Genomic DNA, 230686 nt, shown 5'->3' with positions numbered 1-230686 from the left:
GCCCATGTCGTAATAGTTGCCCGTTTTTCCCAGCGCCTCGAAATCTTTTACGGCGTAGGCCGCAAAGGGCTGCACCCGCACCTTCGATTTGTCGCCCTTAGGCAGCAGCAGTCCCGCCTGGGTGTACCAGATGGTGCCGGTGCCGATCATCGGGCGGGCGTTGCCGGGACCCGACAGCGAACGGCGGTCCATAAATTTCGGGTCGGTAGCGCCCTCGTTCATGATGCCGAGGTTGCGCAGGTAATTCGGTCCGAAATTGTATTTATACAACGTGCTGTAAGTCGTAACCGCCATATTCTTGTCTTTATTGCCAAACGGCAGGTCGGCAAACAGGTCCACCGCAAACAGGCTGATGTCGTGCTTCCGGGTGAGGCCATTGCGGACGCTCTGGGTGCCGTCGGGCTGGTGATAGAAACCGGCCCCGATGTTCAGCACCTGCTTCGTCCCGATGTAGGTGCCCACCTTGAACGGCAGTACGTTGGCTTCCTGGTCCAGAAACTGGTACTCAAAGTAGCCACCATACGACATTTTACTTACGCCGTTGTTGTCCACGGCCACGTTCTGGACCACCGTGGTCCCGTTGGTCGGCGGCGTCAGGTTGGTGGCAAACGGCTTGTTGTAGTTCAGCCGGTACTCCAGCTTGCCGATTTTCCCTTTGGCATAAATCCCGAACAGACGGGCAAACTGGTCGGAGTTTTCGATCAGCGGCCAGTTGAAGATCGGCGCGTCCACGGCCAGGAAGTTCAGCGTGGAGGCGGAGGTCATGCGCGAAATGCCGTGCCAGTAGTGGAGCCCCGCCCCGACCGCCAGCGTCGCTTTGTTGACCTTGCCCGTCAGTGGGTCTTTGGTCGGAACCACGGCGTATTCGTTCCAGACGTCGTGGAAAAACAGTCCCGGCTTCTTGCCCTGGCCGTAGCCGCCCGTGCCGCTCGTACCGGCCGCCCCGCCGTTGACGAACGTCTGGTTATTAATGCCGAAGTGCATCAGAATCAGGTAGCGCGGCGTAATCTGCGCGTAGGCCAGCATCCGCAGGCGGCGGGCTCCCACGTCGGTGGCCGTGGAGGCCGGTGTGCCGTTGACGGTCGTGCCGGGATTCATCTGCGTGTGCCGGAACCAGATCTGGTTCCACATAATCAGGCGCATGTACTTGGTGCCCTCCGGGTTCAGGTTAAACTTCAGACCGGAGCCGTATTCGGCAGAACCCTGGCCTTTGACGGCGGCGCTCATACCTCCGCCCAGAAAGAAGGCAAAGGCCAGCAGGTAAGCGTAGAACTTTTTCATTGGTTAAGGGTATAAGGAAGCTTTGGTTCATCGTAGTGAATCAAAACTCCTTTCTTTTTTATTACCAATGAAATGATTGCAATAGCTGCGCTAAAAAAGTATAGAATGCTGCCGACCGAACCCGGAGGCAAATATTATTCTTTGAACCGCTCCCACTTGATCAGCATGAATTTGTCACCCAGTTCGGTCACGATCATGCCCGCGCTCGTCACGTTGTCGCGATTGGCGAAAAATTCGGCTAATTCCTTATGGTTCAGTATCTTGTACGTCGGATGATACACATTCTTCTCGGGCACCCGGATCTGGTACTTTTTCACCCAGTTCATGACCGAAACGTGGCTGATGCCCAATAATCGTTCAATTTCGCGGAAGCTGACGCCTTCGATATACAACTGCAGGGCCTTGATGACATAATAGGTACTAATGCCCTTCCCCAATTTGTCTACAGTGAAGTTATAATTGCACTTTTTGCAGCGAAATCGCTGGCGATCGTTTACAATTCCGTTCCGAACGGTATCGACTGAATCGCATTTAGGACATTTCAGGGAAGGCATAAGGCGGGCCGGATTTTTCTATATTTTTTTAGCAAATATATAGCAATTTAGCAAAATGAGTCAATCCAATCGCCGGATAATGCTAAAATAAACCTATGGAAACAGAAAAGGCCGAAAGGCGGTGCAGAAAGGACAACAGGCGTCCTTTCCGCACCGCCTTTCGGCCTGAGGCCCGTTCAGCCCCGCTTATTTCCCGGCTGCCTGAAACAAAGGCAGTTGGTGGCTGCTGTTTGCTTCCGTGAAGTCGTACTGATAGATTTCATCCACCTTCGAGTTAGGCGGCATGTGCTGTACCGTCTTGATAAGGCCCGTCTTCAGATCGAAGACCCAGCCGTGGATGCTCGGCCGGTTATCCATCGCCCACGAGTACTGCACAATGGTCGTCTGGGCGATGTTGTAGACCTGCTCCATGACGTTCAGTTCCACCAGCCGGTCGAAGCGCTTGTTTTCGTCCTCGATGCCGTTGAGTTCGCGGGCGTTCATGCGGTACACGTCCTTGATGTTCCGCAGCCACTTGTTGATCAGCCCGAAATCGTGCTTGCTCATGGCCGCCTTCACGCCGCCGCAGCCGTAGTGCCCGCAGACGATGATGTGTTCTACCTTCAGCACTTCCACCGCGTACTGGAGCACGCTAAGCATGTTCATGTCGGTATGGACCACCAGGTTGGCTACGTTCCGCTGCACAAAGAGGTCGCCCGGCCGGGTTCCGGTGATTTGTTCGGCCGGTACGCGGCTGTCGGCGCAGCCGATCCAGAGGAATTTGGGACTCTGGCCTGCCGACAGTTTATCGAAAAAATATGGGTCATGCTCCAGCTGTTCCTGTACCCAGGCTTTGTTGGCCAAGAGCAGTTTTTCGTGATCTTGCATACTTTTGGTTAGTTGATTTGTTAGGGGTGACACTCGAAATCTCGTAGCTGATTTTCTGGGAACGTGCCGTTTCCCGAAACTCCTTCAGCATGGTCTGAACATCCGTGTCGATGAAAGTGGCCCGGTGTCCATCCACAATGACGGAGTCTCCCGGCTGCAGCGACCGGAGCGCTTCCTTGATCTGCGGTTTGTGGATAAAATAAATGTCCTTGATAAACTTGATCAGCACGTGCTGCCCGTCCCGGACGACGATAAACGCTTTCTGATTATTGGTGTACAGAACAAAGAAAATACCGACGACCAGCCCGATGCCGATGCCGGTCAGCAGGTCCGTAAACACAATGCCGAGCACCGTGACCATGAACGGCACGAACTGGTTGAAGCCCTGCCGGTAGATGGCCCTGAACACCGCCGGTTTCGCCAGTTTGTAGCCGACCATGATCAGCACGGCCGCCAGACAGGCCAGCGGAATCCGGTTCAGCAGCGGCGCCGTCAGGAAGACCGCCAGCGCCAGCAGCACGCCGTGGATAATGGCCGACACCCGGGTCCGCGTCCCGCCGTAGATGTTGGCCGACGTGCGGACAACGACCGACGTGACGGGCAGGCCACCCACCAGACCCGACACCAGGTTGCCAAGTCCCTGCGCCACCAGTTCCTGATCCGGCGACGAAACCCGGCGCAGGGGATCAAGCCGGTCCGCCGCTTCCAGGTTCAGCAGGGTTTCGAGGCTCGCCACGATGGCGATGGTCAGCGCGGTCAGGTAAATTCTGGGGTTGGAGAACTGGCTCAGGTCCGGGAAGTCAAAGATGGAGAAGACGCTCGCACCGGCTTTGATCTGCGGAATCTGCACCATGTGCTGGTGGGCCGAGTCGCCCAGATACCAGGCCGGTGCATACACCCGGAAAGCCTCGTTCAGGAGCACGCCCGCCACTACGGCCAGCAAAGCGCCGGGCAGCAGCCGGACAAAATTGAAACCTCTGCCGCCTATTTTTTCCCAGCCGATCAGGATGATAAAGGAAACCAGACTAATCATAACGGCTCCGATGCTGGCCGTTTCGATGGCCCGGTAAATTTCGGAGATGGTGTTTTCGCCATCGGCCAGCTGCTGAAAAGCAAACTCGCCTTCGTAATCGTTGTCCCGGCCGAGTGCGTGCGGAATCTGTTTGAGCACAATTACGACCCCGATGGCGACCAGCATGCCTTTGATCACACTGTCCGGGAAGTAACCGCTGAACCGACCGGCCCGCAGCACACCGAGTACAAGCTGAATGACCCCGGCCAGGGCCACCGCCAGCAGAAACGCTTCAAAGGAACCCAGTTGCCGGATGTTGTCGGCCACAATGACGGCCAGACCAGCCGCCGGGCCGCTGACACTCACTTCCGAGCCGGACAGAAATCCCACAATTATTCCCCCAATGATACCCGCCACCAGCCCCGAAAACAAAGGCGCTCCGGATGCCAGCGCAATGCCGAGGCAAAGTGGCAGGGCTACCAGAAAGACCGAAAGCCCGGCCGGAAAATCGGCCCGCAGGAATCCTGCCTGATAATCAGACAGGGATTTTAAAGGTTTAAGAAAAGTCATTATCTACAGTTAGTATGGTTGTTAGAGGATAGCCGTAACTTGGACGGCGATATAATCTGTGGTATTGAAAGACAAAATAACAACGTTTTTAACCCGCATTTCATGCGGTAGCCTGAATATTCATCCAATCCTTACCTATGGTCCTTCTGAATGAAGAGGAAAAAACATTTCTCCAGATACATATAACTGACGACCCGGCCACGCTGTTACTTCGCAACCGCACTTTCGCGCCGGAACGCATGAAATACCTCGCCGCGCAGCTCACCGCCCGCAAGAAAGCCCGGACCAAGCTGCCCACCTGGTACGCCCACCCGGACGTGGTTTTTCCGCCGCCGGTTTCGGTCGAACAGGCGTCTTCCGAACGGACGGCCGCTTACAAGGCCGACCTTCTGGCCCCGCCGGGAACCGCAGGCGTCGTGGCCGACCTGACCGGCGGCATGGGCGTCGATACGCTGGCCTTCGCCCGGTACGCCGAACGGGCCATCTACCTCGAACAGCAGCCCCACCTGGCCGAACTCGCCGCCCATAACCTGCCGCTGCTGGGCGCCCGAAACCTGGAAATTCGGGCCGAAAACGGCGTTTCCTTTCTTCGTGAAACCGCAGCGCCCATCGACTGGGTTTACCTCGACCCCGCCCGCCGCGACGAACGGGGCGGAAAACTCGTCCGGCTGGAAGACTGTGAACCGGCCGTGTCGGACTGGCTTCCCCTGCTGCCCAAAGCCCGCCACGCCCTGATCAAAACGTCGCCGCTGATCGACATTGAAGCCGCCCTGCGTACCCTCGACAAGGTGGCCGAATTACACGTCGTTTCGGTTGACAATGATTGTAAAGAGGTGTTATTTTTAATCCATCAGGATAAGGAGCCGACCGAGGTACAGGTTACGGCGGTCAACCTGAAAAGCAACGGGGAAGACGAGCTTTTTCGCTTCCTGCGGTCAGAGGAAAAGAAAGTGGACGTCGCTTTTGGGCCGCCGGAACGTTACCTTTTCGAGCCAAACGCATCCCTATTGAAAGCGGGGGCCTTCCGGGTGCTGGCGGCCCGGTACGGTCTGCGGAAACTGGCGGCTAACAGTCACCTCTACACGTCCAGTACGCTGCCCGACCACTTTCCGGGGCGTTCGTTCGAAATTCTGGACGTGGTCAGGCCCGACCGGAAAGCGGTTCAGGCGGCCCTTCCCGAGCGCCGGGCCAGCCTGACGGTCCGGAACTTTCCGGAAACCGCCGACGGGCTCCGCAAAAAGCTGGGGCTGGCCGACGGCGGCGACCATTACCTGTTTGCGACCACGCTGCAGGACGGCTCCCGACCTTTGATTATTACCAGAAAACCTTTTCGTTAACCGATGAAAAATCTGTCCCCTATCCTCCGCCTTGCGGCCTTTTGTCTGGGCCTCCTCCTCCCCGTTGCGGCCGCTTTCGGCCAGGCGGTCTACTCCGGCACCGAAAAAATCGACCAGCAGGACGTAAAGGGCCTGACCATTCAGATCCCGATCGAAGGCAAGTTTGTCGAAAAAGAATGGGAAACGCTGGTGAAAACGTTCGGACGGGTGGTCACCGGTCGGGGCGGCATCGCCAAAGTTCCCTCGGCCGACATCAAGAGCCTTTCGCCCAATCCGGTCAATTTTCTGAGCAAACTGTCTTCCGCCCGCGACAAGGCCACGCTCTTCGTCGCGGCCGATCTGGGAAGCGGCAATTTCGTCACCGTCGGCTCGCCGGAGTATAACGAGCTGGAAAAGCTCCTCAAAGATTTTGCCGCCCGGACGCAGTACAACAATGAACTCCGGCTGGCCGAACTCGCTTTCACCGAAACCCAGAAACGCCACGAAAAAAGCGTGAAGACCGGCGAAAAGCTCGTCCGGGACATCGAGCGCAACAAGCGGGAAGCCGAAAACCTGAAAAAACGCCTCGAAGAAAACGCCGCCGAACTCAAACGCCTCGAAAAAGAAACCGAAACCAACAAAACCGAACAAACCTCCGTCCTCGCCGAACTCGAAACCAAGAAAAAAGCCGTCGAAGACGTCAAAGGCAGAGGACCGAAATAAAATGACTGAATGATTGAATGACTGAATGACTGAATGACTGAATAGCTTCGCAGTGCTAAAATCCGCGGAGCTATTCAGTCATTCAGTCATTCAGTCATTCAATCATTCCCTAAAGAACACCCGCTTCACCCGCTCATTCACCCCGGTCAGGATTTCGTACGGGATGGTGTGCATGCGGGTGGCGAGGTCGGTAATGGAGAGGTCGCGGCCGAAGATGATCACTTCGTCGCCTTCCTGCGCCGGGGCTTCCGTGACGTCGATCATGGTCATGTCCATACAGACGTTGCCGATGGTCGGGCACAGGACCCCGTTGACCAGCACCTGGCCGTTTCCGTTGCCTAGGCGACGGTCGAAGCCGTCGGCGTAGCCAATGGCGATGGTCGCAATCCGGCCGTCGCGCGCCAGTTGTCCCCGGCGGCTGTACCCCACGGTTTCGCCCGCGCGCAGGGTCTTCACCTGGCTGATCACCGTCTTGAGCGTACCAACCGGCAGCAGTTGGCCGACCTCCATCCGGCTCGCTTCCACGCCGTACAGGCCGATGCCCAGCCGGACCATGTCCAGTTTGTACTCCGGGAAACGGATAATGCCCGCCGAATTGAGCAGGTGCCGCAGCGGCGGGTAGCCGAGCACGTCCGTCAGGCGGGTCGCCCCTTCCCGGAACCATTCGTATTGCTGCTGCGAAAAGGGGTTGTGCGCCGCCTCATCCGCCCCCACGAGGTGACTGAATACCGACGCGACCCGCAGCGGCGGACTCTGTTTCAGCTTTTCGCATAACTGGGGCAATTCCTCCGGCAAAAAACCCAGCCGGTGCATGCCCGTATCCAGCTTCAGGTGAATCGGCGGGGCCGGCCGGCCGCGGCTTGCATCGATCCATTCGTCCAGAATCCGGAAGCTGTAGATTTCCGGTTCCAGGTCGTATTCGAGCAGACTGGCGAAGGTTTCCGGCGACGGGTTCATCACCATGATCGGGAGCGTAATGCCGTTCTGGCGCAGAAAAACCCCCTCGTCGGCGTAGGCCACGGCTAGATAATCCACCCGGTGGTATTGCAGCAGGCTGGCTACTTCGGCGCTGCCGCTTCCGTAGGCAAACGCTTTGACCATCACCATGATCCGCGTCTGCGGCCCCACCTTGTTGCGGTAAAAATTAAGGTTGTGCGTCAGCGCGTCCAGGTTGATTTCGAGGACCGTCTGGTGCATTTTCTGCAGGAGCCGGTTCACCAGCCGCTCGAAGGCGAACGGCCGCGCCCCTTTCACCAGCACCACCGAATCGTACAGGCTATCCAGCTTCCCCGATTGCAGCAGCTCTTCCGTCGAGGCGAAAAACTGCGCCGTCGCCGGGAAAAGATCCCGGTGAGCCGCCAGTTGCGGACCGACGCCCACCAACTGGGCCACGCCTTTTTCGGCCACCAGCTGGCTGATGATGGGATACAGTTCGTCGGGGGGGAGGCCCGTTTCCAGCAGGTCGGACAGCACCAGCACTTTCTGCCGGGTGGCGTCCTGCTGGGTCAGGAAATTGAGGGCGATGGCTAGCCCCGCCAGGTCGTTGTTGTAGGTATCGTCGATGAGCAGATTCCGGTGAATGCCCTCTTTGAGTTCAAGCCGCATCGAGACCGGCCGCAGCCGACCGAACCGCCGCTGCAGCACCGCTTCGTCGGTCACGCCCAGCAACAGGGCTGCGAGCAGGGCATGCGTCGCGTTTTCGAGCGAAGCCTCGTTGGAAAATGGAACCGGAACGGTATAGGCCCGGCCGTCCCAGGTTAGGCGGAGCACGCTGCCGGAAGATTTTTTCTCCACCTGCACCGGCACGCTGCCTTTCCCTTCCGTGGACCAGTCCACGAGCCGGATACCGGGATTGACGGCTTTCAGCAGCAGGTTGATTTCTTCGTCGATTTCGGAATAATCTTTCCGGTAAATCAGCGCTTTCGCCCCGGTAAACAAGCGGAGCTTCTCGGCCACTTTCTGCTTCCGGCTGCGAAACCCTTCGTCGTGGGCCGGACCGATGTTGGTAAAAATTCCGATGGTCGGGTCGATGATCGGCTGGAGCGCCTGCATCTCGAACGGCCGCGAAATGCCCGCTTCAAAAATGCCGAGCGTGTGAGCTTCGTTCAGCGGCCAGACCGAAAGGGGGACGCCGATCTGCGAATTGTAGCTTTTGGGACTTTTCTGAATCCGGAAATCCGGCTCCAGCACCTGCGCTAGCCACTCCTTGACGATGGTTTTGCCGTTGCTGCCCGTGATGCCCACCACCGGAATCGCAAACTGGCTCCGCTTCGCGGCCGCCCGCTGCTGCAAAAGTTTGAGGCTGCTTTCGGTCTCTTCGAAATGGGCGTCGGGATAGGTCGCCAGCTCCTGACGACGTTCCGGAGTCAGGGCGGCCGATTCGACCACAAATTGCCGCACGCCTTTCCGGTAAAGCTCACCAATAAAGCGGTGCCCGTCGTGCCGTTCTCCCCGAATGGCAAAAAACACGGACCGGCCCGGAAAAAGCAGCTGGCGGGAGTCGGTCAGGGGAATCAAATCGTCAGTCATAGCGTAAAAATTGGGAAAGGGGGAGGAAGGGGAAGAAAGGGAGGAAAGGGGGGCGCAAAAGCAGAAGGCTGTTCCTTTCGTCCCTTCGTCCTTTCCTCCCCTTCCTCCTCCCTTCACATCCATCCTCTTCTTCGGAAATAAATCACCGAGCCAACGGCGATCAGCAGCATAACGCCCAGCGTGGCCCAGTAGCCGTACGGGGATTTCAGTTCGGGCATGTATTCGAAGTTCATTCCGTAGACGCCCGCGATGAATGTCAGCGGAATGAAGATGGACGAAATGATTGTCAGCGTCTTCATGACCGAGTTCATGCGGTTGCTTAACGTGGACAGGTACACGTCGAGGAGGCTGGTTGTCTGTTCGCGATACGAGTCGATCGTTTCCACGACCTGGATGATGTGGTCGTGCAGGTCCCGCAGGTACGGCATCGTGGTCTGGTTGACGAGCGGGCTGTCTTCCAGCAGCAGGCTGTTGACGATTTCGCGCACGGGCCAGACCTGTCGGCGCATGTTGGCCAGTTCGCGTTTCAGACCGTAGAGCCGGGTGAGCGTCTGCTGGCCGGCCACCTGCTGGATAATGCTGTTTTCCAGCACCTCGATGCGGTCGCCAAATTCTTCCATAACCACAAAATAGTGGTCCACGACCAGGTCCATCAGCGCGTAGAGCAGGTAATCCGGCCCGTTGCGGCGCGTCTTGCCGGCCGACGCCTCGATGCGCGTCAGAACGGGCTTGAATACGTCGTGCTGCCGTTTTTCCTGAAAAGAAATCACGAAGTTTTTTCCGAGAATAAAGCTCAGATGCTCCGGATCGACCTCCTGCGTGGTCTTTCCGTAATGCAGCATTTTGAGCGTGATAAACAGGTATTTATCGTCGAAGTACTCGATTTTGGGCTTTTGCAGGGTATTCAGAATATCCTCCAGCGCCAGGGGGTGAATGCCGTACCGCTGCCCGATGCCGCCGATCACGTCCGGTTCGTGAATGCCGTCGACGCTCAGCCAGGTCGTTACGGGCTGCCCGTTGGGCAGGCGGCAGGCGTTCAGGTCCAGAATCGGTTCCACCCGGTACGAATCCGCATTGTATTCAATCAGGTCGATTTCGGTTTCAAATTTCTTCTCGTTTCCAACATAAATCAGCGAACCGGGTGAGGTTCCCGCCGTTTTAAGGGCTGTTTTCTTCGAATGACGTCTCGACATACGGGCAATGGGAATTGGCCCGTAAAGGTAGGCAGTTTTGGTGAGTGGCAAAGGCACAAAATAGCAAAGTGGCAAAGCGCCCGATTCGCTCAGGGCTTTGCCACTCGCGGGGCTCTGGCGCGCTGCCGTTTACACAAAATCGGCCCCCGTATTGTCTTTATGGTGGAAAACCAGCACCGGCACCTGGGCGGTATTGACCATTTTTTTGGTCAGGCTCGGGTTGAGCAGGCGGCTCAGGAAATCCCGTTCGCGGGTAGCCATCACCAGCAGGTCCACTTTGTTTTCCTTCAAATATTGGGTCAGCCCCTCGGTCACGCTGTCGGCATGGACGCGGTCCTGAACGAAGCGCTCTGCTCCGAATTCGGCTTCGATCTGGGTGATGAAATCCTGGTCGTTGAAGACGTTGGGCTGGTTGTCGGCCTCCACTTTCAGCAGGGTCAGCCGGGCGTTGAAGCGGCGGGTGAGATCGACCACGGGCCGCAGAATGTCGTTTTCGTCGAATTCCAGCTGGGTGGCGTACACAATATGACTGAACGGCCCGACGGCCCCTCCGTCCTCTTCGGGCGAAGGCACGACCAGCACCGGGCAATGGGCCTGCATGGCTACGTCGGTGGCGGCGCTGCCCGCCAGCCGGTCGAAGAAGGAATCAAAATGGTGGCGGCCGATCACGATCAGTTCGGGATTCTGCTCGTCGGCCACGGCGATGATTTCGTCTTCAACGGCCCCGATGCGGTATTCCGTCCGGGTGGTGAATCCTTCGCCCTGGAGTCCGGAAGCCAGTTCTTTCAACTGGGCTTCGCTAATGCCTTCCAGTTCCTGGGTCACATACACCCCGGCCCCGATTTCGCCCGTCGGCAGGGTGGTATCCGGAATAAACGGCTGGGTCACGTGCATCAGCGTCAGCGTCGCGCCCGAGGGCCGGGCCAGCATCCGGGCATACTGCAAAGCCCGTTCGGCCGTATCGGAGAAGTCAGTGGGAATAAGAATATTTTTCATGGAATCAGTTGACTGGTTTGGTGGTACAACGATAGCAAAAAAACACAGTTACATGACCCGAAACGCTGTTAATTGTTCGTGAAGGAGATGACTTTTGTTAATGACTGAATGACTGAATGACTGATAGCTCTGCCAGTTTAGGCCCTCCGACTCAAATCAGTCATTCAGTCATTCACTCATTCAATAATTGACTCCAAACTCCGTCCACCCATCCTCCCCCGTTCGGAGAGAGAAGGAAAAGCCGTGGTTGAGCAGGATTTCGCGGGTGAGGGTGAGGCCGATGCCCTGGCCGGTGGGCTTGGTGCTGTAGAAAGGGTTGAACAGATTCTGACTCAGCGCGGCGTCAATGGGCAGTCCGTTGTCCCGGACGATGAGCTGCCGCGCCGTTACCTGAACGTCCACGAACTGGCCGGGCGTACAGGCTTCCAGCGCATTCTTGACGACGTTGACCAGCACCTGCTCCATCTGCCCGGAATCCATCACGACCCGGACCGTCTGCTTCGGTGGCGTGTACGAGAGCCGGACACCCGCCCGAGCGGCCTGCGGCTGCATGAGTTGCACGACGTCCGCGGCCAGCTTTCCCAGATCGCCGGGCGCGAGGTTGGGCGGCGGCAGGCGCACCACATCGGCAAACCGGCGCATGAAGTGATTCAGCCGGTCGTTGCGCTCGATGGCCACCTGCACGGCGGATTTCAGGCCGCTTTCGTCGTCTTCCATCACCGATTTGGCCACATCCAGAATGGAATTGACCGCCCCGATCGAGTTGTTGACCTCGTGGGCCATCATCCGGATCACCTTGCTGTAGGCTTTCTTTTCGGTTTCCAGAATTTCGCTGGTCAGTTCGGCAATGAGCAGAAACGAGCGGGGAAAGCCCCGGTCCATGAAGTGCGATCTTTGCACCCGGTACGTTTCGATGCCGCTGCCTTTCACGCTCCGGGTCTCGCCGTCCTTCAGTTCGGCGAGCTGAGACACGAGCGGATGGGGCACTTCGGCCAGCGACCGGGCCTCCAGCTCCTCGAACCGGCTCTGGAACAGTTCGCAGGCGGCCGCGTTGGCGGTGGTAATACGGCCGTCGTAGTCAAAGATCAGAATGGCGATCGGCGAGGCGTCGATCAGTTGCCGCGTGAAAAACTGCTGTTCCTGCTGCTGGGTCCGCTCCTGCCGAAGCTGGTCGATCATCAGGTTGTAGACCCGGACAAGGTCGTCGACCTCCCGGTTGCCGGTGGGGACAAACTTCACCGTAAAGTCCTTGTCCTTGATCTGCTCGATGCCGGCCGCGACGAATTCGGCGGGTTTCTGAAAGTTGCGGTAGATGCGGAGCGCCACGTAAATCGACACAAAAACGAGCGCCTCCGAAGCGATAAACAGGATTTTGTCTTCTTTCAGCCAGCGAAAAATGAGGTAAACCAGCGCGGCATGGAGCAGAAAAATGTAAACCAGGTATGTCGTGCTGAGGCGGGGCTTCATGGTTTGGTGGTTTCTCGCAGATTTTCACAGATTTCAAACGCAGATTTTCGCTGAGGCTTTCTCTGCGAGAATCTGCGTTTGAAATCTGCGAGAATCTGCGAGAAACTACAATCTGCGAGAACTACTCGTCCGCATTATACGCAATTCCGTACTTTTCCAGCCTTCGGTATAGTGCGAACCGCGTAATGCCCAGCGCCTTCGCGACCCGCGCTACCCGGTTCTGGTGAAATTCCATAGCCCGGCGGATCATCTCGTACTCCATTTCCTCCAGCGTCATCAGGCCCACGCCCGGCAGTCTGGCCGTTTGGGGTGCCTGTCCGGAAAGGTGCCGCTGAAAGTCTTCTACTTCCAGCACGTTGCGGGTAGCCAGCAGAACGGCCCGTTCCACCACGTTTTTCAGCTGCCGGATGTTGCCGGGCAGCGGCAGGGTCTGGAGCCATTTCATCGCCGCCGGACTCACCTGCAGCAGCGGCCGGTCGTAGATGGCTTTCAGGTTATTGACGAAATACTGTACCAGCAGCGGAATGTCGCCGGGCCGTTCGCGCAGGGCGGGCAGCTTAACGGTGATGAGGTTGATGCGGTAAAACAGGTCTTCCCGAAACTGCCCCTTTTCGACCATTTCCTCCAGATTCCGGTTGGTGGCGCAGATCACGCGCACGTCCACCGTCCGGCTGCGGCTGCTGCCCAGCGGCTCGAATGTCCGGTCCTGCAGCACGCGGAGCAGTTTTACCTGGGAGGCCGGGTCAAGGTCGCCGATCTCGTCCAGAAAGATGCTGCCTTTATCGGCCAGTTCGAAGCGGCCCGTGCGGTCGGAACGGGCGTCGGTGAACGCGCCGCGCACGTGGCCGAAGAGTTCGCTTTCAAACAGCGTGGACGAAATGCCGCCCAGATTCACCTTCACAAAGGGTTTGGTCCGGCGGCGGCTGTTCTGGTGGATCGCCTCGGCGATGAGTTCCTTGCCGGTTCCGCTTTCGCCCGTAATCAGCACGGAGGCATCGGTCGGGGCTACGCGGCTGATGGTTTCGAGCACTTCCAGCAGGCTGGCGTCCTGCCCCACAATCTGCTCGAAGCCCGTCTGCTGCCGGGCGGTCCGGCGATTCGAACGGCTTTCTTCGGTCGGTCCCTGTTCGGTTTGGGCCAGATTGAGCGCGGTCCGGACGGATTGTAGCAGGTGGTCGTTCTGCCAGGGTTTGGTGATGAAGTCACGGGCACCGGCCTTCATACCCTGCACCGCCAGTTCGATGCTGCCCCAGCCGGTAATCAGAATAACGGGCACGGACGGGTGCATGCGCCGGATGACATTGAGCAGCCGTAGCCCCTCCTCCCCGCTGGTTTCGATGGAAAAATTCATATCCAGCACGACGAGTTCGGGCGTCTCGGCGGTCAGAATGTCGATGGCGCGGTCCGGCGAATCCGCCGTCAGCACCGCAAACCCCGCCTTCCGAAACAGCAGGGAAAGCGAGGTTTGTACGGCAATATCGTCGTCAATGATCAGAAGCATGGCTTTAATTAATGAATAATGAATTTTGAGTGGTAGTTGTACATCGTGCCCGCCCAACAAAATCCCGCTTCCTTCATTTCGTTCCGCCGCCGCGGTTCATCATTCATCATTCATTATTCATTATTCATTATTCTTCATGCAGCGCCATGGCGGGTTGGATCGTCGCGGCCTGGCGGCTGGGGTACAGGGCACAGAGCGTCACGATGCCGTAGATGACCAGAACCGACACCAGCATGGCGAGCAGGTAAACGCCCGCTTCCAGGTCAAAGACATTCATGAGCGGAAACTGTCCGGCAAAGATAAGTCCGATCAGCAGCCCGAACGTCGCCAGCACCCAGATTTCGCCGACAAACTGCCGGGAAACGCCCGATGCCGTGGCTCCCAGTGCCCGCCGCAGGCCGATTTCTTCCCGGCGTTTGGCGATGTTCAGGTTCAGAATGCCAAACAGGCCCAGGGCGACGTTGATCAGCAGGAACCCGCTGACGACCAGGAAAATGATCACCGGCACTATCACCAGATTGTGCTGGTTTTCGCGCTGCTTCTCCATGTAGGTCACGTCCATGCTCCAGCCTTTGGCGATGTTTCCGAAGTCCCGCATCATCTGGGCTTCAAACGTGGCGTCCGTTCCGGGCTTTACCCGAATCATCAGGTTGTTCACCCATTTCTTTTCCTCCCCTTTGGCCAGTTGAATCATGACCGGCGTGTTTTCCTGATACTCGCCGCGCTGTTTGAAATATTCCATGATTCCTACAATCCGCCGCCGTTCTTTTCCTTCACCCAGGAATTTCCCCAGGGCCGGTTCATCGCCAAAAAGCTTCTCCTGCAAGGCCCGGTTGATGATGACCGGCTGGAGCTGGTCGGCTTCATCCGCTTTATTGAACAGGCGGCCTTCCGCCACCTGCATCCGCAGCGTACGCGCAAAGTCTTCGTCGAAAGTCGCAAAATCGACCATCGTGCTGGCTTTTTTGTAGCTAAGATTCGAGTTGGATCGACTCATCGACATCGGCGTAACGCTGGTAGAAAAACTGGCGGCTTCCACCTGCGGATAGCTCAAGGCCCGCTCTTTCAGCTGGCGCCGGACCTCTATCTGGAGGGAATCCGGCATATCCGACGGTCGCAGATCGACGATCCACACGTTCTGGTAATCGAAACCGATAGGCTGCTGGTGATTCCGCAGGTTGTAAATGATCAGGCTGGAAACGCCGAACAGAACCAGAAACGAAGCCAGTATTTCGACAATCAGCAGGCCGTGCGCCCGCTTCTTGTTCCACATGAGTTTGAAGAGGTGTTGTAGCATTTTGATTGAGTGAATGAATGATTGAGTGATTGAGTGAGTAAATGGGCGATTGAGTGAAGTGAGATATTTCGCAGAAATTGAAATCCGGCAGAGCAATTCACCGGTGCGGTGGACCGCTCATTCACTCATTCACTCATTAAGATTTTAGCGCCTCCACAATCGACAGTTTGGACATCCGGAGGGCGGGGACGACTCCTGACATCAGGCCGAACACAAAGCAGACTAACAGGCTGGTCAGGAATACCGACAGGTTGATGGTCAGGTCTGCCCGGGCAATCCAGCCGCTCTGGTTGATGAGATAGATGACGAGGGTCGAAAGCAGAAGCGCAATGGCCCCGCCGATAAAGGTGATGAACAGGTTTTCAATCACAAACTGGCCCATTAACGTCCGCGTAGGCGCTCCAAACGCCTTCCGAATGCCGATTTCAGAGGCCCGTTCCATGATCCGGCTGACGTTCACATTCACCAGGTTGATCGCCGGAAGGCTCATAAACAGGAGCATCACCAGGCCGACCACCGTGTAGAAATAGCCGGAGGCATTGCGCTCAATGACGTTGCTGAGAAAACTTTCCAGAAAAGTCTCCGCTTTTACGTCAATGTAGAAAAACTTGAATCCGTCGCTTTCCTGCGGACGTGGAATCCGGCTGATAACGCTCTGGAACTCCGCCTGAATGGCCGCAAAATCGGACGGCTTCCGGGCCAGCAACATGGCGGTGTAATTGCCCATCATGCCGGGGTTGCGGTAGTTGCTTTTGCCCACATTGTACGGAAAATAAATATCGGCGGAGGTGTTCGGACGGGTCACCGGAACCCCTTCCACCACGCCCAGAATGCGGTAGGTCACGTTGTCCACCTCGATGGACTTTCCAACCACGGGCTGGGTCGGGTCTTCAAAATACTGCCGTTTCAGGTCGTCGGTAATGACGGCCACCGCGTCGCCGTTCGCGATATGCTGCTCGTTGAATGGCTTGCCTTCCAGAAAGGTAAAATCCGTCACCTCCCAGAAACCGGCGTTGGTCAGCTTGGTATTGAGGCTAATGCGTTTCCCATTCACATAGGCGTTCGCGCTGCCAAAAATGGTCGCAATGCCGATCTTTTCGGGCGTTTTCAGCGTCAGCACGTATTTTTTCATGAATTCATAACTGGCCGGGCCCATGTTCCGCGACTGTTTTAGCGAGTCCGTCAGCTGCACTTTCTGAACGTACAGCATCCGGTTGCGGCGGTTTTCGGGGTAATGACTGCCGACGAGGTGATCGATAAACGAGGTCAGCACCATCAGCACCGTCAGGGTCAGGCTGATGCCGAAAAGCGTGATGAAGGTGTAAAACGGATGCCGCAGCAACACCTTCCAGGCGATTTTTATGTAATTGAGAATCATGAGAGTCCAGAGTTTTAATAGCGAATTAGTGGATAGCGAATTGGCGAATACGCTCTGCAGAACATCTTATTGGCGGAGCCTATTCGCCAATTCGCTATTCAGTAATTCGCTATTCCTCAATTCCGTATCTCCCACCATCGAGCCGTCGAAGAGTCGGATGAGGCGGTGGGTCTGGCGGGCCATCGTTTCGTCGTGGGTAACCATCACGATGGTGGAGCCTTCGCGGTTGAGGCCGTGGAGGATGCTCATAATTTCCTGACCCATAGCGCTGTCGAGGTTCCCGGTCGGTTCGTCGGCGAGGATGATCTCCGGTCCGCCGACGATGGCGCGGGCGATGGCCACCCGCTGCTTCTGTCCGCCCGAAAGCTGGTTCGGGAAGTGCTTCATGCGGTTGCTCAGGCCCACTTTTTCGAGCGCCTCGGCTGCCAGGTCGCGGCGGGATTTGCCGGGAGAATCCCCTTTGCGGTACAGCAGCGGAATCTCCACGTTGTCCAGCACCGAGAGGTCGTTGATGAGGTGGAAGCTCTGGAAGATAAAGCCGATCTTCTCGTTGCGCAGGCGGGCCAGTTCCCGGTCGCGGTAGCTGCCGACGGGCTTGCCGTCGATGGCGATACTGCCTTTGGACGGCTCATCGAGCAGCCCCATGATGTTCATCAGCGTCGATTTCCCGCAGCCCGACGGCCCCATGATGGAAACGAACTCACCCTGGCGGATGCTCAGGTTGACGTTGTTGAGCGCCAGCGTTTCGATGGAACTCGTGCGGTACACTTTCTCGATGTTTGTGAGGGTGATCATAATTTGTTGTCCGTTATGTTTTTTAAGAGTGTTGTTTCGCCACGCTTGGGGTGTTTCGCCACGCTTGGGGTGTTTCCCGCAGATTGTGGTTTCTCGCAGATGCCCGCAGATTTTAGACGCAGATTCTCGCAAATTATCAGCGCATTAATCCGCGAAAATCTGCGCTTAAAATCTGCGGGCATCTGCGGGAAACTACAATCTCCGAGAAACCCGTCAGTACTTTATTTTCTCATTTCGTTCAAAATCGTAAAGCGTCAGCAGGCGGAGCGTGTGGTAAGCCTGCCAGTAGTCGCGCAGGGCCAGAATATAGTCCCGTTTGGCACGGTCCTTTTCCTGGGTGGCGATGCCGAGGTCCGTCACGCTCAGGTCGCTGAGCAGAAAGCGGTCCTGGGCAATCTGATACCGGGCCGCCGCGATCCCGTCGGCTTCGGCCGTCAGCCGGACCTGTTTCCGGAGCATGTCCAGCAGCGTGACCTGGGTGTAGACCTCCTGTTCGAAGGTCAGCTTGTCCTGCTCCACCGACTGTCGGGCGAGTTGTTCGTTGGCCCGGGCCGTTTCGAGGCGGGCCTGCTGGCGCCCGTAGGTCACCAGTGGAAGCGTAAACTGCACTTCGACAAACTCCCGGTCCTGCGGGTGCTGGTACACGTCGGTCGGCCGCCGACCCCGGTTCGAGAGGCCAAAAGCGGCGGTCAGCGTGGCGTTGAGGCCGTTGTCTTTCCGGGCTTTGTTGACGTCGCGCTCGGCTTCCAGCAGTCGCCGCTGGAAGGCGATGGCATCCGCCCGGTTGGCAAACGCTTCTTTGAGCGCCTGCTGCATGTTGACCGGAAATTCTTCGAGCCGGGCCGGAATCGTCAGTTCGAGCGGCCGGGGCTGGGCGCCATTTTCCTCCCGGATGCCCATGTACGTCCGCAGTTTTAGCGAAGCCACCTCCGCTGCCTGCCGGGCCGAAGCGAGGTCTTTCTGCGCCGTCAGCACGCCGAGCTGCAGTTGCAGCAGGTCGTTCTGGCTGATCTTTCCCAGTTCCAGTTTTTTCTGGGCAATCCGGAACAGGGTGTCGTTGTTGCTCCGGTTCTTTTCGGCAATCTGCAGGTTCACCTGCGCCACCAGCAGATCGAAGTAAAGGCCGGTCGCGTTCAGGCCGATGCGTTCCAGGTCTTCGATGGCTTTCTGATTGCCCTCGCTGTACCGCAGGGGCTCGATGCGGCGGTCCCATTTCATCGGGTTAAAGCGAAACAGCGGCTGGGCGAATCCGACCCCGAACGGGATGCCGTTGTACAGCGTGTTGTTCCGCTGAAAATCGTCGAACCGCTGCAGTTGCTTCTGAACGAAAACCGTTCCGCCCGTCTGCCAGATGCTTTGTGAAAGCGAGAGGTTCACCAGCGAATTGTTGTTCGAAATGGGCACAAAATTGACCGTTCCGTCCGGCTGCTGCACCTCGACAAACGAGCGCGTAAAGCTGGGCAGCGTGCCGTTGAGGCTAAGCTGCGGCTTAAAATCCGCCAGAAAGGCCCGGTACGTCCAGTAGTTGGTCTGCTTCTGGGTTGTGGCCTGCCGCGCCGCCACCGACCCGCTTTTGGCCAGCGCCACCGCATCCTCCAGTGTCAGGAGCTGCGACTGCGCCGAGGCGGTAAAGGGAAGCAGGAGAAGTAAAAGCTTTTTCATGGCGGTGATTAATCTTACGCATCCCTTCTGAAGCTGAACTTTACACATCCGGCTAAATCAGAAAAATCTGCGTAATCCAGGTTCTATTTGTTGTTTACTGTTATCGTCTGCAAGTGCTCATATTTGCTCAAATCCGTCACGATCACCTTCTCCCCCGCCTGAATGCCGCTTTTCAGTTCGACATAATCAAAATTGGACAGCCCGACTTCCACCTCGCGCCGCTCGGCCGTGTGGGCGTCTTTCAGGACAAAAAGCGACTGCCGCCGGGGGCCTTTGAACGCCGGGCCGTTGGCAACCCGGATGGCCCGCGGGCTGCGTTCGGTCACGATGAAAATTTCCACCTTCATGTTCGGCCGCAGCGAGGTATGCCGGTTGTCGTCGAGCTGCACGGCAAACTGCACGATTCCGTTCTTCACCGCAGGCTTCACCTGCGAAATGGTGCCGCGCAGGCTCTGTTCGTTGAGCTTGACGATCACGGGCAGCCCCGGCTTCACCCGGTCAGCGTACACATCCGAGGCGGAGCCATCGACCCGGAACGAACCCAGATCGGCCAGCTTGGCCAGCATATCGCCCTCGTTGACGGCCGTGCCAATGTTCTCGTTCACCCAGGTCAGCACGCCTTCGCGGTCGGTCAGGATGTCGGCCTGGCGGAGTTTGTATTCCAGTTCTTTCAGGTTGCGCCCTTCGATGTCGGCCTGGAGCTGCGACTCGCGGAGGCTCGCCCCCATCGACTGCCGGTTGTAGCCGAGGTCGTTTTCCAGCTGCTTCTTCTCCAGCAGGGCAATCTTCAGGGCGTTTTCGGCGCGGGTGACATCTTCCTGCGTGCGTCCGCCGACTTTCTGCAGGCGGCGGGCATCTTCCAGTTCGGCCTTCAGCTTGTTGATGTTCAGGGATTTGATCTGGTCGGCTACTTCGGCATCGAACAGGCCCTTGTTCAGTTTCATCCGGAGCTGGTCGATGCTGTTGCGCTTCAGAGCCAGCTGGTCTTTCAGTTTGTCGAGTTCGATCAGCGACAGCGATTTGTCCAGTTCGAGGATGGCTTGACCTGACCGGACGCGGGTGCCGGGCGTCAGCAGAACCCGCCGGATGCTCGCCCGGATGGGGCTGGTGATGATCTGTTCGTAGGCCGGAATGATTTCGCCGGTAGCATTCAGGGTGTTTTCGACGGGGCCCGTTTCGGCGGTGACAACCCGGATTTCGGCGGCATTCACGGATGTTTCCAGCAGCCCCCGGAACCAGAAAACAGAGGCGGCCAGGCCCGTTACGACCACGGTGCCGATCAGCCAGGTTTTGCGGCGGGATTTGGTTACAAGTTCAGGTGCCAGTTCGCGGTCCATAGCGTTTGTTGCGGTTTCGCTATTTATAAGCCAAGGAACGTGCCAGCGAACAACCAATTAAAAATCAGCTTTTTACCGAAAAACATATTTGATGATACTGTGCGATTTCGCACGGATTGTGCGCAAACAAAAAGCGGTACAGCTATCAGCCGCACCGCTTTTAATTACACTGTAAACAGCAATTCACTCCGTAAAAACCGGCGGTCTTTACTCCGAATAGGTCAGAAACATGCCCTGCGAATCGTTCGGCGTCGCCCGCAGCACCATCAGCCGGCGGTTGCCCGATGTCTGGTAGCTGTAGTAATATTTGGTCGTTTTCAGCTCACTGGCTTTGGCATCCCGCCGGAAGTTTTTGTTCGGGTAGCAGGAATAATACCCCCGAAAATTGCCGTACGTCTGCGTCAGCGTAAACGACTCCTCCTCTTCGTTGAACTTCACCTTGCCTTTGAAGTACGAAAAGGCCTCGGTTTTGCAGCTGTAACTACTGGCGGAATTAATGACGTACTGCTCAAATTCGCCGTTCGGAGCCAATTCCAGCACGTAGCACTGTTCGAACGGTTTGCCGCTGATGGTGCCGTTGTAGTTTTTGAAATCGTCGCGGGAGAACGCGCCCCACATCCATTGGCCCTGCGCCTCGGAAGGCACTTTGCTTTGAATGGCCGGGTCAATTTTCTCGTCAAGCGGGGTGCAGGCCGTCGCCAGCGACAGCAGCGTCAGGACGGATAACAGGTACTTTTTCATGATTCATCAGTTGTTGTTAAAAAAAGGACGTACGAGGCCCGGCGTAGGACGTTTTAGGGTCCACGCTTTGGGTTGTTGGGTTATTAAAACTTAATGGAAAGCTTTTACAGCGAAGCTATTTTGGGAAGAAGCGCTGGTCAGAACCACCAGGGCGAGCAGCGACCAGGCCAGGGCGTTGTAGACGCTCCCGAAGACAAAACTGAGGGCGGAAGCGTCCGCGATCTTGGTCGCCATCGCCAGCGGCAGCCAGCCGCCGCAGAACAGGGGCACGTACCGTTTCCAGCCCCGCAGCACACCGGCTTTGGCCACCAGAATCCCGAACACCAGCATCAGCACATGGCTCAGCGGCCAGCCCGCATCCAGCACAAAATAAAAGGTGGTCCGCTTTTCCGGCGCTATCATCAGCCAGAGGTTCGATAGGTTGCCGATGGTCAGCGTTACCAGCATCAGCCGCGGAAGCAGCCCGCCCAGCCGATTCTCTCCGGCCACCTCCATGCGGCGAAAAGCCAGCATACTGGCCATAAAGCCCGTCAGGTACAGCACACCCCAGGCGCCCTGCCACCAGGAAGGCAGCCCCTCGGCGTACCGTTCTTCCATCCAGATTCCCAGGGCCATCGCAGGAGCCCCCAGCAGCGCCACGGCGCCCAGCATTTTGTTGTTCATCGTTTTTGTTGTTTAGAAAATCAGCAATCAGGCACTTAACTACAGAACAGTTGGCTTCGCCGGAAGACAAAAGCGCAGCCCCGCGGCGAAACGCGGCCTTTTTTACGCTCCCAGCCACTTCTTGAACTCCGGGGCGCGGTCGCGGCTTACAAAAATCATGTCGTTTACCACGGGCTTGACGGTCACTTTCAGTTTGCCGTTGAGGTGCACATACACCCCGCTGACGGCCCGGCGCTCGACCAGATACTGGCGGCTGGCCCGGAAAAACTGCCGTTCATCGACCTGCTGCTCCACTTCTTCGAGCGTCTGGTCAATCGGGAAGTAACGGCCGTCGTGCGCTTTCAGAAAGGTCACCCGGTCTTCGGTGTAGAAGTAGGCTATCTCTCCGGCGCTGATCGAAATCAGGCGCTGGCCCTGCTTGACCAGAAAATGTTCGCGCCTGGTGACCGGCGCCGGTGCCGTCGAACGCCGCAGTTCTTCGATCAGCGTGTTGACATCGAAGGCCGGAGAAGCCGGTTTGTAGACCGACCGGAGTTGCCGGAACTTGGCCAGGCTCTGCCGCAGTTCCTCGCGCTGAATCGGCTTCAGCAGATAGTCGATGCTGTGGACCTTAAACGCCTGCAGCGCGTATTCGTCGTAGGCGGTGGTGAAAATGACCGGGCAGGTCACCTCTACTTCCTGAAAGATCTCAAAGCTCTGTCCGTCCACCAGTTCAATATCCATCAGAATCAGGTCCGGCTTGTCGGGATGCGGCGCGCCGTCGGGGCCCATGCCGTGCGTTTGCAGGAAAAGCACGCTGTCTTCGATGCTGTCGGCCCAGCCCACGATGCGGGCGTCCGGTTCGGTCTGCTGCACCAGTTCGCGGATGCGTTCGGCGGCGACAACTTCGTCTTCGATAATAAACAGATTCATAAGGATAAAGAGTCTATACTACTTACAATCAGATTTTTACTTCAAATTACCACTCCGCTTTTCAGCAGCGGCACTTTCACGACGAACTGGTCCGGTCCGTCCATCACGTGCATTTCCGGCTGGTTGAGCAGGTGGTACTTGGCGGCGATATTGCTGAGTCCCATCCCGTTGCCCGGCACGCTGGTCCGTTTGCGCTGGATGTTGTTGGCGATGGTCAGCCAGCGTCCGTCTTCCACCGAAATCTGCACCCGCAGCGGTTTGGAGATGGATACCTGATTGTGCTTCACCGCATTTTCGAGCAGCATCTGCACCGTCAGAGGCGGAATCTGGCTGTCAGCGTACGCCTCGTCCACGGCGATGTCCATCGAGATTCCGTTGCCGAAGCGGGTTTGCAGCAGGTAGAAATAAGCCTGCGCAAACTGGAGTTCGCTGGTCAGCGAAATCAGTTCTTTTTCGTTGCTCTGGAGCAGGTAGCGGTACACCTTCGAGAGTTCGGCGATGAACCGGACCGCCTGCGCCTGGTCTTTTTCCACCAGGGCCGTCAGCGTGTTGAGGCTGTTGAACAGAAAGTGCGGTTTCACCTGATTTTTCAGCGAGTCCAGCTGGCTCATCAGGTTAGCTTTCTTCAGTTGTTCGGCTTCCTGATTTGCTTTCTGCCAGGCTTCCATATAAAAGAGCAGTTCGTAAAAAGCGGCCGCCAGCACCGCATACAGGTAGGTGTAAAACAGCCCGAAAATGTAGAACGCCACGGGGGCAGTGTCCTGTGGGTAAAAGTGCCGGTAGACCATCGCCCGGGCGAAAAAAATCAGCGCGATGACCACGGCCAGCAGCAGGGCTTCCCGGCCGAAACGCCGGCCCGACAGGGCGCTGAGCGGGTATTTCCGGTGGATGTACACCACCACCGCCCGGCTCGATTCCCAGATCATCAGCGCCGCCACCAGCGTATTGTCGATCACCAGAATCAGCGGGAGAGCCTCCCCGCTCAGGATTTCGGCGGCCATAAGACCCAGCCGGAGGATGGCAAAAACCAGAATTCCAATGATCCGGATCCGGTAACTATTCACTGACTTCATCGGCAAAGCGTTGTTTTAAGGCTAAGGTAACAGACCTCTTCATTTCGCCTCGTTGTTTCGTGTCCGACTCTCCGGGGTTCGGGCTTTGGGCTGTTTGAACGATACAAAACAAACGCATGGAGTGGAAGCGGCCAACGGAGCAGGGTTCCACTCGTCGCACAAAGGGCCCGAATCACGCAAATCAGCGCATGAGTTGTATGCTTCACTTTCCAAAAACGTCCGGCCGCCCTAAAGCACAACGGCCCGCTTCGCAGCTGCGAAGCGGGCCGACGCGTTTGGAATACTCCCGTTTAGTGCGCTACCAGCCAGTTTGCGCCCATGCCGATGCCCGTCTCCATTTTCACCGCCAGCGGAATCGCCGTGCGCATGATTTCCTCGACGTTCCCTTTCAGCTGCTCCACCTCGTCCTTATGCACCTCAAAAACCAGTTCGTCATGCACGGTCAGGATCATGCGCGATTGCAGGCGATTTTCGCGGATGTAGTCGGCAATGCGGATCATCGCGATTTTGATCATGTCCGCCGCCGTGCCCTGAATCGGGGCGTTGATGGCGTTGCGCTCGGCAAACGTCCGGTCGGTCATGTTGCGGGAGTTGATGTCGCGCAGGTAGCGGCGACGCCCCAGAATGGTTTCGGCGTACTGCCGTTCGCGGGCCTGCTCGATGCTGCGGTCCATGTACTCCTTGATGGCCGGGAACTCCGTGAAATAGTTCTGGATGATTTCGGAGGCTTCCTTGCGCGGAATCTTCAGCCGCCGGGCCAGCCCGAACGACGAAATACCGTAGATAATGCCGAAATTGACCATTTTCGCCTTCCGCCGCATGTCGCCCGTCACCTCTTCGAGCGGTACGTGAAAGACCTTGCTGGCCGTCTGGGTGTGAATGTCGATGTCGTTGTTGAAGGCGTCGAGCATGGTCTGGTCGCCGCTGAAAGCCGCCATGATGCGCAGTTCGATCTGCGAATAGTCGGCGGACATGATCAGGAAGTTTTCGTCGTGCGGCACAAACGCCTTCCGAATCTCCTGCCCCCGCGGCGTCCGGATCGGGATGTTTTGCAGGTTCGGGTTGGTCGACGACAGACGGCCGGTAGCCGCCACGGCCTGGTTGAACGAGGTGTGAATCCGGCCGTCGCGTTTGCTGATCAGTTGCGGCAGGGCGTCCACGTAGGTGTTTTTCAGCTTGACCAGTTCGCGGTAATCCAGAATCTTCCGGGCAATTTCGTGTTCCTCTTCCAGCTCCGACAAAATCTCTTCGCCCGTTGCGTACTGCCCCGTTTTGGTCTTTTTGGCGTTTTTATCCAGTTTCAGTTTGTCAAACAGAATCTCGCCGAGCTGCTTCGGCGACCCGATGTTGAACGGCCCTCCCGCCATTTCGTAAATCTGCTGCTGCACTCCTTTCATGTCGGTTTCGAGCGTTGCCGACAGTTCGGCCAGCGCGGCCGTGTCCACCCGCACGCCTTCCAGTTCCATATCCGTCAGCACCCGCACCAGCGGCATTTCCACCTGCTCGAACAGCTTCGTAAGCTGGACTTCCTCTAATTTCTGGGCAAAAATCTCCTTCAGTTGAAGCGTCACGTCGGCGTCCTCTCCCGCGTATTCGACCACTCGCTGCACGTCGATGTCGCGCATGGTGAGCTGTTTCGGGCCTTTTTTACCAATCAGCGATTCGATGGATACCGGCGCGTAATTGAGGTACGTCAGCGCCATGATGTCCATGTTGTGCCGCTGCTCCGGTTCGATGAGGTAGTGCGCCACCATTGTATCGAACAGCTTGCCCTGCACTTCGACGCCGTATTTTTTCAGCATCAGCAGGTCGTATTTCAGGTTCTGCCCGATTTTCTGAATCGCCGGATTCTCCAGCACCGGCTTGAACTCATCGACAATGGCCTGGGCTTCCTCCCGGTCCGGCGGAACGGGCACATAAAACGCCTCGCCTTTGCAGTACGAAAACGACAGCCCGACGAGGTCCGCCTCGACGGGGTCCGTAGAGGTCGTTTCGGAGTCGAAACAGAATTCGGTCTGCTTGCCGAGGTAGTGCACCAGACTCTGCCGCAGTTCGGGCGTATCGACGAGCCGGTAGTCGTGCACCACCGAGTAAATGTCTTTGCGGCGCTCCGGGGTCCGGCTCTCCTGCCCTTCCTCCATTTCGTACGACAGGAAAGCGGGCCGTCCGTCCGGGGTCCGGCCGGTCCCCGACTGGTCGGCCGATTCGAGCGTGGCGGGGTCGGTCACTTCGGAAGGCGTGGCGGCGGAGCCGGAAGCGGCCGGGGGCGTCACGGGCGTTTTGGCCGAACGGCGGCCGGCCGGGGCCGGTGGAGCGGCGTTGCGCGCGCCGTCGTCGAAGACAAACGGCAGTTCGGAAGCGCCGGAAGGCTCTTTAGCCGGACGGGTATCCGCCCCGAGGTCGCCGCCGCCGAACAGGCTCATCTGGCCGCCTTTGGCCGGGGCCGCCGGGAACGGGTTCGGGTCGTCGTAGTCGTCGCCGAGCAGTCGTTTGCGCAGCTGCCGGAACTCCAGTTCGTCCAGCAGCTTCAGCAGATCGTCCTTCTTCGGCTGGCTGCAACAGAGGTTCTGTTCGTGAAATTCAATCGGCACGTCGATGTGAATGGTCGCGAGCTGCTTCGAGAGCAGGCCCTGCTGCGCAAACTTTTCGACGTTTTCTTTCAGCTTGCCTTTCAGCTGGTCGGCGTTGGCGATCAGATTTTCGACCGAGCCGTATTCCGAAATCAGTTTCTGCGCCGTTTTTTCGCCGATGCCCGGAATACCCGGAATGTTATCAACCGAATCGCCGACCAGCCCGAGCATGTCCGTCACCTGGCTGATTTCCTGAATCTGCCAGCGGTCGAGCACTTCGGTCACGCCCAGTTTTTCGGCGGCTTTGCCCATAAAGGCGGGCTTGTAAATGTGAATATGCTCTTCGACGAGCTGCCCGAAATCCTTGTCCGGCGTCATCATAAACACCTCAAAACCAGCGCGGGCAGCTTTCTTGGCGAGCGTTCCGATCACGTCGTCGGCTTCAAAGCCATCTACTTTCAGGATGGGAATGTCCATGCCTTCGATGAGCCGGACGACGTACGGAATGGCAATGCCGATGTCTTCGGGCATGGCCTGGCGGGTGCCTTTGTAGTCGGCGAACGCTTCGTGCCGGAAGGTGGCCTTTCCCGAATCGAAGGCTACGCCGATATGGGTCGGTTTCTCTTTCTGAAGAATTTCCAGCAGGGCGTTGGCAAAGCCGAACACCACGCTGGTATTCATGCCCTTGGAGTTGATACGGGGAGCTTTGTTGAACGCAAAATGAGCGCGGTAGATCAGCGCCATTGCATCCAGCAGGAACAATTTTTTCTCTGGTTTCGCCATGTGAATCGTGCGGTCCGGGCATTTTTCCCGGAGGCCAAAAATCCGATTTTACTCTTATTAAACAAAACGGGAATAAGCCCGGCGGAGTTTGCCATTCCGGCAGATATGGCCCTCTCTCTTCAAAATATTTTGGGGACCGCCTCCTGACTTACCGGACGTTCCGAACAGGAAAAGTGGCCCGCGGCTACACTTAATAAAAATAATACAAAATAATCTTCTCTTTTTGTAAAATTAGGCGTCTGATTATTCCATCTACCCTTTCCTGCTCGTTTATGAAAAAACGCTACATCCTTGCCTTGCTGGCAGCGTCCCTCTATGGCTGTCAGAATGATTTAAAAGTCCCCGAAACCGTTTCCCAATCCGCTCAGAATCCGGCCGATATCGACGCGATGATCTGGAAAAAGCTGAAGGAAACCGGTGAGTTCCGCTGGGACATGGCCTCGGAACAGACCGTCTGGAGCGCCCTCCAAAACTCCGATCAGGTGATGTCCGTGGGCTACAAACCCGCCTCGGCCGATGCCGACCTGCGCGCCGTCATTCACACGATCAACGTTCAGGAAGGCGACTGGAAAACGGCCCGGGAAGCCCTGATTGACCTCATTTTCAGCGAGGAGCGGAAAACGAATCCGGCCCTGAAACGGGAAGACCTGCTGGTCTTTACGGAACAGACCCTGCCCGTTGTCAACGTCCGCGTTAAAAACCTGACCACCGTTCAGGCGCTGCGCCGCTCTCCGCTCGTGCGCTATGCCGAACCGATGGGCTACGAACCGGCCCTGTCCGACAAAAAAGCCCGCGTTGCCTCCAGCAGCGGCTGCGGTTCCAACATCGCGGACATTCCGCTGGCGGAAGGAGCCGATTACACCACGGTATCGCCGGGGTCCAAATCCTCCTGGAACCACCCCTTCCACGGCATCCGGGACGGCTGGACCCGGACTTCGGGCGCGGGCATGAAACTGATGATTATCGACACCGGCCTCAGCTACGACCAGGATAATCTGTCCGGTAATTTCAACCAGGGCGCTTCGACCGGCCGGACCGTCGAACGGCTGGTCACGATGCCGAAAGCCTGGTGGTGGTCGCCGGACGAAACGCCCCGCGACGGCTGCGGCCACGGAACGGCAATGGCCGGGGTCGCCGTGGGGCCGCGCGGTACGGACGGAGCGGCCATCGGTGTGGCCTACAACGCCAGTCTGGTTTCGGTCCGGGCGGTGGCCGATGTGCTCATCGACGAATCGCGGGAGGTTAAGGGCGTTTCGGACGCCTACATTCTGGCGGGCAACCGCAGCGACATCCGGATCACCAGCAGTTCGCTGGGACGGGTCACGAGCAGTTCGCAGATCGCGGATGCCATCCGGTATGCCTTCAACCGGGGCAAACTGATGTTCTGCGCGGGCGGCACCTCCTTCGGCTGGTCGGCGGGCTGGTGGGGCGTCACGTTCCCGGCCAGCATGAGCGAAGTGCAGGCGGTAACGGGCGTTCAGGACAATCTGAACAGCGCCTGCGACGCCTGCCACAAGGGCAGCCAGATCGATTTTGTGGTGGTGATGGAAAAAGCCGGCAATGACCGTCACCCGATTACACTGGCCATGAGCGGCGACGCGCCCTCGACGGTCGGCGGTTCCTCGGTCGCCACGGCCACGACGGCGGGAATGGCGACGCTGGTGTGGGGTCAGAATCCGGGCCTCACGCGTGAGCAGGTCGTCAGCAAACTGGCGGCGGCTTCCAACTATTTCCCGAACCGGCACCCGGATTTCGGCTGGGGACGCATCAACGTGAACGCCGCGACGCAGTTGCAGTAGGCGTTGGGGCAGTGGTGGCACGACTCGCTGTTGTGCCACCACTGGTTGACCGTCTCAGGCGTCGGCAAGGCAGTCGCAGACAAGGCGGCAGTAGGCCCGCCACGCCTGTTCCACCCCCGGCGTCCAGTCGCGGCCCAGTCCCTGGCGGATGGCCCAGAGCAGCGCATTGCAGCATGAGTCGTAGTACAGCGGCCGAATTCCGTACAGATCGAAGTAGCGGGCAATGACCGGCCAGTAGGAACTCAGGGTATCCAGCCGTTCGAGCCGCGCCACGATGGTGCTCACCATCCGGATCGCTTCTTCGTAGTGCGTGCCTGAAAAACCGCCGTACCGTTTACTCAGCGCAGGGTTTTCGACCTGCAAACGGGCAAAAAACAGGTCACCCAGCAGGGTTGGGTTCGTCTGCCGGAGCAGTCGCCACGTTTGTTTTACCGTAGTTAGTTCTTCAGCTGTCATCTCAAAAGAAAGTCCTGGTCGTGGTCCAAAGTTGAGCGGCGGCCCGGTGTTCCTCAATTTTTTCTGCCCGAATGGCGGCAAAATGCCGTTAAGTGGTCGGCCCGGCCAGACCAGTCGCGGCCAAACCGCTACCACTCAATCCGGTTTCTGCCCGTTTCCCGACCTCAAAGCGACTATTGAGTGACAAAAAATTGCAGACCATCCCGGTTCTTCCCTGTTTTGGCAACATTCCCGGCTCTATCCACGTCCGTTATGAACGCAGTTGTCCTTGAAGATGAAAAACTCGTCGCCCGCGAATTTGCCATGAAGGTCGCCGAAGTGGACGAAGAAGTGCGCATTGTCGAAACCCTGCCCAGCGTCAAAACGGCGTTGCGGTGGTTTGGCGAAAATGCCGAACCGGACGTGGTCTTTGCCGACATTCAACTGTCCGACGGGGTCAGTTTTCAGGTTTTTGAGAAATTCCAGCTTTCCTGCCCCATCATTTTTGTCACGTCGTACAACGAATACGCCATTCAGGCCTTCAAGGTCAACGGCATCGATTACCTGCTGAAGCCCGTGGACCCCGACGAACTGGGCCGCGCCATTCAGAAAGCCCGCAGTCTGCTGAAAGCCAGGCCTTCGCTGCCCGTCGATCTGCACCGGCTGATGGATGTGCTGCACCAGCCGACCGCCCTCAAACCGGCCTACAAGGAAACGTTTCTGGGCCACGCCCGGACAGGCTGGGTGCCCGTCCGAACCGCCAACATTGCCTTCTTCCAGTACGACTCCATCAATTTTATGGTCACCCGGACCGGTGACCGGTATCCGCTGGATTTTGAGTCGCTGGAACAGATCGAAGACCTGCTGGACCCGGCCCTGTTTTACCGCGCCAACCGCCAGTTTATCGTGAGCTACGACGCCATCGGGCAGGTCAAAACGCTGGAGAACGCCAAGCTCGTGCTGAAACTCCGTCCGCCCCACCAGACGGTCCAGATCGACATCAGCCGGCAGAAAGCGCCCGCCTTCAAACGGTGGCTGGACCGTTAACCCGCGCCGGCCGTGAGTCCCGTTCGCCTGCTGCTGGTGCTGCTGCTTTCCGGATTATGCCTGACGGTGCCGGGCCAGACGCTGCCGTTCGAATTCAGGCATATTCAGGAAGCGCAGGGACTGTCGCACAAACTCATTTACACTCTTTTCCGCGACCGGGACGGCTTTTTGTGGGTGGGTACCAACAGCGGCCTCAACCGGTTCGACGGGAGCCGTTTTTCCGTTTTCAAACATCATCCCCGGCAGCCCGAGACCCTGGCCAGCAACATTGTCCACGCCGTTTGTCAGACGCCGGACGGTTCCATCTGGGTCGGAACGTCGGAAGGCATCAGCCGTCTGGACCCGCAACTGGGCCGGTTTCAGAACTTTCGCCGGGTCAACGGGCAGAAATTAAACGCCTGTTACAACCTGCTCGCCGACCGGCACGGGCACCTCTGGTTTTGCAGCAGTCGGCTCGGGCTTTACCGCTACGATCCGGCCACGCAGCGTTTTTTTCATTATCTCCATCAACCCCGGAATACGTATTCCCTTTCCAGTAACTCGATCAGTAAAAACAGCCTGCTGGAAGACCGTGCCCGCAACGGCCTGTGGATTGCCACGGCCGCCGGGGTGAACTTTCTGGACTTCGCCACGGGGCGCTTCCGTAATTTTCGGACCGAAACCCGGCAGACGGCGCTTTTCTCCGCCCACGAAATCACGGCCCTGGCGCTCAGCGGCGACGCGCTTTATTTCGCCGACAATTCGGCCGGACACATCGTTCAGTATGACCTCGGGCGGCAGAGGGTAGCCTGTACGCTGGTGCCGCCCGACCGGCCGCGGCGACCGGCTTTTCCGGTGGCGACTCTTTTTGTGGACCGGGCACGCAACCTCTGGATGAGCACCTGGAACCACACGCTTTTCTGGAGCCGGGCCAACAGCGGACGGTTTACCGAGTTCGCCCACGACCCCGCGGAACGCACCTCGATTGCCGCCAACTTTTTCTGGACCGCGTGGCAGCAGGAAGACGGTACCATCTGGCTCGGCACCATCAACGGCCTGTCGTACACCAACCCCGACCGGGCTTTCTACCGGGTGCATAATCTGGGCCGCCAGCGTCCTTCGCTCCGGGACGACCGGGGCCTGAATGGCTTTCTGGAGGACGACGACGGGTCGTGGTGGCTCAGTTCGGCGACCAACGAGCTGCTGCATTACCAGCCCCTTTCGGGCCGCCTGACTTCCTTGCGGATTCCCTCCCCGGCGCCGAGCGAGGAAGGTTTTGGGCGGCCGCTGCTGGTTTTTTCCCCGGACAAAAGCCAACTCTACGTTCTGCTGAGCTATTCGCTGCTGGTCTTTGACAAACGCAGTGCCCGCTTTCGTCCTTTCCCCGAGGCGGCCCGGATCGGTCGGCGGCTGGGCGAGGTCAGCAACCTGCTGGCGGCCGGTGATTCGCTCTGGATTTTTGGCCGGAGGAAAAACCGGGCGGTCTGCTACCGGCCCCGGACGGGAGCCTGGCGCGAATATGCCATTCCGCCGCAGCCCGGCCCGCAGGACCGCTTTTTTGTGCGGCAGGCGGCTTTTGACCGCCGGGGAACGCTGTGGCTGGACGTGTTTCCGGGCGGCTTTGCTTTTTTCTCCGAAAAAGAACAGCGATTTGTGGCCGTTCCGCCGGGAGAGGCCAGCGTTTACGAAGAATACCTGTTTCATTTCAAGCCGGATTCGCTGAACCAGTTCTGGCTGCCCGCCGCCGGTCAGGGCGTGATTCGCTACCAACCGGAGCAGAATGCCTACAAAATCTGGACGGAATTCGACGGGCTGGGCTCGACCGAGTGCAAGGCCGTGTGTCCGGATGCCAGCGGCCGAATCTGGGTGGCCGCCATGAACAAGTTTGCCGTCATTAGCCCCGAACGTCCGCCGGGCCGGGCCGCTTCGCCCCTGCGCCGGTTACCCGCTTTTTCGACCGGGGGAGGGCCTCTTTACAACTTCGAACTGCCGCTCAACGATGCGGAGGCGGAATACGAGAACTACATGTTTCCGCTGCGGAACGGCCACATCCTGACCACGATGCAGAGCTACCTGATTGAGTTCATGCCCGAGCGGTTCAGCGGCAAGTGGTCTTCGGCCCAGATTCTCATCAGTCGGGTGGATTTGCCGGACACGACGCTGCTGGTGCGGGCGGGGCAGCCCGGTATCGAACTCGGCACGACCGACAACAACTTCAGCATCAGTTACGCCGTGCTGAACCAGCCGCAGCAGACGTATTCGTATGCATACAAACTGGAAGGCTACGACGAAAAATGGGTGTCTGCGGGCAGCCGGACGGTCGCCAACTATACCAAACTGCCGGGCGGCCGCTACACTTTTCTGGTCCGGGCGACGTCGGGGTCCGGATTTGTCAAACCGGCGCGGCTGGCGATTACCGTCGCCACGCCTTTCTACGCGACGGGCTGGTTCCGGGCCGGGCTACTGCTGCTGCTTGGCGGGCTGGCCTACGGATTCTACCGTTACCGGACGCGCGAAACCGCCCGGATGCACCACCTCCAGATGCAGGCCACCCGCCTCGAACGGGACAAAACGGACATTCAGTACAAAAATCTGATCAACCACCTGAATCCGCACTTTCTGTTCAATAGCCTGACCTCGCTCAACAGCCTGATCCGGACCGAACCCCGGCAGGCGTCCGTTTTTCTCCAGAAATTATCGACCATTTACCGCTACATCCTGCAAAGCCGCAATAAGGAAACCGTGCCCCTCGAACACGAACTGGCCTTTGTCCGGCAGTACACCGACCTGCAGCAATCCCGCTTCGAAGACGCGCTGCGTGTGCTGATCGACGTCCCGGCGGCTTGCCGGCAGCGCAGCATTGTGCCCGTGACGCTGCAGAACCTGTTTGAAAACGCCATCAAGCACAACACCCTGGAAGACGACAGCCCGCTGACGATTCGGGTGTACGTCGAGGATGACTATCTGCTGGTGGAGAACAACCTCCAGCGCAAGCTTTTTGTCGAAACCTCCAACCAGCAGGGCCTCGAAAGTCTGCAGACGCTGTACCGCTACCTCAGCGACCGGCCGCTGACCGTTCAGTTCGACGAACACCGCTTTCTGGTGAAGGTGCCCCTGCTGTAAACCTCCGACGCTTCCTCCCCACATCCGGCCTTTTCCTTCGGTTCTTACTACCATTCGACCCGCTTTTTTTGCCGGGCCGCCCAGCTGTCCGCAACTTTGACCCGTCAAAAAACAAATACTAATCAACTCACATCCAACCATTTACTTCTCTTTTATACCATGAAAAAGATTGTGATTCCCGCGGCCCTGCTCCTGTTTTCGACCATGGCGCACGCCCAGAATACCGTAACCGCCGAACAGGCCGGCAATGACAACTTCGGGCAGGTTGACCAGTTTGGCGGACAGAACAGCGTGTCCATTTATCAGAACAACAGCCAGCACTCTCTGTACATCGAGCAGGGCACCGCCGACCGACCGGTCACGGGCAACACGGCGGCCGTTCTCCAGAGCGGCGGGGTTGGTTCGCAGAACACGGCCAAAATCCAGCAGTTTGGGGACGATAACCAGGCGTCCATTGCCCAGATTGGAGATTTCAACAATGCCTTTATCTACCAGCCGGGAAACGACAACAAAGCCAATATCATCCAGACGGTGAGCGGGTCGAACAACTACGCTACCATCCAGCAGGAAGGCGACCGGAACACCGCCTCCATTCACCAGGACGATTCGGGAGTCCATTTCAGCTTCGCGTCGGTGGTCCAGACAGGCAGCGACAACACGGCCGCCCTCCGGCAGCAGGGGTATAACCAGGAAGCGTTTATCACCCAGTCCGGAAATTTCAACGAGGCGGATGTATGGCAGATTTACGGCGCGGTCGGTACGTACGCCCTGGTGAATCAGGCGGGTGACAACAACTTCGCGCGAACCCGTCAGGGCAATTTCTCGGACGAAAGCCAGATTTTCATCAACCAGCTCGGCGACGATGGTTTTGTGGAGGTTAAACAGAACGGCTTCAACAACTACGCTTCCATCCTTCAGGAATCCGGCTCCTTCAACGAAGCGACCCTTCAGCAGGACGGAGGCTCGAATACGTTTTATCTCACGCAGGCGGGCGACGGCAATTCGGTGACCGTCACCCAGCCCGGCAACAGCAACACCCTGATCATTAACCAGGTTAGCCCCAACGGCCTGCAGGGCGGCAATTAATTTTCTTCAACCATTCCAAACAACACGTTACTAATGAAAACGATGAAAAAGATGGCAGCACTGCTGCTGGTACTGGGCGCGGCGTTCGGCTGCCAGGACAAAGCCGAAGTGCAGCCTCAACAGGGCACCTACCTGATTTACACGAACATGCCCGTCGGTAAGTTCGACAACCTGACGGTGCGCGTCAACGACAAGGAAGTGGGCCGAATAGGCCAGCCGTTTGTCGGGACGGTGGCCAAACCAACCCCGGACTGCGATACCAAAACGGGCGTTTCGGTGATCCGGATTCAGCGCCCGGAGGGAAGTTATTCGCTCGACGCGGTGGCGACCCTGAACGGTAAGCAAACGGGCAAATGGAGCTCGTCCCTGCGGTTTGAAACGGGCGACTGCAAGCGGACCCGGCTCGTTTACGACAATTGAAACCTCTGCGGGCGTGGCCCGAAAGCATAAAAAAACGGCCGGAACTGCATCCCGGCCGTTTTGCTTTTCGGACTGAGCAGCTCAGAAATCCTTGAACTGCTCGTACATTTCTTTCAGCTTGGGGTCGCGCTCGCTCAGGCGAATGTCTTTCCGCATGGCCTTCACGCCCTCGATATCCTGCAGCAGGCCAAGCACCTGGTAGGCCCCGAAACGGACGAAGTAGGCCGGATTGCTCCGGGCCGTCACTTCCAGCATCGGCACGGCGCGGCGCTGCACATCGGGATTCGATTTGATGAGGTATTTGCCAAAAACCTGTAGGAAATTGTACATCTCCTGCGGCTTCATGCCTTCCATTTTGGTCAGAAACCAGTCGTAGCGGCTTTCGTCCGGCGAATTGGCGTAGAAATTGGCGACCGCCGTGACGATTTCGGCGTTGGGAATATTTTCAAACTTCGCCGCAATCTCGGCAGCGTCGCCCGGCTTCGACAGCAGGTAGGCATCCAGGGCCACCGAAGCCACCAGGTAGGAACTGTCGTTGAGCATTTCGCGGAACAGGGGGTCGTTGGCATTGTCGCCGAACGAATTCAGCGTCACGACGGCCTCCTGCCGCACCGAGGCGCGCACGTCGGTCCGGGCCTTGCTCTGGATGACCCGTTCGACGTCGTTGAAATCCGGCCCGTCGTATTCGGCAAAATTGCTGATGGCCAGCTGGCGGATTTTCCAGAACGGATCGCTCATGGCCGTCACCATCATCCGCCGGACCGTCGTGTCGATCAGGTGCGTCTTGTCTTCCAGCTGCGTCACGGACTCGTACTTGTCGCGGTAATTGTCGGCATGGTAGAACTGGAAAACGAGTTCTGCCTTGTTTTTTTCCTGCTCCACCGACCCGACGATGCGGTGGTCGGCGTCGAACAGCACCAGATCGGGCCGCTGCTCCACGTTGAATTTCAACGTCTGTCTGGCCTTGTCGATGACCACCTCATGCAGCTGCTTTTTGCCTTTGACCCAGACGGCCACCTGCACGGGCAGGCGGTAAACGGGCGAAAGTGTCGTGTCCTGCTGCTGGGTGACGCGCAGGGTCAGTACGTTCTGGGTGTATTCTTTTTCGACTTTCAGCACCGGATGACCGGGCTTCATGAACCACTGGTCGAAGAACCCGTTCAGGTCCTGGCCCGTCACTTCCTCGAACGCCTTGCGCAGGTCGCTGAGTTCGGTCGTCCGGTACTGGTTGCGGGTCAGGTAGAGGTTCAGGGCTTTGAAAAATGCGTCGTCACCGACGATCCGCCGCAGCAGGTGGAGAATGCGCCCGCCCTTGGCGTAGGAGTGGCTGTCGAACATCTGCTCCCGGTCGGTATAGTGGTAGCGGATCAGCGGCTCCTGCTTGGTTTCGGCTTCGGCGAGGTACTGGTTCAGATCGTCCATCCCGTGCAGGTCGGCCGAGTAAACGCCTTCGGCGTGTTCGCGCCAGAGGTATTCGGCGTAAGTCGCAAAGGATTCGTTCAGCGGCAGGTTGGCCCAGGATTCGCAGGTAACGAGGTTGCCAAACCAGTGGTGCGCCAGTTCGTGCGAGATCACGTCGTCAGAATTGCCGTCGAGCAGCTGGCGGTTGTCCATCTGCACGGTCTCGGCATGGACGGTAGCCGTGGTGTTTTCCATCGCTCCCGAGACAAAATCCCGCACGGCAATCTGGCTGTATTTCTCCCAGGGATAGGCTACGCCGAATTTCTGTTCGAAAAACTGGATCATGGCCGGTGTGCGCCCGAAAATTCCTTTGGCCGACTCGGCATAGGCGGGTTCGACGTAATAACTCACTTCCAGACCGTCCCGGTCGCGGGTGGCGGGCAGCGTATCGCGGGCCACGGCGAAGTCGCCCACGGCAATCATCGCCAGATAAGGCGCGTGCGGTTTGGTCTGTTTCCAGTAATCAGTCCGGGTGCCATCCGGATTTTGCTTCGACCAGATGAGTTTGCCGTTCGAAAGGGTGCGGTATTTGGGGTCGACGGTCAGGTAGATTTCCTGCGTCATTTTCTCGTTGGGCGTGTCGATGGTCGGGAACCAGACGGAGTTGGCCTCGGTCTCGCCCTGCGTCCAGATCTGCCGGGGTTTGCTGCCTTCGCCGCCGTCGTGGTTGATGAAATACAGTCCTTTGTCCCCAGTGATGGCCGCCGAGCCGCCCACCGGCAGTTCGTTCGGTTTGGCGGTATATTGAATCTGAACGTTGAACGCCTGGTCGCGGGTGTAGGTCCGGGGAAGCAGGATGTGCAGCGTGCGCCGGTCGTTGTAGGTGTAGTTCAGCGAGTCGAAAACGGCCTGTCCGTTCTGCAGCGTGTCCAGCAGGAAAACGCCTTTGATGTCGAACCCTTTGGCATCCAGATCGAGCGTATTCTGCGGATAGAAATAGGGCCTGATCCGGAGGGTTGCCACGCCGTTGACCCATTGCCGTACCCAGTCGAACCGGAGGTCGAGCGTGGTGTGCAGCAGGTCATGTTTGAGCGTCCGCGAGGGGTTGTACGGCCCTTTGGTGGGCTGGGGCGTGGTTCTCCGGTCGGCTCCCCCGCCCGCGTTCTGGGCGCTGGCTGTACCGAAAGTGAGTAAGCTTACAAAGAATAGGTGTGTAAATTTTATTGCCATGTTGGTAACAAGCGTGCGTTAGCAATAACGTAGAGTATAATCCGGGTTGAAGGTTTAAGGCTGAACATTTTTAGTTTAGGGTGTATAGTTGCTCCGCCAGACCTGGAATCGGCGAAGCAACTATACACCCTAAACTATAAACTTTAAACCTTAAACTACAACCGTCGACTTGCCCGGCGGGCGGGAATCCAGGAAACAAAAAACGTGACCAGCACCACGATAACGGTCGTCAGCGCCAGGTCGCCCGGCTCCAGTTTGACCGGATAGGCGTCGATCAGCGAATTCTGCATACCCATCGAAACGAACCCGTACCGTTCCTGCAGCAGGCAGATGCCCACACCCAGAATCAGGCCGACCACGGCGCCGGTCAGGGCCACGATTGCCCCTTCTGCCAGAAAAATCCGGCGGATGAAGCCCGGTTCGGCGCCCATCGCCACCAGAATTTCGACATCGTCCTTTTTCTCGATGGCCAGCATCGACAGCGAAAAAAAGATGTTGATGCCCGCCACCAGCACCAGAAAGGCCAGCGTCACGGTCACAAAGAGCTTCTCGAACCGGATGGCCCGCAGCAGGTCCGCATTCAGATCGTCGCGGGTCTGCACCCGGACCGATTCCCCCAATTGCCGCTGCAAGGTTTCTTTCAGTTCTTCGACATCGGTGCCGGGCCGCAACTGGGTTTCCAGTTTGCTGAGCTGCGTTGGGCCGTAGCCCACCAGTTGCCGGGCCGACGACAGCGGCACGATGACGTAGTTGTCGTACGAACGCTCGATGTTAAATACCCCGGAAACTGTAAAATACTGCTGACTGAACGAGTCTTCCGACAATAAATTAATCGAACGGTTATTTTTCGGGTACCAGAGTTCCAGCGGGGTCAGCACGTCTTCGGGCGAAATCAGCAGGGTCAGCCGGACGCCTTCGGCCACGTTGGCAAACTGCACGGACTCCTCCATCAGCCGGAGCCGTCCGTCGGTAAGGGTCGTGTCCATTTCGCGGCGGCGCAGGAAGCTGTTGTCTACGCCTTTTACCTTCACCACCATCTGCCCGTTGCCGTAGCGGGCCAGGGCATTGTCCTCGATCACCTGGGTGACAAACTCCACGCCGTCGGTCTGCTGAATAGTCTGCAGCATTTTCGGCGTCACGGCCAGGCGCTTGCCGTCGCGGGGCAGGACGGTCAGGTCCGGGTCGAACGTTTTGAAGATCGCCCGGTTCAGTTCCTCCATCCCGTTGAACACCGAAAGCACAACGACGAGTGCCATCGTCCCCACGCCGACGCCAAGCATGGAAATCAGCGAAATAAGGCTGATAAAGCTCCGTTTTCGTCTGGAAAAGAAATAGCGGCGGGCAATCCAGAGAGGGACGTTCATAGGTGTTGATTGACTGAATGATTGATTGACTGAATGACTGAATTGCTCCGCATTTCCTTTCAGTCATTCAGTCAATCAATCATTCAGTCATTGATTTTATTCTTCATCTTCCTCCGCCGGGGCGGGGGGGATTTCCAGTCCGGAGAACAGGGCGTCCATTTTGGCGGCGTATTCGGCGGTATCATCCATGAAAAAATGCAGTTCCGGGACGATCCGGAGCTGGTGCCGGACGCGGTCGGCCAGTTGCTGGCGAATGGTTTTGCCGCGCTCCTTGATGGTATCCAGCAGCATTTCTTTATTCTTGGTTGCCAGGAAGCTCAGGTACACCCGGGCAATGCTCAGGTCCGGGCTGACCCGTACGCTGGTAACGGTGACAAAGGCGTTGCCAAACAGGTGCCGGGCGTCGCGCTGAAATATTTCGCTCAGGTCTTTCTGGAGCAGGCGCCCCACCTTTTGCTGTCTTTTCGATTCCATATAAATATTTTTTGAATGAGCGATTGAGTGAATGAGCGATTGAGTGTCCCGCCCCTGGTGGCTACCCGGCAGCCGCTGTAGGAGTGACAATCACTGGCCGTCAAAAATGTTTCGTTTTGTGGCAAACTCTGCGTTTTGGCATTCGCTCCATCGCTCAATCGCTTATTCACTCATTGCATTCGGCAAATATCCGCACTTTCCGCGACTTCTTCTGGCAGAAAGCTGTAATTTCGTTCCTCGTTCGATCCATTTTCGATTTATCCGCTAATCCGTTGCTAAGTTTTTTCCGAGTAAACGCTCTGGCGCAGTTTGTTAGTCTGCTGTTGCTGTTGCTGCTGATTCGCCTGCCTTTTCTGCTCACCCCGCCCCCCCTGCTGATTCCGGAGCTGAACTGGCTGCTGGTGGGCGAACAGATCAACCGGGGCAACCTGCTGTACCGCGACATCTGGGACAGCCTCAGTCCGCTTTCGGGCATTGTTTACTGGCTGATGAACATGGCTTTCGGACGGTCGCAGGGGGCGCTGTACGTGGCCGGAACGGTGGTCGCGGCGTTTCAGGTGCTGTATTTCAACTATTTGATGAACAGCCGGGACGTGTACCCCGACAATACGTACATTCCCGGACTTCTTTACGCGCTGTTTCTGAACATGTCGTTCGACTGCAGCACGCTTTCGCCCGTGCTGCTCTCAACCACGTTTCTGCTGCTGGCCTTCGGAACGCTGATCCGGCAGATGGACCGCCACGGGGCGACCGACGAGGTCTTCGAAGTGGGCTTTTACATCAGTCTGGCGACGTTGTGTTACCTGCCCTCGGCCCTGTTCATTATCTGGGCGGTGCTGTCGCTGCTGCTTTATACCGGGGCTTCGTTTCGCCAGCATTCGCTGACGGTGTTCGGCTTTCTGTTCCCGATTCTGCTGCTGCTGCTCTATTATTACCTCAACGACAGTCTGGAGGACCTGAACCGCAACCTGCTGTCTTCGGTCTTTCGGGTCCGGCAGTACAACCTGACGGATTTCCAGACCCTGCTGGCGTCCCTGTTTCTGCCGGTGGCGATGGGTACGCTGGGCTTTCTGACGCTTTTCCGGCAGACGACCCGCTACGTCAACTTCCAGCAGCGGGTTCAGCAGATCATGGTCCTGTGGGTCCTGACGGCCTTTCTCTCGATTGTGCTCATGCCGTTTCTGGCCCCGATGCTGTTTATTCTTTTTGTACCGGCAATCGCCTTTTTTGCCGGCATTTATTTCCAGAGTTTCCGCAAGATGTGGCTGGCCGAGATTATCTTTTTCGGGCTGTTCGCGTCAATGCTGGTCATTCTGTACCAGGGAGCCCTCCAACTGATTCCGCGGCTGGACCTGGGACGGCTCACGACGCTTCAGGTCAAGGATACGGCCGTAACGCGGCAGCTTCAGAACCAGAAGATTCTGGTGATTGGCGAAGACATCAGCGCCTACCGGCAGAATCAGGTCGCCACGCCCTACCTCAACTGGGACCTGGCCAAGTACGACCTCCGCAACCTGGACAACTACGAAAGCGTCATCAGCGTCTACGACCATTTCCGCAAAGACCCGCCCCAATACATCATCGACCGCGAAAACATCGTCGAAAAACTTTTCCAGCGCGCCCCCGCCCTCGCCGCCGCCTACGAAAAAACCGGCACGGAAGGCGTGTACCGGAGAAAGTGAATCAGTTAAGAGTTATGAATTATGAGTTAAGCTCCGCAGTATTATAGCGATTCGGCGAAGCTTAACTCATAACTCTTAATTCATAATTCTTAACTAAATTTTTTCCACCCTCCGCTCGTGCCGTCCGCCTTCGAACTCGGTGGTGAGGAAGGTTTTGACGCATTCGAGGGCGGTTTCGGGGGCGATGAACCGTTCGGGGAGGCAGAGGACGTTGGCGTTGTTGTGCCGCCGGGCGAGGGCCGCCAGATCGGGCTGCCAGCAGAGCGCGGCGCGGATGCCCCCGTGTTTGTTGGCCGTGATGGCGACGCCGTTGCCACTGCCGCAGACCAGTATGCCTTTTTCGAACCGACCCGATTCGACCGCACTGGCGACGGCGTGCGCAAAGTCCGGATAATCCGCCGACTCTTCGGTGTACGTCCCGAAATCCCGGACTTCGTACCCTTCCTGCTGCAAATAAGAAAGCAACTCCTGCTTGTAAGCAAATCCTGCGTGATCGGACCCGATTGCTACCGATGACTTCATAGTATTTTTTTGCGGAACGAATGAAACTTTCGCCGTAAATATACGTTATTTCATTCCCCCCTGCCGCTAAATCGCCAAGTAGGAGTAACTAAAAGCATCGTTTTGCAGGTTTATGCGGGGCGGGACGTAATAATTATTTTATAAACAAGATAGCGGGTTCGAACCGTTTAGTACCTGATAAACAGTACGGTTACCCACCATCCACATTTAATGTCAAAAGAGTATGGACGTAGAAAAAGCAGTGCAGCGTTCGGAAACCCAGAACGTCTCTCAAATCAAAGAAGAATTACCGGTTCGTGACGAATTATTGCTCACCGCTGATGAACAGCGGATCAAGGAAGCCTTTCAGGACCGGAACTGGAACGAAATTAAGAGTGCAGACTCTTGGGTCATCTTCAAGGTAATGGCCGAGTTTGTGGAAGGCTTCGATAAACTGGCCAAAATCGGTCCCTGCGTGTCCATCTTCGGGTCGGCCCGGACCAAGCCGAACAATCCCTACTACCAGGTGGCGGAAGAAATTGCGGCGAAGCTGGTACGGCACGGCTACGGCGTCATCACGGGCGGCGGTCCGGGCATTATGGAGGCCGGAAACAAAGGGGCCTTCGAGCAGGGCGGTAAATCGGTAGGTCTGAACATCAAACTCCCGTTCGAGCAGGAAAGCAACATCTACATCGACCCCGACAAAAACATCAATTTCGACTTCTTCTTCGTGCGGAAGGTGATGTTCGTCAAATACGCCCAGGGCTTCATCGTGCTGCCCGGCGGCTTCGGTACGCTCGACGAGCTGTTTGAATCGCTGACGCTGATCCAGACCAAAAAGATCGCCCGGTTCCCGATCGTGCTCGTCGGCCGCAAGTACTGGCAGGGCCTGATGGACTGGCTCGAAGCGGTGATGCTGAACGAAGAAAGCAACATCAACCCCGAAGACCTGAAGCTTGTCTCGATTGTCGACACAGCCACGGAAGCGGTCAAAGCCATCGACGACTTCTACGCGAAGTATTTGCTGAAGCCGAACTTTTAAAAGGTTGAATTTTGATTTTTGAATGTTGTTCAACTCGCATGGCGATTTTTGAGTGATTTGCGGGTTGAGGCAAACATAGATAACAATTCCGTTGCTTCCCTGAGGAGCGGCGCCAATCGTTTCTGAGGCATTATTTCGGTTTCGACCATCAGTTCGAGCCAGAATAATGCCTCGTCTATTTCCTCAACAACAATCGACAGTTTAGCAAAGTATTCGGCTTTACTTCTTGCCCGGCTCATCGCACGATGATTCGCCGCCATGGAAGTCGCCGCCCGCAAATATTGTCTGCCAACAATGCCTGCCTCAATAGTTCTGGGCAACGCCTGAAATAGCCTGATGCTACGAATTGCAAAGTTTTTCGTTCGCAACTGCAAATCATCCACAAAGCTTTTTTTCATCCGGTCAGTCATTTCCTAATTCCGTCAGTCATTCAGTCAATCAATCATTCAATCATTCAAAACTCAGATACCCTCCCATCCGCTCCCTCGTCTTCTCGTCCAGAATGCGGATGGCTTTCAGGTCTTCGGCGGAGCGGAAGGCGCCGTGCTGCTCGCGGTACCGAATGATAATTTCGGCCTGACGGCGGGACAGAAACGGGTGGCGGTCCAGGTCCTCGGCGGAAGCGGTGTTGATGCGGATTTTGCGGGCGGGCGTCTGGATCTGGGCGTAACGGTGCAGTTCCTCCCGGGCCAGCGAGTCGAGGCCGAAAATCTCGTTGTACTGGTCCGTGGAGACGAATCCACCGAGCGCGTCGCGGAACTTTACGATCCGGGCGGCCAGTCGGGAGCCGATGCCGCGGAGCCGGACGAGCTGCGTCGTATCGGCGGTGTTGATGTCGAACGGCTGTAAGGCCGAGCGGGCCGGACGCTCAAAATGGGCCGCCTGAAAAACGGGCTTCTCCGACCCGTTCACCGTCCTTTCCTGACCGCCGCCGGAGACCGGCGGGCTTGTCGGTTCCAGCCGGACATACGGCTCCAGTTCGGCGTACAGGTCCAGCGGGAAGTTATAAATCCGCAGCAGATCTTCTTTTTTCCGGAACCGTCCCCCTTTCTGGCGGTAGCGTTCGATGCGCTCGGCCAGCCAGCGGGGCAGGCCCAGCCGCTGCCAGTCGGCCACGGAAACGGTGTTCGGATTGAACGCAAAACGCACGGCTGGGCGCGCCGACTCCGCGCCCGACTCTTCGGCTCCGGGCGGGTAGGTCCGGCTTCCGGGCCCCGGCGCCGCCGGTTGGACCATGACCGCCAGCAGGCTGTCCAGCCGACGCTGTTCGGCGGCAGAGGTGTCGGGCGGAGCCTGCGGCATCAGCCAACGGTACAGCCAGGGAGCGAGCAGAATGACCATCAGAAGAATCAGCAGGGCCAGGAAGCCGCGGGCTTCTTTGTGGGAAAAACCGAAGTAATCACGGACAATCGCAAGGAAACGGGTGCGCATGGGGTATGTTTTTCGGTAGGACGGCGCGCCCGCCGGAAAAGTAACCTGCCGACCAATTAATCGGCCTTCATCCTTTCGTGCCCATTGCTACGGAAATCTTGTTATTTTTGCCCCACTATGGAAGAAACGACGAAACCAACGCCGGCTACAACCTCCCCGGCGGCTTCTCTTCAAGATATCATTTCCCACGCCAAAGAATATGGCTTCGTATTCCCGTCCTCGGAAATCTACGACGGTTTGCAGGCAGTTTACGATTACGGCCAGAACGGCGTTGAGCTGAAAAACAACCTCAAAACGCTGTGGTGGAAGGCCATGACGCAGCTCCACGACAACGTGGTGGGCATCGACGCGTCCATCTTCATGCACCCGCTCACCTGGAAAGCGTCGGGTCACGTCGATTCGTTCAACGATCCGATGATTGACAATAAGGACTCGAAAAAGCGCTACCGCGCCGACCAGCTGCTCGAAGGCAAAGCCGAAGGGTACGAAAAAGCCGGTGACGAGGCACGGGGCCAGGCTCTCCGCAACGAACTCGGCCGCCTGCAGGGCGCCGATGATATGGAAGGACTGCGCCAGCTGATCATCGACGAAGGCATCGTCTGCCCCATTTCCGGCACCGCCAACTGGACCGAAGTGCGGCAGTTCAACCTCATGTTCTCGACGCAGGTGGGTTCGGTGGCCGAAGACGCCAGCCTGATCTACCTCCGTCCGGAAACCGCCCAGGGCATTTTCGTCAACTTCCTGAACGTGCAGAAAACGGGCCGCATGAAGATTCCCTTCGGCATCGCCCAGATCGGAAAGGCGTTCCGGAACGAAATCGTGGCCCGGCAGTTTACCTTCCGGATGCGCGAATTTGAGCAGATGGAAATGCAGTATTTCGTCCGCCCCGGCACCGAAATGGAGTGGTACGAGAAGTGGCGCGACACCCGGCTTGCCTTCCACAAGGCGTTGGGCCTGCCCGCCGCAAAGCTGAAATTCCACATCCACGAAAAGCTGGCCCACTACGCCAACGCCGCCGTGGACATTGAATACGAATTCCCCTTTGGCTTCCGCGAAATGGAAGGCATTCACTCCCGGACCGATTTTGACCTGAAAAGCCACCAGGAACTGTCGCGGAAGAAAATGCAGTATTTCGACAACGACATCGACGCGGCTACCGGCAAACCCTACGGCAACTACATTCCGTACGTGGTCGAAACGTCCGTGGGGGCCGACCGGCTGTTCCTGGCGACCTTCTGCAACGCCTTTACGAAAGAAACCGTGGGCGAAGGCGAGAACCAGAAAGAGCGGACCTACCTGAAGCTGCACCCGGCCCTGGCCCCCGTCAAGGCGGCGGTGTTCCCGCTGGTGCGGAAAGACGGCCTGCCCGAGAAAGCCGAACAGATCGTCAAGGCGCTGCGGTCGGAGTTCCGCGTCATCTACGAAGAGCGCGACGCCATCGGCAAACGCTACACCCGCCAGGACCTCATCGGCACGCCGTTCTGCATCGCCGTCGACTACCAGACACTGGAAGACGACACGGTGACCATCCGCTACCGCGACACCACCGAACAGCAGCGCGTTTCCATTTCGGAACTGAAGCAAAAGATCGGCTACGAAGTTTCGATGGAGCGGATTCTGGAGCAACTCTAATGTTGAAGGTTGAAGGTTGAATGTTGAATGATGCCAAATGTACTCCCTTCCGCATCCTTCAACATTCAACATTCAACATTCAATCTTCACCCTTTCTTATGCGCCTCACCCTCCGTACGCCCGTCCGCCAGCCGCTCGCCCAGGTTTGGGCGGGATTTGACGAGACGTTATTCAACCAGCTCAGTCCGCCCTTCCCGCCCGTAAAGGCCCTCCGCTTCGACGGGTGCCAGAAAGGCGATGTGGTGCATCTCCGCCTCAATTTTCTGCTTTTTGGCCAGGACTGGATCAGTCTCATTACCGACCAGCAGGAAACGGCCGACGAGATTTTCTTCATCGACGAAGGCACCAAACTGCCTTTCTTTCTCTCTTCCTGGCGGCACAAACACCGGCTCATCCGGCAGGGGAATCAGACCCTGATCGCCGACGAAATCACCTACCGCACGCCCGGCGGCCTGCTGACTGACCTCCTGTTCTATCCCCTGCTCTGGGCACAATTCGCTTACCGGAAGCCGATCTACAAGCGTAGTTTCGCTCAAAAAAATTAGCTCCGCCTGTCTGTTGCCAGCGACGGAGCTAGATTTATTCTACTTCTCCATTAATTTTTCAAGGTTCTTCTGGTCCGGCTCTGGTCACCGCTGGAGGCCCGGAGCAAAAGCCCCCGGTTGGCACCTCGGTTCGCCAGAGTTTGTTACCATTTACGACAGCCTGAGCAATTTTGAATTCGTGTGGGCTTCAGCTGATGAACGGAAAAGACGGGCTTCCTCCGGAAAGAAAATGGGGAAGCCCATCCCACACCGGGCTTAATTTTTCAGAATGCGCAGGGTCTGGCTTTGCGCAGCCGTGGCCGCCCGCAGAATCAGGGCTCCGGCCGCCTGGTGGCTGAGGTCGAACGTCTGACGTTCGACCTCAGCCGGCTGGTCGATGCGGCGCGTGGCTACGGGTCGGCCGGTCAGGTCGGTCAGCGTCAGCACCAGCGGCTGATTACCCGCCCCGCGAACCTCCACGTCGAGCTTGTCCGTGACCGGGTTTCTGCCGGTGGTCAGCACGAGGCCGGTTCCTTCCTTCTGCCCCTCGGCCCCCGTACGGGCCTGTGCTCCCGAACACGGCTGGCTCAGGAAACTCTGGCTCTGGTACTGGCTACCCATGCGCACTTCGACCGTAAAAAGGACGTTCTGCCGCTGCCAGACCGGAATGTTGAACACGGGGTCCGGACTCCAGTCGCGCAGGCCAACGATGCGGTATTCCTTGGGGTTGCCGTCGTTGCCCGCAGCCACCACTTCCAGGTCGCCCGTGGTGCAGTTGTAGTCCGTGGTTTTGATCACCAGCCGGGTCGGGTCGCAGAATGGCACCCGGAACGTGCGCCGGACCACCACGCCGTTTTGCCGGACAAACACATCCAGAACCGTGTTCTCGAAGCCCGCCTGCCCGGCCTGAAACACCGGCGACGACTGATAAGGCGCCACGGGAAGAAGCTGGTATTCGACCGGCGCCGACGGATTGATACCGCTGGCAATCACGCGCAGCTGCCGGGTGTTGCAGTCGTACACAATGTCGTCGATGGCCAGCGACTGGCTGGAAAAGTTGGTGCAGACGGTCGTGTAGGTTCTCTGGACCACCCGGCCGCTCTGCCGCGCTTCGATCACAAACGTGGTGCCCTCCAGCTGATGAGGCGGCACGTTGAATCTGGGGGCGGTGTCCCAATCGCGCAATCCGGCAACCCGGTATTCGACGGGCGTACCGTCGCCGCCGCTGATCTGCACATCCAGAAACCCGACCGTCACCCGTCCGCTCAAACAGGAATAAACCGGTTCCAGCAGCGTCAGGGGTTCACCGACAGGCTCTGTCGCCGGGCCGGGCACGCTCATCAGTTCACGGCCGTAAGCCAGGGTCCGGGCGGAGAAGTACAGGCCATTCCGGAAGATCGTCAGGTCGTCGGGGCTGCTGCTTTCGGGGCCGGGATAGATCGAAGCGGCCAGCTGCGTTCCGGCGGCGGTGCCGTTGGACTCCCACAGTTCGAGACCGGCAACCTGACTACGGGCCCGGAAATAGACTTTCCCATTGAACGAAATCAGCGTTACCGGCACCGACATATCGCCTTCGCTGCTGATGAGGCGAGCGACCAGCCCGGTTCCGGCAGGCGTTCCGTCCGACTTCCAGAGTTCAAATTCGGTCGAAATCCGGCTTCGAATGTCGATCAGGTTACGCACAAAATAGAGCGTGTTGCCTACGGTTGTGAACGACGAGAGCGCATCGCCGGGGTAGCCCGGGTCCACCGAACTGCTGATGGCTCCGAGAAGCTCCGTACCGGAGGCCGTTCCGTTCGATTTGTAAAGATTCCGGTCCGGCGTTACAAAATAGAATCCGTTGCTGACGACGGGCAGTTGCCGGATGATGGAGAAACGCCGGAGCGTCGTCGAATACGGAATTTCCTTAATCATCGTGATTCCCGCCGCCGTCCCGTCGGTCTGGTAAAGCCTCAGTACGCCGGTCACCTGGTCGGGGGTGGTATTGGTGGTCAATCCGTACAGATACAGCCGGTTGTTGAACACCACGGGCGGCGAACTGAATCTAAGGTCCAGACCGGTCAGGTTGCGGGTTCCTTCGGGCGTCCCATCGGTTTCCCACAGAATGCCGGGCACCCCGTTGATGCCGGTCACGCCGCCCACCGAACCCGGCGGCTGCGCCATGCTGACGAAGTAGGCTTTCCCGTTGAGGTTCGCCAGAGCCTTTTTGGTTTCGTAACTTTCAACTTCCACCGTCGCCAGCCGGGTCGTGCCCGCCTCGGTCCCATCGCTCGACCAGAGCTGCGTTTCCAGCGTGCTGCGGACCCGGAACAGGATTCGGTTGTTGACGCCCCCGATCAGGCGGATGTCGCCGGGGTCTGTCCGGGTGGCGGGAATGTTGATCGCGGCGATGCGGCGCGTGCCTCCGGGCGTCCCGTCCGAGGTCCAGAGTTCGCGGGCAAAGACGAAGTAAAACCGGTCGTTGATGACCTGTACGTCCTCAATCCGCCCTTCGCCGGTCCTCTGGTCCACGTAGGTTTTGAGCAGAACGGTCCCCGCTTCGGTCCCATTAGTGGCGTACAGCCCCCGGACGGAGAAATCACTGGCGGTCACGTAAGCGGTGAAAAACAGGTAGCGGCTGGTCGCGGCAAGCTGGTTGGGCTGGGAAGAAAGCCCGCCGTTGCCGTCTCGTTCAGGAATAATGTCTTTGACCACGCTGATGCCCAGAGGCTGAGCAGGGGCAGGAAGGTAGAGCAGCAGGGCGGTCAGGCAGGCGAGCAGCCACCGAACCACCGACAGGGTGCGGAGAGGTTTTTTCATACAGGGTGTGGTTTGGAACAGACAGCTATTGGCGCAAAGATTACCGGGCAGGCTCCACCGTTGTAAGCAGAAATTATTTCCTGCCGTATTTTTTAGTAAACGGTAAAATAAAACCAAACCAAAACGCCGGAAGGCTGTCAGAATCCGTTGGTTCTGACAGCCTTCCGGCGTTTATCAATTCCTCAAACTGCCTTGTAAAAGGCGGTTTACTGCTTCAGCACACGGATTAATTTTACCTTTTCATCCGAGCGCGCCCGCAGCAGGTACAGCCCCGGTCCGGCCCATTCGGCTTTGAGGGTAACGACCTGCTGCTGGCCCGTCGTTTTCATCGGATGCTGGGTTACCGTTCGTCCATACACGTCTACCAGCTCCAGCGAAAGCGGCCGCCCGGCGGGACCCGCCACCTGAAGGCGAAGCACGTCCGAGAAGGGGTTGCTCAGCACCGAAACCGAGAATTCAGAAGCGGCCGTTTCGGCATCGAGGCGCGCTCCGGCCGTACAGGTCGTGCTGAAGGTCTGCGTGGCCGCCCCGCCGCCCGTTTGCCGGGCCTCAACGGTGAAGGTCACCCCGCTGCGCTGCCAGGTCGGCACCGTAAACACCGGACTGGTTGACCAGTCGCGCAGCCCCGCGATGCGGTATTCGATCGGCTGGCCGTTGCCGCCGGAAGGTTGCAGCCGCAGTTCGCCCGTGCCGCAGCTAAACGCCGGACTCAGCAGCGACAACGGCTGGTTTCCGCCGGGCGGCACCGTGACCGGCTGGCAACTGGCGCCAAACTGGATTTGTACTTCCCGGTAAGCCGCCCCGTCCCACTGCCGCGCCTGAATGGTGAATGTCGTGTTCTCCCGCTGCCAGGTCGGCACCGCGAACACCGCGTCCGTTGACCAGTGACGCAGTCCGGCAATCCGGTATTCAATCGGCTGGCCGTTGCCACCCTGCGTACGGACTTCCAGCCGACCGGTCGTGCAGTCGTAGGTCGGCAGCAGCAGGGCCAGAGGCTGCGAGCCGGTTGCCACCTGCGTAAGGTTGAAGCGCGCCACCACCGGAAGGTGGTCGGAGGTCGTGTTGCCGTAATCCGGAATAAACGTAAACGGTGTTCCCACCCCTACCGATTCAGGAAGGAAAGCCGGAGCCAGTTTGTTGGACACCAGAATGTGGTCAATGACGTTGTCACTGGTCAGGAACGTCCGGAAGCCGTTGTCGCTCAGCGGTCGGGTGACGAAGGTGTAGCGCGCCGGATCGTCCACAAATGGCTTGTAGGTCGATTCTGTGGACGTGATGCCGGGGTCGGTCGCCACGGTCAGGTCGATATCATCGTTGAAATCGCCGGCCACCAGCAGCAGTTCGTTCGGAAACTGGGCGTTCAGCGAGTCGTACAGCACCCGGGCGTCGTAGCGGCGGCGGTTGTAGCTGTCGGGCTGGTCGGTATTGGCTTTGGCATGAACACCGACCACGTTAAGCCGCACCGTCTGCCCGTTTGCCGTCGTCGTAAACGTCCACAGGTACGGATAACGGCCCGAAGCCCAGAAGTTGGACGGGTCGGCCGGATAGCCCGGCAGCGGCTGGGCCCGCTCCAGCAGGGGCCGCTGCGCGACCAGCGTCAGCACATCGGACTTATACAGGATACAAACCCGCTGGGCGTCGCCGGGCACCGTGGTTGGCGTGGCGGGATTGGGCGGAATTTCGTGACCGGGGTTATTGGAGACAAAAGGCGAACAGTTGCCCTGATAGCCCGGCAGCCCCGCGACCAGCCGGTTGATGGCGTCGGGCGACGAGATTTCTTCCAGCACGACCACATCCGACTGCAGGCTGTTAATTACCTGAATGGCGTTGGCAAACTGCTGGTTTTCGTTCGTCGGGCCGTTGCCGGTATTGCCGAGCCATTCGATGTTCCAGGCCGCTACGTCGAGTGTCTGACTGCGGTTGAGGTTTCCTTCCGGAATTTCGTAGCGCGTCGTTCCGCTGACATCCGCCACAAAGCGCGGCTGCACCTGAATATCCGTCCGGAAACGGCCTACGATGCCGGTCAGCGGAATGGTCGAACCGGGGTTCTGGTAGCCCGGCAGGTTGGTCGTCCGGACAATCCGGACCTGGGCCGACCCGGTGGCATCCGAAAGGCCGAAATTGGCATCCGGCGTAAAGACAAACCGCGGCGTCGGCGAGGCTACCGTGGTCAGGGGGCGAATGCGGGCGTCGGAAACGGTCACCAGCTGCCCTTCGTAATTGGCCAGCTGATTCACCGGAACGACTTTCGGGACCGGAGCTCCGACCGGGCCGATGTTCGTAAACGTGACGGTCCCGCCGACCTGTTTCAACTGGTTGAACGAGGTGATGGTCCCGCCCGTCACCTGCACGGAGTCGCCGATCTGAACGCCCCCGGCAAACGTGGCCGAGAAAATGGCGATTCCGCCCGTAGCATCCTGAATGAAGGCGGTGGTGCCAAACTGGTTGCTGGCCGTCACCCGACCCGCGATGCGACCGCCGGGCAGTGCCGAAAGCGGCGTGTTGTCGGGCCGCGAACGGGCGTCGGCGATGGTGGCAAACCCGGTTCCGGAGCCGGCCGTCACGTTGCCCAGGACCGAAAAGCTCTGAATGTTGCTGCCCACCTGATGCCGGAGTATCCCGGTCACCGCGCCAACCGTAGAGCGGTTCAGCCGCACACTGCCCACGATACTGGCATTGCCCACGAACCGGCTGCCCGGCACGGTCTCCTCCGTTTTGAAGCCATTGCCGAAGTCCACTTCAAACCCGTTGGTGGCGGTCACGACCAGATTATCGGTGGCGGTGATATTCCGGCCGGTCAGCGTGTAGCTTTGCGGAGCGGAGGGCGTTCCGGCGCTGGTCGTAAAGGTGTTGAAGTTGGCATTGACCGACACGCTGGCCTGTCCGTTGGTGGTCCCCGGTCCCGTCACGGACACTTCGTCGATGGCCAGCCCGTGGTCCGAGCCGGTATGGTCGGGGTCGTACCAGCGGAGCAGAATTTCTCCGTTGACCGGAATGGAGATGCCCGTCAGGGTGAAGGTTTTTTCCTGGCGGTTGGCGGCCGCATTGCCGTCCAGCGCCCCGGCGGTGCCGCCGGTAACGGGGCTGGTAAAGTTGAGGTCGGGAACGGCCGTAAAGCCGGAAGGCACCTCGCCGCCGCCGGGTTCGGTAGTGGTCAGAGCGGTCGCCGAAATCCGGTAGGAGAACGTCACGGTCTGGGCCGCGGCGGCGCTGTTGCGCCACTGTTCGCCGGTGTAGCGGATGGTCAGCGACGTAACGGGCTGGCTGCTTTCGTTGCGGAGGCGTAATCCGAACGTGAAGTTACCCGCCGCCGCGTTGCCAGACCCCAGGCTGCCGAGGGCCCGGTCAGGGTTCCCGTCGGTGCCGTAGCTGTAGAGTCCACCGGCGTTCGAGGAGCCGTTGTTGGCGGTCAGGGTGGCGCCGGTGCCGCTCCGCTCGGCATACCAGCCCGGCAGGGTGCTGTTCTGGGCAAAAGCGAGCGTGCCGCTGGCGGGCAGCGTGTTGAAAGCCTGACTGTAGGGGGTGGCCCCGGAAGGCAGCGGAACCTGTGCCTGAACCGGATGCAGGCCTGCGAAAAGCCCAATCAAACCGCCCCAGATGGGAAGTAGCCGTTTTTTCATAAAGTGTCTAAGGATGATGCGCAAAGCTATCCATTTCTAAATGGCAAGGCGTGGGACTGGTGTTACCATTTCTGAAAATTGATTAAAGGGAAACCCTGACAGCGGCCGAAGGCCCTGTCAGGGGCACTGGGGAGAAGGAAAACAACCCTGTCAGGGTCTTCGGCCGCTGACAGGGTTGTTTTCGAAAATTCGACTATTTTTGTAAAATCAGGCCACCTACCCAAACGAATCCGGCCCCCGTCTGAATCCATTTGTAATGAAACTTAACATCACCACTAAAATTGTCATCGGCTTTGGGCTCGGTGTCCTAATCGGTCAGATTCTGCACAGCACGGTCGATGCTGACACCGCTACGGACGTTGGCAACAAATTCCAGCTGATCAGCAAAGTCTTTCTCAAACTTATCAAAATGATCGTCGGTCCGCTGGTGTTTTCGACGCTGGTGGTCGGCATCGCCAAACTGGGTGATTTTAAGGCCGTTGGACGGATTGGCATCAAAACGCTGGCTTATTTTTACTTCGCCACCATCCTGTCGCTGCTCGTAGGTCTGGTAGTGGTCAACCTCACCCGTCCCGGCGAAATCCAGAGCTGGCCCCGTCCGGCCGCCGGAACCAGCGTCGGAATCGAAGGCAAAAAGCTCAACGGCATTGAAGAATTTATTCTGCATATCTTCCCGGACAGTGCTTTCCGGGCGCTGGCGGAAAATGAAATCCTGCAAATCGTCGTCTTTGCGCTGTTTTTCGGCATCGCCCTCGGTGCCATCGGCGAAAAAGGCAAATCCCTGCTGAAGGCCCTCGACGCGCTCAGCGAGGTGGTTTTCAAAATGGTGGGCTACGTCATGCAACTGGCTCCGTTTGCCGTATTTGGGGCCATGACAGCCGTGGTGGCGGCCAAAGGCCTGGGCATTCTGATTTCGTACGCCTACCTCCTGCTCTGCTTCTTCGGCGGACTGCTGTTCTTTATTTTCGTCATTCTGGCGGGCATCTGCGCCTTCATGCGGATTCCGTTCTTTAAGCTGATGAACCAGATGAAGGAGTCGCTGCTGCTGTCGTTCAGCACGGCCAGTTCAGAAGCGTCCCTGCCGCAGCAGATCAAGGCGCTGGAAGCTTTCGGCGTGCCGCCGCGCATCATCGGGTTTGTGCTGCCGCTCGGCTATTCCTTCAACCTCGACGGGTCGATGATGTACATGACCTTCGCGACGGGCTTTCTGGCGCAGGCGTACGGCGTCCCGCTGAGCGTCAACCAGCAGATTATCATGCTTCTGACGCTGATGGTCACGTCCAAGGGCATCGCAGGAGTCCCCCGCGCCTCGCTGGTGGTCATTGCCGGTACGATGGCCATGTTTGATCTGCCGACCGAAGGACTGGCCCTGATTCTGGGCATCGACCCGTTCCTGGACATGGGCCGTTCGGCCACCAGCGTGGCGGGCAATGCGGTAGCGACCTGCGTTATTTCCAAATGGGAAGGCGAGAAAAACCAGCCTATTCCGATGGAGATGGAGTCTTAACGACGCCCGTGTAAATACTTAAGTAACCCGATTGCAGCTGCCTGATAATTTATCGGTTATGGGTTGACTTTTTAGTAACATTGGTATACTTTAGCGACCCTATGTAACCTAACACTTACCCTAAGAGAACTCCTGACTTATGGCGCAGCAACTAATTCTCGAAGAAGAACTGGCATCCCTTTTTTCAGAAAAAGCATTAATCCAACTTCCTCAGAATTACCGCCTTGCTCTTGTCCGGTACGGTCCGCTGGTGGCCTCGATCCTCTTTCCGATTGCCCTGGTTGCCGTTCTGGCCGGTTCGGGCAGCACCGGGTTTTTGAGCCTGACGCTGAATCTGGAAGGCAGCCTCGGCACGCTGCTTCTGATCCTTAGTCTGCTGACCGGTATTTCGGCCCTCCCCGGCCTTTTTTACCGCAGACGCAGCAGCTGGTCCCGCCTGTACTGGGCCGGACTGCTTTATTCGCTGAGTGCGATTGTGACGATGGATTTCGGGGGCCTGCTCCTGACCTTTGCGGTGGGCTTCTACCTCCTGTTTCAGATTCGATCGTATTACAATAAATAACCAAACCTACCTCCACTCTTACAGGCGGCTGTCTACTGACGGGCGCCTGTTTTTTTGTATCTTCCCGGTTTGTATCCGTTTGTGGAGCTTTCTGCCGACTTTATCATAAAGACGATAGTCACAAGCGGGTAACCCATACTTTTGAAGACGCTTAGCCTAACAAAAGCAGCATGAACATTCTGGAAACTCACGACATCGTCAAACAGTACGCCCAGCACCGGGCTCTTGACGGCGTCAGCATCAACATTCCCCGCGGCAGTATTTTCGGGCTGCTTGGCCCCAACGGAGCGGGAAAAACCTCGCTGATCCGCATCATCAACCAGATCACGGGCCCCGATCAGGGACACGTTATGTTTGACGGAAAGCCGCTCAATTCCGACCACATCAGCCGCATCGGCTACCTGCCCGAAGAACGGGGGCTGTACAAAAAGATGAAAGTCGGCGAACAGCTGCTCTACCTGGCCCAGCTAAAAGGCCTTTCCGAAAAGCAGGCGATGGAAAAACTGAAGATCTGGTTTCAGAAGTTCGACATCAAAACCTGGTGGGAAAAGAACGTCGAAGACCTCTCGAAAGGGATGCAGCAGAAAATTCAGTTTGTGGCCACGGTCATGCACGAGCCGGACCTGATTATTCTGGATGAGCCTTTTTCCGGTTTCGACCCGATCAATGCCAACCTGATCAAAGACGAGATTCTGGAACTTCGCGAAAAAGGCAGCACCATCATCTTCTCCACGCACCGGATGGAGTCCGTCGAGGAGCTGTGCGACAACATTGCGCTCATCAACCGCTCGCATAAAGTGCTCGACGGGCCCAAAAAGCAGATCAAGGAACAGTACAAAACGCACACCTACCGCGTCGAATACCAGGGCTCGCTGGACGGCCTCAACCCGGCGTTTGAGGTCCTGAGCAACACCCCGCTGGAAGACGGCTTTACGGCCTCCGACATCCGGATTCCGCCCGATGCCGCCGTGAACGACCTCGTCCGGGCCCTCATTGACCGGGCACCGGTGCGCTTCTTCGGCGAGAACATCCCGAGCATGAACGAAATCTTCATCAAGGCAGTAGGCGAAATTCCCGCCTGAGGGGCCCGCGGGCGCATTGTCGAGGCCCATCGGTTCCTCCGTCATTCTTAACCTAATCACGGGTCAAGGCCCGTTCTTACCAGCTATGAAAACAATCTTACTGATTATCCGGCGGGAGTATCTGGTCCGGGTCCGGAAACGGTCCTTCGTGGTCATGACCATTCTCGGACCCCTGCTTATTTTTGCCTTCTACGCGCTGATCGGCTACATGAATATGCGGTCAATCGAGCAGAAAACGATTCAGGTCGTCGACGAAAGCGGCCTCTTCAAGGGAAAACTGAAAGATACCGAATCGCTCAAGTACACCTACCCGACGATCACCTTTGCCCAGGCGAAGGCCGGTTTCCCCAAAAGCGGGGCCAACGTCCTGGCGTACATTCCGAAGGACATCATCGAGCAGCCACGGACGCTGCAGCTGTTTGCGGAGAAGGGCGTCAGCCTGGAAATCAAGTCGACCATCGAGCGGGCCATCGAGCGGGAAATTGAGAACATTAAGCTCACCGAAGCCGGCATCACCCGCAAGATTCTGGAAGACGCCAAGGTGAACATCGATTCGGAGACCATCAGCCTGAGCGAAGAGGGCGAAAAAGAAAGCAGTGCCGGAGCGGCGGCCGTCATCGGCGGGATTACCGCCTTCATTATCTACCTGTCGATTTTCATCTACGGCACCCAGGTGATGCGCGGCATCATGGAAGAAAAGAGCAACCGGATCGTGGAGGTCATCATCTCCTCGGTGAAGCCTTTTCAGCTGATGATGGGGAAAATCATCGGCGTGGGACTGGTCGGGCTGACGCAGTTTTTACTCTGGATTTTGCTCACCATCGGTCTGACGTCGATCGGCGGTTCGATTCTGAGTTCCAAGCTGAGCGCCAAAGAGCGCCAGTCTGCCATGGTCCAGCAGAGCAAAGCGCTGGGCGCCGACCAGCAGGCTCTACAGGCCGGAGCCACCGCGTCGGCCGACAATCCGGTTTCTCAGGTCCTGAAAGCCGTCAAGACCCTGAACATTCCGCTGATTATCGGCTGTTTTCTGTTTTATTTTCTGGGGGGCTACCTCCTCTACAGCGCGCTGTTCGGAGCCCTTGGGGCCGCGGTAGACAACGACACGGAGGTGCAGCAGTTTATGCTGCCCATTACGCTCCCGGTGGTCTTTGCCATCGCCATCTCCAGCTTTGTCATCCGCGACCCCGACGGTTCGCTGGCTTTCTGGGCTTCTATGGTGCCGCTGACCTCCCCGATTATCATGCTCATCCGGATTCCGATGGGTGTACCGGCCTGGGAGCTGATTCTGTCGATGGTGCTGCTGGTGCTGGGCTTCCTGGGAACCACCTGGCTGGCCGCCCGGATCTACCGCGTCGGCATCCTGATGTACGGCAAGAAAGTAACCTACCGCGAGCTGTCGAAGTGGTTGTTTTATAAGGCTTAACCGGTATGTCCGACATTACGCATCTTCGGAAAAGTTTGCGTCGGGACAGGTTGAGTTCTCAAAACACGCCGTTGATAATACCCTTATTCGCAGAATCAAAGTTTCGGAAATTCAGGAAGTGATTGCTACGGGAGAAGTCATAGAAGATTATCCGGAAGACCATTACGGACCAAGTTGTCTGATTTTTGGTTATACCGAAAAAGGGCGACCTTTACCTATTCAGACGAGTTATCCCCAACAGAATCCGGTTAAAGTAATCACCCTGTATGAGCCGACGTCCGAACGATGGCTGGCAGACTTTAAAACGCGAAAAAGATTGAGTGAGGAAACTGAAAAATCCGTACGGGTCAACATCCGTTACGTTCTTGAGCTGGAGGGAAAGTTATACGTAATTGAGAACGTTCCGGCACAAATTGACCCGGATACCGGCGAGCCGCTTTTTTCTGTGGAAACCGTAGCGAAACTACAGGAACTGGTCTGGCAGGAGACCCCACCGGTCCGCGTGATGGAGACGCCGGTCTATCGCTTTGCAGGATAAATCGTACACCGGCTTCCGTAGCATTTATCCGCCTGAAATAGGCCCTGAAAAGCCTTCTTAAGAAACTTTAACAGACCCGTTCGACCCCGGACGGGTTTTTTATTGCTAATTTTGGGAAATGTTTCACAGCAATCGAGCTGAAAAACCCGATGCAGATAACTAAAGGAACCGATTCTTCCGCTTCGCTGCGGAGTCAGGCTAACCCATCCGGGGCCTCATTTCAACGGCTCAACAACCTCACCGGCTGGCTGATGTTCGCGGTGGCGCTGGTCACGTACGCGGCCACCGTCGAGCGCACTGCCTCCTTCTGGGACGTTGGTGAGTTTATTGCCTGTTCGTACAAACTGGAAGTCCCCCACCCGCCCGGAGCGCCGTTCTTTCTGCTGGTGGGCCGTATCTTTTCTCTTTTCGCTTTTGGCGACGTAACCCAGGTGGCCTACTGGGTCAACATGGTTTCGGTTTTTTCCAGTGCCTTCACCATCCTGTTCCTGTTCTGGACCATCACCATGCTGGGCCGGAAAATTCTGGACAAGCGCGATGACGACCTGACCGCGGCCGACACCTGGCAGCTGCTGGCCGCCGGGGCGCTCGGCGCGCTGGCCTATACGTTCTCCGATACGTTCTGGTTCTCGGCCGTGGAAGCGGAAGTGTACGGAATGTCGTCGTTCTTCACGGCCATCGTCGTGTGGGCGGCCTACAAGTGGGAGCGCATCGAGGACGAAGCCGCGGCCAACCGCTGGCTGCTGCTGATCGCGTACCTGACGGGCCTGTCGATCGGCGTCCACCTGCTGAACCTGGTGACGCTGCCCGCACTGGCGCTGGTGTATTATTTCCGGAAAAACCAGAAAGCGACTTTCAAAGGCGCAGCGGTGGCCTTCGGACTTGGTTTCTTTGTGCTGGGCATCATCAACTCCGGGATTATTCCGGGCCTGCCGAGCGTTGCGTTTGCGGTAGAACGGCTGTTTGTCAATGGCTTCGGAATGCCGTTTGCCTCCGGGACCATCTTCTTCACGGTCGTTTTCCTCGGGGCGCTGATCTACGGCATCATCTGGTCGGCCCGGAACAACAAAGTGACGCTGAACGTGAGCCTGCTGGCGCTGGCTTTTGTGCTGATCGGCTACGCCTCGTACATCCAGGTACTGGTCCGGTCGAACTACAACCCGCCGATCAACGAGAACAACCCCAGCGATGTGCTGAACTTCGTATCGTACCTGAAACGGGAACAGTACGGCAGCCGCTCGCTGTCGTTCGGCCCGGTCTACACGGCCCGTCCAGTCGACCAGAAACAGGGCGAAGCAATCTACCGCAAGCAGGGCGACAAATACGTGGTGTACGACCACAAACCGGTTTACGTCTACGAGCCGGGTCAGGAAATGCTGTTTCCGCGGGTCTGGAGCAGCCAGGGCAACCACCCGCAGTTGTACCAGCAGAAACTCGGTCTGGCCCCCGGTCAGAAGCCGACGATGGGCGACAACCTGGAGTTCTTTTTCTCGCACCAGCTCGGGCACATGTATTTCCGGTACCTGATGTGGAATTTTGCCGGTCGGGAGAGCGACCAGGAAGGCGCGGGTTACCTGCTGCCGTGGAGCTCGGACGAGGGCGTTCCCGACATTATCAAGAACAATAAGGCCCGGGACAACTTCTACATGCTGCCGTTCATTCTGGGCCTGTTCGGACTGCTGTTCCAGTACTTCCGCCGTCCGAAGGATTTTCTGGTGATGGGCCTGCTGTTCCTCTTTACCGGCGTTGCGCTGGTCGTGTTTCTGAACTCGCCGCCGCAGGAACCCCGCGAACGGGATTACATCTACGTCGGTTCGTTTTACTTCTTTGCCATCTGGATTGGTCTGGGCCTGATGGCCTTTGTGGACGGATTCCGGGAATACATCAAGAACGAAAGGCTGCGGGTGGCGCTCTTCAGCGGGCTTTTCCTGCTGGTGCCGGTGATGATGGGCGTTAAAAGCTGGGACAACCACGACCGCTCGGATCGCTACCACTCGGTTGATTTTGCCAAAAACCTGCTGAACTCCTGCGCCCCGAACGCCATCCTGTTCGTCGGCGGAGATAACGATACGTTCCCGCTCTGGTACGCTCAGGAAGTGGAAGGCGTGCGCACCGACGTTCGGGTGTGTAACCTCAGCCTGCTGGGTACGGACTGGTACATCCAGCAGATGAAACGCAAGACCTATCTGTCGGAAGCCCTGCCCATTTCGCTGGAATTCGACCAGTTTATCATGGGCAAGAACGACGTCATTCCGTTTGTGGAAGTGCCGGCGGTTAAAAACGGTATCAACCTGAAGGAATACATCAGCCTCGTTAAACAGAACAGCCCGGCCATTCAGGTTGGCCTGCAGGCGGGCGGTACGACAAACATTCTGCCGTCGTCGGCCTTCTTCCTGCCCATCAACAAGGCACAGGTGGCGGGCATGCCGTTTGTTCCGGCCGAACTAAAGCCGTTTGTGAGAGACACGATCGCCTGGAAGATTGGGGGCAACGACCTCTACAAGCCGGACCTGATCATGCTGGACATCATTGCCAACAACGATTTCAAACGTCCGGTGTACTTCTCGACGACGCTTGCTCAGTCCAACTACCTGAACCTGAAAGACCACATGCAGCTGGAAGGCTACGCCTACCGCCTGATGCCGGTGCAGGTACCGGGTGCCGAAGACGGCTTTGTAAACAGCACGGTCATGTACAACAACATGATGAGCAAAATGGCGTGGCGTGAACTGAACAACCCGAACACGTACTACGACGATACCTACAAAGGTTCTCCGGTAATTTCGGCGCGTATCGCGTTCCTGCGGCTGGCCCAGCAGCTTATCATGGAAGGCAAAAAAGACCAGGCCCGCGCCGTTCTGAACCGGGCGCTGTCGGTGATTCCGAACGAGAGCATTCCGTACGACCAGATTTCGACCAACTACATCCGCCTGTTGATCGAAGTGGGTGAACTGCAGAAGGCGCAGCAGATGGCGGACGTAATTTCCACCCGCGCCGACCAGATGCTGACTTACATCAAGCGCACCGGCGGCGGCGGTCAGGATGCCAACATCGAACTCTACAACCTGCAGACGATCGTGAACGCTTTCCGCGAAACGAAGAACGAGCCGCAGGCGAAGAAGTACGATGCCATCTTCCAGAAACACCTCAACGCCCTGGGCTGACCCATCCCCCCTGTCAGCGGCTGCAAGCCCTGACAGGGGTTAAATACCTGGGTTAACGAAGCAAAATACCCAACAACAAAAAGCCCGAATCGTTCTGATTCGGGCTTTTTGTTGTTGGACGGGGTTAGCGTCCGGGTGTCGATTGGACCTTCATGGCTAAATCGCTGACAGGGTTTTAGCCGTGGAAGAAATCTTTCATCCGCTCGAAGAATCCTTTTTCGTTTTTGCCGGGCTTCGGCTGGAAGTTGGGCGAACTCCGGAGCTTTTCCAGAATGGTCCGCTCCTCCGACGACAGGCTTTTCGGCGTCCAGATGTTCACATGGATCAGCTGGTCGCCCCGGCCGTAGCCGTTCAGTTCCTTGATTCCTTTGCCTTTCAGGCGCAGAATCTTGCCGCCCTGCGTTCCCGGTTCCAGCGTAATGCGCGCCCGTCCGTCGATCGTCGGGACCTCCACGGAAGTGCCCAGCGCCGCATCGACAAAGTTGACGTGCAGATCGAAGATGACGTTGTTGCCGTCGCGTTTGAGGTTTTCGTCTTCCTCCTCCTCGATGACCACGAGCAGGTCGCCGGCCACGCCCCCGCGCGGCGGCACATTGCCGCGGCCGCCGACAGAAAGCTGGATGCCATCTGCCACCCCGGCCGGAATCCGCAGCGGAATTACGTCCTCCTGCAGGACACGGCCTTCGCCGAAGCACACGTCGCAGCGGTCGGTCACCAGCTTGCCTTCCCCGTTACAGGTCGGGCAGGTGCTGGTCGAAACCATCTGGCCCAGCATCGTATTGACTACCTTCCGGACCTGCCCCGTTCCGCTACAGGTGTTACAGTTCGTGACGGCCGTACCGTTTTTCGAACCGTTGCCTCCGCAGGTCGTACAGGCCACGTGCCGTTTTACCTTGATCTTTTTCTCAACGCCGTTGGCAATCTCCTGCAGGTTCAGTTTCAGTTTGATGCGCAGGTCGGAGCCCCGGCGCACGCGCCGTCCGCCCTGCTGACCGCCCCGCCCGAAGAACGAGCCGAACGGGCTATCGTCGCCGAAAATATCGCCGAAGTTCGCAAAAATATCCTCCATCGACGGACCACCGGCCCCACCGAAGCCCCCGTTTCCGCTCATGCCGGCATGGCCAAACTGGTCGTAACGGGCTTTCTTCTGCGGATCGCTCAGCACATCATAGGCTTCGGCCGCTTCCTTGAACTTCTCCTCAGCCGTCGGGTCGTCCGGATTTTTGTCGGGGTGGAACTTGATCGCCATTTTGCGGTACGCCTTCTTGATGTCGTCCGCGGAGGCGTTTTTATCCACGCCCAGTACCTCGTAATAATCTCGTTTCGTCGCCATTATGGTTTTTTAAGACCCCACCACCACCTTGGCGAAGCGAATCACCTTGTCGTTCAGGTAGTAGCCTTTTTCGAGTTCATCAATCACTTTTCCCTTCAGGTCATCGCTCGGGGCGGGAAACTGCGTGACCGACTCATGCAGGTCCGCGTCGAACGGTTCTCCCTTCGAAACCATCGGCTTCAGGCCTTTGGTTTCCAGCGTTTTGTAAAGTTTGCTGAAGATCAGCTGCACGCCCGCTTTCAGGGCATCGACCTCCGTGGCGGTTTCCATCGACTGCATGGCCCGTTCGAAGTCATCCACCACCGGCAGCAGGGCCACCAGCATGCCTTCGTTGGCGTTGGCAATCAGGTCAAGTTTTTCTTTGGACGTCCGGCGGCGGTAGTTTTCAAAATCCGCCAGCAGACGCAGGTATTTATCTTTCAACTCCGCCAGTTCAGCGGCCGTTTTATCTTCCGCAACCGGTTCTTCTGTCACGTCGGCCGGCAGCTCTTCCGCCGAATTGTCAGCGTGCTCTTCCAGACCGGCCTGCGTTTCTTCGTTCGTTGTGTCAGGTTGTTGCGTAGTGTTTTGCTCCTCCGTACTCAAGGTTTCTTTATTCTCCATATTTTTCGTGAAAATCTTGCGCCACTTCATAACATAAATTATGGCGCAAATAAGTTGCCAAATATAAGATTTCTGACAAAGTGTCGGAACTGGTCAGCCCCAGAACTGACGCTGTTTTATCGACTAACTTTGACTGACCGGATTGATTTTAGCCAAATTGTGGTTAATCAGGAAGACCAGCGCTAATCGACGTGCATACGTATTCCCAACGCATCAAACAGGAAGCCGCCCGACTGGGCTTCGACTTCTGCGGAATTTCCCGGGCGGAATTTCTGGAGGACGAAGCGCCGCGTCTGGAAACGTGGCTGGCCCGGCAGATGCACGGGCAGATGAGTTACATGGCGGGCCACTTCGACAAACGCCTCGACCCGCGCCTGCTGGTCGAAGGAGCCAAATCCGTAGTGACGGTCCTGCTGAATTACTATCCGGAAAAATCCCTGCCGCAGGGCCCCGACGAGTACAAGATCTCCAAATACGCCTACGGCACGGATTACCATTTCGTCATCAAGGACAAGCTGAAAGACCTGATGGCGTATATCCACGAGGAAATCGGCGAAGTGGGCGGCCGCGTATTCGTAGACTCGGCTCCCGTGATGGACAAAGCCTGGGCGCAGCGGAGCGGGGCGGGCTGGGTCGGCAAACACAGCAACATCCTGAACCGCGACATAGGGTCGTTTTTCTTTATCGGTGAGTTGATTCTGGACCTCGAACTTGAACCCGACGGCCCCGTCAAAGACTACTGCGGCACCTGCACCCGCTGCCTGGACGCCTGCCCGACCGGCGCAATCACCGAGCCGTATGTGGTCGACGGCAGCAAGTGCATTTCTTATTTCACCATCGAACTGAAGGAAGCCATTCCGGAGGAGGTGCGCGGGAAGTTCGACAACTGGGTGTTCGGTTGTGATATCTGCCAGGACGTGTGCCCCTGGAACCGCTTTGCCCGCCCCCACCGGACGCCCGAATTCGACCCGCACCCGGCCCTGGCGGAGTTTACCAAACAGGACTGGGAGGAAATCACGGAGGACGTTTTCAGGGAAGTTTTCAGACGTTCGGCCGTAAAGCGGACGAAGCTGGAAGGGCTGAAACGGAACATCGAATTTGTGCAGTCGGCGGTCAGTCCGGAGCGCGTAAAGTAATTTCGGCGCGTCCGGCGTTATTTTTCTTCCTCACCTTAGCCAATCGCTTTGCGTCCTGCGCGTTTACGCCTTATTTTGCCCTGCAATAAAATTCCGTACTCCTTGATTATTGAAACCCGCGCCTACGCACGTGCCGGATTGCTGGGCAACCCCTCCGACGGCTTTTATGGTAAGACAATTTCCATCTCCGTCCGTAATTTCGGCGCATCGGTGTCCCTTTATCAGTCACCGGAACTGGTGATCGAGCCCCAGGCACCCGATACGAACACGTTCAAAAGCATCTTTCACCTGCGCGACGCGGTCAGTTCGCTGGGCTACCACGGCGGTATTCCGCTCATCAAGGCGGCCATCAAGCAGTTCTGCGAGTATTGCGAACGCGAAGGAATCCGGCTGCCCAACAAGCAGTTTACCATCCGTTATCAGACATCCATTCCGCGTCAGGTCGGCCTTTCGGGCTCCAGCGCCATTGTGGTGGCTACGTTCCGGGCGCTGATGCGGTTTTACCGGGTCGAGATTCCGAAACCGCTGCTGCCCACGCTGGTGATGAAGGCCGAAACGGATGAACTGGGCATCACGGCGGGCCTTCAGGACCGCGTCATTCAATGTTATGAAGGCTGCGTCTACATGGATTTCAACAAGGAACTGGTCGAAAACCGGGGATACGGGGAGTACGAGCCGGTAGACCCCCGCCAGCTCCCCAAGCTGTACATCGCCTACAAAACCGCCCTGGGCAAACAGTCCGGCAAGATTCATAACGACATCCGCACCCGCTGGCTTAAAGGCGAAGAGCTGGTCATCAAGACGCTGCACGACATTGCCGATGTGGCCCAAAAGGGGCACGATGCGCTGGTGAACAACCGGCCACAGGACCTGCCGGAGCTGGTCAACGAGAATTTTAACCTGCGGCGACGCATCTACAACATCAGCGAAAGCAACCTGGAAATGATCGAGACCGCCCGCCGCACCGGCGCTTCGGCCTCCTTTGCCGGCTCAGGCGGCGCCATCGTCGGCACCTACGAGGACGACGATATGCTCAACCACCTCTTTGTCGAACTCAAACGCCTGGACGCCCGGGTGATTAAACCGTACATTAGTTAAATTCTGAATGATTGAATGACTGAATGACTGATTACGCGGAACGAATCAGTCATTCAGTCATTCAATCATTCAGCCATTCAAACTTGATATGATAAAGAAAGCCGTTATTCCCGCTGCCGGACTGGGCACGCGGTTTTTGCCCGCCACCAAGGCAATGCCCAAGGAGATGCTGCCGATTATTGATACGCCGACGATTCAGTACGTCGTGCAGGAGGCGGTAGATTCGGGCATTGAGGACATTCTGATTATTACCGGAAAAGGAAAACGCTCGATTGAAGACCATTTCGACCGGAATTTCGAACTGGAAGCGCGGCTGGAAGAGAAGGAGGACGCGATCTGGCTGAACGAAATCCGCCGGTTATCGGACATGGCCAACATTCATTTTGTCCGCCAGAAGGAACAGAACGGCCTCGGCGACGCCATCTGTTACGCCCGTCACCATGTCGGAAACGAACCGTTTGCGGTGCTGCTGGGCGATACCATCATGGATTCCGTGATTCCGGTCACGCAACAGCTGATCGACACCTACGAGCAGTACCGGGGCACGGTGATTGCCGTTGAGGAAGTGCCGGCCGATAAGGTGAACCGGTACGGAATTGTGGGCGGCAAAGCGCTGAGCGACAGCATTCTGGAGCTGAACACCCTGATCGAAAAGCCCTCAATTGACAAAGCTCCTTCCAACCTGGCCATTGCCGGACGTTACATCCTGACGCCGGAGATTTTCCCGGCCCTGGCCCAGACACCCAAGGGAAAGAACGGCGAGGTCCAGCTTACGGACGCCATGCTGCTCGTTCTGAAACGGGAAGCCCTGTTTGCCCACCGGATTGAAGGAAAACGGCACGACATCGGCAACAAGCTGGATTTCCTGAAGACCACCGTGGAATTTGCCCTCAAGCGGAAGGAATTCGCTGGTCCGTTTCTGAAATTTCTGGAGGAAATGATCGAAGAGCACAAAAAATAACGGCAAACCCCTAATCCATTTAAAAGTATTTTCCCCGGAGCAGTGAGGCCTGCTACGAACTTGTCTAGGAAAATAATATATTAGGTTCTGAATAGAACGAAACGGTAATCTATGCCGTTTCGTTCATATCGCACAATGAATCACTTATTTGTTATCCCAAAGCCTAACCATGCCTCAACTTGTTTACCGTTCTGCTCTTGAAAATCCTGACCTTGCGTGGTTGGAGGAGCGCTGGCATACGTCCGTTCAGCGTTCCTTTATGATTTACAATGTGCCTCAGAATGCCGTACGGGGAGGGCATTCGCACCGTCATTGTCAGATGGCGCTGGTTTGTCTGGTAGGCTCCGTGGATGTTTATGTGCAAACACCCGCCCAGGATTTTACCTACTCCCTGCGCTCGCCTGAACACTTTCTGCTGCTGGAGCCCCAGGACTGGCGGCTGATGTACAATTTCTCACCGGATGCGGTACTGCTGGTGCTGGCCGACCGAAGCTATCATTCAACGGTATACATCGATTCAGCCTACCGCCCCGTACCCATCGGGCAGAAGCGGGAAGAACACCTGTCGGTGCTGGTTTCCTGAAAACGGCCAAATCGCCGTTAATTCCCGAGCGTCAGCCAGGCGGTATAATCTTCCGCAGACAGGTGGCTGGCCATAAAATCGCTCAGCAGGGTTTTGCACTCCAGAGAATGGAGTTCGGCGTAAAAATGGCGGAATGCCTGCATCTGGCGGCAGACGCCAATTCCGAGAAGAGAAAAACGGGCTTGTAAAGAAGGGTCGAGCGAAGCAATCCAGGCGTTGAAGTCCTCCTCCGTCGGGTCGTAAGGCAACGTCCGGTAATAAAGATCCACGGCTTCCGTAAGCCGCTGCAATTGCAAATAACCGATTTCAGTAGTTGAGTACATAGCACGGGTGGTTAGAGAAAAACCAAACTCCTTAATTATCGAACACAAGTTACAATCCTTCTCACGGAAAGTCAACGACTTCTGTTGAAGTAAACGCAATTATTTTCATACCAGCGTTTCATCGTTTACGAACCGTACGATAATTTCTCCTACTTTCCAGACTTCTTCAAAGGTGTTGTACAACGGCGTCGGGGCCAGTCGGATGCAGTCGGGTTCGCGCCAGTCGCCGATCACTCCGGCCGACGTCAGGTTCTCGAATAATTGCTTTCCGCCGGGCCGCACCAGCAGCGAGAGCTGGCATCCCCGCGCTTCAGGATCGGCCGGGGTCATGATTTCCAGGGGCAGGCCGGACGCACGAAGCACAAACTCCAGATAACCCGTCAGCAACCGGCTTTTCTGCCGGAGCGCCTCCATGCCGGCTTCGGCCGTAAGGGCCACCGCCGCCTCGTGAACGGCCATCGCCAGCACGGTCGGCGTGCTCAGTTGCCAGCCGTCCGCTCCGGCCATCGGCACAAACCCTTTGGTCATGTCGAATCGCCGCTCCTGCTCATAGCCCCACCAGCCCGCCAGCCGCGGCAGGTTCCCTGTATGGTGTTTCTGGTGAACAAAAATCCCGGACACGCCGCCCGGACCCGAATTCAGGTATTTGTACGAGCACCAGAACGCAAAATCAACGCCCCAGTGGTGGAGTTGCAGTGGAATGTTGCCCACGGCATGGGCCAGATCGAACCCGCACCGGGCTCCCTGCGCCTGCGCCTTCTGCGCGATGGCCTCCATGTCGAACACCTGACCGGTGTAATAATGCAGTCCGCTCATCATCACCAAAGCCAGCCTTTCGCCCTCCTCGTCAATCGCCGCCAGGATGTCTTCCATCCGCCAGGTATACTCCCCCGCCTGGGGACTGACTTCGACCAGCGCCTCCGCCGGATCGATGCCCCGCGAGCGCAGGTGCGTTTCCAGAGCGTACTGGTCGGAAGGAAAATCGCCGCCAATGGTCAGGATTTGATACCGCTGCGCCGTCGGGCGATAAAAGGAAGTCAGCATGAGGTGCATGTTGACCGTCAGGTTGTTCATCGGGCACACTTCCGAAGGCTGGGCGCCGACGATTTGGGCCAGCGGCTCTTTACAGCGGCGGTGGATGGTGTACCAGGCGTTGTCGCCGCCTTCAAACCAGCCTTCCACGCCATGCTGCTGCCAGATCGCCAGCTCCCGGTCCAGGTGCTCCCTGACCGATTTGGGCTGCAGGCCGAGCGAATTTCCGCAGAAGTAAATAAGCGGCTTCCCGTTTTGCTCCGGAATGTGAAATTTCTCCCGAAAAGCGCGAAGCGGGTCCTGCTGGTCAAGCTGGCGGGCAAAGGAACGGGTATTTTCGAAATGCATACTGATTCTGTCAGGCTAAATTCCCACTTGGTAGAAAACGGTTACAAAATACTACTCTTTCCCACAAAGCTGTTTACTTCACTTACACAGTCAATCCTATGTCCGACCATGAAACGTTTTATTCTACCGGCACTTCTCCATGTCGGCCTGCTGTTGCCCGTTCTGGCCCAGCAGCCGGCCCCAGCCCCCGCAGCGGAGGCGTTACCGCAGCCCAAGATTACCGTTTTTGTCAACAACCGCCCCTGGCAGAACGAAAAAAGTTTTCCGGAGGGCTATATCAAGCAGATTGCCTTCAGGGCGGTTCTGGACTCGGCGTCGCTCCAGACCTTCAGCCATCTGGAACGCGACCTGCTGGTTCGGAAAGCCACCATCAGCATCGCCAAAGGCAACCGGCGGGTGGCGAGCATGGTCTGGCAGCCGGGCGCTTCCATCCTCTCACTGGCCTCGGAAGCCCGTTCGGGCGACCGTTTTGTGATCGAGGTCAGTGAGGTCGCCGCCCGCGACAAAGCCGGAGCTACCCGACGGCTGCCCGCCACGCAGGTTTTCTCCATTCCGGTAAACTAACAAAAAAGGTGGCTATCGATAGCCACCTTTTTCAGGATGCTGCTTCGGATCAGTGCTTATCGCTGTGAGCGGCCGCCGATTTCCGGCAGCAGCCCGGCAGTTTGTCGTGCGCTTTCTGGTCCGCTACCACTTCGTCGGCATCGTAGCCAGTGTTGGAGATAGCGGTTTTGATCTTGGCGGCGTCCGTCTTTTTCGGGTTGTACGTCACGGTCATCACCTTGTCATCCAGGTTCAGAAACGCTTCTTTCACGCCTTTGGTCAGGGTCAGGTTGCGTTCCAGCCGCTCTTTGCACATCTCGCACTTGGCAGACGTTTTCAGTTTAACGGTAGCCGTTTTGCCGCCGTCATCAGCCCGCAATGCCGAGCCGGTCAACAGAAATAAAGCGAGCAGGAAGCTGAAAAAACGAGTTTTCATGGGTTATACGTGTTTAGTTGGTTTAACGAATCCATCACCGGGTCAGGGGCATGAACGCCGGATTTATCCGCAGGTAAACCTGCCCTGATAACGGTGTTTTGCCATAAATCGGTTCCAGAGCGGCCTCCGGTTTTGCGCCGGTCAGCTGGGCTCCCAGAACAAGGTCGGTGGAGGCGAACCGCAGCAGGCGGTAGTTCGTCCCCAGCGTCAGGTTGTTGATCATCAGGCCGTGGCGACCGGGCAGGGCATCTTCCAGCCCCAGTTCCCCCGCCGATTTGGCAATATTCTCAAAACGGCCGTAAAACGCCACCCGGTTGAGCTGCAAAGTTGTTTCAACCAGAAACGAGTTGTCGAGGTGGCCGTGGCTGTTGTTCTGCCCCCAAACCAGCGCGGAAGAGAGGTACACATCCGGCCGACCCATCGAAACCCCGTGCAGCACCGAAGCGGTCGTCCGGACCACGTCCTCGTCCGGTTCCAGCGCCTCGGGCGCCGTCAGCCAGCCCTGCGAGAACTGGAACGCCAGCGACGAGGTCGGGTTGACCGACACCCGGTACGAGTAGCTGTCGAAGCGGGGCCGGTCGAAGCCAAGCCGGTTTTCGTTGGGTTCGCGACCGGTGAAGCTTGACACTTCCAGCTTGGCAATTTTGTACCGGAATCCCGCCGTCGCGACGCCGTACGTGATGTGCGTGGCATCCTGCCAGTGGTGCCCCAGCGGGGAATCCGGGTTGTTGAACGACGAAATGCGGTGCATGAAGGCGGGCGGCCCCAGCGCCGGTTCTCCGGGAAAACCAAGGTACACAAAGGCATCGGCATCCTTGCTGAACGCATGGGCATAGCCTACCGACAGCTCGGAAATCAAGTCGTGCTGGTGCTGGCGGTCGATGAGTCGCTGCCCTTTGTAGGTTTCGCCGGACTGAAACACCAGCGGATACCCGTTGGGGCTCACCGTCAGCGGGTCGAGCGAGACCATGGCTTTCACCGAAAAGAGTCCCCGGCGGCCGACGGTGCGCTGCGCCATGCCCATGAACCAGTTCGGGGCGTTGAATTCCGCTTCGCTTCCGCGTTTGCTTCGGTTATTGAAATTCTGGTTCGTAAGCCGGATATACACCGCATAATGGAGCATGTACATCCACTTCGACCGGTGCCACATGTTCATGTACATGGGCGTCTGGTCCGGCAGCCAGGCGGTTCCCGACGCGTTCCGGCTCATGGGCAGATTCCGCGAGTACAGATGTGACATGCTCCCTCCGGTATGCATCCCCGAGTGGTCCATGCTCCCCGCTCCATGCTCCATTTTGCTGTGATCCATTTTGCTGTGATCCATCGTGGAATGGTCCATCTGTTCGTGGTTTCCACGACGGCTGGTGTCGGCTGCGGGGGCCGAGGGTGTGGTATGGTGATCATGCTGTTGGGCGGCGGCGGTTCCGGCAGCGCCAAGCATGACGACAAAAAGATACTTCTTCATGGATACGCACGGACTTCAGTCCGTTACTTTTTGACAGTGAATCCCGTGGCATGGGTCCCGGCCGCTGCGGCGAATCGCCTTACGTTATAGTACCGTTGCCACGATCTTTCCTTCGCTTTCCCAGACGCAGAGCGCCTGATTTTCTCCAAATGGAGTTAGTTTGGCAAAATTGCCCGGCCCCAGCCGTTTTGGCTCCGTTCCAACGCCTCTCAGGGCCCAGATGTTGCCTTCATCCTGCCAGACGTACAGGTTCAGGCCCGTTTGCGACAAAAGCTGGGCGTTCTTTCCCCGTCCGAGTTCCACTTCCAGTTCACCGGGTCGGGCGGCAAACAGGCGGTTGTCGCGCCTCCAGACCGTCTCGACGGTTCCGTCCTCCAGCAGCGCCAGGCTTCCGCCGTCCATCGGGCAGGCTTTCAGCGGCCAGCTCCCCTGTCCGAGCCGGACGGTATCTCCGAAGGTCTGCCCGCCGTTGGTCGATTTCAGCACATACATGTCCCGGCAGCCGTTGAGCCAGTTTCGAAACAGAATCGCTACCTGCGTACCGCTGGCGGCTACCGAGGGCTGGCAGCACTCGCAGACCGAGCCGTCGGGGGAGCGGTAAAGCAGCCGGTTGGCCGACCAGGTCTGGCCCCCATCGCTGGTCACCGCGCCCGCAATCTTGTTCTGCTTGTCCCCGCGCACGTCGAGCCAGACGGCCATGAACCGGTTGGGCTCTCCGGCGGCAGTCAGCGCCACGAAGCCTTCGGGCGCAGCGGCCGGACTGTCGGTCACGCGGATGCGCCGGGTCCAGCGGCCGGTCGGGCGGTCCAGGCAATACGCCCAGACGTTGCCCCGGCCGTCGATGGCCGTAATCAGCACCGTCTGCTTCGAAACGGCGATCTGCGGCCCCCGCGACGCACCCAGATGCAGGCCGGACAAGGTATCGACCCGAACCGGGGCTGAAAACGTCGTTTCCTGCTGGCTGGCGCTGTACCAGATTTCTCCCGGCCGCCCGAACACCAGATGCACCGTTCCGTCGCCGTCCGTGGTGAGGGAAGGCTGACGGCCAGTCGCGATGGGGACGGGTTGCTGCGCAACACTTAATCGCGAAACCAGCAGCAGACCAAAGAAAAGCAGGAACTTCATGGTTGTATCAATCATTAACTTCAACGAGTCGGTTGCGTCCCTGACGGCACGCCGAAGGATGGCTTTATGCCGGTCTGCTACATCCATTTGACCCCTGACGGGACGAGGAAATCCCTCGTTTATCGATTCAGAGTTTACGACTGAACGCTCAGCCCGTCACCGACATCCGGCGGCAGTCCTCGGCGCAGCGGCGGCAGGCTTCGGCACAACGCTGGCAGTGTTCGTCCTCGTGCTTTTCGCACTCGGCCGCGCAGGCGTCGCAGACCTCCGCACATAGGGTCATGAACGGTGCCATGAACTGCGATTCGCGGGCCGTCAGGCTGGCGCACATTTTGCAGAAGTCCGCACAGTCGCGGCAGAGACGGATACATTCCTTCATCATGTGAAGGTGCTCCTCCTTCAGGCAGGCGGTGGCACAGTGCTCGCAGGCGGCGGCGCAGTCGAAACAAATCCGGACATGTTCTTCGTGCTTTTGCATGGTTTCCATAACGTTGTTCTTTTGGTGTGAATAAATATTCGGGTTGATTTGTGTTGGCAAAACTACACCGGCTTTATTGTCCAGACCGTACAAAATACCGGCCTGCGTGTGCATTATTTTGGCGTATTCACCGCATCCAGGCTCCGCCGGAGCGGTAAACCTTCTTTCCGGAAAGCGCCCGGCGTCATTCCCACCACCTGCCGGAACTGATTCGACAGATGCTGCGAACTGCTGTAACCCAGCCGCCAGGCGATCTCACTCAGGCTTAACTCATTATAAGCCAGATACTCCTTTACTTTCTCAATTTTCTGAGCGATGACGTACTTTTCGATGGTCATCGCCTCCACGCTGGAAAACAGGTGGCTCAGGTACGAATAGTCGTATCCGAGCTTCTGGGCGAGGTAGTCGGACAGGTTCTGGTGTTCGGGCCGGTCGCGGCGGTCGTGGTGGATTTCGTTGATAATGACCCGCTTGATCTGCTCCACCAGCACCGAACGGCGGTCGTCCAGCAGCTCAAACCCGTTGGCCTCCAGAATCTGCCGGACAGCAACCAACTGGCTTTCGTCCGGCTCACCAGCCACCGTCACCTCGCCCAGATCCACCTGCTGGACATCCAGACCCAGTTTTTCCAGTTCTTCGCGAACCACGCGTTTGCAGCGGTCGCACACCATATGTTTGACTCCCAGTTTCATCGTTTGATTTTATAACGGAATCCGGCGTAGAGCATGCGTCCGGTGATGGGTCCCCAGACCATCGAGGCGGCATCGAAGTGCTGTCCGAACGGATTGTCGGCGCTCACGATGGGGTTGGCCTGCCGGAAATTGCCCAGGTTTTCGCCGCCCAGATACAGATCGAACATTCGGAACGCCTTCGTCACCTGGGCGTTAAGATTGTAAAAAGACGGGGCCGTGGCGGTCGGCATGGCTTCGTAACGGCTGTGCACGTACCCGTCCTGGATGTACGGAATCCGGCGCGGCCCATTCCACTGCACCGTGAAATCGAACCGCCATTTGTCGTACGGCAGGGCATACTCCGCGTTGAACAGCACCCGGTCGCGGCTGACCATCATGCGCGGCAGCAGTACGCTTTCGCCAAACGGCGCGCCCATAGACTGCTGCACGTCGAAACGCCGATAGGCCAGCTTCACCTCCGTCCGTTTGATCGGGTGGTAGGTCAGTTCGGCCTGGAGGCTGGTGGCAAACGAGCGGCCTCTGAGGTTGTAGAAGTTGATTTCGTGCTGTTTTTCCAGATCGACTACGAGCTGGTTCTGGAAATCGGTCCGATAGTAGTCAGCCACAAACGTAGCCTTCTGTCCCAGCAGCAGGAAGTCTTTCGTGACGCTCAGGCCGTAGTTCCAGGATTCTTCCGGACGAAGCGGCCCGGAAAAAACCACCCGCCGGGAGCTGACCAGATAGCCGTAGTTCTCGGCCAGCGCGTTGGGCACCCGGAAGCCCCGTCCGGCCGAAGCCCGCAGCGTGACCGTTTCTGTGGGATGGTATTTCAGGTGCAGCCGGGGCGAAAACTGCGTGCCGAACAGGTTGTGGAAATCAGCGCGGAGCCCCAGCACGGCGGTAAACTTTTCCAGATAATTGTAGGTATACTCGCCGAAAATGCCGGGCACGGACTCCGTCCGCCGCATCGTGGTATCCCGGTACCGTTCGTTGTAATCGTCCAGCAGGTAGCTGAAGCCGGTTTTGACGGAATGGTTGGTATTGCCGAGAATGGTCTGGTAAATCAGGTTTCCGTACAGCGACTGCTGGAGTCCGTCGTACGGCGTAAAGCCAAAGCGCGAGTTCGATTCGTGCCGCAGCGCGTTCAGAATCAAGCCAAGTCCTTTGTAGGGCTTGCTGGGGTACAGGCGGGCGGTTTTGGAAAACACCTCCAGCCGTTTGGTCTGGTTGGTGAACGTGTACCGGCGGCCCGCTCCTCCGGCTTCGGAGATCTGTCCGCCCTCCCGGTCTTCGTACAGAGCCCGGACGCCAAACTGCGTCATAAACCGCTCGGAAGCGTATTTCGCCCGGACGATGCCGTTGAGCTGGTTGTAGAGCGGCAAGTCCAGAAAACGGTCGCCGTTCTGGTCCACTTCGTTACGGAGCGTACTGCCGTGCCCCAGGAAGCCGACACTCCATTTGTCGGTCAGCGGTTTGGACAGATTCAGATTTGCCTCCAGACGACCAAAACTGTTGACGTACCCGTTCGCGTATAGGCGCTCCCGTGCGTCTGGTTTCTGCAGTTCGACGTTGATCTGGCCCAGCATACCTTCGTAGCCGTTCACCACCGAACCAACGCCTTTTCCGATATCGATGGAAGAAATCCAGGTGCCGGGAATGTAGTTGAGGCCAAAGGTCGAAGCCAGCCCGCGGATGGACGGGACGTTCTCGACGTTGGTCTGGATGTAGTTACCGCTCAGCCCCAGCATTTGAATCTGTTTGGCGCCGGTGACGGCATCGGCGTACGAAACGCTGACGGAGGCGTTGGTCTCGAAGCTTTCCGAGAGGTTGCAGCAGGCCGCCTTGGCGAGGGTCCGGGCCGTGAGCAGTTCGGTCTGGATGGGTGCCATCCGGTCGTACTGCGTGGAAGCGCCGGATACGGTGACCTCCCGGAGGGTCGTTTCGCCCGCCAGCGTCACATCCAGCGGCGACTGCCCGCTGAACGCCACCGTATCGGTCCGATAGCCAACATAACTGAACACCAGCCGGTTGGAGAGGCTGTCCCGCTCGATGGCGTACCGGCCCACCGAGTCCGTCAGAACGCCCCGGGTGGTTCCGGCCCAGTGGACACTCACGCCAATCAGCGGCGTTTTCTGGCCCTGGCTGGTTTCAGAAACGGTGCCTTCCACCCGTTGCTGGGCGAGCGCGGAAATGGCACTTGCCCCGAAAAGCGTTACAGCAAAAAATAGCTTATGTGGTGAAAATGAGAAACTTTTCATGACAGTTTATTGAAATACAAACACAAAAAGCCAGCACCAGAAGGCGCGGGCGGGCCGATATTCCAATAAAGCTATAGCAGAAAACGCTGCACAAAGGCCAGCAGATCACGGCCCGACAGCGAAGTGGGGGGAGAACTAAACAGGCGGACCAGTTCGTCCTTCAGGGGAAAAAGCAGCCCAACGAGCCACTGCACCGCCAGCGAAATGCCCTGCACCGCCAGATCGGTCAGCGACTTAAGCAATTTGGCGACAAGCTGGCTGAAGGAAGAAGCAACATCGATGTTGCGGAATTGGGTCTGTTCCTGGCAACAGTCCTTTTTCTGGATGGTTACCGCGTTCGACTTCCCATCCGCTCGGGCGTGCGCCTTGCGGCAGGACGGGCAACCGCTCTTTTTCTCCTGGGCGGCCAGGTACAGTTTTTTGCCCCGAATCATGCACGAATGTTCCACCAGCCCGAAACCCGTACTGGAAACCAGCACGATACAGGCCATTAGCAGACAGAATATTCGATGAAAAAGAGGCTTCATAAGGCACCAAAGGTCCGTATTTGTAACAACAATGTCAACAATAAGTTCGCGAAACTTCTTTCCGTTTACGCTCAGCCGTAAAGCGCTTTGCCGGTGAGCGGCCTTTATCGATTTGGTGCGGCGTTCAGGGCCTTTGCGGAATCACCCGACCGCGTATCAAAAGCCCTTCTACGGAATGTACCTAATTACATATCCCTAGTTTAAACGGTGCCGAAAAGTAAATTCGCGTCATTCCGGAATCATTTAATAAGTAGAATTATTTCCACTTTTTCTTTTCGCATTCTTTTATAACTCCCGCAATAATTATATTTTTTAAAATTTTTTTTATAAAGTAACCCAACCCCTTTTTGAAATTTCTGTACCTTTAAAATTGGGTTCCGTGCCCAAAACGGAAGCTGCTTCACTTATTAATCTAACCTTAACTGTTTTCACGCTTATGCGAACAATGCTTTACCGCTTTGTGACGGGAGTGTGCATGCTGTCCCTGCTGTTGTTTTCTGCCGGGGCTTCCACTGCGCAAGATCGCCGGGTTACCGGGCGCGTCACGTCTGGTAGCGACGGTCAGCCTCTGCCCGGTGTCAGTGTAGTCATCAAGGGAACTACCCAGGGAGCCAACACCGATTCTGACGGTCGTTTCAGCCTGAATGCCCGTAATGCAGAAGATGTCCTGGTTTTCTCCTTTATCGGCTACAAATCGCAGGAGGTAGCGATTGGCAACCAGTCAGCCGTAAACCTGACGATGGTGGAAGATGTTAGTTCTCTGGAGGAGGTGATCGTCACGGGATACACCGCCGAAAAGAAGAAAGACATCGTCGGATCGGTGTCGGTCGTCAACACAAAATCCCTGCAGAATCAGCCGACGGCTAACCTGCAGAACGCCCTGCAGGGCCGGGCGGCCGGGGTAACCGTCAGCGGCACCGGTGCACCGGGAGCCGGGGCCAAAGTCCGGATCCGGGGTTTTGTCTCGTTCGGTAACAACGACCCGCTGTATGTGATCGACGGCGTTCCGACCTACGACCCGTCCAACCTCAACCCGCAGGACATTGCTTCCATTCAGGTCCTGAAAGACCCCGTTTCGGCGTCTATCTACGGTTCCCGCGCGGCGAACGGGGTAGTGGTCGTCACGACCCGGCAGGGTTCCAACCGCAAAACGGAAATCGCTTACGATGGCTACGTCGGTACGCAGACCATCCAGAACAGCAAGTTTCCGGAGATGTTGAACACGCAGCAGTATGGCGAGTATCTGTGGCGTTCGCTGGCCGGGGCCAACAAAGATTTAACGCACAAGATTTACGGCACCGGCCCCCAGCCGACGGTTCCTTACTGGCTCGTTGGCAACGGGATAGGCGGCGTCGCCCAGAGCGATCCGCGCGCCAATCCCTCCCTGTATCGTGTTCAGCCGAACGTCAATCCAGACAATGCCGCCAACTATCAGATCTCACGTACCAGCGCCGGTACCAACTGGTTCCGCGAAATCTACCAGCCCGGTACGATTCAGCAGCACCAGCTCAGCGCCACCGGCGGCAGTGAGAAAGGTATTTACTCCCTGGGTCTGAACTACTTCAACCAGGACGGTAACTACATTAACACCAACTTCAAGAAGTATACGTTCCGGGCCAACACGCAGTTTAAACCCCGCACCTGGCTCCGGCTTGGCGAAAACTTCCAGCTGGCCTACAAACAGTTCAACGGAAATGGCGGCCGCTCGCTTGACTTCGCAGGCGAAGGCTCTCCCTGGGCGCAGGCTTACCGGATGGTTCCTTACATTCCGGTGTACGACATTCAGGGTAATTTCGCCGGTAACTCTCCGGGAGAATCGGGCAACGGTAGCTCACCGGTCGCCAACCTGATCCGCGGGAAAGACAACCGTGCGCTGGGCATCAACCTGTTTGGCAACGTGTATGCGCAGGTAGACATCCTCAAAGACCTGACCGCTTCGACTTCGTTCGGGATGGAGACGGACTTCTTCAACGAATATGCCTTCACCGCCATCACGTACGAGCGGGCCGAAAACCAGAAGAATAACGGCTTTGGCGAAACCTTCGGACGGGCCTTTAACTGGACCTGGACCAACAGCCTTGCCTACCGTAAGGTATTCGCCCAGAAGCACGACGTTCGCCTCTTTGCCGCTACCGAGGCCATCAAGGAGCAGTTCCGTTTCCTGAACGCATTCCGGAACGATTACGACTTCGCTGACCCGAACTTCTGGTCGATCCGGACGGGTAAGGCTACGCCGCAGGTCAACGGTGCTCCTTCGACGCCGCGCACGCTGTACTCGATCTTCGGTAAGGCCGAATATACCTACAACGACCGCTACCTCTTCAGCTTCACGGTTCGCCGCGACGGTTCGTCCGTATTTGGTCCGGAAAACCGCTACGCCACCTTCCCGTCTTTCGGTGTGGGCTGGCGTCTGTCGGAAGAGTCGTTTGTGAAAACGCTTCCCTGGATCACGGACCTCAAACTGCGCGGCGGCTGGGGCCAGATGGGTAGCCAGCGGAACGTTGACCCGATCAACTCGTATTCGTTCTTCCGGGCAAACCCCAACAACACGGCCTACGACATCGCCGGTGGAACGGGTGGTGTAGCCATCGGGTATCGCCCCGACCGCGTGGGAAACCCCTCGACCAAGTGGGAAACGGCCGTTATGACCAACATCGGTCTGGACGGTAGCCTCTTCAACGGTCGCCTGGACTTCACGCTGGAATATTTCAACAACACCACGAAAGACCTGCTGGTTGACCGCCAGCGCAATGGTCTGGAACAGTCTGCCAACCAGCCGAAGATCAACGTCGGTACCATGGTGAACAAAGGCTTTGACGCCTCCATCCAGACCCGCGGTGACATCACGACGGACCTCAAATACGACATCGGTCTGACGTTCACCAGCTACCGTAACCGGGCCACCAAACTGGATGCCGAGGGCAGTGCCTTCTTCGAATACGGTGCCGGTCGTCTGCCGGGTGTCCAGCGGACCCAGGCTGGTCAGCCGCTGTCTTCGTTCTACGGCTTTATCATCGACGGTATCTTCCAGAACGCCCAGGAAGTAACTTCCGGCCCGACCCAGGACGGTATCAGCAAAACGAACCCGCAATCCGGCGTAGGCCGCTGGCGGTATCGGGACATCAGCGGACCGGATGGCCGTCCGGACGGTGTCATCAACGACCTCGACCGCACGTTCCTCGGCGTTCCCATTCCGAAGTTCCAGATGGGTACCGACGTTGTGCTGAAGTACAAAGGGTTTGATTTCAACATGTTCCTGTTCTGGAACTACGGTAACGACATCTACAACTACACGAAATGGTGGACGGATCTCCGTGGTTTCATCGGCGGTGTGAGCACCCGTGTGCTGACCGATTCGTGGACGCCGCAGAACACCAACGCCACGCTGCCGATCCTGAACGCGAACGACACGCAGTCCGGCTCGGTATCCAACACGTACTACCTCGAAAAAGGCTCTTACCTCCGCGCCCGTACGGTGCAGGTGGGTTACAACCTGCCTGATGCGCTGGTGAAACGGATTGGTCTCTCTCGTGCCCGGGTGTACCTGCAGGGTCAGAACCTGTTCACCATTACGAAATACACCGGCCCCGATCCGGACATCAGCATCCTGGGTGACAGCGAACTGCAGATGGGCGTCGACCAGTTCCGTACGCCTGCTCCTTCTGTCTTTATCGGTGGCTTAGGTATCACATTCTAAAAAATTTGGTTACCCATGAAACGAAGTATAACTGTTCTGTCAGGAATCATCGCCCTGACGCTTACCACCTACTCCTGTAAGGATTCTTTTCTGGACCAGACTCCCCTGGGCGTTTATAGTGAACCGGGGCTGGCTAACCAGAGCGGGGTCGATGGCGCGCTTGTAATGGCTTACTCTTCCCTCCGGGGAACGGGTGGCTGGTACTCCAGCGCCACCAACTGGCTCTGGGGCAGCATCCGGGGTCACGACTCCTACAAAGGTTCTGAGTCCACCGACCAGGCGGGGGAAATCAACCCCGTCGAGCGCTACGAAACGACGTCGAGCACCATTTCCGTGCCGAACAAATGGCAGGGAAGCTACGACGGCATCGGTCAGGCCAACGTGGTGCTCCGCCTCATGAAGCAGGCCACCGACATTCCTGATGCCGCCAAAAAGGTTATCGAGGCCGAGGCTCGTTTTATTCGGGGTTTCCACCACTTCGAGGCAAAGCGGGCCTTCAACAACATCCCGTTTGTGCCCGAGACGGCAACCACCACGGCTGATTTCAAGGCGCTGACGAACGACAAGGATGTGTGGCCGCAAATCATGGAAGACCTGATTTTCGCCTACAACAACCTGCCCGAGACGCAGTCGCAGCTGGGCCGGGTCAACAAATGGGCCGCCGCCGCTTACGTAGGCAAGGCCTACCTCTATCAGAAAAATTACACCGAAGCCAAGAAGTACTTCGACATGGTGATTGCTTCGGGCAAAACCAACAGCGGAGAGAAATACGGACTGCTGGATAACTACGGTGATATTTTCAAAGGGGAAAACGACAACAGCAAGGAGTTTGTCTTTGCCATCCAGTACACGGTCGGCGACGGCAACCAGGGCAACAACGGCAGCGCTGAAATGGAGCTGACCAACCCGAACGGCAGCGGCCCGGGCGGTTGCTGCGGCTTCTTCCAGCCTTCCCAGAACCTGGTGAACGCATACAAGACGGACGCCAACGGTCTGCCCCTGCTCGACACGTACAACGCTTCGGACATAAATAACTTCGAAGCTAACCCGACGGCCCCTACGTATGCCGGTACAGTTGACCCCCGCCTCGACTGGTCGGTGGGCCGGATCGGTATTCCGTATCTGGACTGGGGTCCTGCCCAGACCGCCTGGATCCGGAACCTGGCGAATGGAGGTCCGTACCTGCCCAAAAAGACCGTCCACTACAAGGCCGAAGCCGGCAAATACCAGGCGGCCGGAGGCTGGGGACAGTCCCGGATCGGCAAAAACTATCCGCTGATGCGCTATGCCGACGTCCTGCTGATGGCCGCCGAAGCGGAAGTGGAAGCCGGTACGCTGACCAAGGCGCTGGATTATGTCAACCAGGTGCGCAAGCGGGCCGCCAATCCGGCCGGCTTTGTTAAGAAGCTGGTAGACGAAAAAGATCCGACCAAGGGCTATACCACCGAGAACGCCGCTAATTACGTGATCAAGGAATACCCGACTTCGGCTTTCGCGTCGAAGGATGCGGCGCACAAGATCATCCGCTTTGAGCGTCGCCTTGAACTGGCGATGGAAGGCCACCGGTTCTTTGATCTGGTTCGCTGGGGCATCGCCGATACGGAAATCAACGCGTATCTCCAGACGGAAAGCAAAAAGCGGTCGCATCTGGCCAACACAACGTTCACCAAAGGCCAGGACGAGTACCTGCCCATCCCGATTAACGTTATTAACCAGAGCAAAACCGCCGACGGCAAGCAGGGTCTGAAGCAAAACCCCGGCTACTAACCAGGCAGAGTGCCTTCATGCGTTGGAAAACCCGGTTCGGCTTCGGCCCTGCCGGGTTTTTCTTTTCCTTTTCGCCTAAAAATTTGTAGATTAGTCAGTCAAAAACCTAACTCCTGCCTGCGTGAAACGCCTTTTAGTGCTGCTTGCCCCCTTCCTGCTTCTGCTGACTTCCTGCAAAAAGAAAACGTTGTTTTCCGCCCTGCCAGCCGAAAAAACCGGCATTACCTTCTCCAACCGCATCACCGAAAACGACACGCTTAATATTCTGGATTTTGAATACGTCTACAACGGCGGCGGTACGGCCATCGGCGATTTCAACAACGACGGACAACAGGACCTGTTTTTTACCGGCAATCAGGTAGCCAACCGACTCTACCTCAACAAAGGCGATTTTGCCTTTGAAGACATTACCAAAACCGCGGGCGTGGACGGCAGCGGCAAATGGTGCTCGGGCGTGGCACTGGTAGACATCAACAACGATGGCTGGATGGACATTTACGTCACGGCCACCGTCAGCAAAGTGGCCGCCCGGCGCGAAAACCTGCTTTACGTTAACCAGGGTGCGAAAAACGGGATTCCCACGTTCCGGGAAATGGCGAAAGAATACGGCATTGCCGACGACGGCCACTCGACCAACGCCGCCTTTTTCGACTACGACAACGACGGCGACCTCGACCTGTACGTGCTCACCAACACGACCGAAAGCTACCCCAACGCCTACCACCCCAAGCTCGTCGACGGCTCCTCCCCGACCACCGACCGGCTGTACCGCAACAACGGCATCGACCCGGCCAAAGGGCACCCGGTATTCACCAATGTTTCCCGGGAAGCGGGCATCCTCATCGAAGGCTATGGGCTCGGCCTCAACATTACCGACATCAACCGCGACGGGTGGAAAGACATTTACGTCACCAACGACTACCTCTCCGACGACCTGCTCTACATCAACAACCACGACGGGACGTTCACCAACCGGGCGCAGGACTTTCTGAAACACACCAGCAATTCGGCGATGGGCAACGACATTGCCGACCTCAACAACGACGGCTGGATGGATATTGTCGCGCTGGACATGCTGCCCCGCGATAATTACCGCAAAAAAATGCTGCTGACGGCCAACAACTACCAGTCGTATCTGAACAACGAGGAGTTTGGCTTCGGCTACCAGTACGTCCGCAATACCCTGCAACTGGGGCAGGGCTTCCGGCCCGGCACGACCGAGCCGATTTTCAGCGAAGTCAGCTGGCAGGCCGATATGGCCGAAACAGACTGGAGCTGGACGCCTTCCATGGCCGATTTTGACCACGACGGCTACCGGGACCTGCTGGTGACCAACGGCTTTCCGCGGGATGTGACCGACCGGGACTTCATTGCTTACCGCGAACAAAGCGCCGACATTGCCACCCGCCAAACGATTTTGTCCCAGATTCCGGTGGTCAAAATCAATAATTACGCCTTTCGGAACCGGGGCGACGCGGCGCTTCCTTCGTTCGAGGATGTGACCCAGCAGTGGGGGCTGGCTGTTCCTTCCTTCTCCAACGGGGCGGCCTACGGCGATCTGGACAATGACGGGGACCTGGATTACGTCGTCAACAACATCAACGACTCGGCTTTTGTCTACCGGAACAACCTGATCGAACAGAAATCACCCGGAGCCAACTACCTGCGCCTCCGATTTAAAGGCCCGGACCAGAACCGGCTGGGCCTCGGTGCCTGGGTCGAGCTGACCTACGGCCAGAATCAGAAACAGGTCTACGAACACACTCCGTACCGGGGCTACCTCTCGACGGTCGAAAACGCGGCTCATTTCGGACTTGACACCCACCAGACCGTCGCGCAGGTGCGCATCATCTGGCCGAACGGCAAAGCCCAGACGCTGCGGAATGTCAAAGCCAACCAGGTGCTGACCGTGGATGTGCAGGCCGCAACCGAACCGGCCGCCTTCCCAGTCCCCTCGCCGGGGCAGTGGTTCCGGGACGTGACCGACTCCCTGCGCCTGAACTTTGTCCATTCCGAGCCCGAATACATTGATTTCAACCAGCAGAAACTGCTTCCGCACAAGCTGTCGCAGTACGGCCCGGCCGTGGCCGTGGGCGACGTGAACGGCGACGGACAGGAGGATCTGGTCCTGGGCGGCTCGACCCAGAAGGCCACAACCCTGCGGTTACAGACCGCATCCGGCTCGTTTACCGAAAAGGCTATTACGCCCGAAGGGCCGGCCAAGCCCGAGGAAGACATGGGTCTGCTCCTGTTCGATGCCGACGGCGACACCGACCTGGACCTGTACGTGGCCAGCGGCGGTTACGAAGGCAATCCGAATACGCCCGTTTTTCAGGACCGGCTTTATGTCAATGACGGGAAAGGAGCCTTCCGTCTGCAACAGGGTGCCCTGCCCACCAACCTGACCAGCAAATCCTGCGTCAAAGCGGCGGATTACGACCACGACGGCGACCTGGACCTGTTTGTGGGCGGCCGCGTGGTGCCCAGCCAGTACCCCCGACCGGTTTCCAGCTTTATTTTCCGGAACGACTCCCGTCCCGGTGCGCCCCGCTTCACGGACGTGACCGGCCAGATAGCGCCGGAACTGCTCAACCTCGGGCTTGTCTGCGATGCGCTCTGGACCGATTACGACAACGACGGCTGGACAGACCTCCTGCTGGCGGGCGAGTGGATGCCGCTGACGCTGCTGAAAAACCAGAACGGCAGGCTGGCGGCCAACCCCGCAGCCCAGTCCGCCCTCAGCCCTTACGTCGGCTGGTGGAACTCGCTGGTGGCGGCGGACTTCGACCGGGATGGCGATATGGACTACGCCGCGGGAAACTTCGGCCTCAATTCCCTGAACCGGGCCTCGGAGCAGGAACCGCTGACGGTCTACGCCAAGGATTTCGACAACAACGGCTTCTATGACGCCATTCCGACGGTCTACCTGCCGGACGAAAAAGGCCAGCGGAACGAGTTCCCGTTCTTTGGCCGCGAAGACCTCATCAAGCAGATGATCGTCATGCGGGGACGGTTTCCGATGTACAAAGACTTCGCCGCCGCTTCCATTGACAAAATGCTCAAGCCCGACGAAATGAAAGATGCCCTCGTGCTGAGAGCTACTTATATGAAAACGGCTTATATTGAGAACCAGGGGAACGGCAACTTCAGGGTCCGCGAACTGCCGACCGAGGCGCAGGTGGCGCCGGTGTTCGGGATGCTGGCCGACGACTTCAATCACGACGGCAACCCGGACCTGGCGCTGGTCGGGAACGACTACGGAAACGAAGTGTTCACCGGCCGGATGGACGCCCTCAACGGGCTGCTGCTCCTGGGCGACGGACGGGGAGGCTTCCGGCCGACCAGCGCCGGGACAAGCGGGTTCTACATACCGGGCAACGCCAAAGCGCTGGCCCGGCTGACGCTGGCGGATGGGACGCCCCTGCTGGCCGCCACCCAGAACCGCGGCCCGCTGAAAGTGTTCCGCTGCCCCCACCCCGACCGGATGCTCCGCCTCCAACCGTCGGATGCCGCGGCCATTCTGACGTTCCGGGACGGCCGGAAACAACGGCTCGAATTCGCCTACGGGCACTCGTTCCTTTCGCAAAACGGCCGGAGCGTTTCCCTGCCGGCGGGCGCGGTTAAGGTGGATGTGGTTACCTTTGAAGGAAAAGTCCGCAACGGGCTTCTGTAACGATTTATGCAAAAACGGGTTTATCTTCTAAACAACCTCCGACCATGAACCTCCGCGCTTTTCTGCTGGTATTCCTTTGCCTCGGATGGGCCTCTGTCCGCGCCCAGGAGAAGGCTGGAGAACAGGCACAGGGCCGGAAAATCCGGCGGGAATTCAGCGATTATTATCAGGAAATAACCTACCACGACAGCAAAAACCGGGTGGCTACCATCCGCTCCTATTATTACGACGGGGTAATTTTTGCGGAAGATCACTACGTCGTTCGGCCCACGTACGAGAACTTCAGCGCCAACGACGCCCAGTTGGTACGCCACGGCAGTTCGCGCATCTGGCACCGCAACGGCCAGGTTTACGTCATCGGCGATTACAAGGACAATCAGTTGAACGGTCCGTTTCAGGTCTTTTACGAAAGCGGGGCGCTCAAACGCCGCGAGTTTTACCGCCTGGGCCGGGTCCGGAAGTCCACCTGCTTTACCGAAGACGGGGAAAAGAAGACCTGCGAACCGTTTTATCAGGATGCCTCGTTTCCGGGCGGCAAGAACGAAATGGTCGCCTACCTGCGGTCGCGCCTCAACGACTCCACACGGACGGCCACGCAGCCGCAGTACTTCTACGCGCAGCTGACCATCAACGAAATCGGTCAGGTGGTGCGGGTGCAGCCGGCCCGGCTGACGCCCTCCCTGCCGAGTCGGATTTACCAGGCCCTGCGGGACATGCCCAACTGGAAACCGGCCAGTGTCGACGGCACGCCGTTCATGACCCAGCAGCTGGTTTCGCTCGTCTTTTCCCGCGGGGTCGTCAGTCTGTACAATCCCGTTACGCCGCGACCCTGGCAGGGCCCCACGCGCCGCCCGCGCTCGAACACGATGCGCTCCATGGACGGTTTCTCGTCCGGCTCCGGCATCTGGTCGCCGATGGGTTCTCAGGGAGTAATCCGGTAAGCCTTTTCGGCAACAAAAACGCCCGGTCCACGAGTAAAGTCGTGCAGACCGGGCGTTTTTGTGCCGGACAGCGCTTTAGTCTTTCTCGACTTCGTGCAGCGGCCGCAGGTTTGCCGGAATGCTGTCTTCTTCGGAATACGGGAAAATATCCAGAATTTTGGTCGTGTTAACGTCCGTAATCTCAATCGGAATCAGCATGGTTTTGAGGCTTTCCTCCACGCGTTCGTACGCCTGTTTGGCGTTTTCGGCGTTGACCAGCATCATGTTCACGATGCGTTTTTCGCGGCCTTTGTCGTCTTCGGTGACGTACACGACCTTGCATTTGTACCAGGTGTCGCCTTTTTCGAAGAAGAAGACATCGGCCAGCCGCATGGGCGAGATGGTGGTCACGGAAAAGTTGGGGGTGTTGGCCGCAATTTCTTTATAAAGCCGGGCCTCGGCATCCGTGTACGACACGGCATCAACCAGATACGCCTCGTTGATGGTTTTCAATTTAATCTGATCGCCCCGCTTATCGGTAACAATCTCCTCTTTCTGATAACGAATTTTTCCCTGGAACCAGCTAGGCATGGTGGTAATGAAAAATGAAGAATGAATACTGGCGGTAAAGATAATCGTTTGCCGTTTTGTGTTCGTGCCCGGAAGCCGGTAATTTATCCCAGCCGACGCCCCATCCGACGATTCCGGAGCTTCGTCGGAAAGCGGCTTGCTCCGTCGGCCTCTATTCTCATATTTGCATCAGCCAATCCGATACTCAATGGTGAACGATATGAATCCGAGCTTACCGCATTTTCTGCTGATGGACACCGTTTCTCCGGAAGCCGTGCAGCACTATTTTCAGTTGCTGCTGCTTTCGGTGGGGCTGGTGGCGCTGCTGGCGACCATCTGGTGGCAGGCCGACACGGCCCGCACCGGGGAGATTACCGAAAACCGCCCGGTCGAGGCGTTCGACCATCTGGACATCGGCGGGGCGCTGAACGTCCTGATCACGAGCGGCGAACACCCGTCACTGACCATCCGCGGCCCGGCCCATGCAGTCGCCGCCCTGCGCACCCGGCAGTATGGCAACACCCTCAAAATCGGCCAGCGCTTTCAGTTCTGGCACCGCACCTGCCGCCTGTTTCTGACCCTGACGACGCCGGACCTGAAACGGACGGAAATCTCCGGCGCCAATCTGGTGCAGTTCAAGGAATTCCACAACCTCAGCGCGCTGGAACTCGAAATTACGGGCGCTTCCAGCGTTTCGTTCGAAGGCAAACTCACCACGCTGCTGACCGAAATCACCGGCGCCTCCCGGCTCACGCTCACCGGGCAGGGCCAGCGGCTGAATGCGGAGCTGACCGGCGCCTCCAGCCTGCACGCCTTTGACTTTGCCGTCGAAGATGCCGACATCGAACTGACCGGCGCCTGCAACGCCCGGCTGCACGTGCAGAAGCACCTGTTTGCCGAAGCGGCGGGGGCCAGCAACATCCAGTACCGGGTCCTGCCGGGCGCGGGCGAACCGGCCCTCCGGGTCCGCAGCGCCGGGGCCAGCTCGGTTACCCGTGTCTAATGAGCCACCACCGCGAACGTACTGACTCCGCATGAAATCAATTCTCAGACAAAGTATCTTTCTGGTGCTTGGGGGCAGCCTGCTGACGGCGGTGCTGCTGCGGGCCGATTCGCCGCTGCCTTTTGACTTCCGGCTGCGGCTGGCGGGACTGGCCTTCTGCATCGGCGCCACTATTTTCATCCTGCTGTCGTGGTCGGTGACCTACCTGCTGAACCGTTCGGCGGAGCACCTCACGCCCCAGCAGCTCGTAGCCCGGACTATCTACCTGAGCGCCGGTATCGCGGCCGGAGTGGGCTGCGCGGCCACAAGCATGATTCCCGGTCTGTTCGGCGTGCCGGTGACGCTGAACGACTTCCTGATGAACGCCGGACTGCTGGTGCTCATTACGGCGGGCGTCACGGCCGTTTACTCGCTGCGGACCTTTGTGGAGCGCTGGAAAGCCCTGACACTGATGGAAGAAGGCCTGAAACGGGCCGTTCTGAAAGCCGAATTCGATTCCCTGAAAAATCAGGTCAATCCGCATTTTCTGTTCAACTCGCTCAACATCCTGAGCGCGCTGATTCCGGAAGACAGCCGCCAGGCCGTGCAGTTTGTCGAGCGCCTGTCGAAAGTGTTCCGCTATAGCCTCCAGCATTCGGACCAGAACACGGTCGAGCTGGCGACCGAACTCCGCATCGCCGAATCGTACCTGTTCATTCACCAGACCCGGTTCGGAACCGCTTTCCGGTACACCATTCACCTCTCGGAGGCGGACCAGCGGCGGCAGATCGTGACGCAGGGGCTGCTCACGTTGCTCGAAAACGTCATCAAGCATAACGAATGTTCGCAGGAGAAGCCCCTGCTCACCGAACTTGCCGCCGAAAACGATTACCTGATTGTCCGGAATACCTTTCAGCCCAAAAACCGCCTCCAGGTTCCCTCCAGCGGCATCGGTCTGCGAAATCTGCAGAACCGCTATGCTCAGTTGTCGGACAAGCCCGTCGTGGTGGAACAAACCGAAAGTACGTATTCCGTCAAATTGCCTCTTTTATGAAAATTGTGATCGTGGAAGACGAGCCGCTGGCCGTCAAACGTTTGGAAGCCCTTTTGAAGGAAATAGAACCCGCCGCCGAGATTGTCGGCCGGGTCGAAACGGTGCGGTCGTTTGTCCGCTGGTGGAGCCAGAATCCGCCGCCGGACCTGCTGCTGCTGGATATTCAGCTCGCCGACGGCCTTAGTTTCGAGATTTTTCAGCAGGTCGATGTCCGCACGCCGGTCATTTTTACGACGGCCTACGACGAATACGCGCTGAAAGCTTTCAAAGTAAACAGCGTGGATTACCTGCTGAAGCCGATTGACGAAGACGAACTGCGGAAGGCAATTGCCAAATACCGGGAAGTGCGGCAGGTGGCGGCCTCATCCGGCGACCTGGCCAAAGTGCTGGAAGCCTACGGCGTGAGGCCGGTGTCTTACAAAAACCGGTTTATGCTGCGGCAGGGTGGCCGGTTTGAGGTCGTGGATACGGCGGACGTGGTGTACCTCTACGCCGAAGACAAGGTTGTGTTTCTGGTAACCAGTCAGAACCGCAAATACATTGTGGACGAAACGCTGGACGAACTGGAGGCCAAACTCGACCCGCGGCAGTTTTTCCGCCTGAACCGCAAATTTCTGAGTCACCTGTCGGCCATTGAACGCATCGAACCGCATTTCAACGGCCGCTTCCGCCTCTGGCTGCGCCACCGCCCGGCCGAGGAGGAAATTTACATCAGCCGCGAACGGGCCGACGGGTTTCGGGAATGGCTCAACCACTAAAAAAGGCCGGTCCGTCGAAAACTGACGGACCGGCCTTTTTTACATGTATTTCAAATCGTTGTTTCGCTTCAGTTTGATCACGTGCAGGCCGTTGAGCAGGAGCAGCAGCGGGTAGCAGGGGTCAAACTCGTGCCAGCGAAACCCGCCGAAGTTGGCCCGGCCGCCGAATTTGTGGTGGTTGTTGTGGTACGACTCGCCCATCATCAGAAAATCGAAAGGCAGCAGGTTCTTCGCCGTGTCGTTCACTTTGAAGTTGATGTACCCGTATTTGTGCGCAAACCAGTTGATGATGGCTCCGTGGACCGGGCCCATCAGGTAATGGAACGGCAGCAGGAAGAAAAAAGCCCAGTGCATGTCCAGGTTCTGGTACGCGTAGATGTACACCAGCGTGTACAGGATGCCCCAGCCGAGGCGCACGACCCAGAGGTCGCCGAATTTTTCCATAGCCCCCCAGTACGGCACCCCTTTTTTGAATTTCGGGTCGATGGTGTCGCGGTTGTGGACAATGTCGTTGTAATAGCTCTTGGTCTTCCACATCATATCGAAAAGGTTGTCCGAGAAGTCGGGCGAGTGCGGGTCTTTTTCGGTATCGGCGTACGCGTGGTGCAGCCGGTGCATGATGCCGTAGGCGCGCGGGCTCAGAAACGATGACCCCTGGGAAACGAACGTGATGATATAGAAGACCTTTTCCCAGAAAGGATTCATGGTAAACATCTGGTGAGCGGCGTAGCGATGGAGAAAAAAGGTCTGCATCAGCACCGACAGATACCAGTGCAGCGCAAAGAAAGTAAGAACTAAAGCCATTAGTGGAGACGGTAAATTATTTGCCGCCACAAACCTACCGACCCGACTCATCTTCCGGGCTGACAAAAATCAACCCATCCCCCTGATTTTTGGCAGGAGAAGCACTCCGCGGACAAAAAACCTGACACTGGCCACGGAAACTGTCCACTCCCCAATCGCTCCAATGCCCCTCAAATGGCTATTGTCCAGTGTCTATTGTCCCCCCCTTCTGTAATAAAAAAAGCCCTCTTTCATGCAGAAGAGGGCTTTCCTGTTTCCTTAACCTAAACAATAAGTCGTTTCACTAAAACTCATGCACAATGATTGGGCGGCTTAGTTCACCGCCAGCAGCCGCTTGGGCTGTTCGGTGGCCGTTTTCAGATTGATTTCTTTCGAGATGGTCCCTTCTTTGGACACCACCTGGATTTGGTAAGTACCGTCTTCGAGGTTGCTGACGTCGAATTTGGCGGCCAGTTTCTCCGTTTTCTTGCCGATGTGCTGGCTGTAGACCACCTGCCCGTTGGCATCGCGGATCAGAATCGAGGCCACGATCGACGCTTTTTTCTCGATGTTGACCCGGATGTTGTTGTCCACGGTTTTGTAAGTGCTCACCTGAACGGCCGCCACCTTGGCGGTAATTTTGTCGTCAGACGGTTCCGTGCCGGCGAAGGCCGTTGAGGTGATCAGCAGGGCGGCAAACAGGGCGGAGGTAATGATGTTGGTTTTCATGGCGTTCATGTATTTGTTGTTGTTAATTGTTGTTTCTGTTCGTGTGTTGTTGTTGTTCACTGTTGCCAATTAATAGCCAAAGCCTGTGCCAAAGCGCCATGCTAGAACTTAATCCCTTACATATCAGCTAGTTAACTTTCGGGGAAATTTTGGTCTGCCGAAAAAATGTACGCTTCCGGACATTTTCCGTACAGAAGCGGACAGAAAGTGTCCGCTGTCCGGACTCGGCGCGGGTATCTGCGGCGTTTCAACGAATCGCAACGTCCCGAACGAACGCAGCGCCGTTGGTCAGTAACTGTGCTGGAAGAAAAATAATGGCAGTCGGAGGCTGGACTTTGGTAACGCGCCCGCAAACGGAGCGCTCCCGCTGGAAATGCTTTTTACAGATAAAAATGTGACGCGTCCGGACGTTTGGCGTCTTGATGGGGCAATTTGTTGATGCTAATCTGTATGAATACGTACCTCGCCGTTCATTTCCGGGAGTTTGCCGCTACCGCCAAAGAGTTTGATTCGCTGGTCGAGGCCCACAACCACCTGCTGTTCAAGTCGTCGCTGCTGAAAATGAGCCAGACGGACCTGATGGCCGTCTACCGAAAGTCGGACGGAATGCTGATGGGAACCGTACGTCCGCTCTCTTCCACTCCAGCCGCAAAAGGAGCCCTGAAGCTGGGAAATCTGCTGCGGGAGCTGTTCTGAGTCAGGACTCCGACATCGACCGTACCTCCACCTGGCTCTGGTGATAGACCAGTGAGTACGGCTCCACGCTCTGCGTCAGCCACACGTTCCCGCCGATGATGGAATCGTGGCCGACCACCGTCCGGCCGCCCAGAATGGTCGCATTGGCGTAAATAACTACATTATCCTCAATCGTCGGGTGGCGTTTCTTCTGCGCCATAGACTTGGTGACGTGGGTAGCTCCCAAGGTCACGCCCTGATAAATCTTCACGTTGTTGCCGATCACGGTCGTTTCCCCGATCACGACGCCCGTGCCGTGGTCAATGAAAAACGACTGTCCGATTCGGGCGTTCGGGTGGATGTCGATGCCCGTCTGCGCGTGGGCGTATTCGGTCATCATGCGGGGCAGCAGTGGCACATTCAGTTCCGTCAGCAGGTGCGCCAGCCGGTAAACGGCAATGGCGTAAAAGCCCGGATAGACGGCCAACACTTCCTCGACGCCTACCGAGGCCGGATCATTGGCGGCTATGGCCTGCGCATCCAGCAGCAGCATCTCGTACATGGTCGGCAGGCGATCGAAGAACTGCTCGTTCAGCTCCGCCTTTTTGTCCGGCAGGTTGGTGCCCAGCGGACACAGCAGGCACTCCAGCTGCTGCTTGAGCGCGTGGTACGATTCGGCGATGCCCGCTTCGATGGGCCGACAGTCCTGCGTAATGGGAAACAGGAACCGGATCAGGCTGTCGATAAACCGTCCGACATCCGGTTTGGAAGGCAGACGGTAGCGGTAACTGGCGTTTTGCGTGGTCAGTCGTTCAAAAAAGTACTGTTGTTCAGCCGTTGTCATATAGTCACAAAAAAGCCCTCCTGCGGAGGGCTGTTAATGTCCAGGGAACATAGTGGATTGCCCTCCCCGTTTTGAGGAATTGCTACAACAGCACATTTTCATCTGTCCGTCGGCGCGGCGTCCCATCTTATGCGTAATTCGTTGATACAGAAACAAGAACCTCACCAAAAAGTTCGCTGATCATGAATGGCCTGACCCTTGTTAGTACGAATGTAGAAAACTTCGTCGGAACTGCGATGATCTATTTAAAAAAAACGGCAACGGCCCTGCTGGGCTCCCTGGTGGCAACGGCTCTCTTCGCCTTCGTGGTGTCGATGGCCTGTCGGCCTCGTGATGCGGAAAAAGCAGGTACACCCGCCGCCGACAGCCCAACGGCTGTCCAACTTGTAAACGCGTTTCCTAATCTGACGTTTGAACAACCGGTCGAGTTTACGCATGCGGGAGATGGCACCAACCGGGTGTTTGTAGTGGAGCAGGCAGGGCGCATTCGTTCGTTCACCAACGACCCGGCGGCGAAGTCAGCGGGCGTTTATCTGGATATTCGGGATCGGGTGGAAGCAGGAGGAGAAATGGGATTGCTGGGATTGGCCTTCCACCCGAACTTCCGACAAAACGGGTATTTCTTCGTCAATTACACGAAGAACAACCCGCGCGAAACGGTCATCAGCCGTTTCAAGGCCAGTTCGGCTTCGGCCGATAAAGTAGACCCCGGTTCGGAAGTGGTGCTGCTGAAATTCCGGCAGCCGTACTCGAATCACAACGGCGGCAAGGTCGCCTTCGGGCCGGATGGGATGTTGTACATCGCGACCGGCGACGGCGGCAGCGCCAACGACCCGCAGAACAACGGGCAGAACCGGGCCACGTACCTGGGCAAAATCCTGCGCATCGACGTTAATAAGACCGACAAAGGCAATTACGGCATTCCCGCCGACAACCCGTTTGTCAACCAGTCGGACGCGCTCGGCGAGATTTACGCCTACGGCCTGCGCAACCCCTGGCGGTTCAGCTTTGATCCGCAGACCGGACAGCTCTGGACGGGCGACGTCGGCCAGAACGAACTGGAGGAAATCGACATCGTGACCAAGGGCGGCAATTACGGCTGGCGGATCATGGAAGCCCGCAACTGCTTCAACCCCAAAGCCGACTGCGACCGCCAGAAACTCATTGAACCTATTCACCAGTACCGGCACGGCAGCGACGGCAACTCGGTAACGGGCGGGGTGGTGTACCGGGGCAAGGGCGTATCGGACCTCCAGGGCAAATACATCTTCGGGGATTTTGGCAGCGGCAAAGTCTGGGCCCTGTCCCACAACGGAAAACAATCGACCGGCAACCAGCTCCTCACCAGCAGCGGCGGCAACATCTCGGCCTTTGGCGAAGATGCCAACCGCGAACTTTATGTGCTGGACCACGTGGGAGGAGTAATCCGGAAATTCGGAAATAAATAAATCAGGTAGTTTTTCCCGCCGAACGGGTGGCCTTAGCTAAGGTCACCCGTTCGGCTTTTATAGCGTTTTAATTCGATGGCCGTCCTGGTTATGAATGCATTAACTTGCTATTAAATCGATTGACAAACTTCATTTTTTTGCCCGCTAAATACTAATATTAAGGTAAGTTTAGACCGAATACCATTAAATTAGCGCTCCAGGACCAATCCGGCATCCCTTTTTGAATGAATACACTCGTTGACTTCTTCAGTAAGCTTTTTGATACCAGCGACTGGCCGCCGCGCTGGTACTGCGGCAACTGGACCGACTTTCACGGCTGGCTGTACCTGTTTTCGGACCTGACCATCTGGGCGGCCTACATGGCTATTCCGCTGGTGCTGATCCGCTTCATTATCGTCAAAAAAGGCGTTCCCCTGATTCGGGTGTTCTGGCTTTTCGGAGCTTTCATTCTGTTGTGCGGCTTCACGCACCTGCTCGATGCGACCATGTTCTACTGGCCGGCCTACCGCTTCAACGCCGTCATCCGGTTTCTGACCGGTGTGGTGTCGATTGCCACCGTGATTGCCCTGATCCGGTACTTCGACGAAGCCGTCGGGCTGCGGACCTCGCAGGAATACAACATGGAACTGCGCATCCGGCAGCAGGTGGAACAGGAACTGCGCCGCTCCAACGAGGAATTGCAGCAGTTTGCCTACGTGGCCTCGCACGACCTGCAATCGCCGCTCAAAACGATTGAAAACTACCTGAAACTGTTTGAGGCAAAATACGGCGAGGGCCTCGACGAAAACGGGCACCGCATCATCGACACAACGACGGCCGCCGCCGGGCGCATGCGGGGTCTGATCAACGATTTGCTGGATTTCTCGCGGGTCGGCAACAGCATCGAATTTGAGACGTTTCAGCTCGATGAACTCGTCAGCGAAATCTGTGACGAGCTGCAAAACGACATTGCGCAGACAGAAGCTACGATCGACGTTCCGGCGCTGCCCCAGCTTACGGCGCACCGGATCGACATGAAGCGGCTGTTCCAGAATCTGATCACCAACGCCCTCAAATACCACAAACCCGGCGTGGCTCCGGAGGTGAAGCTGAGCTTCCGCGACGAAGCGGGTTTGTATTTATTTTCCATCAGCGATAATGGGATTGGTATAGAAAAGACGTATTTTGACCGCATATTTCTCATTTTTCAGCGGCTGCATGGCCGGGGCGAATACCCCGGCACGGGCATCGGCCTGGCTACCTGCAAGAAAATTGTGGAGATTTACGGGGGTAAAATTTGGGTCGAAAGTACTGTCGGTGAGGGCAGCACCTTTTATTTCACCCTCCCGAAAATGATAAATCCCTTACGTTACTATGCCCAGGAAAATCAACTGCATTCTGTTGGTTGACGACGACCCCGACGACAATTTTCTGCATCAGTTAATCATTGAGGAATCCGGGCTTTGCAATCACGTTCGGGTGGTTGAAAACGGCATCAAGGCGCTTTCTTACCTGAGGCAGCAGGATACCGATTACATCCGGCCGGATGTGATTCTGCTGGACATTAACATGCCCGGCATGAACGGCTTTGAGTTTTTGCAGGAATACGAAAGCCTTTCTCCGGACCTTCGGGCCCATGTGGTGCTGATGATGCTGACGACCTCGCTCAATCCGGATGACGAGACGCGTGCCCACCGATTTGCCAATGTCCGTGGTTACCGCAACAAACCCCTGACCCGGGACATGCTGGAGAATATTGTCGAGACTTATTTTTCGTAAGCTCCCGCTGAACGCTATTTGTTAATCGGGAATTATCTGTAACTTCCCGGTTAACAATCTGTTACCATGTTCCGTTTTCCTTACCGAACCTTCCTTCTGCTGGCTCTTCCCTGCCTGCTGTCCGGCTGTTTTCGTCGCTGGGCCATGAGCGAACGCGAGATTACGGCTCACTACGCCAGCCGCCCGGTAAAGCCCCGTTTTGTAACGATCGAAAATGACAGCGTCCGGCTGTTCTGTGCCAGCGTCGGGGCCGACACCCTGCCGCCGCTGCTGCTGATTCATGGCGCGCCGGGGGCCTGGTACGGCTATCTGCGGATGCTGGACGACAGCCTGCTCCAACGCCATTACAACCTGATTTCCGTCGACCGGCCCAACTACGGCAAATCCCGCAAGCGCCGCCACCGCACCATCACGTCCATCGACCGGCAGGCGCACGCCATCGCGCTGGCGTTGTCGGCCAACCGTTCCGGCAGGCCGGCGCTGGTGCTGGGCCGCTCGTTCGGCGCTCCGATCGCCGCCCGGCTGGCGATGCTTTACCCCGACAAGGTCCGTCATCTGGTCATGGTAGCCCCGGCCATCGACCCCGACCGGGAGAAATTCTGGTGGTTCTCGGGCTGGGCTCGCTTCCCGCTCGTCCAGCTTTTTCTGCCCCGCCAGCTCAACACCGCCACGGCCGAGAAGTATTCTCACGTGAAGGAGCTGAAAAAACTAACCCCGCACTGGCCCCAGCTGCGCGTTCCGACGACGATTTTACAGGGCGGAAAAGACTGGATTGTGGACCCGGCCAACCTCGACTTTGCCCGTCGGCAACTGGCCGGAAAGGACACCGAATTCTTTATCCTTCCCGAAGCCGGTCACCTGATTACCAGCTCGCACCCCAGCCTCGTCCGTGAACTGCTGCTGCGCTGCACCGACGAGCCCCTGCCCGGTGGCGGCGCGGAGCTTTCGACCGTGGCCGACAAAGCGCCGTACTGAATTCTGGCCTTGCCTGCGCTTCTTTGCGATTTCTTTGCGACTTTGCAAAAAAACGCCCATTCATGATTACGCTTACCGACATCGAAGCGGCTCACGACCGCATCCGGCCGCATATCCACCGCACGGCCGTGCTGACCAACCGAACCATCAATACCCTCGCCAGGGCCGATCTTCATTTCAAATGCGAAAATTTTCAGAAAATCGGGGCCTTTAAAGCCCGGGGCGGCCTCAACGCCGTGCTGCAGCTTACGGCAGAACAGCTGAAAAACGGGGTCACGACCCACTCGTCCGGCAACCACGCCCAGGCCATTGCCTACGCCGCCCGGCAGGTGGGCACCCGGGCATACATCGTGATGCCCCGCACGGCTCCGCAGGTGAAGAAAGACGCCGTCCGGGGTTACGGAGCCGAGGTCATTGAATGCGAACCGACGCTGGACGCCCGGGAAGAGGGCGTCCGCAAAATTATGGAACGGACAGGCGCCGAACTGGTCCACCCCTTCGACGACGACCGGGTAATTGCCGGACAGGCAACCGCCGCCAAAGAGCTGCTTGAAGACGCCGGCCCGTTCGACGTATTGCTGGCACCGGTAGGCGGCGGCGGCCTGCTGAGCGGCACCGCTCTGGCCGTTCACTACCTGAGTCCGCAGACGCGCGTGGTGGCCGGAGAACCCGAAGGTGCGGCCGACGCCGTGCTGTCGTTCCGGAGCGGAAAAGTGGAGAAAGCCCCGTTCGTCAACACCATCGCCGACGGCCTGCTGACCACACTCAGCGACCGGACCCTGGCCATCATCCGGGAGCACGTGGCCGACATCCTGACCGTCTCGGACCCTGAAATCGTGGCGGCCATGCGGCTGATCTGGGAGCGGATGAAAATCGTCATCGAGCCCTCCTGTGCCGTGCCGCTGGCGGCTGTTCTGAAGCATAAAGACCACTTTGCCGGGCAGCGGCTAGGCCTCATCCTGACCGGCGGGAATGTGGATCTGGGGAAGCTACCCTTTTAATAAAACAATAGCCATTGGAAGACGTCAAACAAGACGCTTCTCAAAGTGTTTTCTATATTGTCGTCCAAATCCTCACTCCAATGGCTATGTTCTCACCTTCCTACGAAACCCAGCAGGCAATTCTTGACACCATCCACCGCCTGTTTATCTATACCGACAGCCGCAACTGGAACGCGCTGAAAGACTGTTTTCAGGAGGCGTTCGTGCTCGATTATTCTTCCATGAATGGCGTGGCGCCCATGACTACAACACCCGAGCAGGTAATCGACAACTGGAGTAATTTTTTGCCGGGTTTTGAAGCCACGCACCACCAGATCAGCAACCCGATTATCCGGCTCGAAGGCTGGCGGGCGTCGGCTTTCTGTAACGGCACGGCGGCCCATTTCTTACCCAACCCGTCGGGGCAGAACGTCTGGACCGTCTACGGCACGTACGATTTTGAGTTGCAGCAGAACAACGCCCAGTGGCGGGTTTCGAAAATGGCGTTCCGGTTCAAATTCCAGGACGGCAACCTGCAGCTCGCCGACCTCGCCCGGCTGGCGATGGGCAACAAAGTAGCCCAGGTCTAATTTGCCGATACGGCCTTCAGCCCGACGATGGAGCCGATCAGCAGGAAAATGAAGAAAAGCCGCCAGAATTCAGCGGGTTCGCGGAAAAGCAGCATTCCCGTAATGGCCGTCCCGACGGCTCCGATGCCGGTCCAGACGGCGTAGGCGGTCCCGATGGGAATGGTCTGGATGGCTTTATTCAGCAGGAGAAAGCTGAGCGTGATCGAAACCAAAAAAGCCAGGCTCCAGCCGGTATTTCTGAAGTTATCCGACAATTTCAGACAGGTGGTGAAGCCGACTTCAAACAGTCCGGCCAGGATTAGGAGTAGCCAGGGCATGGAAAACAGGGTGGTTAAGCGGCGAAGTTAAACACCGGACATCCGTGGGTAGTTAATCAGGAGCGAAAAGTTAGCTTATGTCCTCCCGCTTCGAACGTTTCCGTCACCGTCTGCATGAGATCATCTTTGAAGCCGATACCTGGGCGGGTCGGGCCTTCGACGTGGCCTTGCTGGTCCTGATCGGGCTGAGTGTGGTCACGGTAATTCTGGAAAGCGTGCCGAGTTTCCATCACCGGTACGGTCTGCTTTTTCTCCGGGCCGAGTGGTTTTTTACCCTGATATTTTCCATTGAATACGTCCTGCGGCTGCTGGCCGTCCGGCGACCGCTCCGGTACGTTTTCAGCTTTTTCGGGCTGGTGGACCTGATGGCGCTGCTGCCCACGTACGTCAGCCTGTTTGCGGTGGGCGGCTATGAACTGCTGGCGGTGCGGATTCTCCGGCTGATGCGCGTCTTCCGGATTCTGAAGCTGGGTGAATACACCAGCGCGGCTGAACTGCTGATGTATTCGCTGCGCGAAAGTCGGGCCAAGATCATCGTTTTCTTCCTGTTTCTGCTGGGGCTGGTCATTACCCTCGGCTCCCTGATGTATGTCATCGAAGGCCGCACAAATGGGTTTGAAAGCATTCCGCTGAGCATCTACTGGGCCGTTATCACCGTGACCACGGTCGGCTACGGCGACATTGTACCCAGCACGGCGCTGGGAAAAATCATTGCCACCCTGATCATGATTCTGGGATACGCCATCATTGCCGTGCCGACCGGCATCGTGACCGTCAGCATTGCCCGGGCGGCCCAGCGCGGCGTCTCGACCCAGGCCTGCCCCAACTGTTCGCGGCAGGGCCACGACCCCGACGCCCGGTTTTGCAAGTATTGCGGAGAAAAGTTGTAAATTTTGGCTTAAAGTTTAGGGTTTATAGTTGCTCCGCTAGGCCAGGAAAAAGCGGAGCAACCATAAACTATAAACTCTAAACCATAATTCAACGCCCCCTTGCTAACCCCTCTCCTCTGATGAAACGTATCCTTGAAAACAAGCATCCGCTGGCGATTCGCTGGTTTCACTGGGTCAACTTCCCGGTGCTGGCGGTCATGATCTGGAGCGGACTCCTCATCTACTGGGCCTACCCGGCTTACCGGATTCAGGTCGGCGACACGGTCCTCGCCAAGTTCTTCCCGAACTGGTTTTTCAATGCGCTCAAACTCCGCCGTCGGCTGGCGGAAGGCATGGCCTGGCATTTTGTCTTCATGTGGCTTTTTACCGTCAACGGCCTGCTGTACGTGGCCTATACGGCTTTTTCGGGCGAATGGCGACACCTGCTGCCCAACCGCCACTCGTTCCGCGAAGCCTGGCTCGTTCTTCTCCACGACCTCGGTATCCGTAAAAGCGCCCCCGTATCGGACAAATACAACGCCGCCCAGAAAATCGCGTACACGGCCATTGTCCTGATGGGTATCGGCTCGGCCCTGACCGGCTTTGCCATTTACAAACCGACCCAGTTTGCCGGGTTGACGGCCTTGCTGGGCGGCTACAAAACGGCCCGCCTACTGCATTTCGCCCTGACCATCGGGTATGTGCTGTTTTTCGTCGTGCACATCCTGCAAGTGATCCGGGCAGGCTGGAACAATTTCCAAAGCATGGTTACGGGCTTTGACGTTGTCAGGGAAAACGAGCAGCCCGTCATTTCAACTACCGACCGCAACCCGACCGTCTGACATGGAGCCGACTACCCCCAATCCCATCGACCCGCAAGAATCCCTAACCCCGGACCAGCAGATTCGCCGCCGGACGCTGAAAGCCTTCGCGCTCTTCGGACTGGGAGCGGCCGTTCCGTACGGCGTCTGGAAATGGCTGACAACGTCGCCCCGAAGCGGCGGCATTCCGGGCCCGCTTCGCGAAGTGCTGCAGGCCAACGAGCAGCTGGCGGAAACCTATTTTCGACCCGCGAGTATGGCGCCTACCTTCCCGGTCGAGCGGGCGGTGCCCTCGCCCCGCGTCAACGGCTGGGATGGTCTGAAAACGCCCATTCCGGAGGACTGGTCGCTGCAGGTCCGGCAACCGACGGGTGCGCAACTAAGCGTTTCGCTGGACGACATCCGGGCGCTTCCCCGGCACGAGATCGTGTTTGAATTCAAATGCATCGAAGGCTGGAGCCAAATTCAGCACTGGGCGGGCGCGCGGCTTTCGGACTTTGTGGCCCATTACGGCCTCGGAACCCGTACCGGCCGGAAGGCCCAAAGCGAGGCGGACTGGTACCGCTACGTCGGCATGGAAACGCCCGATCACGGCTATTACGTCGGCATCGACATGCCCAGCGCCCTGCACCCGCAGACTCTGCTGGCCTACGAGATGAACAACCAGCCGCTGACGGCTCCGCACGGCGCTCCGCTTCGGCTCATCATTCCGGTCAAGTACGGCGTCAAGAATCTCAAACGCATCGGCACGATTTTCTTCGCCGACGAAAAACCGCGTGATTTCTGGGCCGAGCGGGGCTACGACTACCACGTGGGGCTATGACCGGGCGTAGAGTTTCTGGTCCAGGTACGTTTCCAGGCTGGTTTCTCCGCGCTGCGGGGCAATTACATCGTGCTGGAGGACTTCCAGAAAAAAGGCCCCTTTGTCGTACAGATTGCGGTCGATGAGTTTCATCAGCGGCAAACCGGATTTCGCCAGCCCCAGCGGAATCCGGCGAACTTTTCCGTTGGGGTTGACATGCCGCTGAATAAGTTCGTTGATCTGGTGGCGCGAATACACCTGCCGCCCGCCCGCTTCGACGACGCTGTTCGGCTGGCCGATGCTTTCCACGATAACGCGGGCGAGATCGCCTTCGTAGATGGGATTGGTGAGGTGCCTGCCGTCGCCCGGCGTGACCAGCATGCCTTTTTTTGCCAGATCAATCAAATCCGTAAACGCACTGAACAGAGCGGGCGGCTTGATGATGCTGTAGTCCAGACCGGAGGCGATGATCTCCTGCGAAAAGCGGTGGTGGACGGCGAAATAACGCAGATCCGGGTAGTTTTCGGCCCCAAGCGCGGAGACGTACACAAACTTCCGGACGTTCTGCCGCCGGGCTTCCTGCAATAGCCGCGCGTTCGCCCCGTAATCGACCTCTTCGAATCCGGCCCGGCTGCGGTCGTTGAGGGAGACACTTTTGCCCAGCGTCGAAACGACGATATCGATGCCCGCGCAAAGTCCGCTGACGTCATCCGGTTTCGTGGCATCGCCGGTGATGAACTGCTGCACAAAAGGCTTTAGCCTCTCCGCTTTCTGCGGATTGCGGACGAGCGCCGTGACGGCATACCCGGCCCGGTGCAGTTCCTGCGCAACTTTTTGGCCAAGATTGCCGGTGCCGCCGACGAGAAGGACAGTGGACATGGGAGGCGAGGTAGGGTTTTGCCAAAGATAAACACCGGTTGTAATTTCCGGTTAGTTTGGGTAGTATTGTTTACCACTTTATCGCCGGATCAGATGGTGACCATCAAGCAGGAAACCCCCAGACGCCGAAAGCGGGTTCCCTCCTATCTCGTGTACGAAACGCTCAACGGACGCGCCCTTTACTACCGGGGCTACAAGGAAGTATTGTCTGGCAAAAAGACGTTCGAAGAGATCATGGGCAGTAGTTCGTTGCAGGCGGCGCTGGTTACAGCAATTGTTATGCTTTTAGGCCGCACAATCAACAGAAAGAAGTATCTGGTAGCTACCAATGAGGCGGGTCTTCACATTGACAAAGGAAATAACTTCGCCAACGACATTGCCATTTACGAAAAGAAGGGGCTGACATTGTCCAACACCTACTTCCAGACTCCGCCCAAAATTGCCATTGAGGTCGATGTTCGCATTGATTTGGAACAGTATGCTACGCGCGAACAGAATTACATTCACGACAAAACCGACCGGCTGCTGGCGTTCGGCGTCGAGCGCGTCATCTGGATTATGATCAATCCCAACAAGGTTCTGGTTGCCAGCCGGAATGCCGATTGGATTACGCATAATTGGGACGTTTCGGTGCCCGTTCTGGACGAGGTGACGTTCAATCTGGCCGATCTGCTCCGGGAAGAGGGAATTGCCTTCTAGCCCACGGTTTTAACCGTGGGTCCGAACGGTTTCAATTGCAGGTTCAAACGGTTTGGGCGCTACGTCCAAACAGTGGGAATCAAAGACAATTCAATCCAGCCGCAGGGCATCCACCGAATATCCCAGCCAGTCCGCCAGTACCTCCACAATCACATTATGATCCTCCCGCTGCGGCAGACCGGACACGGTGATGGTGCCGATGCAGCCCGCTCCCCGCAACTTTATGGGAAAACAGCCGCCGTGCGTGGCATAATCGCGATGCTCGACGCCCACTTTTTCGGTCAGTGTGGTGTTCTGCTCCTTGAGCTTTAGACCCAGCGCGTAGGAACTCTGGTGAAAACGGGCCGTGGTGTTCCGTTTCCGGCGTATCCAGTCGGCGTTGTCGGGCGTGGTGCCCGGCATAGCGAAGAAAAACAGGGGCTGGCCGTGCAGGCTGATGTCGATGGCTGCCGCCGCTTGTCGCGCCTCCAGTTCCTTTTTCAGGCGGTTGCCCAGTTCCCAGGCCGTGTCGGCGTTGAACTGCTCAAACTGGAGGGTTTCTTCCTGAACAGCAATCCGCTCGATATCAGTCATACGGTTAGAAAGACGTTAATATACATTGGGCTTGAAACGGGCCGCGTCCAGAATCGACCACAGGTGAATCACCCAGCCCAGAAGGAAAAACCAGAGGATTCCGGCCAGCACGAAATGCAGAATCGCCATGCCCAGACGTCCCTGCAACAATTGTCCTAAACCCGGAATAAAAAAGCTACAAAGGGCCGCTATTACATTGCCGCCTGAACCCTGACCTGCCATCGTGATTTGTTGTTTTGGATAGTATACCGCTAAACTACAGACTGCTAGAAAAATATGCCGGAGACTTCCATCCCCGGCATATTTTCGGTGTCAGTGGTCCGCAGGCTATTTAAAGTCCGAGTACCCGTTTGTTGAATTCTTCGTCGGCACCCGTTCCGGCAAAGTCATCAAACGCCCGTTCGGTGACGCGGATGATGTGGTTATCAATGAACGGAGCGCCTTCGGCCGCGCCCTGTTCGGGGTGCTTGATGGCGCACTCCCATTCCAGCACCGCCCAGCCGTCGTAATCGTACTGTGCCAGTTTGGAGAAGATGCCCGCAAAATCCACCTGCCCGTCGCCCAGCGAACGGAAGCGGCCCGCACGCTCGACCCAGCCCTGGTAACCGCCATAGACGCCCTGTTTGCCCGTTGGGTTGAACTCGGCGTCCTTCACGTGGAAGGCGTAAATCCGGTCGTGGTAGAAGTCGATGAACTGGAGATAATCCAGTTGCTGCAGCACGAAGTGGCTCGGGTCGTAGTTGATGCCCGCGCGCGGGTGGCCGTTGACGTATTGCAGGAACATTTCGAAGGTCACGCCATCGTGCAGGTCTTCGCCGGGGTGCAGTTCGTAGCCCACGTCCACACCCGCTTCGTCGAAGGCGTTCAGGATCGGCAGCCAGCGGTTGCCCAGTTCCTGGAAAGCAGTCGTCACCAGACCCGCCGGGCGCTGCGGCCACGGATAGACAAACGGCCACAGCAGCGCGCCGGAGAACGTCACGTGCGAGGTCAGGCCGAGGTTTTGGCTGGCTTTGGCGGCCATCAGAAGCTGGTTCGTCGCCCACTCCTGCTGCGCCTTCGGGTCGTTGGCGACTTCGGCCGGACCGAATCCGGCGAACATCTCGCGGTAAGCCGGGTGAACCGCGACGAGTTGCCCCTGCAGGTGCGTCGATAGTTCGGTGATTTCCACGCCGATGTCGCTCAGCTTTCCTTTCAGTTCGTCGCAGTACGTCTGGCTTTCCGACGCCTGCTTGAGGTCGATGACGCGCGGGTCCCAGGTCGGCAGCTGAATGCCTTTATAGCCGAGGTCGGCCATGTATCGGGCAATGGATTCCAGGTTGTTGAAGGGTTCAGAGTCGCCCAAAAACTGCGCCAAAAAGACGCCGGGGCCTTTCATTGTTTTCATTGATAATTGAGTGATTTAGTGATTGAGCGATTGAGCGAGAGCATCAGGCATTTTTTGCCTTGTTACGGGATTTTGCCAACAATCTTAACAACTGTGTCCCCTCATCGATCAAATCGCTCAAACGGGTTTCGGGTATAATTGTGGTTTCAATTAGAGTTTCCAGCCAAAACAGCGCCTCATCCAATTCTTCAACCACAATACTGATTTTGGCGAAAAATTCATTCTGACTACGCGCCCGCCGGACGGCCCGGTAATTGGCAGCAGAGGATGAAGCACAGCGAAGGAGTTGTTTTCCAAAATGCTGTGCTTCAAATGAGGGAGGGAGTGAGCGAAAGACCTGAACACAACGCAGCATGAACGCTTTCAGGCGCTTTTCAACTCCATCAGCGAATTCACCTTTGTCAATTCTGACCGGTACCATAGGTTTAGACAGATTTCACACTCAATCACTCATTCGCTCAATCACTCAATCGAAATCCAGCCCTGCTTCCTGTTCGATTCCAGGATTTTTTCGCAGATGAGCAGTTCGCGGTAGCCGTCGGCGAAGGTTGGGAAGGTCGGGTTTTCGGGCTGTTTGCCGGCGGCGATGGCCTCGTAAACCTCCTTGAACATCTGCTTCGAGGTGTCGGGGAAACCTTCGTTGTGGCCGCCGGGGAACGAGATGACCGAGCGGGCTTCGGCATGCACCAGGGCCGGGTCGCGCATCAGGTTTTCGTTAAAGCCGTCGCGGTTGCCGATCCACATTTCGTTCGGCGCCTCCGAGTTCCAGGCGAAGGTTTTCTTCGAACCGGCAATTTCCAGTTTCATCTGGTTCTTGCGGCCCGCCGACACCTGCGATACCGTGATGACGCCCCGGTTGCCGTTGTCGAAGCGCAGCAGCACGTTGGCGTGGTCTTCGGTGTTGATGGGCACGTCGGCGTAGTCCTCCGGCTGCAGCATCTTGCCCGAATACGTCTCGACCGGCTTCAGCGGCTTCTTGCGGGTTTTGTGAATCGTGTTGAAATCGGCCATCACCGCCACCGTTTTCAGGCCCGTGATGTATTCGATGATGTCCATCAGGTGCGAACCGATGTCGGCAATCGCGCGCGAGTCGCCCGACTTGTCCGGTTCCAGACGCCAGTTGTAGTCCGTTTCGTAGAACAGCCAGTCCTGAAGGTACGAACCGATGATGCTGTACACCTCGCCCAGTTCGCCCTTCTCGCGCATGACCTTCATCTGGCGGGCCAGCGGGTAGTAGCGCAGGTTGAAGTGCACGGCGTTGACCAGCCCGGATTTGGCGGCCAGCTGCACCAGTTCCTCGGCTTCGTGCAGGTCCTTGGCCAGCGGCTTTTCGCAGATGACGTGCTTCCCGGCCTCCAGCGCGGCTTTCGACTGGTTGTAGTGCAGGAAGTTGGGCGTACAGATGTGTACGGCCTGAATATCCTCCTGCTTGAGCAGTTCTTCAAACGTGTAGGCGCGTTCGATCCCGAGCTGCGCGGCTTTGCTCTCGGCCAGTTCCTGACTCACTTCGCACAGGGCGGCAACTTCAACATTCGGCAAGCGACGGAGGGCTTCGATATGGGCAGGCCCGATGAAGCCCGTACCCACTACGCCAACTTTAATTTTCTGCATTTCAGTGGTTTAGATGGTTTTAACTAAAGACAAGAATTGTTTTGAGTAGTTGAGTGAATGAGCGATTGAGTGGCCTTGCGAATTGGGTAATAGCTTCACTAAATGTAAGAGCGGCGTAGTCGCTCAATCACTCATTCACTCAATCACTTAATGAATAAACTTCGTCCACTTCTCATCCGACTGGCTGGAGGTGATTACGGTGTCGATGAATGCGAGGCCGCGGACGCCGTCTTCCACGCCGGGGAAATCGTACAGCGGGTCGGGCTGCTGGCCGTTCATGTGCGCTTTCACGGCGAAGGCGAAGTTGCGGTAGATGTTGGCAAACGCCTCGAAAAAGCCTTCGGGGTGACCGGCCGGTACCCGGACATGGGCGTTGGCCGCGGCCGAGAGCGCATTTACCTTCGGCCGGATGATCCGCTGGTCTTCCTGCGACTTGAACTTGAGCGTGTTCGGCTCCATCTGGTGCCACTCCAGACCGCCCAGTTCGCCGTAGACAAAGATTTTGAGGGAGTTTTCTTCCCCGTTCGAAATCTGGGAAGCGTGCAGCACGCCCTTCGCGCCATTGTCGAAACGGAGGAGCACGTTCCCATCGTCGTCGAGCTGGCGGCCCGGCACGAAGGTCGTCAGGTCGGCGCAGAGTTCGCTGATTTTGAGGCCGGTGATGTATTCGGCCAGGTTTTCGGCGTGCGTGCCGATGTCGCCCATACAGCCCGCCGCGCCCGATTTGGTCGGGTCGGTCCGCCAGATGGCCTGTTTGTAATCGTTGCCTTCTTCGAACTTCGACAGCCAGCCCTGCGGATATTCCACGACCACCTTCCGGATGGCTCCCAGTTTGCCACTGCGAACCATGTCGCGGGCTTCCTTCACCATCGGATAGCCGGTATAGTTGTGCGTCAGGCCAAACACCAGCCCGGACTTCTTCACGATTTCGGCCAGTTCTCTGGCTTCTTCCAGATTCAGCGTCATGGGCTTGTCGCAGATGACGTGGAAACCGTTTTCGAGGGCCATTTTGGCGGGCGGGAAGTGCATGTGGTTGGGCGTCACGATGGAGATAAAATCCATGCGAACGTCCTCGGGCAGCTCCTTCTCCCGCTGAATCATCTCTTCAAAACTAGCGTAGACCCGGTCTTCGGGCAGGTAAAACGCGTGGCCGGCAGCTTTTGATTTTTCGGGCGACTGGCTAAAGACGCCACAGACAAGTTCAATTTCGTTGTCGAAGGCAGCGGCCCGGCGATGAACGGCGCCGATGAAGGCATCCAGTCCGCCGCCGACCATGCCCATTCGCAATTTTCTGTGAACCATGGTGGATTTAGGGTTTATAATCGTTTAAGTCAGAAAAAGTGGACTTCTACCACAGAAAGGCTGTTATTGTGGCGGGAAAATTAAAGCATTAATTCGTATCGCCCAAATAAGCGCGTCCCCAGTACGTATCCTATGTCAGCCACCCGTATGCCCCGTACCTTCCGGAAAACCCTCATCCTGCTCCTGCTGCTGTCTGCTATCCCGGCGCTTTACTTTGCCAGCCGTAATTATAAGAAAATCAACCACTTCGGACTCAAGTCCGTTTCCCTTTCCGGCTCCACCTCCAACGGCCCTTCCGACGCCCGGAGCTTCAGCGTACCCGCCGAACCGGACACGGCCCGCCCGCCTGCCGCCGATGAATTGTTTGCCAAAGGGCAGGGAAATGACCCAAAACTGTCCGGGGCCGACAGCCGGGGCCGCCGTTTTACGACCGAAACTGCCCCGCGCCTGCCGCTGGCGCCGCTCCGGAAGTTTCCCCGGCAGGCCGACAACCAGTACCGGCTGACTGAGCAGAATGCCGAGGCCGCTTTTCTGGTGGGCCGCTTTCCGCCCATCCAGACCGGACGGCAGAAACTGCTTTATTTCGGTCCCACCTACCCAAACACGCCGTACGCCCTGCACCAGAGCCGGGGTCTGTTGACCAGCGGCACCGTCCGGTCGGGCGTGCCGGGCGCGAGCGGCCCAACCCAGCACTGGATTATTTACGGCGGTCCGCTTTACAACGCGGCGGCCGTTTCGGCCCAGACCCATCTTCCGCTGGAAGTCCGGCGGCAGGCGGCGGCCTGGGCCGGCAAGTCTTCGTTTGAGTTCCTGAAACGACCCATTCCGGCCGACGTGGCCAGCGTCGTGACCAATGAGCCCATGTTTCCGGACAACGAACAGACCCTGATGGAAGTCGGCCGCGACCTCTACGGGCAATGGCGGGCCGAGGCTAATCCGCCCTGGAAATACCTCATTCTGGACATTGAAGGCGGAAAAGAACGGCATGGCGACTGGATGCGCGAAGTCGGTTTCGTGGCCGGAAATGTGCAGAAAGGCCTGATGAACGCGTATCGCCAGGACCGCAACCGGCCGCCCTACGCACCTGTCTGGATCACCTACGGCATCTGGAGTTTCGACGTCCGGTTCGATCTTTTCAGTCAGTACAAAAACGGCCTTCCGGGCTATTACACGGGGTATCCGCCCGCGTTCTCGCCCCTGAACGAAGGGCTTTTTGAAAGCCTGCGGACCAGCCGGGGCGCGATTTCGATGGACAGCTACGTCAAGTGCGTCTGGCCCTTGCAGAGCGATTTTTTCCAGCGGGACAGCCGGGATCGGGTCGTGATGCAGAACGGGCGCCCGGTCATCAGCCGGGCTACGCAACCGTACCGCTTCGCCGGGCGGACCTACCCCATCAGCGAAGGCGAGGCCGAACACATGCTGCATGAGACCTACGGCACCTTCGGCAAGATTCAGGCGATGCTCTGGCACCTCAACGGCAACCAGTACCCCGAACGGACCGACAGCCGCGCCGCCCGCTACAAAGGCATTGAACTGGCCACCTGGGAGCGCCACACGCAGGAACTGGGGGTGTTTATCTCCGAACTGACGGTTAACAATCCGTACAATTACCGGCCCGTGCCCGGCTGGATGCTCGAAGGGCTGGGGCTGCTGAAGATGTTTCTCGGCCGGTATTACCTGCACTGGTCATTTCCGTCGGAGCCGCAGCCTGGGCAGACCGACCCGGCCCCGGACTCCGAAATTCCCGGTTCGGGCAGTCGGGAAGCGTTTCTGAAAGCGGCCCACCGCATGAGTCTGGTCCGCGATGCGTATGATGCCGATGGCGAATGGCTGTTTTTCAAACACGCCTACGTCGAGCGCAACAGCATCGAGGGCGAACATTTCCACCAGAAGCCGCTGGTTTTTGGCAAGCTGTACACAGACGCCAAAACCGGCAAGCCCTGCCTGGCCATCACCGGCTGGTTTCCGGCGCAGCGGGACAACGAAAGAACCACGCTCCGCATCTTTGTGAACAACGGAAAGGCCCAGTCGGCCGCCTATCCAATTGTGCTGACCGGCCGCGACGCCGCCGCCGTGCGCTGGCAGTTACCGGACAACTTCCGGGGCTTGCGAGCCCGCGACGTGTACTGCGCCTTCCGGGACCTGGGCGATGCGGGGCGTATATGGCGGGGCGATCTGCGCGAAAAAGTCCCGGGCAACCTCCGCGTTCCGGCCGATTTTCGGCGTTAGGTTGTTTATTTCCATATATTTTGAAAAATTTGCACAAATCGCATCGTTAAATATCGAATGCCAACAGGCTTTTACGTTTAATCAAAACCCTTCTCCTAACACTCATGACAACACTCCAGGTAAATCAAAGCCGGCTCTTTAACGCAAGCTGCTTTGCGCTTATCACGACGGCCTTCTCGTTTAGTATCCGGGCGGGGATTCTGCCGCAGCTAGGCACGTCCTTCGGGCTTTCGGCCGAGCAATTGGGTTTTATCAACTCCATGTGGTTCGTTGGGTTTCCCATTTCCATGATTATCGGTGGGCTGGTGTACTACTCGGTAGGGCCTAAAATCATCATGCAGGTGGCATTTCTCTGCCACGCCCTTGGCATTCTGCTGACCATCTACGCCGGCGGCTACTCGACCCTGCTCATTTCCACGCTGTTCATCGGGATTGGTAACGGCTGTACCGAAGCGGCCTGTAACCCGATGATCGCCGATATGTATTCCGGGGAGAAGATGAACAAGATGCTTAACCGCTTCCACATGTGGTTCCCGGGCGGGATTGTCATCGGTAGCCTTATCTCGGATTTCATGACCAAGGCCGGTCTGCCCTGGCAGGCTCAGATCTGGGTCATCCTGATTCCGACGCTGATCTATGCCTTCCTGTTCTTCGGACAAACCTTCCCGACGGCTAAAATGGCGGCTTCTACGTCCCTCTCCAGCAACTTCAAGGCGATGTTGAGCCCGCTGTACCTGTTTATGTTCTGCTGCATGGCCCTGACCGCCATCAGTGAGTTCGGTCCGCAGCAGTGGGTGGGTCTGATTATGGCCAAAAGCGGCGCGCAGCCCATGTGGATTCTGGCTCTGACCACCGGCCTGATGGCGATTGGCCGCTTCTTCGGCGGCCCTATCATCCACCGGCTCGACCAGACGGGCGTTCTGCTGGGCGGGGCTGTTTTCGCGGCTCTCGGTATTTACCTCTTCAGCACCCAGACCGGCGCGATGGCCTACGTGGCCGCGGTGTTCTTTGCACTGGGCGTTTGCTACTTCTGGCCCACGATGGTTGGTTTCGTCGCCGAGCGGATTCCGGCCAGCGGTGCTCTGGGTATGTCGATCATTGGTGGCGTAGGAATGTTCTCAACGTCCATCTTCCAGCCGATCATCGGTGGCTGGATCGATGCCGAGCGGGCTGAGAAAGCGACGTCCGGCCTGACAGGCGATGCCCTTGAGCTGGCCGCTGGACAGGCAACGCTGATGAAAATGACGTCTTTCCCGCTCATTCTTATTGTTGCCTTTACGCTGCTGTTCTTCTGGATGCGCAACCGCAAGGCCGGTCGCGTGGACGAGAAAGCGCTGGCCCAGCAGCCGCAGCTTTAATATGCAGTCGGTAACGCGCCGATGAGCTATTGATAAAATCTCCCCGGAACGGCGTTCCGGGGTACAAACCCCGCCAAACCGGCGGGGTTTTCTTTTTATTTCATTGCTGTATATTTGGGGAAAATGATTTTCGGATGAGCGCTCCTCCCAAAACCTATTACACGCCCGAGCAATACCTGGAGCAGGAACGACAGTCGGAGTACAAAAGCGAGTACTTCAGGGGAGAAATTTTCATGATGGCCGGCGCAACGCCTAATCACAACCGGGTAAAAGAGAATCTCTCCGGGTTGACTTTCCTGCATTTACGCGGCAAATCGTGCCGGGGCTTCTCCAGCGGCCAGCGGTTACTGGTGCGCGAAAATGGCCTGTACACCTATCCGGACTACATGGTCATCTGCGGCCAGAACCGCTACTCCGACATTCGAAGTGATACCGTTACGAACCCCGTTCTGATTGCGGAAATCCTTTCCCCGAGTACCGAAAGCTACGACCGCGGCGAAAAATTCAAATTATACCGCGCCCTGGAAACGCTTCACGAATACGTGCTGCTCGATTCGCAGAAAGTTAGGGCGGAGGTCTTTCGGAAGAATGAAAACGGCTTCTGGTATATCGCTTCCGAAGCCGATTCCCCGGACGGCCAAATCCGGCTGGAATGCATCGGCCTGACGTTGAACATGTCCGATTTGTACGCCGACACGGAGAACCTCTTACCCGCCTGATGTTTCCGCTTTCACAGCGACAGCACCTGTTTTTCCGGCTCGTGGCCGTTCCGCTGGCCGCGCTGCTGGCGGCCCATGTCGTGTTTGAGCGGCAGTTTCCGTGGCAGCCCGGCTACCGTTTTCCGCTGCCCTGGTTTCTGACCGTGGCTACGGTAATGCTCAGCTGCTGGCAGGTCAATGCGTGGCTGTTTCAGCGACTCGACCGGCGACTGCCGTTTCACAAAAACCCCGTTCGCCGCCTTGGCTGGCAGGGACTGCTGGGCGGCTCCCTGACACTGCTGACCTTCCTTGTCGTCTTTCCAAATGCCATTCGGCTGTATACGGGTCGTTGGCCCTCTCCGACCCTGCTCGCTACGGGTCTGGTTGTCTGCGCCACGATTGCCACCCTCATCAACGGCATTTTTATCGGCTTATACCTGCTCAAAACCATCTACTTCCAGCAGCAGGAAACCGCCGGGGCGCTCAACGCGCAACTGACGGCCCATCCGCCCCGGCCCGCCGCCGACCGCATTCTGCTCGAAACCGGCAACCGGACCCTGCTGCTCCGTCCCGAAGAGATTGCTTACTTCTATTCGAGCAGCGGGGTCGTGCTGCTCGTCAAAAGCGACGGGCAGCAGATCACCACCCATTACAAGGCTTTCTCCGGGCTGGCGGACCTCCTGCCCGAGACCCTTTTCTTTCAGCTCAATCGGCAGTACATCGCCGGTCTCCACGCCATCCGGTCGGTAGATGAGGAGGTCAACCGCAAGCTCACCGTCCACCTAGCCCCCGCCCTGAACCGCCAGCATCGGACCGAACCGGTGGCAGTCAGCCGGTACCGGAGCGCGGAACTGAAAAAGTGGCTTGCCCAGGCCCTGCCCGCCTGACCATTCATCCCCAAAACCGATACCATTCGTTGAAAAACCCCTTTTTCAGCTTTTCAACGGGCATATTCCCTTTTTCCTTTGCGTCAGGTCCACAACACAACCGACTCATGACACCGAATCTGACGCACCTCTACACCCAGCCCAGCCTGCCGCTGGCGCTCTTTTTTTTTCTCACCACGGCGCTGCTCGTCGCCGCCGTGTACGCGGGTCTCCGGCGGATGCAGCCCGGACAGGCGGCCCGTATTCTGGCCGGTATGCTGGTCTGGCTGGGTTTGCTGGGGCTCCTCGCCGGACGGGACTTTTTCCTGCCAACGACCACCTCTCCGCCCAGCTTCGTGGTGGCGGTTCTTCCGCCCGTCGCGCTGGGCCTCGGCGCCCTGCTGACTCCCGCCGGACGGCGGTTCTACGACGGCCTGCCGCTGCCTTTCCTGACGGCCCTCCACACGGTCCGGCTGCCGGTAGAACTGACGCTTTACGGGTTGATGCTGGAGAAACAGGTTCCGGAGCTGATGACATTCGGAGGCAGCAATCCGGACATTCTGGTGGGTCTGACGGCTCCCGTTGTGGCCGGGCTGGCCCGGCATCGGTCGGGAAAATGGCTGCGGATCTGGCACCTGCTCGGCACCGCTTTGCTGGGCAACATTGTCTTCCGGGCGATTCTGGCCGCCCCGACGCCGCTTCAGCAGTGGGCCTTCGAGCAGCCGAATGTCGGCGTGCTGAAATTCCCGTTTATCTGGCTGCCGGGCTTCATCGTGCCGCTGGTCCTGCTGGGGCACCTCGCGGCCCTGCGACAGCTGTTCAGGCGGCGCTTCCCAGCGGGTAATTTTTAGATCCGAATAATCACAAACCCGGTCAGGCCGTGGCCGGGCTTTTCCTTTGCCGGAATGTGCTTTTGCCAGAACACACGGCTGAAAATCAGAATTCCGGAAAAATTTTCAAGGTTTTTGACCGCCCGAAATTGGCTAAATGCCGCTCATTCCCAAGTCTTTTTTTCCTTACCTTGCGGCCCAAACTCATCTAAGCACCGTATGGAGAAAAAAATCCGCCGGGAAGACGCCCTCGAATACCACGCGAAGGGGCGTCCGGGTAAAATTGAAGTCATTCCTACCAAAGAAACCAATACGCAGCGCGACCTGACGCTGGCCTACTCGCCGGGGGTTGCCGAACCCTGTCTGGAAATTGCGGCCAACGTCGAGGACGTTTATAAATACACCGCCAAAGGCAACCTCGTCGCCGTTATTTCGAACGGTACGGCCGTCCTCGGGCTGGGCGACATCGGCCCGGAAGCCGGTAAGCCGGTCATGGAAGGCAAAGGACTGCTGTTCAAGATTTACGCCGATATCGATGTATTTGATATTGAACTGAATACCAAAAATGTCGATGAATTTGTCCGGACCGTCAAGATTCTGGAACCGACCTTCGGCGGCGTCAACCTCGAAGACATCAAAGCGCCGGAATGCTTCGAAATCGAAGAACGGCTGAAGAAAGAACTGAATATTCCCGTCATGCACGACGACCAGCACGGTACGGCCATTATCTCCGCCGCCGCCCTGCTGAACGCGCTCGAACTGGTCGGGAAAAATATCGCAGACGTCAAGATCGTCGTCAACGGGGCGGGTGCCTCGGCGATTTCCTGCACGAAGCTGTACGTCTCCCTCGGTGCCTCGGTCGAAAACGTGGTGATGTGCGACTCCAAAGGCGTCATCCGCGCCAGCCGGACGGACCTCGACGAGCGTAAAGCCCTTTTTGCCACCTCCCGCGACCTGAACACGCTGGAAGAAGCCCTCGTCGGGGCCGATGTCTTTATCGGCCTTTCGAAAGGAAACGTGGTTAGTCAGGACATGGTCCGCTCGATGGCCGACCACGCGATTGTGTTTGCGATGGCCAACCCGACGCCGGAAATCTCGTACCCCGAGGCCGTGGCCGCCCGCGAGGATATCATCATGGCTACGGGCCGTTCGGACTACCCGAACCAGGTGAACAACGTGCTGGGCTTCCCCTTCATTTTCCGGGGAGCGCTGGACGTGCGGGCCACCGAAATCAACGAAGCCATGAAGCTGGCGGCGGTGCACGCTCTGGCCGATCTGGCGAAGAAACCTGTTCCCGACATTGTCAATCTGGCCTACGGCGAGGCGAACCTGATGTTTGGTCGCAACTACATCATTCCCAAGCCCGTAGACCCGCGTCTGCTGGTGACGGTCGCTCCGGCGGTGGCAAAAGCCGCCATGGATTCCGGGGTCGCCAAACAGCCGATTACCGACTGGGAAGCCTACGAACTGCAACTGGCCCGCCGACTGGGCCAGGACAACCAGATTTCGCGGGTGATTCTGAACAAGGCCAAATCCAGCCCGAAGCGCGTGGTTTTTGCCGACGCCGAAAACCTGAAAGTGCTGAAAGCTGCCCAGCAGGTCCGCGACGAAGGCATTGCCTTCCCGATCCTGCTCGGCGAACAGGCCAAGATTCAGGCCATCATCCGGGACGCGAAACTGGACCTGGGCGATATTCCCATCCTGGACCCGCGCTCGCCGGAACAGTCGGGGCTGGTGGATCGCTTTGCGGAGCTGTTTTACGGCAAACGCAAGCGCAAAGGCGTGAACGCGACCGAAGCCCGCAAGCTGATGTACTACCGGAATTACTTCGGGGCGATGATGGTGGAAACGGGCGAAGCCGACGCCCTCATTTCGGGCCTGACCCGCAGCTATCCGGATACGATCCGCCCGGCGCTGCAGATCATCGGGAAAGAGCCCGGTGTCAAAAAAGTGGCCGGGATGTACATCCTGCTGACCAAACGCGGCCCGCTGTTCTTCTCGGACACGACGGTCAACTTCAACCCGACAGCCGAGGAAATCGTCGAGATCACGGAGATCACGGCCCGGGCGGTCGAGCGGTTCAACATCAAACCCCGGATTGCGCTGGTGACGTACTCAAACTTCGGCAGTGCCAAGGGCGAAGACGGCGAGAAGATGAACCGCGCCGTCGAGATTCTCCAGCAGAAACACCCGGATATGATCGTGGACGGCGAAATTCAGGCCCACCTGGCGTTCAACACCGAACTGCTGCGGCAGAACCACCCGTTCAGCAAACTCGTGGACGAAGGCGCCAACACGCTGATTTTCCCGAACCTGTCGGCCTCCAACATCGCCTACAACCTGATGTCCGAAGCCGCCGGGTTTGACGCCATCGGCCCGATCCTGCTCGGCCTCCGCAAACCCGTTCACGTACTCCAGCTCGGCTCCTCCGAACGCGAAATCGTCAACATGGTAGCCATCGCCGTCGTCGAAGCACAAGGGAAATAATTAAGAGTTAAGAGTTAAGAATTAAGAGTTAAAAGTTAAAAGTAAGCTCCGCTTGAACAGATTTCCTGCTTAAGCGGAGCTTACTTTTAACTTTTAACTCTTAATTCTTAACTCTAAATGCCTTTTGGCTAACTTTCTCATATGTAAGTGACCCTTATTGGGAGGCTTTTTGTAATTTGGACTTTTGCGTTCATTTACTCATGACTCCATTCCCATCCGGAGACTTACTTGACAATCTCCCCCTTGACCAACAGGCGCTGTATTTCCGGCAGCTTCTGCAGACTACGCCCTGCGCCGTCATTGCTTACTCCAGTGTTCGGGATCAAAACGGAGAAATCACCGATTTTGAGACTGTTTTTTTCAATCAGGCGTATCAGGACCTGACCACGGTGAGTGCGGAAGACAACCACCGGCTGAGCCTGCGCACGCGCTTTCCGGATGAAACGTTTCCCGGCCTTTTCAGGAAATACAAAGAGCTGGTCGATTCCGGAATAGACACGCGGGAGGAACGTTACTACCACCATCTGGACAGATGGTTTGATGTTTCGTGCTCGAAGTTCAAAGACGGTTTTCTGCTCGTTTCGTACGACATCACCTCCCGCAAAATCGCTCAGATACAGGCCCAGCAGCAGGCCGACCTGCTCGACGGCGTGCTGAAAAACTCCCTCCACAGCCTTTCGGCCTTTGACGCCATCCGGGATGAAAGCGGCGCTATCGTCGATTTCCGGATTACGCTCACCAACCCCGCCACGCTGGCCCTGTTCCCGGAATCCCGTTGGCCGGGCATGACGGAAGAGAAAATGAAAAGTCTCACCCACCTGCAACTAATGCCGCACACGCGGGAAAACGGGATTTTTCAGCAGATGATCGAGGTGGTGGAGAGCGGCACTTCAACCCGTTTCTCCAAAGATTATCCTGAATACGGCATGTCGCTGGAATACAGCGCCAACAAGTTCGGCGACGGCCTGATCATCGGCATCATCGACATTACGGCCCTGCGCCGGTACCAGTTCCAGCTCGAAGCGACCAACGCGGCGCTCCGGCAGTCCAACGAAAGCCTGCAGCAGTTTGCGTATGTGGCGTCCCACGATTTGCAGGAACCGCTGCGGAAAATTCAGGCGTTCGGCGATATTCTGGCCAATCGCTACGGTCCGGAGCTGAACGCGGACGGGCAGGACGTCATCCGCCGCATGCAGTCGGCCGCCGAGCGCATGACGGTGCTGATTCAGGATTTGCTGGCTTACTCCCGGGTGACGCTCATTCAGCGCACCCTCGCCCCGGTTGACCTCAACACCCTCGTTCAGGAAGTGCTGACTGACCTGGATTTCATGATTCGGGAAAAGAACGCCCGCGTAGACGTTGCCGCTTTGCCGACCCTGCCCGGCGACCGGATGCAGTTCCGACAGCTTTTCCAGAACCTGATTTCCAACGCGTTGAAGTTTGTCAGGCCCGGTGTTCTGCCGGTGGTGACCCTTACGACCGAGGAGCGGGTGAGCTTCCGGCAGGAGCCGAGGCTGCCCAAATCCGGCCAGCTTTTTTACAAAATCAGCATCACCGACAACGGCATCGGCATTGATGAACAGTACCTCGAACGGATTTTCCAGCTCTTTCAGCGCCTGCACGGGCGGCAGGAATACAGCGGCACCGGCATCGGACTGGCCATCTGCCGGAAAGTCGTGGAAAACCACCACGGCTTCCTCTGGGTAACGAGCCAGAAAGGCGAAGGCTCGACGTTCTGCGTCTGCCTGCCGGCCAGTGGGAGTTAAAAATTAAAAGTTAAAAGTAAAGGCTCCGCCGAGTCAGAGACCTGAATCAGCCGAGCTTACCACAACGGCGGACCACTTTTTAACTTTTAACTTTTAACTTTTAATTTTCAACCATACGTCTCCTGCCATTCTTTGCGCATGCGCTGGTAGTCCGGGTCTTCGCGGGCCTGAAGGTACTTTTCGCGGAAGATGGCGGCGCTTTCGGCCTTGACCGGGTCGGCGTCCAGGGGTAGTGTTTCGCGGCCGTGGGCTCCGCTGCGGCCTTTCTGGTCGTCCGGAACGGGGCCGTCGTATTTCTGTCCCGTTCGGTGGTTGGCGTAGCGGCGGGAGCGCGTCACGCCCATCTGGAGGAACTTACGGGCCATGTCCATCCCGACAAAATCGCCTTTGGCTTTATAGTCCAGAAACAGCTGGTAGATCTTTTCGGAGGACTCCCGGGCGATTTCGGGCGTTTTGAACCGCCAGAACGGCAGGATTTCCGACTTGTAAGGCTGGATCAGCAACACGCCCTGCTCCCCCTTGCCAACCCGGTACAGTTCGGGGTGGCGGCGCAGGTCCAGCTTGCGGTAGTCAAGCGAATAGTCAAACGGTTCGCGGGGCATAACGTTACTTTTTTTTCAGAAACTGTCCGTTCGGGGCGATGGTTTTCGGGCCGATGCGGGTCTCGCCGGGAAGATTCGCGGAAAAATGCGTTCTTGCGCGGAAGCGCGGCAGCACCGGCCGAACGTTCACCGTAAATTTTAGCCCATGTACAAGTTCATTGCCTTCGACTTCGATGGCACGCTGGCTGATTCAAAAGAGGTTTTTGCCAGAGCCTACAACCAGGTGGCCGAGAAGCACCGTTTCCGGAAAATTGACGCCGACAACGTGGAGGAACTGCGCAAACTACCCATCCGGCAGCGCTTTGATTTTCTGAAAATCCCGTTTTACAAGATTCCGTTTATTGCCCCGCAGTTTCTGGCGGCCTACCGCGCCATGCTGCCGAACGTTACCCTGATTCACGGCATCCGCGAGCTGCTGGAAAGCCTGACGGCGGAAGGGTACCGGCTGGCGATCATTTCGTCCAATTCCGAGCCGATCATCCGGGATTTTCTGCGCACCCACGGCATCGACTCCATTCAGGACATTTATTGCTCCCAGAATATTTTTGGAAAAGACCGCGTGATCCGGAAGTTCATGAACCACCACGGCCTTAAACCGTCCGAACTGCTTTACGTCGGCGACGAACAGCGCGACATTGTCGCCTGCCACCGGAATACGGTAGCCGTGGTCTGGGTCAGCTGGGGCTACGACCGGAAGGACAGCCTCGGACCGGAAATGCCGCAGGCGCTGGTCGATTCCCCCGCCGAACTGCTGCAATTCCTGCGGAAATAAGCCCCCCGGCAACGCCCGCTTCTGCCTTCCGGACCGGCAAAGAGGCTAACCTCCTGACCGTTAAATTTTTATTTGACCGACCGCTTGCTTTTTCAAATCCCTTTATTCTACATTTGTAGAAACACACCTACAGATATAGAATGAAACTTTCACCGGCGGAAGAGACCCTGATGCAGCACCTCTGGAGTCGCGAGCGCGCCTTCATGAAAGACCTGCTGGATGCCTACGACGACCCGAAACCGGCGGCTACGACCGTGGCTACCCTGCTCAAGCGCATGCTCGACAAGGGCGTGATCGGCTACCGCGAATACGGCAACTCCCGAGAATATTACCCGCTCATTACCCGGCAAGCCTATTTTTCCCGGCACGTCAACCACCTGATCCGCAACTTCTTCGGCAACTCGGCGGCGCAGTTTGCTTCGTTCTTTGCCACCGAAACCGACCTGTCGGCCAGCGAACTGGAAGAGTTGAAGCAAGTCATTGAGGACGAACTGAAACGGAAAAAACCATGATTCTCTACCTGCTCTCCTCCTCGCTTTGCCTGCTGGCGGCGTTCGGATTTTACAAAGGCTGGCTGGAAAACGAACGGATGCCCCGGTTCAAACGCGCGTATCTGCTCGGAAGTCTGTTTTTTTCGCTGCTGGCCCCGGTCTTGCCTCTCGATTTTTCGCTCCATCCCGAACAGGCGTCCACGCTGGTCGGCCGGGGAATTACGGGTCTGCAAACCCTGACCGAACTTCCGGCGAAGTCCGCATCCCCCGCTCCGGACGGGGTTGAAGTTCCCTTTTGGTGGTGGCTGTACGGCTCAGTGACGGCGGTAATGCTGCTGCGCTTCGGCCGGAATCTTTACCTGCTGGGCCGACAGATTGCGACAAATCCCCGGCAGGCGTACGGCAGGGCCACCCTGGTTCTGCTGCCGGAAGCCACGTTGCCGTACACGTTTCTTCATTACCTGTTCGTGTCGGAAACCGCTTACCGCCGGGGCGAAATTGAGCCCGAACTGTTTACGCACGAACTGGCCCACGTCCGGCAGCGGCATTCCCTGGACGTGCTTCTGATCGAATTCCTGCGGTGCCTGGCCCCCTTCCATCCGGTGCTCGGGTGGATGAAACAGGCCATGCAGCTGAACCACGAATTTCTGGCGGACGAAGCCGTGAACAAGACGCATGGCGCCCGTACGCAGTACCAGCAACTGCTCCTCAGCAAGCTGACCCTCACTCCGGGGATGGCCCTGAGCAGCACCTTTTCTTTTGGAACAACCAAACAGCGTTTTCTGATGATGACCAAAACCACTTCCCGCCCCAAGGCCGGACTCCTTTCGACCGCCGCCGCCTTTCTTTTTGGCGGCATGCTCCTCCTGCTGGGTATCCGCACCGCCGCTCAGACACCCCAGACTCCGCCGCGGGTAAAGGCGGTGCAGCCCCGGCCCTCCTCCGAAACGGATGTCCAGAAAATGGAACGCCTGTACGGCGACAAGCTGGTAGCCCTGCCGGGCGTGAATGTGGAGAGAAAGAAGTTTTCGGAACTGTCCGCGCAGGAGAAACCGTGGGTGCGGTTGATACCGCCGCTGCCGCGCCAGCGCCCGACCGAAGCCCAGCTCAGCGACTGGAAAAACAGCCGGAAGTTCGGTCTGTGGATCGACGGGAAGCGCGTGCCCAACAGCCGCCTCAACGATTTCCGCCCGGCCGATTTTGATAACTATTCGGTCAGTAAATTGGAAAAGAATGCAATCAACTACGGAAAGCATTATTTTCAGGTTGATTTAATGACACAGGCGGCTTACACAGCTTACCGCAAAGAACGAGAGCAGTCTCCGTTCCTGGTGCTTGTGCCGCCTACCAAAACCCGCTGACGCAACCCCATGTGCTACCACGCCTCCCTTTCCGCCGATGCTCCACAGCTGGAAAAGCGCTACGACGCCGCGTTTCCGCAGAAGGACAAATACCGACCCAGCTTCCACGCCAACGCCTTCGAGTTTCCGGCCTGGCCGGTGGTGACGCGGCAGGAACCGGGCAAACTCCAGTTGTTTTCCTGGGGCCTGATTCCGCGCTGGGCGAAAGCCGGAGACAACATCGACGAGCTGCGCGCCCGGACCCTGAACGCCAAATCCGAGACGCTTTTCGAGAAACCGTCGTTTCGGCAATCGATCTCGTCCGGGCGGCGCTGCCTCATTCCGCTGACGGGCTTTTACGAGTGGCATACGCTGAAAAGCAAAAAATACCCGTTTTACATCACCTCCACCGAGCAGCCCATTGTCTCCGTGGCGGGCATCTGGGACGAATGGACGGACACCAGCACGGGCGAGATCATTCCGACCTTCAGCCTGCTGACGACCGAAGCCAACCCGCTGCTGGCGCGCATTCACAACACCAAACAGCGCATGCCCGCCCTGCTCACGCCCGAAGCCGAACACGCCTGGCTGCACGACGAGCTGACGCCGGAAGACGTGCAGCAGTTGACCCACACGCTTTACCCGGCCGAACGGCTGCACAGCTATTCCATCAGCAAACGGATTACTTCGCGGAGCGAATCCAGCGACGTCCCGGAAGTAATGGAGCCAGCTTCCTACCCCGAACTGGCCGGCGAACCGGACCTTTTTCGCTGACCCGCTGGCAAAAAGAAAATTGCCGCCTGAACCCGGTAATGACCGTTTGCCCTTTGTCAAAACCTTTTCCATGTTTTAACAGTCATTGGTTGAGGACATCCGCGTACTTTTGATGCGTTTTTCTTAACCACTCATGAGAAATCTCTTCTTACTGCTATCCCTTTGCTCCCTGTCTGCTTACGCCCAGTTTCCGATGGGCGGTCCCCCGTCCGGCAATCGCCCCCCGGCGGCCATTCCCGGAACGGCCAACGATAACGCCCCGCGGGGCAACGGCAAGATCACCGGAACGCTCGTCGATTCGACCAGCAGCAAGCCGGTAGAATTTGCGACCGTCGCCCTGATCGATCCGAAAACCAAAAAGCCCATCGACGGAACGACGACCGACGACAAGGGCCGGTTCACCCTTTCCAAACTGGCCAACGGCGAGTACCGGGTTCAGTTTACGTTCATCGGCTACCGGGTCAAAGAGGTTGGGCCGGTGACGATTCAGCGCGGTGCCGACATCAATCTGGGCAACGTAACCATCTCGCCGGACATCCGGACGCTGCAGGAAGTGACCGTTACGGGTCAGGCGGCGATGGTGGAGGAGAAAGTCGACCGGATCGTTTACAATGCCGAAAAAGACATCACCAACCGGGGCGGCGACGCTACCGACGTGATGCGCAAAGTGCCGATGCTCTCGGTGGACCTCGACGGGAACGTCAGCCTCCGGGGCAGCCAGAACGTGCTGGTGCTGATCAACAACAAACCCTCGACCATCGTCGCCTCGTCCGTCGCCGACGCCCTGAAGCAGATTCCGGCGGACATGATCAAGTCGGTAGAGGTCATCACCTCGCCTTCGGCCAAATACGACGCAGAAGGTTCGGCGGGCATCATCAACATCATCACGAAGAAAAACACCCTCCAGGGCGCGACGCTCAACGTGGACGCCGGGGTGGGCAACCGCGGCGCGAACCTCGGCCTGAACGGCAGTCTGCGGACGGGCAAGATGGGCTTTAACCTCGGCGGTTTCGGGCGGGCCAACTACAACGTGCGGGGCGCTTTCGAAAACGAGCAGCGCACCCAGCAGCGCGGCATACCGACCACAACCCTGCAAACCTCCAACACGCTCAACCGGGGCCTATTTGGCCAGTACAACCTGAGCTGGGACTACGATATTTCCAAAAACAGCGCCCTGACGGCCAGCCTGCGGTTCGGTCTGCGCAACGGCAATACGTTTCAGGATAACCTGCTGACGCGGACGTTTACCAACAACGCGTTGTCGTTTGTCGGCTCGCGGGACGTGAACATCGACGACTTTTCGCGGACCGTAGATGCCAACGTGAGTTACACCCGTACCTACAAGCCCCAGCAGGAGTTTACGGCCTCGGGTCAGTACAGTCGCAACAACCGGACGAACAACTTCATTGCCGACATCCTGAACGGAACCGATTACGAAACGATCACGTCCCGGCAGAAAAACGACAACCGGAGCTACAACCAGGAGACCACCATCCAGCTGGATTACCAGACGCCGATCAAAAGCAACCAGCAGCTGGAATACGGGGCGAAAGGCATTTTCCGTCAGGTTCAGAGCAATTTCAAATACCTTTTCACCAACGGCAACAACGACAATTTCCAGGAAGACCAGCGCCGCCCGGCCAACGTGCTCGACTACGACCAGAACATCACGTCGGCGTACGCTTCCTACACCTACAGCACCAAAAACAAGTACACCGTCAAGGCGGGAGCCCGTTACGAGTACACGTTCATCAACGCCGCGTTCCAGCGCGAGGTGGGCGGGGCACCGCTCGACATTCCGGATTACGGCAATCTGGTCCCCAGCATCAACATTTCCAAAACGCTGAAGAAGGGCAAAACGCTGAAACTGGCATATAACCGCCGTTTGCAGCGCCCGGGCATTCAGTTTCTGAACCCGAACGTCAACGCGGCCAACTCGCTGAACATCACCGAAGGAAACCCGCTGCTGCGCCCCGAACTGACGGACAACTTCGAATTCAGCACCAGCGGCTCGATCAAGGCGTTTTACGTCAATGCGACGCTCTTTGCCCGCCTGACCAGCAACTCCATCACCAGCGTGCGGGACACGATCACGCAGTCGGCCGGTAACGTGGCCAACCCGGTGCTGCAGCAGGCCATCCGGACGACCTACCTCAACATCGGGCAGGAAAACGCCTACGGGGCCAACATTTTTGCCAACGCAACGCTGTTCTCCAAGTGGCAGATCGGCGGCGGCTTCGACGTCTACAACGCCTTCCTGACCAACAACAGCCCGAACCCGATTTACCGGGCGTCCAACTCCGGCTGGGTGGTTTCGGGTCGCCTGTTCACCAACCTGACCGTCAAGAACGGCTGGGGCGTTTCGGGCTTCGTCTTCGCCCGCGGTCGGCAGGTGCAGTTGCAGGGCGAACAGGGCGGATTTGCCTTCTATAGCTTCGGCGTTAAAAAAGATTTCAACAACAAGCGGGGCAGCTTCGGGCTGGCCGGGGAGAACTTCCTGAACAACCCGTTCCGCGTGCGTTCCGAGTTCACCTCGCCGATTTTGTCCCAGAACAGCGTCACGAGTCTCTACAACGCCGGCGTCCGGTTCAACTTCAGCTACCGGTTCGGCAAGATGAGCTTCGACCAGCCGCGTCGGCGCCGCTCGGTTACCAACGACGACGTGAAGGACGGCGAAGGCGGCGGAGATGGCGGCGGCCAGCAGCAGCAGGCTCCGGCCCAGGGACGCCCCCGCAACTAACCGTTCCCGATTTTGCCATTCAGGTGCCGACGCTCTGCGGAGACGTCGGCACTTTTTTTATGGCCTACCTTTCTGACTACCAGAACTCGCCGGATGAATGTCTGATAAAACAGTCATTTATTCTCCCAAAATGCCTTTTCTGGAATCATATTTGCTCGTTTTTCACCGACTCTACGATGAAAAACGACCCGATAAAACCCCGTCGGCCTCTGCCGAACAGACTGGCCTTTGTGCCGGCTCCCGCCTATCCAGCGCCCACCTACCCGGCTCCTTCCCTGCCCCGGACACAGCGGGAACTTCTGCCCGACGTATCGACCCATTATACGGCTTATTTCGTCCTTTGTCTGGTACCGCTTGCCCTGCTGGTTGCGTACCTGAACCGGTACGGGGTCAGCAACATCCCGCAGCTGGATGATTACGAAGTGACCATCAACTTTATTCAGGATTTTCGGGCTGCTCCGGGGTTTGGCGACAAGCTGGGTGTGCTGTGGCAGTCCCTGTTCATCACCGAGCACCGGATGCCGCTCCCCAAGCTTATTTTCTGGCTATCAGCCGAATATGGCGGCGAACTCAACTACGAAACGCTGGCGTGGGCCGGTAATCTGACGGCTCTGACGGGGATTCTGGCGCTGCTCTCGGTTATTTTTCGGAAGAGCACCCACGGCTCGCCGCTGGCTTTTCTGCCGGTGCCGTTTCTGGCCGTTTCGGTCCAGTACTACGAACTCTTTACCTGGCCGACCTGCTCGTTCTTTTACCTCTTCACGACCTTCTTTGTCATCGGAGCCATTGCCGCCACCGCCTGGTCGGAACAGCGGCCCGGACTTTTTGTCCTGGGCCTGCTGAGTGCCTTTCTGGCGGCGGCCTCGTACAGCAACGGCCTGTTTGTTTTTCCCTGTCTGGCAATGGTGCTGATTCTGCAAAAGCGCTTCCGGAATCTGGCGCCGGTGCTGCTGCTGGCCCTGCCGCTTTTTGTGCTTTATTTCTGGAATTATACCTCCACCATCAGTACCCGTTTTCACGGCAACACCATTCCGAGTCTGCTGACGCTGGCCGGGACATACATCATGCCGATCAGCCAGCTTCGGCCGTGGCTGTCGCCGCTGGTGCCGGCGGCGGGTTTGCTGCTGCTGACCGGAATCGCCGCTTTCGCCCTGAACGACCTGCGCGGCTGGGTGCGGAGCTTACAATCCCGGAAAAACGCCCGGCAACTCCGCCCTTCCCCGGAGCAGACAATCGTCCTGACGGCGATGGCCTTTCTGACCATTACGCTGGTGGCGCTGGCCGTCAAACGGAGTACGGATACGATGGATGCCATGCTTTGCAGCCGATACCGCTATCTGAGTACGCTGCTGGCTGCCCTCTGTTACCTGCGCGTCATGCAGGCGTTGCAACCGAAAGGTGGCCTGGCGGTCTGGGCCTTCCCGGCCGGGATGATTCCGCTGTCGCTGGCCCTGTTCGGCTTTGCGTTTCCGGTCAATCACAGTTCGGTCATGAATGCCGGGGAACCGTTCAAGGTGGCCTCGACAAACTACCTGATTCATAAGGACTGGTGCCTGTACCAGCGTCAGGAAGGATTCTGGCGGACTTTCATCAACCAGGCGACGGCCGATCTGGAAGCCGATCGGCTCTGGACCCGTCCGGAGTTCTTTTCGGACCATGTGGCCGAAGCCCTCACCGACGAGGTCAGCCAGCCTGTCCGTCTGACCCTGAGCCATCCGGAGCCGGGAGCGGTCAGCCTGAAAAACGAGGACTGGCAATCGGCGCTGCTGACCGATGAAGAAACAGGGACCTGCCTGGTGCTTCAGAACGAGGCGGGACGGAATTATACCCTGGCTATCCAGCGGCAGCCTTCCCTCGGACTGCGTCAGATTTTCAAACCGAACACCTGGGTGAGCCGGGGCTTTGTTTCGCTGGTCCGGTCGGGCATCTACCCGGCAGGACGTTACCGGGTTTTTCTGTACGAAATGAGAAATGGGATGGGCATCCTGGTTCCCACGGACGCCCATCTGACGCTGTAGCCGCTACAGCATGGCAGCGCCGAAAACCCCGGCGCTGTCGCCGAGCTTCGGCCGCAGAATGTGGGTATCCACGACACCGTTGTTGAAGATGTATTTCTTGATCCGCTCGACGCCTTCCGTATACAGCAGGTCCACGTTGCCCACGCCGCCGCCGAGCACGATGGCGTCGGGGTCCAGCACGTTGATCAGGGTAGAGATCGACCGGCCAAAATACTCCAGCATCCGTTCAACGGTAGCCGTGGCATGCGGGTCGATCCCGGCTTTGTGCCGATCCACGATTTCTTTCAGTTTGCGGTCTTCGCCACTTTGTTCGCGGTAAAATTTCTGCAGCGCCGGACCGGACAGCACCTGTTCGTTGCAGCCTTTCTTGCCGCAATAGCAGTCGTAGCCGCCCTCTTCGAGGATGTTGTGGCCCCACTCGCCGCCGATGCCCTGCAGGCCGTTCTGGACAAACGGCTGGCCGTCTGCCCCCCGGAAGATGAGTCCGCCGCCGACGCCGGTGCCCATGATAACGCCGAACACGCAGCGGTAATCGGGCACCACTTCGGGCACCGCCCCGAGCGTGGCCTCCGCCAGCGCGAAACAGTTAGCGTCATTGGCCAGCGCGACGGGCACGCCCAGCGCTTTTTCGAGGTCCTGCGGCAGCGGCATTCCGTTCAGACAGGTCGTGTTGCTGCCTTTCATGGTTTTCAGGCGCGGGTCGAACGTGCCCGGGGTACCAAAACCGATGCGCTCAGGCACGAGGCCCGTTTCTTCCTTCATCTGGTTCACGAGCCGGACAATCTGGTCGATGATGTGCTGATAGCCTTTAGGCGCTTCGGTGTCGAGGCGCCGACGCACCAGCACTGCATCCGGAGAGGGCGCCGACAGGACGGCTCCTTCAATTTTTGTTCCGCCGAGGTCAATCCCCCAATAGGTTCTCATGGAAAAGTGGTGTTAAGTTTTGGGTTTCCGGGTGCAATAATCCGGCTTCCAATGTAAATTGCCCATCTTTTGGCCGATATTCTTCAAAAAAACATCGGGATTATTTCAAACCAAATTAACCCATGGCACTACAACCCGGCGACAAAGCTCCCGCTTTTACCCTGTTCAACACCGACAAAAAAGAAGTCTCGCTGGACGATTTCAAAGGTCGCAACCTGGTCATTTTATTCTTCCCCATGGCCTTTACGAGTGTCTGCACGACGGAACTCTGCGAGATGCGCGACAATCTTCACGTTTACCAGAATCTGAACGCCGACGTGGTCGCGATTTCGGTGGATTCGCCCTTTACGCTGGACCGCTTCCGGCAGGAGCAGAACCTGCCCTTCGACCTGCTTTCTGATTTCAATAAGGAAGCTTCGTCGGCCTACGGCTCGCTGTACGAAAATTTCGTCTTCAACATGAAGGGCGTCAGCAAACGGTCGGCGTTTGTGGTGGACAAGGAAGGCGTCATCCGCCACGCGGAAGTCCTCGAAAACGCCGGACAAGTGCCGAGCTTCGACGCCATTCAGACCGCTTTGCAAACGCTAAAATGAATAGCGAATAGTGAATTGCGAATAGTGAATAAGCTCCGCCAATCCTTACTTCTGCGAAGCTTATTCACTATTCGCAATTCACTATTCGCTATTTGCAATTCATCTCATGACCTGGTATTCCCATTTTTTCAACGGTTTGGTGCAGAAGGCATGGAAACTGGCGCAGAGCGAGGAGCAGACGGCGCACGAGGTTGATTTTCTGTACGAAATGCTGGAGCTACAGCCCGGTCGGCGCGTGCTGGACGTGTTCTGCGGCTATGGCCGCCATGCCTTGGAACTGGCCCGGCTGGGCTGCGACGTGACGGGGGTGGACATTTCGGCCGAGTCCATCGACGAACTGCGCGCGACGGCCGGACAGGAAAACCTGATTCTGGAGGCGCGCTGCGGCGATTTTCTGACGGTTCCCCTGCCGGGCAGCTTCGACGCGGCCTATTGTGTCGGCAACAGTTTCAGCTTTTTTCCGCATGCCGATATGCTGGCTTTTCTACGGAGGATTGCCGGGCAGTTGCAGCCCGGAGGTCGTTTCGTGGCCGAAACCGGCATGCTCGCCGAAAGTGTCCTGCCCGATTTTCAGGAGCGAAGCTGGATGAAGATTGAGGACATTACGTTTCTGATGGAAAACGAATATGACGTGCGGGAAAGCTGCGTGCTGTCGCACCTGACGTACCTGCACGAGGGACAAACCGAGCAAAGGCTGGCCCGCCATTACCTGTACACCTTTGCCGAACTCAGCCGCCTTTTCGAAGAAGCCGGGCTGCGCATCACGGAAGCGTGGTCTTCTCTGGACGGCAGTGAATACGTGCTGGGCGACGACTTACTCCTGTTAATTGCCGAAAAACCAGACTGAATTTGCCGGACACAGAACTGTACCAACTGGTTACATGTCAGTATGTTAATGTTTAATTATTAGGCAGGAAAAAGCGGGTTTTCTGGAAAAATAGTCGTCTACATATAAAATTTCTAAGAAAAATAGCATAAAAGTTAGAATAATAAAACTGATTTCCGTAGTTTAACGGCGTATTTAACACTGTTAACTTGCTGCCTAACCGAAATGGAAACGCTTGAGCGTAAACAACGTAGCCGGGAGCATACCCGGGAAGGGATTCTTTTCACTGCCAAAGAAATCGCGCGACGTGAGGGATGGCAGTCCGTTTCCATCCGAAAGATTGCGGATGCGATCGAGTACAGTGCGCCGGTAGTTTACGAGTACTTTGACAGTAAAGACGTGCTGCTGAACGAGATCCGAAACGAAGGGTTTCGGTTTCTGCGGGCCGAATACGAACGGATCAAGAATCTGTATCGTGACCCCGAAAAGCGGCTGTTCGAGATTTCGCTCATTCAGTGGAATTTCGCCCGCGAACAGCCCGAAGTGTACCAGGTCATGTACAACCTCAACGGAGCCTACTGCAACATTCCGGTCTGCGAATCCGGGGAGATGGAGGCGGTCAGCGACATTGTCCGGGCAATTATCTTCTCTTTCATTCCCAAATCCAAAGAAAGCATCCAGAAGCTCTTTTTTGAATGGTGGGCAACCTCACATGGCATTATCTCCCTGGGCATGCTGATGCAGGGTGCCCAATCGATCGACCTGTCGGAGCAGATCTACCGGGAAACCATGCGCCGGTTTGTTCGCAATCTGCGCTGAAAACGCATGGAGAGCAGTCTGGCTGACAAGTCTGGAAGGTGCTTCCGTCCGGGTTGCCCTTCCCGGTGGTTATCATCGCTGATTGGGCTCAGCCTGCTCGTCCTCGTTTCCTGCCGTACGGCCGCTCCTACGGAAGTGCTGCCTCCTGACTTTTACCAAATTCAGCACCCCGGCGCACACGGGCTGCCCAAAGGCACGCTCTATGTGCAGGACCAGGGCGACAGCATCCGGTTTTTCGTCCCGGGCACGGACCGGCAATACCTTCTGGACGCATCCCGAACGACGCCCCTGCTGTTTTTCCGCACGCAGGTGGACGTTGACGTTTTTACCATTCCCTTCAAAGTCCGCCCGGCTCTGGGCGGTGTACCGCCGCAGTTAAATTCGAATTTCAACGCGGCCCTGTATCTGGGACGACGCACCGACATTTACAGTTACCGCACCAAAACCATCGCGGCCGGCCTCGAAACGCGCCAGCTCCGCTCCCGGGGGCTTGGGTACGGCCTATTTGGCGGCATCGGCTCCTCCACCATCAACGAGCTGGTCACCGGCGGACGGGTGCCGTTTGAGTACGAAGGAATTATTCTGGATATCGGCGTCGCGGCGATTTACGACGCCCGGATTTTTAACGTCGGGCTTGCCGCCGGGGCGGATAACCTGATGGACAGCAACCGCCGCTACTGGATTTATCACCGCCGCCCCTGGTTCGGTGTCCTCTTTGGTTTGAATCTGAATTAATTCCGGCTGGCAATGATCTGCAATTCGTACGCCACCGGTGCGAAGGGCGGAACGACGTAGGCCCCGCTGGTGCGGTCGGAAGTGCCCTGGGTTCCGTAGGCGGACCCGGACGGAATCAGCACCAGCGCCCGGTCGCCAACCCGCAAGCGCCGCGCCGCGGAGTCCAGACCGGCAATCAGTTCGCCGCCGCCAATCCGGACCGTGATGGAGTCCCGCCGGTCGAACGGGGTGGTGGATCTCAGGGTTCGGCCCGAGAGCGAAAGCGTCACCCGCTGGCTGGCGGTGATGGCCGGCCCGGTGCCGGTGGTCGTTCGGTAAATAACGATGCCGTTGGTGGTCTGGAAAGTAGGCGCCGAAGACAGGCTGGTGGCCTGGGCGTATTCGAGAATCTGGGTTCCCTCGTCGCGCAGGCGCAGGAGAGTCAGGTCGAACGCCACGGCACTGTAGGGCGGCACCGGCGATACCGGCGAACCCGCCTCTCCGGTTCCCGTATTCGGCCGACCGCCGTAGGCAAGGTTGTTGGGCATAAAAAACAGGCCGCGCTGCCCGACTCTGAGCAGGCTCAGGCTTTCCTCCAGTCCCGGAATCATCACATTGGCCCCGTACGGCAGACGCACCGGCTTGGCCATCGAACTGGTGTCGGCCACCCGCAGACGCCCGTTATCAAGCCAGTAGAGCCGGTACGAAAACTCCGCCTCCTCGCCCGCCCTGGGCGTTACCGTCGAGCTGCCCGGTGCCGACAGCACGTAGGTGAGCCCCGAACTCGTGGTCTGGATATTGGCCACCAGTCCGCTGGCAATCAGGTAATCGTTAATTTCCTGCGCATTTCGGGCAGCCTGCCCTTCCGAGGGGTCTTCAAAATTACTCCGGCAGGCCGCAAAGGCACTCGCCAGCACAGCAATCCAGACAAAAACAGCGAAGCGGTTCTTCATACACTACCAACGTTCAGAATCACAAAATTGGCACCTTTTTCCCTCAAAACGCCGAAAGTTCTCCGAATTGTTGCGCAAAAGCCCCAGTCGATCTGTATAACTACAGGAATTTTTTGTATAATTGCAGGACGGTTTTACTGAAAACGCAGTAAACAGGCAATGGAACGACTTCTTCACTACTTTGAAACCATCCCTTCGTCTCACCGCAGTCTGATTCTGGTGGGTGGTATCACGTTCTTCTGGCTGATCGAAAGTGCCGTGCCCCTGTTCCGCTTCGATTACCGGAAGTGGCAGCATGCCGGTATCAACCTCTTTTTTACCCTGACGACCATCGTGGTCAATTTTGTGCTCGCGTTCATCCTGCTCAAAACGAGCGACTGGGTGGTAGCCGAGCAGGTGGGCCTTCTGCAATGGGCTTCGCTGCCGCTATGGGCCGAAATTGTGATTGGGCTGCTGCTGCTTGATCTGATCGGTGCCTGGTTCATTCACTGGCTTGAGCACCGGGTGAAGTGGATGTGGCAGTTCCACCTCATTCACCATACCGATACGTACGTGGACACGACCACGGCCAACCGCCACCATCCCGGCGAAAGCGTGTTCCGGTTCGTGTTCACGACGCTGGCCGTGCTCGTCATCGGCGCGCCCATCGGGATCGTGATGCTGTACCAGTCCATGTCGGTGGTGCTTTCCCAGTTCAACCACGCCAACCTTGAACTTCCCCGCTGGCTGGATCGGGTGCTGAGCTGGTTCATCGTGACGCCCAATATGCACCACGTCCACCACCACTATCAATTACCCGCAACCAATACCAACTACGGCAATATTTTTCCGTTCTGGGACCGTCTTTTCGGGACGTATCACGAAATGTCCGGCCGCGAGCTGGTGTATGGCGTCGATACGCACCCCGAACCGCACGAACATTCGCGCATCGGTGGTCTGCTCAAAATACCGTTTCAGGCCTACCGGCCACCGGTTTCCCGTCCCGAAGCCGACAAGCAACCGGCCAGAACAACGGCCGAGGGCCTCGAAACGCCGGTCATCAGTCCTTTACCCGAACCCTGAATTGACTATATCCTAAACCTTGCCGAAGCCGAACCCATGATGGGTTCGGCTTTTTTGTTTATTCGTCGCCTGCCTCTTCCACTTCTTCACCTTCCTTGGCGGCTTCATCGCCTTTTATTACCCCTTTCCCTCCGGCTTCCGGTAGTTTTACGACCATAATCTGACAACAAATTCAATGAACGCAAAACCTTCTCTACCTGCAATGCTGCTGCTTTCCGGTGTGGCGGCTTTCGCGCAGAAAGAAAAAGAACAAAAGGAGCTGTTTGCGCCTGCCCCGCCCGCCCCAAGGCCTACGGTCGAACAACTGTACCAGCAGGGAGTCCGTTTCAACAGCCCGGTCTGGCAGTCTGACGCAGCCGAAAACCTCAGCCAAACCGAAAAACTGTTTCGGGCCGGTCAGGAAATCACGCAGGTCAACGGGGAGGATGTACATGCCTATACGAGGCGGGTGATTCGGCCTTATCTGACCAGTTCGACGGAACAGAACCGGCTTATGAAGCAGTATTCTTCCCATTTTCTGGTTCTCAAAAAAGGGAGCGAGATAGCGCTTACTCTGGTGGGCCCGCGCCAGCAGCCGTTTACCCGGAAAGTCACCTGCAACCAGTCGTATCTGGACGCCTTGCTGAACTCCCGGGAGTTTACACACTACGAGCGACCCGACGGCATTGCTTACGTATCCCTGGATTACTTCGACCACCCGAGCATCGTCGCCAAATTCGACTCCATTTATCCGCAACTGAAAAAAGCGAAAGCGCTGGTGCTCGACCTGCGGCGCAACGGTGGTGGCAACAGCAGCATGGGCTGGCAGGTTATGGCCCGCCTGACCAACCGCGATTTTCCGATGGTCAAATGGGAAACCCGCACCTACCGCCCTACCGAACGCGCCTGGGGCAACGCCCAGAGCTGGTACGGCGATCAGTACACCTACCGCGTCAACATGACTGATACGACGGACTACTTCCACGGCCCGATGGTGGTGCCGACCAGCCCTGAAACCAACTCGGCTGCCGAAGATTTTCTGTCGATTTTCACTCCGGCCAGGCGGGGTCTTCTGATTGGCAAACCCTCGGCGGGCAGCACCGGACAGCCACTGATTACGCCACTGCCGGGGCAGGGCCTTCTGGTGGTATGCACCAAACGGGACCGGCGCTACGACGGTATGGACTGGGTCGGCAAAGGTTTTCAGCCGGACGTTCCGGTTAGTCAGACCCTGGTAGATTTCTACAAAGGCCGGGACACCGTTCTGGAAAAAGCCTTCGTAACCCTGAAGAACCCGATTAAACCCATTCGATAATTCTCATCCCATAGGCCAACGCCTCTGACAGGGCGTCAACGGTGCCGCTTTGCCTACCATCTTTACCAACAACTGCTAATGAAAAAGCTACTGTACTGCCTGCCTCTGCTCGTGATAGCACTGCCGAGCCTTGCCCAAACGCTCACCCAAACCATGAAAGGCCGCGTGGTTGACGCCCAGTCCGGGGCAGGCCTGCCCGGCGCGACCGTCCTGCTGGCTCAGACTACGCCGCTGAAAGGCACCACAACGGACACGGAGGGAAACTTTAACCTCACCAACGTTGCGGTAGGCCGCCAGTCGCTGCAGATTTCGTTTATGGGATACCGCACCCAGACCATTCCCAACGTGCTGGTTACGTCCGGTAAAGAAGTGGTTCTAACCATTAGTTTGCAGGAAGATGTCCTGATTGGGCAGGAGGTAACGGTCAAAGTAAAACGCGACCAGTCGTTGCTGAACAACGAATTCGGCACGCTGAGCGCCCGGACTTTTGACGTGGAGCAGACTCGCCGCTTTGCCGGGGGGCGTAACGATCCGGCCCGCATGGCCGCCAACTTCGCCGGCGTGGTTGGCAACAACGACTCCCGCAACGACATCGTCATCCGGGGCAACTCGCCGCTGGGACTGCTCTGGCGGCTCGAAGGCGTGGACATGCCGAACCCTAACCACTACGGCCCGCTGGGTGGGACGGGCGGCCCGGTTACCATTCTGAACAACAATACCCTGGCGAAATCGGATTTTTTCACCGGCGCGTTTCCGGCTCAATACGGCAATGGCATCAGCGGTGTGTTTGATTTGCAGCTGCGCAACGGCAATTCCACCAGACGGGAATACACGGGCCAAATCGGCTTCAACGGCTTCGAGGCGGGCCTGGAAGGGCCGTTCGTACCGGGCAAACGGGCTACTTTTCTGATCCACTACCGTTATTCGGTCCTGTCGGTGGTGAAGAAACTGGGGGTCAACTTCGGCACCGGGTCCGCGGTGCCGAACTTTCACGACCTCACTTTCAAAATTGACGTTCCGACCCATCGCCCCGGCAGCCGCTTTACCCTCTTTGGCATCGGCGGCCAGAGCAACATCAACTTCATCGCCGACCCGAAGGATACCACAAATTTCTACAACAACGGGACAACCAACGACTACAACAAAGCGAGCGTTGGGATCGTAGGCAGTTCATACACTCATTTTGTCAACGACCGCACGTCCCTGAAACTAACGCTGGCAGCCTCGGGAAACACCTTCCGGGTAATCGACGATACGCTGAACACCGAATTTGTGGCGCATCCGTTCTACCGCGACCATTCGAGCCAGAGCCGCCTGAGTGCCATCGTACAATACAACCAGAAGTTCAACGCCCGGCATACCGTAGCGGCGGGGTTATCCCTCCACCAATTATTTTTCAATTTTGCCGACAGCGTGTTCTACCAGCGCCGTGTCTGGAAACCCATCTACTCGGCCCACGAAACGGCCGGACTGGCGCAGGCGTTTGTGCAGTGGCAGTTTCGCCCGACCAACCGGCTGACGCTGAACACGGGTCTGCACGGCGACTTCTTCACGCTGAACGGCACGGCTGCGCTGGAACCCCGGCTGGGACTGCGCTATGAGGTAGCGCCCCGCCAGACGCTTTCGTTCCACACGGGCCTGAACAGCCAGTTGCAGCCGCTTCAGCTTTATTTCAAGCAGACGCGGATCTCCGATACCCGCCTCATCGAAACCAACCGGAAGCTCTCGTTTACGCGCAGCTTTCAGACGGTAGCGGGCTACGAAACGACAATTGGGGACAATATTCGCCTTAAGGCAGAGTCGTATTTCCAGTACCTCTACAACGTTCCTGTAGAACAGCGACCGTCCTGGCAATCGGGTCTTAATTTCGGCGCCGGGCTGAACAACGTGGTTACCGATAGTCTGACCAATGCGGGCCTCGGGCGGAATTACGGACTCGAATTGACCGCTGAACGGACATTCTCGGACGGCTATTACTTCCTGGCAACGGCATCGCTTTACGAAGCGAAGTACCGGGGCAGCGACAAAGTCTGGCGCAACACGGCTTTCAACGGGCGCTACGCCGCCAATTTTCTACTGGGTCGCGAGTTTCGCCTGAGCGAACGCAATACGCTCTCCCTCGACACCCGGATTTCGCTGGCGGGCGGACGCCGCTATACGCCGATTGACCTGGCTGCCTCGGCACGAAAAAACGAAACGGTTTACCTTGACAACCAGGCCTTTTCGCAGAAATACAGAGACTATTTCCGCACGGATGTCAAAATCACGTATCGCCACAATGGCCGCCGCCTAACGCAGGAGTGGCTCCTTGATTTACAGAACGTGACCGGCGCAAAAAACATCTACACCCAAAGTTATGACACCCGGAGCCACCGCATCCGGACGATGTACCAGCTCGGCTTTTTTCCGAACGTCAACTACAGGATTGAATTCTAAGTCTGGTAAAACCGCAAAAAACCCCGGCGCTACACCGGGGCTTTTTGCGGTTTGTACGCCTGCTGTTACAGTTTATTCGGCTGGTAAATGCGAACGGTACCGTCGCCTTCGTTGCTGACAACCAACATACTGCGACCATTCGGGCTTTGGGAAGCAGGCACAAACAGCAAGCCTTCCGGGGCGTCGCCGGTTTCGAGAAGCTGCAGGAATTGGGGAGCCGCCGGATTGCTGACATCGTAAATGGCTATGGCATCGGCCCGTTCCAGGCCGACAAAGGCGATGGGCCTGCCGTTTATGCTTCCGACAACCACCCCCTCCGGTTCCACGCCTTTGTCGTCCGAGCGGTCGTCGTCGTATTTGCCGGCGGCAATGACCCGCTCCTCCAGGCTTTTCCCGGACTCGTACACCCGCTGGCCCGTCGTGGCGTTGTAGATGCTGAAACCCCGGCCGCCGAAACCGTAGAGGACATCATAATCCCCGTCCCGGTCGGTGTCGCCGGCGGTATTGGTCACGCGCAGACGGCCCAGGCTGGCGTTCTGCTTCAGCGTGGCTCCGTTGGGGAAGGCTGTGGCGTCGAGGTTCAGGCTACCGATGCGGACTTCTTCGGTCAGGGCCGTGTACTCCCGGGCGTCTCCTTCGTCGGCGGTAACGTAATACTCCATTGAACCGGCTTTGAACGTCGAGATGGCATCGGGCAGGAAAAATGACTGAACCGGCCAGACGCCCGGTTGAATCCGGGAATCCCGGTCGCTGGGGTCAATCGCGTTTTCGGCCAGGTTGTAATTTTTGGTTCCCAGCGGCAGAATCCGCAGAATCGTGCCGTTGATGAGGTCTACCTCGGCAATGCCGTTGTTCTCCTGCAGGGTGACAAACGCCTTTCGCGAATCCGCCGAAACGGCTACGTATTCCGGCTCAACGTCTTTGGCCAGCGTTGCATTGGGGCCGAAAACCCGGAAGCCGCCCGCCGTCAGCTGGTTCAGCGATCCGGCAAAAGCCCCAAAGCCGAGGGTGCGGACCCCGTAATTGGCCGACACGTCGATGATGGAAATGGACCCTTCCGGATCGTTGGTGTAACTGGCATTCGGTTCGCCTTCGTTAGCCGTGATGATGAAGCGGCCGTCGGGGCTGAACGTCACCATGTCTGGCAACGCTCCCACCGGAACCTGTCTGATCAGATTCAGCGTGTTCGTGTTGAGGATCACGACGCTGCCGTTGTCCTGTTTGACGGTGGCTTCAATGGCAATCGCGAGTTTGCCGTCGTGTACGGCCACGCTGTTGGCTACCCCGCCATACGCCGCCACGTCGATGGACGGAAGCTTTTTCACCGTCGGCAGGGCCGACAGATCCAGAACATCAATGCGGGGCGTGGTTTCGTTGCTCACCGTAAACAGCCGTTTGGTCGCGGGGTCGAAGGCCGAGATTTCGGCCGCCGCCGTACCGCCCAGGTCCTGAGTCGCCACGAGTTGAAAGGCAGCGGCATCTTCCCGAATCGGGCCGGGCACCGGGTGGTCGCTGCAGGCGGTCAGCAGCAGACCGGAAACCATGGCAGGGAAGAGTAAACGGGTCGTTGTCATAGAGCGTGAATAGGTTTGGACGGGTAAAATTAGAGCATCCCCCAAGCCCTCCGCTTCGCCCCCGACGACCTTAACAATTATTTAAACCAGTTAACATTTCGGTAACATTTTTCCTTCGTCGGACGTACCGGCGGTTCAGCAACCCGGTTGGCGGCTTCGTCAGAATTTCTTTTTGAGGGCAAACAGGAAGTGGTAGATTGCGTTAGATTCCTGAACCGAGAAAGAGAACGGGGCGACCGAACCATTTCCCATGCGCGAAGAAGAGAAGATCGTAAACGATAACCACTTTCAGGCCCAGTTTGCCGCCCTGAAAGACCAGATCAGTCCGCATTTTTTGTTCAACAGCCTGAGCGTTCTGGCCTCGCTGGTGCGCAAGGACCCGGACCTGTCCGAGCAGTTCATCGACCATCTGGCCCGGGCTTATCGCTATATTCTGGAGCATAAGGACGACGAGCGCGTTTCACTCAGCGACGAAATGGACTTTGCCCGGTCGTACGCCTTTCTGCTGGAAGTCCGCTTCCGCCGAAAGTTTCGGGTGACCTTTCCGCCGCAGGAAGCCTGCCGCCATTTCACCCTGCTGCCTTTCACGCTTCAGCTGTTGATCGAAAATGCGATCCGGCATAACCGCATGTCGGCCACCGAGCCGCTGCTGGTCGAAATGCTCGTCGGGGAGGCGTCCGTGCTGACCGTCCGGAACAACCGCCAGTTGCGTACGCAGCCGGAGGGAGACCGACGCCTCGGGCTGGCCAATATCCGGCACCGTTACGCCCTGCTCACCGGCCTTCCGGTGAATGTGGACGAAACGGACAAGCAGTTTGCCGTCCAGATTCCGCTGCTGCGAACCGACCGTTAAACCCGGTTCTTATCGTCCATACCAAACGTATACACCCTTGTTAATCGTATCTTTGTCGGACATTCACCGACTTCAATGCCTGCTAACCCATCCAGTACTTCCATGCCCCTGCATTCGGCATTTCAGACCCAGCTCACCAACTTCCGGGCGCTTATTGAGCATAGCTCGGATGTGATCATCATCTCCGATGCCGGGGGAATCGAGCGGTACGTCAGCCCGTCGGTGCGGCGGGTGCTGGGGTACGAGCCGGAGGAAATGCTGGCGCGCAGCCAGTACCTGCTCCACCACCCCGAAGACCGGGACCGGGTCCGGAAGACCTTTTTCGATTTTGTCGAAAGCAAGGACAAAACCCCGATCGTTTTCAGCTGGCGGTTTCTGCACAAAAACGGCTCCTGGCGCTGGATTGAAGCGACGGCCTCCAACCAGCTCGACAATCCGCTGATCAACGGCATCATCCTCAACTTTCGCGACATCACCCAGGCCAAGGAACAGGCAGCCGAAATCCAGCGGCAGGCGGCCCGCTTTCAGGCCATGATGGAAAATATTGAAGACCAGATCCAGATTTATGCGACGGACGGACGGCTCCTCTACACCAATCGCCGCGACCTCATTTCTGACCTGGCTCCCGAACTGCTGACCGAAAAACAGGGCGACCTGCTTTGGTGGATTCATCCGGAAGAGCGGCCGCAGATGATCGACCTGTTCCATAAGCTGGCGACCGGAGAGCTGATGCAGGTGCTGGCCGAATACCGGATTGTGGATTTGCAGGGCAAGATGCGCTGGGTCGAAACTTTCGCCACCAGCCAGGTCAACAACGAGGCCGTGGGTGGTATTCTGGCCAACGTGCGCGACATCACCCGCCGCAAGCAACTGGAAGAGGCCCTCCGCGCCGCCAAGGAAAAGGCCGAGGCCGACGCCCGGGAGATTGAACGCAGCAACCTCGAAATCCGGCTCAAAAACCGGGAACTCAAAAAGCTGAACGAGGAAAAGAACGAGCTGCTGCAGATCGTCTCGCACGACCTGAAAAACCCGCTGTACAACCTGCAGCACGAGGCACTGGCCATTCTGGACAATCCCGAGAACGTCCGGCCGCATGTCCTCCGCGTTCTGAGCTGTGCCGACAAAATGCTGAGCCTCATCACCAACTTCCTGAGCATTCACACCATCGAATCCGGAAAACTCGAAATCCGGAGCGAGCGGGTCAGTATGCCGGAACAGGTCAGCCGGGTCCTGCAGTTCTACGGAGAACGCATGCGTCACAAGCAGTTGTCGGTGACGACGGCCTGGCCCGAGGGCAGTCTGGACGTGCGGGCCGACGCCAATGCCGTCCACCAGATTCTGGACAACCTGATTTCCAACGCCATCAAGTATTCGCCGCCGGGCGGCACCATTCAGATCGAGCTCGTTGCCGGACCCGACGCGCTCATCACCCGGATACAGGACCAGGGCGCGGGCGTGCCCCTCGACGAAGCGGACCGGCTGTTCCGGAAATTCACCAGGCTCTCGCCCAAACCCACGGCGGGCGAAAGTTCCAACGGGCTGGGGCTGGCCATTACCAAAAAATTAGTCCATCTCCTGCAGGGCGAAATCTGGTACGAACACCACCCCGGCGCGGGTGCGACGTTCGCCTTCGAACTGCCGGCCTGGAATAAGTAGGGTTAAAAGTGTAAGGTGGAAAACGTCGGGAAAGGCGAAACCTCAAACTTTAACCCTAACCCTTAAATCATAAACAACTCATGAACGTACTCATCATCGAAGACGAAGACCTGACGGCTGAACGGCTCGAAGACCTGCTGAAAAAATATGATCCCGCCATTCGCGTGGCGGCCATGCTCCCTTCCGTACGGGAAACCGTGCAGTGGCTGCAAACCCACAGCCCCGGACACCCCGACTACCCGGACCTGATTTTCATGGATATTCATCTGGAAGACGATCTGTGTTTCCGGATTTTTGAGCAGGTGAACCTGTCGGTGCCCATCATCTTCACGACGGCCTTCGACGAATACATGATCAAGGCGTTTCGGGTCAACAGCATCGATTACCTGCTGAAGCCGGTCAGCTTTGAAGCGCTGGCGGCGGCCATGCAGAAGTATCATTCGCTGAAACGGCAATTCTCCCTGACCGATCTCGAAGCCCTGCGTCAGGTGATGGGCCAGCCCCGGCAGGAATACAAAAACCGGTTCCTGATTACGGTCGGCACGCGCCTGCGGACCATCGAAACGGGCGAGGTGGCGTATTTTTTCTCGGAAGAAAAGATCACGTTTCTGGTCACCCGAGACAACCAGCGGCTGCCGCTCGATTTCAGCCTCGACAAGCTGGCGACGATGCTGAATCCGGCGGATTTTTTCCGGGCCAACCGGCAGTTTCTGGTCGCGCTGCCCTCAATCAAAAATATTCACACCTATTCCAGCAGTAAACTCAAACTGGAATTGCAGCCCGACCCGCGCACGGAGGTCTTTATCAGTAAGGAAAAAGTCAGTACGTTCAAGGATTGGCTGGATGCCTGAAGACTCCGGGCCCCGTTTCGCCCCGTTTTTAACGGTTCATTATTAAACATTTCCCCACAGGGCCTGTTACATTAACGAACACCCAAACGGGTTAAACTCAACGTTAAACATGAAAAAACAGGTTACTTTAGCTCTGCTGGCGGTGGGGATTGCCGGAGCTAACGTGGCGTTCGGCCAGCGTGATTCCCGAACAAACGATAATGACCGCTATCGCCGCGACAACGTCCGGCCCAACGACTCCCGTTCGCTGAATAACCAGTCAATGGATGACCGTCGGTACGACGACCGCCGCATGAACGACCAGCGTTCGGGCAGCATGTCGGGCCCGATGGACCGCAGCATGTCGACGCAGCAATACGAACGGGCGCTCATCAACGCCTACAAGGAAGGATACCGCGACGGAATGGAAACCGCCCGGCAGTTGGGCCGCAACGACGGCGTAGCGCCGGGTTTCAGCGACCGGAATAACCGCGACAACCGCGATAACCGCAGCGACTCGAACAGCGGCGGCCTTTTCGGCGGACGCAACAACCGCTCCGGTGACAACTCCGAAAACCGCAATTCCGTCGATAAACGGGAATATGACCGGCTGCGCGAAGAACTTGACGATGTAAAGAAAGAAAACGAAAAGCTGGAGAAGAAAGCCGACCGCTACAAGGCTTTCACCGGAGGCTTCTATGCGGGGGCCAACACCACGCGCTTTCTGGGTGAAAATGCCGGCGGCAACGACCTGAGCGGTCGCCTGGGCTACCAGGTCGGCGTCTTCACGCGCTTCGGCGGCCGCATCTACGGACAACTCGGGGCCGAGTATTTTGCCACCAGCTCCAACTACTTCTCCCCCGGCGACGGCCAGAATCTGGAAAACATTACGGGCCGCATCAATACCCAGTGGCTGCAGATTCCGGTCCTGGTAGGCGTGAAACTGGCGCAGTCGAAGCGCGGAATCTCGGGCGTGCGCCTGGGAGTCGGCGCCGAATATGCCAACCGGCTGGGCGGCAGCAACACGGTCAATATCGACGACAACGAAATCAAAAGCGGGACCTTCCTGGCCCTGGGCAACCTCGGCTTTGACATCGGTCCGCTGCTGATCGACCTTGTATACCACCACGGTCTCAACGACGCCATCGAAGGCTTCAACAACTCCCAGCGCCGCTCTTTCGGCGTCAATGTGGGCTTTAAGTTCTAAAAAGACGTTTTAAGGTTTAACGTTTAAGGTTTAACGTAGCTCCGCTGGGCCCAAAGAGGGCAGAAAAGCCTAAGCACCGTTAAACTTTAAACCTTAAACTTTAAACCTTAAACTTAAGATACGTTATGAAAAAGACATTTTGGCCGGTAGCGGCCCTTCTGATAGGACTGTTTACCACCTCCTGCGATTCGTCTAAGGGGTTATTCAGCCGCCGCGACAGCGACGACCGGGACGACCGCCGGGAACGCACCGCTTACAACGAAAATCGCGATTCTGACGACCGCGAAGGCCGGTCAACGGCCGGACGGGAACGCCGGTCGGAACTGGGCGACGATGTCCGTAACCGCAGCCGCGAAGTCCGCGACGACGTGCGCGATACCGGACGTGAAGTAGGAAACGACGTGCGTGAACGGACCGATAACGTCCGCGACGATGTTCGGGACAAAGCCCGGAATGTGCGGGAAGATGTGCGGGATAAAGCCCAGAACGTCAAAGAGGACATTCGCGAAAAAGCCCCCGAAGTAAAAGAAGATGCCCGCCGGGTTGCGGGTGAACTGAAGCAGGACGCCACCAACAACCGGCTGTTCGGCAACGGTCCGGATCAGGATACGCCCGAAGAAGATGCCTTTGAGGAGCGCATCCGCGAGCGGTTGGGCCTCAGCAGCGGCCAGAGCAACCAGCGCAACAACGACCAGCGCGGTAACGACCAGCGCAACAGCGATCAGCGGAATTACGACCAGCGTGGTAACGACCAGCGCAGTTCGGACAGCCGCCAGTATTCCAACAGTCGCCAGTACTCGGACAACGGTTCGTATTCCGATAACCGTTCGGGCAACGACCGGTACAGTTCGGGCAGCCAGATGAACGATCGGGGTAGCAACGACTACCGTCAGGATCAGTCGGGAAATTATTCAGACAACAACCGCATGCAGGGCGACCGCTACAGCAGCAACTCGTCCGGCAATTACTCGGGTCGTGAGAGCCGCGGCGGTTCCTACGCCGGAGACCAGTACAGCCAGATGGACCGCATGGACAACCGTCAGTCCGACAGCCGGTACATGGACAACCGGGGTATGGACAGTCGGAGCATGGACAGTCGTTCCGGCGATTCCCGCCAGTATGATGAACGTTCTTCGTACAACGACAGCGGAAATCGGGACGACCGGGGCGGCAATTACAGCGAGGGCCGCAGCGGCCGTTCCAACCTGGACGGTGACCGCCGGGAACTGGCCGACCGCATCGGGTCAATGATGGACAATCTCGACCGTCAGATTGAGCAGATGAGCCGCAATACCAGCGCCAGCGGCCGTTTGCAGCGCCAGGCGACTGTACGCGAACTTGAAAAACAGCGCAATGACCTGATGAAAGCTTATTATCAGGTTCAGCGCGGCTCGGAGCAGAACTGGGCACAAACCCGTCGACAGGCCGACCGGCTTATCTACGACGTTGAGGAACGCCTGGAAAAAATGGATCAACGTACAAACCGATAACTTTTGCGTTGAGGGCAGGCGGGGCACCGAAAGGGGCTCCGCCTGTTTTATTTTCACCACCCCGAAAGGGCCTAGGCCCTTTCGGGGTGGGTTTGTCCTGCGTCAAAACTCAACATTTATTCAATCGGAAGACCGTTTTTGTCCCTTCGCCATCCCGCCGTTTTTACCTTTGTGGTTAAACCGCTTCTGCCATGTCCCATTCTGCCCTGCCGCTCCTCCGCATCGGTTCCCATCCTGAGAAGGCCAACCTGACGAAAGGCCAGCAGGACTTTAACCGGTTCAGCCAGCGGATCGACGAGCTAAGCCGGGAACTGACGGCCTACCGCGATGCCCTGAACGAAGTGTATCGGAAAGCGGACGGGGAGTATGAGCCGCTTTACCGGGAGTACCAGCAGCAGCGGGCACTGCTCGTCCGGGTACTGGACCGGGGCCATCAATCGGGGGCATTTAAGGCCGGTGACCGCAAAAAACTGGCCCGCCTGATTCTGGAAATCAGCTACGACCTCATTGCCCGGCACGGCCTGCGCGAGCTTATTCCGCTGTACGACCAGTACGACCCGGAAGGCTACGAAGCCGCCCGGCACGAGGCCCGGCAGAGTACCACCGACCAGTTGAAGCAGCAGGCCGCCGACCGCTTTGGCATCAACGTGCCGGACGAAGCGGGCATTGATTCGCCCGAAAAGCTCGCGGAATACCTCCGCACGCTCCAGCCCGGCTACGAAGAAAGCTGGGAGCAGCAGCAGGCCGCCGAAGCCAGCCGCCGTGAGCAGCAGAAGAAATCGGCGCGGCAGCAGAAACAGGAGGCCCGCCGACAGGCCGAAGAACGCCGCATCAGCCGGTCGGTGCGCTCGGTCTACCTCGATCTGGTCAAGGCTTTCCACCCCGACCGGGAACCCGACGAAGCCGAGAAAGGCCGCAAAACCGAAATTATGCAGCGCGTGACAGAAGCGTATGAAAAAAACGACCTCATGGCGTTGTTGAGCCTGCAATTTGAATTCGCCCGCATCGACCAGAACCACCTCGAAACGCTGGCCGAAGAACAGCTGGGCTATTACAACCGGATGCTGCGGCAGCAGGTCAAAGACCTGGAAACCGAGCTGGCCGACCTCAAACAGGAGGCCGCCGCTTTCCTCCGCACCTCCCTGCATTTTGTTCACGCCGCCGCCGGACTAAAGCCGCTTTTTGAGCAGGAAGTCCGCGAACTACGGAAAGATGTACAAAGCCTGAAGGCCGACGTGCGGGCGTTGAGCGAGACGGATACCCTGCGGCACTGGCTCAAGAGTTTTGTTTAACTTCGGGGCCAGACGAAGATTCTTAAACCCTCCCCAGCCCATCCGGGTTTTTGTCAAAAAACAACTATGGAAGCCCAATCCACAACGCTGCTTAAAGATTACTCAATCGAAGAACGCAGCGCCTACCTGGCCGCTCTGGCTACAATGGCCAATGCCGACGGCAACGTTTCTGACGAAGAAATTGAATTTCTGAACCTGCTCGCGGAAGCGGCTGAACTACCGGAAAACCTGCAACAGGAAGTTGTTCAGGTGGCGCGTAATCCGTCCCAAATCAGTCTTCAGCGATGCCTGGATACGCTCAAGCCCAGCCAACTGCGCTTTTCGTTCATCACGGACATCATCAGCTTTGCCAAAGCCGACGGCCAGTATACGCCCGAAGAAGAGCAGCAGATTCATAAAATGGCCGACTACCTGGGCGTCGATCAGCAGCAGTTCAGCATTCTGGACCGCTTCGTAGACAAGGCCGACGAGGCCCGGCAGCAGGGCCAGGACCCGACTTCGCCGCAGTTTCTGAACCAGAGCGGCTTTGGTTCGATGTTTCAGAAAGCCGGAATTTCGCCGAATATGGTGAAAGGCATGCTGGGCGTGCTCGCTCCCATTGTCATTTCGTCCATGCTCAGTCGCGGCAAACGGCGGCACCACGGCGGCGGGATGCTAGGCGGCTTGCTCGGTGGCCTCATGGGCGGGGGCAGCATGATGGGCGGAGGCCATCGCCGCGGCGGCGGACTGGGTTCGCTCATTTCCATCCTCGGCGGCCTGAGCGGACGGCCCCGCTACGGCGGCATGCGGTCGGGCGGGCTGGGTGGCCTGCTCGGCAGCATCCTGGGCGGACGGCGCGGATGGTAAAACAAACAAGGTGGCCGGAGAACCGGCCACCTTGTCCCCCCGGGGTTCAGCCCGGGTTCCTGTGGTGTTTCGAGCCAGGACCCGGAGTGTAGAGATCACCCGGGCTAAAGCCTGGGGTTACAGCACCAGGCCGCTGCGCTTCAGCATCGCCTGCGGTGACGGTTCGCGGCCCCGGAACTTCTTGTACAGTTCCATCGGCTTCTCGGTGCCGCCTTTTTCCAGAACGTTGCGGCGGAACTTATCGGCCACTTCCTTGTTGAAAATGCCTTTCTCCTTAAACGCTTCGAAGGCGTCGGCGTCCAGCACTTCCGACCATTTGTAGCTGTAGTATCCCGACGAATAGCCGCCCGCGAAGATGTGCGAGAAGGCTGGGCTCGTCGCCACACCCGCCGGAACGGGCAGCAGCGCCGTTTTCTGGTCTACTTTCTTTTCCACGTCGGCCACCGACTCGCCCGTCGGCTGCTGGCTGTGCCAGTACATGTCGATCATGCCCAGCTTCACCTGACGTACGTTGGCGATACCGGCCAGGAAGTTCTGGCTCGCGCGGATTTTGTCGATCAGTTCCTGCGGAATGGTTTCGCCGGTCTGGAAATGTTTGGCAAACAGGCGCAGGGCTTCCGGCTCGTAGGCCCAGTTTTCCATCACCTGCGAAGGCAGTTCCACGAAGTCCCAGGCTACGCTCGTGCCCGACAGGCTCGAATACTTGCCTTTCGTCAGCATGCCGTGCAGGCCGTGTCCGAACTCGTGGAAGAGCGTCGTCACTTCGTTGAAAGTCAGCAGGGAAGGCTTCGTTTCGGTCGGGCGGGTAAAGTTACAGACGTTCACCACGTGCGGGCGGACCTCTTCGCCGTTCACGATTTTCTGCGAACGGATGCCGTTCATCCAGGCCCCGGCGCGCTTGCCGGCCCGCGGGAAATAGTCACCGTAGAATACCGCCAGAAACTTGCCGTTCTCGTCGTAGACCTCAAACGCGCGGACTTCCGGGTTATAGACCGGGATGTCCTTGTTCTCTTTGAAGGTCACGCCGTAGAGCTTGTTGGCAATCGTAAAGATGCCGTCCAGCACGTTTTCCAGCTTGAAATACGGCTTCAGCATCTCGTCGTCGAGGCTGTAGCGTTCTTTCTTCAGTTTTTCGGCGTAGTAGCTGAAATCCCAGTTTTCGAGCGTTTCGGCCTTAAAGCCCTGCGATTTGGCGTAGGTGGTCAGGTCGGCGAGCTGCTTTTCGGCGACGGGCTTCGAGTAGCCCAGCATTTCGTCGAGGAACTGCTGCACCTTGTCGCGGGAACCGGCCATGCGGTCTTCGAGCATGTAATCCGCATGGGTTTTGTACCCCAGCAGTTTGGCGCGGTCGTAGCGCAGCTGCACCAGCCGCTGGATGATCTGCTCGTTGTTGTTATCATTTTTCTGGAAACCGCGGGAGTTGTAGGCCAGATACAGCTTTTTGCGCAGTTCGCGGTTGTTGGCATACTGCATGAACGGCAGGTAGCTCGGAGCCTGCAGCGTAAAGAGCCAGCCTTCCTTACCCTTCTGCTTGGCGGCGCCACGGGCGGCTTCGCGGGCAAACTCCGGCAGACCGTCCAGTTCCTTCTCGTCCGTAATCAGCATTTCGAACTGATTCGTTTCGTTCAGGACGTTCTCCCCGAATTTCAGCGACAGCTGCGACATCTCCTTGTTGATTTCGCGCAGCTTGACCTTGTCGGCTTCCGACAGGTTGGCCCCGTTGCGGGCAAAGCCTTTGTAAGACTTCTCCAGGAGCATTTTGTCCGTCGCGTCGAGTTTCAGTTTGTCGCGCTGCTCGTAAACGGCTTTCACGCGGGCAAACAGTTTTTCGTTCAGCGAAATGTCGTTGCTGTATTCGGTCAGCAGCGGCGAAGCTTCCCGGACGATGCCCTGCAGTTCGGGCGTGGTTTCGGAGCTGTTGAGGTTAAACATCACCGACGTCACCTTGTTGACGGCTTCTCCGGCCCGTTCGAGCGCCACGATCGTATTTTCGAAGGTCGGCTTGGCGGTGTTACCGGCGATGGCATCGATTTCTTTTTTGCCCTGCGCAATGGCTTCTTTCAGCGCGGGCAGATAATGGTCGTTCTTGATCAGGTTGAACGGAACCGTCCCATGCGGGGTGCGGTACGGCTGTAGCAGCGGATTCTCGCTCATTTTCTGGGGTTGGGACGCCGTCTGGCTGGCCTTGGGTTGCGCCGTAACGGTTACGGAAGGAACCGCCGAGGCAACGGTTGCCAGCAGCAGCGCCCGGCTGGTTAGTTGTTGAATGGATAACATAAAGCTTCGCAGATTGGGTTTCTTTTCGCCAATAGTTCGCATTTTACCGATTTAAAGGGTACTAATTTATTCAAAATTGGCCGAAAGGTAACATGTCTGGCTGAGCGGCGGCGAAATTCACGCGGTTTGGGGGAGGCTACGCCCGGGCGGTATTCGGTCCGTTACTCCTTCCCCACCAGCAGCGGATGCACCCGCAGGCCCTTCACCCGGTTCCATTCCAGCGAGGGCGCGGCGATTTTCTGGAACTGGGCCACGCCGATAAACCGCCGCCAGGAATCGTTCAGCGGGCCGATCCGCGACAGATCGGCATCGGGCGAAAGGAAAAACTGGCGGTAACGCTCGAACTTCACCTCCCTGCCGTCCCTGTCGAAAATCGGCGGGTTCTCGTGGCCGCCAATCATGCCGCTGCCGCTGTAGCCGACCGCCAGATTGAGCCATTTCGGAAACGACGGACCCACGGGCAGCGTCGAGGCGAGGTTCAGCGAAAGCCAGTACTGCTGGGCGTTGTAGTCTTTCAGGAACTGCACGCCGGTGGTTTTGCCGAGCAGGTTGGGGCGGTACGGCGCGTAAATACTTTTGCGCCAGCCGAAGCGCATGGTCACTTTCTGCTCGTTGAAGGCATACTGCTGCCCCATGAACAGGGCCGCGCCGGTCACGTTGGCCAGCATGTCGCCCCGCGAGAATCCCCAGCCTTCCGAGTAGCCGTCGTACACCTCGATGGTGCTCTGGAACAGCAGCGCCAGCAGTCCGCCCGTCAGCACCGAAGCCCGCTCGTTGACGCCGCTCCAGCGAAACAGCTCGTACCCGCCGCGGCTGAAGAGGTAGGCCGTAGCGACATGCCCCACTTTGTCCATCTGCAACCATTCGCGATTGTCGTTGAAGCGGTGAAACGGCACTTTTTTCTTGTACCAGGCTTTTTTCAGAAAGTAGAGCGTCACCCCGTAGAACACGGCCGTTCCGACGACGACGCCGGTCAGGCGGGCGCGGTTGGGGCCTTCCGCCGCCGGACTTCCGAGAGTAAGGGGCGGCTGGGCCCGAACGGATAAAACGCCTGCCATCTGGAGCAGAACGCAGACCAGCAGAACGGTAAAACGAATCTTCATTCTGCAAAGTAAACCAAATCCGGCGCTACCCGCACGAAGCCGCCCCGCCCCGTCTACTCACTCGTGCAAAATGGAGTCTGAGTATTTTTAGGGACTCTCCACATTATCCAGATGTTAAGCACCCGAAGGCGCTCCTTCTCCCCCATTTTGCAGGATGCCCGGCTCCACCCGAATCGTTTCCCATTACCCGAGCCACAAAGTAGATTATTTTGAATAATTGTTGTGGCAACTACTTGTTTCCTCTTCATTTTTTGGTAAACTATTCCAAACGGGCGAAAACCAAAAAGGTATACTTAGTCACTGGCAGACAAGTCGTTGGCGGTTTTTACTCAATTTCTTAACCAAACATCTTTCTTATCCACTTCTATGAACAAACTGCTACTGGCAGGAGTCTTATGGTTATTACTCCTGAGTCCGGCATGGGCACAAGACCGGACGATCTCCGGAACTGTCAGGTCCAATGAGGACAACTCTTCGCTGCCCGGTGTCAGCATCACCATCAAAGGATCTTCCCGCGGAACTACAACCAACGAAAACGGCGAATACCGCCTGACGGTCCCGACGGAGGCCACCACACTTACGTTCTCGTTTATCGGTTTTGCTACCCAGGACGTGGCGATTGGCAACCGCACGACGATTGATGTGACGCTGGCCGAAGACGCCTCCACCCTTCAGGAAGTCGTGGTGACGGCCCTTGGGATTTCCCGCGAAAAGAAAGCGCTGAACTATGCCGTACAGGACATTCGGCAGGAAAAGCTCAACATCGCCCGCGAACAGAACGTGGCCAACGCCCTGGCCGGTAAAATCGCCGGGGTGCAGGTCCTGGGCCAGTCGGGAGCTAAATTCGGTACGCCGAACATCCGGATTCGCGGGATCAACTCGCTGACCGGGGCCGACCCGCTGTATGTCGTGGACGGCACGCCGACGGACATCAACCAGGTGAACATGGATGAAGTCGAGTCGCTTTCGGTCCTGAAAGGTCCGGCCGCGACGGCGCTCTACGGAAACCGCGCCGCTCAGGGTGTAGTGGTCATCACGACCCGCCGCGCCCGCGCCGGCGAAACCCGGCTGGACATCAACCACAGCACCACGCTGGACATGGTGTCGATGCTGCCGAAGTACCAGAACGAGTACGGCGGCGGCTATTCGCAGGATTGGGCTACCTTTAAGTTCAACCCGGCGATTCACCCGGCCGACTGGGCTTCTTTTGAAGGACAGAAAATCCTGAACTACTCCGCCGACGAAAGCTGGGGTCCGCGTCTCGACGGGTCGCCGCACCGCTCGGCCGCTTCGTGGCAGCAGGGTCCGGAGTTCGGACAGTTGACGCCGTTTTCGCCCCAGCCCAACAACGTCCGGGACTTCTTCGAAAAGCCCATCAGCCATAACACGAACGTGTCGTTTTCGCGGGGCACCGAGGCTTTCCAGAGCCGGATCGGGTACACGCACATCATCAACAACGGGATTGTGCCCAACTCGTCGCAGACCCGCGATTTTGTCAGCGCCCGCAACTCGATTCTGTTCGGCAAAAACCTGACGGCAAACCTGAACCTGAACTACACGTCTACCCGCACGGTCAACCAGCCGGCCGACCGCTACGGCTCGACGGGCGGTACCGGGGCCAGCAACAGCCTGTTTGGCATCAGCAACCCGATTCTGAACGGGTACAACCAGACCGTCGGCTCGTTCAACCAGTGGTTCCAGCGGCAACTCAAAATCGAAGACCTGCGGAACTACCGCAACCCGGACGGCACCTACCGGAGCTGGAACATCGGCGGCCCCACCGACCCGCGTCCGAAGTACTGGGACAGCCCCTACACGCAGGTGTATGAGAACACCAACCTCAACCGCAGCAACCGCCTCTTCGGGGACATCGGTCTGGCTTACCAGGTCCTGCCCTCCCTGAAAGTGTCGGCCACCGTGCGCCGCGACCAGGGTACGTTCAACCAGGAAGGCCGCATCGCGCAGGGAACCCTGAACGAAGGCGGACTGGGCGGCTTCTCGACCTTCACGGCCAACGTGCTGGAGAACAACTACGAATTGCTGGCGAATTACAACCAGGAGTTTGGCAACATCTCGGTCGTCGCCAACGCCGGGGGTAACATCCGCTACAACCGCACGGACGGACTCTTCCAATCGACGGTTGGCGGCCTGTCGGCGCCGAACTTCTACGCCATTGCGGCGTCCATCGACCGGCCCGCCGCCAACAACTACCTGTTTGAGCGTCAGGTCAACTCGGTTTTCGGTAACGTGAGCGTCGGCTACCGCGATTTCCTGTTCGTCGAAGGTTCGCTCCGGAACGACTGGTCTTCTACCCTGCCCAACGGCCAGAACTCTTACCTGTACCCGTCCGTTTCGGCCGGTCTGGTGTTTACCGAGTTCATTCCGAACCGGGCGATCCTGTCGTACGGAAAAATCCGGGCCGGTTACGCCCAGGTGGGTACCGACACGGGTCCGTACCAGACCCGCCTCGCCTTTGGCACAGGTACGCCCTACGGCAACAACGCCACGCTTTTCCTGCCCACGACGCTGCCGAACTCGGAACTCCAGGCGGGTCTGTCTTCTTCGTACGAAGCCGGTCTTGATCTGCGGTTCCTCAACAACCGCTTCGGACTGGAATTTACGGCGTATCAGAACGACAACACCAACCAGATCATTCCGCTGCCGGTTGCCCCGACCAGTGGTTATACCAACGCCGTCATCAACGCCGGTCTGATCAAAACGAGCGGTCTGGAACTGCACATTTATGCCAATCCGATTCGGAGCACGTCCGGTTTCAACTGGGAGTTCGACATCAACGCCGACCGCAACCAGACGAAAGTGGTCGAACTGGCCGAGGGTCTGACCAACTACCAGATCGACGGCCCGCAGTGGCGGACGCTGACGCTGAACGCCCGCGCCGGCGAACAGTGGGGTCTGCTGGTCGGACAGGGGATTGCGAAAGACGAGCAGGGTCGCCCGCTGGTCTACGCCCCGACGGCCGAAAACGTGGATGCCGGAATCGCCGGACTTTACATCAAAGAGAACAACGTACCGCTGGGCTCGGTCCTGCCGAAGTTCAAGGGCGGCTGGCTCAACACGTTTACGTACAAGAACGCCACGCTGCGGATCAACACGGACTTTGTGGTGGGCGGTAAGTTCTTCTCGACGACCAAGATGTTCAACGCCTACTCAGGCCTCAGCGCCGAAACGGCGGGTCTCAACGAACTCGGCAAGCCCCTGCGCGACGATCCGGCAACGGGCGGCGGTGTTCTGCTCGACGGCGTAACGGAAGACGGCCAGCCGAACACCACCCGCGTGGACGCGCAGAACCTGTACGAGAACTGGCTGTTTGCCCTCAACGAGTACTGGATCTACGACAAAACGTACGTGAAGCTGCGGGAGATTTCGCTGGGTTACAACCTGCCGAAGCGCATTCTGGGCAACGCCATCAAATCGGCCAACGTGTCGCTTATCGCCCGCAACCCGCTGCTGATTTACAGCGCCATCGGCGGCGGTATCGACATCTCGGAGTCCGAAACGCTCTGGTACGAAGGCGGTCAGCTGCCGCCGGTCCGGTCGTTCGGCATCAACGTGCGGCTTGGGTTCTAAAAAATCGTTTAACGTGTAAAGTTTAACGTGTAAAACGGTCCGCCGCCGCAGTTTCGTCGCCGCTTTTTCGTTAAACCTTAAACGTTGAACCTTAAACTTTACACTTCCTATGAATCGATACACTTTTTTGAAAACCAGTGTTATGGCCGCCGCTCTGCTGACCGTGGCGGGCTGTAACAACTTCGATGAACTGAATACCAACCCCAACAACCCGCTGCTGCCCAACACGGCCAGCCTGCTGACGGGCGCCGAGCGGACCGTTGGGACCATCAATTCGCAGGTCGGACCCGGTGGGTTCAACATCGTGCCGGCGCTGTACGTGCAGCAGTTCGGGGATGTGACCTACATCGAGGATTCCCGGTACAAAACGATCAATTTCAGCTACAACGGGCTGTACTCCGGCCCGCTGGTGAACCTGCAGCAGATCATCACGCAGAATACCGACCCGAACACCCGGGCGGCAGTAGCGGCCTACGGTTCCAACAACAACCAGATCGCCATCGCCCGGATTCTGAAGGCGTATATTTTCCAGTACATCACCGACCGCTGGGGCGATGTGCCGTATTCGGAAGCGCTGAAAGGCGACGAGAATTTCTCGCCGAAGTTTGACCGGCAGCAGGATATCTACAACGACCTGTTCAAGGAATGGCGGGAAGCGGCGGCCCAGTTCGACAACGGGACGCGGGTGCAGGGCGACATTCTGCTGAACGGCGATGTGGCGCGCTGGAAAAAGTTCGCCAACACGCTGCGGATGATCGCGGCCCTGCGCATCTCGAAGGCCGACCCTGCCAAAGGCCGGACGGAGTTCAACGCGGCGGTGGCCGATGGCGTCCTTACGTCCAATGCCGACAACGTGCAGTACCGGTACCTGAGCGATGCCAACAACGAGAATCCGCTCTACAGCAACTATGTCCGGCAGAACCGCAAGGACTTCGCCGTCAGCAACACGTTTGTCGATTACCTGAAAAGCGTGAACGACCCGCGTCTGCCGTTCATCGCGGCGCCGAACCAGACCGGGCAGTACGTCGGGGTGCCGTACGCGGTGTTCCCTTCGCCCGGCGAAGCGTCCCTGTTTTCGCTGGCAGCTCCGACGGTCAGCGCCCAGAACGCGCCAGTCAACATCATGACGTACGGACAGGTGCTGTTTGCGCAGGCAGAAGCCGCCAAACTGGGCTGGACGACGGGCAACGCCAAAACGCTGTATGAATCCGCCGTTCGGGCCTCCCTGCAGCAGTGGATGGGTTCGAGCTTCACGGAAGCGGCCTACACGAGCTACATTGCCCAGCCGAACGTGGCCTACAACGACGCCCGGGCGATTGAGCAGATTGCGACCCAGCGCTGGATTCATCTGTTCTTCCAGGGCACGGAAGCCTGGAATTCATGGCGGCGGACGGGCTTCCCGGTGCTGCGACCGGCGGCCACGACGCTCAACGGCGGTACGGCCATTCCGCGCCGACTCGCCTACCCGACCACGGAGCCGACCCTGAACGCGACCAACTACCAGGCCGTCATCACCAGCCAAGGCGCCGACGACCAGTACACGCGGGTCTGGTGGGACAAACCCTGAGGATTCATTCCGACTTATTTCCGAACGCCGGGCCAGCAGGTCCGGCGTTTTTGTTTGCCCTGCCTCCGGCGGGGCCTGCCCTTTTAGTAAACGGTCGCAATTTTAATATTAATACATGTTAACTCATTTATACGAACGGTAACTTTGCCTCTCCAAAAACTAACTTGTACTGTGAAAAAAGTTTTATCAGCTCTTTTTGTCCTGTGCTCGCTTTCGGCGGCGACGGCTCAGGAATTTAAACCGTTCAAAGTCAATACATCCGTCGGCTATGCCAAACCGTCGGGACCGGGCGCTTCGGGCGGTTTGCTGGCGTCTGTGGAGCCTAAATACGGCTGGAACGAATTTATCGATTTTGGTTTCCGCATCGAAGGGGCGCTGATGGCCCGGGCGCTGGTGGTTGACGGCCAGACGAGCGAAAGCGAAATCAAGGCGATGGGTTCGTACCTGCTGACGACCAACCTGCTGTTTACGGACACGTACGTCAAACCGTACGTTGGGATTGGCGCGGGTCTGTACCGCACGGCGGGCATGGGCATTTCGGTAGTGGAAGACGGCGAGGAAGAACCGACCGGCGAGATGGACGTGCAGGCCAGCAACAAATTCGGCGGAATGATCCGGGCGGGTCTCAAAATCGGCCACTTCGTGCTGGGTGCCGAATACAATCTGGTTCCGGCTACCAAATATTCCCTCTCGACGGGCGAAGCGGTCAAAGGCAACAATTCGTACCTGGGCATCAAACTCGGCTTCGACATCGGCGGCGGCAAATAAACAGCACTTTTCTCTTTCAGAAACGCGGGCAACCCCTGCGTTTCTTTTTTTGGCCCCTGTTAAAATATAAACTTATTAACACATAATTGACCAAATTACACAAATACACTTCGTTTCGTACTATTTTGAACCAACCCCCTTACCTGCCTGTTACCCAAGGCAGCGGCCTGCACGAACGGGGTCTTTCTCTTCCAGCAACCGGGCTGCCGTTTCCGGAAATTGCCCTACGTTAACTTCCTGAAACAACACTCTCTCTTTTCTGGTAATGAAGTAGGCTAAGTCCTGCTTACAACTTTATGGCACGAAGTAAGAAATCAGTATCGAGCAGTCCGGATGTCGTCCTCATCGGGGCTGGAATCATGAGCGCAACCCTCGGGGTGATGCTGAAAGAGCTGCAACCCGACCTTACCATTGAAATTCTGGAACGGCTCGACGTCGCCGCGGCCGAAAGCTCGGACGCCTGGAACAATGCCGGAACCGGGCACGCGGCCTTCTGCGAACTGAACTACACCCCCGAACGCGAAGATGGCAGTATCGACGCCTCCAAAGCGGTCAAAATCTGCGAATCGTTCGAGGTTTCCAAGCAGTTCTGGGCCCATCTGGTGCAGAACAACTTCCTGACCGACGCCCCGAACTTCATCCGGCAGATTCCCCACATGAGCTTTGTCTGGGGACCGGAAAACGTCAACTACCTGCGCAAACGATACGACGCCCTGCTGAAAAGTCACCTCTTTGAGGGCATGCAGTACTCGGAAGACCACGGACAACTGGCCGAATGGATGCCGCTCGTCATGGAAGACCGGGACCCGAAACAGGCCGTCGCGGCCACCCGCATGGACCTGGGCACGGACGTCAACTTTGGCGCGCTGACCCGCGCCATGTTCCGCCGGCTGGTGGAAATGCCGGGCGTCAAAATGAACTTTGCCCACGACGTCCGGGACATCTGGCGCTCCAAAACGCTGGGCGGCTGGAAAGTGCGCGTGGAAAACGTGACGACCGGCCACGTCCGCGACATTCACGCCAAATTTGTCTTTATCGGCGCTGGCGGCGGTTCGCTGCGGCTGCTCGAAAAATCCGATATTCCCGAGAGCCGGGGCTACGGCGGCTTCCCCGTCAGCGGGCAGTGGCTGCGCTGCCGGAATCCGGAAATCATCGAGCGCCACGCGGCTAAAGTTTACGGCAAGGCGTCGGTGGGTGCTCCCCCGATGTCGGTGCCGCACCTCGACACCCGCATGATCGAAGGCCGGAAAGAACTGCTGTTTGGCCCCTACGCCGGTTTCTCGACCAAATTTCTGAAACACGGCTCGTACATGGATTTGCCGAAATCCATCCAGATGAGCAACCTGGCCCCGATGCTTATGGCGGGCATGCACAACATTCCGCTGACGCGTTACCTCGTCCAGCAGGTCATGCAGTCTCCCGAAGACCGCCTGGAGACCCTGCGGGAATATTTCCCCGGCGCCAAAATGGAGGACTGGGAACTGGAAGTGGCCGGGCAGCGCGTGCAGGTCATCAAGAAAGACGAAGAAGAAGGCGGCGTGCTGGAGTTCGGTACGGAGGTCGTGGCCGCGGCCGACGGCAGCATTGCGGCCCTGCTGGGTGCTTCACCGGGCGCTTCCACGGCCGTGAGCATTATGCTGACCCTGATGCAGCAGTGTTTCCCGGACCAGATGAAGTCCGAAGCCTGGCAGCAGAAACTGTCCGAAATGATTCCGTCCTACGGCAAGTCGCTGGCCAAAGACCCCGCGCTCGCCCGTGAGATTCGCGAAACGACGGGCCGGGTGCTGGGCCTGACCGAGGCCGTTTACACGACCTAGGCTCCGTAAAAATGCTTTTGGGGTGGTGCCACGACGTTGCGTTGTGGCACCCTTTTTTTGTAAACGTATCGACTTTCGCGCGCAACGATTGGGAAAACGGCCTCCAAACCTTTTGTTTTGCGGGCGTTAACTTCCTTTCCATGCGGACATCCCTTTTGCGGAAAAGCCTGAAAATCGGCGGCCTTTTGCTGGCCGTTCTGCTGTCGCTCGTTCTGGTGTTCTTCCTGTATGTTTACGCCTACAGTCCGGGCGAAACCCGCCCGATCACGGATTCGGCGGGGAGGCCGCTGCCCCGCAGCATTGCCTCGCTCGAACCGGTCACGCTGAACGGCAACACCCAGTGGATTCTGCTTCGCGGGCAGGATTCGACCAAACCGGTGCTCCTCTTTCTGCACGGCGGTCCGGGTTCGCCGGAAATGCCGATGCTGACCGGACACACCGAACTCGAAAAGCGCTTTGTCGTCGTGAACTGGGACCAGCGAGGTTCCGGCAAATCGTTCGACGAACGGGTATTCGACGCTTCGTTTACCACCCGGACCTTCATCGAAGATGCGGCTTCCCTGAGCCGGAAGCTCGCCCGCCGCTTTGGTCAGGATAAAATCTACCTCATGGGCCATTCGTGGGGCAGTTTTCTGGGCCTGCTGACGGTGCAGCGATACCCCGAACTGTTTCACGCCTATTACGGCATCGGACAGGTCGCCAACCAGCTGGAAGGCGAACAGCTTTCGTACGACTGGGTGCTGGCCCAGGCCCGTAAAGACGGGAGTCAACGCGCCGTCGAGGTGCTGACGGGCTTCGGGCGGCCGCAGCGCTGGCCCGATGAGAAGTGGGTGGAGTACCTGGGTCGCCAGCGCAGCCTGGTCGTTTCTTACGGCGGCGCCATGTTGCAGGGCAGTATTTCCGCCCTGTTTGCCAAAACGCTGATTCACTGCCGGGAGTACACCCTTTCCGACAAGCTGAATTACCCCCGCGGCGCCCTCAAAAGCCTGGAACGGCTCTGGGCCGAAGTGGTCAGCGTTGATTTTAACCGGGCGGTGCCCGAGGTGGCCGTTCCGGTTTACATCTTTCAGGGACGACACGATTACCAGACGCCCTACGCCGTCGCCCGACGCTATTTTGAGCGTCTCCGGGCACCCCAAAAGGCTTTTTTCACCTTCGAAAACTCCGCCCACATGCTTCTCTTCGAGGAGCCCGACCGCTTTATCCAGTGCCTCGACAGCACCTTGGCGGCACCGGAAGCGACCGCCCGTTTGCGGTAGGCGGGATTCGAAATTCCCTCCGTATATTGCGATTTAACCCGTACCGTATGAAAAAACTTCTGCTGTTCTCCCTTCTGCTGGGCAGTTGCGGGCTTGCTACCGCCCAGACGGCCTCCCCGACCGCCATTCTGCCCGAACGCGACCGCGCCCGGATTGTGGACGGCATTCTGGAAGACCGCTTCACCAACCTCCTGCCCGCGCTGATGCGCCGCGAAGGCATCGATATGTGGGTGATTATTTCGCGGGAATACAACGAGGACCCCGTGCTGCGGACGATGCTGCCCGCCACCTGGCTTTCGGCCCGCCGCCGGACAATCCTTGTGTTCTTCGACCAGGGCGGCGACAAAGGCGTGGAAAAACTGGCTATCGCCCGTTACGATGTCGGCAATCTGCTGAAAGGCGCCTGGGACATCGACGTGCGTCCCAACCAGTGGGAAGCCCTCGTCAAAATCATTCAGGACCGGAATCCGAAGAAAATCGGCCTTAACTTCTCGCCCATTTACGCCCATGCCGACGGCCTGACCTTCACCGAACACGGCGAATTCATGCAGAAACTGCCCGCGGAGTATTCCCGCCGCATCGTGCCCGCCGAGCGGCTGGCTGTGGGCTGGCTCGAAACCCGGACCGAGCCCGAAATGGCGCTTTACCCGATGATCTGCCGCCTGTCGCACCAGCTGATTCAGGAAGGGTTCTCGGAGAAAGTCATCCAGCCGGGCGTCACCACGACCGAGGATGTGGTCTGGTGGTTCCGGCAGCGCATCACCGAACTGGGCCTCGACACCTGGTTTCACCCCACGGTGGACATTCAGCGGGCCGATAACCAGCGGTTCGACCACCTGCGGACATTTTCCAAACGGCCCTCGGGAGAGGTCATCCAGGCGGGCGATCTGCTGCACGTCGATTTCGGCATTGCGTACCTGCGCCTGAACACCGACCAGCAACAGCACGCCTACATCCTCCGGCCCGGTGAAACGGAGGTACCTGCCTCTATCCGCAAGGCTTTTCAGCAGGGCAACCGGTTACAGGAAATTCTGACGGAGCGATTCAAAGCGGGCAAATCGGGCAACCAGCTGCTGCGGGAAGCGCTGGAACAGGCGGCGAAGGAAGGCATCAAAGGCACGATCTACTCCCACCCCATCGGCGTACACGGCCATGCCGCCGGACCGACCATCGGCATGTGGGATAACCAGAAGGACACGCCCGGCTCGGGCGATTATCCGCTGATGGCCAACACCGCGTACTCCATCGAACTGAACGCCGCCGTGGACATTCCGGAATGGAACAAACCCGTTCGGATCATGCTGGAAGAAGACGGCTTTTTTGACGGGAAAAGCTTCCGGTACATCGACGGACGGCAGACCGAAATTCTGACCATTCCGCGGAAGCTGGAGGGCGTGAAGTAGCCCCTTCAGAAGTCGGGCTTCAGGTGCTCGGCGACATGACGCTTGTAGACCCGGCCAATCCGAAACTCTTTACTGCCCAGTTTCAGGGTTTCGGGACCGGTCGGCTCTGCCAGCGCCCGATTGAGGATATGCGAACGGCTGATGCGCAGAAACCCTTCGCGGGGCAGCCGGGCCTCCGCCTCTTTCAGCGTCAGGCGGGTGACGTAATTCCGCGTTGCCGTAAATATCCTGACATAATTTTCCAAGCTTTCAAGGTAGTGAATGTCCCGGCAGGCAAGGGTGACCCGCTCTCCGTCGACCATGAACGAAAAATCAGAATCAGCGAGCGTTTCGGGGCGGCTCTCCAGTGCAGGTACGGGGTTTCGCCGGACCGGCGACTCCCCGCGCGTTGTCAGATAACGGTAGGTCATGTAGACGCCCAGGCCGGTGACGGTGTACACCCAGTAACTCACCACAAAAGGCAGCGTTTGGAAAATGCCGAACTGGGTATTCAGCACGTACACCATGTTGAACGAACCTATCCCCATCAAGAGCAGCAGCCAGCCGGCATAGGCCCTTTTCTTCCCCGTAGAAACAGCCGCTCGAACAGCACGCGGTTGTGAAACACAATCCAGGCATACAGAAGCAGCAGGTAGAAATAAGGTGAGATTTTCTGCAAGCCGGGCCGACTGCCGATGGCGTACCAGTCTGCGAGGTAATGTACCAGCAGCAGGGCCAGCAGTCCAGACAGGTTTCGTACGACGAAATGGTGAAAGAACCCGGTGCGTTTCATACGGCCAAAATAAGGCGCTTTGCGTTGCGGGCGGGCAATTAGGTGATAAAAGGCGTTCGTCACAGACTAAGTTACTCCGTCACCGAAAGCTTGCGGAGCCCGTCGCAACCGGCTACTTTTTGCCGTCCCGTCCGAAAACTACCGGGAAGACAGGTATGCAGGTTCTTCACCACCTTAACATCGTCACCCACGTCCTGCTGGGAACGGCGGCGCTTTTCCTCGGCTGTGTGGCGCTGGCAAACCAGCACCGCCCCGGAAAGCACCGGGTTTACGGCCGTTATTTTCTGTATCTGCTGACCGGCGTTGTCGCCACGGCCCTGCTGGGTGCGCTGCTCTTCCGGGCCATGCCGTTCCTGCTGATGCTGACCTTCCTGAGCGGCTACGTCGGCTACGCCGGTTACCGGTGCATCCGGCTTCGGACGCGTCCGTTGCAGGGAATTGATTTTGGGATTGCGCTGGCCGTCAGCCTGGCGGCCGGAATCTTCGTTTTCGGGGCCGGGTCGAAAGATGCCAGCTGGTCGCCCGCCGTGGTGTACCCGACGCTGTCGGCGCTTTGGCTGGTGACCGCTTACGATATGGTAAAATACCTCTGGCTGCACCAGCGGCTTCGGCACTGGTGGCTGTACGAACACATTTACAAGATGATTTCTGCCTTCAGCGCGCTGCTGTCAGCTTTTTCGGGAACGGTACTGCCTCATTTCAAGCCATACAGCCAGATTTTCCCGTCGGTCATCTGCGTCCTGCTGATTGGCTATTTTATCCGTCAACGGTATCGGATGATGTCACGAAGAGAAATTACCAGCAGAGCTATAGCCTCGTGACGGGGGTGCTGATGCCGGAGAAGGAGTGTAGATCAGAACAGGGAGATTACTTCGTGGCCGAGGCTGCTCAGCTGCTCATAGCCGCTGAACCGGGTTACATAATATCGCTTGTCGGGGCCGAACGTGATGCAGCAGCCCGTTAATTGTTCGTGCAGGACGCTGTTGGTAAACCGGAGGGCTCCCATCAGACTTTCGAATCCCCGCATTTCTCCGTTTGCATTCATCCCCTGACGTTCCATCGTTCTGTCCGTTTAGCGAGTGACTGTAGTTTTATGACAGTAAATATGGTGCCAGCATGTTAAATGGGGCTTAAGGTGGGGTTAAAGTGAAATTAAAAAGAAGAACCGGGGTATAGCCTCTACAATCACGCGCACATAAGCCCCATAAAAAATCCCGTTGAGCGCCCGGATTTCGGGGCGCTCAACGGGATTTGCGGGTTACTTTTGAACAAACGTAAACACCACGCCATCTTTGGCAGGTCTCTCAAAGTCATGTTTAGCAACTAAACGAAAGCCGGTCACCGCCAGCAGCGACATTAGTTCGGCTTCGGTAAACATGGGTTTCGGACATCCTTTGTGGAATTAAACCATTTGACTGGAATGGTTTTGGCCGACCACTGCGCATTGCTACGCCAAGCAATCAAAAATAATACAGCGGTTAAGAAACAAACCTTCAACCAACTATTTCCTAATTTCACGATTTAAGTAAGTGGTTTGCGACTTTACTTAACTTCTATACTTACCCTGTCCAATTGATTACTGGTGGCATGACTCGAAGTCATGCCACCAGTGTGCGGTAACCTTACATCCCCACCATATCCCCCGGCACGACCCACTGGTCGAACTCTTCGGGGGTCAGGTAGCCGAGTGCTACGGCGGTTTCCTTCAGCGTCGAGCCGTTTTTGTGGGCCGTCTGCGCGATTTCGGCGGCTTTATAGTAGCCGATTTTCGTGTTCAGGGCCGTCACCAGCATCAGGGAGTTGTTGACGTGCTTCGTGATGTTCTCCTCGATCGGCCGGATGCCTTCGGCGCACTTGTCATTGAACGACACGCACACGTCGCCGATGAGGCGGGCCGAGTGCAGGAAGTTGTAGATCATCAGCGGCTTGTAGACGTTCAGCTCGAAATGGCCGTTCATGCCGCCGATGTTGATCGCCACGTCGTTGCCCATTACCTGCGCGGCCACCATCGTCATGGCTTCCGACTGGGTGGGGTTGACCTTGCCCGGCATGATGGACGAACCCGGCTCGTTGTCCGGAATAAAGAGTTCGCCGATGCCCGCCCGCGGTCCGGAAGACAGCATTCGGATGTCGTTGCCGATTTTCATCAGGGCCGCCGCGACCGTTTTCAGCGCGCCGTGGGCTTCCACAATGGCGTCGTGCGCCGCCAGGGCTTCAAATTTATTCTCGGCAGTGATGAACGGCAGCCCGGTCAGGCTGGCGATGTGCTTCGCCACGTTCTCGGAATACCCTTTCGGCGTGTTGATGCCCGTTCCGACGGCCGTACCGCCCAGCGCCAGTTCCGACAGGTGCGCCAGCGTGTTGCGAATCGCCCGCAGGCCGTGGTCGAGCTGCGAGACGTAGCCCGAAAGCTCCTGACCCAGCGTCAGCGGCGTGGCATCCATGAAGTGCGTCCGGCCGATTTTGACGACGTGCATGAACTCTTTCGACTTGGCGTCGAGCGTATTGCGCAGCTTTTCAATGCCCGGAATCGTTACTTCCATCAGGATTTTATAGGCCGCAATGTGCATGGCCGTCGGGAAGGTGTCGTTCGATGACTGCGATTTGTTGACATCATCGTTCGGGTGCAGGGCCTTCTTCTCGTCGGTCAGCTGGCCGCCCTGGAGTACGTGTCCGCGGTAGGCCACCACTTCGTTGACGTTCATGTTCGACTGCGTGCCCGAACCCGTCTGCCATACCACCAGCGGGAACTGGTCGTCGAGGCCGCCTTCGAGGATTTCATCACAAACGCGGCCGATGAGGTCGGCTTTTTCCTGCGGCAGTACCCCCGCGTCGAGGTTGGCCAGGGCGGCGGCTTTTTTCAGGTAGGCGAAGGCGCGGATAATCTCCTTCGGCATTTTATTGATGTCCTGCGCAATCGGGAAGTTTTCGATGGAACGCTGGGTTTGTGCGCCCCAATACACATGCGCCGGCACCTGCACCTGGCCCATCGTGTCTTTTTCAATACGGAAATTCATGGTTTAAGAGCTAATGAGTGAAGTAGCGATTGAGTGGTTGAGTGCTGTAGCCATGAAGGGTTGTCCGTTCAATCGCTACGTCACTCAATCGCTCAATCCATACCGGCGGCAAAGGTAAATCAGAAGTGGTTAGAGTCTGTACGGAATTTATATATTTGTATAGGTGTTGTCATTTGACAGTCTTTAAACAGGCATTTGACTATGCAGATTCCGATTCACCGAATTGTGGAAGCTTTGGGAGGCGAAAAAGTAATCAAGCGCCCTATCAGGCAAGAGTTTGATTTACTGGATGTTGTCCGTGAAGGGCTACCGATGGAATCGGCCGCTTTTCTGCAAAAGAATCTAGGCTTGACCAACAAAACCATGAGCCATATTCTGGCCATTTCGGAAAGCACGTACCAGCGACGTATCCGGGCCAATGCGAAGCTCACGCCGGACGAGAGCGAAAAAACGATTTCGCTGTCTGAGGTGTACGAGTTGGGCATGGATGTCTTTGAAGACAAACAGGACTTCGAGGAATGGCTGGAGAGCCGGGTGACTGCCCTCCAGAACAAGCGCCCGGTCGACTTCCTGGATTCAATGCTTGGCCGTAAGCAGGTCCTGAATATTCTGAACGCGATTCAGCATGGCATCTTCTCTTGAATCATTGACTAACCCTCTTATCCTGCACAGACAGGATCATTCTCCCCCGCTTCAACCACACGGTAGACTGGCCGCATGAGACTTTTCCGTATAACCAGTTCTCGATACGCATCGGACCTAACCGGAACCGGTGGACTGTACGGCCCTGGACGCTGGCATCAGGAGGGAACAAGAATCGTCTACACCGCAGAGCATGTATCGTTAGCCCAGCTGGAGATTCTGGCCAATACGCCCAAGCTGCCCCGAAACAGAAGTTTGGTGACGCTGGAAATTCCGGATAACGCCTCCGTACTTTCCATCAGGGCCGATACGCTGCCACCGGGCTGGCAGGCGATTCTTTATCCCGGCGAACTGGCCGAAATAGGACAGGAATGGATTAAGGCCAGTCAATTCTGGGTAATGCGCGTGCCTTCGGCCCACTCCCCCACGGAGTTCAATTATCTGCTCAATCCACTCCATCCCGAGCATTCCACGGTAAGGATCATAAGCACAGAGCCTCACCCGTTCGATTCGCGGTTGAAATGACCGTTAACGCGACTCCGGTAAAAATCGCACATGTTCCGCAGCACGCAGTCGCCGCAGCGGGGAGCCTGCCAGGTACAGATGCGCTGGCCGTGCCAGTAGAAATGCTTGTGAAAGTTGAAGAGCACCTTCGCGTCGGCGGGCAGGTAGGACAGCAGCAGGTGGTGCGCCTTTTCTGCGCTTACTTTCGGGCCGATGAGCCCCACCCGCTGGGACACCCGGTGCACGTGCGTATCCACCGGCAGGACCGGTTTTCCGAAGGTAAAAAGTAGCAGTAAGGTGGAGGTCTTCGGCCCGACGCCGGGCAGACGGGTGAGCCAGGCCAGCGCCTCCTCCGTTGACCAGTCGGCCAGAAAATCGACGTTGGCCCTGCCCTGTTCGGCGATGATGCGCGCCAGCGTCTGCTGGATGTACGGGGCTTTGACCTCGGGGTAACGGACGGGCTTCAGCGCATCCGTCAGTTCGTCGAGCGGCGCGTCGCGGATGGCCTCCCAGGAGCCGAACCGCTCCCACATGGCCTGGTATGCTTTTTCTTCGTCGCGGAAAGTGGTCCGGTGGGAAAGAATCGTGCCGACGAGTTCGTGCATGGGGTCCCGGCGACCGTAGATTTCCTGAATACCGTAAAGTTCATTCAGCCGTTGGTGGGCCTGCCACGTTTTTTCTGCCGCCTCTGCTGCTATTTCCTGCATACCCCTCTCCGCTTTATTGCTGATAGCATAACCCATCCCTGGCAGAAGTGTTAGCCCCGCGCGGCTTTGGCGTACGGCCAACAAAAAAGCCCGGAAGGAAGAACCTCCGGGCTGAAATGCGATAACAACTTAAAAACGGCTGTTTTTTTCTTTTATTGTACGCCCTGACAGGTAACTGCTTTATTTTTCAGATTTTTTTCGCGAAAACAAAAACAGGTGTTCCATAGCGGACCAACCTCTTCTGAAACCGCAGGAAAATTAAGGCACAAAGGCGAATGAAAAGGTATTAGCGTAGCTTAGTTCAAGGGAAAAATAGGGCAATAAAAAAGCCCCGACCAGAGAGGCCAGGGCTTTCGCGAAGAAACTATAGTCTAAAAACGGCCGATAGACGGTTTTATTGTGTAGCCTGATGAGGGAATGCGTAATTTTTCAGTTTTTTTTTGATAGCCGCCGTGCTCACCCACTCAGGACCCTTTCTGGGCCGACACAAATTTTCCTTCGCCGTTGAAAGAAACGTACCAGTACACGCTCCCGACCTGAACCACCACCATGTGTTCCACCGGTTTGTCGGATACCGAATTGACGTACCCTTTCATGAAGACCCAGCCTTTGTAGTTCTCGTTCAGATAGGCGGTCACCACGGCGGGCAGTTCTTTGTCCGAACCAATGCTCTTCTGAACCAGGTCGCTCGGCGGCGCGGTGGGCGAGGTGTAATAGCGGATGGACGGAAATTTGCCGCTGGCATCGATGGTCAGTTCAAAAAAGACACTGCCCTTGCTGACCACCAGCAGATAGACCTTTGCATTATCGGCCCCGACCGTTACCAGCCCCCGGGCAAACGTAAAGCCATTTTCTTTCAGGTATTGACTAACCGAAGCGGGCAGTTCGTCGGCCTGGCTGATCGGGTAGGTTTTGGGGGGTTCGACGGGTCCGGTCTGCGCCGTGCCTTTATGCTCAAACAGCACCGCTCCTTTTGCGTCAAAAATCAAGGTTATTTCCTGCGTTTCCTTCCGGAGCAGCACCTTGAACGAAGGCTGGTTGTTGAACTGCCCGGCACCAGACGCCGCCACGGTATAATCGGGGTAATGGGTGCGGATGTAAGTGACAATCGCGGGGGCAATGGTGTCGGTGGGCATGCCCGTAGCCGCCTCCCGGACGGCGTACGCCTGTAGAATGGTTCCTTTCTCGTTCACCATAGCCTGGTGATTGACCGCCGCCACCTTGAACCGCGATTCCCAGACCTTGCCTTTATCCAGTTCGGTAAATGTAATGCCGCTGGCCGAAGGATAAGCCTCCTGAACCGCCCGAACGACCGCCGTCGGAACGCTGGCGTTCGGGTCAGTAATGGGTACCCCATCGACCGGCTGAATTTCTTTCTGGCAGGAGGACAACCCCAGCGCCGCCAGGAGCGCCAGCGTATAGCCGATTTTTTTCATGCGTGTTGGTCTGTTATGGCTCTTTTGTTTACGGACCCTTACTCTACCGCAACAGTTGTACCGTCCATGAAGAAACGCGCATTTATTTTTTTGTTTCCTGCCGCTTACTGCTTCTCCAGGCGCTGGTGCCGCCGGTCAAGCCACTTCATGACGGGCGTCGCCAGGGTTCCGTGCAGAAAAACCGAGGTCAGGACCACAAAGCCGGCGATGGCCCACAGTTCCTCCCCTTCGGCGAAATAGCCATTTTCGATGCCGTAGGCCAGGTAAAAAAACGACCCGATTCCCCGGATGCCGAAGGTGGAAATGACCCATCGCTCGTCGCGGTACATCCGCTTTACGCCCAGCAAAGTTAGGTAGCAACCCAGCGGCCGGATCACGAACAGCAGCAGCAGCCCCGTCACGGCGCCCTGCCAGCTGAGGGTGTCCAGCAGTCCGTTGGCCAGCGCCCCACCGAACAGAATCAGAATGACCACAATCAGCAGCCGTTCGATCTGGTCCGAGAAGTCGTGCATGTGGTGGTGAAATTCGTGGGTATCCTCGTAATGCCGGATCGCGACGGCCGCTACAAACACGGCCAGAAACCCGTAGCCGTGCGCCAGTTCCGTCAGGCTGTAGGTGATGAACGTCACGGCCAGCGCGACAAACCCGTAGGCCGAAGACTTGATGCTGATCCGTTTGGGCAATCCGAAAATGAGGTACGTCAGCAACCGCCCCGACAGCCAGCCCGCCAGCAGCCCGACGGCCACGCGGTACAGCACATCCATCCAGACCCAGTGCACCACCGTATCGAGCAGCGGAGCCGTCACCAGCCCGGTGAGGGCGAGCGCCAGGTGGATGAACGGAAAGGCCAGCCCGTCGTTCATACCCGCTTCGGCCGTCAGGGCAAACCGGACGGCGTCTTCTTCTCCTTCGCCGGGGTCGCCCACCTGCACGTCGCCTGCCAGCACCGGGTCTGTAGGCGCCAGCGCCCCGCCAAGCAGCACCGCCGCCGCGGGCACCAGTCCTACCAGCGCCCAGCCGGTAAACGCCATCGCCGAAACGGTGATCAGCATGCCGACCGTCGCCAGCAGCAACGGAGTCCGCCAGGTTTTCAGCGAAAAGTTCTGGTCGATCTTCAGGCCGGTGCTGGTCAGGGCAATGATGACACAAATTTCGGTGAGGTGGGTCGCCAGCGGCCGGTGCAGCAGCGGGTGCGGATTGGGCAGACCCAGCGGCAGTTTGTAGAGCAGGTATCCGATGCTGACAAAGATGACCGGATACGAGAGCGGATACTTGGCAAGCAGGGAAGGAAGCCAGGCAACGCCGAGAATGGCGATACCCAGCACTATCAAAAAAAGAAGATAATCCATTGGATATGAAGGATTGCTCCGGCTGACCTTCCGGGCTTTCTTCACAACCACCCCAACCGGCAAAAACGCCACTTTTTTCGAGGCAACGGTCCTTATAAAACAAATACCATATCTCGGAGATATGGTATTTGTTTTATCGTTTGGGCAGCGTCACCCAGTGATGGCCGTCGCGGGCGATCAGGGCTTCGGCGTCTTCCGGACCCCAGGAGCCCGGCGTATAATTCGGAAAGTCCACCGGCTGCCGCGACTCCCAGCTTTCCAGAATCGGCGTCACTACCCGCCAGGCGGCCTCTACTTGATCGGCGCGCATGAACAGGGTGGCGTCGCCGGCCATTACGTCCAGCAGCAGGGTTTCGTAGGCTTCCGGCTCCTGCCCATCGAAGGCGTCTTTGTAGGAAAACACCATGTCCACTGGGTTGAGCAGCATCGTTTGCCCCGGCCGCTTGGCCTGAAAACGCAGCCGGATATCCATTTCGGGCTGAATGCTGATGATCAGCCGGTTGGGTCGCCAGGTTTCGGCGGCTTCTTCGGGAAAGGCGTAGTGCGGCGCGGCCTTGAACTGGATGGTAATGACCGTCGTCTTTTTCTGCAAAAGCTTCCCGGTCCGGACGTAGAACGGGACGCCCTGCCACCGCCAGTTGTCGACAAAAAACTTCACGGCGGCGAAGGTTTCGGTCGCAGAATTCGGATTAACACCCTCTTCTTTGCGGTAAGCGGGGATGGCCTTGCCGCCGGCCGTTCCTTCGTCGTACTGCCCCCGGACGGCATTGTCGCGCACCGCCTCGGCATCGAACCGGCGGATGGCGTTCAGCACGTCCACCTTTTTGTTACGGATTTCGTTGGCGTCGAACGAAACCGGCGCTTCCATAGCCACCATGCAGAGCAGTTGGAGGAGGTGGTTCTGCACCATGTCGCGCAGGGCCCCGGATTTTTCGTAGTAGCCACCGCGCCCTTCCAGACCCACCGTTTCGGCCGCCGTTATCTGCACGTAATCAATGTAGTGCCGGTTCCAGATCGGCTCAAACAGGGCGTTGGCGAAGCGGAGCGCCAGAATGTTCTGGACGGTTTCCTTGCCCAGATAATGATCGATGCGGTAAATCTGTTCTTCGGCAAACAGCCCGCCCAGCAGCCCGTTGAGTTCGCGGGCGCTCGCCAGATTGTGCCCGAAGGGCTTTTCGACCACAATCCGCACGCGGGCTTTGTTGCCGCACAGGGGCAGTTTGCCCAGATTCTGCGCGATTCCCGGCACCAGCTGGGGCGCTACGGCCAGGTAAAACACCACGTTGGCGGAGCCGCCCCACTCCTTTTCCCGGCGGTTGACAAAGTCGGCGATCAGGCCGAAATCTTCGCTTTTCCCGGCGTCCAGCGGCAGATACGACACCAGCGGCGCAAAGTCGGCCCAGGGTGCATCGTCTTTCCGGCGCGAAAACTCCCGGACGCCTTCTAGCAGCCGTTCGCGAAACGACTCGTCGCTGTACGGACTTCGGCCCAGCCCGACGACGGCGAATTTTTCCGGCAGGTAGTGGTCAATAAACAGGTTGTAAAGCGCGGGGGTGAGTTTGCGGAAGTTCAGGTCGCCACTGCCACCGAAGATGAAAAGGAGCGTAGGAGTCATGCTGTACCGACAGGCGTTAGCCCGTTTGTTGATTTTTGAAGATTACCCGAGGTACATTGCTATTTTTGTCCAAAATGAGTGTTTTAACAACAGGAATCAACTCTACCCGCATGAAAATAGCCATTGGCTCCGACCACGCCGGCTTTCGGCATAAAGAAACCATCAAAACCATGCTCGAAGAACTGGGCCACGAAATCCTTGATTACGGCACAGACTCCGAAACTCCCGTGGATTACCCCCGCTTTATCCGCCCCGTGGCCGAGGCCGTACTCAGGGGCGAAGCCGAGCGCGGCATCGTTCTGGGCGGCTCGGGCAACGGCGAGGCGATGATGGCCAACCGGTTCAAGGGAATCCGCTGCGCGGTGGTCTGGAATAAGGAAACGGCCAAACTCGCCCGCCAGCACAACGACGCCAACATGATTTCCATCGGGCAGCGGATGGTGTCCTACAACATGTCCCTCGAAATGGTAAAGCTTTGGCTGAACACGCCGTTTGAAGGCGGTCGGCACACGGCCCGGATTGCCATGCTGGACGAAGACTAAGATTTCCCGCGCCCGGCGCTTTCTTCCTACGTCCGGGCGCGCTACCTTTGCCGCACAACTTTAGGGGTGTCAGCACCAGTTGGTCTGACTGAGATCATACCCTCAGAACCTGATGCAGTTTGTACTGCCGTAGGGAAAAGTGAAGGCTTTTCATGCGCTGTTGCGCCGCGTTCTCTCCCCCTGAAGTTGCTGTACCTTTAGTTTCACAGCAACATGTCTTCTGTTTCCCAAGCTCTCTGGAATGATGTCGAACAGATTCGGGCGCAGGCTCCGCTGGTTCAGAACATTACCAATTTCGTCGTGATGAACAACACGGCCAATGCGCTGCTGGCGCTGGGGGCCTCTCCCGCGATGGTGCATGCGGCCGAAGAAGTCGAAGATTTTGTCAGCCTCGCCAGCGCCCTGGTAGTTAACATCGGCACGCTCGACGCCAATTTTGTGGCCGGGATGCGCCGGGCCATGCGGCGGGCCAAAGACCTCGGCAAACCCATTGTGTTCGACCCCGTAGGCGTGGGTGCTACGCCCTTCCGCAACGAAACCAGCCGCGAACTGCTCGCCCTGGCCGCGCCGGACATCATCCGCGGCAACGCCTCCGAAATCATGGCGCTCGCCGGACTGGATGCCCAGACAAAAGGCGTCGACAGCACGCAGGGCTCCGATTCGGCCGTTGACAGCGGACGCCGCCTCAGCCGCGAACTGGGCTGCGTGGTGGTCATCAGCGGGGCCGACGACTACATCATCCGGGGCGACGAAACGGCGGTCGTGTCCAACGGCCACCCGCTCATGACCAAAGTGACGGGCATGGGCTGCACCGCCACCGCCCTCATCGGGGCCTTCGCCGCCATCAACGCCGATCAGTTCCGGGCCGCCTGGCACGCCATGGCCGTGATGGGCATCTGCGGCGAACTGGCCGCCCGCGTTCACGCCGCCCCGGGCAGCCTTCAGGTCAATTTCCTGAATGCCCTGTACGAACTGACGCCCACGGCGGTAGATGACAACCTCGACACCCGGCGGTTATGATCCATTTTTCAACGCCCGGCGACCGGCTTTACCTCGTCACCGACAGCCACATCAGCCGACAGGCCGGGCACTCGCTGGCCTTCGTAGTCGAAGAAGCCTGCCGCGCCGGAGTTCGCTGGGTTCAGTTACGGGAAAAGGCCCTTTCGACCCAAGCCTTTGTCGAACTGGGACTGGCCATTCAGGCCATTACGCGGCCCTACGGCGCGCGGCTTCTCATCAACGACCGGATCGACGTGGCGCTGGCGATCGGGGCCGACGGTGTACACATCGGGCAGGACGACATGCCGTATGCACTCGCCCGAAAGCTGCTGGGACCGGACAAAATCATCGGCCTCTCGGTCAACAACCTGAGCGAAGCCGAAGCGGCCTGCCATCTGGACGTGGATTACCTCGGCATTGCCACCATCTACCCGACCGGCACCAAAACCGATACGTCGAGTCTGCTGGGACCGGCGGGCCTGCAAACCATCTGCGGCCGGACCAACCTGGCTACGTTTGCCATTGGCGGCATCGGCGCGGGTAATATCCGGGAGGTCATGCAGACGGGCGTCAGCGGTGCGGCGGTGGTATCGGCCATTTGCGGACAGGTTTCGCCCTACGAAGCGACCCGGGAACTCATTCAAAAACTCGAAGCAGGTTTATGAAAACGTACGCACGAACCTTAACCATTGCCGGGTCCGACAGCGGCGGCGGGGCTGGTATTCAGGCCGATCTGAAAACCTTCTCGGCCCTCGGCTGCTTCGGCATGTCGGTCATCACGGCCCTGACGGCCCAGAACACGCGGGCGGTAACGGCCATCCAGTCCGTGCCGCCGGCTTTCATTGCCGAACAGATGCGGGCGGTGCTGAGCGATATCGGGGCAGATGCCATCAAAATCGGGATGCTGCACTCGCCGGATGTGATCGTTACGGTCGCGTCCGTGCTTCAGGAGTTCGACGCGACCAACATCGTGCTGGACCCGGTGATGGTTGCCAAAAGCGGCGATAAGCTTTTGCAGGACGAAGCCGTAGCGGCCCTGAAATCCACGCTGCTGCCGCTGGCGACGGTCATCACGCCCAATCTGCCGGAGACGGAAGTGCTGCTCGGCCACCCGGTCGAAACCTGGCTCGCGATGGAACAGGCCTCGGAGGAACTGGCGCAGTACTGCCCCGGCGCGGTGCTGATCAAAGGCGGACACCTGGACGCCGCCCAAAGCCCCGATCTGCTCCGGCTGCCTTCGGGCGAGCAGCGGGTTTTCGAAACGACCCGCATCCAGACGGCCAACTCCCACGGAACGGGCTGTACGCTTTCCTCGGCCATTGCCGCCGGACTGGCCAAAGGGCTGGCCGTTGCCGAAGCGGTCAGCGCCGCCAAGGACTACCTGACCGGAGCCCTGCAGGCGGGAGCCGACTACCGGCTCGGCAACGGACACGGGCCCGTTCACCATTTTTATGAATTCTGGAAATAACCCTGAACGTATGCAGTACACCACGCAGTTCTGGCGGCAGATTTCGCCCATTTACGACGCCATTCTGGAACACGGATTCGTCCGGGAGCTGACGACCGGCACCCTGCCGCTGGCTAATTTTCAGTATTACATCGGGCAGGACGCTCTTTATCTCCTCGACTTCAGCCGGGCACTGGCGCAATTGTCGGTCAAGGCGGAATCGGCGGACGATGTCTTGCAGTTTCAGGTCTTTGCCGAAAACGCCATTCGGGTCGAGCGGGCGCTGCACGCGCACTATTTTACGCAGTTTGCCATCCCGCCGGAAAGCCGTAAAATGCCCGCCTGCTTTGCGTATACCAACTTTCTGCTGGCTACCACGGCCATCCAAGCGCTGGCTGTCGGCGCGGCGGCGGTTCTGCCCTGTTTCTGGATTTACCGGGAAGTGGGCAAGCACATTTACGGAAAAGCGGATTTGGCGAATCATCCCTACCGGAGCTGGATCGACACCTATGCGGGCACCGAATTCGACCTCGCCGTGCAGCAGATGCTGGCCATCACGGAACGGCTGGCGGTCGAAAGCGGCCCCGCCACGCGCCAGCTTATGACAGACGCCTTCGTCAAATCATCCCAACTGGAATGGCTGTTCTGGAACGATGCGTATGAGCTTAGGGGGTGGGGGATTTGAGGAGAGATAAAAGAAGTTAGAGAGAAGACAAGAGAGGATAGACAAGAGACAATAGACACAGAACAGGACGAAAGGAGGTGTAGACCGAGAAGTAACGACCGCCCCGAGTCCTTTGTCTCTTGTCTTGTGTCTCTTGTCCTTTTTCTTTTCTCTCTTTTCTTTTTTCTCTCCAAACACAAAAGCCCCGGACGTATTGCCGGGGCCTTGAAGTAAATGAACACCTATAAAACCCGGCAAGCGGTTGATTTGTTCGGGCCTTGAAAAATTAATGCATTATTTTTCATAAAAATTATCCTCTTTCAACGCTGGTAGCGAAGCTCGTTTAATCTGTAGCTTTGCCTTTTCGAAAGGGAAAGGGATTACGGTTGGGTTTCGTCACGCAACGACTACTCTTAACATATTGACTTTCAAAAGCATACAGTATTCGATTAAAAAAATCAAACACGACCAGCTAAATGCCTTTTTTAGTACTTGATCTCGAAATGACCGGTCCGGAGCCGGACTATAACGAAATTATCCAAATCGGGGCCGTTCTATTTGATGACCGCTGGAAAGAGTTGGGTCAATACCTGACGAATGTGTATCCCGAGAATGAAGACGCCTTTTCCAGCCATTCCGAAAAGATTCACAACCTGTCGCTCGCCGATCTGGAAGACGCGCCCATGATCTACGACGTGTTGCCGGAACTGGAAAACTGGATTCTGGAAAAGCTCAACATCCGGGTGCCCGCCGGGCAACTGGACAAAACTCCGTACCTCCGCGACGTCATCATCTGCGGCCAGAGTGTGATGAACGACATCAACTTCCTGAAAGAAGCTTACCGCCTGGAAAAAATGAAGTGGCCGTACTCCCGCACGCTCGTGGACCTGCACACGCTGGCCTATTTTGTTTTCCGGGTGCTGCGGAAGAACGGCAAAAACACGCCGAAAGGACTGAGTCTGAAAGCTATATCGGCCTATTTCGGCCTGGAGCGCGAAGACGAGTTCCACAATGCGCTGGAGGATGCGATTCTGACGGCCAAATGCCTGAAGGAAGTGTTCCGGCTGGGCGACGGGTTTCAACTGGTCTGAAAAGGGTTTCGCGCAGATGCACGCTGATTTTTAGCGCAGATTCGTTCTGCGACTATCTGCGGTGACAATCAGCGTGCATCTGCGCGAAACCCTTTCACAAAAGTTCATCAATCGCCGCCGTTACGATTTGGAAGCGCTCGGCCCAGTCGCCGCGCACGGGCACCCAGTCGATTCCCCGCGTATCCAGCGCCTGCCGGAACCGGTCATAGATTTCCTGCCGCCGGTGACCCAGATCGCGCAGGCCGTCGGCCACCCAGGGCACATCAATGTCGAGCAGGAAATACCGGTCGAAAAGGACTTCTTTTTCTAGTTCAAACAGTACAGCCGGTGCCTCCCCGAGGTAGATTTCGGCGTACAGAATGGTGGTTATCACATCCGTATCACAGATCAGCACGCGACTGGCCGCTGATTCTGCCGCCCGAATGGCGGCGTTCTGCGCGTAGCCAATCCGTTCGTAGTCGGCCGGACTCAGTTCGTTCGACGTAATCAGGTCGCGGGCGACTTCCGGCACAAACACGGTCTGGTAATGAGCGGCCAGCTGGCGCGCCAGCGTTGTTTTTCCGACACTTTCCGGGCCGTACAGGCAGATGCGTTTCAAGGGTGTCGTCATGCGGCAACGCCGGAGTACCGGCGGTATTCCTGCGTGAAATGATAAACGCCGACCAGCGCCACCAGGCAGTAAACGGCGTATTCAATCCCGATCAGTTTCACGCCTTTGACAAAATACATGTAGGCACTGATCGCGTCCACCACCAGCCAGACGTACCAGGTTTCGACCTTTTTCTGAATCAGAAGATAGGTGGCGACAATGCTCAGAACCGACGTGAACGAATCCAGATACGGAAAGGCACTGGGCTTATTGAACAGCACCGGAAACCACTCGTGCAACCGTCCGGCAATTGCCCCGAACACGACCGTCGCGACCAGACTGCCCAGCACCGTCAGCATAAAATGCTGCGTCGAAAGCCGGGTCACGCGGAGTTCGTTGTGCCGGTCTTCCTCTCCCCGGGCCGGATTTTTCCAGCGCCACCAGCCGATCAGGTTGGTGATGAGAAAGAAGATTTGCAGAAACATATCCGGATACAGCTGAATCTGGTAAAAGATGAAAAAGAAAAGCGAGACGCTCACCACCCCGGCGGGCCAGCTCCAGACATTAGCGCGCACGGAAAGCCAGACGGCCAGCGCCCCAAAAACGGTCCCGAAGAATTCGAGGTAGCTCATCGGATACCCCAGAACGGTGAAGAAAATAGTGTCTATATTGAAAAAATGGCTCATGTTCAGGAATCCCGTTTGGGTGGTTCATCGGCGGTGGCACGGCGGCAACGGGCCGCCCGACGGTCGTGCCAGTACAGCTAGCGGTGTAGTTTCAAGCCCTGGTTTACGGCGCCCAGCGTCAGTTCCCGCACATCGCCTGGCTGCATGCCTTCGGCCGTCAGCGATTCAATTGACCAGCGCACCAGCCGGAGGGTCGGGAAGCCGACAGCGGCGGTCATTTTGCGCACCTGCCGGTTCTTTCCTTCGTGCAGCGTAATCGACAGCCAGGAGGTGGGAATGGCCGCCCGGTAGCGGATGGGCGGGTTGCGCGGCGGCAGCGGCGGCTCCTCGATCCGCACCGCCCGGGCCGGTAGCGTGTCGTACGGTTTTCCGTCAACGGAGATTGTCACGCCTTCCGACAACTGGCGACAGGCTTCGGCCGTAAGGTCGCCTTCCACCTGCACGTAGTACGTCCGCATGTGCCGGAACTTCGGGTTCAACAACCTATGGTTCAGTGCCTTATCACTGGTCAAAAAAAGCAATCCTTCACTATCCGCATCCAGCCGTCCGACGGGATACACGTCTTTGGCAAACGGGAAAGACAAATCCGCCAGCGTCGGCTTGTCCCCTTCCCGTGAAAACTGGGAAAGCATCAGGTAAGGCTTATAAATGAGGTAATACATCGTTTATTGATTGGTTGAATGATAGATGATTATGGGTTGAGTGGGTTCTGCCCCATCAGTCCATCACCCTATCGACCCATCAATCTCGGCCCAGACCGGCCCGTGGTCCGAATGGACGGCTTCCCGGTGGTGACCGGCGGCCCGGATGCGGTCTTTCAGCGTATCGGTCACGGAAATGTAATCGATACGCCAGCCTTTGTTGTTGGTCCGGGCACCGGCGCGGTAACTCCACCAGCTGTATTCCACGGCGTCCGGATTCTGGTGGCGAAAGGTATCGACAAAGCCCGCTTCAAACCATTTGGTCATCCAGGCGCGTTCTTCGGGCAGAAAGCCGGTCGTATGCCTGTTGCGCACCGGGTCGTGAATGTCCTTTTCGGTATGGGCAATGTTGTAATCCCCCACCACAATCAGGTTCGGGCGCTCCCGGCGTAACGCCTGCACGTATTCGAAGAAATCATCCAGAAACTGCATCTTGACCGACTGCCGCGCCTCGCCCGTTGTGCCGGAGGGAAAGTAGCAGTTGAGCAGCGTCAGGTTGCCGAAATCGGTGCGCAGAATGCGGCCTTCGCAGTCGTAGGCCGAAATGCCACAGCCCTGCACCACCCGGTCGGGTTTTTCTTTGGAAAACGTGGCGACGCCGCTGTAGCCTTTCTTTTCGGCCGAGTGCCAGTGGTAGCAGTAGCCGAGATCTTCCAGCGGCTTGAGGTCTACGACGTCGTGGGTAGCTTTCACTTCCTGAAAACAGAGAATGTCGTAGTTCTGCGCGCGGAGGTAATCGGTAAGGCCTTTGCTGAGGGCCGAACGGATGCCGTTGAGGTTGTAGGTCAGGAGGCGGAGTGAATTACTGGTCACTGGTTGAGTCATTCAGTTTTTATTGCTGCCTCGGGCAGTTTATCGATTTGGAAGTGCAATTTGCGAAGTTCCCTGTATTCCTGATAACATTGATCCGTTCAAATCGCTAGGATTTTCCCTTAAAACAAAAAAGACGCCGCTCCAAGCGGCGTCTTTGTATCCCCGGAAGTTATTCCGGGTTTTTATAGCACAAATTCCGACCTTTTACCGGAATGGCTTCCGGGGGTACTTATAGCGGGCCGGTCACCAGTTCGTCCTTTACCGGAACGGGCTTTTTGTCGCGGAACAGCAGGACAAAAATCACCAGTACCACCAGGGCAATGCCCGCGGGAATGAGCCATACCGTTTTCCAGTCGTTCGGGTAGGTTTTGTAGACGTAGTTCTGCACCATCGAACCGATGAACATACCCACGCCGTAGGTCGCCAGCGTAATCATGCCCTGGGCCGACGATTTGTAGCGTTCGCCCGCTTTCTGGTCGGTGTAAATCTGGCCGGTCACGAAGAAGAAGTCGTAGCAGATTCCGTGCAGCAGAATACCGAGCAGCAGCATCACCAGCGACTGGCTGCCGTAGGCAAACAGCAGGTAGCGGCTCGTCCAGGCCAGAATGGCGATGATGAGGATGTTTTTGACGCCCAGCCGCAGCAGAAACACCGGCAGCAGCAGCATGAACAGAATCTCGGAAACCTGCCCCCAGGTTTGCAGCGAACTGGGATTGCTGACGCCCGAATCGGTCAGGAACAGATTGGTCAGGTTGTAATAAAACGACAGCGGAATGCAGATCAGCAGCGAAGCGAGGAAGAAAATGGCGAAGGACCGGTCGCGGAACATCGAGAACGCATCCAGCCCGACAACCTGCGCAAACGAAGTACCCTGGCCTTTACCGCTGGGCGGCGTATTGGGCAGCGTGAAGGAATACAGACCCAGCGCCACCGAACCCACAACGCCGATCCAGAACAGATTGGCCGTCCCGGCGACGCCGAACAGATCGAGCAGGTAGCCCGACACGATCCAGCCGATGGTGCCCAGAACACGGATGGAGCCGAAGTCCTTTTCCGGGTTTCCGAGCTGGCGGAAAGCGACCGAGTTGGCGAGGGCCATCGTCGGCATGTACAGCATGTTGTAAAGCAGGATGACCCAGTAGAAGGTGTCGAAATCGTGCACGGTCGTCAGCCAGAAAAAGACGGCGGCTCCGAGCAGGTGCAAAACGCCCAGTACGCGCTGCGCCGGGAAGAATTTATCGGCAAACATGCCCACAAAAAACGGGGAAACGATGGCCGCAATGGCGTTGGTGGAATAGGCCGTCCCGATCTGGTCGGGTGCATTAAGTCCCTTGGCGACGTAGGTCCCCATCGGCACATACCACGAACCCCAAACGAGAAATTCCAGAAACATCAGCGCCGATAACCGAACGCGGGTCGAAAGGCTCATACGAGTTAAGACTGGTTAAGAAAAAATAATACTAAAGCCGAAATTAGCGTTTTTCGGTGAATATGAAAGGAAAAGAAACGCCCGCCGTTCACTCCCCGCCGCCTGCCCGAACCCGGTTTGACCTGCAACGTACTGATTCTGAAAAAAAAGGGTTAACTTCCCTTCTTTAACATTCCTATTCAAATGAAAAAACGCATTTTATTCGCTCTTTCGGCCGTTTTACTTTCGGCAGGAGCGTTTGCCCAGACGGTTGACGAGGTGGTCAACAAGCACATTGTCGCCGTCGGCGGAATGGATAAAATATCGGGCATCAAGTCGGTCCAGTACGAACAGACCATGTCGGTCATGGGCATGGAAATGACCGGCAAGACCACGGCCGTCGTGGGCAAATCGTCCCGGAGCGACATCACGGTCATGGGCCAGAACATGGTTACCGTTATCGACGGCGAAAGCGGCTGGATGATTAACCCCATGGCCGGCAGCAGCGACCCGCAGCCCATTCCGGCGGAGCAGGCGAAGTTCCAGAAGAGCAATACGGAGGTCACGGGCCTGCAGCTGGCCTACGCCAAAATCAACAAGTATCCGATGGAACTGGTCGGCAAGGAGCAGCTGAACGGCAAGGACGTGTTCAACATCAAGGTGACTCGGCCCGAAGCGACCGTCAACTTTTACATCAACGCGGGTGATTACCAGCTCGCGGGCACCAAAGCCGTGGTGCCGGTCCAGGGCCAGACCGCCGAGGTGAAGGCCAATTTCTCGAATTTCAAAGCTGTAGAAGGCGTTACGCTGCCCTTCAGCATCACGATGGAAGCCCCCGGCGCCCCCGCTCCCATCAACATGCAGGTGACCAAACTCACGCTGAACCCTACGGTAGACCCGGCCATCTTCAAAATGCCTGCTAAATAGGGAATGAAGAATTAAAAATTAAGAGTTAAAAGTTAAAAGCGGTCCGCCGCCGCGGTAAGGCTCCGCTGATTCAGGTTTCTGTTTCAGCGGAGCCTTACCGCGGCGGCGGACCGCTTTTAACTTTTAACTCTTAATTTTTAATTCTTCATTATTATTCGGCAAGTTTCAGTAGTTCGTTCAGCTTCAGCAGGGCCTCGATGGGGGTCAGGCGGTTGACGTCGATGTTGCGGAGTTTCTCCCGGATCAGTTCGGCCTTCGGGTCGCCGGCTTCGAAGATTTTGAGCGCCAGTTCGGGCTGCGGCTTGGGCGCTTCTCGGAGCTTCTCCCGGTTCACGTCCCGGATGGAGTCCTTTTCCAGTTGCTCCAGCACCTCGTTGGCCCGTTTGACGATTTCGCCGGGCATTCCAGCCATCTGCGCCACGTGGATTCCGAAACTATGTTCCGAGCCGCCTTCTTTTAGTTTTCGCAGGAAAATCACCTTGTTGCCCACCTCCTTCACTGCCACGTTGAAGTTTTTGATGCGCGGAAAATCGTTTGCCAGTTCGTTCAGTTCGTGGTAATGGGTGGCAAACAGCGTTTTGGGCCGGAACTGCGGGTGGTTGTGCAGGTATTCGGCAATTGACCAGGCAATCGAAACGCCGTCGTAGGTGCTCGTTCCCCGCCCGATTTCGTCCATCAGCAGCAGACTGCGGTTGCTCAGGTTGTTGAGGATGGAGGCCGTTTCGGTCATCTCCACCATGAACGTCGACTCGCCGCGGGAAAGGTTGTCGGAAGCGCCCACCCGCGTGAAAATCTTGTCTACCAGACCAATCTCGGCCGACGAGGCCGGAACGAACGAACCCGTCTGCGCCATGAGCACAATCAGGGCCGTCTGCCGCAGCAGCGCCGATTTGCCCGCCATGTTGGGGCCGGTGATGATGATGATCTGCTGGGTTTCGTCGTCCAGGTAAATGTTATTCGGAACGTACGGTTCGCCGGGCGGCAGTTGCTGCTCGATGACCGGATGCCGCCCGTCCTGGATATTCAACACGTTGGAGTCCGTCAGTTGCGGCTTCACGTAGCGGTTGCGCTGGGCTACCCGGGCGAAGGACGAAAGCACATCGAGCACCGACACCACGCGGGCGTTCTGCTGCACGGCCAGCGTGTATTCGCCCGCTGCCAGCACCAGTTCGTTGAACATCCGCTGCTCGATGGCGAAAATCTGGTCTTCGGCGTTCAGGATTTTGTCTTCGTATTCCTTCAGTTCGGGCGTGATGTACCGCTCGGCGTTCACCAGCGTCTGCTTGCGAATCCAGTCGTCGGGCACGCGGTCCTTGTGCGCGTTGGTGACTTCCAGATAATAGCCAAAAACCTTGTTGTACGCGATTTTGAGCGAGTTGATGCCCGTCCGCTGGACCTCGCGGTTCTGCAACTGCACGAGGTAATCCTTCCCCGAATAAGCCAGCGCATGGAGTTCGTCCAGCTCGGCATTGACGCCGGATTTGATCATGCCGCCCTGGTTGCTGACCGTCGGGGGATCGTCGCGCAGTTCGGCGTCGATGCGGTCGAGCAGGAAGGTGACGGGGTTGAGCTGGTCGGCGTATTTTTTCAGGGACGCGTGGTCGGGATGTTCGCTGAGGGCCGTAATCAGGTGTTCCTTCATCGGCAGAATGTGCTGGAGCGAGCGCTTGAGCTGCACCATCTCGCGCGGACTGGCCCGGCGCACGGCCACTTTGGAAATCAGCCGTTCGAGGTCGCCGATCTGCTTCAGGTGCTGAATCAGGGCGTCGAGCAGGTCGGCGTCGTCTTTCAGCATTTCGACCATGTTGAGGCGTTCTTCGATCAGCGCCCGGTCTTTCAGCGGCAGGCTGAGCCATTTCCGCAGCAGGCGCGCGCCCATCGGCGTCACAGTCTGGTCCAGCACCTGAATCAGGGGCACGCCTCCCTCCTGCTGCGCCTGCACCAGTTCGAGGTTGCGGATGGTAAAGCGGTCGAGCCAGACGTATTTGTCCTCCTCCAGCCGCGTCAGCCGGACGATGTGGGCCACGTCCTTATGCTCCGTTTCGTGCAGGTAATGCAGAATGACGCCCGCCGGAACGATGCCGTCCGTCAGTGCCTCCACGCCGAAGCCTTTGAGCGAATTGACCCGGAAGTGCTGGGTCAGCAGCGGGTACGAAAAGTCGTACTGGAACGCCCAGTCTTCGAGCGTGTAGGTGTGAAACTTATCGCCAAACAGTTCAGTAAATTCCTTGCGGTTCCGCTTGCAGTACAGCACCTCGGCGGGATTGAAGCTCTGCAGGAGCTTATCGACGTACGCTCCGTTGCCCTGCGCCACGAGAAATTCGCCGGTCGAAATATCGAGGAAGGAAATACCAAAGCGGTCCGGCCCGCCGAAATGCACCGCCGCGAGGTAGTTGTTGCGGCGCACGTCGAGCACGTTGTCGTTGAAGGACACGCCCGGGGTCACGAGTTCCGTCACACCGCGCCGGACGATGCCCTTGGCCACGGCGGGGTCTTCGAGCTGGTCGCAGATGGCCACGCGTTCGCCCGCCCGGACGAGTTTGGGCAGGTGCGTATCGAGCGAGTGATGCGGAAACCCGGCCAGTTCTTCCTGCGACCCGCCGTTGTTGCGCCGGGTGAGCGTGATACCCAGAATTTTGCTGGCCCGAATGGCGTCCTCGCCGAACGTTTCGTAAAAATCCCCCACGCGAAACAGGAGCAGCGCGCCGGGGTACTTGGCTTTTATCTGGTTATATTGCCGGTTGAGGGGCGTCTCTTTTACAACTCGGGGTGCTGTCGTGGTGGAAGCGGAACGTGCCATTCTTTCGATGTTTTTCCGCAGCTTTGCGCGGAAATTAAAGCCAAATTTACCGAAAAATGCCCAGAAAAATAAGCCTCGACGAGCTGGCCCGACTCTCCGTCGAAGAATTCCAGGCCGCCCCGAAATTCCCGTACTGCCTCCTCCTGGATGATATCCGCAGCCTCAACAACGTCGGGTCCGTGTTCCGGACGGCGGACGCCTTTCGCGCCGAGCACCTGTACCTCTGCGGCATCACGGGCACGCCGCCCCACCGCGACATTACCAAAACGGCCCTGGGCGCCACCGAGTCCGTGGCGTGGAGTCACGAACGGGATGTGGTGGCGCTTTGCCACCGGTTAAAAGCGGAAGGCTGGCAGATCGTCGCCGTCGAGCAGGCCGAAGGAAGTACTTTATTACAGAATTTTAGTCCTGAGCCAAACAAAAAGACCGCGTTTGTGCTTGGTAACGAAGTGACCGGCGTGCGGAATGAGGTGGTGGAGCTGGCCGATGTGGTGCTGGAAATTCCGCAGTTTGGCACCAAACACTCGCTCAACATTGCGGTCAGCGCGGGGATTATCTGCTGGGATTACCTGACAAAGCTTAACAAAAACTTAACATTTGGCTTTTGATTTTGCCGGTTTTTGTGTATTTGTTTGTAGATTTTTTTCAAATCCAATTCCACTATGAAAAAGGAGAAAAAAGCGCTGGCCACTAACCTTGGCGGCGTTCTGACTGCGAAACTAAGCGAAGCCGGCGAGCCTTCCAAGAAAGTTTTGAAAGCCATTACCAAAGCGGCCGAAGATCTGGCCGACAAGCTCACCAAGCTGAAGAAAAAAGAAGAAGCCAAAGCGAAGGAGAAATCCGAAAAGGCGAAAAAGAAAGAGGCCGCCAAGCTGAAGAAAGACGAGGTCAAAGCCAAAAAGAAAGGCAAAGATTCCTCGAAAAAGCAGGACAAACAGACAGTTCAGCCGTTAGCCGTCAACGCGCCCGTTGAAACCCCGGCGCTAGTGACCCCTGAAGGCGACGAAATCAGCACGCCGCAGACCACCGCGAGCCGGACCGCCCCCCGCAGCCGGACAGGCAAAGCCGCTTCGTCGGCCAATAACCAGGTACCCGCCTCTGTTGATTCATCCGATCCCGTCTGATGCCCGGATACGTTTTACAGAAGCAGCCTTTTGTCGTCCCTACCACGGACGGCAAACTCATTGAAGAGCACTTCGGACGGGCTTCGACCCACGGGGAAGGATTTAGCATCGCCCACATGGTGGCCCCGCCGCAGTGGTCGGAGCCGTTCCAGACGCCCGAGTTCGACGAAGTGACCATTCTCCTTTCCGGACAAAAACAAATCGAAGTGAACGGGGAACGTCTTGTCCTCCAACCGGGCGAAACGATCCTGATCCAGCGGGGTACACGGGTCCGCTACAGCAACCCGTTCGATGAACCCGCCGAGTACTGGTCGGTGTGCGTCCCGGCCTTTTCGCCGACGACCGTTCACCGCGAAGATTAAATTTTTCAAAAAAAGCACCGGCCTCTCTCCGGTGCTTTTTTCTTCTTTTGCCGCCTCCGACCGCCCATATGTCTGATAAATGCGGTTTCTTGCCTGCACATCACCTCTATTTAATTCTGTTTCGCGGATTAATATTCCATTAAAACGATAGAATTCAAAAAATTACCAGCCCAAATCCGGCCTTTTATTTGTCTATTAATTAGCTATTTCTGTTATTTGCAGAAGGAAACTTGTACTTAGAATGTCCGTTAAATCAGGCACTAAGGCATGAAGTTCTTTAGAAAAACGCCTCAGAATCCCGGCAAAGCAGACAGAAACCGCAGTCCTCTCTTACGTATCGCTGTTTTTTTGTCTGACTGACTGGATTTGAAAAGAAGGTTTGCCCCGGAGCATGGAGTCTTCAGCAAGCCGGTGTCTGACTAACGGACCGCTCAACCCACCTAACTCACAACGTTATGTCCAAGAAAACGATTAGCGCACTGGTTGTGCTGTCAGCCCTGGCGGTTATCGGAATCCTCAGTACGCAGGTGTTCTGGATCCGGAAGGCTTACGATCTTCGCGAGCGTCAGTTTGAACAAACCGTCACGGAGTCGCTGGAGGCTACCGCCCGGGATATTTCGGCTTCCCGTCCGGACAGCTGTACCAAGCTGGAAGCACAAATCGTACCACTTTCGTCGGCGTACTACCTCGTTAATCTGAACGTTCCGCTCGACACGAACCAGCTGGAGTACGCGCTCCGGACGCAGTTTCACCTTCACCACGTCATCACCGAATTTGAGTACGGGTATTTCGACCGGATGAACGGACGGGTCGTGTACGGCAGCATGACCAACGATCCGGCCCCGCTGCCTTCGGGCGATCTGGCGCTGCTGTCGGCCAATTCGCTCTACTCCAATTATTTCGTCGTCCGCTTCCCCAACCAGCGGCGTTACCTGACGCGGCAGCTCGACGGCTGGGCCCTGCTTTCCGCCATTGTCGCGATCATCATCGGCTTTTTCGGGTATGTGCTGTACCGCATGCTGCAGCAGAAACAGGTCTCGGAAATGCAGCGGGATTTCATCAACAACATGACCCACGAGTTTCAGACGCCCATTTCGGCGATTAAACTCGCCACCGACATTCTGGCCTCGCCCCGTACCTACGAACAGCCCGAGCGCATTCTGAAATACGTCAAAATGGTGCAGGAAGAGAACCAGCGCCTGCAACAACAGGTGGAAACGGTGCTGACCCTGGCCCGCACGGAGAAAAAAACGTTTACGCTCAAGACCGAGCCAATCGATGTTCACGACCTGCTGCGCTCCATCGCCGACCGGCACGAAGGGTATCTGACGCTGGACCTCCAGGCCCAGGCCTCCGTTCTGAAAGCCGATCGCCTGCACCTGACCAACGTGCTCTGCAACCTCCTCGACAACGCCCTCAAATATTCCCCGATTGACCCCCATATCCGCTTCCTGACCCGGACCATCGGCGACCAGCTGGTCATCATGATTGAAGACAACGGGATTGGCATCGCCCCGGAACATCAGGAGAAAATCTTCAACGCCTTCTACCGGGTTCCGGAAGGCAGTCAGCACTGCGTAAAAGGCTTCGGACTCGGTCTTAGCTACGTGCAGAAAATCGTGAAGGCACACCGCTGGAAACTCGACCTGGACAGCACCGTCGGAAAAGGCTCCACCTTCATCATCCGCGTTCCGCAAACCGCCCGCCAGCCCGAACCCCACAAAGTCCTCCGCCGGGTCTGGAAAACCGTACAAGTCCCCGCCTGAAAAGAATTAAGAGTTAAGAGTTAAGAGTTAAAAGTTAAAAGTTAAAAGTTAAAAGTAAGGCTCCGCTGATTCAGGTTTCTGTTTCAGCGGAGCCTTACTTTTAACTTTTAACTCTTAACTCTTAACTCTTAACTCTTTAACTGGTACTGCCGGAGGCGTAGTAGAGGCCGGCGACGGCTTTCTGGTATTTTGACTTTAGTTCTTCGAGTTTTACCTGCATGTCGATGAGCTTGGTTTCGCGGCTGTTGACCAGAAACAGGGTGCTTTCGCCCAGGTCAAACTTCTGCTGCTCGGCGCGAAGCAGCGTGCGCTGGTTCTGAACGGCGGTCTCCTGCACGGTGATCTGCCGCTCCAGCGCCTTGAGTTCATTGTAAGCGCCCGCCACGCCGTTGAGCACATCCCGGTTGGTCTGCTGCCGCTCTAGCGTCGTCTGCTGCGCTTTGATCTGCACCTGCCGCAGTTTGCCGCGTTCTTTCCGGAGGAAAAGCGGGAAGACAAAATCCACCCCGATTTTGTGGTTGTCCCAGGCGAAACCATACTTCGTCGGGCTTTCGGTGCTGAAGACGGGCGGACGGCTCAGCAGCCCCGCCGACAGGTTGATCTGGGGTTTCAGCAGTTCGCGGCGAAAGCGTTCCTCGACGGTCAGCTGGCGAAGTTTACCGTCCAGCTTCAGCAGTTCGGGATGAAATTCGCCGGCCCGCCGTTGCAGCCGCTCGACCACATCCAGCCCGATGGGCGCCAGATAGGCCGCCTGCGGAGCCGCCCGCTCCGGGAGTTCCAGCGGCTGGCCTTCCGGACTCCACAGGTAGGTTGACAAAATCAGCCGGGTGTTCTGCAACTGCACCAGCGCCTGTTCGAGCTGAACCTGCCGGTCCTGAACCGTGATTTTAGCCTCCACGGAATCAATCGTCGCCGCGTCGCCGATCAACGTCCGCTGCCGGACGGCCTGGAAGCGCGTATCCGCCAGGTCAAAACCTTCCTGGAGCAGCCGGACCTGCTGGCTGGCCAGATACCATTCCCAATAGTCCTTGGCGGCATCGAACCAGACCTTGTTGATCTGTTTGATCCGGTCGGCTTCGGCGATATTGACCATAAACTGCGCCTGCCGGAGCGTCGACCGACGGGCGTCGATGAGCATGCCCTGCCCTAGCGGTACGCTCAGGTTGATGCCGGCCAGTCCCACGTTGGTGGTCTGCTGCATGCGCGGCGTGTAGGGGCCGACAAACCGGTCGTAGGTCACTTTCAGGTCCGCGCCGCCCGACCAGACCGGCACTTTCAGCTCATTCGCCCAGTTGTTGTAATAATCAAGCCCGCCGAATTCCTTGCGGTCGAAGCCCGACGCCACTTTGGGATCGAAGGCGCCGCGTGCCTGCATCACTTCCTGACGCGCTTCTTCGGGAAGCAGCGCCGCCTGCCGGACAATGGGGTGATTCTTCAGGATCAGTTCCGCAAAATCGTTGAAGGAGAAAACCCGCGCCGAATCCGCTGTCTGCCCGGAAGCCGAAGAAGGAATGAACAATGAATAATGAATAATGAACAGGGCTACAGCCATCCAGCGGCCCGGCTTCCGTCGCTCATTTTTCATTGTTAATTTTTCATTTTTCATTTTTTGACCTTTCCTCCTTCCTCGATCTTTGGCTCCTGGTTGAGGCTCGGCGGGAAGCCGTTCAGCTGCCGCCAGATTTCATACCAGACGGGTACATCGTTGAGCATCACCCAGCCGTAAACGCCTGAGCCAAGCCGCAGCTGCTTCGGCCAGGACTGGTCATTGTCGGCGGGAGTAATCAGCAGCCGGTATTTCCCGTTCGGACTGTTGACAGCATCGATGACCGACACTTTTCCGCCGAAGGTTCCCACCGCCACCGAAGGCCAGCCCGAAAACTGGAGAGCCGGCCAGCCGTCGAACTCCAGCCGGACGGTGCGGCCCCGCTCGATCAGCGGCACATCGTTCGCGTTGACAAACAGTTCTACGGCCACCTGCGGCTCGGCGGGCTGAAGCGTCGCGATGGACTCGCCCTCCTTGATGGTCTCACCGATACCGGCTTTGGCCGCTTTGACAATGTACCCGTCCTGCGGTGCCCGGATGACGTACAGGCCGCGCCGTACGTCCACGCTGCTGATCTTGTTTTGTAGTTTGGCCAGCTCGGAGCGGGCATCGGCCAGATACGAAATGGCGGAACCGAGGTCCGACTGGGCTTTGGAAATCTTGTCCTGGTAATCGGCCTGTACCGAACTCAGTTCGATGCGGGCGTTGATCAGTTCGTTGCGCGAGATAGACAGCTTGTTTTCCTGCGAAATCACCTTGGCATAATCTTCCTGGAGCTTCAGCCGCCGGGTTTCTACGTCGGTCAGCGAAAAAAGCCCGTTTTTGTAGCCATTCTCAAAACGTTCCTGCCGGGTTTTGGCGATGACGTAGAAGCTACGGACGGCCACCACATCCGTGCTGTCGCTGGTCACTTTGAACTGCCCCTGCCGCACCTTGTTGCGGGCCGATTGCAGTTTGAAGGTAAGACCGTCTTTCAGGGCCGCGATCTGGCTGTTGAGCGCTTCGATCTTGGCCTGCGTGGCGACGATGCTGTTTTGCTTGGCCACCAGCTGTTCACGCAGGCGCTGCGGCAGATTCGGGTCAAAATATTCGTCCTTGATTTCGGAAATAACCGCCAGCGTGTCTCCTTTGCGCACCAGCTGGCCTTCCTGCACAAACCACTTGCTGATCTGGCCGGCAATGGCGTTCTGGATGGTCTGCGGGCGGTCCTGCGGCCGCAGGGCCGACACGAAGCCTTCCCCGTTGATGTTCTGCTGCCAGGGCAGAAACAGCGCCACCAGCATAATCAGCAGAATGCCCGTAAGCCACCGGGCGAAAATACGGCCCGTCCGGGGAGTCTGGAGCGTTTCCAGGGCTTCCAGCGGATATTTTTCTTCAAGGACGTCTTCGACGCGTTGTCTTGAAATATTAAGCATGGTTGGTTCTTGTTTCGATTATCTGGCCTTTGTCAAGCATCAATACCCGGTCGCAGGCGGCCATCACGATGGGGTCATTGGAAACAATCAGCAGGGACCACGGATTTGCCTTGTCGGTCAGAAAGGAAAGTACCTGCAGCCGTTCCGATTTATCCAGCACGGAAAGCGTATCCGTCAGCATCAGGATGCGCGGCCGGTGCACTACGCAGCGGGCCAGCACAATCCGGATCGACAGGCTCTCCGAAATCTGGTGATTGCCCGACAGCATCATGGTCTGAAGGCCGTCCGGCAAATGATTGACCGCCTCTGTCAGTCCCAGCGCATTCAGCGCCCACTGCACATCGGCGGGGTTGATTCCCGGGCGATCCAGGGTAATATTTTCGAGAATGGTCCCGTCGAACAGGGCGTCGTGCAGCGAATTCCGGCCGATCAGCTGCCGCAGGCTGCCCGCCTGCAGGTCGCGCAGCGAAAAGCCGTTGAAGGTAATACTGCCTTCGTACCCGTTGCGTTCCGCCGCCAGCAGCGAGGTTAAGGTGTGCTTGCCGGAATCGCCGGAACCGGTCAGACAAATCCGTTCGTGGGGCTGCAACTCAAAATTAATGTTTTTCAGCACCGGCGCCCCGCCGGATTCGTAGCTGTAGTTGAGGTCCGTTACTTTCAGCGTCAGCGCGTCCCGGACCAGCAGCGAATTGGCGTGCTGCCCGGCGGTCTTGCTTTCGTCGGTCACCAGCACGAATCCCTGCTCTTTCTCAAGGGGAAGGTCCGTCACCGTACCCAGCTTTTCGACGGCCGTCAGCAGGTCAAACACCACATCCACGTTCTGAATCAGCTTTTCCACGGACCCTACGACGAGAACGATAATCAGTTCCGAGGCCACAAACTGGCCGAGCGTGATCTGGCGGTCCACCACCAGCAGGGTGCCGAGAATAAGCAGACCGGCCGTCACGAGCGTTTTGAACGCCACCGCATTGCCGAAAAAACCAACCAGGACGCTGAAGTGTTTTTTCCGGTAAGCCAGGTAATTCTGCACCAGCCCGTCCATCTTCTGCACCGGCAGAGGCGAATCCCCGGCATGTTTGAAGGTACGCAGCGTGCGGGCAATGTCCTCCAGCCACTGGGCGACCTTATACTTATACTTCGACTCTTTCAGGCTGGTTTCCAAACCTTTAGGGCCGATCAGATAAATCATTCCTATAATAAGGAGAACCACGATCAGCCCGAAGACGATGAAGAACGGATGGTAAAACGAGAGCAGAATCAGGCCGAAAATGATCTGGAGCACCGCCGCCGTGATGTCGATCAGCAGTTTGGGCAGGGCTTTCTGGACGGACAGAATGTCAAAAAACCGGTTCATCAGTTCCGGCGGATAATACTCGGCCAGCGCTTCCGTCCGGATGTGGGGAATGCGGTACGTGAATTCAAAGGCCGCTTTGGCGAAAACCCGCCGCTGCAGCACTTCCACCAGCGTAATCTGGATGATTTGCAGAATACCGCTCACCAGCACCCCGGCGATCACCAGACCAATCAGCAGGTAAACCGAACTGAAAACCATGCCGCCCGAAATCAGGTTGATGATCGCCTGAATGCCCAGCGGCAGCGACAGACTAATCAGACCGACAACAATGGCGTACAGATAGATATAGTAGATGTCCCGTTTCTCGTTGCTCAGCAGACCCATTAGGCGCTGAAACGGCGTGAGTGGGGGTTGATCCAAAGCAGAAGTGATCTGTTTACTCATAAGACATCAAGCTTTTACAAGCTTCTTCCAAACAAGATTAACTGGCATAAATTTAAGACTTTCACCAGTAAAAGTAAAACTTTTATTTTTGATTTTCTCCAACACCTCTGTGTCGTTCATTCTCCAGACACAGAAATGTAAGCCAGCGAGGAAGATATGCCGCCAGAAAGAGCCGGTTTCAGGCCTGCGGAGGGGGTGGGGTTATTTCCGGATGATGCAGAAGCACCAGCGAGGCGGTTTCGCGCAGAAACGTCTGCTGCGGCAGGCCGGTCAGGAGCGAAGGACCCGAAGCGTACGTCGTCGGTGGATAGTATTCTTTCTCAAAGGGTTGCGACTCGTCGTCGGCGTCGGGTTCATCCTGTTCGGGAACGGCATTATCGCACTGCAGCCACTTTTCGAGAATAATCTCAAAGACGTTTTCCATCTCGTTCACCGCCACATTCTCCCATTGGCTGGCCGGGGCGCCTGCCTGCGGGTAGTCGGGCGCATTGACGCTAAAGTTGAGGACGTGAATCGCCAACAACCAGCAGAGCAACCGCCGAAAGAATATGTGGAGCGTCTTGGGCTTCATGACCTTTGTAAGGCAAAACTAGCAAAATACGTTCCGTTCATACGAGGGTAAACATAAATTTAACCGTGAAAACTACTCAAAGATACGCAGAACGGCGCCGCTCGGCCAGGCGGCCTTATTAGGCTTTCGGGAAAATAAGTAAGCTCTCTAAGCCGGTAGAATACAGCTTTTTCGTACTTTTGAATCTTAGCCGGAGAACATTATTTAGCCAAATGATGCAACGGCTTTCATTACCAACCCTGTAGTATTCTTCTGCCTTATGTTATCAAAAAGATTTTCGCCTGCCTCCTGCCTGCGCCTCTTGCTGGTGGCCGGTTTTCTGGCCCTGAGTGTCGGCTGGACGGTGGCACAAACTCCGCAAAAGCGTGTCCTGGTCTTTTCGAAGACCAAGGGCTTCCGCCACGCTTCGATTCCGAAGGGTAGACTGGCTCTCCTGAAGCTGGGCCAGGAAAACGGTTTCGCCGTCGACACGACCGAAGATGCTTCCCGTTTTACGGAGGCGAGCCTCAAGCGTTACCATGCCGTTATTTTCCTGAGCACGACGGGCGATGTCCTGAATCCGGAGCAGCAGGCAGCCTTCGAACGGTACATTCAGGCGGGCGGCGGTTATGTGGGCATCCATGCCGCGGCGGATACCGAATACAACTGGCCCTGGTACAACCAGTTGGCCGGTGCCTACTTCCTGAGTCACCCCAAACAGCAGAATGCCGAAATCGAGGTGGTGGACAAAACCCACATCTCGACCAAAATGCTGCCCGACCGCTGGAAACGGTTCGACGAATGGTACAACTACAAAAGCATTGTGCCGGGCCTGAAAGTGCTGGCCAAACTGGACGAAAAAACCTATGAGGGCGGCAAAAACGGGGATAACCACCCGATTGCCTGGTACCGCGAGTTCGACGGCGGAAAATCGTTCTACACAGGTGGCGGCCATACCGACGAGTCCTTTGACGAGCCGCTGTTCCTCCAGCACGTCCTGGGCGGCATTAAATACGTCATGGCCGAGCGCCTCGACTATGGAAAAGCCCACTCGATGCTGCCGCCGGAAGAAAACCGGTTTACCAAGAACGTCCTGATGGAAAAGCTCGACGAACCGACCGAAATGGTGGTGCTGGATAACGGCAAAATCATCTTCACGGAGCGGAAAGGGGCGGTCAAGATGTACGATACGAAGAAGAAAACCAGCAAGGTGGTCGCCAACGTGCCCGTCCACTTTGATCGGGAATACGGCCTGATGGGCATCAACATCGACCCCAAATTCAACGAGAACAAGTGGGTGTACCTGTACTACTCGGCCGTGAAGCCGGATTCCAACAACCGCCTGGTGCGGGTGAAATGGGATGACGCCAAAGACGAACTGCTGCTGAATACCGAGCAGCTCATTCTGACCGTGGCCGAACACCGGACCTACGACAAGGACGACTGCTGCCATACGGGCGGCTCCATTGCCTGGGACCGTCAGGGCAACCTGTACCTGTCGACCGGCGACAACACCAACCCGTTCTTCTCCAACGGCTTCTCCCCGAGCGACGACCGTCCGAACCGCCGGAAGTACAACGCCCTGGTTTCGTCCAGCAACACGGCCGACCTGCGCGGCAAAATTCTGCGCATCAAGCCCCGCGCGGAAGGCGGCTACGACATTCCGGAAGGCAATCTCTTCCCGAAAGGCACGCCGAACGCGCGTCCGGAGATTTACGTGATGGGCAACCGTAACCCCTACCGGATTTCGGTGGACCAGCACACGGGCTTCCTCTACTGGGGCGAAGTTGGTCCGGATGCGGGGGAAAACAACGATAAACGGGGTCCTCGCGGTCACGACGAAATCAACCAGGCCCGCAAAGCCGGCTACTTCGGCTGGCCGCTGTTCGTCGCCGACAACAAGCCGTACCGGCAGTACAACTTTGCCGACAGCACGTCGGGGGCCTTCAACGACCCGATGAAGCCGATCAACTACTCGACCCAGATCAAGGGTCTGAAGGAGCTGCCGCCCGCGCAGAAAGCGTTCATCTACTACCCGTACGCCGAGTCGCCCGAGTTCGGTGATATTGTCGGCAAAGGCGGCCGGAACGCGATGGCGGGTCAGGTTTACTACTACGACGATTACGCCGACAGCCCGGTGAAGTTCCCGAAATACTACGACGGCAAACTGTTCGCCTACGAATGGATGCGCGGCTGGATCAACCCGGTCACGATGGACAAGGAGGGTAATTTTGTGAGCATGGAGCGCTTCATGGGCAACACCTCGTTCAACCACCCGATGGACATGCAGTTTGCCAAGGACGGCTCGCTGTACATGCTCGAATACGGCAGCAACTGGTTCGCCCAGAACGATGACGCCCGGCTGGTGCACATCACCTACAATGCCGGAAACCGCCCGCCGGTGGCCTTCATCAACGCCAGCAAAGCCGTTGGCGCCGCCCCGCTGGCCGTGAAATTCGACAGCAAAGGAACCGTTGACTACGACAACGACGCCCTGAAGTACGAGTGGACCTTTGGCAAAGGCTTACCGAAAAGCACCCAGCCGAGCCCCAGCTTTACGTTCACCAAACCCGGCGTTTACCAGGCGATGCTGAAAGTAACCGACGCCAAAGGCAGCGTGGCTACCCGCACCATCGAAATCAAGGTTGGGAACGAAGTGCCGAAGGTAGAAGTGGCCGTAAAAGGCAACCGGACGTTCTACTTCGGCGAAAAGCCGGTGGATTACGAAGTCAAAGTGGCCGATAAGGAAGACGGCACACTGGCAGCGGGCAAAATCAAGCCCGAAGACGTAACGGTGACCATCAACTACATGGAAGGCTTCGACAAAGCCGCCCTCGCGCAGGGCCACCAGGTAAACACCGGCTTCGCGACGGGTCGCCGCCTGATTGAATTGTCGGACTGCAAAGCCTGTCACAGCATCGACCAGAAATCCATCGGACCGGCTTACCTCGCCGTGGCCGACAAGTACGCGAAAGAACGCCGCGCCGCGGTTGTGAACCAACTCGCCAAGAAAGTAATTACGGGCGGCTCGGGCGTCTGGGGCGAACAGGCCATGAGTGCCCACCCGCAGCTGAAAGAAGACGAAGCCAAGGAAATGGTGAGCTACATTCTGTCGCTGGGCGACAAGAAGAAAGTAGAGAAGCAGCCGCTGAAAGGCTCGTACGTGACCAAAGCGAAAGAGAAAGAAGGCTCGTACGTCATTATGGCCAGCTACACCGACCAGGGCAGCAGCGTCATTGGTCCGCAGACGGGCACCTCGACGCTGGTCCTCCGCAGCCCGAAAGTAAAAGCGGCGGCGTACGACGACAGCAAAGCCACGGTGAAGTTCAAGCGGCCGAACGGCAGCGAATTGGTAGTCGGAACGCAGCATAACAGCTACGTAGCGTTCAACGACATCGACCTGACGGGCATCCGCAGCCTGGAGGTCAGCGTCTTCTCGACGGCCCAGCATACGGGCGGCAAACTCGAAGCCCGACTGGACTCCCCGACCGGCCCGCTGCTGGGCGAAGCCGAAGTTAAAGCCGGTCAGACCACGCCGGTTTCGATCGAATTGCGCAACGCAAGTTCAACGCCGCGGAAACTGTACCTGGTCTTTGCCAATCCGAACGCGGGCAACAAGCCGCTGTTTGCAATGGAGTCGGTGCAGTTCAATGCCTTGAATTTGTAATCGGAGCATTTTGATAAGGAAAAGCCGGGCCGCGAGGTCCGGCTTTTTTTATGACAGTAGAATCAAGGCGGCCTTTGTTTTTACGATAAATTCGGTCCTGTATCCTTATGAAATCCTTCCTCCTCTCCGTGCTGGCAACGGCAACTTTAACCGGCTTCCTGCTCCAACCGGCCAAAAAGCCCACCGCCCTCTTCAACGGCAAAAACTTCCACGGCTGGACGGGCGATACAGTGAACACCTGGCGGGTTGAAGACGGGGCTATCGTCGGGGGCTTTGCCGATAAAATGGTGCCGCATAACGACTTTCTGACCACCGCCCGCCCTTACGGCAATTTTATCCTCCGCTTACAATTCAAACTGACGGGCACGAAAGGCTTTGTCAACGGCGGGGTGCAGTTCCACAGCAAACGCCACACCAAGCCGGCTTACGAAATGATTGGCTACCAGGCCGACATCGGCGATAAATACTGGGGCTGCCTCTACGACGAATCCCGGCGGGATAAGGTGCTCGCCCGCCCCGACTCCGCCCAGGCGCTGAAGTGGGTTAAGCTGAACGACTGGAACCAGTACGAAGTCCGCAGCCAGAACGGCCGCATTCGACTGACGCTCAACGGCCACCCGACGGTCGATTATACCGAGCCCGACAAGTCCATTCCGCAGTCGGGGCTGATCGGCCTACAGGTCCACGGCGGGGGCATTACGCAGATTCGCTACCGGAACATTACGATTGAAGAACTGGAGGGAACGAATTAAAAATGACGAATGACGGCTCTGCGTGGAGATTGCTTCCCTGCGAAGCCGTAATTCGTAATTTTTTTATTGCCATCAAGCCACGGCCTTCCGGCTCACCGCCCAGGCCAGCAGCAGCATACCGATTCCGGAGATCGCCAGCCCGCCCGATTCCCGTGCCAGTTCGACGTTCAGGGTCTTCATGCCCATTTCGTTCAGCAGGAATCCCTCGAAAGCGGGGGGCCACTGGAAATACGCCGCTACCAGATAAATAACGGCCATCCCGGCAAAGAACCACGGCTTGCCGATGCGCAGATACCCCAGCACGCAGGCCACCACGCCAAACAGGTAAATGGGAACCCACACTTCCGGATCGGGGTCGTTGTACTGAAGGGCGGCGGAAATCAGAAAAAGAATACCGAAAATAACGGCGATAATTTTATTCATAAAGCAATCGGAATTCGGAATAAGAACCGGTTAACAGCCAAAGTTCGTCAATCCGGAAAGCTACTTTCATGACTTTCGCCTCCCGGAGGCCTGACTTTTCACTGGCAATACTGCTGAATGAAGGCTGCCGCGTCGGCGTAGCCAAGTTTCTGGGCCTGTTTGAGGCTCAGGCAGCCTGCTTCACGCTGCTCGGTCATGATCTGGGTTACGCCCAGCGCGTTGAACGCCTTCCCGAACTTCGGGTCCAGTTGAACGGCTTTCGTGAAGTCCTGGAGGGCAGCCGGGTACTCTTCCTGCTGGAAGCGAATGTTGCCCCGGTTAAAAAAGCCGAACGCGTTGCCCGCATCGAGCTGGATGGTTTTTTCGAAATCCGCCATCGCCGACGGCAGGTTACCCATCTGGGCGAAGAGCTGGCCGCGGTCGAGGTAGATGTCGGCCGTGTCAGGTGCCAGCCGGATGGCATCGGCATAATCTTTCAGGGCCTCGTTGGCGTTGCCCTGGGCTACTTTCAGCTTCGCCCGGTTGTAGTAGGGCTGGTAGAAATCGGGCTTCAGGCGGATGGCCTGTTCGTAATCGAGCAGGGCGTTGGCGTATTCTTTCGATTCAAAATAAGCGACCCCGCGGGTATTGAACGCCTGGTAGTTCTCATTATTCGCCTCGATGGCCTGGTTCAGGGGCTGAATGGCGTCCCGGAATTTGCCCTGCCGCATCAGCGTGCGCCCTTCTTCCAGTTTAGCGTCGGACGAGGTGCAGGAAAAGAGGGTCAAACCAAAGAGAAGTCCGAGAATCACACGGAGGGCACCGAGAATCTTTGTTTTCTCCGCGTAACGCTCTGTTCTCTCTGTATTTAGCTTTATTTCGCTCATCAGCTTTTTCATTTTTTCGACAAAAATACGCTCCACCGCTTGATTTCCGGCATAATTCCGCTACTTTTGCATCGGCAAATCGGTGCTACCAGCTCCTGCTGAATCCCCCAGGTCTTGACCGAAGCAAGGGTAGGTGGTTGAGCGGTGAGACACTCGGTTTGCCATTTTTTTTGCCCTTTCGGGCCGACCGCCCGTCTCCCATCCGCCTTTTTCCGATTCGCCGCTTCGCCCGGATTGTCCGCCCCCGACAACCCTGCAGCGTTCCCGCGCCGATGCCATTCAATCGATTGCCGCGAAGTAATTTCAACCTGCCCGAAAAAAACCAAACGAGTCCGGCGAGATTCTCTATTTTTGCGGGGAGTTCTGCCATTCTGCGAACCCGTACTCTTTGTAATTTTTAGCTCCAATGAAATTTTTCATCGATACCGCTAACCTGAACGACATCCGCGAAGCTCAGGAACTTGGCGTCCTGGACGGCGTAACGACCAACCCCTCGCTCATGGCCAAAGAAGGCATCACGGGCAAAGACAACGTCATGAAGCACTACAAAGCCATCTGCGACATCGTGGACGGCGACGTGAGCGCGGAGGTAATCGGCACTACCCTCGACGAAATGATCCGCGAAGGCGAAGAACTGGCCGAGCTGGACGAGAAGATCGTCGTGAAGATTCCCATGATCAAAGACGGCGTGAAGGCGCTGAAATATTTCTCCGAAAAAGGCATCCGGACCAACTGCACGCTGATCTTCTCGGCGGGTCAGGCCCTGCTGGCCGCCAAAGCCGGTGCCTCGTACGTCTCACCTTTCGTGGGCCGTCTGGACGACGTTTCTACCGACGGAGTTGCCCTCATTGAGCAGATTGTGACCATCTACCGCAATTACAGCTACGGCACGGAAGTGCTGGCGGCCTCCATCCGTCACCCGATGCACATCATCCAGTGCGCCGAAGTAGGTGCCGACGTGATGACCGGCCCGCTGAGCGCCATCACCGCCCTGCTCAACCATCCGCTGACCGACATCGGCCTCGCCAAGTTCCTGGCCGACCACAAGAAAGCCGCCCTGTAGTTTTGAATTAAGAATTATGAGTTAAGAATTAAAAGCGGTCCGCCGCGGCGGTAGGCTTCGCTAGGTACCTAAGTTTTGGCGAAGCCTGACTCTTAATTCTTAACTCTTAACTCATAATTAACTTTATGTTCTCCTCCGACCCCGTCCTCTCCCTCCACAACGCTGATATTTTTCAGGGCACCAAGATTGTTCTCGCCGACGTGTCGTTCGACGTTGATAAAGGGGATTTTGTCTTTCTGATTGGCCGGACCGGCAGCGGCAAAAGTTCGCTGCTGAAAACACTTTACGCCGACCTCTGGCTTCAGGCCGGCAAAGGCATGGTTGCGGGGTATTCGCTCGAAAAACTGAAGCCGACGGATGTGCCGTACCTGCGCCGCAAAATTGGCATTGTCTTCCAGGACTTTCAGTTGTTCATGGACCGGAACGTGGAAGACAACCTTCTGTTTGTGCTGAAAGCGACCGGCTGGACCGACAAAACCAAGATGCGCAACCGCATTTCGGAAGTGCTCATGCAGGTGGGACTCAGTTCGGCGCACCGAAAAATGCCGCACCAGATGTCGGGCGGCGAGCAGCAGCGGGTCGTGGTCGCCCGGGCCATGCTCAACGAACCGATGATCCTTATCGCCGACGAACCGACCGGAAACCTGGACCCCGTCGTAGGTGAACAGATCATGCAGGTTTTCCAGACCATCAACAATTCCGGCACCGCCGTCCTGATGGCCACCCACAACTACGACTTCCTAAAAAAATACCCCGCCCGGATTTTGCGGTGCGAGGAAGGGAGGGTGGAAGAAGTTAAAAATTAAGAGTTAAGAGTTATGAGTTATGAGTTAAAAGTAGAGGCTCCGCCGGTTGAGGTTTTGACCCGGCGGAGCCTCTACTTTTAACTCATAACCCTAACTCTTAACTATTTACTGGTCAGGTACGCGAAGGGGATGATGACTTCTTCGAGTGAGACGCCGCCGTGCTGGAACGTGTCGCGGTAGTAGTTGACGTAGTAATTATAGTTGTTCGGGTACGCGAAGAAATAATCCTCCAGCGTGAAGACGTAGGCCGTCGAAACGTTGATGCGGGGCAGGAAGAAGCGCTCGGGCTTGCGGCAGACAAAAAGGTGATTTTCGTCGAAGCCCAGGTTCTTGCCTTGTTTGTAGCGCAGGTTCGTGTTCGTTTCGCGATAGCCGACGATCTTGGCCGGTTTCTGCACCCGGATCATGCCGTGGTCGGTCGTGATGATAAGCCGTCCGCCTTTTTCGGCAATCTTCCGCACCAGCTCCAGCAAGGGCGAATGCAGGAACCACGACCGCGTGATGGAGCGGTAGGCCCGCTCGTCGGGGGCCAGCTCCTTGATCATCGCCATGTCCGTGCGGGCGTGCGAGAGCATGTCCACGAAGTTGTACACGATGACGTTCAGCCCGTTCTGCATCAGATTGCTGAAGTTATCGACCAGCGATTTGCCCTGGTTTGTGTTCAGAATCTTGTGGTACGAGAACTTCGTGTTCAGGCGCGCCTGTTCGATCTGCCGTTTCAGAAACTGGTCTTCGTTGTTGTTGAGTCCCTCCTCGTCGTTTTCATCGTTTACCCACAGGTCCGGGTGCCGCTTTTCCATTTCGCTGGGCAGCATACCCGAGAAGATGGCGTTTCGGGCAAAAGCCGTCGTAGTAGGCAGGATCGAGTAGTAGGGCGATTCTTCTTCGACCGTGAAGAAGTCTGTCAGCAGCGGCTCGATGATCTTCCACTGGTCGTACCGCAGGTTGTCGACCAGGATAAAAAACAGCGGGGCGGCATTCTGCTCCACGAGCGGGAACACTTTTTTCCGCATGAGCTGGTGTGACATCAGGGGCTTGTCGGCCTTGGGATCGTTGAGCCAGTCCTCGTAATTGTCCATCACGAACTTGCAGAAGGTGGCGTTGGCCTCGCTTTTCTGCATGCCGAACACCTCGGCCATGCTGCGGTCCTGCGCGCCGTCGAGTTCGAGTTCCCAGAAAATCAGCTTCTTGTAAATGTCGGCCCACTCCTCATGCCCGATGCGGTCGTTGTACTGCATGGCGAGGTTCCGGAAATCCTGCTGGTAGCCGATGTTGGTCCGTTCGGTGACCAGCCGCTTGTTATCGAGAATCTTTTTGACCGAAAGAAGAATCTGGTTTGGATTCAGCGGCTTGATGAGGTAGTCGGCGATTTTGGAACCAATGGCTTCTTCCATGATGTGTTCCTCTTCGCTTTTGGTAATCATCACCACCGGCAGGGTCGGACGGACCAGCTTGATCTGCTGCAGGGTTTCCAGTCCGGTCATGCCGGGCATCATCTCGTCCAGAAAAACCAGATCGAACTTTTCCTGCTCCACTTTTTCCAGCGCGTCGGCCCCGCTATTGACCGGAGTGACCTGGTATCCTTTGTTCTTAAGAAACAGAATATGCGGTTTCAGCAAATCAATTTCGTCGTCGGCCCAAAGTATCGAATAATTCTGCATAAGGTAATTGCCTAATTTTTATGGGGTTGCAAAACCCGCGGATAGGATATGATTTTAACTCCGAACGTTCAAAACTGTTCAGGCGGTTCGGCCGACGCTCCGTTTAAGTTTTTTTAACAGAATGGTTCAGACCAGAAAACGGGCCGCGACGCGCCGTAAATCGTCGGGCGTGTCGATGCCGTGGCTGTCAAATTCCGTCACAACGGCCCGGATGCGATACCCGTTTTCCAGCCAGCGGAGCTGTTCCAGCGCCTCGGCTTTTTCCAGCGACGAAGGCGGCAGCTGCGTGATTTCGGCCAGCACGTCGGCCCGGTAGGCATAAATGCCGATGTGTTTGTAATAGGTGTGATTCGCCAGCCAGTCCTCGGGAGGTGCATCCCGCTGAAACGGAATGGTCTGCCGGCTGAAATACAAAGCCTCGCCCCGGGCGTTCAGCACGACCTTCGGCGTACTGGTATTCACCAGCGTTTCGGCATCCTCCACCCTTTTCACCAGCGTCGCCAGTTCCGTCGTGCCGTCGAGCACCGACGCCAGCCGTTCGATCTGCTGCGGCTGGATAAACGGCTCGTCGCCCTGGATATTCATTACGTAATCAAACGATTCCCCGAGGGTTTGCAGCGCCTCAAAACAGCGGTCGGTGCCGCTCTGGTGGTGGGTGCCTGTCAGGACGACCTCCCCGCCAAAAGCCCGGACGTGGTCAAAAATTTCGGGATGGTCGGTAGCTACTACCACGCGGCTGAGCCCGTCCGCTTTCCGGGCCTGCTCCACCACCCGCTGAATCATCGTTTTACCACCAATATCGGCCAGTGCCTTCGCCGGGAACCGCGTCGAAGCATGCCGGGCCGGAATTATTCCCAATAGTTTCACGGATAACTTTATTTTTGGCGCAAGGTACACATTGGAATGATTGAATGTTGAATGACAGAATGATTGATTAAGGGCGCCGCTGCCCCTGATTCGCGCATTCAACAATCAATCATTCCATCATTCAACATTCGACCTATGCTTCCCATCGCCTTCTCCCACTCCTTCCCCGCCCCTGTCTGGCGGTTGTTGTTCGAACAGGTTTCCGGCGCGCCCGGTCGGGTGCTGGTGGAATGGCGCGACGGCGAGGCGCGACGGCTGGGCATCTCGGCCATGTCGCTGCCCGAAGGACAAATCCTGTCTTCTGAAACGGCCGAATTGCCCTGGTCATCGTCGGTGATGGGCGTCTGGAACGGGCTGGCGCTGTACCACCGGCTGGGCAACGAACGCCTGCCGGTGCCTACAGCGCTGGGTTGTTTTGACCCCGACATGGGCCACACGCGCTGGGAATGGCCCAACCACCTCCTGCTGTCCTGCGACGGCATTCAGGTAGAAGCCCGGCCAACGGCCCCGTCGGAAAGCGGCCATCCGTCGGTCTTTTTTGACCTCCAAAGCGGTCGGCCGCAGACCGGCTCCGCCCCACTCCTTCCGGGACCGGACGACCGGCTGAAATACCCCGTCCTTTATCACCGCAACAGCCAATATTGGCCCGTAGTTGACCGTTTTGTAAAAAAAGTAACCGGCCAGACGCCTTTTGAGCGGCTGCATTACGCAGAAGTTGGCGACAAGATTCTTTTTTCGTATTATGTTTACACCGAAAATAGCCCAACAGAAGCGTTTTTGCTGGTTTCCGACCGACAGGCGCGCATCCGGCTGCATCAGCCGTTAGCGGTCAATGCCGCCGGTACCGGCACCGACGCAACGGCCTTCTGTCTGTGGCAAAATCAGCTTCTTGTACTTACGGAACCTACCCAACTGACTGGTTTTTTTATTGATGAATAGCACCATGAAACGACTCCTGCTGGTGTTGATTGGCGCAACGGCCCTTACGACGGCCGGCGCCACCCCGTCCCCGTCCCCTGTTGATTCGATCGGCGTCGAAAAAAAAGACGGAAAGCTTTATGTCCTCCACCGCGTCGGCGAAGGGCAGACACTTTACTCGCTGGTTCGGCGCTACAAAACGTCGGTGCAGGCGATCCGCGACGCCAACCCGGGCCTGACCGATAACGTCCGCTACGACCAGCTCGTCCGTGTCCCGGTGACCAGCATTGCCCGCCGGGATGAAAAGGCGATTGAAAAAGCCCTTAAAAAAGAAGAAAAAGCCATCCAGAAGGAAAATCGCGAAGTCGCGAAAGCCGACAAACGCGAGGAAAAAGCCATTCAGAAAGATGTACGCCGGACGGAAGTGGCGAGCGACCTGAAAGAAAAACAGGCCGACCGGATCGAGAAACGGGAAAAAACCGCGGACCGTCGGCCGGAGAATCCCAACGGCGGCATTCATCAGGTAGAGTCCGGTCAGACGCTGTACAGCCTCGCCAACCGCTACGGCGTTTCGATGGACGAACTGCGCCGCTGGAACAACCTGTCCGCCGACAGGGTGGTGGCCGGTCAGCCGCTCATTGTCAGCGAAAAAGCCTGGCGCGAACGGACGCCTTCGGTCAAAAATACCGTTGCCAAAACGACAACGGCCCCGGCCAAACCCGAATCGACGCAGGTAACGCCCCCGCGGGTCGTCCGCCCCGACGTGTCCAAACCCGCTTCCGAGAAGTCGGAGGCCGCCCGAACCCGCCCCGCCGAAGAAGTAGCCTCGGCCGACAAACCCCGCACCGAAGCCCCCCGTCCGGAAAGCGGGCGGACGGGTGAACCGGAAGCCTCCGCCTCGGCCGAACCGCGCGTTATCCGGCCGGGCGACACCAATCCGCTGCCCAACGCCGGAACCAACGCCCGTCGCATCTCGGAAATCGGCATTGCCGAACTGATCGACCAGAGCGACAACACCAACAAGTACCTCGCCCTGCACCGCACGGCTCCCATCGGGACGCTGGTGCTGGTCCGCAACGCCATGAACAACCAGTCGATCTGGGTCAAAGTAATTGGTCGCCTGCCGGATACGAGCATCAACGACCGCGTCGTCATAAAAATCTCCGCCCGTGCTTTTGAGAAACTTTCCCCCGCCGACCGGCGTTTTCGGGCAGAGGTGAGTTATCTACTACAATGACTGAATGATTGAATGTTGAATGATTGAATAGCTTCGCAGTGCTAAAATTTGCGAAGCTATTCAATCATTCAACATTCAATCATTCAAAATTCAATTCTATGGAAACCAAGGAGGAACGGATTGCGCGGCGGCGGAAGGAGCGCGAGGACAAGATGAAAGCCACGACCGGGTATAAGGTGTATGCGGCGGTGTTTACCGTCATGTACCCCTTTATTGCCGTCTTCACGGCCCTGTTTGCCGTTTTAGTTTCGGTGACCTCCCGCATTTCAAACGCCATTGTGTGGGTGCTGAGCGGCGGAAAAAGCCGGTAACGTTCAGCGGATTCCGCTCTGAAATGATCCGCCGAAGGACTGGCGCCTTACTTCACGCGTCGATTTATTGTAGTTGTACAGCATCGCGCTGAACGACCCGGCGAGCTTCCCTTTTTTACCGGTTTCTTTGGTTATGGTGACGTTGCCGCTGGCGAATACCATTTCGCTGGCCGGATCCTGGTAGACATGGCTGTAAACCTTTCCCTGCCGGCCGGTTTCCTTCCCGTCGATGAGCACCGGCGAATAGAGTGACGGCTCCATTTCGTAGGTGCCCGGACCTTTGTAGTTGCTGACGCGGAACGTCGACATGGCCGCATAACCACTTTCGGCGGGTTCGGCCTCCGTCAGGGTTACGTACAGGTCGTTGCCGTTGAGGTCCGCCGTGACTTTGGCATTTTCGAAAACCCGTCCGGCTGCGGTCAGGCGGTTTACGGCGGAAATCTGGAAGTTGGCCACCAGCATAATCCGGCTGCGGCCGCCCGTCTTCAGATCCACACTGATCGCGACCGGATTGACTTTCGGAACGTTTTCCGGAGCCACAAACAGCGCCCGCTGGCCCCGGTCATGGATGCCGAGTAGCCCCCACGCCCGGTTGGCTCCTACCGGCTCGGCGCCGTTCAGCCGCCAGTTTTTCAGGTTTTCGTGGCCCACGGGCTCAAACGCTTTCAGCGGAGCGAGCAGCGTCCCCCGCGTGGCCGCTTCTTCGGCATCACTGTGGTTCGGCTGAAACATCACCGCCATTTCCACCTCTTCGTTCGGGTACAACGTGCTGGTGTGGTATTGCAGGTAATAATTCTGGTAAAACGCCACCGGATGCTTCAGGTCGAAGGCCGGACGCGAGGCGGTCAGGCGCTGCCCGGCTTCGTCGGCCGTCAGGTTGGTTTTGCCGATCCACGTTCCGTCGGACTGCTGGTACGCCATTCCGACCACGGACGAGCCGGTGCCGTTCAGCCCGTCGGCGCCGTACTGCCAGCTGATTGTCACGGGTTTGTCGAGGGCGATGTCCTTCGGAAACACCTCCAGGGCCGGGCCGATGCCGCCGGGTGCTTTGTTTTCCACCAATTGCACTTTGACCGGGGTGGTGCTGCGGAGCGCCCCCGCCGGGAACGTCAGCGTAAGGGCCTGACCGGCGGCGGGAACAGTGATGCTGCCGCCCGCCGGACCAACGGACTGCTGTACGGCGGCTCCGAGGGGCTTTCCGGCTTCGGTGGTCTGGGCCGGATTATCACCGACCGGCTTCTCGGATGGACGGGATGGGTCTACGGTCGGACTGGGCTGGCAGGCCAGTAGGGTAGCCAGAAAGGCCCAGCCCGCGAGTTTTTTGGGGAAGCGGTTCATGCGTGGATGTTTACTGTTCGGGTTGCTCAAAAGTAGCCCTGCCCGCCACGGTCCGAAACCCTATGCGACCCCAACTGTTATTCCCAATGCGTAAATTGCGGCAAGCGGGCGTTGAACTGCGACACAGGCTCCGCGGTCTGTCGGCCAACCCCTATTTCGGATCAATAGAAGTGACACGGTTTTGAACAACATTGACGAGTTGCAGGAATTTCTGGACGCCAAAGTGGCCCAGTACAATCGTCCGGCATTTATTGAAAAAGACCCCATCAGCATTCCGCACCGGTTTACGCGTCGGCAGGACATCGAAATCATGGGTTTCTGGGCCGCCGTTCTGGCCTGGGGCCAGCGGCCGGTCATTCTGAAAAAGGCCGGCGAACTGATTCAGCTCATGGACGAAGCGCCGTACGATTTTGTCCGGAACCATGAGGAAAGCGATCTGAAGCGGTTTCTGGCTTTCAAACACCGGACCTTCAACGCCACGGACGCGCTTTATTTTCTCCATTTTTTCCGACAGTATTACCAGCAGCACGATTCGCTGGAAGACGCTTTTGACCCCGCATCCACGGACTTCAGCCCGTTGTCCGGAGCGGCGCACGGGCAAAAGCCCGTGGGTACCGTGGGGCAGTCTCTCATAGCGTTCCACGACCGCTTCTGCTGTGACCCCTTTTTCCCCGCCCGCACCCGCAAGCACATCGCCACGCCCGCCCGCAACTCGTCCTGCAAACGGCTGCTGATGTTTCTGCGGTGGATGGTCCGCCGCGACAACTGCGGCGTGGATTTTGGCCTCTGGACCCGTTTGTCGCCCGCCGACCTGGTGATGCCGATTGACGTGCATGTCGGCCGGGTAGCCCGTACGCTCGGCCTGCTCTCCCGCGAGCAAACCGACTGGCAGGCGGCCCTGGCACTTACGGACGCGCTCCGGCCCTTCGATCCGACCGATCCGGTGAAGTATGATTTTGCCTTGTTTGGGTTGGGAGTGGAGGGAGAACTGTAATCTTTGTTGACGACATTTATTTTTTTGTAATTTTTGCCCCATGCCTTTCCACCTATCCCATTCCACCTTTGGTTCCTACACGGAGCTTATCCTCGAAAACGCCGCCACCGGCGAATTTTTCAGCGTCATTCCCGCCCACGGGGCGATGGTCCGGCAACTGGTCCTCAACAAGGCCGACCGGGCCGTTTCGCTGCTGCACACCCCGGCTTCGCCCGAGGCGCTGCTGGCCGACGAAACCTACGCCTCGGCCCTGCTCTTTCCGTTCCCGAGCCGGATTCCCCAAGGCCGTTATACGTTTGACGATATGACGCATCACCTGCCGCTAAACGAAGAAAAGCAGCTTAATGCCATCCACGGCTTTGTGGCCGGGCAGCCCTTTGAGGTCTTCGGGCAGGAAATCACCGAGGAGCAGGCGGCCCTCACCTTCCGGTATGTTCACGACGGAAGCTACGTCGGCTACCCGTTTCCGTTCGACTTTCGGGTGACGTACGCGCTGGCGGCCGATGGGGTGTTTTCGGTTCAGTACGAGGTGCAGAATACCGGCCACCTCGCCTGTCCGGCGGCCTTCGGGTGGCATCCGTATTTTACGCTGAACGCCGAACCTGTAGACGAACTGACCGTAACGCTGCCCATTGCCAAACAGATTCTTCTGAACAGCAACCTGCTGCCGGTCGGGGAAGAACCCGTGCCGCATCCGGTCACGCTCCCGCTCCGCGACCGCGAACTGGACGCCGCTTTTGTGGTCATCGACGACCCGGATGCCGGAGCGACGACGGTCGTACAGGCGCCCGGAAAAGGCCTTTCGCTCTGCATCTGGCAGGAAACCGGCCCGGAGAAGTTTCCGTATCTCGTGGTTTTCACGCATCCCGCCCGCGACCGGGTCGCCATCGAACCGCTGACCTCCAACGTCAATGCGTTCAATAACCGCCAGGGCCTGCTGGTGCTCGAACCAAACGGAACCGCCAGCGGGGAGATACGGGTTTGGCTTAGTTAGGAATTAAAAATTAAGAATAGGGCTCCGCTTAATCAGGCATTCTGGCCAGGCGGAGCCTTATTCTTAATTCTTAATTTTTAATTCATAATTCAAACCTGATCCCTTGTGCCAGCGGCAGGGCGGTGCCGTAGTTGATGGTGTTGGTCTGGCGGCGCATGTAGGATTTCCAGGCGTCGGAGCCGGATTCGCGGCCGCCGCCGGTTTCCTTTTCGCCGCCGAACGCGCCGCCGATTTCGGCCCCCGACGTACCGATGTTGACGTTGGCGATGCCGCAGTCGGAACCGGCAGCCGACAGAAACTGCTCGGCTTCCCGCAGGTTGAGCGTGAAAACGGCGGAGGACAGGCCCTGCGGAACGCCGTTCTGCAACGCAATCGCCTCGTCAAACGTGCTGTAGCTGAGCAGGTACAAAATCGGCGCGAACGTCTCGTGCTGCACGATTTCCGTCTGGGCGGGCATTTCGGCAATGGCCGGACGCACGTAGCAGCCGGATTCAAAACCGGGGCCTTCCAGCACTTCGCCATCGACGAGCATCCGGCCGCCCTGTTCCTTTACCTGAAAAATGGCCTGCCGGTACGCCGCCACCGCCCCGTCGTCGATCAGCGGACCGACGTGATTTTTTTCCTCCAGCGGATTGCCGATGCGCAACTGTCCGTAGGCTTTTACCAGACGCTGCCGCACGTCGTCGTAGACGGATTCGTGCACAATGAGGCGGCGGGTAGACGTGCAGCGCTGCCCGGCCGTCCCGACGGCCCCGAACACTATGGCCGGGATGGCCACGTTCAGGTCGGCATGGGGCGTCACGATGATGGCGTTGTTGCCGCCCAGTTCGAGCAGGTAACGGCCCATCCGGCTGGCGACGGTTCCGGCCACGGCCTTGCCCATTCGGGTCGAGCCGGTCGCCGAGACCAGGGCCACCCGTTCGTCATTTGCCAGCCATTCCCCCGCTTCCCGGCCGCCCGTAATCAGGCACGAAACCCCTTCCGGCACGTCGTTCTGCTCCAGCACTTCCTTAATGATCTGCTGGCAGGCCAGGGCCGTCAGCGGCGTTTTCTCCGACGGTTTCCAGATGCAGACGTCGCCGCAGACCCAGGCGATCATGGCATTCCAGGACCACACTGCCACCGGGAAGTTGAACGCGGTGATGATGCCCACCAGCCCCAGCGGGTGCCACTGCTCGTACATCCGGTGCGCCGGCCGCTCGCTATGCATCGTCAGGCCGTAGAGCTGCCGCGACAAACCGACGGCAAAATCACAGATATCGATCATTTCCTGGACTTCGCCCAGCCCTTCCTGCAGCGATTTGCCCATCTCGTAGCTAACGAGCGTGCCCAGTTCTTTTTTATACTGCCGGAGCTGCTCCCCCATTTGCCGGACAATCTCGCCCCGCTTCGGGGCTGGCACGGTCCGCCAGTGCAGAAATGCCTCCTGCGCGGTCTGAATCACTTTTTCATAGTCTTCGGCGGTCGTGGGGTGAACCTGTGCCAGGAGTTTTCCATCAACGGGGGAATACGTATCCAGGAGAGCATCGGTCGAATGCCAGAACGCCAGACCCGTACTTGTCCCCGACATTACGGGTTGGGTTTTCAGTTTCTGAAGGAATTGTTGCATAGCTGAAGTGTGTAATTTTTTATGCGATGCGGCGAATATACATTTCCCAAGCAGCCCCGGCAACTTCGGCCCGTCGGCGGCCCGTCTAAAAATTATTCCCGGTTTTTTTTCTCTCCTGCCCTCTTTTCGAACGGCGCTTCAAATTAACAGTTGACAAGTCCTTCATTTTTCCTACTTTCAGTCTGACAACGCTGTCTGAGTTACTCACCGTTATGAAAATGATTATGCGTACAAGCTTTCAAAAAAAGTCAAAAAAACCACCTTAAACCTGCCAAAAACTAAGTTTATCTCAAAAATTCAGTTTTTTACCCCGCCTGACCCAACGGCATATCCTAGCATTATTTTTGTCTGATAATTAAGGAAAACCAACTAATCAATCCGGCAGATACTCAACCTGCCATTAACCCGAAAAGGCTACTCAAACTGTTATGAAACGATTATCGTACGCCTCTCTTTTTGCGGTCGGCCTGCTGTACGCGGCCTGCCAGAATCCCATGGACAAGGTTGACCTGGGTTTCAAAACCGAGCTTCAGCCGGCGGTTGAACTTCAGTTTACGCCGCAGGGTGGCTCCGTTCCGGCAGACATGCAGGTACAGTTGACCGGACCCGATGCCGACAAGGTGGTGAACACCCTGAACACCAAAAATTTCCGGATCGACGACGCGGGCGTGCTGAAACTCTCGGTCCCGTCGAAGCTGACGCTTTCGGCCTCGCAGCCCCTGCGCTTCACGGTCGTCGCCAAAGCGGCTGGTTATCTGGATGTCGTTCAGCCGCTGGAGGTGACCAGCCAGAGCACCCGGACGGTGGCCGTCCCGCTGCTGAGCGAACGGTCGGCTCAGCCCATCGCCACGGCCGCGGCCCAGAGCAGCGCCGGGACGCTCAGCCAGTCGCTCGAAGTAAAAACGCCGGAACAGCAGGGCATTCAGTCCAGCGCCACGCTGACGGCCGGAACCAAACTCGTTGACAAACAGGGCGAAGCGCTGGAAGGCGAATTGACCTTTACGATGAACAGCCTCCTCGACGATCCCCAGACGGGCGACGTGGAACTGCCCGAAGGCGGCATTCTGGACCCCAACGCCCGGGTTGCTGCCGACAAGGATAAAATGAAGCTGACGAATGTGGTGGCCGTGGCCAACCTGTCGGCGTACGACAAAAAATACCGGCTGGCGTTCGAAGCCTCCCAGTCGGTGAAACTTTCGATGGCGGTTCGTCCGAAGGCAATGAATCTGGAGGCCAACCGCGCGATTCAGGTGGGTGACCGGGTGCCGATGTACCGCTACGACCGCGCGTCGGGCAAATGGTCGGAAGAGAAGCCGGGCGTTGTGCAGAAAGCCAAATCGGGCAACCGTCTGGAACTGGTGGCGGAAGTGTTCAAATTCGGCTTCTACGTCGCGGGCTTCCAGTCGAAAACCTGCAAGGAAGAGGCCGTTTTCAAGATAAAAAGCAATTTTAAGGATTACGACAAGAAATTTCTGTGCCGCCTTTCGTACGTCGGCAAAAACGGCAAAGACTCGGCCGTGGCCGCGGTACTGTACCAGACGCTGAACAACGACGAGGAACTGCGCGTGAAGGACCTGCTGATCAACACGTCGGTTCGGATGAAGGTCTACGAAAACCCGCTGGACGAGAAATCGGCCGTGGAGTCTGAGGTGATCAGCGCCTGCGGCGGTAAGCCCGGCACCGTGGACGTTCGTTCGTTCAAAAGAAACGGCGATCTGATGGCCTTCGTTGTCGAATTCCCGTGCAGCAACGTGAACGACAAAAAACTTCCGGAGTCCGTGACGGCCCAGTACCGCGAAGTTGGCACAAAGGAGTGGAAAAACCTGGTGACGCTGTACCGCAAAGACATCAACGGCGGCCGCATGAAAGGCATCTCGTACCTCCTTTCCAAAAACCAGCGCTACGATTTCCGCGTGAAACTGCTGACCTACACCTTCGAACAGCCGGACTACCTGCTCGACAAGGAACTCTACATCATCAAAATCAACACGCAGGAGTTCTGTAAGTAAAATGACCGAATGCCTGAATGGCTGAATGACTGAATGGCTGAATGGCTGAATGACTGATTTGCTCTGCCGGTTTTGAATCTGCGGAGCAAATCAGTCATTCAGTCATTCAGTCATTTAATTTTAGCACAGTTTTTGTCTGGTAATACCCGGTTACACGCCACCATTCCGCGTGACCCACCAGAACTTAACAGAAAAACTTATGCGTAAAACATTACTTGCCGCCCTGCTGGTCTGTGGCAACCTGGGTCTGCTGACGGCCGCCCGGGCGCAGGAACGCAACCCGGCCCCACGGCACGGCGTCAGTATTCAATTCGGGACGACGGGTGCGGGCCTGCAGGTGTCGCGGCAGTTATCGCCCCGGCTGACGGCCCGGGTCGGAGTCAGTTATTTTGCTTACCGGAAAATGATTGAAGTTGAGACCGGCGAGGAAGGCGGCAAGCTCAACATTACGCCCGACGCCGTGATCGGCATTGGCCAGGCTACCGTGAAATGGCACCCGTTTTTCAGCAAAAAGAAAGGCATGGCCCGTTCTTTCTTCCTGACCGGTGGCGCGGGCTACACCTGGCATCCGGACTTTGGCGTCACGCTGCAGTCCACCGAAAACATCAAATTCGGCGGGCTTGAAATGTCGCCGGAGAATGTCGGCACCATTAAAGCCGGGCTGCGTTACAGCAACCTGATGGGCTATGCCGGGCTCGGTTTTGGCCGGTCGATTCCGCGCCACCGGGTGGGTTTTGGCGTCGAACTGGGCTGCTATTACCTCAGCTCGCCCAAAGTGAAACTGGCCTACGACGGCTTTCTGGAAGCAACCACGCTGGACGAGCAGATTCCGACGGTGGAACGCAACATGAAAGATTACCGCTATCTGCCTTCGCTTCAGTTTCATCTTTCCATCGCCCTCGGCAACCGCAATTAAAAGACGCCTCTTTTCATGAAAAAATATATCCCCTATTTGTTTGCGGGCCTGGCGGTGCTGTCGGATGCCTGTCAGAACCCGGTTCAGGATGTCGAACTGAAGTTTAAGGACCCCATGCCCGTTTCGGTCGAAATGCGTTTCCGGACAGCCACGGGTGAACTGCCGAAGGACTTTTCGGTGAAAGTGGTGGGTCCCGACGCCGCCCGCGTGGTGTCTCCGCTCAACACGGCACGTTACCGGGTTCTGGAAGACGGTACGCTTTTCCTGTCGGTTTCCCCGGCGGCGGCTCCTTCGGCCACCAGTCCGCTGCGGTTCTCGGTCGTGGCTACGGCCAGCGGCTACGCCGACGTGGTCCAGCCCGTCGAACTGAACAGCCTGCTCACGCGCCGTTTTGCTCTGGACGTTCTCCGGAAAGGCTCAGCCACCGCCCCGATTGAAACAAAAGCCGTCAGCGATGCCAGCGGCACGATGCAGGCTCCCGTGACCATCAGCGCCCCGTCGTCCGACGGTGCCACGGCCACCCTCCTCAGCATTGCGCAGGGAACGCAGGTGAAAGACGGCTCCGGACAAGCTGTGGACGGACCGCTGAACATTCAGGTACAGCCGGTTACAACCAGCTCCGTCACGGCCGCGGCCGCCGAACTGCCCGGCAACGGCATCCTGGCGCAGCCCGGCGCCAACGCACCGAGCCAGCAGATCAAGGCGGTGGCCGGTGCCGTGAAGATTGAGATTTTCAACGAGGATTATCAGACGGTCAAAACGTTTTCGAAGCCTGTGCGGCTGGTGTTTGCCCTCGAATCCCACACGATGAACCCGGTGACAAAGCGCCTGATTCAGCCCGGCGACGTCATTCCGCTGTTCAGCTACGACATAGCCACCCAGCGCTGGCAGCAGGAACCCGCCGGTCAGGTGGAGCGCAACGCGCAGGGGTCGCTGGAGTACGTGACCAGCGTGTCCCACCTGTCGTACTGGATGGCCGCGTTTACCGAGTCGGTCTGCGATGCGGGACCGATTTTCCGGGTGAGCAGCCCGATTCCGTCCGGCAACCTGCTGTATCGCTGCCAGGTGATTGATGCCGCGACGGGCCAGCCCCTCAGCAATGCGGCCGGCTCGAATGAGTTCCGGAGCACCATCAACGACGGGCAATTTGTTTCGCTCGCCAATCTGCCCTCGGGAAGCCGCGTCCGGCTGCGGGTGTACGACAACGAAAGCAGCACCGTGGTAACTTCGGGAGCCGTGGAAGCCTGTTCGAACGAGACAATCGCCCTCGACCTGTCGTCGTTCAAACGTCCGGCGGTGCTGCCGGTGGCCGTCCGGATTGCCCTGCAGTTTCCCTGCGCGCAGTTGAACGAAGCCAAGTTGCCCACCAAAACGATTTACGCCCAGTACCGCGAAACGGGGACGAAGGAGTGGAAGAACCTGCCGGTTCTGAAGTACGAAGCCGGAAAAACCTCGTTCAGCATCGAAACCTACGAGCTGGCCGTCGGCAAGACCTACGATTTCCGCGCCGGTCCGGCCCAGGGCAGCTATCCGTTCGAACAGCCCGCCTACAAGCTGGCCAAAGCCGAATGGGTAATCGAGGTGGACACCGACGAGTATTGTCGTTGAATGATTGAATTTTGAATGATTGAATGACAGAATAACCGTTGCGGTGGTGGTAGGGCGGCTCCCGCCAAGCGACCCGCTCTTTCGCCCCGGCGGCTGACCCTTCCACCATTCAAAATTCAATCATTCAACATTCAACCATCCCCTCCTCGTTGCCACTTTGCTGGGAAGCTACTATGTTGCGGGAAATTGACTTCGTCGACCCATGAGAACCCAGCTCCTTGCTTTTTTGCTGCTGCTCCTGCTGTTACCGGCCTGCGCCCAGACGTCCTCCCAATCGGTGCGGGACCGTTACCAGAAATACGAATACCAGATTCCGATGCGTGACGGCACGAAGCTGTTCACGATTGTGTACGCCCCGAAAGACGCCTCCCCGACCAACCGCTACCCCTTTCTGATGCAGCGGACGTGTTACAGCGTCGCGCCGTACGGTCCCGACGCCTACGCCAACCGGCTTGGTCCTTCGCCGACGCTGGAGCGCGAGAAGTATATTTTTGTGTATCAGGATGTCCGCGGGCGCTACCTGAGCGAAGGCACCTGGACCAACATGACGCCCAACGTTCCCGACGTTGCCGCCCCCGTGGCTTCGCGGAAGGCTAAAAAGGCTTCCGGAAGCAGCGCTGCTGGGGCCACGCCGGACGAAAGCTCGGACACCTACGACACCATCGAATGGCTGCTGAAAAACGTGCCGAACCACAACGGCCGCGTCGGGCAGTGGGGCATCTCCTACCCTGGGTTTTACACCGTCGCCGGAGCCGTGGACGCCCATCCGGCCCTGAAAGCGTCTTCCCCGCAGGCGCCCGTTTCAGACTTTTTCTTCGACGATTTTCACCACAACGGGGCATTTATCCAGGCGTATCTGTTCACGTATCCCGTTTTCGGCATCCAGCATCCCAAGCCTACTACCGAACACTGGTGGGCATCGGCGATGATCAATACGGGGACCAAAGACGGTTTCCAGTGGCAGTATGACCTCGGCCCGCTGAAAAACGCCGATAAGTTTTACAAGGACAACTTCTTCTGGCAGGAAACCGTCAGCCACCCGAATTACGACGAGTTCTGGCAGAAACGGAGCATTCTGCCGCATCTGAAAAACATCAAACATGCCGTGATGACGGTCGGCGGCTGGTTCGATGCCGAAGACCTGTACGGCCCGCTGAACGTGTACAAAACCATCGAGAAGAACAATCCGGGTACGTACAACACGCTGGTCATGGGGCCGTTCGGCCACGGACGCTGGTCGCAGGAAACGGGCCATACGCTGCACAGCAACGTGTATTTCGGCGACAGCATCGCGACATTTTACCAGCGCAACATCGAAGCGAAGTTTTTTAACCATTTCCTGAAAGGTCCCGGCGACGGCAAAACGGGGCTGCCCGACGCCTACCTGTTCGATACCGGGAAAAAAGAATGGCGCACTTTTGACAAATGGCCCGTCGCCGAAGCACAGAAACAGACGTTTGCCCTCGCGGCCAACGGACAGCTCGCCAGCGGGCCGGGGAGCGGCAGCGCTTTTTCGGAGTTTGTCAGCGACCCGATGAAGCCCGTGCCGTACACCGAAGACATTCCGACCACGCTCGGCTTCACGCCGTTCAATTATATGTCCGAAGACCAGCGTTTTGCGGCCCGCCGCCCCGATGTGCTGGTGTTTCAGACCGAGCCGCTGACCGAAGACCTGACGCTGGGCGGCGAAATAATGGCCCGCCTGAAAGTGGCGACGACCGGCACCGATGCCGACTGGGTCGTAAAGCTCATCGACGTGTACCCGCCCGACGAGCCGAACCATGCCTACCTGCCCAACAAGAACATTACGCTGAGCAACTACCAGCAGATGGTGCGCTCGGAGGTGATGCGCGGCCGTTTCCGCAACTCGTTCGAGAAGCCTGAGCCGTTTGTGCCGGGGCAGAAAACGGACGTGACGTTCCGGTTGCAGGATGTGCTGCATACGTTCAAAAAAGGCCACCGGGTCATGATTCAGGTACAGAGCACGTGGTTCCCGCTCATCGACCGCAATCCGCAGAAGTACGTGGAGAACATCTTTAAGGCCGAAGCCGCCGATTTCCAGAAGGCGACGCACCGGGTGTTCGACGATTCGGTGGTGGAGGTGCAGGTACTGAAATAAAGCTTGTTTCTCGCAGATGTTCGTGGATTTCAGGCGCAAATGCCCGCGGATTTTTCTGCGAAAATCTGCGTCTGAAATCCGCGAACATCTGCGAGAAATCTTTCCGTTTTCCAACCAACCGCCATTTTTTGGGGTCTGTTTAACGCTATGAAAATCCTTTTACGCTCCAATCTGCTGACGTTTTTTCTGACGACTACGCTGGCTTCTGCCTCCCTGTTTTCTTCCTGTGAGAAAAAGAATGTGGAATGTCAGGCCCCACCGCCCGAGCTAAGCCTGCTGCTTTCTTCGCCGCCTCTGGCCGTTGAGCAGACCAAAGTCAGTCTGTATTCCTATCAGAAAGGAGTCAAAACGCCCGCCCAGTACCTGCGTTTTTCGCCCCAAGAAGGCAACACTAGCAGCGGAACGCCCCTGCTGGTCAGCGCCGGGTCGCTGATTCAGGAAGCGCCCAAAGCGGATTCCGCGCAGTTTTATCTGGAATACAACGGCCAACTCGTCGGGCGGCTGCGGCTGGAGACGGTCAGAAACAACGACCGCTGCAACGGCTGGCAGCAGCTGACCAGGCTGACCTACAACCGTCAGGTAATCAGTCCGGTCAACTTCGCGTATCCGATCGTACTCAGGCCCTGATCAACGCCGGACCCAGTCGATAACAAATTGACAAGTTTGGGGGCATTCCGAAACTTCCGGGCGGCATTCCGTCTTTGGTGTACGTACACTTAATTCCATTCACACCAAAAACCGATTCGTATGGTCAACGTAGCCATCATCTATTACAGCGCGACCGGCACGACGTACCAACTTGCCCAGGCCGTTGCCGAAGGAGCCCGTCAGGCGGGAGCCGCGGAGGTGAAAATCCTGAAAGTGAAAGAACTGGCTCCGGAAGAAGCCATTGCTTCCAACGAAGGCTGGTCGGCTCACCGGCTCGAAACCCAGGACGTACCCGAAGCCACGCTGGCCGATCTGGAATGGGCCGATGCCATCATTCTGGGCGCCCCGACCCGGTACGGAATGCCCGCCGCCCAGCTCAAGCAGTTCATCGACGCCACCGGTCCGCTCTGGGGCCAGGGCAAGCTGGTAAACAAAATCTGCTCGGCCTTCACCAGTGCCGCCACCCTGCACGGCGGCCACGAAAGCACGATTCTCGCCCTCTCGAACACCTTCTACCACTGGGGTTCGATCATCGTCGCGCCGGGCTATGCCGACCCCATCCAATTTCAGTCGGGCAACCCCTACGGCGTTTCGTTCACCAGCCAGAACGGCACCCTCGACCCCGACGAAACCGCCCTGAACGCCGCCCGCTTCCAGGGCCGCCGGGTGGTGGAAGTGACGACGAGGTTTAAGAAATGATTGAATAATTGAATGACTGAATGACTGAGGCTCTGCCTCAATTTGAAATTTGCGGAGCTAATCACCGCGGCGGCGGACCGCTCATTCAGTCATTCAGTCATTCACTCACTCACTCATTTCTTACTCACAAACCGATTCCCCTTCACATAAAACCGGTACGGCAGGTCGGCGCCCTGGGTGATGCCGATGCGGGTGGTGGTGACCATTTCAAAATCGGGCAGTGGGCGGGCGCGGATGAACAGGGGGCCGGTTTCCAGGGAGGAGAAATTGTGCTCGCCGCGTTCGATGCCCATCGCGATGACGAGTTTGCCCGGACCGCTACACAGGCCCTGCAAGCCAAACGGCGTAGCCGGGTCGAGTCCGCGGCGCAGGCCCATGAGGTCCAGGCCTTCCGTCGGTTGCAGCGCCCGGATGAGCACCGCCTCCCCGATTCCTTCCGGACCGCTGACGATGTTCACGCAATGGTACATACCGTAGATCTGGTACACGTACAGCGTCCCCGGCGGGCCGAACATGGCGGCGTTGCGGGGCGTTTTTTTGCGGTACGCATGGCAGGCCGGATCGCCCCAGAGATAAGCTTCCGTTTCGACGATGAGACCCGCCGTGCGGCCGTCCGCGTTCTCGTGGACCAGCTCGCAGCCCAGCAGCTGCCGGGCCAGCGTCAGGGTGTCGTGCTGCTCGTAAAAGGAAAGAGGTAATTTCATGGGCTGAATTTCCGGCAAAGGCGCCAGGAGGCGAAGAACTTTCAAAAAAAGCTATTGTCCTGCCGCTTTGCCCGTCCGCTTTTGTAACTTGGCGACCGACATCCATTCCCACTTCTTTCACAAACTATGAAAAATGTCCTCGTAGTTGGGTTGGGCAAGGTCGGCTCTCTGGTAGGCATCCTGCTCAACAAACGATTCAGCGTGACGGGCTTCGACCGGCAAAAACCCGTTTACGAACTTCCTTTCCCGGTCGTGTCGGGCGACGTCACCGACGAAGCGGCCATCCGGCAGACCCTCGGCGCTTTCGATGCCGTGGTATCCTGCCTGCCCTACAACCTCAACCTGCCCATTGCCCGCGCCGCGCACGAACTCGGCGTTCATTATTTCGACCTGACGGAAGACGTTCCGACGACTACGGCCATCCGCGAAATGGCCAAAACGTCCCGGTCGGTCATGGCGCCGCAGTGCGGGCTGGCACCGGGCCTGATTGGCATCGTCGGGGCCGATTTAGCCAAACGCTTCACCCAGCTGCGGGATATTGAACTGCGCGTGGGTGCCCTGCCCCGCTACCCGAACGGCCTGCTCGGCTATTCGTTCACCTGGTCACCGGCGGGCGTCATCAACGAGTACCTAAACGACTGCGAAGTGATCGCTAACGGCGTCGGCAAGATGGTTCCGGCGCTGGACGGCATTGAGGTGATCAACATCGAAGGGCAGGAATTTGAGGCCTTCAGCACCTCGGGCGGCCTCGGCACCATGTGCGAAACCTTCGCCGGGCAGGTAGACACGCTCAATTACAAGACGATCCGTTACCCCGGCCACGCGAAGCTGATGCGCTTTCTGCTGTATGAACTGATTCTGAAAAACAAGCGTGAACTGGCCGAGCAGATTCTGACCGAAGCCAAACCGCCGGTGCAGGAAGACGTGGTTTACGTCTACGCCGTCGTGGAAGGCTGGAAAGACGGTGTGCTGGAACGCGAAGAATTTTACCGGGCCTATCACCCGCGCCAGATCGACGGGCAGCACTGGCGGGCCATCTCCTGGACCACCGCCGGTTCGGTCGCCGCCGTGGTCGAACTCGTCGCCGACGGCCTCCTGCCCCAGCAGGGCTTCCTCAAGCAGGAAGAAATCCCCTTCGACGCCTTCCTCGAAACCCGGAACGGACAGTTTTTCCGGCGGGAAAAAGCCCAAATTGAATTATAAGTTAAGAGTTAAGAGTTAAAAATTAAAAGTAGGGCTCCGCCAGGCAAAAGTCCTGAATCAGCGGAGCCCTACTTTTAATTTTTAACTCTTAACTCTTAATTTTAAATCACGTTCATCGTCTGCTCCTTGATCTTTTCCAGTTCGTCCTTCATCTGCACGACCAGGCGCTGGATGGCGGCGTCGTTGGCTTTGGAGCCGATGGTGTTGATTTCGCGGCCGATTTCCTGCGAAATGAAGTTTAGTTTTTTGCCGTTGGCCTCTTCCGTGGACAGCACTTCGAGGAAGTAATCGAGGTGATTTTTCAGCCGGACTTTTTCTTCCGAAATCTCGAATTTCTCGACGTAGTACACCAGTTCCTGCTCGAAGCGGTTCTGGTCGAAATCCTCATTGCCGAGCAGGTCGGTGACCATCGTCCGGATGCGTTCCCGCACGGCCGGAATCCGCCGGGCATCCTGTTCGTCCACCAGCGCCAGGCGGTCGCTGATGGCGGCGATGTACTCCCGGAATTTCACTTCAAGGGCGTTGCCTTCCTGCTGGCGGAACTCGTCGCAGCGGCGGATGGCTTCGTGCACGGCGCTCTGAATGGCTTCCCAATCGCCACTGGCGCTCTCGGGCGAGGCGACCGTTTCGGTCAGGTAGGCGTTCGGCTGCTGCAGGGCCAGGCGAAACAGTTCGTGGTCCGGAATGGTCAGGAGCATGCCGTTGGCCGTCTGGCGCAGATCGCCGAGGTAAGCCTCCACCAGCGGCCGGTTGACCGACACGCCGGGGCGCAGATCGGCCGTACGGCTGATGTTCAGCGACAGTTCTACCTTGCCGCGCTCCAGCTTGTGGGTCAGCAGGTTACGAAGTTCGATTTCCTTGTCGGAGTACTGTTTGGGAATGCGGCAGTAGATGTCCAGAAATTTGGAATTCAGCGTTTTGAGCTCCGCCGTGACCGTAAGGCCCTCTGCCTCCTGCGTCGCACTGCCGAACCCGGTCATGGATTTGAGCATATTTCAGGTTGTGTGTTTTTGGTTCGATCAGTTCCGTTCACCTTTGAGGGCTTCCTGACCAATCGTTTTCTTTAATGCATTCGTTTCGAGTTCGGCCGCCTCTTTGCGCGTGCGGGCAATGTCGCAGGCCAGGAAGATCGCCTGGAGCATGGAATTTTCGTCGGCCAGGTTTTTCCCGGCTATGTCGTAGGCGGTGCCGTGGTCGGGAGACGTCCGGACGATGGGCAGGCCCGCCGTAAAGTTGACGCCCTCATCGAACGCCAGCGTTTTGAACGGAATCAGGCCCTGGTCGTGGTACATCGCCAGCACGGCGTCGTACTTCCGGTAGCCCTGCGTGCCGAAGAAGCCGTCGGACGGGAAGGGGCCGTAGATCAGCTGGCCTTTCTGCCGCAGTTCGTTGATGAGCGGAATCAGAATTTCCTGTTCCTCGTTGCCCAGCAGCCCGTTTTCGCCCGCGTGCGGGTTGAGGCCCAGCACGGCGATCCGCGGCTTGCGAATCCCGAAATCGTTCCGCAGCGAAGCGTACATCAGGTTCAGTTTCTGCAAAACCCGCTCGCGCGTGATCGACGAACGGACGCGGCCCAGCGGAATGTGCCCCGTCACGACCCCCACCCGGAGCTGCGGACTCACCAGAAACATCAGATTTTCCCGGTTTTCAAACTGGGCGGCAAAGTACTCGGTATGTCCGGGAAACTTAAACTCCTCGTTCTGAATGTTGTGCTTGTTGATGGGCGCCGTGACCACCGCGTGGAGGTGACCCGCTTTCAGGTCTTCGGTAGCCCGCTGCAGACAGGCTAAAGCGGCCGCCCCGGCCTCCGGTGTCACTTTGCCGGGCTGAATATCGCTGTTCTGACCGTTCTGGTTCTGCTCGTTCCAGCAGGTAATGACGTTGGTCAGGCGGTGGTTAGCCCCGCTTACCTGCTGAATGCCGTTCAGGTTCCAGTCCTTGATCGGGAGTCCCGCCTGGTGCAGTATATTTTTATACCGGTTCAATACCCGCATGGAGCCGTAGATGACCGGGGTGCAAATCTTCTGCAAACGATTGTTTTGCAGAGCCTTAAGGATTACTTCCGGCCCGACGCCGTTGTAATCGCCGAGCGTGATGCCGATGACCAGCCGGTCTTCGGGGTTAATGCGTTCGGGGTTGTTACGGTTAGCATTCTGCCGATCCTGACCCTGCCGGTCCTGACCGTTTTTTTCTGATCCGCCCCATTCCTGCCCATTATCCAACTGACGCTCGTTTTTTCGTTCCGATTGGCGCTGTTCCATTTACATTTGTTAGTTTCGCCGAAGAAATTTTGAATGATTGAATGACGGATTGGCAGTCCGCCGCTGCGGTAAGTAGCTTCACCAATCTCAGGATAGCGGAGCTATTCAGTCATTCAATCATTCAAAATTTAACTTTTCCCTGCAAGTTACAAAAACCTACGGATGTCCGACCAACAGCCGACCATTCTGATTGCCGACGAAATGCACCCGTCGCTTTTCCCAATGCTCGAAGGAGCGCATGTTCAGTTTGATTATCAGCCGACCATCAACCGGGAGGGTCTGCTGGAACAGTTAGCCCGGTACGAAGGGCTTTTTATACGCAGTAAAACCAAAGTGGACGCCTCCCTGCTGGAAGCCGGGCCCCGGCTCCGCTTCATCGGCCGGGCCGGAGCCGGGCTGGACCTGATCGATCTGGCCGAAACGAGCCGCCGGGGTATCCGGGTGTTTCATGCCGGAACCGGCAACCGCGATGCCGTCGCCGAGCATACCGTCGGGATGGTGCTGGGTCTGCTGGCGAACCTGTTCAAAGCCGACCGCGAGGTGCGGCGGGGCGTCTGGGACCGGGAAGGCAACCGCGGGTACGAGCTGGGCAGCCTCACCTGGGGCATCATCGGCTACGGCAACAACGGCAGCGCCACCGCCCGCCGGTTGTCGGGCTTCGGCTGCCGGGTGCTTGGTTACGATAAATACCGGAGTGGTTACGGCGACGCCTACGCGCAGGAGGTGTCTATGGAGGAGATTTTCAGCCAGGCCGACCTCGTCAGCCTCCACATTCCCCTCACCTCCGAAACGCGACATATGGTGGACGACGAATGGATCGCCCGGTTTGCGAAGCCGTTTTACTTCGTGAACATCGCCCGGGGCGAAATCGCTTCGCTGTCGTCCATCGTCCGGGGACTGGAATCCGGGAAGATACGCGGTGCCTGTCTGGACGTGCTGGAAAACGAAAAGCTCCAGAAACTGACACCCGAGCAGCAGGCCGCCTTCGACTACCTCCGCCAGTCGGAGAAGGTAGTACTGACGCCGCACGTGGCGGGCTGGACGCACGAAAGCTACGTCCGCATCAACGAGGTGCTGGTGCAGCAGTTACAGGAACTTCTATGAAAGTACTCTTTTTCCTTCTCTTCCCTGTTTTGGCACTCGGTCAATCCCTGCACGCGAATCTGAACCGCTACCTCGGCACGCTGCCGCCCGCGGCGCGCGTAAGCCTGGCGGTCCGGTCGCTGGCCGATACGACGGCCTTTTACCAGCGGGCCGACGAGCGCCTGCCGTCCGCCAGCCTCATCAAGCTGCCGATTATGGTGGAAGCGATGGAAGCCGTTCGGGATGGCCGGCTGAACCCCGACGAAATTTACATCCTCCAGGATTCCGACAAAGTGGGCGGCTCGGGCGTACTGCAAACCTACCAGCACCGGAGCCGCATCGCCTACCGCGACCTCATCACGCTGATGATGACGCTGAGCGACAACACGGCAACCAACATTCTGCTCCGCGATCTGGGCATGAAGGCCGTCAACGACCGGATGCGCACGCTCGGCCTGACGCAGAGCCAGCTGAACCGGATGATGATGGATACAGCCGCCGTCGCGCGGGGCGTGGAAAATTACGTCACCGCCCGCGAGCTGAACGGCCTGCTGGTCCAGATCTACCGCGGGCAGGTCGGTACGGCGCCGCTTTGTGAACAGATGCTCGACATCCTCAAACGCAACGAAGACACGCTCACCATTCCGCGCCTGCTGCCCAAAACCGTCGCCGTGGCGCACAAAACCGGGACGCTGGCCTACGTGCGGGGCGATGCCGGGATTGTCTACGCCCGCCGCCCGTTTGTGCTGTCGGTGCTGGTGCAGGGCCTGACGACCGCCGAGGCCGAGCGGGTCATCGGCGAGCTGGCGGCGGAATGCTTTGCCGTTTTTAACCGTTAGGCAGAAAACAGCCATACCATCCATGACCTTCGCCAGCCGCGCCATCGACTATTATTTCCAGCTGAACGAACCCGACCACCTGCCGCCGGGCGTTTCGGTCCTGAATCCGTACCGGCAGCCCGCCGTTCAGGATGTGGTCCGGCGATTTTTCACCCGCTTTTTCGACGATACCCGTCCCCGCGTGTTCATCCTCGGCATTAATCCGGGCCGGTTTGGGGCGGGCATCACGGGCGTTTCGTTCACGTCGGCGCAGAATCTGGCGACCTACTGCGGCATCGACAACGACCTTCCCAAACGGCTGGAGGTATCGAGCCGGTTTGTGTACCAGGTGGTTGAAGCATTTGGCGGGGCGGCGGAATTTTACGGCCATTTCTTCATCACCTCGCTGTATCCGCTGGCGCTCGTACGGGAAGGGAAGAATTACAATTTTTACGACGACCGGGCTACCACCACGGCGCTTTGGCCCGCCATCGCCGAAACCGTCCGGACGCAGCTGACCTTCGGCGGGCGGCGGGATGTGGCCGTCTGTCTGGGCCGCAAGAACGAAACCTACCTCCGCCGCCTCAACGAGCAGCACGGCTTTTTCGACCGCATCCTGACGCTGGACCATCCGCGCTACATTCTGCAGTACCGAAACCGGGATGTCGATGCCTACCGGGAGGCGTACATCCGGACGCTGGCGGACTGTCTGGCATAAAAAAAGCCCGCTTCCGGCCGGAAGCGGGCTGTAGCCTGGAAAGCCACTATTTATATTTTCTTAAACTCCAGCGTCAGCGTCACGGTCTCGGTCTTGCCGTCGCCGTCGAAATCGTCCGTCTCCTTAACGCTCCAGTTCATGGTATCGCCGTTACGCGAGAAATCGTAGGTTTCCGACCCGCTGGCGTCGGTCAGCGTAATCTTGTTATTTTCGACTTTCCACTTGGCGGTGTTGTCAACCGGATTAAGGTTTTCGAAGTCAGCGCTGGAAGCACATTTCGGAGATTCGGCGACAGCCACGGAGCCGTTGCTGTTAAACGTATAACGGGTTTCGGTAAAGCACGTTACATCGTCGGCATATTCCGGAAACTGGGTAGCCACCTGCTTCAGGGTCGCCACCGCGTCACTGGTCGGAACCCCGATGTCAAACAAGTCGAAAGCCGGGTCGAACCGCAGGGCGTTGATGCGCCAGCTGCCTTCGGCCGAGTTGGGAGAGGTTACGTCGTTTTCCTTTTTGCAGCTGGCAAGCCAGAGGGGCAGAACCAGCAGCAGCAGGGCTGTCCAGCCGGCAGGGATGCGTAGAATGGATTTTGAGTACATGGTGAAAAATTTGGGGAAGGTATAATGGATGACGAATAAACGGCCTCAAAATTGCGAAATACTAAAAAGAAGTTTTCCGGAAAGTGGATGAATGATGCATTCTTTGATTGAACGGTCAAGATGTCCGGGCTTTCCGGCTTAATTTGTCTGCAGATGCTTGAAATAGGCTGCAGGCGGGGAATTTGTAAATTTTAATAAATCTAAATGCGGCAAACTATATTTTCTTAGTATACTAAGAGGTACATTTGTAGTTCTTTAAAGAACAAAAGAGGTAACTAACACACCATTGATTGTCAATAGAAAAGACGATGAACTCTAGCTATTGCAAGACAAATAATAATTGACGGCTGACCGGATATGAATTGGAATGAATTTTTCCAGGCCTATAATCAGGTTGAGTCGGATTCTGACAACACACCGGATATTGCGGCCTGCGTTACCCTGATAAAAAAATTTACGGGAGCCGACCGAATTTGTATTCTGCGCTGGTATCAGGATTCTCTCTGTGACTTACTGTTTGCCTCGCCTTCGTACATGCTGCCGGGGGTATTTCCGTGCCGGGCAGCGGCCCAGACCCGCGATCAGCTGATTCCGGAGGAACTGCCCCAGTCGCTCCGGTTCTTTTTCGGTAATGAATATACGCTGTTCAGTCACGCCCTTTTTCACCCCTCGCTCAACGGCTGGATTCTGATCAGCTGGAATCAGCCGCCGCTTCAGTCGGACGATGATCTGCGGATGGCCCTGCGGTGGCTTCAGGATAAAATTCTGCTTCAGGTCATGTCCCAGCACGTGGTCGGGCTGAACCAGCAGCTGGAATCGCGGTTCCGGATGGCGTCTCAGGGCCTCATCCAGATCAACGAAATTGCCAATTCGGTCTGGCTCAACCCGGCGGCGGCCGATCTGCTGGAGCTGCCCAACCACCATTCCGAGCATACCGTCAACTCTGTTTTTTCGGCCATTCTGGCCCTGCTCAGCCGCAGCAAACAGGCCTTCGGCAACCAGCTGGAGCTGATGCAATTGCTGCTCGACCCCAATTTTGAAATAAAAGACCGCATTCTGGATTTGGGGAATAAAGTCATAAGTGTTACTTCGCACCCGATCCGGACCAACGACTTCCGGGGCCGTCAGTGGATGTTCAACGACATCTCTGAACTATTCTGGGCTAATCGGCACCTTATGGAACAACACAACAGTCTGACCCACAAAAATGAAGAATTGGCAGAAGTCAATCGCGAAATTGAAAGTCTGATCAGTGTCATTGCCCACGATTTGAAGTCCCCGCTGGCAACCATTGCCGCCATTTTTCACTCTCTGATGAGCAGCCATAACCTGGACGAGGAACAGCAGGAGAACATCGAATATGGCCTCAAAACGGTGCGCCGGGGCGTTGACCTCATCAACAGCATTGTCTTCTATAACTCCCTGGTTTATTCCGAACAGCCGCTGCAGATCAGCGAAATCGAACTCGACGACCTCATCGAATCGCTCATCAGCGGGTACCAGGTCCAGGCCATCCAGAAAGACATAACGCTGCACGTCAACAAGCCGCCCCAGCCCATTATCCTGCATTCCGATTTTGAACTGGTCGTGCGGATTCTGGACAACCTCATCAGCAACGCCTTGAAATTCACCCCCATCGGCCGGAACATCTACATTTCGGTCGACGAATACAATGAGCGCTGCTACATCTCCATCCGGGACGAGGGCCCGGGCATTCAGCCGGACGAGCGGCACAAGCTTTTCAAACGGTTTCAGCGCCTGTCGGCCCGCCCGACCAACAACGAAAGCTCGTCCGGTCTGGGCCTTTCCATCGTGAAGGCGCTGTCCGACAAACTCGGCGCTACCATTGAGGTGGACTCACCGGAAATCGGCGGCACGGTGTTTCGGTTGGGCCTGCCCCTGCGCTCCGACTCCGTTCCGGAGCCCCAGCCGGTAGCGGTATCGTAAGGGCACGTCCAAACGGAGCAAAGTGACAAAGGAGGCGGGCATTGCCGTCGTGCGGTTGTAAAGTGACTTAGATATTTGCTACTTTGTCAATCCGTTACTTTGCCTCTTTTACCAAATGCTGATAACCACTACTCCCAACATCGAGGGCAAACGCATCACTCAGTACCTCGGACTGGCCAACGGCGAAGCCATCATTGGCTCCAACCTCATCAAAGACTTTTTTGCCAGCGTCCGCGACGTGGTCGGCGGACGTTCGGGCGCCTACGAGCAAGCCCTGCGCGAAGCCAAGGGCATCGCCATTTCCGAAATGATCGAACAGGCCCAGCGCCTCGGCGCCAACGCCATCATCGCCGTCGACCTCGACTACCAGACCATCGGCAACAACGGCGGCCTGCTCATGGTCAGCGCCAACGGAACGGCGGTGGTCGTAGAATAGTTAAAAATTAAAAGTTAAGAGTTAAAGGTATGCTCCGCTCAGATAGGTGTCATTCCCAAGCGGAGCATACTTTTAACTCTTAACTTTTAATTCTTAATTTTTAAAACTGGTCCTCGTCCTCTTCTTCTCCGAACCGCGTTCCGGGGTTGAACATGGAGCCGAGCAGGTCTTTGAACTGCTGACCGGTATCCAGGGACTTTTTCCCGATGAGCGAGTGTTCGGCAAGACCGTGGAGGGCAAACTCCATCATGAACAGCTTTTCCTGACGGCCCAGCCGCTGGTGGTACTGATCCACCAGGTCGTCGAGGCCGTCGATGGTGCGCAGGCGGGCTTCGTAATCACGGGTGGAAAGGTCGTTGAGAACTTCCATGACGTTGCCATCTCCGAACCAGTCCGTAATTTTCTTGTACGGATTGCCCCGCTTGTCTTTCTTGGCCTTCTCCGGGTTCGGGAAGTAATTCAGAAACTGGTTGCGGATGGCTTTGCCGATCAGGTTCTGGGCCACAATGACCGGACCTTCCACTTCGCCTTCGTACACCAGTTCCACCTTGCCGCAGATCGAAGGCACCACGCCGTACAGATCCGCCACGCGGACGTAGGTTTCCTTTTCGCTATTGAGCAGCGCCCGCCGTTCGGCCGCCGAGAGCAGGTTTTCGTAAGCCGAAATAGTCAGACGGGCCGAAACGCCGCTTTTGGCATCCACATACTCACTGCCCCGCGCCTCAATCGCCACCTGCTCGATCAGGTCCGCCACCAGATCGTTGGTCTTCACCAGCCCTTTCTGCTCTGTTTTGATGATGGCTTCCTGCTGGGTGATTTTCTTACCGATTTCGAGCGATTTCGGGTAGTGCGTCACAATCTGGCTGTCGATCCGGTCTTTCAGCGGCGTCACGATGCTGCCCCGGTTCGTATAGTCTTCCGGGTTCGCCGTAAAGACGAACTGGATGTCGAGGGGCAGCCGCAGCTTGAAGCCCCGAATCTGGATGTCGCCTTCCTGGAGAATGTTAAACAGCGACACCTGAATACGGGCCTGTAAATCAGGCAGTTCGTTGATGACAAAAATACAGCGGTGCGAACGGGGAATGAGTCCAAAGTGGATCGTCCGTTCGTCGGAGTACGGCAGTTTCAGCGTTGCCGCCTTAATGGGGTCCACGTCGCCGATCAGGTCGGCCACCGACACATCGGGCGTTGCCAGCTTTTCGGTGTAGCGATCGTCGCGGTGCAGCCACGAAACCGGCGTCATATCGCCCCGCTCCTGCACCAGCGCGCGGGCATGGTGGGAAAGCGGCTGCAGCGGGTCATCGTTCAGTTCCGACCCTTCCACCACGGGAATGTACTCGTCCAGCAGGTTCACCATCAGGCGGGCAATCCGGGTTTTGGCCTGGCCGCGCAGCCCGAGCAGGTTGATATGGTGCATGGACAGAATCGCCCGTTCAACTTCCGGAATCACTGTATCTTCGTAACCCCAGATGCCGGGAAAAACCGCTTCTTTAGCACGGATTTTGTCAATAAGATTATCGCGAAGTTCCTGTTTGATAGATTTTGTCTGATAGCCCGCCTTTTTGAGGTCGCCAAGGGTTTTAATTTGCAGTAAATCCTTTGCTTTTAGATTTCGGTAGCTCATTCAATCGGGGTTTTGGTTGGTGGAGGTATCCGGACAGGTAAACAGGCTTTTCAGGCAAATGGTTTTTGCTTGGCTAATTTGGTTAAATTTACGGCAAGATGCCGGTTTCGTGCGTTTGTGATGCTCTGTATGCGAATAAAATTCTCCCTTGTCGGTCTCCTTTTCCTGCTCCTCACTCAGGTTTCCTGCCGGGTCAAAAACTACCCGCCTGAAGTCTGGCGCATCACGCCGACCAGCGCACGCATCGGTGAAGACATCACGCTCACGGGGGCCAAGTTCGGCGACAGCCCGGCCGTGACGTTCGGCGTTTCCGGGACCACGGTCTCCGCCGCCGTCAAATCGGCCACGGACCAATCCGTGATCGTCACCGTTCCGCGGATGCCGCTCGGCCAGACGCTCATTCAGCTTTCCAACAGCGAAGGGGCCTCCGAACCGCTATCCTTTACGGTGCTGCAACCCGCCCCGACCATTACGGCGGTCAGCCCGGACTACGGGCTTTCCGGCAATACCATCACCCTGACCGGCGATTTCCTCGACCAGCTTCGGGGCATCCGGGTGGGCGGCATCCCCGTCACGGTCATTTCCGACTCGACGCAGAAATCCGTTAAATTTCAGATTCCGCAAAACATCGGGCGCGGCCCGTCCAACATCACCCTGACTACTTCCGGCGGTCAGGTTTCCTCCGAATTTCTGGTGGCCGGGGTTCCCGAGATCACATCCTTTACGCCCAGACGCGCCCGGCCCGGCTCCGAAATCGTGATTCAGGGCCGCAACTTTACGGGCGGCGTAGTGCAGATTGGCGGGGTGGTGGTCGATGTCAACGTGACCGGTATTCAGGACGAAATCATCCGCACCTATGTGCCGCAGACGGCCCGCTCCGGCCGGATCGTCATTACGACCTACAACCGACTGACGGCCACCAGCGGCGACAGCCTGGTCATCGTGAGCCCTCCGGCCGTCAGCAACATCAGCCCGAACGAGGGCGTCCGCGGCGACAAGTTCATCCTGACGGGTCTGAATCTGCTCGACATCAGCCGCGTCATTTTTGGCAACCTCGAAGCGCCGTTCCGGGTGTTGAGCAATACCCAGCTGGAGGTAACGGTTCCGGACGTAACGCAGTCCGGCGAGTTTCCGATCAACGTCAACGGCGTAGGCGGCTCGGCCAGCAGCGCGGTCAATTTCTTCGTGGCCTTTCTGCCCGCCAACATTTCGTTCAGCCCCGACCGCGTCAAACCCGGCGACCAACTGACGATCACCGGCCAGAACCTGAACCGGATTCGGGAAGTGAAAATCGGCGATCAGGTCGCTACCATCGCGAGCCGGACGGAAGGCTCCGCCGTGCGCGTAACGGTGCCGGCCAGTGCGACCTCGGCGACGGTCAGCGTCACCAACCGCGCCGGAACCGCCACATCGAGCCGCACCCTGACGGTTGTTCAGCGGCCTGTCATCACGGACTTTACCAACCGGGCGGCCGTGGGTGGACGGGTTACGATAAAAGGCGATTATCTGAAAGATGCCGACGTATTTTTCACCGGCAGCACCACCGCCGCGGCTTTCGACGGGCGGAATACAGAGGAGGAAATCTGGGTGAAAGTGCCGGCCGATGCCGACAGCGGCCCGGTCCGGGTGGTCAATCCGGCGGGCACCACCACGACCGGAACGGCCTTTACGGTGCTGAAGCCCCTGTCCGGCCTCGCCTTCTCACCCGATTCGGCTAAAGCAGGCGGCACCATCACCATCACCGGCGTAAACCTGAACACGGTAACGTCCGTCAAATTCAGCAACGGCGCGTCTTCCACGGCGACCTTCCGCCTCAGCGGCACAAGCCTCATTGTCACCGTTCCCGCCGACGCCAAAAACGGCCCCATCTGCCTGACAAATGCGGCCGGGACCGTGTGCACGACGAAAGGGTTTGTGGTGGAATAGTCAGGACCGGGATTACACAGATTTAGGGATTAACTGTGATGCTTTGCCTCAATTAGAATCATAGTTAATCCCTAAATCTGTGTAATCCCGGTTCTGATCATTTAATATTCTTCCTCCGGTTCCGCTGGAAGTCCTCGAACATCATGTTGCCCAGGCCCTGAAGGCTGCTGTAGTAAGCCCGGCCGTTGTTCACTTTGGTAAACTCATGGACAAACTGCTTGAGGTACGGGTCCGACGCAATCATGAAGGTGGTAATCGGCACGTTCAGGCGGCGGCACTGGGCGGCCAGCGTCAGCGTTTTAGAGACAATCTTGCGGTCGAGGCCAAAGCTGTTTTTGTAGTACCGGATGCCTTCTTTCAGACAGGTTGGTTTCCCGTCCGTGATCATGAAAATCTGCTTGTTCTTGTTCTTGCGGCGGCGCAGCAGGTCCATCGCCAGTTCCAGACCGGCCACGGTATTGGTGTGGTACGGCCCGACTTCCAGATACGGCAAATCCTTCACCTGAATCTGCCAGGCATCGTTTCCGAAGACGATGATGTCGAGCGTGTCTTTGGGATACTTCTGCTTCACCAGCTCGACCAGCGCCATGGCCACCTTCTTGGCGGGCGTGATGCGGTCTTCGCCGTACAGAATCATCGAGTGGCTGATGTCGATCATCAGTACCGTGGACGTCTGGGTCTTCTGCTCTTTTTCGACCACTTCCAGGTCGCGCTCCATGAGCGTAAACTCCTCCACCCCGCTGTTGATCTGCGCGTTGCGGATGGATTCGGTCATCGAAATCTGTTCGAGCGTATCGCCGAACTGGAAGTCGCGGAGGTCGCTGCTCATCTCGTCGCCGGTCCCCGTGTATGGGGTGTGGTGGTTGCCGCCGGATTTGGAGCGTTTCAGTTTTCCGAAAATCTCCTCCAGCGCCGAGCGGCGGATGGACTGCTCACTTTTCGGCGTCATAAAGACCTGACCTTCCTCATTCTGTTCGGTGAGGTAGCCTTTCCGCTTAAGGTCTTCAAAAAAGTCGCCCATGCCATACTGGTCGTCCGTGAGTCCGTACTGCCGGTCGAGCTGGT

At 57.5% G+C, this 230686-nt stretch carries 196 protein-coding genes, 1 pseudogene and 1 riboswitch (2 of these 198 cut by a window edge); of the genes and pseudogenes, 109 read left to right on the top strand and 88 right to left on the bottom strand.

Annotated elements, in window-relative coordinates; all coding sequences use genetic code 11:
- The 5 genes and pseudogenes from ORG26_RS21005 to ORG26_RS20990 all read right to left on the bottom strand — a co-directional run.
- Positions 1–1281, bottom strand: the 5' portion of a protein-coding gene (locus ORG26_RS21005; protein WP_266365325.1) for a porin. It extends 132 nt beyond the left edge of the window; 1281 of the gene's 1413 nt are visible here — the first part of the coding sequence; the start codon lies at positions 1279–1281; its stop codon lies off the left edge, out of view.
- Between the two features lie 134 nt (positions 1282–1415).
- Complete coding sequence (locus ORG26_RS21000) at positions 1416–1718, bottom strand: terminase gpP N-terminus-related DNA-binding protein (protein WP_266365323.1); 303 nt, start codon at positions 1716–1718, stop codon at positions 1416–1418.
- A gap of 18 nt (positions 1719–1736) precedes the next feature.
- Positions 1737–1835 (bottom strand): annotated as a pseudogene (locus ORG26_RS23665) (transposase-like zinc-binding domain-containing protein); the annotation flags it as partial.
- A 186-nt stretch (positions 1836–2021) separates the two neighbouring features.
- A complete protein-coding gene (gene can / locus ORG26_RS20995) occupies positions 2022–2702 on the bottom strand; it encodes a carbonate dehydratase (protein WP_266365321.1) in 681 nt (226 codons plus the stop codon).
- Complete coding sequence (locus ORG26_RS20990; protein WP_266365319.1) at positions 2638–4284, bottom strand: SulP family inorganic anion transporter; 1647 nt, start codon at positions 4282–4284, stop codon at positions 2638–2640. Before ORG26_RS20990 ends, can begins: the two co-directional genes overlap by 65 nt.
- A 137-nt stretch (positions 4285–4421) precedes the next feature.
- Between ORG26_RS20990 and ORG26_RS20985 the strand changes: the two genes are divergently transcribed.
- The gene (locus ORG26_RS20985) at positions 4422–5621 is read left to right on the top strand and encodes a THUMP-like domain-containing protein (RefSeq protein ID WP_266365317.1); all 1200 of its coding nucleotides are present in this window, start codon (positions 4422–4424) and stop codon (positions 5619–5621) included.
- A 3-nt stretch (positions 5622–5624) separates the two neighbouring features.
- A complete protein-coding gene (locus tag ORG26_RS20980) occupies positions 5625–6323 on the top strand; it encodes a hypothetical protein (protein WP_266365315.1) in 699 nt (232 codons plus the stop codon).
- 102 nt (positions 6324–6425) lie between these two features.
- Here the strand turns inward: ORG26_RS20980 and ORG26_RS20975 are convergent, their stop codons facing one another.
- The 15 genes from ORG26_RS20975 to polA form a co-directional block, all read right to left on the bottom strand.
- Positions 6426–8852, bottom strand: a complete 2427-nt coding sequence (locus ORG26_RS20975; protein ID WP_266365313.1) for a bifunctional UDP-N-acetylmuramoyl-tripeptide:D-alanyl-D-alanine ligase/alanine racemase — start codon at positions 8850–8852, stop codon at positions 6426–6428.
- A gap of 113 nt (positions 8853–8965) precedes the next feature.
- The gene (gene corA, locus ORG26_RS20970; protein WP_266365311.1) at positions 8966–10045 is read right to left on the bottom strand and encodes a magnesium/cobalt transporter CorA; all 1080 of its coding nucleotides are present in this window, start codon (positions 10043–10045) and stop codon (positions 8966–8968) included.
- Positions 10046–10174: 129 nt separating this feature from the next.
- Positions 10175–11041 carry a universal stress protein gene (locus ORG26_RS20965; protein WP_266365309.1) on the bottom strand — a complete coding sequence of 289 codons (867 nt, stop codon included), beginning with the start codon at positions 11039–11041 and terminating at the stop codon, positions 10175–10177.
- Positions 11042–11221: 180 nt separating this feature from the next.
- The gene (locus ORG26_RS20960) at positions 11222–12508 is read right to left on the bottom strand and encodes a sensor histidine kinase (protein ID WP_266365307.1); all 1287 of its coding nucleotides are present in this window, start codon (positions 12506–12508) and stop codon (positions 11222–11224) included.
- A gap of 121 nt (positions 12509–12629) precedes the next feature.
- A complete protein-coding gene (locus tag ORG26_RS20955) occupies positions 12630–14009 on the bottom strand; it encodes a sigma-54-dependent transcriptional regulator (protein ID WP_266365305.1) in 1380 nt (459 codons plus the stop codon).
- Between the two features lie 127 nt (positions 14010–14136).
- Positions 14137–15306, bottom strand: coding sequence for an ABC transporter permease (locus ORG26_RS20950; protein WP_266365303.1), 1170 nt, complete (start codon positions 15304–15306; stop codon positions 14137–14139).
- A gap of 136 nt (positions 15307–15442) precedes the next feature.
- On the bottom strand, positions 15443–16684 hold the full coding sequence (locus tag ORG26_RS20945) for an ABC transporter permease (RefSeq protein ID WP_266365301.1): 1242 nt from the start codon (positions 16682–16684) through the stop codon (positions 15443–15445).
- Positions 16685–16750: 66 nt separating this feature from the next.
- Entirely contained in the window at positions 16751–17479 is a 729-nt protein-coding gene (locus tag ORG26_RS20940; protein WP_266365300.1) for an ABC transporter ATP-binding protein, read from the bottom strand.
- A 213-nt stretch (positions 17480–17692) separates the two neighbouring features.
- The gene (locus ORG26_RS20935; RefSeq protein WP_266365298.1) at positions 17693–19141 is read right to left on the bottom strand and encodes a TolC family protein; all 1449 of its coding nucleotides are present in this window, start codon (positions 19139–19141) and stop codon (positions 17693–17695) included.
- 83 nt (positions 19142–19224) lie between these two features.
- The gene (locus tag ORG26_RS20930) at positions 19225–20478 is read right to left on the bottom strand and encodes an efflux RND transporter periplasmic adaptor subunit (RefSeq protein WP_266365296.1); all 1254 of its coding nucleotides are present in this window, start codon (positions 20476–20478) and stop codon (positions 19225–19227) included.
- A 207-nt stretch (positions 20479–20685) separates the two neighbouring features.
- Complete coding sequence (locus tag ORG26_RS20925) at positions 20686–21219, bottom strand: hypothetical protein (RefSeq protein ID WP_266365294.1); 534 nt, start codon at positions 21217–21219, stop codon at positions 20686–20688.
- Positions 21220–21309: 90 nt separating this feature from the next.
- Positions 21310–21882, bottom strand: a complete 573-nt coding sequence (locus ORG26_RS20920; RefSeq protein ID WP_266365292.1) for a hypothetical protein — start codon at positions 21880–21882, stop codon at positions 21310–21312.
- 102 nt (positions 21883–21984) lie between these two features.
- On the bottom strand, positions 21985–22794 hold the full coding sequence (locus ORG26_RS20915) for a LytR/AlgR family response regulator transcription factor (protein ID WP_266365290.1): 810 nt from the start codon (positions 22792–22794) through the stop codon (positions 21985–21987).
- A gap of 41 nt (positions 22795–22835) precedes the next feature.
- Positions 22836–23867, bottom strand: coding sequence for a sensor histidine kinase (locus ORG26_RS20910; RefSeq protein ID WP_266365288.1), 1032 nt, complete (start codon positions 23865–23867; stop codon positions 22836–22838).
- A 290-nt stretch (positions 23868–24157) separates the two neighbouring features.
- Positions 24158–27220, bottom strand: coding sequence for a DNA polymerase I (gene polA / locus ORG26_RS20905; RefSeq protein ID WP_266365287.1), 3063 nt, complete (start codon positions 27218–27220; stop codon positions 24158–24160).
- A gap of 272 nt (positions 27221–27492) precedes the next feature.
- Between polA and ORG26_RS20900 the strand changes: the two genes are divergently transcribed.
- Positions 27493–29019: a S8 family peptidase gene (locus ORG26_RS20900; RefSeq protein ID WP_266365285.1), complete on the top strand. Its 1527-nt coding sequence runs from the start codon at positions 27493–27495 to the stop codon at positions 29017–29019.
- 54 nt (positions 29020–29073) lie between these two features.
- On the opposite strand, the gene ORG26_RS20895 is transcribed toward ORG26_RS20900, so the two are convergent.
- Entirely contained in the window at positions 29074–29475 is a 402-nt protein-coding gene (locus tag ORG26_RS20895; RefSeq protein WP_266365283.1) for a globin family protein, read from the bottom strand.
- A 252-nt stretch (positions 29476–29727) separates the two neighbouring features.
- Here ORG26_RS20895 and ORG26_RS20890 point away from each other — a divergent pair, with 252 nt between their 5' ends.
- The 4 genes from ORG26_RS20890 to ORG26_RS20875 all read left to right on the top strand — a co-directional run bounded on the left by ORG26_RS20890 (position 29728) and on the right by ORG26_RS20875 (position 35109).
- Positions 29728–30501, top strand: coding sequence for a LytR/AlgR family response regulator transcription factor (locus ORG26_RS20890; protein ID WP_266365281.1), 774 nt, complete (start codon positions 29728–29730; stop codon positions 30499–30501).
- A gap of 12 nt (positions 30502–30513) precedes the next feature.
- On the top strand, positions 30514–33603 hold the full coding sequence (locus tag ORG26_RS20885; RefSeq protein WP_266365279.1) for a two-component regulator propeller domain-containing protein: 3090 nt from the start codon (positions 30514–30516) through the stop codon (positions 33601–33603).
- A 159-nt stretch (positions 33604–33762) separates the two neighbouring features.
- On the top strand, positions 33763–34689 hold the full coding sequence (locus ORG26_RS20880) for a hypothetical protein (RefSeq protein ID WP_266365277.1): 927 nt from the start codon (positions 33763–33765) through the stop codon (positions 34687–34689).
- Positions 34690–34722: 33 nt separating this feature from the next.
- On the top strand, positions 34723–35109 hold the full coding sequence (locus ORG26_RS20875; RefSeq protein WP_266365275.1) for a hypothetical protein: 387 nt from the start codon (positions 34723–34725) through the stop codon (positions 35107–35109).
- An 81-nt stretch (positions 35110–35190) separates the two neighbouring features.
- Here the strand turns inward: ORG26_RS20875 and ORG26_RS20870 are convergent, their stop codons facing one another.
- From ORG26_RS20870 to rbfA, 3 genes are all read right to left on the bottom strand, one after another.
- Positions 35191–37740, bottom strand: coding sequence for a M1 family metallopeptidase (locus ORG26_RS20870; RefSeq protein WP_266365273.1), 2550 nt, complete (start codon positions 37738–37740; stop codon positions 35191–35193).
- A gap of 155 nt (positions 37741–37895) precedes the next feature.
- Positions 37896–39104, bottom strand: coding sequence for an ABC transporter permease (locus ORG26_RS20865; protein WP_266365271.1), 1209 nt, complete (start codon positions 39102–39104; stop codon positions 37896–37898).
- Positions 39105–39200: 96 nt separating this feature from the next.
- A complete protein-coding gene (rbfA, locus tag ORG26_RS20860) occupies positions 39201–39578 on the bottom strand; it encodes a 30S ribosome-binding factor RbfA (RefSeq protein ID WP_266365270.1) in 378 nt (125 codons plus the stop codon).
- A gap of 272 nt (positions 39579–39850) precedes the next feature.
- On the opposite strand from rbfA, the gene ORG26_RS20855 reads away from it, so the two are divergent.
- Positions 39851–41260 carry a DUF6427 family protein gene (locus ORG26_RS20855; RefSeq protein WP_266365268.1) on the top strand — a complete coding sequence of 470 codons (1410 nt, stop codon included), beginning with the start codon at positions 39851–39853 and terminating at the stop codon, positions 41258–41260.
- Between the two features lie 93 nt (positions 41261–41353).
- On the opposite strand, the gene rpiB (ORG26_RS20850) is transcribed toward ORG26_RS20855, so the two are convergent.
- Positions 41354–41782 (bottom strand): ribose 5-phosphate isomerase B, encoded by a 429-nt coding sequence (gene rpiB, locus ORG26_RS20850; RefSeq protein ID WP_266365266.1) that lies wholly within the window; start codon positions 41780–41782, stop codon positions 41354–41356.
- Between the two features lie 223 nt (positions 41783–42005).
- On the opposite strand from rpiB (ORG26_RS20850), the gene ORG26_RS20845 reads away from it, so the two are divergent.
- Positions 42006–42803, top strand: coding sequence for an LOG family protein (locus ORG26_RS20845; protein WP_266365264.1), 798 nt, complete (start codon positions 42006–42008; stop codon positions 42801–42803).
- Positions 42804–42832: 29 nt separating this feature from the next.
- Here the strand turns inward: ORG26_RS20845 and ORG26_RS20840 are convergent, their stop codons facing one another.
- A complete protein-coding gene (locus ORG26_RS20840; protein ID WP_266365262.1) occupies positions 42833–43201 on the bottom strand; it encodes a four helix bundle protein in 369 nt (122 codons plus the stop codon).
- A gap of 52 nt (positions 43202–43253) precedes the next feature.
- Positions 43254–44234: a helix-hairpin-helix domain-containing protein gene (locus ORG26_RS20835; protein WP_266365260.1), complete on the bottom strand. Its 981-nt coding sequence runs from the start codon at positions 44232–44234 to the stop codon at positions 43254–43256.
- Between the two features lie 117 nt (positions 44235–44351).
- On the opposite strand from ORG26_RS20835, the gene ORG26_RS20830 reads away from it, so the two are divergent.
- Positions 44352–45866 (top strand): glycine--tRNA ligase, encoded by a 1515-nt coding sequence (locus tag ORG26_RS20830; protein ID WP_266365258.1) that lies wholly within the window; start codon positions 44352–44354, stop codon positions 45864–45866.
- Positions 45867–45964: 98 nt separating this feature from the next.
- Positions 45965–46411: an SRPBCC family protein gene (locus ORG26_RS20825; protein WP_266365236.1), complete on the top strand. Its 447-nt coding sequence runs from the start codon at positions 45965–45967 to the stop codon at positions 46409–46411.
- A gap of 255 nt (positions 46412–46666) precedes the next feature.
- On the opposite strand, the gene ORG26_RS20820 is transcribed toward ORG26_RS20825, so the two are convergent.
- Entirely contained in the window at positions 46667–49189 is a 2523-nt protein-coding gene (locus ORG26_RS20820; RefSeq protein ID WP_266365234.1) for a hypothetical protein, read from the bottom strand.
- 206 nt (positions 49190–49395) lie between these two features.
- Positions 49396–52809, bottom strand: coding sequence for an endonuclease/exonuclease/phosphatase family protein (locus tag ORG26_RS20815; protein ID WP_266365232.1), 3414 nt, complete (start codon positions 52807–52809; stop codon positions 49396–49398).
- A 256-nt stretch (positions 52810–53065) separates the two neighbouring features.
- Here ORG26_RS20815 and ORG26_RS20810 point away from each other — a divergent pair, with 256 nt between their 5' ends.
- The 6 genes from ORG26_RS20810 (at position 53066) to ORG26_RS20785 (ending at position 61085) form a co-directional block, all read left to right on the top strand.
- Positions 53066–54316, top strand: coding sequence for a dicarboxylate/amino acid:cation symporter (locus ORG26_RS20810; protein WP_266365230.1), 1251 nt, complete (start codon positions 53066–53068; stop codon positions 54314–54316).
- Between the two features lie 139 nt (positions 54317–54455).
- Positions 54456–54878: a hypothetical protein gene (locus ORG26_RS20805; RefSeq protein ID WP_266365228.1), complete on the top strand. Its 423-nt coding sequence runs from the start codon at positions 54456–54458 to the stop codon at positions 54876–54878.
- A gap of 170 nt (positions 54879–55048) precedes the next feature.
- Complete coding sequence (locus tag ORG26_RS20800; RefSeq protein ID WP_266365226.1) at positions 55049–55960, top strand: ABC transporter ATP-binding protein; 912 nt, start codon at positions 55049–55051, stop codon at positions 55958–55960.
- Between the two features lie 85 nt (positions 55961–56045).
- Positions 56046–57383, top strand: a complete 1338-nt coding sequence (locus ORG26_RS20795; RefSeq protein ID WP_266365224.1) for an ABC transporter permease — start codon at positions 56046–56048, stop codon at positions 57381–57383.
- Positions 57373–57921, top strand: coding sequence for a DUF4258 domain-containing protein (locus ORG26_RS20790; RefSeq protein ID WP_323134438.1), 549 nt, complete (start codon positions 57373–57375; stop codon positions 57919–57921). Before ORG26_RS20795 ends, ORG26_RS20790 begins: the two co-directional genes overlap by 11 nt.
- 251 nt (positions 57922–58172) lie before the next feature.
- Positions 58173–61085: a DUF2723 domain-containing protein gene (locus tag ORG26_RS20785; RefSeq protein WP_266369449.1), complete on the top strand. Its 2913-nt coding sequence runs from the start codon at positions 58173–58175 to the stop codon at positions 61083–61085.
- A 175-nt stretch (positions 61086–61260) separates the two neighbouring features.
- Here ORG26_RS20785 and dnaJ read toward each other — a convergent pair whose 3' ends face one another.
- Both dnaJ and ORG26_RS20775 read right to left on the bottom strand, forming a co-directional pair.
- On the bottom strand, positions 61261–62418 hold the full coding sequence (dnaJ, locus tag ORG26_RS20780) for a molecular chaperone DnaJ (protein ID WP_266365223.1): 1158 nt from the start codon (positions 62416–62418) through the stop codon (positions 61261–61263).
- A 9-nt stretch (positions 62419–62427) separates the two neighbouring features.
- Complete coding sequence (locus ORG26_RS20775) at positions 62428–63021, bottom strand: nucleotide exchange factor GrpE (protein ID WP_266365221.1); 594 nt, start codon at positions 63019–63021, stop codon at positions 62428–62430.
- A gap of 191 nt (positions 63022–63212) precedes the next feature.
- On the opposite strand from ORG26_RS20775, the gene queG reads away from it, so the two are divergent.
- The 4 genes from queG (at position 63213) to ORG26_RS20755 (ending at position 66799) form a co-directional block, all read left to right on the top strand.
- Positions 63213–64157, top strand: coding sequence for a tRNA epoxyqueuosine(34) reductase QueG (queG, locus tag ORG26_RS20770; RefSeq protein ID WP_266365219.1), 945 nt, complete (start codon positions 63213–63215; stop codon positions 64155–64157).
- Between the two features lie 102 nt (positions 64158–64259).
- The gene (locus ORG26_RS20765) at positions 64260–65255 is read left to right on the top strand and encodes a mevalonate kinase family protein (protein WP_266365217.1); all 996 of its coding nucleotides are present in this window, start codon (positions 64260–64262) and stop codon (positions 65253–65255) included.
- A gap of 88 nt (positions 65256–65343) precedes the next feature.
- Complete coding sequence (galU, locus tag ORG26_RS20760) at positions 65344–66216, top strand: UTP--glucose-1-phosphate uridylyltransferase GalU (RefSeq protein WP_266365215.1); 873 nt, start codon at positions 65344–65346, stop codon at positions 66214–66216.
- Between the two features lie 169 nt (positions 66217–66385).
- Entirely contained in the window at positions 66386–66799 is a 414-nt protein-coding gene (locus ORG26_RS20755; RefSeq protein ID WP_266365213.1) for a sugar 3,4-ketoisomerase, read from the top strand.
- A 17-nt stretch (positions 66800–66816) separates the two neighbouring features.
- On the opposite strand, the gene ORG26_RS20750 is transcribed toward ORG26_RS20755, so the two are convergent.
- Both ORG26_RS20750 and kynU read right to left on the bottom strand, forming a co-directional pair.
- Complete coding sequence (locus ORG26_RS20750) at positions 66817–67122, bottom strand: hypothetical protein (protein ID WP_266365211.1); 306 nt, start codon at positions 67120–67122, stop codon at positions 66817–66819.
- Between the two features lie 105 nt (positions 67123–67227).
- A complete protein-coding gene (gene kynU / locus ORG26_RS20745; protein WP_266365209.1) occupies positions 67228–68502 on the bottom strand; it encodes a kynureninase in 1275 nt (424 codons plus the stop codon).
- Between the two features lie 108 nt (positions 68503–68610).
- Between kynU and ORG26_RS20740 the strand changes: the two genes are divergently transcribed.
- Positions 68611–69066 carry a GldM family protein gene (locus tag ORG26_RS20740; protein ID WP_266365208.1) on the top strand — a complete coding sequence of 152 codons (456 nt, stop codon included), beginning with the start codon at positions 68611–68613 and terminating at the stop codon, positions 69064–69066.
- A 49-nt stretch (positions 69067–69115) separates the two neighbouring features.
- Here ORG26_RS20740 and ORG26_RS20735 read toward each other — a convergent pair whose 3' ends face one another.
- The 7 genes from ORG26_RS20735 to ORG26_RS20705 form a co-directional block, all read right to left on the bottom strand.
- A complete protein-coding gene (locus ORG26_RS20735) occupies positions 69116–69481 on the bottom strand; it encodes a heavy-metal-associated domain-containing protein (RefSeq protein WP_266365206.1) in 366 nt (121 codons plus the stop codon).
- 34 nt (positions 69482–69515) lie between these two features.
- The gene (locus tag ORG26_RS20730; RefSeq protein ID WP_266365204.1) at positions 69516–70946 is read right to left on the bottom strand and encodes a hypothetical protein; all 1431 of its coding nucleotides are present in this window, start codon (positions 70944–70946) and stop codon (positions 69516–69518) included.
- Between the two features lie 84 nt (positions 70947–71030).
- Positions 71031–72071: a sialidase family protein gene (locus ORG26_RS20725; protein WP_266365202.1), complete on the bottom strand. Its 1041-nt coding sequence runs from the start codon at positions 72069–72071 to the stop codon at positions 71031–71033.
- A 148-nt stretch (positions 72072–72219) separates the two neighbouring features.
- A complete protein-coding gene (locus ORG26_RS20720) occupies positions 72220–72558 on the bottom strand; it encodes a four-helix bundle copper-binding protein (RefSeq protein ID WP_266365200.1) in 339 nt (112 codons plus the stop codon).
- 104 nt (positions 72559–72662) lie between these two features.
- Positions 72663–73241, bottom strand: a complete 579-nt coding sequence (locus ORG26_RS20715; protein WP_266365198.1) for a helix-turn-helix domain-containing protein — start codon at positions 73239–73241, stop codon at positions 72663–72665.
- On the bottom strand, positions 73238–75478 hold the full coding sequence (locus ORG26_RS20710; protein WP_266365196.1) for a TonB-dependent receptor: 2241 nt from the start codon (positions 75476–75478) through the stop codon (positions 73238–73240). The genes ORG26_RS20715 and ORG26_RS20710 overlap by 4 nt, the downstream gene beginning before the upstream one ends.
- 71 nt (positions 75479–75549) lie before the next feature.
- Positions 75550–76005, bottom strand: a complete 456-nt coding sequence (locus ORG26_RS20705; RefSeq protein WP_266365194.1) for a hypothetical protein — start codon at positions 76003–76005, stop codon at positions 75550–75552.
- A 436-nt stretch (positions 76006–76441) separates the two neighbouring features.
- Here ORG26_RS20705 and ORG26_RS20700 point away from each other — a divergent pair, with 436 nt between their 5' ends.
- The 4 genes from ORG26_RS20700 to ORG26_RS20685 all read left to right on the top strand — a co-directional run bounded on the left by ORG26_RS20700 (position 76442) and on the right by ORG26_RS20685 (position 86083).
- On the top strand, positions 76442–79702 hold the full coding sequence (locus tag ORG26_RS20700; RefSeq protein WP_266365192.1) for a SusC/RagA family TonB-linked outer membrane protein: 3261 nt from the start codon (positions 76442–76444) through the stop codon (positions 79700–79702).
- 15 nt (positions 79703–79717) lie between these two features.
- A complete protein-coding gene (locus tag ORG26_RS20695; protein WP_266365190.1) occupies positions 79718–81469 on the top strand; it encodes a RagB/SusD family nutrient uptake outer membrane protein in 1752 nt (583 codons plus the stop codon).
- A 121-nt stretch (positions 81470–81590) separates the two neighbouring features.
- Positions 81591–85142 (top strand): VCBS repeat-containing protein, encoded by a 3552-nt coding sequence (locus ORG26_RS20690; protein WP_266365188.1) that lies wholly within the window; start codon positions 81591–81593, stop codon positions 85140–85142.
- Between the two features lie 44 nt (positions 85143–85186).
- The gene (locus ORG26_RS20685; protein WP_266365186.1) at positions 85187–86083 is read left to right on the top strand and encodes a toxin-antitoxin system YwqK family antitoxin; all 897 of its coding nucleotides are present in this window, start codon (positions 85187–85189) and stop codon (positions 86081–86083) included.
- A gap of 75 nt (positions 86084–86158) precedes the next feature.
- Here ORG26_RS20685 and ORG26_RS20680 read toward each other — a convergent pair whose 3' ends face one another.
- The gene (locus ORG26_RS20680; RefSeq protein WP_266365184.1) at positions 86159–86653 is read right to left on the bottom strand and encodes a DUF4494 domain-containing protein; all 495 of its coding nucleotides are present in this window, start codon (positions 86651–86653) and stop codon (positions 86159–86161) included.
- A 199-nt stretch (positions 86654–86852) separates the two neighbouring features.
- Between ORG26_RS20680 and ORG26_RS20675 the strand changes: the two genes are divergently transcribed.
- The 3 genes from ORG26_RS20675 to ORG26_RS20665 are packed head-to-tail and all read left to right on the top strand — an operon-like array spanning position 86853 to position 89426.
- Positions 86853–87635 carry a head GIN domain-containing protein gene (locus tag ORG26_RS20675; RefSeq protein ID WP_266365182.1) on the top strand — a complete coding sequence of 261 codons (783 nt, stop codon included), beginning with the start codon at positions 86853–86855 and terminating at the stop codon, positions 87633–87635.
- Positions 87636–87666: 31 nt separating this feature from the next.
- The gene (locus ORG26_RS20670; protein ID WP_266365180.1) at positions 87667–88668 is read left to right on the top strand and encodes a sensor histidine kinase; all 1002 of its coding nucleotides are present in this window, start codon (positions 87667–87669) and stop codon (positions 88666–88668) included.
- Positions 88665–89426, top strand: coding sequence for a LytR/AlgR family response regulator transcription factor (locus ORG26_RS20665; RefSeq protein ID WP_266365178.1), 762 nt, complete (start codon positions 88665–88667; stop codon positions 89424–89426). Before ORG26_RS20670 ends, ORG26_RS20665 begins: the two co-directional genes overlap by 4 nt.
- 39 nt (positions 89427–89465) lie before the next feature.
- Here the strand turns inward: ORG26_RS20665 and ORG26_RS20660 are convergent, their stop codons facing one another.
- The gene (locus ORG26_RS20660) at positions 89466–90230 is read right to left on the bottom strand and encodes an acyl-CoA desaturase (protein ID WP_266365176.1); all 765 of its coding nucleotides are present in this window, start codon (positions 90228–90230) and stop codon (positions 89466–89468) included.
- 312 nt (positions 90231–90542) lie between these two features.
- Entirely contained in the window at positions 90543–90938 is a 396-nt protein-coding gene (locus ORG26_RS20655; protein WP_266365174.1) for a DUF3244 domain-containing protein, read from the bottom strand.
- Between the two features lie 450 nt (positions 90939–91388).
- On the opposite strand from ORG26_RS20655, the gene ORG26_RS20650 reads away from it, so the two are divergent.
- Positions 91389–91634 carry a hypothetical protein gene (locus ORG26_RS20650; RefSeq protein WP_266365172.1) on the top strand — a complete coding sequence of 82 codons (246 nt, stop codon included), beginning with the start codon at positions 91389–91391 and terminating at the stop codon, positions 91632–91634.
- A 1-nt stretch (position 91635) separates the two neighbouring features.
- Here the strand turns inward: ORG26_RS20650 and epsC are convergent, their stop codons facing one another.
- The gene (epsC, locus tag ORG26_RS20645) at positions 91636–92457 is read right to left on the bottom strand and encodes a serine O-acetyltransferase EpsC (RefSeq protein ID WP_266365170.1); all 822 of its coding nucleotides are present in this window, start codon (positions 92455–92457) and stop codon (positions 91636–91638) included.
- 236 nt (positions 92458–92693) lie between these two features.
- On the opposite strand from epsC, the gene ORG26_RS20640 reads away from it, so the two are divergent.
- From ORG26_RS20640 to ORG26_RS20615, 6 genes are all read left to right on the top strand, one after another.
- Entirely contained in the window at positions 92694–93905 is a 1212-nt protein-coding gene (locus ORG26_RS20640) for a PQQ-dependent sugar dehydrogenase (protein WP_266365169.1), read from the top strand.
- Positions 93906–94129: 224 nt separating this feature from the next.
- The gene (locus tag ORG26_RS20635; protein ID WP_266365168.1) at positions 94130–95293 is read left to right on the top strand and encodes a sensor histidine kinase; all 1164 of its coding nucleotides are present in this window, start codon (positions 94130–94132) and stop codon (positions 95291–95293) included.
- Positions 95259–95663 (top strand): response regulator, encoded by a 405-nt coding sequence (locus tag ORG26_RS20630; protein ID WP_266365167.1) that lies wholly within the window; start codon positions 95259–95261, stop codon positions 95661–95663. Before ORG26_RS20635 ends, ORG26_RS20630 begins: the two co-directional genes overlap by 35 nt.
- A gap of 66 nt (positions 95664–95729) precedes the next feature.
- Positions 95730–96638 carry an alpha/beta fold hydrolase gene (locus ORG26_RS20625; RefSeq protein ID WP_266365166.1) on the top strand — a complete coding sequence of 303 codons (909 nt, stop codon included), beginning with the start codon at positions 95730–95732 and terminating at the stop codon, positions 96636–96638.
- Between the two features lie 62 nt (positions 96639–96700).
- On the top strand, positions 96701–97639 hold the full coding sequence (locus ORG26_RS20620) for a threonine ammonia-lyase (RefSeq protein ID WP_266365165.1): 939 nt from the start codon (positions 96701–96703) through the stop codon (positions 97637–97639).
- Positions 97640–97719: 80 nt separating this feature from the next.
- Positions 97720–98208 carry a nuclear transport factor 2 family protein gene (locus ORG26_RS20615; RefSeq protein WP_266365164.1) on the top strand — a complete coding sequence of 163 codons (489 nt, stop codon included), beginning with the start codon at positions 97720–97722 and terminating at the stop codon, positions 98206–98208.
- Here the strand turns inward: ORG26_RS20615 and ORG26_RS20610 are convergent.
- A complete protein-coding gene (locus ORG26_RS20610) occupies positions 98205–98525 on the bottom strand; it encodes a DMT family transporter (RefSeq protein WP_266365163.1) in 321 nt (106 codons plus the stop codon). The genes ORG26_RS20615 and ORG26_RS20610 overlap by 4 nt on opposite strands.
- A gap of 77 nt (positions 98526–98602) precedes the next feature.
- Between ORG26_RS20610 and ORG26_RS20605 the strand changes: the two genes are divergently transcribed.
- The 3 genes from ORG26_RS20605 to ORG26_RS20595 all read left to right on the top strand — a co-directional run bounded on the left by ORG26_RS20605 (position 98603) and on the right by ORG26_RS20595 (position 101038).
- The gene (locus tag ORG26_RS20605) at positions 98603–99415 is read left to right on the top strand and encodes an ion transporter (RefSeq protein ID WP_266365162.1); all 813 of its coding nucleotides are present in this window, start codon (positions 98603–98605) and stop codon (positions 99413–99415) included.
- Between the two features lie 119 nt (positions 99416–99534).
- Complete coding sequence (locus ORG26_RS20600; protein ID WP_266365161.1) at positions 99535–100236, top strand: cytochrome b/b6 domain-containing protein; 702 nt, start codon at positions 99535–99537, stop codon at positions 100234–100236.
- 1 nt (position 100237) lies between these two features.
- A complete protein-coding gene (locus ORG26_RS20595) occupies positions 100238–101038 on the top strand; it encodes a molybdopterin-dependent oxidoreductase (RefSeq protein WP_266365160.1) in 801 nt (266 codons plus the stop codon).
- Here the strand turns inward: ORG26_RS20595 and ORG26_RS20590 are convergent.
- Positions 101033–101896, bottom strand: coding sequence for an SDR family oxidoreductase (locus tag ORG26_RS20590; protein ID WP_266365159.1), 864 nt, complete (start codon positions 101894–101896; stop codon positions 101033–101035). The two genes, ORG26_RS20595 and ORG26_RS20590, sit on opposite strands and share 6 nt — an antisense overlap.
- A gap of 93 nt (positions 101897–101989) precedes the next feature.
- Between ORG26_RS20590 and ORG26_RS20585 the strand changes: the two genes are divergently transcribed.
- Positions 101990–102595: a Uma2 family endonuclease gene (locus tag ORG26_RS20585; RefSeq protein ID WP_266365158.1), complete on the top strand. Its 606-nt coding sequence runs from the start codon at positions 101990–101992 to the stop codon at positions 102593–102595.
- Positions 102596–102685: 90 nt separating this feature from the next.
- Here ORG26_RS20585 and ORG26_RS20580 read toward each other — a convergent pair whose 3' ends face one another.
- The 6 genes from ORG26_RS20580 to ORG26_RS20555 form a co-directional block, all read right to left on the bottom strand.
- Positions 102686–103168: a heme-degrading domain-containing protein gene (locus tag ORG26_RS20580; RefSeq protein ID WP_266365157.1), complete on the bottom strand. Its 483-nt coding sequence runs from the start codon at positions 103166–103168 to the stop codon at positions 102686–102688.
- 15 nt (positions 103169–103183) lie between these two features.
- A complete protein-coding gene (locus ORG26_RS20575) occupies positions 103184–103318 on the bottom strand; it encodes a hypothetical protein (RefSeq protein ID WP_266365156.1) in 135 nt (44 codons plus the stop codon).
- A 181-nt stretch (positions 103319–103499) separates the two neighbouring features.
- Positions 103500–104552, bottom strand: a complete 1053-nt coding sequence (locus tag ORG26_RS20570) for a sugar phosphate isomerase/epimerase family protein (protein ID WP_266365155.1) — start codon at positions 104550–104552, stop codon at positions 103500–103502.
- Positions 104553–104595: 43 nt separating this feature from the next.
- The gene (locus ORG26_RS20565) at positions 104596–104973 is read right to left on the bottom strand and encodes a four helix bundle protein (RefSeq protein ID WP_266365154.1); all 378 of its coding nucleotides are present in this window, start codon (positions 104971–104973) and stop codon (positions 104596–104598) included.
- A gap of 41 nt (positions 104974–105014) precedes the next feature.
- On the bottom strand, positions 105015–106163 hold the full coding sequence (locus tag ORG26_RS20560) for a Gfo/Idh/MocA family protein (RefSeq protein WP_266365153.1): 1149 nt from the start codon (positions 106161–106163) through the stop codon (positions 105015–105017).
- A gap of 147 nt (positions 106164–106310) precedes the next feature.
- Positions 106311–107444: a Gfo/Idh/MocA family protein gene (locus tag ORG26_RS20555; protein WP_266369448.1), complete on the bottom strand. Its 1134-nt coding sequence runs from the start codon at positions 107442–107444 to the stop codon at positions 106311–106313.
- 153 nt (positions 107445–107597) lie between these two features.
- Between ORG26_RS20555 and ORG26_RS20550 the strand changes: the two genes are divergently transcribed.
- The 7 genes from ORG26_RS20550 (at position 107598) to ORG26_RS20520 (ending at position 117699) form a co-directional block, all read left to right on the top strand.
- Entirely contained in the window at positions 107598–109694 is a 2097-nt protein-coding gene (locus ORG26_RS20550) for a hypothetical protein (protein WP_266365152.1), read from the top strand.
- Positions 109695–109798: 104 nt separating this feature from the next.
- The gene (locus tag ORG26_RS20545) at positions 109799–111052 is read left to right on the top strand and encodes an MFS transporter (RefSeq protein WP_266365151.1); all 1254 of its coding nucleotides are present in this window, start codon (positions 109799–109801) and stop codon (positions 111050–111052) included.
- 134 nt (positions 111053–111186) lie between these two features.
- On the top strand, positions 111187–111771 hold the full coding sequence (locus ORG26_RS20540) for a Uma2 family endonuclease (RefSeq protein WP_266365150.1): 585 nt from the start codon (positions 111187–111189) through the stop codon (positions 111769–111771).
- Positions 111771–112637, top strand: coding sequence for a LytR/AlgR family response regulator transcription factor (locus ORG26_RS20535; protein ID WP_266365149.1), 867 nt, complete (start codon positions 111771–111773; stop codon positions 112635–112637). The genes ORG26_RS20540 and ORG26_RS20535 overlap by 1 nt, the downstream gene beginning before the upstream one ends.
- A gap of 107 nt (positions 112638–112744) precedes the next feature.
- Complete coding sequence (locus ORG26_RS20530) at positions 112745–113467, top strand: hypothetical protein (protein ID WP_266365148.1); 723 nt, start codon at positions 112745–112747, stop codon at positions 113465–113467.
- 198 nt (positions 113468–113665) lie between these two features.
- Positions 113666–115933: an NADP-dependent malic enzyme gene (locus ORG26_RS20525; protein WP_266365147.1), complete on the top strand. Its 2268-nt coding sequence runs from the start codon at positions 113666–113668 to the stop codon at positions 115931–115933.
- Positions 115934–116133: 200 nt separating this feature from the next.
- Positions 116134–117699: a sensor histidine kinase gene (locus ORG26_RS20520; protein ID WP_266365146.1), complete on the top strand. Its 1566-nt coding sequence runs from the start codon at positions 116134–116136 to the stop codon at positions 117697–117699.
- A gap of 107 nt (positions 117700–117806) precedes the next feature.
- On the opposite strand, the gene ORG26_RS20515 is transcribed toward ORG26_RS20520, so the two are convergent.
- Positions 117807–118301: a DUF4385 domain-containing protein gene (locus tag ORG26_RS20515; RefSeq protein ID WP_266365145.1), complete on the bottom strand. Its 495-nt coding sequence runs from the start codon at positions 118299–118301 to the stop codon at positions 117807–117809.
- Positions 118302–118446: 145 nt separating this feature from the next.
- Here ORG26_RS20515 and ORG26_RS20510 point away from each other — a divergent pair, with 145 nt between their 5' ends.
- The 6 genes from ORG26_RS20510 to ORG26_RS20485 all read left to right on the top strand — a co-directional run bounded on the left by ORG26_RS20510 (position 118447) and on the right by ORG26_RS20485 (position 126436).
- A complete protein-coding gene (locus ORG26_RS20510) occupies positions 118447–119073 on the top strand; it encodes an HAD hydrolase-like protein (RefSeq protein ID WP_266365144.1) in 627 nt (208 codons plus the stop codon).
- A 140-nt stretch (positions 119074–119213) separates the two neighbouring features.
- Positions 119214–119585 (top strand): BlaI/MecI/CopY family transcriptional regulator, encoded by a 372-nt coding sequence (locus ORG26_RS20505; RefSeq protein WP_266365143.1) that lies wholly within the window; start codon positions 119214–119216, stop codon positions 119583–119585.
- Entirely contained in the window at positions 119582–120925 is a 1344-nt protein-coding gene (locus ORG26_RS20500) for a M56 family metallopeptidase (protein WP_266365141.1), read from the top strand. The genes ORG26_RS20505 and ORG26_RS20500 overlap by 4 nt, the downstream gene beginning before the upstream one ends.
- A gap of 9 nt (positions 120926–120934) precedes the next feature.
- Entirely contained in the window at positions 120935–121678 is a 744-nt protein-coding gene (locus ORG26_RS20495; protein WP_266365139.1) for an SOS response-associated peptidase, read from the top strand.
- A 133-nt stretch (positions 121679–121811) separates the two neighbouring features.
- Positions 121812–124418 carry a TonB-dependent receptor gene (locus tag ORG26_RS20490; RefSeq protein ID WP_266365137.1) on the top strand — a complete coding sequence of 869 codons (2607 nt, stop codon included), beginning with the start codon at positions 121812–121814 and terminating at the stop codon, positions 124416–124418.
- 176 nt (positions 124419–124594) lie between these two features.
- Positions 124595–126436 (top strand): hypothetical protein, encoded by a 1842-nt coding sequence (locus ORG26_RS20485; protein ID WP_266365135.1) that lies wholly within the window; start codon positions 124595–124597, stop codon positions 126434–126436.
- A 3-nt stretch (positions 126437–126439) separates the two neighbouring features.
- Here ORG26_RS20485 and ORG26_RS20480 read toward each other — a convergent pair whose 3' ends face one another.
- The gene (locus ORG26_RS20480) at positions 126440–127360 is read right to left on the bottom strand and encodes an ROK family protein (protein WP_266365133.1); all 921 of its coding nucleotides are present in this window, start codon (positions 127358–127360) and stop codon (positions 126440–126442) included.
- Between the two features lie 122 nt (positions 127361–127482).
- Between ORG26_RS20480 and ORG26_RS20475 the strand changes: the two genes are divergently transcribed.
- The 4 genes from ORG26_RS20475 (at position 127483) to ORG26_RS20460 (ending at position 130333) form a co-directional block, all read left to right on the top strand.
- The gene (locus ORG26_RS20475; RefSeq protein ID WP_266365131.1) at positions 127483–127953 is read left to right on the top strand and encodes a redoxin domain-containing protein; all 471 of its coding nucleotides are present in this window, start codon (positions 127483–127485) and stop codon (positions 127951–127953) included.
- A gap of 106 nt (positions 127954–128059) precedes the next feature.
- Positions 128060–128800 carry a class I SAM-dependent methyltransferase gene (locus ORG26_RS20470; protein WP_266365129.1) on the top strand — a complete coding sequence of 247 codons (741 nt, stop codon included), beginning with the start codon at positions 128060–128062 and terminating at the stop codon, positions 128798–128800.
- A gap of 204 nt (positions 128801–129004) precedes the next feature.
- A complete protein-coding gene (locus ORG26_RS20465) occupies positions 129005–129598 on the top strand; it encodes a TetR/AcrR family transcriptional regulator (RefSeq protein WP_266365128.1) in 594 nt (197 codons plus the stop codon).
- Between the two features lie 135 nt (positions 129599–129733).
- Complete coding sequence (locus ORG26_RS20460) at positions 129734–130333, top strand: hypothetical protein (protein WP_266365126.1); 600 nt, start codon at positions 129734–129736, stop codon at positions 130331–130333.
- Here ORG26_RS20460 and ORG26_RS20455 read toward each other — a convergent pair.
- Positions 130330–131265 (bottom strand): FKBP-type peptidyl-prolyl cis-trans isomerase, encoded by a 936-nt coding sequence (locus ORG26_RS20455; RefSeq protein ID WP_266365124.1) that lies wholly within the window; start codon positions 131263–131265, stop codon positions 130330–130332. The genes ORG26_RS20460 and ORG26_RS20455 overlap by 4 nt on opposite strands.
- A 159-nt stretch (positions 131266–131424) precedes the next feature.
- On the opposite strand from ORG26_RS20455, the gene ORG26_RS20450 reads away from it, so the two are divergent.
- The 3 genes from ORG26_RS20450 (at position 131425) to ORG26_RS20440 (ending at position 136057) form a co-directional block, all read left to right on the top strand.
- Complete coding sequence (locus tag ORG26_RS20450) at positions 131425–132327, top strand: sterol desaturase family protein (protein WP_266365122.1); 903 nt, start codon at positions 131425–131427, stop codon at positions 132325–132327.
- 202 nt (positions 132328–132529) lie between these two features.
- The gene (locus tag ORG26_RS20445; RefSeq protein WP_266365120.1) at positions 132530–133621 is read left to right on the top strand and encodes a S41 family peptidase; all 1092 of its coding nucleotides are present in this window, start codon (positions 132530–132532) and stop codon (positions 133619–133621) included.
- Positions 133622–133699: 78 nt separating this feature from the next.
- Positions 133700–136057 (top strand): TonB-dependent receptor, encoded by a 2358-nt coding sequence (locus tag ORG26_RS20440; RefSeq protein WP_266365119.1) that lies wholly within the window; start codon positions 133700–133702, stop codon positions 136055–136057.
- A 65-nt stretch (positions 136058–136122) separates the two neighbouring features.
- Here the strand turns inward: ORG26_RS20440 and ORG26_RS20435 are convergent, their stop codons facing one another.
- Positions 136123–137631, bottom strand: a complete 1509-nt coding sequence (locus tag ORG26_RS20435) for a choice-of-anchor I family protein (RefSeq protein ID WP_266365117.1) — start codon at positions 137629–137631, stop codon at positions 136123–136125.
- A gap of 250 nt (positions 137632–137881) precedes the next feature.
- On the opposite strand from ORG26_RS20435, the gene ORG26_RS20430 reads away from it, so the two are divergent.
- The 7 genes from ORG26_RS20430 (at position 137882) to ORG26_RS20400 (ending at position 145805) form a co-directional block, all read left to right on the top strand.
- Positions 137882–138484, top strand: a complete 603-nt coding sequence (locus ORG26_RS20430) for a sensor histidine kinase (RefSeq protein WP_266365115.1) — start codon at positions 137882–137884, stop codon at positions 138482–138484.
- A gap of 102 nt (positions 138485–138586) precedes the next feature.
- Complete coding sequence (locus ORG26_RS20425) at positions 138587–140140, top strand: sensor histidine kinase (protein ID WP_266365114.1); 1554 nt, start codon at positions 138587–138589, stop codon at positions 140138–140140.
- Positions 140141–140220: 80 nt separating this feature from the next.
- Positions 140221–140991 (top strand): LytR/AlgR family response regulator transcription factor, encoded by a 771-nt coding sequence (locus tag ORG26_RS20420; protein ID WP_266365112.1) that lies wholly within the window; start codon positions 140221–140223, stop codon positions 140989–140991.
- A gap of 109 nt (positions 140992–141100) precedes the next feature.
- Entirely contained in the window at positions 141101–142177 is a 1077-nt protein-coding gene (locus tag ORG26_RS20415) for a porin family protein (RefSeq protein WP_266365110.1), read from the top strand.
- 125 nt (positions 142178–142302) lie between these two features.
- Positions 142303–143667: a hypothetical protein gene (locus ORG26_RS20410; RefSeq protein WP_266365108.1), complete on the top strand. Its 1365-nt coding sequence runs from the start codon at positions 142303–142305 to the stop codon at positions 143665–143667.
- 191 nt (positions 143668–143858) lie between these two features.
- Positions 143859–144959, top strand: a complete 1101-nt coding sequence (locus ORG26_RS20405; RefSeq protein WP_266365106.1) for a hypothetical protein — start codon at positions 143859–143861, stop codon at positions 144957–144959.
- Positions 144960–145025: 66 nt separating this feature from the next.
- Positions 145026–145805 carry a tellurite resistance TerB family protein gene (locus ORG26_RS20400; protein WP_266365104.1) on the top strand — a complete coding sequence of 260 codons (780 nt, stop codon included), beginning with the start codon at positions 145026–145028 and terminating at the stop codon, positions 145803–145805.
- A 117-nt stretch (positions 145806–145922) separates the two neighbouring features.
- Here ORG26_RS20400 and ORG26_RS20395 read toward each other — a convergent pair whose 3' ends face one another.
- On the bottom strand, positions 145923–148082 hold the full coding sequence (locus ORG26_RS20395) for a M3 family metallopeptidase (RefSeq protein ID WP_323134304.1): 2160 nt from the start codon (positions 148080–148082) through the stop codon (positions 145923–145925).
- Positions 148083–148243: 161 nt separating this feature from the next.
- The gene (locus tag ORG26_RS20390) at positions 148244–149185 is read right to left on the bottom strand and encodes a DUF2279 domain-containing protein (RefSeq protein WP_266365102.1); all 942 of its coding nucleotides are present in this window, start codon (positions 149183–149185) and stop codon (positions 148244–148246) included.
- A 366-nt stretch (positions 149186–149551) separates the two neighbouring features.
- Between ORG26_RS20390 and ORG26_RS20385 the strand changes: the two genes are divergently transcribed.
- From ORG26_RS20385 to ORG26_RS20360, 6 genes are all read left to right on the top strand, one after another.
- On the top strand, positions 149552–152773 hold the full coding sequence (locus ORG26_RS20385) for a SusC/RagA family TonB-linked outer membrane protein (RefSeq protein ID WP_266365100.1): 3222 nt from the start codon (positions 149552–149554) through the stop codon (positions 152771–152773).
- Positions 152774–152882: 109 nt separating this feature from the next.
- Entirely contained in the window at positions 152883–154340 is a 1458-nt protein-coding gene (locus tag ORG26_RS20380) for a SusD/RagB family nutrient-binding outer membrane lipoprotein (protein ID WP_266365098.1), read from the top strand.
- Between the two features lie 171 nt (positions 154341–154511).
- The gene (locus tag ORG26_RS20375) at positions 154512–155108 is read left to right on the top strand and encodes an outer membrane beta-barrel protein (protein WP_266365096.1); all 597 of its coding nucleotides are present in this window, start codon (positions 154512–154514) and stop codon (positions 155106–155108) included.
- Positions 155109–155404: 296 nt separating this feature from the next.
- Entirely contained in the window at positions 155405–156925 is a 1521-nt protein-coding gene (locus ORG26_RS20370; RefSeq protein ID WP_266365094.1) for a malate:quinone oxidoreductase, read from the top strand.
- A 140-nt stretch (positions 156926–157065) separates the two neighbouring features.
- Positions 157066–158184 carry an alpha/beta fold hydrolase gene (locus ORG26_RS20365; RefSeq protein WP_266365092.1) on the top strand — a complete coding sequence of 373 codons (1119 nt, stop codon included), beginning with the start codon at positions 157066–157068 and terminating at the stop codon, positions 158182–158184.
- 47 nt (positions 158185–158231) lie between these two features.
- Entirely contained in the window at positions 158232–159587 is a 1356-nt protein-coding gene (locus ORG26_RS20360) for a M24 family metallopeptidase (protein ID WP_266365090.1), read from the top strand.
- A gap of 5 nt (positions 159588–159592) precedes the next feature.
- Here the strand turns inward: ORG26_RS20360 and ORG26_RS20355 are convergent, their stop codons facing one another.
- Together ORG26_RS20355 and ORG26_RS20350 are read right to left on the bottom strand one after the other, a co-directional pair.
- Positions 159593–160114 carry a LytR/AlgR family response regulator transcription factor gene (locus tag ORG26_RS20355; RefSeq protein WP_266365088.1) on the bottom strand — a complete coding sequence of 174 codons (522 nt, stop codon included), beginning with the start codon at positions 160112–160114 and terminating at the stop codon, positions 159593–159595.
- Entirely contained in the window at positions 160114–160359 is a 246-nt protein-coding gene (locus tag ORG26_RS20350) for a hypothetical protein (RefSeq protein WP_266365086.1), read from the bottom strand. The genes ORG26_RS20355 and ORG26_RS20350 overlap by 1 nt, the downstream gene beginning before the upstream one ends.
- A 155-nt stretch (positions 160360–160514) precedes the next feature.
- Here ORG26_RS20350 and ORG26_RS20345 point away from each other — a divergent pair, with 155 nt between their 5' ends.
- Complete coding sequence (locus ORG26_RS20345) at positions 160515–161180, top strand: hypothetical protein (RefSeq protein ID WP_266365084.1); 666 nt, start codon at positions 160515–160517, stop codon at positions 161178–161180.
- Between the two features lie 32 nt (positions 161181–161212).
- Here the strand turns inward: ORG26_RS20345 and ORG26_RS20340 are convergent, their stop codons facing one another.
- Both ORG26_RS20340 and fumC read right to left on the bottom strand, forming a co-directional pair.
- A complete protein-coding gene (locus tag ORG26_RS20340) occupies positions 161213–161419 on the bottom strand; it encodes a hypothetical protein (RefSeq protein WP_266365082.1) in 207 nt (68 codons plus the stop codon).
- Positions 161420–161981: 562 nt separating this feature from the next.
- Positions 161982–163376 (bottom strand): class II fumarate hydratase, encoded by a 1395-nt coding sequence (fumC, locus tag ORG26_RS20335; RefSeq protein ID WP_266365080.1) that lies wholly within the window; start codon positions 163374–163376, stop codon positions 161982–161984.
- 201 nt (positions 163377–163577) lie between these two features.
- On the opposite strand from fumC, the gene parS reads away from it, so the two are divergent.
- Positions 163578–164018: a type II RES/Xre toxin-antitoxin system antitoxin gene (gene parS / locus ORG26_RS20330; RefSeq protein ID WP_266365078.1), complete on the top strand. Its 441-nt coding sequence runs from the start codon at positions 163578–163580 to the stop codon at positions 164016–164018.
- 75 nt (positions 164019–164093) lie between these two features.
- The gene (locus tag ORG26_RS20325; protein ID WP_266365076.1) at positions 164094–164543 is read left to right on the top strand and encodes an RES family NAD+ phosphorylase; all 450 of its coding nucleotides are present in this window, start codon (positions 164094–164096) and stop codon (positions 164541–164543) included.
- On the opposite strand, the gene ORG26_RS20320 is transcribed toward ORG26_RS20325, so the two are convergent.
- The 4 genes from ORG26_RS20320 to zwf all read right to left on the bottom strand — a co-directional run bounded on the left by ORG26_RS20320 (position 164516) and on the right by zwf (position 169629).
- Positions 164516–165229, bottom strand: coding sequence for an endonuclease III domain-containing protein (locus ORG26_RS20320; RefSeq protein WP_266365074.1), 714 nt, complete (start codon positions 165227–165229; stop codon positions 164516–164518). The two genes, ORG26_RS20325 and ORG26_RS20320, sit on opposite strands and share 28 nt — an antisense overlap.
- Positions 165230–165693: 464 nt before the next feature.
- The gene (locus ORG26_RS20315; protein ID WP_266365072.1) at positions 165694–166665 is read right to left on the bottom strand and encodes a PepSY-like domain-containing protein; all 972 of its coding nucleotides are present in this window, start codon (positions 166663–166665) and stop codon (positions 165694–165696) included.
- A 104-nt stretch (positions 166666–166769) separates the two neighbouring features.
- Complete coding sequence (locus ORG26_RS20310) at positions 166770–168014, bottom strand: cation:proton antiporter (RefSeq protein ID WP_266365070.1); 1245 nt, start codon at positions 168012–168014, stop codon at positions 166770–166772.
- A 133-nt stretch (positions 168015–168147) separates the two neighbouring features.
- Entirely contained in the window at positions 168148–169629 is a 1482-nt protein-coding gene (gene zwf, locus ORG26_RS20305) for a glucose-6-phosphate dehydrogenase (RefSeq protein ID WP_266365068.1), read from the bottom strand.
- 110 nt (positions 169630–169739) lie between these two features.
- Here zwf and rpiB (ORG26_RS20300) point away from each other — a divergent pair, with 110 nt between their 5' ends.
- From rpiB (ORG26_RS20300) to ORG26_RS20275, 6 genes are all read left to right on the top strand, one after another.
- Positions 169740–170171, top strand: coding sequence for a ribose 5-phosphate isomerase B (gene rpiB / locus ORG26_RS20300; RefSeq protein ID WP_266365066.1), 432 nt, complete (start codon positions 169740–169742; stop codon positions 170169–170171).
- Positions 170172–170223: 52 nt separating this feature from the next.
- A riboswitch (TPP riboswitch) is annotated at positions 170224–170324 on the top strand.
- Positions 170325–170384: 60 nt separating this feature from the next.
- Positions 170385–171191, top strand: coding sequence for a hydroxyethylthiazole kinase (thiM, locus tag ORG26_RS20295; RefSeq protein ID WP_266365065.1), 807 nt, complete (start codon positions 170385–170387; stop codon positions 171189–171191).
- Positions 171188–171835, top strand: coding sequence for a thiamine phosphate synthase (thiE, locus tag ORG26_RS20290; RefSeq protein WP_266365063.1), 648 nt, complete (start codon positions 171188–171190; stop codon positions 171833–171835). The genes thiM and thiE overlap by 4 nt, the downstream gene beginning before the upstream one ends.
- Complete coding sequence (gene thiD, locus ORG26_RS20285; protein WP_266365061.1) at positions 171832–172638, top strand: bifunctional hydroxymethylpyrimidine kinase/phosphomethylpyrimidine kinase; 807 nt, start codon at positions 171832–171834, stop codon at positions 172636–172638. Before thiE ends, thiD begins: the two co-directional genes overlap by 4 nt.
- Before the next feature lie 10 nt (positions 172639–172648).
- Positions 172649–173302: a thiaminase II gene (gene tenA, locus ORG26_RS20280; protein ID WP_266365059.1), complete on the top strand. Its 654-nt coding sequence runs from the start codon at positions 172649–172651 to the stop codon at positions 173300–173302.
- Between the two features lie 455 nt (positions 173303–173757).
- Entirely contained in the window at positions 173758–174372 is a 615-nt protein-coding gene (locus ORG26_RS20275; protein WP_266365057.1) for a 3'-5' exonuclease, read from the top strand.
- A gap of 94 nt (positions 174373–174466) precedes the next feature.
- Here ORG26_RS20275 and ORG26_RS20270 read toward each other — a convergent pair whose 3' ends face one another.
- The 5 genes from ORG26_RS20270 to ORG26_RS20250 all read right to left on the bottom strand — a co-directional run bounded on the left by ORG26_RS20270 (position 174467) and on the right by ORG26_RS20250 (position 178590).
- Positions 174467–174982: an ATP-binding protein gene (locus tag ORG26_RS20270; protein WP_266365055.1), complete on the bottom strand. Its 516-nt coding sequence runs from the start codon at positions 174980–174982 to the stop codon at positions 174467–174469.
- On the bottom strand, positions 174979–175647 hold the full coding sequence (pnuC, locus tag ORG26_RS20265; RefSeq protein WP_266365053.1) for a nicotinamide riboside transporter PnuC: 669 nt from the start codon (positions 175645–175647) through the stop codon (positions 174979–174981). The genes ORG26_RS20270 and pnuC overlap by 4 nt, the downstream gene beginning before the upstream one ends.
- 77 nt (positions 175648–175724) lie before the next feature.
- Positions 175725–176309 (bottom strand): pseudouridine synthase, encoded by a 585-nt coding sequence (locus ORG26_RS20260; protein ID WP_266365051.1) that lies wholly within the window; start codon positions 176307–176309, stop codon positions 175725–175727.
- A 63-nt stretch (positions 176310–176372) separates the two neighbouring features.
- Positions 176373–177161, bottom strand: coding sequence for an exodeoxyribonuclease III (locus tag ORG26_RS20255; protein WP_266365049.1), 789 nt, complete (start codon positions 177159–177161; stop codon positions 176373–176375).
- Between the two features lie 229 nt (positions 177162–177390).
- Positions 177391–178590 carry an MFS transporter gene (locus tag ORG26_RS20250; protein WP_266365047.1) on the bottom strand — a complete coding sequence of 400 codons (1200 nt, stop codon included), beginning with the start codon at positions 178588–178590 and terminating at the stop codon, positions 177391–177393.
- Positions 178591–178773: 183 nt separating this feature from the next.
- Between ORG26_RS20250 and ORG26_RS20245 the strand changes: the two genes are divergently transcribed.
- Positions 178774–179496: a DUF4292 domain-containing protein gene (locus tag ORG26_RS20245; RefSeq protein WP_266365045.1), complete on the top strand. Its 723-nt coding sequence runs from the start codon at positions 178774–178776 to the stop codon at positions 179494–179496.
- 151 nt (positions 179497–179647) lie between these two features.
- Here ORG26_RS20245 and mutS read toward each other — a convergent pair whose 3' ends face one another.
- Positions 179648–182296, bottom strand: a complete 2649-nt coding sequence (gene mutS, locus ORG26_RS20240) for a DNA mismatch repair protein MutS (protein ID WP_266365043.1) — start codon at positions 182294–182296, stop codon at positions 179648–179650.
- 56 nt (positions 182297–182352) lie between these two features.
- On the opposite strand from mutS, the gene ORG26_RS20235 reads away from it, so the two are divergent.
- The 4 genes from ORG26_RS20235 to ORG26_RS20220 all read left to right on the top strand — a co-directional run bounded on the left by ORG26_RS20235 (position 182353) and on the right by ORG26_RS20220 (position 185548).
- Positions 182353–182904 carry an RNA methyltransferase gene (locus tag ORG26_RS20235; RefSeq protein WP_266365041.1) on the top strand — a complete coding sequence of 184 codons (552 nt, stop codon included), beginning with the start codon at positions 182353–182355 and terminating at the stop codon, positions 182902–182904.
- A 54-nt stretch (positions 182905–182958) separates the two neighbouring features.
- Positions 182959–183420 (top strand): hypothetical protein, encoded by a 462-nt coding sequence (locus tag ORG26_RS20230; protein ID WP_266365039.1) that lies wholly within the window; start codon positions 182959–182961, stop codon positions 183418–183420.
- Positions 183420–183782: a cupin domain-containing protein gene (locus tag ORG26_RS20225; RefSeq protein WP_266365037.1), complete on the top strand. Its 363-nt coding sequence runs from the start codon at positions 183420–183422 to the stop codon at positions 183780–183782. The genes ORG26_RS20230 and ORG26_RS20225 overlap by 1 nt, the downstream gene beginning before the upstream one ends.
- A 455-nt stretch (positions 183783–184237) precedes the next feature.
- The gene (locus tag ORG26_RS20220; protein ID WP_266365035.1) at positions 184238–185548 is read left to right on the top strand and encodes a sensor histidine kinase; all 1311 of its coding nucleotides are present in this window, start codon (positions 184238–184240) and stop codon (positions 185546–185548) included.
- 136 nt (positions 185549–185684) lie between these two features.
- Here the strand turns inward: ORG26_RS20220 and ORG26_RS20215 are convergent, their stop codons facing one another.
- The 4 genes from ORG26_RS20215 to ORG26_RS20200 form a co-directional block, all read right to left on the bottom strand.
- On the bottom strand, positions 185685–187133 hold the full coding sequence (locus ORG26_RS20215) for a TolC family protein (protein ID WP_266365033.1): 1449 nt from the start codon (positions 187131–187133) through the stop codon (positions 185685–185687).
- A 17-nt stretch (positions 187134–187150) separates the two neighbouring features.
- The gene (locus ORG26_RS20210; protein WP_266365031.1) at positions 187151–188509 is read right to left on the bottom strand and encodes an HlyD family secretion protein; all 1359 of its coding nucleotides are present in this window, start codon (positions 188507–188509) and stop codon (positions 187151–187153) included.
- Positions 188502–190223 carry a peptidase domain-containing ABC transporter gene (locus ORG26_RS20205; protein ID WP_266365029.1) on the bottom strand — a complete coding sequence of 574 codons (1722 nt, stop codon included), beginning with the start codon at positions 190221–190223 and terminating at the stop codon, positions 188502–188504. Before ORG26_RS20205 ends, ORG26_RS20210 begins: the two co-directional genes overlap by 8 nt.
- A 202-nt stretch (positions 190224–190425) precedes the next feature.
- Entirely contained in the window at positions 190426–190818 is a 393-nt protein-coding gene (locus ORG26_RS20200; RefSeq protein WP_266365027.1) for a hypothetical protein, read from the bottom strand.
- A gap of 259 nt (positions 190819–191077) precedes the next feature.
- On the opposite strand from ORG26_RS20200, the gene ORG26_RS20195 reads away from it, so the two are divergent.
- Positions 191078–194464 carry a ThuA domain-containing protein gene (locus ORG26_RS20195; protein WP_266365025.1) on the top strand — a complete coding sequence of 1129 codons (3387 nt, stop codon included), beginning with the start codon at positions 191078–191080 and terminating at the stop codon, positions 194462–194464.
- Between the two features lie 107 nt (positions 194465–194571).
- Positions 194572–195216 carry a 3-keto-disaccharide hydrolase gene (locus tag ORG26_RS20190; RefSeq protein WP_266365023.1) on the top strand — a complete coding sequence of 215 codons (645 nt, stop codon included), beginning with the start codon at positions 194572–194574 and terminating at the stop codon, positions 195214–195216.
- A 72-nt stretch (positions 195217–195288) separates the two neighbouring features.
- Here ORG26_RS20190 and ORG26_RS20185 read toward each other — a convergent pair whose 3' ends face one another.
- Both ORG26_RS20185 and ORG26_RS20180 read right to left on the bottom strand, forming a co-directional pair.
- Complete coding sequence (locus tag ORG26_RS20185; protein ID WP_266365022.1) at positions 195289–195639, bottom strand: transmembrane 220 family protein; 351 nt, start codon at positions 195637–195639, stop codon at positions 195289–195291.
- Between the two features lie 98 nt (positions 195640–195737).
- Positions 195738–196430: a tetratricopeptide repeat protein gene (locus ORG26_RS20180; RefSeq protein ID WP_266365020.1), complete on the bottom strand. Its 693-nt coding sequence runs from the start codon at positions 196428–196430 to the stop codon at positions 195738–195740.
- Between the two features lie 481 nt (positions 196431–196911).
- On the opposite strand from ORG26_RS20180, the gene fsa reads away from it, so the two are divergent.
- Entirely contained in the window at positions 196912–197568 is a 657-nt protein-coding gene (fsa, locus tag ORG26_RS20175; protein WP_266365018.1) for a fructose-6-phosphate aldolase, read from the top strand.
- A 125-nt stretch (positions 197569–197693) separates the two neighbouring features.
- On the top strand, positions 197694–198374 hold the full coding sequence (locus ORG26_RS20170) for a cell division ATP-binding protein FtsE (RefSeq protein ID WP_266365016.1): 681 nt from the start codon (positions 197694–197696) through the stop codon (positions 198372–198374).
- Positions 198375–198475: 101 nt separating this feature from the next.
- Here ORG26_RS20170 and porX read toward each other — a convergent pair whose 3' ends face one another.
- A complete protein-coding gene (gene porX / locus ORG26_RS20165; protein WP_266365014.1) occupies positions 198476–200035 on the bottom strand; it encodes a T9SS response regulator signal transducer PorX in 1560 nt (519 codons plus the stop codon).
- Between the two features lie 126 nt (positions 200036–200161).
- Entirely contained in the window at positions 200162–200902 is a 741-nt protein-coding gene (gene kdsB, locus ORG26_RS20160; protein ID WP_266365012.1) for a 3-deoxy-manno-octulosonate cytidylyltransferase, read from the bottom strand.
- A gap of 135 nt (positions 200903–201037) precedes the next feature.
- Between kdsB and ORG26_RS20155 the strand changes: the two genes are divergently transcribed.
- From ORG26_RS20155 to ORG26_RS20145, 3 genes are all read left to right on the top strand, one after another.
- Complete coding sequence (locus ORG26_RS20155) at positions 201038–201841, top strand: hypothetical protein (RefSeq protein WP_266365010.1); 804 nt, start codon at positions 201038–201040, stop codon at positions 201839–201841.
- A gap of 4 nt (positions 201842–201845) precedes the next feature.
- Positions 201846–203057, top strand: coding sequence for a LysM peptidoglycan-binding domain-containing protein (locus ORG26_RS20150; RefSeq protein WP_266365008.1), 1212 nt, complete (start codon positions 201846–201848; stop codon positions 203055–203057).
- 98 nt (positions 203058–203155) lie between these two features.
- Positions 203156–203368 carry a hypothetical protein gene (locus ORG26_RS20145; RefSeq protein ID WP_266365006.1) on the top strand — a complete coding sequence of 71 codons (213 nt, stop codon included), beginning with the start codon at positions 203156–203158 and terminating at the stop codon, positions 203366–203368.
- A gap of 3 nt (positions 203369–203371) precedes the next feature.
- Here ORG26_RS20145 and ORG26_RS20140 read toward each other — a convergent pair whose 3' ends face one another.
- The gene (locus ORG26_RS20140; RefSeq protein WP_266365004.1) at positions 203372–204706 is read right to left on the bottom strand and encodes a hypothetical protein; all 1335 of its coding nucleotides are present in this window, start codon (positions 204704–204706) and stop codon (positions 203372–203374) included.
- 190 nt (positions 204707–204896) lie between these two features.
- Here ORG26_RS20140 and ORG26_RS20135 point away from each other — a divergent pair, with 190 nt between their 5' ends.
- Both ORG26_RS20135 and ORG26_RS20130 read left to right on the top strand, forming a co-directional pair.
- On the top strand, positions 204897–205700 hold the full coding sequence (locus tag ORG26_RS20135) for a TIGR02757 family protein (RefSeq protein WP_407704831.1): 804 nt from the start codon (positions 204897–204899) through the stop codon (positions 205698–205700).
- Positions 205701–205740: 40 nt separating this feature from the next.
- Positions 205741–206694 carry an aldose 1-epimerase gene (locus ORG26_RS20130; RefSeq protein WP_266365000.1) on the top strand — a complete coding sequence of 318 codons (954 nt, stop codon included), beginning with the start codon at positions 205741–205743 and terminating at the stop codon, positions 206692–206694.
- A gap of 82 nt (positions 206695–206776) precedes the next feature.
- On the opposite strand, the gene amaB is transcribed toward ORG26_RS20130, so the two are convergent.
- Positions 206777–208303, bottom strand: coding sequence for an L-piperidine-6-carboxylate dehydrogenase (gene amaB / locus ORG26_RS20125; RefSeq protein ID WP_266364998.1), 1527 nt, complete (start codon positions 208301–208303; stop codon positions 206777–206779).
- A gap of 428 nt (positions 208304–208731) precedes the next feature.
- Here amaB and ORG26_RS20120 point away from each other — a divergent pair, with 428 nt between their 5' ends.
- The 6 genes from ORG26_RS20120 to wrbA all read left to right on the top strand — a co-directional run bounded on the left by ORG26_RS20120 (position 208732) and on the right by wrbA (position 216302).
- Positions 208732–210312: a hypothetical protein gene (locus ORG26_RS20120; protein ID WP_266364996.1), complete on the top strand. Its 1581-nt coding sequence runs from the start codon at positions 208732–208734 to the stop codon at positions 210310–210312.
- Positions 210313–210511: 199 nt separating this feature from the next.
- A complete protein-coding gene (locus ORG26_RS20115) occupies positions 210512–211228 on the top strand; it encodes a hypothetical protein (protein WP_266364994.1) in 717 nt (238 codons plus the stop codon).
- 15 nt (positions 211229–211243) lie between these two features.
- Positions 211244–212836 (top strand): hypothetical protein, encoded by a 1593-nt coding sequence (locus ORG26_RS20110; RefSeq protein ID WP_266364992.1) that lies wholly within the window; start codon positions 211244–211246, stop codon positions 212834–212836.
- Positions 212837–213038: 202 nt separating this feature from the next.
- Positions 213039–214955 carry a CocE/NonD family hydrolase gene (locus ORG26_RS20105; protein ID WP_266364990.1) on the top strand — a complete coding sequence of 639 codons (1917 nt, stop codon included), beginning with the start codon at positions 213039–213041 and terminating at the stop codon, positions 214953–214955.
- Positions 214956–215102: 147 nt separating this feature from the next.
- Positions 215103–215582, top strand: a complete 480-nt coding sequence (locus ORG26_RS20100) for a hypothetical protein (RefSeq protein WP_266364988.1) — start codon at positions 215103–215105, stop codon at positions 215580–215582.
- Positions 215583–215702: 120 nt separating this feature from the next.
- Positions 215703–216302 carry an NAD(P)H:quinone oxidoreductase gene (wrbA, locus tag ORG26_RS20095; RefSeq protein ID WP_266364986.1) on the top strand — a complete coding sequence of 200 codons (600 nt, stop codon included), beginning with the start codon at positions 215703–215705 and terminating at the stop codon, positions 216300–216302.
- A 113-nt stretch (positions 216303–216415) separates the two neighbouring features.
- Here wrbA and ORG26_RS20090 read toward each other — a convergent pair whose 3' ends face one another.
- Positions 216416–217006, bottom strand: a complete 591-nt coding sequence (locus ORG26_RS20090) for a DNA-3-methyladenine glycosylase (protein ID WP_266364984.1) — start codon at positions 217004–217006, stop codon at positions 216416–216418.
- Between the two features lie 126 nt (positions 217007–217132).
- Here ORG26_RS20090 and ORG26_RS20085 point away from each other — a divergent pair, with 126 nt between their 5' ends.
- Positions 217133–218209 (top strand): saccharopine dehydrogenase family protein, encoded by a 1077-nt coding sequence (locus ORG26_RS20085; protein WP_266364981.1) that lies wholly within the window; start codon positions 217133–217135, stop codon positions 218207–218209.
- A gap of 101 nt (positions 218210–218310) precedes the next feature.
- On the opposite strand, the gene ORG26_RS20080 is transcribed toward ORG26_RS20085, so the two are convergent.
- Both ORG26_RS20080 and pdxA read right to left on the bottom strand, forming a co-directional pair.
- Complete coding sequence (locus ORG26_RS20080; RefSeq protein ID WP_266364979.1) at positions 218311–219201, bottom strand: YicC/YloC family endoribonuclease; 891 nt, start codon at positions 219199–219201, stop codon at positions 218311–218313.
- Between the two features lie 27 nt (positions 219202–219228).
- The gene (pdxA, locus tag ORG26_RS20075) at positions 219229–220470 is read right to left on the bottom strand and encodes a 4-hydroxythreonine-4-phosphate dehydrogenase PdxA (RefSeq protein ID WP_266364977.1); all 1242 of its coding nucleotides are present in this window, start codon (positions 220468–220470) and stop codon (positions 219229–219231) included.
- Between the two features lie 162 nt (positions 220471–220632).
- Between pdxA and ORG26_RS20070 the strand changes: the two genes are divergently transcribed.
- The 3 genes from ORG26_RS20070 to ORG26_RS20060 are packed head-to-tail and all read left to right on the top strand — an operon-like array spanning position 220633 to position 223089.
- Positions 220633–221574: a 2-hydroxyacid dehydrogenase gene (locus ORG26_RS20070; RefSeq protein ID WP_266364975.1), complete on the top strand. Its 942-nt coding sequence runs from the start codon at positions 220633–220635 to the stop codon at positions 221572–221574.
- Positions 221575–221603: 29 nt separating this feature from the next.
- Complete coding sequence (locus ORG26_RS20065; RefSeq protein WP_266364973.1) at positions 221604–222392, top strand: serine hydrolase; 789 nt, start codon at positions 221604–221606, stop codon at positions 222390–222392.
- Between the two features lie 22 nt (positions 222393–222414).
- Positions 222415–223089 carry a uracil-DNA glycosylase family protein gene (locus ORG26_RS20060; RefSeq protein ID WP_266364971.1) on the top strand — a complete coding sequence of 225 codons (675 nt, stop codon included), beginning with the start codon at positions 222415–222417 and terminating at the stop codon, positions 223087–223089.
- A gap of 50 nt (positions 223090–223139) precedes the next feature.
- Here ORG26_RS20060 and ORG26_RS20055 read toward each other — a convergent pair whose 3' ends face one another.
- Positions 223140–223688: a lipocalin family protein gene (locus tag ORG26_RS20055; protein WP_266364969.1), complete on the bottom strand. Its 549-nt coding sequence runs from the start codon at positions 223686–223688 to the stop codon at positions 223140–223142.
- A gap of 357 nt (positions 223689–224045) precedes the next feature.
- On the opposite strand from ORG26_RS20055, the gene ORG26_RS20050 reads away from it, so the two are divergent.
- Together ORG26_RS20050 and ORG26_RS20045 are read left to right on the top strand one after the other, a co-directional pair.
- Positions 224046–225635 (top strand): sensor histidine kinase, encoded by a 1590-nt coding sequence (locus ORG26_RS20050; RefSeq protein ID WP_266364967.1) that lies wholly within the window; start codon positions 224046–224048, stop codon positions 225633–225635.
- Positions 225636–225750: 115 nt separating this feature from the next.
- Positions 225751–226071 (top strand): heavy metal-binding domain-containing protein, encoded by a 321-nt coding sequence (locus ORG26_RS20045; RefSeq protein ID WP_266364965.1) that lies wholly within the window; start codon positions 225751–225753, stop codon positions 226069–226071.
- Between the two features lie 100 nt (positions 226072–226171).
- On the opposite strand, the gene ORG26_RS20040 is transcribed toward ORG26_RS20045, so the two are convergent.
- The gene (locus tag ORG26_RS20040; protein ID WP_266364963.1) at positions 226172–227695 is read right to left on the bottom strand and encodes a P-loop NTPase family protein; all 1524 of its coding nucleotides are present in this window, start codon (positions 227693–227695) and stop codon (positions 226172–226174) included.
- Between the two features lie 129 nt (positions 227696–227824).
- Here ORG26_RS20040 and ORG26_RS20035 point away from each other — a divergent pair, with 129 nt between their 5' ends.
- Positions 227825–229621: an IPT/TIG domain-containing protein gene (locus tag ORG26_RS20035; RefSeq protein ID WP_266364961.1), complete on the top strand. Its 1797-nt coding sequence runs from the start codon at positions 227825–227827 to the stop codon at positions 229619–229621.
- A gap of 97 nt (positions 229622–229718) precedes the next feature.
- Here ORG26_RS20035 and ORG26_RS20030 read toward each other — a convergent pair whose 3' ends face one another.
- Positions 229719–230686, bottom strand: the 3' portion of a protein-coding gene (locus ORG26_RS20030) for a vWA domain-containing protein (protein WP_266364960.1). 136 nt of this gene lie beyond the right edge of the window; 968 of the gene's 1104 nt are visible here — the last part of the coding sequence; its start codon lies beyond the right edge, outside the window; its stop codon occupies positions 229719–229721.

Source organism: Tellurirhabdus rosea, assembly GCF_026278345.1.
Taxonomy (GTDB): Bacteria; Bacteroidota; Bacteroidia; order Cytophagales; family Spirosomataceae; genus Tellurirhabdus; species Tellurirhabdus rosea.
Note: the sequence above shows the minus strand (reverse complement) of the source record. Positions and strands in the feature narration are given on the sequence as shown.

What these genes read in the sequence shown, in the direction of transcription:
- ORG26_RS20045 (WP_266364965.1), top strand. Translation starts at nt 225,751, where the DNA reads ATGCTGATAACCACTACTCCCAACATCGAGGGCAAACGCATCACTCAG.
- ORG26_RS20555 (WP_266369448.1), bottom strand. Translation starts at nt 107,444, where the DNA reads ATGGGCATGGTCGGCGGCGGACTGGATGCCTTCATCGGCGCCGTTCAT.
- ORG26_RS20755 (WP_266365213.1), top strand. Translation starts at nt 66,386, where the DNA reads ATGCCTCAACTTGTTTACCGTTCTGCTCTTGAAAATCCTGACCTTGCG.
- ORG26_RS20325 (WP_266365076.1), top strand. Translation starts at nt 164,094, where the DNA reads ATGAGACTTTTCCGTATAACCAGTTCTCGATACGCATCGGACCTAACC.
- ORG26_RS20090 (WP_266364984.1), bottom strand. Translation starts at nt 217,006, where the DNA reads ATGAAATTACCTCTTTCCTTTTACGAGCAGCACGACACCCTGACGCTG.
- ORG26_RS20060 (WP_266364971.1), top strand. Translation starts at nt 222,415, where the DNA reads ATGACCTTCGCCAGCCGCGCCATCGACTATTATTTCCAGCTGAACGAA.
- ORG26_RS20400 (WP_266365104.1), top strand. Translation starts at nt 145,026, where the DNA reads ATGGAAGCCCAATCCACAACGCTGCTTAAAGATTACTCAATCGAAGAA.
- ORG26_RS20820 (WP_266365234.1), bottom strand. Translation starts at nt 49,189, where the DNA reads ATGAAAAAACCTCTCCGCACCCTGTCGGTGGTTCGGTGGCTGCTCGCC.
- thiE (WP_266365063.1), top strand. Translation starts at nt 171,188, where the DNA reads ATGATCCATTTTTCAACGCCCGGCGACCGGCTTTACCTCGTCACCGAC.
- ORG26_RS20625 (WP_266365166.1), top strand. Translation starts at nt 95,730, where the DNA reads ATGTTCCGTTTTCCTTACCGAACCTTCCTTCTGCTGGCTCTTCCCTGC.
- ORG26_RS20435 (WP_266365117.1), bottom strand. Translation starts at nt 137,631, where the DNA reads ATGACAACGACCCGTTTACTCTTCCCTGCCATGGTTTCCGGTCTGCTG.
- ORG26_RS20910 (WP_266365288.1), bottom strand. Translation starts at nt 23,867, where the DNA reads ATGAAGTCAGTGAATAGTTACCGGATCCGGATCATTGGAATTCTGGTT.
- ORG26_RS20990 (WP_266365319.1), bottom strand. Translation starts at nt 4,284, where the DNA reads ATGACTTTTCTTAAACCTTTAAAATCCCTGTCTGATTATCAGGCAGGA.
- ORG26_RS20845 (WP_266365264.1), top strand. Translation starts at nt 42,006, where the DNA reads ATGGACGTAGAAAAAGCAGTGCAGCGTTCGGAAACCCAGAACGTCTCT.
- ORG26_RS20225 (WP_266365037.1), top strand. Translation starts at nt 183,420, where the DNA reads ATGCCCGGATACGTTTTACAGAAGCAGCCTTTTGTCGTCCCTACCACG.
- ORG26_RS20350 (WP_266365086.1), bottom strand. Translation starts at nt 160,359, where the DNA reads ATGAAACGCACCGGGTTCTTTCACCATTTCGTCGTACGAAACCTGTCT.
- ORG26_RS20520 (WP_266365146.1), top strand. Translation starts at nt 116,134, where the DNA reads ATGACTCCATTCCCATCCGGAGACTTACTTGACAATCTCCCCCTTGAC.
- ORG26_RS20250 (WP_266365047.1), bottom strand. Translation starts at nt 178,590, where the DNA reads ATGAGCCTTTCGACCCGCGTTCGGTTATCGGCGCTGATGTTTCTGGAA.
- ORG26_RS20570 (WP_266365155.1), bottom strand. Translation starts at nt 104,552, where the DNA reads ATGAAAACAATGAAAGGCCCCGGCGTCTTTTTGGCGCAGTTTTTGGGC.
- ORG26_RS20275 (WP_266365057.1), top strand. Translation starts at nt 173,758, where the DNA reads ATGCCTTTTTTAGTACTTGATCTCGAAATGACCGGTCCGGAGCCGGAC.
- ORG26_RS20805 (WP_266365228.1), top strand. Translation starts at nt 54,456, where the DNA reads ATGGCGCAGCAACTAATTCTCGAAGAAGAACTGGCATCCCTTTTTTCA.
- ORG26_RS20550 (WP_266365152.1), top strand. Translation starts at nt 107,598, where the DNA reads ATGTCAGCCACCCGTATGCCCCGTACCTTCCGGAAAACCCTCATCCTG.
- ORG26_RS20810 (WP_266365230.1), top strand. Translation starts at nt 53,066, where the DNA reads ATGAAACTTAACATCACCACTAAAATTGTCATCGGCTTTGGGCTCGGT.
- zwf (WP_266365068.1), bottom strand. Translation starts at nt 169,629, where the DNA reads ATGACTCCTACGCTCCTTTTCATCTTCGGTGGCAGTGGCGACCTGAAC.
- ORG26_RS20635 (WP_266365168.1), top strand. Translation starts at nt 94,130, where the DNA reads ATGAATACACTCGTTGACTTCTTCAGTAAGCTTTTTGATACCAGCGAC.
- ORG26_RS20585 (WP_266365158.1), top strand. Translation starts at nt 101,990, where the DNA reads ATGGTGACCATCAAGCAGGAAACCCCCAGACGCCGAAAGCGGGTTCCC.
- kynU (WP_266365209.1), bottom strand. Translation starts at nt 68,502, where the DNA reads ATGCATTTCGAAAATACCCGTTCCTTTGCCCGCCAGCTTGACCAGCAG.
- ORG26_RS20965 (WP_266365309.1), bottom strand. Translation starts at nt 11,041, where the DNA reads ATGAAAAATATTCTTATTCCCACTGACTTCTCCGATACGGCCGAACGG.
- ORG26_RS20310 (WP_266365070.1), bottom strand. Translation starts at nt 168,014, where the DNA reads ATGGATTATCTTCTTTTTTTGATAGTGCTGGGTATCGCCATTCTCGGC.
- ORG26_RS20985 (WP_266365317.1), top strand. Translation starts at nt 4,422, where the DNA reads ATGGTCCTTCTGAATGAAGAGGAAAAAACATTTCTCCAGATACATATA.
- ORG26_RS20960 (WP_266365307.1), bottom strand. Translation starts at nt 12,508, where the DNA reads ATGAAGCCCCGCCTCAGCACGACATACCTGGTTTACATTTTTCTGCTC.
- ORG26_RS20120 (WP_266364996.1), top strand. Translation starts at nt 208,732, where the DNA reads ATGAAACGATTATCGTACGCCTCTCTTTTTGCGGTCGGCCTGCTGTAC.
- ORG26_RS20490 (WP_266365137.1), top strand. Translation starts at nt 121,812, where the DNA reads ATGAGAAATCTCTTCTTACTGCTATCCCTTTGCTCCCTGTCTGCTTAC.
- ORG26_RS20155 (WP_266365010.1), top strand. Translation starts at nt 201,038, where the DNA reads ATGCTTCCCATCGCCTTCTCCCACTCCTTCCCCGCCCCTGTCTGGCGG.
- ORG26_RS20660 (WP_266365176.1), bottom strand. Translation starts at nt 90,230, where the DNA reads ATGGCTTTAGTTCTTACTTTCTTTGCGCTGCACTGGTATCTGTCGGTG.
- ORG26_RS20425 (WP_266365114.1), top strand. Translation starts at nt 138,587, where the DNA reads ATGCCCCTGCATTCGGCATTTCAGACCCAGCTCACCAACTTCCGGGCG.
- ORG26_RS20700 (WP_266365192.1), top strand. Translation starts at nt 76,442, where the DNA reads ATGCGAACAATGCTTTACCGCTTTGTGACGGGAGTGTGCATGCTGTCC.
- ORG26_RS20320 (WP_266365074.1), bottom strand. Translation starts at nt 165,229, where the DNA reads ATGCAGGAAATAGCAGCAGAGGCGGCAGAAAAAACGTGGCAGGCCCAC.
- ORG26_RS20365 (WP_266365092.1), top strand. Translation starts at nt 157,066, where the DNA reads ATGCGGACATCCCTTTTGCGGAAAAGCCTGAAAATCGGCGGCCTTTTG.
- ORG26_RS20035 (WP_266364961.1), top strand. Translation starts at nt 227,825, where the DNA reads ATGCGAATAAAATTCTCCCTTGTCGGTCTCCTTTTCCTGCTCCTCACT.
- ORG26_RS20895 (WP_266365283.1), bottom strand. Translation starts at nt 29,475, where the DNA reads ATGACAGCTGAAGAACTAACTACGGTAAAACAAACGTGGCGACTGCTC.
- fsa (WP_266365018.1), top strand. Translation starts at nt 196,912, where the DNA reads ATGAAATTTTTCATCGATACCGCTAACCTGAACGACATCCGCGAAGCT.
- ORG26_RS20050 (WP_266364967.1), top strand. Translation starts at nt 224,046, where the DNA reads ATGAATTGGAATGAATTTTTCCAGGCCTATAATCAGGTTGAGTCGGAT.
- ORG26_RS20465 (WP_266365128.1), top strand. Translation starts at nt 129,005, where the DNA reads ATGGAAACGCTTGAGCGTAAACAACGTAGCCGGGAGCATACCCGGGAA.
- ORG26_RS20865 (WP_266365271.1), bottom strand. Translation starts at nt 39,104, where the DNA reads ATGAACGTCCCTCTCTGGATTGCCCGCCGCTATTTCTTTTCCAGACGA.
- ORG26_RS20735 (WP_266365206.1), bottom strand. Translation starts at nt 69,481, where the DNA reads ATGAAAACTCGTTTTTTCAGCTTCCTGCTCGCTTTATTTCTGTTGACC.
- ORG26_RS20185 (WP_266365022.1), bottom strand. Translation starts at nt 195,639, where the DNA reads ATGAATAAAATTATCGCCGTTATTTTCGGTATTCTTTTTCTGATTTCC.
- rpiB (WP_266365066.1), top strand. Translation starts at nt 169,740, where the DNA reads ATGAAAATAGCCATTGGCTCCGACCACGCCGGCTTTCGGCATAAAGAA.
- ORG26_RS20480 (WP_266365133.1), bottom strand. Translation starts at nt 127,360, where the DNA reads ATGAGAACCTATTGGGGGATTGACCTCGGCGGAACAAAAATTGAAGGA.
- ORG26_RS20415 (WP_266365110.1), top strand. Translation starts at nt 141,101, where the DNA reads ATGAAAAAACAGGTTACTTTAGCTCTGCTGGCGGTGGGGATTGCCGGA.
- ORG26_RS20650 (WP_266365172.1), top strand. Translation starts at nt 91,389, where the DNA reads ATGAATACGTACCTCGCCGTTCATTTCCGGGAGTTTGCCGCTACCGCC.
- ORG26_RS20730 (WP_266365204.1), bottom strand. Translation starts at nt 70,946, where the DNA reads ATGAAGAAGTATCTTTTTGTCGTCATGCTTGGCGCTGCCGGAACCGCC.
- ORG26_RS20345 (WP_266365084.1), top strand. Translation starts at nt 160,515, where the DNA reads ATGCAGGTTCTTCACCACCTTAACATCGTCACCCACGTCCTGCTGGGA.
- ORG26_RS20380 (WP_266365098.1), top strand. Translation starts at nt 152,883, where the DNA reads ATGAATCGATACACTTTTTTGAAAACCAGTGTTATGGCCGCCGCTCTG.
- ORG26_RS20510 (WP_266365144.1), top strand. Translation starts at nt 118,447, where the DNA reads ATGTACAAGTTCATTGCCTTCGACTTCGATGGCACGCTGGCTGATTCA.
- ORG26_RS20410 (WP_266365108.1), top strand. Translation starts at nt 142,303, where the DNA reads ATGAAAAAGACATTTTGGCCGGTAGCGGCCCTTCTGATAGGACTGTTT.
- ORG26_RS20170 (WP_266365016.1), top strand. Translation starts at nt 197,694, where the DNA reads ATGTTCTCCTCCGACCCCGTCCTCTCCCTCCACAACGCTGATATTTTT.
- rpiB (WP_266365266.1), bottom strand. Translation starts at nt 41,782, where the DNA reads ATGAAGTCATCGGTAGCAATCGGGTCCGATCACGCAGGATTTGCTTAC.
- ORG26_RS20105 (WP_266364990.1), top strand. Translation starts at nt 213,039, where the DNA reads ATGAGAACCCAGCTCCTTGCTTTTTTGCTGCTGCTCCTGCTGTTACCG.
- ORG26_RS20615 (WP_266365164.1), top strand. Translation starts at nt 97,720, where the DNA reads ATGGCTATGTTCTCACCTTCCTACGAAACCCAGCAGGCAATTCTTGAC.
- ORG26_RS20485 (WP_266365135.1), top strand. Translation starts at nt 124,595, where the DNA reads ATGAAAAACGACCCGATAAAACCCCGTCGGCCTCTGCCGAACAGACTG.
- ORG26_RS20445 (WP_266365120.1), top strand. Translation starts at nt 132,530, where the DNA reads ATGCTGCTGCTTTCCGGTGTGGCGGCTTTCGCGCAGAAAGAAAAAGAA.
- ORG26_RS20655 (WP_266365174.1), bottom strand. Translation starts at nt 90,938, where the DNA reads ATGAAAACCAACATCATTACCTCCGCCCTGTTTGCCGCCCTGCTGATC.
- ORG26_RS20515 (WP_266365145.1), bottom strand. Translation starts at nt 118,301, where the DNA reads ATGCCCCGCGAACCGTTTGACTATTCGCTTGACTACCGCAAGCTGGAC.
- ORG26_RS20890 (WP_266365281.1), top strand. Translation starts at nt 29,728, where the DNA reads ATGAACGCAGTTGTCCTTGAAGATGAAAAACTCGTCGCCCGCGAATTT.
- ORG26_RS20470 (WP_266365129.1), top strand. Translation starts at nt 128,060, where the DNA reads ATGACCTGGTATTCCCATTTTTTCAACGGTTTGGTGCAGAAGGCATGG.
- ORG26_RS20870 (WP_266365273.1), bottom strand. Translation starts at nt 37,740, where the DNA reads ATGGCAATAAAATTTACACACCTATTCTTTGTAAGCTTACTCACTTTC.
- ORG26_RS20740 (WP_266365208.1), top strand. Translation starts at nt 68,611, where the DNA reads ATGAAACGTTTTATTCTACCGGCACTTCTCCATGTCGGCCTGCTGTTG.
- corA (WP_266365311.1), bottom strand. Translation starts at nt 10,045, where the DNA reads ATGTCGAGACGTCATTCGAAGAAAACAGCCCTTAAAACGGCGGGAACC.
- ORG26_RS20800 (WP_266365226.1), top strand. Translation starts at nt 55,049, where the DNA reads ATGAACATTCTGGAAACTCACGACATCGTCAAACAGTACGCCCAGCAC.
- ORG26_RS20370 (WP_266365094.1), top strand. Translation starts at nt 155,405, where the DNA reads ATGGCACGAAGTAAGAAATCAGTATCGAGCAGTCCGGATGTCGTCCTC.
- ORG26_RS20390 (WP_266365102.1), bottom strand. Translation starts at nt 149,185, where the DNA reads ATGAAGATTCGTTTTACCGTTCTGCTGGTCTGCGTTCTGCTCCAGATG.
- ORG26_RS20880 (WP_266365277.1), top strand. Translation starts at nt 33,763, where the DNA reads ATGAAAAAGATTGTGATTCCCGCGGCCCTGCTCCTGTTTTCGACCATG.
- ORG26_RS20110 (WP_266364992.1), top strand. Translation starts at nt 211,244, where the DNA reads ATGAAAAAATATATCCCCTATTTGTTTGCGGGCCTGGCGGTGCTGTCG.
- tenA (WP_266365059.1), top strand. Translation starts at nt 172,649, where the DNA reads ATGCAGTACACCACGCAGTTCTGGCGGCAGATTTCGCCCATTTACGAC.
- ORG26_RS20530 (WP_266365148.1), top strand. Translation starts at nt 112,745, where the DNA reads ATGACACCGAATCTGACGCACCTCTACACCCAGCCCAGCCTGCCGCTG.
- ORG26_RS20795 (WP_266365224.1), top strand. Translation starts at nt 56,046, where the DNA reads ATGAAAACAATCTTACTGATTATCCGGCGGGAGTATCTGGTCCGGGTC.
- ORG26_RS20190 (WP_266365023.1), top strand. Translation starts at nt 194,572, where the DNA reads ATGAAATCCTTCCTCCTCTCCGTGCTGGCAACGGCAACTTTAACCGGC.
- ORG26_RS20270 (WP_266365055.1), bottom strand. Translation starts at nt 174,982, where the DNA reads ATGACGACACCCTTGAAACGCATCTGCCTGTACGGCCCGGAAAGTGTC.
- ORG26_RS20915 (WP_266365290.1), bottom strand. Translation starts at nt 22,794, where the DNA reads ATGAATCTGTTTATTATCGAAGACGAAGTTGTCGCCGCCGAACGCATC.
- ORG26_RS20145 (WP_266365006.1), top strand. Translation starts at nt 203,156, where the DNA reads ATGGAAACCAAGGAGGAACGGATTGCGCGGCGGCGGAAGGAGCGCGAG.
- ORG26_RS20200 (WP_266365027.1), bottom strand. Translation starts at nt 190,818, where the DNA reads ATGAAGCCCAAGACGCTCCACATATTCTTTCGGCGGTTGCTCTGCTGG.
- ORG26_RS20215 (WP_266365033.1), bottom strand. Translation starts at nt 187,133, where the DNA reads ATGAAAAATGAGCGACGGAAGCCGGGCCGCTGGATGGCTGTAGCCCTG.
- ORG26_RS20525 (WP_266365147.1), top strand. Translation starts at nt 113,666, where the DNA reads ATGGAGAAAAAAATCCGCCGGGAAGACGCCCTCGAATACCACGCGAAG.
- ORG26_RS20070 (WP_266364975.1), top strand. Translation starts at nt 220,633, where the DNA reads ATGTCCGACCAACAGCCGACCATTCTGATTGCCGACGAAATGCACCCG.
- rbfA (WP_266365270.1), bottom strand. Translation starts at nt 39,578, where the DNA reads ATGGAATCGAAAAGACAGCAAAAGGTGGGGCGCCTGCTCCAGAAAGAC.
- ORG26_RS20590 (WP_266365159.1), bottom strand. Translation starts at nt 101,896, where the DNA reads ATGTCCACTGTCCTTCTCGTCGGCGGCACCGGCAATCTTGGCCAAAAA.
- ORG26_RS20395 (WP_323134304.1), bottom strand. Translation starts at nt 148,082, where the DNA reads ATGTTATCCATTCAACAACTAACCAGCCGGGCGCTGCTGCTGGCAACC.
- ORG26_RS20475 (WP_266365131.1), top strand. Translation starts at nt 127,483, where the DNA reads ATGGCACTACAACCCGGCGACAAAGCTCCCGCTTTTACCCTGTTCAAC.
- ORG26_RS20600 (WP_266365161.1), top strand. Translation starts at nt 99,535, where the DNA reads ATGAAACGTATCCTTGAAAACAAGCATCCGCTGGCGATTCGCTGGTTT.
- ORG26_RS20715 (WP_266365198.1), bottom strand. Translation starts at nt 73,241, where the DNA reads ATGAAACTGGGAGTCAAACATATGGTGTGCGACCGCTGCAAACGCGTG.
- ORG26_RS20980 (WP_266365315.1), top strand. Translation starts at nt 5,625, where the DNA reads ATGAAAAATCTGTCCCCTATCCTCCGCCTTGCGGCCTTTTGTCTGGGC.
- ORG26_RS20900 (WP_266365285.1), top strand. Translation starts at nt 27,493, where the DNA reads ATGAAAAAACGCTACATCCTTGCCTTGCTGGCAGCGTCCCTCTATGGC.
- ORG26_RS20500 (WP_266365141.1), top strand. Translation starts at nt 119,582, where the DNA reads ATGATTCTCTACCTGCTCTCCTCCTCGCTTTGCCTGCTGGCGGCGTTC.
- ORG26_RS20950 (WP_266365303.1), bottom strand. Translation starts at nt 15,306, where the DNA reads ATGCTACAACACCTCTTCAAACTCATGTGGAACAAGAAGCGGGCGCAC.
- ORG26_RS20630 (WP_266365167.1), top strand. Translation starts at nt 95,259, where the DNA reads ATGCCCAGGAAAATCAACTGCATTCTGTTGGTTGACGACGACCCCGAC.
- dnaJ (WP_266365223.1), bottom strand. Translation starts at nt 62,418, where the DNA reads ATGGCGACGAAACGAGATTATTACGAGGTACTGGGCGTGGATAAAAAC.
- ORG26_RS20945 (WP_266365301.1), bottom strand. Translation starts at nt 16,684, where the DNA reads ATGATTCTCAATTACATAAAAATCGCCTGGAAGGTGTTGCTGCGGCAT.
- ORG26_RS20315 (WP_266365072.1), bottom strand. Translation starts at nt 166,665, where the DNA reads ATGAAAAAAATCGGCTATACGCTGGCGCTCCTGGCGGCGCTGGGGTTG.
- ORG26_RS20355 (WP_266365088.1), bottom strand. Translation starts at nt 160,114, where the DNA reads ATGGGGATAGGTTCGTTCAACATGGTGTACGTGCTGAATACCCAGTTC.
- ORG26_RS20430 (WP_266365115.1), top strand. Translation starts at nt 137,882, where the DNA reads ATGCGCGAAGAAGAGAAGATCGTAAACGATAACCACTTTCAGGCCCAG.
- ORG26_RS20540 (WP_266365150.1), top strand. Translation starts at nt 111,187, where the DNA reads ATGAGCGCTCCTCCCAAAACCTATTACACGCCCGAGCAATACCTGGAG.
- ORG26_RS20235 (WP_266365041.1), top strand. Translation starts at nt 182,353, where the DNA reads ATGCCCAGAAAAATAAGCCTCGACGAGCTGGCCCGACTCTCCGTCGAA.
- ORG26_RS20685 (WP_266365186.1), top strand. Translation starts at nt 85,187, where the DNA reads ATGAACCTCCGCGCTTTTCTGCTGGTATTCCTTTGCCTCGGATGGGCC.
- ORG26_RS20955 (WP_266365305.1), bottom strand. Translation starts at nt 14,009, where the DNA reads ATGCTTCTGATCATTGACGACGATATTGCCGTACAAACCTCGCTTTCC.
- ORG26_RS20115 (WP_266364994.1), top strand. Translation starts at nt 210,512, where the DNA reads ATGCGTAAAACATTACTTGCCGCCCTGCTGGTCTGTGGCAACCTGGGT.
- ORG26_RS20085 (WP_266364981.1), top strand. Translation starts at nt 217,133, where the DNA reads ATGAAAAATGTCCTCGTAGTTGGGTTGGGCAAGGTCGGCTCTCTGGTA.
- ORG26_RS20210 (WP_266365031.1), bottom strand. Translation starts at nt 188,509, where the DNA reads ATGCTTAATATTTCAAGACAACGCGTCGAAGACGTCCTTGAAGAAAAA.
- ORG26_RS20360 (WP_266365090.1), top strand. Translation starts at nt 158,232, where the DNA reads ATGAAAAAACTTCTGCTGTTCTCCCTTCTGCTGGGCAGTTGCGGGCTT.
- ORG26_RS20610 (WP_266365163.1), bottom strand. Translation starts at nt 98,525, where the DNA reads ATGCCCTGGCTACTCCTAATCCTGGCCGGACTGTTTGAAGTCGGCTTC.
- porX (WP_266365014.1), bottom strand. Translation starts at nt 200,035, where the DNA reads ATGCAGAATTATTCGATACTTTGGGCCGACGACGAAATTGATTTGCTG.
- ORG26_RS20835 (WP_266365260.1), bottom strand. Translation starts at nt 44,234, where the DNA reads ATGCGCACCCGTTTCCTTGCGATTGTCCGTGATTACTTCGGTTTTTCC.
- ORG26_RS20815 (WP_266365232.1), bottom strand. Translation starts at nt 52,809, where the DNA reads ATGAAAAAACGGCTACTTCCCATCTGGGGCGGTTTGATTGGGCTTTTC.
- ORG26_RS20925 (WP_266365294.1), bottom strand. Translation starts at nt 21,219, where the DNA reads ATGAAAAAGTACCTGTTATCCGTCCTGACGCTGCTGTCGCTGGCGACG.
- ORG26_RS20230 (WP_266365039.1), top strand. Translation starts at nt 182,959, where the DNA reads ATGAAAAAGGAGAAAAAAGCGCTGGCCACTAACCTTGGCGGCGTTCTG.
- ORG26_RS20560 (WP_266365153.1), bottom strand. Translation starts at nt 106,163, where the DNA reads ATGCAGAAAATTAAAGTTGGCGTAGTGGGTACGGGCTTCATCGGGCCT.
- ORG26_RS20505 (WP_266365143.1), top strand. Translation starts at nt 119,214, where the DNA reads ATGAAACTTTCACCGGCGGAAGAGACCCTGATGCAGCACCTCTGGAGT.
- pdxA (WP_266364977.1), bottom strand. Translation starts at nt 220,470, where the DNA reads ATGGAACAGCGCCAATCGGAACGAAAAAACGAGCGTCAGTTGGATAAT.
- ORG26_RS20450 (WP_266365122.1), top strand. Translation starts at nt 131,425, where the DNA reads ATGGAACGACTTCTTCACTACTTTGAAACCATCCCTTCGTCTCACCGC.
- parS (WP_266365078.1), top strand. Translation starts at nt 163,578, where the DNA reads ATGCAGATTCCGATTCACCGAATTGTGGAAGCTTTGGGAGGCGAAAAA.
- ORG26_RS20710 (WP_266365196.1), bottom strand. Translation starts at nt 75,478, where the DNA reads ATGAAAAGTTTCTCATTTTCACCACATAAGCTATTTTTTGCTGTAACG.
- ORG26_RS20535 (WP_266365149.1), top strand. Translation starts at nt 111,771, where the DNA reads ATGTTTCCGCTTTCACAGCGACAGCACCTGTTTTTCCGGCTCGTGGCC.
- amaB (WP_266364998.1), bottom strand. Translation starts at nt 208,303, where the DNA reads ATGCAACAATTCCTTCAGAAACTGAAAACCCAACCCGTAATGTCGGGG.
- mutS (WP_266365043.1), bottom strand. Translation starts at nt 182,296, where the DNA reads ATGGCACGTTCCGCTTCCACCACGACAGCACCCCGAGTTGTAAAAGAG.
- ORG26_RS20580 (WP_266365157.1), bottom strand. Translation starts at nt 103,168, where the DNA reads ATGACTGATATCGAGCGGATTGCTGTTCAGGAAGAAACCCTCCAGTTT.
- ORG26_RS20930 (WP_266365296.1), bottom strand. Translation starts at nt 20,478, where the DNA reads ATGGACCGCGAACTGGCACCTGAACTTGTAACCAAATCCCGCCGCAAA.
- ORG26_RS20785 (WP_266369449.1), top strand. Translation starts at nt 58,173, where the DNA reads ATGTTCGCGGTGGCGCTGGTCACGTACGCGGCCACCGTCGAGCGCACT.
- ORG26_RS20775 (WP_266365221.1), bottom strand. Translation starts at nt 63,021, where the DNA reads ATGGAGAATAAAGAAACCTTGAGTACGGAGGAGCAAAACACTACGCAA.
- ORG26_RS20455 (WP_266365124.1), bottom strand. Translation starts at nt 131,265, where the DNA reads ATGAAGAACCGCTTCGCTGTTTTTGTCTGGATTGCTGTGCTGGCGAGT.
- ORG26_RS20150 (WP_266365008.1), top strand. Translation starts at nt 201,846, where the DNA reads ATGAAACGACTCCTGCTGGTGTTGATTGGCGCAACGGCCCTTACGACG.
- ORG26_RS20385 (WP_266365100.1), top strand. Translation starts at nt 149,552, where the DNA reads ATGAACAAACTGCTACTGGCAGGAGTCTTATGGTTATTACTCCTGAGT.
- ORG26_RS20245 (WP_266365045.1), top strand. Translation starts at nt 178,774, where the DNA reads ATGAAAAAACGCATTTTATTCGCTCTTTCGGCCGTTTTACTTTCGGCA.
- ORG26_RS20405 (WP_266365106.1), top strand. Translation starts at nt 143,859, where the DNA reads ATGTCCCATTCTGCCCTGCCGCTCCTCCGCATCGGTTCCCATCCTGAG.
- ORG26_RS20725 (WP_266365202.1), bottom strand. Translation starts at nt 72,071, where the DNA reads ATGAAGTTCCTGCTTTTCTTTGGTCTGCTGCTGGTTTCGCGATTAAGT.
- ORG26_RS20080 (WP_266364979.1), bottom strand. Translation starts at nt 219,201, where the DNA reads ATGCTCAAATCCATGACCGGGTTCGGCAGTGCGACGCAGGAGGCAGAG.
- ORG26_RS20840 (WP_266365262.1), bottom strand. Translation starts at nt 43,201, where the DNA reads ATGAAAAAAAGCTTTGTGGATGATTTGCAGTTGCGAACGAAAAACTTT.
- ORG26_RS20595 (WP_266365160.1), top strand. Translation starts at nt 100,238, where the DNA reads ATGGAGCCGACTACCCCCAATCCCATCGACCCGCAAGAATCCCTAACC.
- ORG26_RS20705 (WP_266365194.1), bottom strand. Translation starts at nt 76,005, where the DNA reads ATGAAGCCTCTTTTTCATCGAATATTCTGTCTGCTAATGGCCTGTATC.
- wrbA (WP_266364986.1), top strand. Translation starts at nt 215,703, where the DNA reads ATGGTCAACGTAGCCATCATCTATTACAGCGCGACCGGCACGACGTAC.
- ORG26_RS20605 (WP_266365162.1), top strand. Translation starts at nt 98,603, where the DNA reads ATGTCCTCCCGCTTCGAACGTTTCCGTCACCGTCTGCATGAGATCATC.
- ORG26_RS20620 (WP_266365165.1), top strand. Translation starts at nt 96,701, where the DNA reads ATGATTACGCTTACCGACATCGAAGCGGCTCACGACCGCATCCGGCCG.
- ORG26_RS20750 (WP_266365211.1), bottom strand. Translation starts at nt 67,122, where the DNA reads ATGTACTCAACTACTGAAATCGGTTATTTGCAATTGCAGCGGCTTACG.
- ORG26_RS20420 (WP_266365112.1), top strand. Translation starts at nt 140,221, where the DNA reads ATGAACGTACTCATCATCGAAGACGAAGACCTGACGGCTGAACGGCTC.
- ORG26_RS20640 (WP_266365169.1), top strand. Translation starts at nt 92,694, where the DNA reads ATGATCTATTTAAAAAAAACGGCAACGGCCCTGCTGGGCTCCCTGGTG.
- ORG26_RS20825 (WP_266365236.1), top strand. Translation starts at nt 45,965, where the DNA reads ATGCGCCTCACCCTCCGTACGCCCGTCCGCCAGCCGCTCGCCCAGGTT.
- can (WP_266365321.1), bottom strand. Translation starts at nt 2,702, where the DNA reads ATGCAAGATCACGAAAAACTGCTCTTGGCCAACAAAGCCTGGGTACAG.
- ORG26_RS20720 (WP_266365200.1), bottom strand. Translation starts at nt 72,558, where the DNA reads ATGGAAACCATGCAAAAGCACGAAGAACATGTCCGGATTTGTTTCGAC.
- ORG26_RS20260 (WP_266365051.1), bottom strand. Translation starts at nt 176,309, where the DNA reads ATGTATTACCTCATTTATAAGCCTTACCTGATGCTTTCCCAGTTTTCA.
- pnuC (WP_266365053.1), bottom strand. Translation starts at nt 175,647, where the DNA reads ATGAGCCATTTTTTCAATATAGACACTATTTTCTTCACCGTTCTGGGG.
- ORG26_RS20695 (WP_266365190.1), top strand. Translation starts at nt 79,718, where the DNA reads ATGAAACGAAGTATAACTGTTCTGTCAGGAATCATCGCCCTGACGCTT.
- ORG26_RS20565 (WP_266365154.1), bottom strand. Translation starts at nt 104,973, where the DNA reads ATGGTACCGGTCAGAATTGACAAAGGTGAATTCGCTGATGGAGTTGAA.
- ORG26_RS20055 (WP_266364969.1), bottom strand. Translation starts at nt 223,688, where the DNA reads ATGTACTCAAAATCCATTCTACGCATCCCTGCCGGCTGGACAGCCCTG.
- ORG26_RS20940 (WP_266365300.1), bottom strand. Translation starts at nt 17,479, where the DNA reads ATGATCACCCTCACAAACATCGAGAAAGTGTACCGCACGAGTTCCATC.
- epsC (WP_266365170.1), bottom strand. Translation starts at nt 92,457, where the DNA reads ATGACAACGGCTGAACAACAGTACTTTTTTGAACGACTGACCACGCAA.
- ORG26_RS20875 (WP_266365275.1), top strand. Translation starts at nt 34,723, where the DNA reads ATGAAAACGATGAAAAAGATGGCAGCACTGCTGCTGGTACTGGGCGCG.
- ORG26_RS20670 (WP_266365180.1), top strand. Translation starts at nt 87,667, where the DNA reads ATGAAATCAATTCTCAGACAAAGTATCTTTCTGGTGCTTGGGGGCAGC.
- galU (WP_266365215.1), top strand. Translation starts at nt 65,344, where the DNA reads ATGATAAAGAAAGCCGTTATTCCCGCTGCCGGACTGGGCACGCGGTTT.
- ORG26_RS20130 (WP_266365000.1), top strand. Translation starts at nt 205,741, where the DNA reads ATGCCTTTCCACCTATCCCATTCCACCTTTGGTTCCTACACGGAGCTT.
- ORG26_RS20680 (WP_266365184.1), bottom strand. Translation starts at nt 86,653, where the DNA reads ATGCCTAGCTGGTTCCAGGGAAAAATTCGTTATCAGAAAGAGGAGATT.
- thiM (WP_266365065.1), top strand. Translation starts at nt 170,385, where the DNA reads ATGTCTTCTGTTTCCCAAGCTCTCTGGAATGATGTCGAACAGATTCGG.
- thiD (WP_266365061.1), top strand. Translation starts at nt 171,832, where the DNA reads ATGAAAACGTACGCACGAACCTTAACCATTGCCGGGTCCGACAGCGGC.
- ORG26_RS20675 (WP_266365182.1), top strand. Translation starts at nt 86,853, where the DNA reads ATGAATCCGAGCTTACCGCATTTTCTGCTGATGGACACCGTTTCTCCG.
- ORG26_RS20195 (WP_266365025.1), top strand. Translation starts at nt 191,078, where the DNA reads ATGTTATCAAAAAGATTTTCGCCTGCCTCCTGCCTGCGCCTCTTGCTG.
- ORG26_RS20830 (WP_266365258.1), top strand. Translation starts at nt 44,352, where the DNA reads ATGGAAGAAACGACGAAACCAACGCCGGCTACAACCTCCCCGGCGGCT.
- ORG26_RS20100 (WP_266364988.1), top strand. Translation starts at nt 215,103, where the DNA reads ATGAAAATCCTTTTACGCTCCAATCTGCTGACGTTTTTTCTGACGACT.
- polA (WP_266365287.1), bottom strand. Translation starts at nt 27,220, where the DNA reads ATGGCGAAACCAGAGAAAAAATTGTTCCTGCTGGATGCAATGGCGCTG.
- fumC (WP_266365080.1), bottom strand. Translation starts at nt 163,376, where the DNA reads ATGAATTTCCGTATTGAAAAAGACACGATGGGCCAGGTGCAGGTGCCG.
- ORG26_RS20545 (WP_266365151.1), top strand. Translation starts at nt 109,799, where the DNA reads ATGACAACACTCCAGGTAAATCAAAGCCGGCTCTTTAACGCAAGCTGC.
- ORG26_RS20040 (WP_266364963.1), bottom strand. Translation starts at nt 227,695, where the DNA reads ATGAGCTACCGAAATCTAAAAGCAAAGGATTTACTGCAAATTAAAACC.
- ORG26_RS20975 (WP_266365313.1), bottom strand. Translation starts at nt 8,852, where the DNA reads ATGACTGACGATTTGATTCCCCTGACCGACTCCCGCCAGCTGCTTTTT.
- ORG26_RS20140 (WP_266365004.1), bottom strand. Translation starts at nt 204,706, where the DNA reads ATGAACCGCTTCCCCAAAAAACTCGCGGGCTGGGCCTTTCTGGCTACC.
- ORG26_RS20440 (WP_266365119.1), top strand. Translation starts at nt 133,700, where the DNA reads ATGAAAAAGCTACTGTACTGCCTGCCTCTGCTCGTGATAGCACTGCCG.
- ORG26_RS20495 (WP_266365139.1), top strand. Translation starts at nt 120,935, where the DNA reads ATGTGCTACCACGCCTCCCTTTCCGCCGATGCTCCACAGCTGGAAAAG.
- ORG26_RS20340 (WP_266365082.1), bottom strand. Translation starts at nt 161,419, where the DNA reads ATGGAACGTCAGGGGATGAATGCAAACGGAGAAATGCGGGGATTCGAA.
- ORG26_RS20935 (WP_266365298.1), bottom strand. Translation starts at nt 19,141, where the DNA reads ATGAAAAAGCTTTTACTTCTCCTGCTTCCCTTTACCGCCTCGGCGCAG.
- ORG26_RS20920 (WP_266365292.1), bottom strand. Translation starts at nt 21,882, where the DNA reads ATGAACAACAAAATGCTGGGCGCCGTGGCGCTGCTGGGGGCTCCTGCG.
- ORG26_RS20220 (WP_266365035.1), top strand. Translation starts at nt 184,238, where the DNA reads ATGTCCAAGAAAACGATTAGCGCACTGGTTGTGCTGTCAGCCCTGGCG.
- ORG26_RS20665 (WP_266365178.1), top strand. Translation starts at nt 88,665, where the DNA reads ATGAAAATTGTGATCGTGGAAGACGAGCCGCTGGCCGTCAAACGTTTG.